Annotated in this window: 217 protein-coding genes, 10 tRNA genes and 6 pseudogenes; 93 read left to right on the plus strand and 140 right to left on the minus strand. The window is 58.5% G+C overall.

All coding sequences use genetic code 11. The features are described 5' to 3' along the window. The 13 genes from PMI21_RS29675 to PMI21_RS22695 form a co-directional block, all read right to left on the minus strand. Positions 1 to 352, minus strand: a 352-nt coding sequence (locus PMI21_RS29675) for a hypothetical protein (protein ID WP_007935021.1), incomplete at its 3' end; no start/stop codon positions are given. 178 nt (positions 353 to 530) lie between these two features. Next, positions 531 to 998: an anti-virulence regulator CigR family protein gene (locus PMI21_RS22740; RefSeq protein WP_007935023.1), complete on the minus strand. Its 468-nt coding sequence runs from the start codon at positions 996 to 998 to the stop codon at positions 531 to 533. A 398-nt stretch (positions 999 to 1,396) separates the two neighbouring features. Then, positions 1,397 to 1,906, minus strand: a complete 510-nt coding sequence (locus PMI21_RS22735) for a DUF2514 family protein (RefSeq protein ID WP_007935024.1) — start codon at positions 1,904 to 1,906, stop codon at positions 1,397 to 1,399. Then, complete coding sequence (locus PMI21_RS29835) at positions 1,897 to 2,214, minus strand: DUF6527 family protein (protein WP_007935026.1); 318 nt, start codon at positions 2,212 to 2,214, stop codon at positions 1,897 to 1,899. The genes PMI21_RS22735 and PMI21_RS29835 overlap by 10 nt, the downstream gene beginning before the upstream one ends. Beyond that, positions 2,211 to 2,762: a glycoside hydrolase family 19 protein gene (locus tag PMI21_RS22725; protein ID WP_007935028.1), complete on the minus strand. Its 552-nt coding sequence runs from the start codon at positions 2,760 to 2,762 to the stop codon at positions 2,211 to 2,213. Before PMI21_RS22725 ends, PMI21_RS29835 begins: the two co-directional genes overlap by 4 nt. Before the next feature lie 58 nt (positions 2,763 to 2,820). Beyond that, positions 2,821 to 4,860 (minus strand): hypothetical protein, encoded by a 2,040-nt coding sequence (locus PMI21_RS29435; RefSeq protein ID WP_007935030.1) that lies wholly within the window; start codon positions 4,858 to 4,860, stop codon positions 2,821 to 2,823. Positions 4,861 to 5,132: 272 nt separating this feature from the next. After that, entirely contained in the window at positions 5,133 to 5,438 is a 306-nt protein-coding gene (locus PMI21_RS22720; protein WP_007935032.1) for a hypothetical protein, read from the minus strand. Beyond that, positions 5,438 to 7,138 carry a hypothetical protein gene (locus PMI21_RS28425; protein ID WP_007935034.1) on the minus strand — a complete coding sequence of 567 codons (1,701 nt, stop codon included), beginning with the start codon at positions 7,136 to 7,138 and terminating at the stop codon, positions 5,438 to 5,440. The genes PMI21_RS22720 and PMI21_RS28425 overlap by 1 nt, the downstream gene beginning before the upstream one ends. Positions 7,139 to 7,146: 8 nt before the next feature. Next, positions 7,147 to 7,743 carry a YmfQ family protein gene (locus PMI21_RS22715; RefSeq protein WP_007935036.1) on the minus strand — a complete coding sequence of 199 codons (597 nt, stop codon included), beginning with the start codon at positions 7,741 to 7,743 and terminating at the stop codon, positions 7,147 to 7,149. A 6-nt stretch (positions 7,744 to 7,749) separates the two neighbouring features. Next, positions 7,750 to 8,877 carry a baseplate J/gp47 family protein gene (locus PMI21_RS22710; protein WP_007935039.1) on the minus strand — a complete coding sequence of 376 codons (1,128 nt, stop codon included), beginning with the start codon at positions 8,875 to 8,877 and terminating at the stop codon, positions 7,750 to 7,752. Positions 8,878 to 8,943: 66 nt separating this feature from the next. Then, positions 8,944 to 9,381 carry a phage GP46 family protein gene (locus tag PMI21_RS22705; protein WP_007935041.1) on the minus strand — a complete coding sequence of 146 codons (438 nt, stop codon included), beginning with the start codon at positions 9,379 to 9,381 and terminating at the stop codon, positions 8,944 to 8,946. Next, positions 9,378 to 9,962 carry a phage baseplate assembly protein V gene (locus PMI21_RS22700; protein ID WP_007935043.1) on the minus strand — a complete coding sequence of 195 codons (585 nt, stop codon included), beginning with the start codon at positions 9,960 to 9,962 and terminating at the stop codon, positions 9,378 to 9,380. Before PMI21_RS22700 ends, PMI21_RS22705 begins: the two co-directional genes overlap by 4 nt. Then, positions 9,959 to 11,056, minus strand: a complete 1,098-nt coding sequence (locus PMI21_RS22695; protein WP_007935045.1) for a phage baseplate assembly protein — start codon at positions 11,054 to 11,056, stop codon at positions 9,959 to 9,961. The genes PMI21_RS22700 and PMI21_RS22695 overlap by 4 nt, the downstream gene beginning before the upstream one ends. A gap of 21 nt (positions 11,057 to 11,077) precedes the next feature. Here PMI21_RS22695 and PMI21_RS29440 point away from each other — a divergent pair, with 21 nt between their 5' ends. Beyond that, complete coding sequence (locus PMI21_RS29440; protein ID WP_157214290.1) at positions 11,078 to 11,491, plus strand: hypothetical protein; 414 nt, start codon at positions 11,078 to 11,080, stop codon at positions 11,489 to 11,491. A 48-nt stretch (positions 11,492 to 11,539) separates the two neighbouring features. Here PMI21_RS29440 and PMI21_RS22690 read toward each other — a convergent pair whose 3' ends face one another. The 32 genes from PMI21_RS22690 to PMI21_RS22550 form a co-directional block, all read right to left on the minus strand. Beyond that, positions 11,540 to 12,970: a DNA circularization protein gene (locus PMI21_RS22690; protein ID WP_007935047.1), complete on the minus strand. Its 1,431-nt coding sequence runs from the start codon at positions 12,968 to 12,970 to the stop codon at positions 11,540 to 11,542. Further along, complete coding sequence (locus PMI21_RS22685; protein ID WP_007935050.1) at positions 12,967 to 14,997, minus strand: phage tail tip lysozyme; 2,031 nt, start codon at positions 14,995 to 14,997, stop codon at positions 12,967 to 12,969. Before PMI21_RS22685 ends, PMI21_RS22690 begins: the two co-directional genes overlap by 4 nt. 112 nt (positions 14,998 to 15,109) lie before the next feature. Then, positions 15,110 to 15,403: a phage tail assembly protein gene (locus tag PMI21_RS22680; RefSeq protein ID WP_007935053.1), complete on the minus strand. Its 294-nt coding sequence runs from the start codon at positions 15,401 to 15,403 to the stop codon at positions 15,110 to 15,112. A 3-nt stretch (positions 15,404 to 15,406) separates the two neighbouring features. After that, entirely contained in the window at positions 15,407 to 15,775 is a 369-nt protein-coding gene (locus PMI21_RS22675; RefSeq protein WP_007935055.1) for a phage tail tube protein, read from the minus strand. A 58-nt stretch (positions 15,776 to 15,833) separates the two neighbouring features. Then, entirely contained in the window at positions 15,834 to 17,312 is a 1,479-nt protein-coding gene (locus PMI21_RS22670; protein ID WP_007935058.1) for a phage tail sheath subtilisin-like domain-containing protein, read from the minus strand. Next, on the minus strand, positions 17,309 to 17,521 hold the full coding sequence (locus PMI21_RS22665) for a DUF2635 domain-containing protein (protein WP_007935060.1): 213 nt from the start codon (positions 17,519 to 17,521) through the stop codon (positions 17,309 to 17,311). The genes PMI21_RS22670 and PMI21_RS22665 overlap by 4 nt, the downstream gene beginning before the upstream one ends. Positions 17,522 to 17,523: 2 nt before the next feature. Beyond that, positions 17,524 to 18,213 (minus strand): hypothetical protein, encoded by a 690-nt coding sequence (locus PMI21_RS22660; RefSeq protein WP_007935062.1) that lies wholly within the window; start codon positions 18,211 to 18,213, stop codon positions 17,524 to 17,526. Next, positions 18,213 to 18,551: a head-tail joining protein gene (locus tag PMI21_RS0127905; protein WP_033063827.1), complete on the minus strand. Its 339-nt coding sequence runs from the start codon at positions 18,549 to 18,551 to the stop codon at positions 18,213 to 18,215. Before PMI21_RS0127905 ends, PMI21_RS22660 begins: the two co-directional genes overlap by 1 nt. A 2-nt stretch (positions 18,552 to 18,553) precedes the next feature. Then, a complete protein-coding gene (locus tag PMI21_RS22655; RefSeq protein ID WP_007935064.1) occupies positions 18,554 to 19,597 on the minus strand; it encodes a major capsid protein in 1,044 nt (347 codons plus the stop codon). Positions 19,598 to 19,663: 66 nt separating this feature from the next. Further along, positions 19,664 to 20,359, minus strand: a complete 696-nt coding sequence (locus tag PMI21_RS22650) for a head decoration protein (protein WP_007935066.1) — start codon at positions 20,357 to 20,359, stop codon at positions 19,664 to 19,666. A gap of 35 nt (positions 20,360 to 20,394) precedes the next feature. Beyond that, positions 20,395 to 21,069 (minus strand): hypothetical protein, encoded by a 675-nt coding sequence (locus tag PMI21_RS0127910; RefSeq protein WP_007935069.1) that lies wholly within the window; start codon positions 21,067 to 21,069, stop codon positions 20,395 to 20,397. Positions 21,070 to 21,102: 33 nt separating this feature from the next. Further along, complete coding sequence (locus PMI21_RS22645; protein WP_007935077.1) at positions 21,103 to 21,966, minus strand: S49 family peptidase; 864 nt, start codon at positions 21,964 to 21,966, stop codon at positions 21,103 to 21,105. After that, positions 21,963 to 23,621: a phage portal protein gene (locus tag PMI21_RS22640; protein WP_007935078.1), complete on the minus strand. Its 1,659-nt coding sequence runs from the start codon at positions 23,619 to 23,621 to the stop codon at positions 21,963 to 21,965. The genes PMI21_RS22645 and PMI21_RS22640 overlap by 4 nt, the downstream gene beginning before the upstream one ends. After that, positions 23,621 to 23,875: a gpW family head-tail joining protein gene (gene gpW / locus PMI21_RS22635; protein WP_007935079.1), complete on the minus strand. Its 255-nt coding sequence runs from the start codon at positions 23,873 to 23,875 to the stop codon at positions 23,621 to 23,623. The genes PMI21_RS22640 and gpW overlap by 1 nt, the downstream gene beginning before the upstream one ends. A gap of 9 nt (positions 23,876 to 23,884) precedes the next feature. Beyond that, entirely contained in the window at positions 23,885 to 25,867 is a 1,983-nt protein-coding gene (locus PMI21_RS22630; protein ID WP_007935080.1) for a phage terminase large subunit family protein, read from the minus strand. Further along, positions 25,845 to 26,423 (minus strand): hypothetical protein, encoded by a 579-nt coding sequence (locus PMI21_RS22625; protein WP_007935081.1) that lies wholly within the window; start codon positions 26,421 to 26,423, stop codon positions 25,845 to 25,847. The genes PMI21_RS22630 and PMI21_RS22625 overlap by 23 nt, the downstream gene beginning before the upstream one ends. 165 nt (positions 26,424 to 26,588) lie before the next feature. After that, the gene (locus PMI21_RS22620; protein WP_007935083.1) at positions 26,589 to 27,218 is read right to left on the minus strand and encodes a hypothetical protein; all 630 of its coding nucleotides are present in this window, start codon (positions 27,216 to 27,218) and stop codon (positions 26,589 to 26,591) included. A 7-nt stretch (positions 27,219 to 27,225) separates the two neighbouring features. Next, positions 27,226 to 27,483: a hypothetical protein gene (locus PMI21_RS22615; protein WP_007935086.1), complete on the minus strand. Its 258-nt coding sequence runs from the start codon at positions 27,481 to 27,483 to the stop codon at positions 27,226 to 27,228. Continuing rightward, positions 27,480 to 27,794 (minus strand): hypothetical protein, encoded by a 315-nt coding sequence (locus tag PMI21_RS22610; protein ID WP_007935088.1) that lies wholly within the window; start codon positions 27,792 to 27,794, stop codon positions 27,480 to 27,482. Before PMI21_RS22610 ends, PMI21_RS22615 begins: the two co-directional genes overlap by 4 nt. A 293-nt stretch (positions 27,795 to 28,087) precedes the next feature. Beyond that, positions 28,088 to 28,163: transfer RNA gene (locus PMI21_RS22605), tRNA-Met, on the minus strand. A 106-nt stretch (positions 28,164 to 28,269) separates the two neighbouring features. Then, positions 28,270 to 28,947, minus strand: coding sequence for a hypothetical protein (locus PMI21_RS22600; RefSeq protein ID WP_007935089.1), 678 nt, complete (start codon positions 28,945 to 28,947; stop codon positions 28,270 to 28,272). Positions 28,948 to 28,981: 34 nt separating this feature from the next. Then, a complete protein-coding gene (locus PMI21_RS22595) occupies positions 28,982 to 29,296 on the minus strand; it encodes a hypothetical protein (RefSeq protein ID WP_007935091.1) in 315 nt (104 codons plus the stop codon). A 5-nt stretch (positions 29,297 to 29,301) separates the two neighbouring features. Further along, the gene (locus PMI21_RS22590; RefSeq protein ID WP_007935092.1) at positions 29,302 to 30,582 is read right to left on the minus strand and encodes a tyrosine-type recombinase/integrase; all 1,281 of its coding nucleotides are present in this window, start codon (positions 30,580 to 30,582) and stop codon (positions 29,302 to 29,304) included. Further along, positions 30,579 to 30,953 (minus strand): hypothetical protein, encoded by a 375-nt coding sequence (locus PMI21_RS22585; protein WP_007935094.1) that lies wholly within the window; start codon positions 30,951 to 30,953, stop codon positions 30,579 to 30,581. Before PMI21_RS22585 ends, PMI21_RS22590 begins: the two co-directional genes overlap by 4 nt. Further along, entirely contained in the window at positions 30,950 to 31,384 is a 435-nt protein-coding gene (locus tag PMI21_RS22580; RefSeq protein WP_007935096.1) for a VRR-NUC domain-containing protein, read from the minus strand. The genes PMI21_RS22585 and PMI21_RS22580 overlap by 4 nt, the downstream gene beginning before the upstream one ends. After that, positions 31,381 to 31,584 carry a hypothetical protein gene (locus PMI21_RS22575; protein ID WP_007935099.1) on the minus strand — a complete coding sequence of 68 codons (204 nt, stop codon included), beginning with the start codon at positions 31,582 to 31,584 and terminating at the stop codon, positions 31,381 to 31,383. Before PMI21_RS22575 ends, PMI21_RS22580 begins: the two co-directional genes overlap by 4 nt. Next, positions 31,577 to 32,266, minus strand: coding sequence for a replication protein P (locus PMI21_RS22570; protein WP_007935100.1), 690 nt, complete (start codon positions 32,264 to 32,266; stop codon positions 31,577 to 31,579). The genes PMI21_RS22575 and PMI21_RS22570 overlap by 8 nt, the downstream gene beginning before the upstream one ends. After that, positions 32,266 to 33,015, minus strand: coding sequence for a DnaT-like ssDNA-binding domain-containing protein (locus PMI21_RS28430; RefSeq protein ID WP_007935102.1), 750 nt, complete (start codon positions 33,013 to 33,015; stop codon positions 32,266 to 32,268). The genes PMI21_RS22570 and PMI21_RS28430 overlap by 1 nt, the downstream gene beginning before the upstream one ends. Continuing rightward, positions 33,015 to 33,719 carry a phage antirepressor KilAC domain-containing protein gene (locus PMI21_RS22565; protein WP_007935104.1) on the minus strand — a complete coding sequence of 235 codons (705 nt, stop codon included), beginning with the start codon at positions 33,717 to 33,719 and terminating at the stop codon, positions 33,015 to 33,017. Before PMI21_RS22565 ends, PMI21_RS28430 begins: the two co-directional genes overlap by 1 nt. A 255-nt stretch (positions 33,720 to 33,974) precedes the next feature. After that, positions 33,975 to 34,226, minus strand: coding sequence for a hypothetical protein (locus PMI21_RS22560; protein WP_007935106.1), 252 nt, complete (start codon positions 34,224 to 34,226; stop codon positions 33,975 to 33,977). Between the two features lie 22 nt (positions 34,227 to 34,248). Next, positions 34,249 to 34,602: a hypothetical protein gene (locus PMI21_RS22555; RefSeq protein WP_007935108.1), complete on the minus strand. Its 354-nt coding sequence runs from the start codon at positions 34,600 to 34,602 to the stop codon at positions 34,249 to 34,251. 35 nt (positions 34,603 to 34,637) lie between these two features. Next, positions 34,638 to 34,844, minus strand: a complete 207-nt coding sequence (locus tag PMI21_RS22550; RefSeq protein WP_007935110.1) for a Cro/CI family transcriptional regulator — start codon at positions 34,842 to 34,844, stop codon at positions 34,638 to 34,640. A gap of 109 nt (positions 34,845 to 34,953) precedes the next feature. Between PMI21_RS22550 and PMI21_RS0127920 the strand changes: the two genes are divergently transcribed. Beyond that, on the plus strand, positions 34,954 to 35,820 hold the full coding sequence (locus PMI21_RS0127920; RefSeq protein WP_033063828.1) for a LexA family transcriptional regulator: 867 nt from the start codon (positions 34,954 to 34,956) through the stop codon (positions 35,818 to 35,820). 207 nt (positions 35,821 to 36,027) lie between these two features. Here PMI21_RS0127920 and PMI21_RS22545 read toward each other — a convergent pair whose 3' ends face one another. Further along, positions 36,028 to 36,345: a DUF1654 domain-containing protein gene (locus PMI21_RS22545; protein ID WP_007935120.1), complete on the minus strand. Its 318-nt coding sequence runs from the start codon at positions 36,343 to 36,345 to the stop codon at positions 36,028 to 36,030. A 420-nt stretch (positions 36,346 to 36,765) separates the two neighbouring features. Here PMI21_RS22545 and PMI21_RS0127925 point away from each other — a divergent pair. The 10 genes and pseudogenes from PMI21_RS0127925 to PMI21_RS22500 all read left to right on the plus strand — a co-directional run. Further along, positions 36,766 to 36,999 (plus strand): annotated as a pseudogene (locus PMI21_RS0127925) (response regulator transcription factor); the annotation flags it as partial. A 144-nt stretch (positions 37,000 to 37,143) separates the two neighbouring features. After that, the gene (locus PMI21_RS22540) at positions 37,144 to 37,623 is read left to right on the plus strand and encodes a hypothetical protein (protein WP_007935123.1); all 480 of its coding nucleotides are present in this window, start codon (positions 37,144 to 37,146) and stop codon (positions 37,621 to 37,623) included. A gap of 343 nt (positions 37,624 to 37,966) precedes the next feature. Further along, positions 37,967 to 38,239: a hypothetical protein gene (locus tag PMI21_RS22535; RefSeq protein WP_007935125.1), complete on the plus strand. Its 273-nt coding sequence runs from the start codon at positions 37,967 to 37,969 to the stop codon at positions 38,237 to 38,239. Then, entirely contained in the window at positions 38,236 to 38,550 is a 315-nt protein-coding gene (locus tag PMI21_RS22530) for a hypothetical protein (protein ID WP_007935127.1), read from the plus strand. Before PMI21_RS22535 ends, PMI21_RS22530 begins: the two co-directional genes overlap by 4 nt. Before the next feature lie 81 nt (positions 38,551 to 38,631). After that, positions 38,632 to 38,940, plus strand: a complete 309-nt coding sequence (locus PMI21_RS22525; protein ID WP_007935130.1) for a hypothetical protein — start codon at positions 38,632 to 38,634, stop codon at positions 38,938 to 38,940. A gap of 14 nt (positions 38,941 to 38,954) precedes the next feature. After that, the gene (locus PMI21_RS22520; protein ID WP_007935132.1) at positions 38,955 to 39,548 is read left to right on the plus strand and encodes a DUF1566 domain-containing protein; all 594 of its coding nucleotides are present in this window, start codon (positions 38,955 to 38,957) and stop codon (positions 39,546 to 39,548) included. Positions 39,549 to 39,625: 77 nt separating this feature from the next. Further along, positions 39,626 to 40,237 (plus strand): DUF1566 domain-containing protein, encoded by a 612-nt coding sequence (locus tag PMI21_RS22515; RefSeq protein ID WP_007935137.1) that lies wholly within the window; start codon positions 39,626 to 39,628, stop codon positions 40,235 to 40,237. A gap of 53 nt (positions 40,238 to 40,290) precedes the next feature. Beyond that, complete coding sequence (locus PMI21_RS22510; protein ID WP_007935138.1) at positions 40,291 to 40,647, plus strand: four helix bundle protein; 357 nt, start codon at positions 40,291 to 40,293, stop codon at positions 40,645 to 40,647. Between the two features lie 370 nt (positions 40,648 to 41,017). Then, positions 41,018 to 42,019 (plus strand): RNA-directed DNA polymerase, encoded by a 1,002-nt coding sequence (locus PMI21_RS22505; RefSeq protein ID WP_007935139.1) that lies wholly within the window; start codon positions 41,018 to 41,020, stop codon positions 42,017 to 42,019. A gap of 56 nt (positions 42,020 to 42,075) precedes the next feature. Continuing rightward, positions 42,076 to 42,504, plus strand: coding sequence for a hypothetical protein (locus tag PMI21_RS22500; RefSeq protein ID WP_007935140.1), 429 nt, complete (start codon positions 42,076 to 42,078; stop codon positions 42,502 to 42,504). On the opposite strand, the gene PMI21_RS22495 is transcribed toward PMI21_RS22500, so the two are convergent. Then, positions 42,492 to 42,674, minus strand: coding sequence for a hypothetical protein (locus PMI21_RS22495; protein WP_007935141.1), 183 nt, complete (start codon positions 42,672 to 42,674; stop codon positions 42,492 to 42,494). The two genes, PMI21_RS22500 and PMI21_RS22495, sit on opposite strands and share 13 nt — an antisense overlap. A 79-nt stretch (positions 42,675 to 42,753) precedes the next feature. Between PMI21_RS22495 and PMI21_RS22490 the strand changes: the two genes are divergently transcribed. Then, the gene (locus PMI21_RS22490; protein ID WP_007935143.1) at positions 42,754 to 43,677 is read left to right on the plus strand and encodes a DNA cytosine methyltransferase; all 924 of its coding nucleotides are present in this window, start codon (positions 42,754 to 42,756) and stop codon (positions 43,675 to 43,677) included. On the opposite strand, the gene PMI21_RS22485 is transcribed toward PMI21_RS22490, so the two are convergent. Next, the gene (locus PMI21_RS22485; RefSeq protein WP_007935145.1) at positions 43,674 to 43,997 is read right to left on the minus strand and encodes a hypothetical protein; all 324 of its coding nucleotides are present in this window, start codon (positions 43,995 to 43,997) and stop codon (positions 43,674 to 43,676) included. The genes PMI21_RS22490 and PMI21_RS22485 overlap by 4 nt on opposite strands. Before the next feature lie 89 nt (positions 43,998 to 44,086). On the opposite strand from PMI21_RS22485, the gene PMI21_RS22480 reads away from it, so the two are divergent. From PMI21_RS22480 to PMI21_RS22435, 10 genes are read left to right on the plus strand one after another with little or no spacing between them, the layout of a single operon-like run. Then, positions 44,087 to 44,692 carry a hypothetical protein gene (locus PMI21_RS22480; protein ID WP_007935146.1) on the plus strand — a complete coding sequence of 202 codons (606 nt, stop codon included), beginning with the start codon at positions 44,087 to 44,089 and terminating at the stop codon, positions 44,690 to 44,692. Further along, entirely contained in the window at positions 44,689 to 45,273 is a 585-nt protein-coding gene (locus PMI21_RS22475; protein ID WP_007935147.1) for a hypothetical protein, read from the plus strand. The genes PMI21_RS22480 and PMI21_RS22475 overlap by 4 nt, the downstream gene beginning before the upstream one ends. A gap of 14 nt (positions 45,274 to 45,287) precedes the next feature. After that, on the plus strand, positions 45,288 to 46,142 hold the full coding sequence (locus tag PMI21_RS29840) for a hypothetical protein (protein WP_007935148.1): 855 nt from the start codon (positions 45,288 to 45,290) through the stop codon (positions 46,140 to 46,142). Positions 46,143 to 46,193: 51 nt separating this feature from the next. Further along, a complete protein-coding gene (locus tag PMI21_RS22465) occupies positions 46,194 to 46,637 on the plus strand; it encodes a hypothetical protein (RefSeq protein ID WP_007935149.1) in 444 nt (147 codons plus the stop codon). Then, positions 46,637 to 47,203, plus strand: coding sequence for a hypothetical protein (locus PMI21_RS22460; RefSeq protein WP_007935150.1), 567 nt, complete (start codon positions 46,637 to 46,639; stop codon positions 47,201 to 47,203). The genes PMI21_RS22465 and PMI21_RS22460 overlap by 1 nt, the downstream gene beginning before the upstream one ends. Positions 47,204 to 47,252: 49 nt before the next feature. Continuing rightward, positions 47,253 to 47,525 carry a hypothetical protein gene (locus PMI21_RS22455; protein WP_007935152.1) on the plus strand — a complete coding sequence of 91 codons (273 nt, stop codon included), beginning with the start codon at positions 47,253 to 47,255 and terminating at the stop codon, positions 47,523 to 47,525. Beyond that, positions 47,522 to 47,839 carry a hypothetical protein gene (locus PMI21_RS22450; protein WP_007935153.1) on the plus strand — a complete coding sequence of 106 codons (318 nt, stop codon included), beginning with the start codon at positions 47,522 to 47,524 and terminating at the stop codon, positions 47,837 to 47,839. Before PMI21_RS22455 ends, PMI21_RS22450 begins: the two co-directional genes overlap by 4 nt. 54 nt (positions 47,840 to 47,893) lie before the next feature. Further along, the gene (locus PMI21_RS22445) at positions 47,894 to 48,187 is read left to right on the plus strand and encodes a hypothetical protein (protein ID WP_007935154.1); all 294 of its coding nucleotides are present in this window, start codon (positions 47,894 to 47,896) and stop codon (positions 48,185 to 48,187) included. Between the two features lie 40 nt (positions 48,188 to 48,227). Further along, positions 48,228 to 48,461 (plus strand): hypothetical protein, encoded by a 234-nt coding sequence (locus PMI21_RS22440; protein WP_007935155.1) that lies wholly within the window; start codon positions 48,228 to 48,230, stop codon positions 48,459 to 48,461. Continuing rightward, entirely contained in the window at positions 48,461 to 49,597 is a 1,137-nt protein-coding gene (locus PMI21_RS22435; RefSeq protein WP_007935156.1) for a tyrosine-type recombinase/integrase, read from the plus strand. Before PMI21_RS22440 ends, PMI21_RS22435 begins: the two co-directional genes overlap by 1 nt. Before the next feature lie 109 nt (positions 49,598 to 49,706). On the opposite strand, the gene PMI21_RS22430 is transcribed toward PMI21_RS22435, so the two are convergent. After that, positions 49,707 to 49,783, minus strand: a tRNA-Val gene (locus tag PMI21_RS22430). A gap of 183 nt (positions 49,784 to 49,966) precedes the next feature. Between PMI21_RS22430 and PMI21_RS22425 the strand changes: the two genes are divergently transcribed. Beyond that, on the plus strand, positions 49,967 to 51,250 hold the full coding sequence (locus tag PMI21_RS22425; RefSeq protein WP_007935157.1) for an NAD(P)/FAD-dependent oxidoreductase: 1,284 nt from the start codon (positions 49,967 to 49,969) through the stop codon (positions 51,248 to 51,250). 72 nt (positions 51,251 to 51,322) lie between these two features. On the opposite strand, the gene PMI21_RS22420 is transcribed toward PMI21_RS22425, so the two are convergent. From PMI21_RS22420 to leuC, 22 genes are all read right to left on the minus strand, one after another. Next, positions 51,323 to 53,746: a TonB-dependent receptor gene (locus tag PMI21_RS22420; RefSeq protein WP_007935158.1), complete on the minus strand. Its 2,424-nt coding sequence runs from the start codon at positions 53,744 to 53,746 to the stop codon at positions 51,323 to 51,325. A gap of 67 nt (positions 53,747 to 53,813) precedes the next feature. Further along, positions 53,814 to 54,764: a FecR domain-containing protein gene (locus tag PMI21_RS22415; RefSeq protein WP_007935159.1), complete on the minus strand. Its 951-nt coding sequence runs from the start codon at positions 54,762 to 54,764 to the stop codon at positions 53,814 to 53,816. Continuing rightward, positions 54,761 to 55,270 carry a sigma-70 family RNA polymerase sigma factor gene (locus PMI21_RS22410; RefSeq protein ID WP_007935160.1) on the minus strand — a complete coding sequence of 170 codons (510 nt, stop codon included), beginning with the start codon at positions 55,268 to 55,270 and terminating at the stop codon, positions 54,761 to 54,763. Before PMI21_RS22410 ends, PMI21_RS22415 begins: the two co-directional genes overlap by 4 nt. A 258-nt stretch (positions 55,271 to 55,528) precedes the next feature. Beyond that, a tRNA-Asp gene (locus PMI21_RS22405) sits at positions 55,529 to 55,605 on the minus strand. A 106-nt stretch (positions 55,606 to 55,711) separates the two neighbouring features. Continuing rightward, positions 55,712 to 55,788 (minus strand) — tRNA-Asp (locus tag PMI21_RS22400). A 54-nt stretch (positions 55,789 to 55,842) separates the two neighbouring features. After that, positions 55,843 to 55,918, minus strand: a tRNA-Val gene (locus PMI21_RS22395). 167 nt (positions 55,919 to 56,085) lie between these two features. Then, a complete protein-coding gene (locus tag PMI21_RS22390; protein ID WP_007935161.1) occupies positions 56,086 to 56,862 on the minus strand; it encodes an SDR family oxidoreductase in 777 nt (258 codons plus the stop codon). Beyond that, entirely contained in the window at positions 56,859 to 58,070 is a 1,212-nt protein-coding gene (locus PMI21_RS22385) for an O-succinylhomoserine sulfhydrylase (RefSeq protein ID WP_007935162.1), read from the minus strand. The genes PMI21_RS22390 and PMI21_RS22385 overlap by 4 nt, the downstream gene beginning before the upstream one ends. Positions 58,071 to 58,137: 67 nt before the next feature. After that, positions 58,138 to 59,643 (minus strand): amidophosphoribosyltransferase, encoded by a 1,506-nt coding sequence (gene purF, locus PMI21_RS22380; protein ID WP_007935163.1) that lies wholly within the window; start codon positions 59,641 to 59,643, stop codon positions 58,138 to 58,140. Positions 59,644 to 59,684: 41 nt separating this feature from the next. Beyond that, on the minus strand, positions 59,685 to 60,245 hold the full coding sequence (locus PMI21_RS22375; RefSeq protein ID WP_007935165.1) for a CvpA family protein: 561 nt from the start codon (positions 60,243 to 60,245) through the stop codon (positions 59,685 to 59,687). Between the two features lie 98 nt (positions 60,246 to 60,343). Next, positions 60,344 to 61,006, minus strand: a complete 663-nt coding sequence (locus PMI21_RS22370) for an SPOR domain-containing protein (protein ID WP_007935167.1) — start codon at positions 61,004 to 61,006, stop codon at positions 60,344 to 60,346. Further along, positions 60,990 to 62,297 (minus strand): bifunctional tetrahydrofolate synthase/dihydrofolate synthase, encoded by a 1,308-nt coding sequence (gene folC / locus PMI21_RS22365; protein ID WP_007935169.1) that lies wholly within the window; start codon positions 62,295 to 62,297, stop codon positions 60,990 to 60,992. Before folC ends, PMI21_RS22370 begins: the two co-directional genes overlap by 17 nt. After that, positions 62,294 to 63,214, minus strand: a complete 921-nt coding sequence (gene accD, locus PMI21_RS22360; protein ID WP_007935172.1) for an acetyl-CoA carboxylase, carboxyltransferase subunit beta — start codon at positions 63,212 to 63,214, stop codon at positions 62,294 to 62,296. The genes folC and accD overlap by 4 nt, the downstream gene beginning before the upstream one ends. Positions 63,215 to 63,425: 211 nt before the next feature. Then, positions 63,426 to 64,058, minus strand: a complete 633-nt coding sequence (locus PMI21_RS22355; protein WP_007935173.1) for a phosphoribosylanthranilate isomerase — start codon at positions 64,056 to 64,058, stop codon at positions 63,426 to 63,428. Positions 64,059 to 64,121: 63 nt separating this feature from the next. Further along, on the minus strand, positions 64,122 to 64,946 hold the full coding sequence (gene truA, locus PMI21_RS22350) for a tRNA pseudouridine(38-40) synthase TruA (protein ID WP_033063831.1): 825 nt from the start codon (positions 64,944 to 64,946) through the stop codon (positions 64,122 to 64,124). A gap of 200 nt (positions 64,947 to 65,146) precedes the next feature. Beyond that, positions 65,147 to 67,801, minus strand: a complete 2,655-nt coding sequence (locus PMI21_RS22345; protein ID WP_007935177.1) for a FimV/HubP family polar landmark protein — start codon at positions 67,799 to 67,801, stop codon at positions 65,147 to 65,149. A 208-nt stretch (positions 67,802 to 68,009) separates the two neighbouring features. Then, complete coding sequence (locus PMI21_RS22340; protein WP_007935180.1) at positions 68,010 to 69,020, minus strand: aspartate-semialdehyde dehydrogenase; 1,011 nt, start codon at positions 69,018 to 69,020, stop codon at positions 68,010 to 68,012. Between the two features lie 252 nt (positions 69,021 to 69,272). After that, a complete protein-coding gene (asd, locus tag PMI21_RS22335; RefSeq protein ID WP_007935182.1) occupies positions 69,273 to 70,385 on the minus strand; it encodes an aspartate-semialdehyde dehydrogenase in 1,113 nt (370 codons plus the stop codon). Positions 70,386 to 70,454: 69 nt separating this feature from the next. Beyond that, on the minus strand, positions 70,455 to 71,537 hold the full coding sequence (leuB, locus tag PMI21_RS22330; protein WP_007935187.1) for a 3-isopropylmalate dehydrogenase: 1,083 nt from the start codon (positions 71,535 to 71,537) through the stop codon (positions 70,455 to 70,457). 79 nt (positions 71,538 to 71,616) lie between these two features. Next, positions 71,617 to 72,384: a class I SAM-dependent methyltransferase gene (locus PMI21_RS22325; protein WP_007935188.1), complete on the minus strand. Its 768-nt coding sequence runs from the start codon at positions 72,382 to 72,384 to the stop codon at positions 71,617 to 71,619. A gap of 41 nt (positions 72,385 to 72,425) precedes the next feature. Then, complete coding sequence (gene leuD / locus PMI21_RS22320; RefSeq protein ID WP_007935189.1) at positions 72,426 to 73,070, minus strand: 3-isopropylmalate dehydratase small subunit; 645 nt, start codon at positions 73,068 to 73,070, stop codon at positions 72,426 to 72,428. Positions 73,071 to 73,081: 11 nt separating this feature from the next. Continuing rightward, complete coding sequence (gene leuC, locus PMI21_RS22315) at positions 73,082 to 74,500, minus strand: 3-isopropylmalate dehydratase large subunit (protein ID WP_007935190.1); 1,419 nt, start codon at positions 74,498 to 74,500, stop codon at positions 73,082 to 73,084. A 158-nt stretch (positions 74,501 to 74,658) separates the two neighbouring features. Here leuC and PMI21_RS22310 point away from each other — a divergent pair, with 158 nt between their 5' ends. Both PMI21_RS22310 and PMI21_RS22305 read left to right on the plus strand, forming a co-directional pair. Then, positions 74,659 to 75,549 (plus strand): LysR family transcriptional regulator, encoded by an 891-nt coding sequence (locus tag PMI21_RS22310; RefSeq protein WP_007935191.1) that lies wholly within the window; start codon positions 74,659 to 74,661, stop codon positions 75,547 to 75,549. An 83-nt stretch (positions 75,550 to 75,632) separates the two neighbouring features. Next, positions 75,633 to 78,911 (plus strand): PAS domain S-box protein, encoded by a 3,279-nt coding sequence (locus PMI21_RS22305; RefSeq protein ID WP_007935192.1) that lies wholly within the window; start codon positions 75,633 to 75,635, stop codon positions 78,909 to 78,911. Between the two features lie 65 nt (positions 78,912 to 78,976). Here PMI21_RS22305 and PMI21_RS22300 read toward each other — a convergent pair whose 3' ends face one another. From PMI21_RS22300 to uvrB, 11 genes are all read right to left on the minus strand, one after another. Beyond that, positions 78,977 to 79,423: an Hsp20 family protein gene (locus PMI21_RS22300; protein WP_007935193.1), complete on the minus strand. Its 447-nt coding sequence runs from the start codon at positions 79,421 to 79,423 to the stop codon at positions 78,977 to 78,979. 131 nt (positions 79,424 to 79,554) lie between these two features. After that, complete coding sequence (locus tag PMI21_RS22295) at positions 79,555 to 80,514, minus strand: tRNA dihydrouridine synthase (RefSeq protein WP_007935194.1); 960 nt, start codon at positions 80,512 to 80,514, stop codon at positions 79,555 to 79,557. Positions 80,515 to 80,634: 120 nt separating this feature from the next. Continuing rightward, entirely contained in the window at positions 80,635 to 81,072 is a 438-nt protein-coding gene (locus tag PMI21_RS22290) for an acyl-CoA thioesterase (RefSeq protein WP_007935202.1), read from the minus strand. 48 nt (positions 81,073 to 81,120) lie between these two features. Further along, on the minus strand, positions 81,121 to 81,954 hold the full coding sequence (locus PMI21_RS22285) for an alpha/beta fold hydrolase (RefSeq protein ID WP_007935204.1): 834 nt from the start codon (positions 81,952 to 81,954) through the stop codon (positions 81,121 to 81,123). A 31-nt stretch (positions 81,955 to 81,985) separates the two neighbouring features. After that, on the minus strand, positions 81,986 to 82,525 hold the full coding sequence (locus PMI21_RS22280) for a TetR/AcrR family transcriptional regulator (protein ID WP_007935206.1): 540 nt from the start codon (positions 82,523 to 82,525) through the stop codon (positions 81,986 to 81,988). Positions 82,526 to 82,707: 182 nt separating this feature from the next. Next, positions 82,708 to 82,783, minus strand: a tRNA-Glu gene (locus PMI21_RS22275). An 80-nt stretch (positions 82,784 to 82,863) separates the two neighbouring features. Beyond that, a tRNA-Ala gene (locus tag PMI21_RS22270) sits at positions 82,864 to 82,939 on the minus strand. Positions 82,940 to 82,992: 53 nt separating this feature from the next. After that, positions 82,993 to 83,068, minus strand: a tRNA-Glu gene (locus PMI21_RS22265). 79 nt (positions 83,069 to 83,147) lie between these two features. Continuing rightward, a tRNA-Ala gene (locus tag PMI21_RS22260) sits at positions 83,148 to 83,223 on the minus strand. Between the two features lie 190 nt (positions 83,224 to 83,413). Then, the gene (gltX, locus tag PMI21_RS22255; RefSeq protein WP_007935208.1) at positions 83,414 to 84,895 is read right to left on the minus strand and encodes a glutamate--tRNA ligase; all 1,482 of its coding nucleotides are present in this window, start codon (positions 84,893 to 84,895) and stop codon (positions 83,414 to 83,416) included. 111 nt (positions 84,896 to 85,006) lie between these two features. After that, positions 85,007 to 87,022 carry an excinuclease ABC subunit UvrB gene (uvrB, locus tag PMI21_RS22250; RefSeq protein ID WP_007935210.1) on the minus strand — a complete coding sequence of 672 codons (2,016 nt, stop codon included), beginning with the start codon at positions 87,020 to 87,022 and terminating at the stop codon, positions 85,007 to 85,009. 336 nt (positions 87,023 to 87,358) lie between these two features. Between uvrB and PMI21_RS22245 the strand changes: the two genes are divergently transcribed. Together PMI21_RS22245 and PMI21_RS22240 are read left to right on the plus strand one after the other, a co-directional pair. Beyond that, a complete protein-coding gene (locus PMI21_RS22245) occupies positions 87,359 to 88,555 on the plus strand; it encodes an amino acid aminotransferase (protein ID WP_007935212.1) in 1,197 nt (398 codons plus the stop codon). Positions 88,556 to 88,690: 135 nt separating this feature from the next. Next, positions 88,691 to 88,891, plus strand: a complete 201-nt coding sequence (locus PMI21_RS22240; protein ID WP_007935214.1) for a hypothetical protein — start codon at positions 88,691 to 88,693, stop codon at positions 88,889 to 88,891. On the opposite strand, the gene PMI21_RS22235 is transcribed toward PMI21_RS22240, so the two are convergent. Further along, complete coding sequence (locus tag PMI21_RS22235; protein ID WP_007935216.1) at positions 88,888 to 89,118, minus strand: hypothetical protein; 231 nt, start codon at positions 89,116 to 89,118, stop codon at positions 88,888 to 88,890. The genes PMI21_RS22240 and PMI21_RS22235 overlap by 4 nt on opposite strands. Positions 89,119 to 89,343: 225 nt before the next feature. Between PMI21_RS22235 and PMI21_RS22230 the strand changes: the two genes are divergently transcribed. Next, a tRNA-Asn gene (locus tag PMI21_RS22230) sits at positions 89,344 to 89,419 on the plus strand. Between the two features lie 183 nt (positions 89,420 to 89,602). Here the strand turns inward: PMI21_RS22230 and PMI21_RS22225 are convergent. Beyond that, positions 89,603 to 91,120 carry a nucleobase:cation symporter-2 family protein gene (locus tag PMI21_RS22225; protein ID WP_007935218.1) on the minus strand — a complete coding sequence of 506 codons (1,518 nt, stop codon included), beginning with the start codon at positions 91,118 to 91,120 and terminating at the stop codon, positions 89,603 to 89,605. A 338-nt stretch (positions 91,121 to 91,458) separates the two neighbouring features. On the opposite strand from PMI21_RS22225, the gene PMI21_RS22220 reads away from it, so the two are divergent. After that, on the plus strand, positions 91,459 to 91,803 hold the full coding sequence (locus PMI21_RS22220; protein ID WP_007935221.1) for a BrnA antitoxin family protein: 345 nt from the start codon (positions 91,459 to 91,461) through the stop codon (positions 91,801 to 91,803). A gap of 69 nt (positions 91,804 to 91,872) precedes the next feature. Here PMI21_RS22220 and PMI21_RS22215 read toward each other — a convergent pair whose 3' ends face one another. From PMI21_RS22215 to PMI21_RS22205, 3 genes are all read right to left on the minus strand, one after another. Beyond that, a complete protein-coding gene (locus PMI21_RS22215) occupies positions 91,873 to 92,712 on the minus strand; it encodes an arylamine N-acetyltransferase family protein (RefSeq protein WP_007935222.1) in 840 nt (279 codons plus the stop codon). 176 nt (positions 92,713 to 92,888) lie between these two features. Continuing rightward, a complete protein-coding gene (locus tag PMI21_RS22210) occupies positions 92,889 to 95,474 on the minus strand; it encodes a bifunctional diguanylate cyclase/phosphodiesterase (RefSeq protein ID WP_007935223.1) in 2,586 nt (861 codons plus the stop codon). A 298-nt stretch (positions 95,475 to 95,772) separates the two neighbouring features. Further along, positions 95,773 to 97,344, minus strand: coding sequence for a sensor domain-containing diguanylate cyclase (locus PMI21_RS22205; RefSeq protein ID WP_007935224.1), 1,572 nt, complete (start codon positions 97,342 to 97,344; stop codon positions 95,773 to 95,775). A 193-nt stretch (positions 97,345 to 97,537) separates the two neighbouring features. Between PMI21_RS22205 and PMI21_RS22200 the strand changes: the two genes are divergently transcribed. After that, complete coding sequence (locus tag PMI21_RS22200; RefSeq protein WP_007935225.1) at positions 97,538 to 98,020, plus strand: hypothetical protein; 483 nt, start codon at positions 97,538 to 97,540, stop codon at positions 98,018 to 98,020. A 3-nt stretch (positions 98,021 to 98,023) separates the two neighbouring features. Here PMI21_RS22200 and PMI21_RS22195 read toward each other — a convergent pair whose 3' ends face one another. Then, complete coding sequence (locus PMI21_RS22195) at positions 98,024 to 99,772, minus strand: L,D-transpeptidase family protein (RefSeq protein ID WP_007935227.1); 1,749 nt, start codon at positions 99,770 to 99,772, stop codon at positions 98,024 to 98,026. An 82-nt stretch (positions 99,773 to 99,854) separates the two neighbouring features. On the opposite strand from PMI21_RS22195, the gene PMI21_RS22190 reads away from it, so the two are divergent. The 7 genes from PMI21_RS22190 (at position 99,855) to PMI21_RS22165 (ending at position 106,236) form a co-directional block, all read left to right on the plus strand. Then, positions 99,855 to 100,559, plus strand: a complete 705-nt coding sequence (locus tag PMI21_RS22190; protein WP_007935229.1) for a murein L,D-transpeptidase catalytic domain family protein — start codon at positions 99,855 to 99,857, stop codon at positions 100,557 to 100,559. A 146-nt stretch (positions 100,560 to 100,705) separates the two neighbouring features. Beyond that, entirely contained in the window at positions 100,706 to 102,532 is a 1,827-nt protein-coding gene (locus PMI21_RS22185; protein ID WP_007935232.1) for a copper resistance system multicopper oxidase, read from the plus strand. Positions 102,533 to 102,542: 10 nt separating this feature from the next. Continuing rightward, on the plus strand, positions 102,543 to 103,430 hold the full coding sequence (locus tag PMI21_RS22180) for a copper resistance protein B (protein ID WP_007935234.1): 888 nt from the start codon (positions 102,543 to 102,545) through the stop codon (positions 103,428 to 103,430). A 54-nt stretch (positions 103,431 to 103,484) separates the two neighbouring features. Beyond that, entirely contained in the window at positions 103,485 to 103,868 is a 384-nt protein-coding gene (gene copC, locus PMI21_RS22175; protein ID WP_007935236.1) for a copper homeostasis periplasmic binding protein CopC, read from the plus strand. A gap of 3 nt (positions 103,869 to 103,871) precedes the next feature. Next, entirely contained in the window at positions 103,872 to 104,795 is a 924-nt protein-coding gene (gene copD, locus PMI21_RS22170; RefSeq protein ID WP_007935237.1) for a copper homeostasis membrane protein CopD, read from the plus strand. Positions 104,796 to 104,948: 153 nt separating this feature from the next. Then, on the plus strand, positions 104,949 to 105,290 hold the full coding sequence (locus PMI21_RS0127930) for a hypothetical protein (RefSeq protein ID WP_033063832.1): 342 nt from the start codon (positions 104,949 to 104,951) through the stop codon (positions 105,288 to 105,290). A gap of 154 nt (positions 105,291 to 105,444) precedes the next feature. Then, complete coding sequence (locus PMI21_RS22165; RefSeq protein ID WP_007935238.1) at positions 105,445 to 106,236, plus strand: transporter substrate-binding domain-containing protein; 792 nt, start codon at positions 105,445 to 105,447, stop codon at positions 106,234 to 106,236. Positions 106,237 to 106,369: 133 nt separating this feature from the next. Here PMI21_RS22165 and PMI21_RS22160 read toward each other — a convergent pair whose 3' ends face one another. After that, positions 106,370 to 106,567 (minus strand): hypothetical protein, encoded by a 198-nt coding sequence (locus PMI21_RS22160; protein WP_007935239.1) that lies wholly within the window; start codon positions 106,565 to 106,567, stop codon positions 106,370 to 106,372. A 206-nt stretch (positions 106,568 to 106,773) separates the two neighbouring features. Between PMI21_RS22160 and PMI21_RS30135 the strand changes: the two are divergent. Next, positions 106,774 to 106,890 (plus strand): annotated as a pseudogene (locus tag PMI21_RS30135) (DUF6124 family protein); the annotation flags it as partial. Between the two features lie 214 nt (positions 106,891 to 107,104). On the opposite strand, the gene PMI21_RS0127935 reads toward PMI21_RS30135, so the two are convergent. Both PMI21_RS0127935 and PMI21_RS0127940 read right to left on the minus strand, forming a co-directional pair. Further along, a complete protein-coding gene (locus PMI21_RS0127935) occupies positions 107,105 to 108,352 on the minus strand; it encodes a hypothetical protein (protein ID WP_007935246.1) in 1,248 nt (415 codons plus the stop codon). A 108-nt stretch (positions 108,353 to 108,460) separates the two neighbouring features. Then, complete coding sequence (locus PMI21_RS0127940; protein WP_007935249.1) at positions 108,461 to 109,717, minus strand: hypothetical protein; 1,257 nt, start codon at positions 109,715 to 109,717, stop codon at positions 108,461 to 108,463. Positions 109,718 to 110,023: 306 nt separating this feature from the next. On the opposite strand from PMI21_RS0127940, the gene PMI21_RS22155 reads away from it, so the two are divergent. Together PMI21_RS22155 and PMI21_RS22150 are read left to right on the plus strand one after the other, a co-directional pair. Beyond that, positions 110,024 to 110,824, plus strand: a complete 801-nt coding sequence (locus PMI21_RS22155) for an ABC transporter permease (RefSeq protein WP_033063833.1) — start codon at positions 110,024 to 110,026, stop codon at positions 110,822 to 110,824. A gap of 14 nt (positions 110,825 to 110,838) precedes the next feature. Further along, the gene (locus tag PMI21_RS22150) at positions 110,839 to 111,597 is read left to right on the plus strand and encodes an ABC transporter ATP-binding protein (RefSeq protein WP_007935253.1); all 759 of its coding nucleotides are present in this window, start codon (positions 110,839 to 110,841) and stop codon (positions 111,595 to 111,597) included. On the opposite strand, the pseudogene PMI21_RS29845 reads toward PMI21_RS22150, so the two are convergent. Together PMI21_RS29845 and PMI21_RS29850 are read right to left on the minus strand one after the other, a co-directional pair. Then, positions 111,567 to 111,708 (minus strand): annotated as a pseudogene (locus PMI21_RS29845) (lysis protein); the annotation flags it as partial. The gene PMI21_RS22150 and the pseudogene PMI21_RS29845 sit on opposite strands and share 31 nt — an antisense overlap. Further along, positions 111,698 to 112,014, minus strand: a pseudogene (locus tag PMI21_RS29850) (site-specific integrase); the annotation flags it as partial. The pseudogenes PMI21_RS29845 and PMI21_RS29850, both read right to left, overlap by 11 nt. 102 nt (positions 112,015 to 112,116) lie before the next feature. Between PMI21_RS29850 and dusA the strand changes: the two are divergent. Together dusA and tal are read left to right on the plus strand one after the other, a co-directional pair. Further along, a complete protein-coding gene (dusA, locus tag PMI21_RS22145) occupies positions 112,117 to 113,136 on the plus strand; it encodes a tRNA dihydrouridine(20/20a) synthase DusA (RefSeq protein ID WP_007935257.1) in 1,020 nt (339 codons plus the stop codon). A 360-nt stretch (positions 113,137 to 113,496) separates the two neighbouring features. Then, positions 113,497 to 114,423 carry a transaldolase gene (tal, locus tag PMI21_RS22140; RefSeq protein ID WP_007935259.1) on the plus strand — a complete coding sequence of 309 codons (927 nt, stop codon included), beginning with the start codon at positions 113,497 to 113,499 and terminating at the stop codon, positions 114,421 to 114,423. Positions 114,424 to 114,540: 117 nt separating this feature from the next. Here the strand turns inward: tal and rssC are convergent, their stop codons facing one another. Together rssC and rssB are read right to left on the minus strand one after the other, a co-directional pair. Further along, positions 114,541 to 115,023, minus strand: coding sequence for an anti-sigma factor antagonist RssC (gene rssC / locus PMI21_RS22135; RefSeq protein WP_007935262.1), 483 nt, complete (start codon positions 115,021 to 115,023; stop codon positions 114,541 to 114,543). Then, positions 115,023 to 116,204, minus strand: a complete 1,182-nt coding sequence (gene rssB, locus PMI21_RS22130; protein ID WP_007935264.1) for a two-component system response regulator RssB — start codon at positions 116,202 to 116,204, stop codon at positions 115,023 to 115,025. Before rssB ends, rssC begins: the two co-directional genes overlap by 1 nt. Before the next feature lie 276 nt (positions 116,205 to 116,480). Here rssB and PMI21_RS22125 point away from each other — a divergent pair, with 276 nt between their 5' ends. Beyond that, positions 116,481 to 116,780 (plus strand): PilZ domain-containing protein, encoded by a 300-nt coding sequence (locus tag PMI21_RS22125; protein ID WP_007935265.1) that lies wholly within the window; start codon positions 116,481 to 116,483, stop codon positions 116,778 to 116,780. A gap of 72 nt (positions 116,781 to 116,852) precedes the next feature. Here the strand turns inward: PMI21_RS22125 and PMI21_RS22120 are convergent, their stop codons facing one another. Continuing rightward, a complete protein-coding gene (locus PMI21_RS22120; RefSeq protein WP_007935268.1) occupies positions 116,853 to 117,542 on the minus strand; it encodes an MlaA family lipoprotein in 690 nt (229 codons plus the stop codon). 200 nt (positions 117,543 to 117,742) lie between these two features. Here PMI21_RS22120 and PMI21_RS22115 point away from each other — a divergent pair, with 200 nt between their 5' ends. Both PMI21_RS22115 and PMI21_RS22110 read left to right on the plus strand, forming a co-directional pair. Beyond that, positions 117,743 to 118,363, plus strand: a complete 621-nt coding sequence (locus PMI21_RS22115) for a hypothetical protein (protein WP_007935270.1) — start codon at positions 117,743 to 117,745, stop codon at positions 118,361 to 118,363. 109 nt (positions 118,364 to 118,472) lie between these two features. Next, a complete protein-coding gene (locus PMI21_RS22110; RefSeq protein WP_007935272.1) occupies positions 118,473 to 118,736 on the plus strand; it encodes a DUF4404 family protein in 264 nt (87 codons plus the stop codon). A gap of 85 nt (positions 118,737 to 118,821) precedes the next feature. Here the strand turns inward: PMI21_RS22110 and queF are convergent, their stop codons facing one another. Next, complete coding sequence (queF, locus tag PMI21_RS22105; RefSeq protein ID WP_007935274.1) at positions 118,822 to 119,652, minus strand: NADPH-dependent 7-cyano-7-deazaguanine reductase QueF; 831 nt, start codon at positions 119,650 to 119,652, stop codon at positions 118,822 to 118,824. A gap of 61 nt (positions 119,653 to 119,713) precedes the next feature. Then, complete coding sequence (gene copI, locus PMI21_RS22100) at positions 119,714 to 120,250, minus strand: copper-resistant cuproprotein CopI (protein ID WP_007935275.1); 537 nt, start codon at positions 120,248 to 120,250, stop codon at positions 119,714 to 119,716. A gap of 154 nt (positions 120,251 to 120,404) precedes the next feature. Here copI and PMI21_RS22095 point away from each other — a divergent pair, with 154 nt between their 5' ends. Continuing rightward, positions 120,405 to 121,085, plus strand: a complete 681-nt coding sequence (locus PMI21_RS22095; RefSeq protein WP_007935276.1) for a heavy metal response regulator transcription factor — start codon at positions 120,405 to 120,407, stop codon at positions 121,083 to 121,085. Then, positions 121,085 to 122,434 (plus strand): heavy metal sensor histidine kinase, encoded by a 1,350-nt coding sequence (locus tag PMI21_RS22090; RefSeq protein WP_007935277.1) that lies wholly within the window; start codon positions 121,085 to 121,087, stop codon positions 122,432 to 122,434. Before PMI21_RS22095 ends, PMI21_RS22090 begins: the two co-directional genes overlap by 1 nt. 35 nt (positions 122,435 to 122,469) lie before the next feature. On the opposite strand, the gene PMI21_RS22085 is transcribed toward PMI21_RS22090, so the two are convergent. The 3 genes from PMI21_RS22085 to PMI21_RS22075 form a co-directional block, all read right to left on the minus strand. Then, positions 122,470 to 123,714: a lipoprotein-releasing ABC transporter permease subunit gene (locus tag PMI21_RS22085; RefSeq protein WP_007935278.1), complete on the minus strand. Its 1,245-nt coding sequence runs from the start codon at positions 123,712 to 123,714 to the stop codon at positions 122,470 to 122,472. 65 nt (positions 123,715 to 123,779) lie between these two features. Then, positions 123,780 to 124,463, minus strand: a complete 684-nt coding sequence (gene lolD, locus PMI21_RS22080; protein WP_177318275.1) for a lipoprotein-releasing ABC transporter ATP-binding protein LolD — start codon at positions 124,461 to 124,463, stop codon at positions 123,780 to 123,782. A 7-nt stretch (positions 124,464 to 124,470) separates the two neighbouring features. Continuing rightward, positions 124,471 to 125,721, minus strand: a complete 1,251-nt coding sequence (locus PMI21_RS22075; RefSeq protein ID WP_007935280.1) for a lipoprotein-releasing ABC transporter permease subunit — start codon at positions 125,719 to 125,721, stop codon at positions 124,471 to 124,473. 94 nt (positions 125,722 to 125,815) lie between these two features. On the opposite strand from PMI21_RS22075, the gene PMI21_RS22070 reads away from it, so the two are divergent. Further along, complete coding sequence (locus PMI21_RS22070) at positions 125,816 to 126,397, plus strand: PilZ domain-containing protein (RefSeq protein ID WP_007935281.1); 582 nt, start codon at positions 125,816 to 125,818, stop codon at positions 126,395 to 126,397. A gap of 13 nt (positions 126,398 to 126,410) precedes the next feature. Beyond that, entirely contained in the window at positions 126,411 to 127,133 is a 723-nt protein-coding gene (locus tag PMI21_RS22065; RefSeq protein ID WP_007935282.1) for a glycerophosphodiester phosphodiesterase, read from the plus strand. A gap of 42 nt (positions 127,134 to 127,175) precedes the next feature. Here the strand turns inward: PMI21_RS22065 and sthA are convergent, their stop codons facing one another. Beyond that, complete coding sequence (gene sthA / locus PMI21_RS22060) at positions 127,176 to 128,570, minus strand: Si-specific NAD(P)(+) transhydrogenase (protein WP_007935284.1); 1,395 nt, start codon at positions 128,568 to 128,570, stop codon at positions 127,176 to 127,178. Positions 128,571 to 128,778: 208 nt separating this feature from the next. Beyond that, a complete protein-coding gene (locus tag PMI21_RS22055; RefSeq protein WP_007935286.1) occupies positions 128,779 to 129,828 on the minus strand; it encodes an FAD:protein FMN transferase in 1,050 nt (349 codons plus the stop codon). A 90-nt stretch (positions 129,829 to 129,918) separates the two neighbouring features. Here PMI21_RS22055 and PMI21_RS22050 point away from each other — a divergent pair, with 90 nt between their 5' ends. Further along, positions 129,919 to 131,220 carry an MFS transporter gene (locus tag PMI21_RS22050; protein ID WP_007935288.1) on the plus strand — a complete coding sequence of 434 codons (1,302 nt, stop codon included), beginning with the start codon at positions 129,919 to 129,921 and terminating at the stop codon, positions 131,218 to 131,220. A 219-nt stretch (positions 131,221 to 131,439) separates the two neighbouring features. On the opposite strand, the gene PMI21_RS22045 is transcribed toward PMI21_RS22050, so the two are convergent. The 3 genes from PMI21_RS22045 to PMI21_RS22035 form a co-directional block, all read right to left on the minus strand. After that, positions 131,440 to 132,366: a LysR family transcriptional regulator gene (locus tag PMI21_RS22045; RefSeq protein WP_033063835.1), complete on the minus strand. Its 927-nt coding sequence runs from the start codon at positions 132,364 to 132,366 to the stop codon at positions 131,440 to 131,442. Between the two features lie 28 nt (positions 132,367 to 132,394). Continuing rightward, positions 132,395 to 133,369: a quinone oxidoreductase family protein gene (locus PMI21_RS22040; protein ID WP_007935293.1), complete on the minus strand. Its 975-nt coding sequence runs from the start codon at positions 133,367 to 133,369 to the stop codon at positions 132,395 to 132,397. Between the two features lie 84 nt (positions 133,370 to 133,453). After that, positions 133,454 to 134,875 (minus strand): MFS transporter, encoded by a 1,422-nt coding sequence (locus PMI21_RS22035; protein ID WP_007935295.1) that lies wholly within the window; start codon positions 134,873 to 134,875, stop codon positions 133,454 to 133,456. A gap of 128 nt (positions 134,876 to 135,003) precedes the next feature. On the opposite strand from PMI21_RS22035, the gene PMI21_RS22030 reads away from it, so the two are divergent. Further along, positions 135,004 to 135,897 (plus strand): LysR family transcriptional regulator, encoded by an 894-nt coding sequence (locus PMI21_RS22030; RefSeq protein WP_007935296.1) that lies wholly within the window; start codon positions 135,004 to 135,006, stop codon positions 135,895 to 135,897. A 25-nt stretch (positions 135,898 to 135,922) separates the two neighbouring features. On the opposite strand, the gene PMI21_RS0127945 is transcribed toward PMI21_RS22030, so the two are convergent. Together PMI21_RS0127945 and PMI21_RS22025 are read right to left on the minus strand one after the other, a co-directional pair. After that, entirely contained in the window at positions 135,923 to 136,105 is a 183-nt protein-coding gene (locus PMI21_RS0127945) for a DUF1289 domain-containing protein (RefSeq protein WP_033063836.1), read from the minus strand. Positions 136,106 to 136,108: 3 nt separating this feature from the next. Continuing rightward, the gene (locus PMI21_RS22025) at positions 136,109 to 136,480 is read right to left on the minus strand and encodes a hypothetical protein (RefSeq protein ID WP_007935298.1); all 372 of its coding nucleotides are present in this window, start codon (positions 136,478 to 136,480) and stop codon (positions 136,109 to 136,111) included. A gap of 360 nt (positions 136,481 to 136,840) precedes the next feature. Between PMI21_RS22025 and katG the strand changes: the two genes are divergently transcribed. Continuing rightward, entirely contained in the window at positions 136,841 to 139,081 is a 2,241-nt protein-coding gene (gene katG, locus PMI21_RS22020; RefSeq protein ID WP_007935300.1) for a catalase/peroxidase HPI, read from the plus strand. 225 nt (positions 139,082 to 139,306) lie between these two features. Next, complete coding sequence (locus PMI21_RS22015; RefSeq protein WP_238541201.1) at positions 139,307 to 139,738, plus strand: hypothetical protein; 432 nt, start codon at positions 139,307 to 139,309, stop codon at positions 139,736 to 139,738. 379 nt (positions 139,739 to 140,117) lie between these two features. Here PMI21_RS22015 and PMI21_RS0127950 read toward each other — a convergent pair whose 3' ends face one another. After that, the gene (locus PMI21_RS0127950; RefSeq protein WP_033063837.1) at positions 140,118 to 141,044 is read right to left on the minus strand and encodes a LysR family transcriptional regulator; all 927 of its coding nucleotides are present in this window, start codon (positions 141,042 to 141,044) and stop codon (positions 140,118 to 140,120) included. A 127-nt stretch (positions 141,045 to 141,171) separates the two neighbouring features. Between PMI21_RS0127950 and lysA the strand changes: the two genes are divergently transcribed. Then, a complete protein-coding gene (gene lysA / locus PMI21_RS22010) occupies positions 141,172 to 142,410 on the plus strand; it encodes a diaminopimelate decarboxylase (RefSeq protein WP_007935307.1) in 1,239 nt (412 codons plus the stop codon). A gap of 43 nt (positions 142,411 to 142,453) precedes the next feature. Here the strand turns inward: lysA and PMI21_RS22005 are convergent, their stop codons facing one another. Together PMI21_RS22005 and PMI21_RS28650 are read right to left on the minus strand one after the other, a co-directional pair. After that, a complete protein-coding gene (locus PMI21_RS22005) occupies positions 142,454 to 142,783 on the minus strand; it encodes a DHCW motif cupin fold protein (protein ID WP_007935309.1) in 330 nt (109 codons plus the stop codon). Positions 142,784 to 142,888: 105 nt separating this feature from the next. Beyond that, positions 142,889 to 142,999 (minus strand): annotated as a pseudogene (locus tag PMI21_RS28650) (tautomerase family protein); the annotation flags it as partial. A 239-nt stretch (positions 143,000 to 143,238) separates the two neighbouring features. On the opposite strand from PMI21_RS28650, the gene PMI21_RS28655 reads away from it, so the two are divergent. Then, entirely contained in the window at positions 143,239 to 144,462 is a 1,224-nt protein-coding gene (locus PMI21_RS28655) for a hypothetical protein (protein WP_007935311.1), read from the plus strand. A gap of 309 nt (positions 144,463 to 144,771) precedes the next feature. Here the strand turns inward: PMI21_RS28655 and PMI21_RS28660 are convergent, their stop codons facing one another. The 5 genes from PMI21_RS28660 to PMI21_RS21985 all read right to left on the minus strand — a co-directional run bounded on the left by PMI21_RS28660 (position 144,772) and on the right by PMI21_RS21985 (position 150,426). Further along, positions 144,772 to 145,317, minus strand: coding sequence for a L,D-transpeptidase family protein (locus PMI21_RS28660; RefSeq protein ID WP_081499457.1), 546 nt, complete (start codon positions 145,315 to 145,317; stop codon positions 144,772 to 144,774). A gap of 279 nt (positions 145,318 to 145,596) precedes the next feature. Beyond that, complete coding sequence (gene mqo, locus PMI21_RS22000; protein ID WP_007935318.1) at positions 145,597 to 147,234, minus strand: malate dehydrogenase (quinone); 1,638 nt, start codon at positions 147,232 to 147,234, stop codon at positions 145,597 to 145,599. Positions 147,235 to 147,552: 318 nt separating this feature from the next. After that, a complete protein-coding gene (locus PMI21_RS21995; protein WP_007935319.1) occupies positions 147,553 to 148,263 on the minus strand; it encodes a GNAT family N-acetyltransferase in 711 nt (236 codons plus the stop codon). Between the two features lie 77 nt (positions 148,264 to 148,340). Next, positions 148,341 to 148,910: a YceI family protein gene (locus tag PMI21_RS21990; protein ID WP_007935322.1), complete on the minus strand. Its 570-nt coding sequence runs from the start codon at positions 148,908 to 148,910 to the stop codon at positions 148,341 to 148,343. Between the two features lie 184 nt (positions 148,911 to 149,094). Then, positions 149,095 to 150,426, minus strand: coding sequence for an aminotransferase-like domain-containing protein (locus PMI21_RS21985; RefSeq protein ID WP_007935324.1), 1,332 nt, complete (start codon positions 150,424 to 150,426; stop codon positions 149,095 to 149,097). Positions 150,427 to 150,516: 90 nt separating this feature from the next. Here PMI21_RS21985 and PMI21_RS21980 point away from each other — a divergent pair, with 90 nt between their 5' ends. Next, a complete protein-coding gene (locus PMI21_RS21980; protein ID WP_007935326.1) occupies positions 150,517 to 151,413 on the plus strand; it encodes a DMT family transporter in 897 nt (298 codons plus the stop codon). A gap of 142 nt (positions 151,414 to 151,555) precedes the next feature. Continuing rightward, positions 151,556 to 152,101 (plus strand): Hsp20/alpha crystallin family protein, encoded by a 546-nt coding sequence (locus PMI21_RS21975; RefSeq protein ID WP_007935328.1) that lies wholly within the window; start codon positions 151,556 to 151,558, stop codon positions 152,099 to 152,101. Between the two features lie 101 nt (positions 152,102 to 152,202). Here the strand turns inward: PMI21_RS21975 and PMI21_RS21970 are convergent, their stop codons facing one another. Further along, positions 152,203 to 153,138, minus strand: a complete 936-nt coding sequence (locus PMI21_RS21970; RefSeq protein ID WP_007935330.1) for a universal stress protein — start codon at positions 153,136 to 153,138, stop codon at positions 152,203 to 152,205. Positions 153,139 to 153,457: 319 nt separating this feature from the next. Here PMI21_RS21970 and PMI21_RS21965 point away from each other — a divergent pair, with 319 nt between their 5' ends. Next, positions 153,458 to 154,024 (plus strand): GNAT family N-acetyltransferase, encoded by a 567-nt coding sequence (locus tag PMI21_RS21965; RefSeq protein WP_007935331.1) that lies wholly within the window; start codon positions 153,458 to 153,460, stop codon positions 154,022 to 154,024. Positions 154,025 to 154,139: 115 nt separating this feature from the next. Here the strand turns inward: PMI21_RS21965 and PMI21_RS21960 are convergent, their stop codons facing one another. Continuing rightward, positions 154,140 to 155,378, minus strand: a complete 1,239-nt coding sequence (locus PMI21_RS21960) for an MgtC/SapB family protein (RefSeq protein WP_007935333.1) — start codon at positions 155,376 to 155,378, stop codon at positions 154,140 to 154,142. A 259-nt stretch (positions 155,379 to 155,637) separates the two neighbouring features. On the opposite strand from PMI21_RS21960, the gene PMI21_RS21955 reads away from it, so the two are divergent. The 10 genes from PMI21_RS21955 to PMI21_RS21910 all read left to right on the plus strand — a co-directional run bounded on the left by PMI21_RS21955 (position 155,638) and on the right by PMI21_RS21910 (position 169,269). Beyond that, complete coding sequence (locus tag PMI21_RS21955; RefSeq protein WP_007935334.1) at positions 155,638 to 156,558, plus strand: universal stress protein; 921 nt, start codon at positions 155,638 to 155,640, stop codon at positions 156,556 to 156,558. Between the two features lie 186 nt (positions 156,559 to 156,744). Continuing rightward, entirely contained in the window at positions 156,745 to 158,112 is a 1,368-nt protein-coding gene (locus tag PMI21_RS21950; protein ID WP_007935336.1) for an erythromycin esterase family protein, read from the plus strand. 418 nt (positions 158,113 to 158,530) lie between these two features. After that, positions 158,531 to 159,379, plus strand: coding sequence for a polysaccharide deacetylase family protein (locus tag PMI21_RS21945; protein ID WP_007935338.1), 849 nt, complete (start codon positions 158,531 to 158,533; stop codon positions 159,377 to 159,379). Next, a complete protein-coding gene (locus tag PMI21_RS21940) occupies positions 159,376 to 160,647 on the plus strand; it encodes a putative glycoside hydrolase (RefSeq protein WP_007935340.1) in 1,272 nt (423 codons plus the stop codon). The genes PMI21_RS21945 and PMI21_RS21940 overlap by 4 nt, the downstream gene beginning before the upstream one ends. Next, positions 160,599 to 162,989, plus strand: coding sequence for an exo-beta-N-acetylmuramidase NamZ domain-containing protein (locus PMI21_RS21935; RefSeq protein WP_007935350.1), 2,391 nt, complete (start codon positions 160,599 to 160,601; stop codon positions 162,987 to 162,989). The genes PMI21_RS21940 and PMI21_RS21935 overlap by 49 nt, the downstream gene beginning before the upstream one ends. 106 nt (positions 162,990 to 163,095) lie before the next feature. Next, entirely contained in the window at positions 163,096 to 164,922 is a 1,827-nt protein-coding gene (gene ftsH / locus PMI21_RS21930) for an ATP-dependent zinc metalloprotease FtsH (RefSeq protein WP_007935352.1), read from the plus strand. Positions 164,923 to 164,977: 55 nt separating this feature from the next. After that, on the plus strand, positions 164,978 to 165,403 hold the full coding sequence (locus tag PMI21_RS21925; protein WP_007935354.1) for a potassium channel family protein: 426 nt from the start codon (positions 164,978 to 164,980) through the stop codon (positions 165,401 to 165,403). Positions 165,404 to 165,516: 113 nt separating this feature from the next. Further along, positions 165,517 to 166,263, plus strand: coding sequence for a cyclic nucleotide-binding domain-containing protein (locus PMI21_RS21920; protein ID WP_007935355.1), 747 nt, complete (start codon positions 165,517 to 165,519; stop codon positions 166,261 to 166,263). 33 nt (positions 166,264 to 166,296) lie between these two features. Continuing rightward, positions 166,297 to 167,280 (plus strand): zinc-dependent alcohol dehydrogenase family protein, encoded by a 984-nt coding sequence (locus PMI21_RS21915; RefSeq protein ID WP_007935356.1) that lies wholly within the window; start codon positions 166,297 to 166,299, stop codon positions 167,278 to 167,280. 174 nt (positions 167,281 to 167,454) lie between these two features. Further along, entirely contained in the window at positions 167,455 to 169,269 is a 1,815-nt protein-coding gene (locus tag PMI21_RS21910) for a DAHL domain-containing protein (protein ID WP_007935357.1), read from the plus strand. 190 nt (positions 169,270 to 169,459) lie between these two features. On the opposite strand, the gene PMI21_RS21905 is transcribed toward PMI21_RS21910, so the two are convergent. Continuing rightward, positions 169,460 to 170,278, minus strand: a complete 819-nt coding sequence (locus PMI21_RS21905) for an aldo/keto reductase (protein WP_007935358.1) — start codon at positions 170,276 to 170,278, stop codon at positions 169,460 to 169,462. A gap of 116 nt (positions 170,279 to 170,394) precedes the next feature. Between PMI21_RS21905 and PMI21_RS21900 the strand changes: the two genes are divergently transcribed. The 6 genes from PMI21_RS21900 to PMI21_RS21875 all read left to right on the plus strand — a co-directional run bounded on the left by PMI21_RS21900 (position 170,395) and on the right by PMI21_RS21875 (position 175,959). After that, positions 170,395 to 171,183, plus strand: a complete 789-nt coding sequence (locus tag PMI21_RS21900; RefSeq protein ID WP_007935359.1) for an alpha/beta hydrolase — start codon at positions 170,395 to 170,397, stop codon at positions 171,181 to 171,183. Between the two features lie 279 nt (positions 171,184 to 171,462). Next, positions 171,463 to 172,440, plus strand: a complete 978-nt coding sequence (locus tag PMI21_RS21895) for an NAD-dependent epimerase (protein ID WP_007935360.1) — start codon at positions 171,463 to 171,465, stop codon at positions 172,438 to 172,440. Between the two features lie 47 nt (positions 172,441 to 172,487). Beyond that, a complete protein-coding gene (locus tag PMI21_RS21890; protein WP_007935365.1) occupies positions 172,488 to 173,228 on the plus strand; it encodes a glycosyltransferase family 2 protein in 741 nt (246 codons plus the stop codon). After that, a complete protein-coding gene (locus PMI21_RS21885; RefSeq protein WP_007935368.1) occupies positions 173,225 to 173,503 on the plus strand; it encodes a lipid-A-disaccharide synthase N-terminal domain-containing protein in 279 nt (92 codons plus the stop codon). The genes PMI21_RS21890 and PMI21_RS21885 overlap by 4 nt, the downstream gene beginning before the upstream one ends. 3 nt (positions 173,504 to 173,506) lie before the next feature. Beyond that, positions 173,507 to 175,027: an ArnT family glycosyltransferase gene (locus tag PMI21_RS21880; RefSeq protein WP_007935371.1), complete on the plus strand. Its 1,521-nt coding sequence runs from the start codon at positions 173,507 to 173,509 to the stop codon at positions 175,025 to 175,027. Beyond that, positions 175,024 to 175,959: an SdiA-regulated domain-containing protein gene (locus tag PMI21_RS21875; protein ID WP_007935373.1), complete on the plus strand. Its 936-nt coding sequence runs from the start codon at positions 175,024 to 175,026 to the stop codon at positions 175,957 to 175,959. The genes PMI21_RS21880 and PMI21_RS21875 overlap by 4 nt, the downstream gene beginning before the upstream one ends. A 42-nt stretch (positions 175,960 to 176,001) precedes the next feature. On the opposite strand, the gene PMI21_RS21870 is transcribed toward PMI21_RS21875, so the two are convergent. Continuing rightward, a complete protein-coding gene (locus PMI21_RS21870) occupies positions 176,002 to 176,916 on the minus strand; it encodes a LysR family transcriptional regulator (protein ID WP_007935375.1) in 915 nt (304 codons plus the stop codon). 131 nt (positions 176,917 to 177,047) lie between these two features. Between PMI21_RS21870 and PMI21_RS21865 the strand changes: the two genes are divergently transcribed. The 3 genes from PMI21_RS21865 (at position 177,048) to PMI21_RS21855 (ending at position 181,383) form a co-directional block, all read left to right on the plus strand. Then, a complete protein-coding gene (locus PMI21_RS21865) occupies positions 177,048 to 178,481 on the plus strand; it encodes an amidase (RefSeq protein WP_007935376.1) in 1,434 nt (477 codons plus the stop codon). A 175-nt stretch (positions 178,482 to 178,656) separates the two neighbouring features. Further along, positions 178,657 to 180,450 (plus strand): alpha/beta hydrolase, encoded by a 1,794-nt coding sequence (locus PMI21_RS21860; RefSeq protein ID WP_007935378.1) that lies wholly within the window; start codon positions 178,657 to 178,659, stop codon positions 180,448 to 180,450. Positions 180,451 to 180,633: 183 nt separating this feature from the next. Continuing rightward, entirely contained in the window at positions 180,634 to 181,383 is a 750-nt protein-coding gene (locus PMI21_RS21855; RefSeq protein ID WP_007935379.1) for an SDR family oxidoreductase, read from the plus strand. 283 nt (positions 181,384 to 181,666) lie between these two features. On the opposite strand, the gene PMI21_RS21850 is transcribed toward PMI21_RS21855, so the two are convergent. Continuing rightward, the gene (locus PMI21_RS21850; RefSeq protein ID WP_007935381.1) at positions 181,667 to 183,025 is read right to left on the minus strand and encodes an MATE family efflux transporter; all 1,359 of its coding nucleotides are present in this window, start codon (positions 183,023 to 183,025) and stop codon (positions 181,667 to 181,669) included. 337 nt (positions 183,026 to 183,362) lie between these two features. On the opposite strand from PMI21_RS21850, the gene PMI21_RS21845 reads away from it, so the two are divergent. Continuing rightward, the gene (locus tag PMI21_RS21845; RefSeq protein WP_007935383.1) at positions 183,363 to 184,805 is read left to right on the plus strand and encodes a DUF2971 domain-containing protein; all 1,443 of its coding nucleotides are present in this window, start codon (positions 183,363 to 183,365) and stop codon (positions 184,803 to 184,805) included. Between the two features lie 415 nt (positions 184,806 to 185,220). Here PMI21_RS21845 and PMI21_RS21840 read toward each other — a convergent pair whose 3' ends face one another. Continuing rightward, positions 185,221 to 186,189, minus strand: coding sequence for an SIR2 family protein (locus PMI21_RS21840; protein WP_007935385.1), 969 nt, complete (start codon positions 186,187 to 186,189; stop codon positions 185,221 to 185,223). Between the two features lie 345 nt (positions 186,190 to 186,534). Between PMI21_RS21840 and PMI21_RS21835 the strand changes: the two genes are divergently transcribed. Continuing rightward, positions 186,535 to 186,807: a hypothetical protein gene (locus PMI21_RS21835; RefSeq protein ID WP_007935387.1), complete on the plus strand. Its 273-nt coding sequence runs from the start codon at positions 186,535 to 186,537 to the stop codon at positions 186,805 to 186,807. A 238-nt stretch (positions 186,808 to 187,045) separates the two neighbouring features. Then, positions 187,046 to 187,606: a YSC84-related protein gene (locus tag PMI21_RS21830; RefSeq protein ID WP_007935390.1), complete on the plus strand. Its 561-nt coding sequence runs from the start codon at positions 187,046 to 187,048 to the stop codon at positions 187,604 to 187,606. 96 nt (positions 187,607 to 187,702) lie between these two features. Here PMI21_RS21830 and PMI21_RS21825 read toward each other — a convergent pair whose 3' ends face one another. Then, complete coding sequence (locus tag PMI21_RS21825) at positions 187,703 to 188,641, minus strand: LysR family transcriptional regulator (RefSeq protein ID WP_007935392.1); 939 nt, start codon at positions 188,639 to 188,641, stop codon at positions 187,703 to 187,705. Between the two features lie 155 nt (positions 188,642 to 188,796). Between PMI21_RS21825 and PMI21_RS21820 the strand changes: the two genes are divergently transcribed. After that, entirely contained in the window at positions 188,797 to 189,555 is a 759-nt protein-coding gene (locus PMI21_RS21820) for a sulfite exporter TauE/SafE family protein (protein WP_007935402.1), read from the plus strand. 192 nt (positions 189,556 to 189,747) lie between these two features. Continuing rightward, the gene (locus tag PMI21_RS21815) at positions 189,748 to 190,149 is read left to right on the plus strand and encodes a hypothetical protein (RefSeq protein WP_007935404.1); all 402 of its coding nucleotides are present in this window, start codon (positions 189,748 to 189,750) and stop codon (positions 190,147 to 190,149) included. 154 nt (positions 190,150 to 190,303) lie between these two features. Here the strand turns inward: PMI21_RS21815 and PMI21_RS21810 are convergent, their stop codons facing one another. Further along, positions 190,304 to 191,236 carry a Ppx/GppA family phosphatase gene (locus PMI21_RS21810; protein ID WP_007935406.1) on the minus strand — a complete coding sequence of 311 codons (933 nt, stop codon included), beginning with the start codon at positions 191,234 to 191,236 and terminating at the stop codon, positions 190,304 to 190,306. Between the two features lie 520 nt (positions 191,237 to 191,756). On the opposite strand from PMI21_RS21810, the gene PMI21_RS21805 reads away from it, so the two are divergent. Next, the gene (locus PMI21_RS21805) at positions 191,757 to 192,062 is read left to right on the plus strand and encodes a hypothetical protein (RefSeq protein ID WP_007935408.1); all 306 of its coding nucleotides are present in this window, start codon (positions 191,757 to 191,759) and stop codon (positions 192,060 to 192,062) included. Between the two features lie 125 nt (positions 192,063 to 192,187). On the opposite strand, the gene PMI21_RS21800 is transcribed toward PMI21_RS21805, so the two are convergent. Continuing rightward, complete coding sequence (locus PMI21_RS21800; protein WP_007935421.1) at positions 192,188 to 192,523, minus strand: hypothetical protein; 336 nt, start codon at positions 192,521 to 192,523, stop codon at positions 192,188 to 192,190. Positions 192,524 to 192,640: 117 nt separating this feature from the next. Next, positions 192,641 to 193,030 carry a c-type cytochrome gene (locus tag PMI21_RS21795; RefSeq protein ID WP_007935422.1) on the minus strand — a complete coding sequence of 130 codons (390 nt, stop codon included), beginning with the start codon at positions 193,028 to 193,030 and terminating at the stop codon, positions 192,641 to 192,643. Positions 193,031 to 193,163: 133 nt separating this feature from the next. On the opposite strand from PMI21_RS21795, the gene PMI21_RS21790 reads away from it, so the two are divergent. Together PMI21_RS21790 and PMI21_RS21785 are read left to right on the plus strand one after the other, a co-directional pair. Further along, positions 193,164 to 193,961, plus strand: coding sequence for an alpha/beta fold hydrolase (locus PMI21_RS21790; protein WP_007935423.1), 798 nt, complete (start codon positions 193,164 to 193,166; stop codon positions 193,959 to 193,961). A gap of 53 nt (positions 193,962 to 194,014) precedes the next feature. Continuing rightward, complete coding sequence (locus tag PMI21_RS21785) at positions 194,015 to 194,485, plus strand: GNAT family N-acetyltransferase (RefSeq protein ID WP_007935424.1); 471 nt, start codon at positions 194,015 to 194,017, stop codon at positions 194,483 to 194,485. A 54-nt stretch (positions 194,486 to 194,539) separates the two neighbouring features. On the opposite strand, the gene PMI21_RS21780 is transcribed toward PMI21_RS21785, so the two are convergent. Together PMI21_RS21780 and PMI21_RS21775 are read right to left on the minus strand one after the other, a co-directional pair. Beyond that, complete coding sequence (locus tag PMI21_RS21780) at positions 194,540 to 195,871, minus strand: dicarboxylate/amino acid:cation symporter (protein WP_007935425.1); 1,332 nt, start codon at positions 195,869 to 195,871, stop codon at positions 194,540 to 194,542. A gap of 107 nt (positions 195,872 to 195,978) precedes the next feature. Then, positions 195,979 to 197,034, minus strand: coding sequence for a tartrate dehydrogenase (locus PMI21_RS21775; protein WP_007935426.1), 1,056 nt, complete (start codon positions 197,032 to 197,034; stop codon positions 195,979 to 195,981). A 137-nt stretch (positions 197,035 to 197,171) separates the two neighbouring features. On the opposite strand from PMI21_RS21775, the gene PMI21_RS21770 reads away from it, so the two are divergent. Further along, positions 197,172 to 198,095 carry a LysR family transcriptional regulator gene (locus PMI21_RS21770; protein WP_007935428.1) on the plus strand — a complete coding sequence of 308 codons (924 nt, stop codon included), beginning with the start codon at positions 197,172 to 197,174 and terminating at the stop codon, positions 198,093 to 198,095. Positions 198,096 to 198,101: 6 nt separating this feature from the next. Here PMI21_RS21770 and PMI21_RS21765 read toward each other — a convergent pair whose 3' ends face one another. After that, positions 198,102 to 198,503 carry a DUF1801 domain-containing protein gene (locus PMI21_RS21765; RefSeq protein ID WP_007935430.1) on the minus strand — a complete coding sequence of 134 codons (402 nt, stop codon included), beginning with the start codon at positions 198,501 to 198,503 and terminating at the stop codon, positions 198,102 to 198,104. A gap of 145 nt (positions 198,504 to 198,648) precedes the next feature. Here PMI21_RS21765 and PMI21_RS21760 point away from each other — a divergent pair, with 145 nt between their 5' ends. The 3 genes from PMI21_RS21760 to PMI21_RS21750 all read left to right on the plus strand — a co-directional run bounded on the left by PMI21_RS21760 (position 198,649) and on the right by PMI21_RS21750 (position 200,344). Beyond that, complete coding sequence (locus PMI21_RS21760) at positions 198,649 to 199,212, plus strand: histidine phosphatase family protein (RefSeq protein WP_033063838.1); 564 nt, start codon at positions 198,649 to 198,651, stop codon at positions 199,210 to 199,212. Between the two features lie 97 nt (positions 199,213 to 199,309). After that, positions 199,310 to 199,813, plus strand: a complete 504-nt coding sequence (locus PMI21_RS21755; RefSeq protein WP_007935434.1) for a DUF4231 domain-containing protein — start codon at positions 199,310 to 199,312, stop codon at positions 199,811 to 199,813. Positions 199,814 to 199,858: 45 nt separating this feature from the next. After that, complete coding sequence (locus tag PMI21_RS21750) at positions 199,859 to 200,344, plus strand: adenosine-specific kinase (protein ID WP_007935436.1); 486 nt, start codon at positions 199,859 to 199,861, stop codon at positions 200,342 to 200,344. A gap of 49 nt (positions 200,345 to 200,393) precedes the next feature. Here the strand turns inward: PMI21_RS21750 and PMI21_RS21745 are convergent, their stop codons facing one another. Next, positions 200,394 to 201,215, minus strand: a complete 822-nt coding sequence (locus tag PMI21_RS21745) for a MinD/ParA family ATP-binding protein (RefSeq protein WP_007935438.1) — start codon at positions 201,213 to 201,215, stop codon at positions 200,394 to 200,396. 172 nt (positions 201,216 to 201,387) lie between these two features. After that, positions 201,388 to 201,648, minus strand: a pseudogene (locus tag PMI21_RS28670) (cupin domain-containing protein); the annotation flags it as partial. A 142-nt stretch (positions 201,649 to 201,790) separates the two neighbouring features. Between PMI21_RS28670 and PMI21_RS21740 the strand changes: the two are divergent. Next, entirely contained in the window at positions 201,791 to 202,651 is an 861-nt protein-coding gene (locus tag PMI21_RS21740) for a CAP domain-containing protein (protein ID WP_007935442.1), read from the plus strand. Positions 202,652 to 202,676: 25 nt separating this feature from the next. Here PMI21_RS21740 and PMI21_RS21735 read toward each other — a convergent pair whose 3' ends face one another. From PMI21_RS21735 to PMI21_RS21700, 8 genes are all read right to left on the minus strand, one after another. Continuing rightward, on the minus strand, positions 202,677 to 203,534 hold the full coding sequence (locus PMI21_RS21735; protein WP_007935444.1) for an amidohydrolase family protein: 858 nt from the start codon (positions 203,532 to 203,534) through the stop codon (positions 202,677 to 202,679). A 28-nt stretch (positions 203,535 to 203,562) separates the two neighbouring features. Next, a complete protein-coding gene (locus PMI21_RS21730) occupies positions 203,563 to 204,852 on the minus strand; it encodes an MFS transporter (RefSeq protein WP_007935446.1) in 1,290 nt (429 codons plus the stop codon). A 127-nt stretch (positions 204,853 to 204,979) separates the two neighbouring features. Beyond that, on the minus strand, positions 204,980 to 205,711 hold the full coding sequence (locus PMI21_RS21725; RefSeq protein WP_007935448.1) for a GntR family transcriptional regulator: 732 nt from the start codon (positions 205,709 to 205,711) through the stop codon (positions 204,980 to 204,982). A 170-nt stretch (positions 205,712 to 205,881) separates the two neighbouring features. Then, entirely contained in the window at positions 205,882 to 206,340 is a 459-nt protein-coding gene (locus PMI21_RS21720) for a GNAT family N-acetyltransferase (protein ID WP_007935450.1), read from the minus strand. 24 nt (positions 206,341 to 206,364) lie between these two features. Further along, complete coding sequence (locus PMI21_RS21715) at positions 206,365 to 207,018, minus strand: peroxiredoxin (RefSeq protein ID WP_007935451.1); 654 nt, start codon at positions 207,016 to 207,018, stop codon at positions 206,365 to 206,367. A gap of 167 nt (positions 207,019 to 207,185) precedes the next feature. Then, positions 207,186 to 208,598, minus strand: a complete 1,413-nt coding sequence (locus tag PMI21_RS21710) for a purine-cytosine permease family protein (RefSeq protein ID WP_007935453.1) — start codon at positions 208,596 to 208,598, stop codon at positions 207,186 to 207,188. A gap of 36 nt (positions 208,599 to 208,634) precedes the next feature. After that, the gene (locus tag PMI21_RS21705; RefSeq protein WP_238541202.1) at positions 208,635 to 210,446 is read right to left on the minus strand and encodes an amidohydrolase; all 1,812 of its coding nucleotides are present in this window, start codon (positions 210,444 to 210,446) and stop codon (positions 208,635 to 208,637) included. A gap of 194 nt (positions 210,447 to 210,640) precedes the next feature. After that, positions 210,641 to 211,663 (minus strand): helix-turn-helix transcriptional regulator, encoded by a 1,023-nt coding sequence (locus PMI21_RS21700; protein WP_007935456.1) that lies wholly within the window; start codon positions 211,661 to 211,663, stop codon positions 210,641 to 210,643. 158 nt (positions 211,664 to 211,821) lie between these two features. Here PMI21_RS21700 and PMI21_RS21695 point away from each other — a divergent pair, with 158 nt between their 5' ends. Both PMI21_RS21695 and PMI21_RS21690 read left to right on the plus strand, forming a co-directional pair. Beyond that, entirely contained in the window at positions 211,822 to 212,229 is a 408-nt protein-coding gene (locus tag PMI21_RS21695; RefSeq protein WP_007935457.1) for a hypothetical protein, read from the plus strand. 30 nt (positions 212,230 to 212,259) lie between these two features. Beyond that, positions 212,260 to 212,550, plus strand: coding sequence for a DUF3630 family protein (locus PMI21_RS21690; protein WP_007935460.1), 291 nt, complete (start codon positions 212,260 to 212,262; stop codon positions 212,548 to 212,550). A 77-nt stretch (positions 212,551 to 212,627) separates the two neighbouring features. Here PMI21_RS21690 and PMI21_RS21685 read toward each other — a convergent pair whose 3' ends face one another. Further along, positions 212,628 to 213,161 carry a cysteine hydrolase family protein gene (locus PMI21_RS21685; protein WP_007935462.1) on the minus strand — a complete coding sequence of 178 codons (534 nt, stop codon included), beginning with the start codon at positions 213,159 to 213,161 and terminating at the stop codon, positions 212,628 to 212,630. Between the last annotated feature and the right edge of the window lie 165 nt (positions 213,162 to 213,326).

Here is a 213,326-nt window from a genome sequence, read left to right on the forward strand (position 1 = left end):
TCAAGCCGGCACCACGGCCGACGTGGGCGCTGCTCAAGCCGGCACCACGGCCGACATGGGTGCTACTCAAGCCTGCACCAAGGCCGACATGGTCGCTGCTCAAGCCTGCGCCACGGCCGTTGCTGCTGACGCCGCCAGAATGGCCGTTGCCGCCGATGCCACCATGACCACCGCCGTTACCGCCGCCATTGCCACCACCGTTACCGTTACCGCCACCGCCGCCACCGCCATTACCACCATCCTTCGCGTAGGCGGAGCTCATGATGGACAGTTCAGCGGGCAATAACGGGGCGGCTGCAAGCATCATCACGCAGGACATGACAGCAACAAAACTCTTGTTTTTTAATAGCATGGTGGGGTTCCGTGGAGGTTGATATTGCACGGAATAATTGACCGTCTCCCCCCCACACAGTTCAAAGGCTGGCGACCAGCGGGCAGGCAATGTGCAGTGATCGAACCTGCACACTGCTTCCCGTGATGTTGCTGGTCGTTATGCTGCAAGGGCGCAATTGAAATTTATCGCCCTCACATCAATCGAACGCACCATTGAGCACCTCGTAGATGATCCCGGTAGCGATGGCCACCAAAATCAAGTCAGTGCCAGCCTGCTGCCACTCATAGCCATCGTAGTGGGGAAGCTGGCCGAGCAATCGGCCATCGAGTTTTTTGGCGATCCCCGGCGGCAGAGGTTTACCGCGTGCGAGGTTTTTCTGAATACCGGGTGGCAAGGCGGGTCCGGGGCTCCAGTAGTCACGATAACCACCCACGATGCCAAGGACGCTACCGTGGTTGATGCTCGGGCCGTGACTCCAATCGTCCCCCCCTGAACCTTTCCCCTTGTTGCCATGACCGGAGTTGCCATGGTCCTGATTGTATTGTGGATTACCCTTGCCTCCTCCCTGGCCTTTCCCGTTTCCCGGGTCGGCCAATGCAGTCACTGAACCGGACACCAGGGCAAGACACGTCATAGCGGCGATCAACGAGCGAGATCTAAACATATCCGTTCTCTCAGAAAGGGGATGTCCCCTGCAAATGTAGACGGCTATGGCGGTATTAGTTCAGAAACTGTGTTTACCGGGGGAGGCGCCGAATGGGGTTTTGCAAAAGCCTGGTAAATCGCGGACAACAAAAAAGGGCCCACCTTTCGGTGAGCCCTTCAAGACCGCCCAGCAGAGCGGATTTTGTTTGGTAGGCGCGATTGGACTCGAACCAACGACCCCCACCATGTCAAGGTGACCACGAAACCAATGCAAGCAATTGATCTATAAAGGAAAATAGGCGAATTGAAGGATGTAAAAAACCGCCACATCACCCTATAAGAATCAATAACTTAGCGTTGTATATTCCTACAGTGGCTCACCCTTCCCCCCGGCGTCCTGCCGACCGAACACAATCCCTATTTCGCAATACCGTCATACGCCTGCTCGCAGGTCACTCCCCGGGCTCGGGCTTGGTCAGCAACTTCAGCCAGGTCGCCCGCTCGCTGATCAGCGCGCTTGAGCACGTCGGCAAGCACCATTGCGGCGCGGGTAGCTGCCTGGCTTGCGGCGGCAGTGCAGGAATTGCCGCTGGCTTGACTGGCTGCGAGTCGAGCGGCAATGGCGTCGACTGCCCCGCGCAGGCTGTCAGCAGAAGCGCGAGCAGCGGCAGCATCAGCAGTTGCTTGGTCAATGATCTGTTGGCCATTTTGAATCGCCTTATTGATGGAGAGTTGACGGGCTTGCTCTTTGGCGCGCTCGGTTGCCTCGTTGGCGGCCTTCGCGGTGGCGTCTCGGGTGTCGCGGTCACTCCACTTCACCTGCCATTCGGCATCCTTCACCGATAGGCCATGGTGATAGACGCCAAACAGCGCCCCAGCTATCAGCGCCAGCGCGCCGATCGCCCTCCATGGAATTGTTATTGGCATTGCTCGTCCTCCCAATCAGGTAGATTCACGGTCTGCCCGGCCAGCGCATGAGTGCAGTCACTGAGGTACTGGATGCGTCCATCGGTAACGAACGAATGACAGACCCTGTCCCCGTCAGACCACGGATAGCGAACCAGAACAGAGGGCGTGAACGTTGGGTTTTCCAAATTACCGTTCCAACCCCAGCGCGGTTCTGGGCCGGGGCCATGCATGATCCGGTGCACCATCTCGCAGCCTGGGCACTCAAACCACAGACTCCCTTCCTCAGTCGTGGCCAGTACCCGAGACAGTCTGCGAAAGGCCGTCATGCCAGCACCTTCAGCGCGGTTTCGTAGAAGGCCAGACGTTCATCCAGCCCGTTCAGCCCGCCATTGATGCGTCGGGTAACCAGTTCGAAATCCCCGGCATCGGCCGGCTCGTTGATGTTTCGCGAGTTCCAGTACCACGCCGCCGACTTGCATGCCCACTCGGCCTGCTCGAGCAGCTCCGGCGTCCGCAGCAGCCGGTCATCCCCAAACAGCGCCTTGCTGCACGCCAGGTAGTTGTCGTGCCCGGTGATCTGGATCAGGCCTCGGCCGCGGTACTTCTGCCCGTCACCGTCAGCCTCAGGTGTATTGCCCAGCCGCTTGGCCAGTGTCCCGGTGTCGTACTTGCTCAGGTACTGGTCACCGCCGAGCTCCCGCACGTAGCGGAACTGCCCGGACTCATGCCCAACCTGGGCGATGAACGCCGCCATGCGCAGCCGGGTGTTGATCTGGTAGCGATCCATCGCCAAATTCAACGCAGACGCAAAAACGCCGGCTTGTTTGCCGGCGCTCGGAAGGATCTGCAGCAGCTGCTGCTGGGTGATGGGCATTGCGATTCTCCAGGCGTAAAAAAGCCCGCACATGGCGGGCTTTCGGCGGTTTGATTATTTAGGGTGAGACGGCTGAGCTCGGCTCAAGAAGCATCATGGTGCCAAGCGGATTCCTTGAGATGACCGGATATTTTGCCATCAGCGCTGAATCATTAACGTCGATGAAGGTTATTGAACCTTCCGTGACGCCAAGGTAGATGCACTCCAGTGGCGAAGTCAGCGCAGACCTAACCAGCTTGTCGAGATCACGCTGTAGCAGAGTTTCCGCGATACCTGGGCCATTCAGCGGTGAGGCAATATTTAGCTCTGCTGAATAGATTGCTTGGCGTTGCGAAAGAATTAAGCAGGCTCTCCCGCGGTATGTTTCGCGCATGAAGCGCAATTCATCCGCGACCACTGGATCCCTTGCAACGTCAAGCGTTGACATGTTGCGTATCGCGTCTTTCGCCATGTCCTTGCTTGAAGCTATAAATGTTATTGCGCCCAAAGACACAAAAAACAGAAAAGGAATGGCGAGAGATGCTGAGGCCATATTGACGGAACGATTCCGCACCGCTCTCAACACCAAGTCCGTCATTACCCCGCCGATTAAGATCGCAGGCCATGAGACCAGGATCAGACAGTTAACATGGGACCTGCCCTGGTAGTAGACGAACAAACCAAGTCCCATAATTGCGCTACAAAGAAGCACATCGTAAACGCTGTTCTTTGGGTCTCGCTGCCATCCTGATAGGGCCGCAATAGCTCCGGCGGCATAAATCACAAGGACGGCTTGCCATGGGTCTAGCGAGACAGGCATCGGGATCATTCCGAACCCCGTCATGTAGAAAATCTTCTGTGCAGCAAAGGCTTCGCTGAGATCGAGCGGAATGCCAGCCTTTATGCGTAGAGCAAAAAAACATGCAGCTATCGTAGAGATGGCAATCGAGCCAAATAGCGCGGCAGAGCCAACCCCGTGAAACGCAGGCCTCTTCGTTATAAGTGGCTTAACAAGAATGGTTGCCCCAATCGATATCAGCGCCGGTATGCCTGTATCAATGTTCCAGAACACCGCGAAGCCAGAAACGACGCCAAGTCCGCAAAACAGCATTTTGCTTTGTTTTGACGAATATAAAGAGAACAACAGCAATGCAATCGCTGGCCAGAAAAATCTAATTGGAAAGTATTGGATATAGATATCCTGAACACTCCCATTAAGATACATAAACAAGCTCATCGGGATTGAAACTACCAAGAAAATCAAAATCGACAGCAGCGGGTTATGCACATGCCTACGCAGCAATATGCCGATAAATACGAGTCCAGCCGCATGAAGACCCGCAAAAAACACAGTCATAGAAAAAACAGACAAACCAATTGCTTTAAATACTGGAGCGATAATTTCAGGAAAAAAACCATATTGCGAAGGTAGGTCGGCGATAATTGTTCGTCCATGCACGACCTGATTCAGCGCATAAAGTGCCGCGTCGACGTGGACCGACCAAGATTGCGAAAGAGTAACTGAGTTGATAGAGCTAACACGATAAGACAGTATTTGGAGTGCTATAGCAATCAGGGCAATTGACCACCAAACCACTAATGATATGCGCTTAACAGAACCTTCATATGTTTGACTATGATACGCTACAGCCAAAGAAACCATAGCCCCACACATAACGATAATTGATTTATTGCTCTTCGCCCAGACTGTAGGGAAAAACAACAGCTCTACAAAATCTGATGATACAAAAGGCAATATAAATAATGATGCTACTAGTATTGACTGCCAGTGGATTGACGGTTTTTTTTGCGCGCTATGAGTTCGCCTCCCGCTTGAAGTAGCAAGCCCTGATAGCCAAAAATAAGCAACCAGCGCAGCCGGAGATAATGCAGCTAAAGTCAAAAAGATGGCTCTTTCTACAGGTTCAGGTGCTACATTGTAAGGAACCCCAGCCCGGGAGTGAACGAGAATCTGGTCTGCGGGCGTAGACACTATTTCATGCGATACAAAAAACCAAATGACTATAGCTGAAACAGCAACGCAAACGAAAAAACAAAAAAGTACAACTATTCCTTTTGATATAGCATCTTCTTTTTCAGCAGTGCCGATCTCTTTCATTAACGCTGTCAATGTTGCGCTTCCATTTCGCGGCAGTTTTTGCCATGACTGATAAATTTCATTTAGTGACTATAAAATGACAGAGCAGTGCCACCACTAGGTGTTAGTGGTTTCATGCTATTGCCATTTACAATCACGCACATAGCTTATGATGGCTGAATATCCTTGTGCCGCAAAGTAATTTCCCGAAATCACAATTTTTTCCATTGCGACTTCTCGACCGCTTATCGCCGAAAGCTTTCGCTTTCGGCGAGGCGTTTAGGGCGTGACAATCATTCAGGCCATGGGTACAGCGCCTGAATCGCTGCCGATCGAGCCGCGCCGGCAGCACGAGCCACTTCCACATTTTCGAGCGTGCCGCCCATCGCCTGTATGCGTGCAGCCTCGGCAAAGTACCGGTCGGAGCCGGTGATCGGGTCGGCATAAGCGCGCAGGCGGGAATCCTCAACCTGTTCACGCGTCAGCGTTGGCGTGACGACTTCAGGAGTCTCAGCACTGTAATGCTCGCCCTCCATCACGTCGTCGGCGCTGTTCACTGAGCGCCAGGATTGACCGTCGTTTCTGATTGCGTATGCCATTAGATGTTGTCCTCCCAACCCAAGCAGATAAGACTTTGTGGTGCGGCGCTGCTGGCCCAATAGATATTGGTTGACTCAAGAGCCATTTCTATGTAGGCCGAGTTCGGCGATGTTCCCGCGTTGGATACCACCATCGGAGGTGGAGGTGATGCATTGACGGCGCCATAAGCGTTATTCGGCGCAGCGATTAATGTCCCCGCCGTGGCCGATGTATTTGCGCCATAAAACTTGATTTTACTAGCCGTGGGCGGAACGTAGTTTGAAACGCCAACGGCGACCCATGTAGGCGTGCCAGTCGATCCAGCCACACCGTTCGCCATCAAGAGAAGTGCGGTCAGGTTAGACCCAGCCGCCACCTTGTACTGCACGCTGCGACCGAGCTGGATAAACGAAAGTGGGTACTTATTCGCCGTGCCATCGGTACGAATCCAGCCAGCGCGAGCCTTGTGCGTATAACCGGATGGCAGTGTTGGCGCAGTAGCACTCAACGACAGCAAGCTCGCGATAGTCGTGCCGTTCCAGATCAACCACACGCTGTACCAGGTGGATGCCGCAATCGCGCCGGAGTCCAGGCCGTTCGCCCCAGTTCCCGCAGCGCTAGCCGTAACACTGACGGCGCGCAGGGTCTGATATTGATTGGAAGCGTTCTCGACGATTATCTCATCGGCTGCAATCGTTACCGAAGCGTTGGCTCCAGTCGCCGAAAGCGTCATATTTTTGAACGCGCCCTGAATGCTGGGGCCTGCCGCAATCAGTGTTTGAACTTGGCCGAGTGGAACGGCGTGCTGGCTCTGTGCGGCGTTGGCGACTTGCTCCGCAGCACCAGTGCAGAACATCAGGATATATGAGCCAGACCCTACCGAGCCATTCCATTCCACCCAGGCATCACCGTTGGCAACCAATTCGCCGCCCTGAAGCGCAGCATGCGCACCGCCCACCAGCGGAACCACCCCGAGGCCGTCATTGATCGTACATGCGCCACTGTTCGCAGTCTTGACCTTAAAGCGCAGAACCAATCCTTCACTGCGACCAGTGAGGGCGGGGGCGAAGCTGCAGACGTAGGTATTGGCCGTGCCCGTGTCGATGGCAAAACTGCCATACCCAGATTGGACTTGGCCGACCGTTGCCGCATGGTTTGAACCTGTTCCGGGGGAGATTTGAGCGGCCCCACCAAGCGACTCAAGAATAATCCACGCGCCATTACCACCGTTCACACCGGCTTGCACCAGGTACATTAATGTAGCCACACCAACTGGGAGCTCGCCGCCCTGCAACGGTTGCAAGCCAAGGCCGTAAACCGGCTTGGCCGCCAAACCATCCGGTGCGTATGTTGACGCTCCAGTATTGAGGTGCGCGATGCTGATGCGCTGAATGTAGCCGGTTGCAGGCAACGCCCCGAGTGCCGGGGTATTTGTGGCTGTATAGGTATTAGTCGCTCCGGTATCTGCGACGATAGTAGCTTGCCGGCCTACAGCACGGATTGCGGTTGTCAGCTGGGTGAAACTCGACTTGGACGGTGTAACGCCAGCCGCGCTAAGCACGCCCAGGATTTCCATCATGACCATATTCATGAATTCAGCGGGCAAGATGGTCGGAGCAACACCTGTAGCCGGGTTTCCGTCAGTGAAATAGCCAGGCGTTCCGGCGGGCGTGCTTGCCGGGATGACCGCTGCCGCACTTGAGTTATCAATTTGATACATCTAGGGCCTCACGAATAATGGAATTGCAAAATGGTGTGTGCCGGTTTGGCTTCGGATAATTCGCACTCGAGTACGGAGTTGCCCCATGAGGACAAAGGGTCGCCCATAGCCGATTGGCCGGTTCGGAAGTAACTTATGGTGTTCAGCGGACTATTAATGGCCCAGGTGAAGAACCACTCTTCGCCGCCGAGCTGCTGACCGCAGGTGCTCTGGCCACATCGAAAAGGGGCGTATTGAGTGACGGTTACCGTGTACCCAAGACCAAGCGCAAAGGCCTCAAAGAACTGGATGGACTGGCCACCCGTATTGGTAAAACGAGCAACGACCTGGTTGCGCCGCCCTTGAAAGGTCGGCGACACCCCGGCACAGGGGTCGGGCAGGCCCAAGGTCAACTCCCATTCACCGAGAAGATTCACCGCTGTGGATGGGAATGCATCGACCAGTAAACCCAGCGCGGAATCACTGAGCCTCTGAAATGTGGGGGCGAAGCAGGACACCGCCTGCGCATGAACACTGCTGAGCTCTTTCGGCCAAACACGGCCACGCGGAAGTAGCCCAAGCAGCGCGGATGTGAAATCAGCGCTGGTGAACGAAGGCTTTGGCATAGGGGATCAGCTATAGGTAATGGAGCCGAGGGTGGGTAGATAGCCAAGAACGTTTGCGATGTTTGTAACAGGCGAGGTGATCACAAACCCCTTGGTCGATGCGAGCGCCGCAATAGCTGAATCGATATCGGAAAGAGCCACAAATGACCCATCAGTAAGAGGGGCGCCCTGCTCCATGAAGACGTCGGATATAGCCGCAGCCACCGCGGCGCGAACGGCAATCGAGGCACCGGTGAGGCCTGTGATAGTAAAATCTTTCGGCGCAGCTATGGGTGAGCAGGCATAGACCATCGCCGTGACTGGCTGCTTGGGGAAAATGCTGTTGGCCACTGTTAGCTGATCGCCTGAGGCGAGGTTTCCCGAGGTAACCCTGTTGTCACTCGAAGAGATACCGTTGATTCCCTGAGGAAAACCTTGGTGACCAGCATTTGCCTCGTCGAACATCACATAAACCACAACGGTTCCGGCACCGAAGCTGTTCGGAGCACACCAGGCCCGTGTCACACCAGGTACCGCTTTGGCCCATATTGGATAATCAGTAATCGATCCGCCCATAGGCGTGTTCTGATAAGCCTCCAACATTCGCTGGAATAGCGCGTCCTCTTTTTCTTGGTCCGCACCGCCGGTAATTGCCGTTGTGACAGCGCCGCTCGACGAGATGCCGTCAACCGAAACCCCAAGCGTCATCAAGCTGCCCATCGGGGTGTTGCTTGCCTCACCCGCCAGATCAGCCAAAACTTGCACCGTCACCATGCCACCTACGCCGACAGTGGCGGATGCTTGGGTGGTGAAAGTGAACGAATCGCTTCGTGAAATCTCGGTACCGCTATCGATCGTAGCTCCAACAGTGCCGGGGAAAGTGACACTGCCTCCGGCGAAAGATGCGGTCTTTTGGTATACGTTTTTGAGAGCCGCCCACGCCTGTAGATACTCACCGGATGACGTGTAAGGAACAGCTTGTTTAGCGATCCAGTCGAGATAGCCGTAGTTCAAATGGTCCAGGCCGGCGACTGCTTTACCGAGGATTTGTAGGTTGGAAAAACGTAGCAAGCCATCGGCGGTCGGGATCCCCGACGTAATGTCGGAAGCGACTCTCGCTCTCAGCTCTGAAAGAGTGGGTCTGGGATATGGCATGAGCGACAAACTCCAGGCAAAAAAAATCCCGCGCCTGGCGGGAGTGCGGTAATACAGAATTCAGGTCTATCGCCAGGCCCAGTTGAATTTGAGCGGGACCACCGTGCCGTCGCTGCGCGTGATGGTGACGATACTGTTTAACTGGTTTTCCCCCGAGATGGCCGTGAGCGCTTTGACGCTGGTGGCCACCCCATCATCGACAAGCCACTTCAACGCCTCCTCGATGTAGATTCGTGCCGTGTTGGCAATCGCGGGAGTCAGGCGTGATCGATCAAGCAGCCAAAGGCGCGACCCGATCGGAACGTCTTCATCCTCGTCCCCCCACCATCCCCGGCGGTCATCGCCGCCGTCCGGCGGTATATCGGTAGCCTCGGCAGCTCGATCGGTGAACAGGCTGATCAGGACGGCTGTTTCCAGATCGTCACCGCTGGTTAGGGCGCCAGCACTGATCGACCAGTCTCCCGTGCCGCTCCGGACAATCCAGGTTGTGGTGATATCGCTCATTGTTGTGGTGTCGGCGTTGTCGTGCCGCTCCCGTTGGTGTGCGTATTGAAGAGGATTCGGTCTTCGGCCATCGTGCGGACGCTGTCTTTGACATTGCCCCCGGCCTCAATATCGCCGCTGACTCTCAATACCGGCGTGACCATCTCAACGGCTGTTGCGGCATTGATTGTGACCGTGGTTGCGTTATTGACCGTAACCGGAGTGCCCCCAGCCTCCACGACAATGCCGCCGTCTTTGGTCAAATAGATGCTTTTGCCCCAGAGGTCATAAACCATACTTTCGCCGGAAACCAGTCCAACTGGGCGGCTTTGCTGATGCCCTGTAGCAACCACGACGCCCTTGGAGCGATCACCGCCCATGAATACCATCAGGACATCAGAGCCGTTTGGAGGGAACGACGTAAATCCGAACTCGGCGATCCTCGGCGTGCCGTCGCGCGTCTCGGAGTCGTTGAGTTTCACTTGCAGCAGCTGTGCGGTTTTGCCGTCATCACAAAACGTGACCCGACCCCAACTAGACATCAGCTGAATTCGGCGCCACATCCTCTGCATAACTCCCAGACTGTCGGGCTCACTGGTCATTGCGGTACCGCCTGGGAGAACTCGCCATAAAGCGGAGTAAGGTTGATCGGCTGCGGAAGGAACGCCTCTGGCGGCATGAGTATCAGTTCCGCCACTGTGCCGGTATGCACGCCACGTAGAAAAGTCACCTCGCTGATCAGCATGCTCTCTGAGATGAACTTCAGCTTCGGTAGGTAGACGGGAACCAGCGTGTTGGGCTCCCACAGGGCGCCCGAGACATCTCGCCAACTATCAGTGGTCAGCCTAATGACTCTGGAGCGGCCGTAGCGTCGAGCCGCCTCCCACTGGGCACGCTTGATCGCGATATCGTTACCCATACCGCCACCCTCTGAAATAATCACCATCGCTCGGTGACGCTTGCAGTTGATGTCTTTCACGGTATGCAGGCGATTGCCTCCAAGCCCCAGATCGGTATAGGTATCGACGGACTGGATATAGACGTTGTAATCGGAGTAAATCAGGTCCGCGGAGAAGTCAGCGTAAGCAGTCTGAACATTGACCCCTTCGGTAAAGCCACTGGCGGCCCGGCGAGTGCCGGCCCTCGACAGGAAAAGGCTGCCATCCGCGAGGTCGTAGGCCATCACTGCCGAGAAGCGTGCCATGCGGTCAATTACCTCAAAAGCCGACTCCCCGAGCATCAGATTTGATTGCGGGAGAATCGGCAAATCGGTGACATCGCTGGAAACCTGGATACCTTCCGGCACCCCGTTGATGCTTGGCCCATATACAGACGCCAGTTTTTGTGCAATGCCCAGCACCGTCTGGTTACTGATCTGTCCACCCGGCCACTCGGCGGCACAGTCGATCAAGTCTGCACATTTAGAGCGTCCGTTCGCCCGAATAAAGTGTGAGCCTGGCCCAATACCTGGTCCTACCCGGCCCACATAGCCGGTGATGACGGGGTCATCGCCGAGCAGGACCTGGCACGCTGCACCTGGCTCAATTGAAAGGCGATCAAACTCACCCGGAAAACGCTCGGTCATCCCCACACTGAAGTCGCCCGGCAGCCGCTCAATACCGCGCGTAACACGGATATCCGTCCAGCCGGTGATATTCAGATCGCCCGATGTTATGGTTAGATCATCAGCTTGCATTGGTAGCCTCAGGGAGAATTTATGAACGCAAAAGCTTCATTATTTTTATTATCAATAGTTGCGCTTTCAGGCTCTGGGCCGGCTTTCGCCAAGTGTTCCTTCGCAGTCAAGGAGCCTATTATTTGTTCGCAAGCAAAGACCGCCGCCATTGCATTTCAGAAGTTCGGAGCAGCAGAAAATATAGAGCCATATAATCAACAATTGCTGAAAGAAGCTCAGTGCGGAAGCCCCGTTCCTCCTAAAAACATGAAATACGAAATCAAGATATTCAATAGCGGAAAAACCGCGTTACCAAATGGATGGGTAGATGTGTCAAATATAATCATTGTCAAAGACAATGGCGTTCTCGGGTATAGCGGATATGTTGCAAGCGGGTATCTATCCGGCGCGTGTGAAAAATTCACCCCTGAAACAGAAGTAATTCCCAAGAGATGATTCTGCACTTGTCCGGCTAATGTGTATCCCAACTGAAAATCAGCAGCGCTATCTTGCCAGGGCCTTGAGAGTGGTCGGCATAAATGCCGGATGTATGGGGTCGGCTTGCTGGATCAACTCTTCAGATCGCGATGGATCCTGATAAAGGCGATTGGCAATCACCAGTGCCGGCAGCGCCGTACGAAATGAAAATGTTTCGAGGTTTGGCAGCGTTGCACCGGTGGTGGTCAGCACGCTGACCATAGACTGTCGCAGCGCAATCAGAGCGCTATAGCTTTCATCGTCACCGGCGTCACCAGCCACCAAGATCTCGGCATCGATAAAACCGGTCACAACTCCCATGGTGCTGATGGCCTCGTCATAAGAGGCGGGGACATAGGTCGCCACCACCTTGCCGATTGCCGACAACGCGGAACGGCGCAACAACGCCGAGGTCGCATCTTGTGCAACGCCTCTGGCTGAACCAATCACCCCGTCACCGGTGAAGTCTGGCGGCGTAAAGGTAGCCAGCGGCCCAAGCAGCGCGATCGCGTTTCCGGGGTCAGCAATACCTACAACCAAGGCATCCATCAGCGATTGAACGGCACCGGTAAAGGTATCGCCACTGCTCGCATCCAGATTGGCCGCAGCATCCACCAGGTTATCCATGGCAGTATCAACCGCCGCACGGTTCTCAGTGTTCTTGGCCAGCAAGTCAGCCATCGTCGCGCTGGAGTTTTTCGCCTTTTTGCTTTTGATCAGCGCGCTGCTGACGTTGCCGTTGGCATAACGTCCGAAGTCGCCGGTCAGCAAACCAGCGAGACTGGTGATATTGCGAACGTCCCGAGTGATGCGCCCAACCAAGACCTTGAAGTCTGCAATCACCCCGACGACCATGCCGACAATGGCCTTGCCAAACTTGATAACGCCCTCGACGGCATTGATCACGGCGGTGACGCCGCCGATCACCTTGCGCGCAAAGTCCAGCGCGGCGGACAAGCCCAAGGCTGCCGCCAGTTTATCTAGCAGTGTTCCGCCAGAGCTGGTAACACTTGGGAAAAGTCGGTCGCCAGATTCAATGAACGTGAAACTGATTTCAAAATAACGCCCCATGTCCCAGCGTTCGACAACGCTCAGCCCTTCGGCTGGGACACTGACAGTCAAAGCCCCCAGCGTTGGGTGGATCAATGCGCCAGGGCCTGGCTTCTCAGCAGCCGCCACCAGCGCATCGCGCTGAGCAATGGCGCTGCCGCCACCGTAAATGAAGCTGTCAGTGACGAGAAAACCACTCATCCGGATCCGGCGAGTCGAGCGACCCATGTCCTCGATGTAGGGTTTGTCCCGGCCTGGATACTCATGCAATGCCAGGCGTCGGCCAAAGCGTGCATCCCCACCGTAAACCGCGAACGGCACCCCTCGAAAGGATGCCTTGTGCAGGATATCGGTCCAGGTCTTGTTGGATTCAACCGCAATATCGACGATATCGGAAAGTAAACTCATGCGATGCCTCCCACGCCGGAATAAGCAATCCGGCTCGATGCTTGCGTATTGCCCTCGGACTTGACGGTGGTTTTCAGCCCCTCGGGGGCATTCTTGTGTTCGATTTCAACCTTAACCGTCCCCCCGCCGCCTGGCTGGGCTGCGCCTTGGGTATAAGGCCCTTGTGGCGCAGTAGGTTGATCTGCTGTTACCTGTGATGAAGCGCTGGAGACTGGGCCTTCCAGGACACGCGCCAGTGCAGCGCGGGCATCAGCCTCCCGGGCTTTAGCCTCTTCCGTGGTTCCTGGACGCAACCAGCTGCGCGAGGCAATGGCGCCCGCCTCCTCTGCTGTTTTGGCGTTGCGAAGCTTTGCCCCAGCACTCGCCTCCGTTCCCTGAGTCAGCTCGTAGTTGGCAAACTCCAGCTGCTTCATGGTGTCTGCGCGAGGATCCGTCAGGCTAAAGCCGGACCACTTCTCAAAGTTATCCTGCCGATCCCGGTGCCATTGGAATATCCCGCGCGCCCGTCCCCAATCGCCGCGGGCACGGGGATCCAGATTGCTCTCCGCGATGCCGTTCCCGACGATGCCGGCGGCGGCATGCTTGCTCCAACCCTGAGCCTCAAAATAGTCCTGGGCAAAGTTGGCCACATCCTTGTCCGTACCCTGCACCTTGTTCCAGGCGCCTGCGAGCGAATCCAGCTTGGGCGTTTTTTGCTCAGTCTCCGGCAAGCCTTGAGAGGCGCGTATCTTTTTAGTGATTTCATCCTCCCCCTCATTGAGGGATGACGAATACAGTAAAGAGCCGATGCCAACAGCGGCTGTCGACAAACCAACTGCCGCCCTAGATGCAAGCAAGCTCGCCCCTTGGCCGGTGGCAATTGAGTTCTGCGCAGCTGCAACTGACTGCGCTGCCGTCTTCCAACGAAAGAGAAGACCAATGAACGACAGGATACCTATACCAGCACGCGCCAGCGTCAAGCCGAGCGAAACAACGCTGCCAATCAGCCCAGCATTCATCACTGCCACAACCGCGATGGCGGCATTATCCCAACCGCCCAACCAGTCGACGACCTTGCCAATACCCTTTCCGAAATTGATGATCCCGTCCCCGACTTTTTTCCAGTCGATCTTGCCAATCCAGGTGGCAAAGCCTTTTGCCCAATCGCCCACATTGGTGGCAATTAACTCCCGATTGACTGCCAGCCAATTGGTGAACTGATCGATCAGGGGTTGCATCACGGGGATCAGTTTGTCACCGATGGAGTTTTTGGCGCCATCAACGGCGATGCCAAGGCCGGCCAGCGACTGCGAGAACTCCTTGCCACGCTTTACGGCGTCCGCGCCCATCACATAACCCAGGCGCTTGACCATGGCTTCGTAACGTTCGATACCGACAGCGCCTTCACGCAGGAAGGGCAACATCCCTTCCATGCCAAAGGCCCGAGCAATCAGCTTTTGCTTTTGCGGATCGGCTTCCTTGGCGATGGCGTTCGCCACTGCCTTGTACTGCCCCACCACATCCCAGGCACCGTCCTTGGATTTTTTCAGGCCGATACCCAGCTTGTTGAACATCATCAGGGCGCCCTGATTCCGTCCCCACTGAGCGTCCTGCATGGTGGTCGCCAAGTTATCGAGACTGGATGTGGTGTCTGCTGCATCAACACCAACCATCTTTGCCGCACCACGGAAAGACTGCAGCTGCCCGGTGGACGTACCAATGCTGTGCGCACTGTTATCAATGGAACGACCAAGATTGGCCCAGTTACTGGCCAATGCAGCGACCCCGGCGACCGAACCAATCCCGGTGATGGCGGCCATAGGCGCGACGATAGCCCCTATGCCGCGGGCTGCCGCGCCGGCTTGCTGGCCGATATTGCCAAGGTTCTTTCCGATCTTTTCAAAACCCAGTTCACGCCCTAGGCCCTTGAAGGACTTACCGACCTCCCCGAATGGCCGAGTCAACCGATTGATAGCATCGTTGACCTTGCGCACCGTGGCGGTGGCTTTGTCCACTGCGTCGATCGTTATCGTGAAGGTGTTACCCACTGTCGTTACCCCGCCATGCGTTTGGCTTGGTCATTCCACCAGTCCAATTCCTTCAGATTCAACGACCACGCCTCGCGCGGGCCCCATCCGTAATACTTGGTCAGTTCAGCAATCAGCTCTGGCCAGCCTCCACCTCCGACGGGCCAGCGTCGGTAAAACCCTCGAGGAAGTTGTTCGCCGCCACCAGGTCGCGTTTGCAAAGTTTTTCGGCCGCGGTGCGCGGGATAGCAGCAATCAAGCTGATCAAGGTGATGGCTGCACCAACCGAGGTGTCAGCCCGGGTGGCTTTTTCAATTTCGCCGGCAGTTGGTTCACGCAGCTTCAGTTCCTCATACGTGATGGCGGCATCGCCTTTGCCGATGACAACGGGCTTGATCAGGGTGATGGTGATTTCTTCTTCGAACATGGATCAATTCTCCGTTACGGATGGGCCTTCCCACTTCACTTCAATAGTGGCGTCGGAAGATTTGGCTTCTTGTTGATCGAGGGCCCACATGTTGCGGCCGATGATGGTTTTGCCGTTGGCCAGTTCGGCGACAACTGTGGCGTTGCTCATGCCGTTGATGTCGGCCAGGCTGAGGCCCGCCGAATCACGCAGCGTTGCGGCGACGTAACCGGGCTGCGGCGTCTCGCTGTAACCATGGACGCCGTCCTGCCCCTTCAGGGTTTCTCGGGAAACCCCGGAAACCTTGTAGGAAAAGTCGCCGGCAAGCATGTAACTCACACCATCGACGGTCAGGTAGCAGGTCCCAGCAAGGCGGTTGGTGGTATCACCCATGTTTTTTCTCCAGGCGAAAAAAAACCGCTCAAAGGCGGTCGTTGACGGAAGGCCTGGGTTACAGGCGGAATTGAGCGAGCAGCGCGAAAATGCGCAGCTGATTGATCAGGGTGCCGGGCCACAACACATCAACACGGTTTGGGTTGAGGCTGTTCTTCTCGACGATCAGGCCCTTGGCAAAGGCAGCGGTATCCTGCACATTGCCGTTGAACTCCATCTCACCATATTGGGCGATCAGGTCGGCCCTGATGGTATTGGGAGTGACAATGGCAGAGCCGGGCGCAAAGCGTGTGCCGTTGGCCGCCAACTTCACCCGCGAGTATTTCGAAGTGATCAGCGATCGCTGCGCCCGCAAGACGAACATCAGCAGGAACAGGGTTTCGACTTGCAGGTAGCTGTCATCGGCAGCACCGAATGCGTTCTGCTGGTAGGTGGTGATCAGGTTCTCGATCGCCACGGTACCGTCACTGCCGACCATGAACGTCGAGATGCCATCCCACAACAGCGTGTTACGTTCTCCCAAAATGAACTGCGAGGCCGAGGGTGGCGCCAGCACAGTGCTCAAGGCCAGTGTTTGCAGCGGACGACCTGGGTCAGCGCGAAGCGCCACAGCCGCAGTACCCGCCACATCGGCGGCCCAGATCCAAGCCGGCGATGGTGAGTTATTGAAACCCATGATGGTTTCATGTTGGTTGTTGCGCGCATTGCCAGCCGTGGACAAGGTCGAAACTGTACCGCGCTGCGCAGCAAACACATGTCCATAAACCTGATTCGCATAGCTCCACCGGCCGGTCTTGTCGTTGAGCAGGTTTTTCAATGCATTCAACGAAGCGGTATCGGTGTAAGGGCAAACAATAAAATCGAAGGCTTCATCGCCCAAGTTTGCCAGCGCTGTATCCAGGGTCGGGTTGGTAGCACCTGAAGCCATCTGCGTCAGCGTCAAGGTCAGGCCGGCGGGAGTAGCCTCGCCACTCGACGAACCTTGGTAGTTCAGCCGCAGATCAATCTCGTTGCCGGCCAGGCCTTTATTTTTGGCAGTAAGGGTCACCGTTGCCGTAGTGGTCGTGGCAGTCACCGGCAGATTGCTAGAACTGTTCACCAGCGCCGCTAACGCCGTAGCGATATCGGCAGCGAGTTCTCCAGTCGTGACAGTCAGGCTCAGGAGTTGCCCGGCTACGTATAGCGAGATCACGCCCGTAGCGGTCGGGGTACCGGCGATCAGAACCGTACCAGTCGCAGCAACACCGCCGGCAGCATCCGCCAACGGCAGAAACCAGACCTCGCCAAAATCATCCGCACGCACATAAGCATCGGTCATCAGTGCGAGCATCGATCCAAGGCCGCCTTTGGCCTTGGCATCGCTGACACCCTGGCCCAGCACCGGGACATTAACCACGCCGTCACCTGATGCAGTGATCTGACCGATGATCAGGGTGCGCTGGGTTTGGGCTCCGCTGTTGGCCTGGGAGTTATCCACTTCGGCGTAGAATAAAGGAACCCGCAGGTTCGCCGGAATGTTGCTGAACGGGACGGTCATTGACGGTCACTCCCTTCAATGGCTTTGGTTTTTTCCACCTTGGCCGGTACCGAAGCTTCCGGGGCTGGAGGATCGAGAGTTACATCGTTGCTATTCAGCTGTCGCGACCAGTAGATATCGCCATCTGGAACTTCGCGCCCCAACTCTGGCAGGAAGTCACGTTTTACCGGGTCACGCACCAACAGCCCCGGCGAGGGATAAATGCGCATAATTACTCCTGCAGTTCTTCAAAAGAGAGGCCGCCTTCTGCTCGGCCATCAGGGCCTTCAGTTCGTGGAGACGGAATGACGGAATCAGGAAATGGAGCATCCGGATAGGTGCCAGATGCATCGAACACGTTGACCAGGTCATCGGTGATCTCGACCATTTCCAGCGGCACGATCGGCGACACATTCGCCGCCTCGACCACCGGATCGAACGGAGGCACAGGTGTTGGTTCTTCAAGTGGGTAGAAGTCCTCAGGGCCTTGGTAAAACTCCATGCCAACGTCCATGACCAGCTCACCAAGGTGCTGCTCACCCTCGCCATCCTCATCCATGCTGGAGCGGATAAAGGGGAACTGTTGCAGGCGACTCATCAGGGGCGGAAAGTTGATCAGCGCCATTTCAATCTCACGCTGCATAGCCTCCAGCGCCAATATCATTGCGCCGGCCGCGGCGTTCCTCGGAAGCGCCTTGAGCTGAATCCTCGCGGTAATCCGGATTGTGGCCGTCACGGTGAATTGAGGTCCGCCATTTCGCCCCAGAGACTCCTTGTGCTCTTCCGGGGAGTGCAGCCAGATAATCGGATAGCTACCATTCCACGTTGGCCAAGTCCTGGCCGCAAAGACGTTGTTGCCGGCGGCGGTATTGGCTTTGAGGGCTTCAGCCGCTATTTGCCGTAACTGGGAGGTGATGGTCATCACATTTCACTCAACATGAGTTTGGCCCAGCCATGGCTGTCAGGCCGAACATCCATCACCAAAAAACGCTTGTCCACGCTGGGGATGTACACCTGATCATCCTGCGCAGGTGGCACCTCAAAAATAGACAGGCGAACTCCTAGGACCGGTTGAGCCGAGGTGGCACCAACAAGTGGATCGGCAAGGTCGACATCGCGATAAGCCGCATCAAAAACCCCATCGATGGGATAGCGAGCACCAACTGCCGGATAGAACATCGGCCGTTTATCAGGCTCCTTACCCTCACCGAAAACAGCCTCAAGAGGTTCAAGAACCGCCTTATCCCAGTCGATAGCCATGCTTATGCCAACTTGGCAGACATAAGGACTTCAGGGCGCGTGCAGATATGCAGCGGGTAACTGTACGCCTCAGCCTTCCACCACATTTTCCGTGCAGTATCGAAAATTGGCAGAATATAGATCGGCTTGCCGGGGGTGTTGACCCATTCGAAGGTTTCACCAGGAGCATATGCAACCTTAAAGATACCTGGTGCTCCCTTGGGGAAAAACTTCACTTCGTCCGGCTGAACGGCGATGGTGGTCGCGTCGTCGGAACCGCGGTAGTTGAACCAGTTGATGCCACCGAAGCGCATCGCCTGGAAGGCGGTACCCTGGCGCAGCTCTTCAGCAGCCGCCCAGTTATAGTAGGTTTTGATCACATCGGGATGGTTGGTCAACTGATCCCAGAACTCGTCGCCCGCCAAGCCATAGACCTGCGTCGAAGGCAGGAACGCACCTTGAGACTTACGGGCCATGGTCCGAACGATGTCGTTGCACAATGGGCGAATCGAATTCGGCTTGGTTGCTGAGCCATCAACATTCAGACTCAAGTCGAAAATGATGTCGTCGGGCTTATCAATGCCGAACTCTTCAAACCAGTCGAACTTGATCGAGCCATCTGCATCCAGGCATTGACCTTGAATGGCAGCCAGTCGCTGGAATTCCCAGGTGAACTCGATGTTGCTGGTGAGACCGGTCGGACCATTAATACGCCGAGCCACCTCAGTCTCGATCTGCATCAGTTCGGATTCACTGCCGAACGCCCGAATATTCTGGATTTCAGAGGCATAAATGGTGTCTGAATGCATCAGTCGCGGTACGTCGAAGTAGCGCGCGTTACGCTTTTCGGTGACGCGTTGGGTGCCTTCTTCCCCCCTCTCGCTGAATGGAATCAAAATCAGCTTGCCCTGGCGCTGCTCAATAGCAAGGGCCGTGGTACGGATCGGATCGGGCTCGAATAGTTGTAGATCACCGATACCGGTTGGCTGGAAGGGGTATTTTTCAACAGCAGTGGTCAGCGCGATCTCAGAAAAGATGTCCTGGTGAAACACGTCTAACGAGGCCATGGGTTCGGCTCCTAGAAATGAAAAAACCCGCCTGAGCGGGTCTATATCTGATGAGTGAGGCGCCGATTAGCGCGAGATGACACCCTGCGCCTTGAGAGCGGCAGTTGCTGTGTTTTGCTGCGTCGCGCTCAGCGAGGCATCCCAAATCAATTCTGCAGCGTTGACCTCAGCCTGGCGAACCACCGCTGCGGCCATGACGCCAGCATTGGCAGTGTCGGTCACGCTGTACAGCAGGCCGTAGGAGGTAACGCCGCTCGAACTGCTCTTCAGCGGAGCCCAGCCACCACCAGTATCGGTGACAGCGATGGTGAAACCATCACCCTCAATGAAGGCAGTAGCACCGGCGGCAAGTAGGAATCCAATACCTTGGGCGTTGAACACAGTACCGACGGTGCCAGGGCCGACCACAACACCGTCATCATCAATTTCTACGGTACCTCCCAGCGCTGGCACGAGCTCACCGTTCGGGTTGGTCACGGTGAACTCGGTGCTCGAAATCAACTTGATGGTGTAGGTACCCGCCAGCGCAGGGTAGGTGGCCACTGCACCAGTCAGCGTGCCGTTCCCGGTGTTGCCGCTGGTTGCGGCCCCCGTCGCGGTGAAGGTTGCCGTGCTGAACGCAATGACGGTACCGGCCATCAAACGGCCGAAGCCCTGAGTCATCTCGACGCGGTCAATTGACTGGTGTCCGTTTCCGATGGAAACGATGAAGCCGCCAGCGTGCCGCTGCTCAACCAGCGGCGTCTGTGGGGTGTAAGACATGGTGTTTCTCCTCGAGGGCTATAAAGCGGCTTCAGTTAGCGGCGGACCTTGGACATCGCACGGTCCCAGCGACTAGCGATGGCCACCTGTCGACTTGGGGATTGATCGCCGCCTCCACCCAGATTGGGGTTTCGCGCAGCTCGGCCTGCTGCTGCCGGACTATCCGCTGGCGTATCGCGCAGAACGTTAAGCGCCTGCTGCCGAGTCATGCTCGTGCCAAAGGCAAGATTTGCGGCCAACACCGGATTCCGAGCCGCATATCGCGAGCCGAAAATGGCGGCACAGCGAGCACGCTCACGCCGGCGTGCATTAGCAGCCGCGCTTCTTCCATGCATCTCGTCCTCATCATCTTCAGCATCGGGGTCATCGTCGTCATCCGATGCCGATTTACCTTTGGCTCGACGGGACTTTTTATCATCATTTCCGTCTTGGTCATCGTCGTCCTCGGCATGCTCATCGTCGTCATCCTCGTGACGATCATCATCGGCATCCTCTCCGGATTTGGCTCGCTTTGCCTTGCGAGACCTTTTCCCATCGCGGTTATCGCGATCTAGATCATCGTCCTCGTCATGCTCGTCATCTTCAGCACGAGCTTCTTTGCGACCATCATCTTCGTCGTCTTCTGCGCGGGCTTTTTTGCCTCGCATCGAGCCGATACCAGCCAAATGGGCGAACGAAAGCGCGCTCGCCATGCGGGAAAGCTTGGACATGTGAACCTCGATTTATAAAGTGAAAGGAAAGCTTCAGCCCAACTCGGCGAGCAGGGAGCGGAAGGCTTCATCTGGCGCCATCACGGCATCAGCAAAGCCAATCTCAACGCCGGCGGCGCCAAGAAAGGTGGTGGCCTGAGTATTTCGTACGGCTTTAACGGACATCCCGCGATTGCGGGCAACAGTCTTGACGAACAACTCACCCATCGCATCAACATCGGATTGATAGCGAGATAGAGCCTCATCAGAAAGCGGCTGTGAATCAGCGCCATCAGCCTTGCGATCACCGTAATGAATCAGTGTCACATTTACGCCAGCGGCACCAAGCGCCTTGGACATATCGACATGCATGCAAATCACACCGACGCTGCCAGTGCCTCCTGTGCGCGGCACCACGATACGATCGCAAGCACTGGCGATTGCATAGGCAGCGGAATAGGCTGACTCAGTGAGAATCGACCAAATCGGCTTACTGCCACGGGCTCGATAGATCGAATCGGCCAAATCGAAACAACCAGCGACTTCACCTCCCGGGCTGTCGATATCCAGCACGACAGCCCGAACATCCTTGTCAGCCAACGCCATGCTCAAGCAAGCCCGAAGGCCGTCATATCCAGTCATGCCGCTATAGGGCTTGAGCGTGCCGAGTTTCTGCACCAGAGTCCCGGTGACCGGAATGACGGCTACGCCCGCAACCACTTCATAGGCCTTAGTCGGGGCCGGCTCGCCGATATCCCCATCCCAATCATCCAGCGCGACCACCCGGCCATTAGCATGAAACAATCGGGCCAGACCAAAGCGATCAGCCAAGGCGGCCATCACAATTTCAGCTTTTTTCGGCGTGATCGCGAGAGGCACATTGAATAGCTTCTGCGCGAGGTGTGGGTAGTTGGTCATTGAGCATTCGGCTCCTGTTCAGGGATTGCGGCATCCGTCGCGTTAGCGCCGAACCAGTTCGGAGGTGGCAAACCTGCTTCTTTGAACGCATCCGCTTCCGCCTTGCGTTGCTGGATGACCTCTTCATAGTCGAGGCCCTGTTCTGCGCATTCACGCTTGAGCGTAGATAGGCCGCCGTCCATACCAAGGATTGCGCCCTGCTTCTCTTTCACCGGATCGACCCAGCCCCTGGCAACGCCCAACCAGTCGCAACGCGAATACGCAGTGCGCGCCTCCATGAAGTCTGGTGCCCCGTTGGGCAGCGGCAAATCGTTGCGGTCCATGGCCTCATGAAGCCAGCAGGAAAACATAGGCGTCGCGGTACCAATCTTGAACTCGGTGTTTCGCCGGGTAAGGGTCTTCCAGCTCTCAAGCAACGCAGCTCGAGCGCTGGAGTAGTTCGTCTTAGACCAATCCTGGGAAATCTGCTCAGCGGATATCCCGGCGGCGGCAGCGAACGTGCGCAACATTTCGTGCGCAAAATCACCAAACCCGTTATGGGGATGTGCAGCCCCAACCGAGGTGATCGCCTCACCTGGTGCAAGCGTTGGAATACGAGCGCCATTCAACATGGCTGGGCGTTGCTCGGCCCAGTCTGCACGCAACCCTTGATAGGCAGAAAGCTGATCAGTTTCCTCAAGCGCCTCCTGCACCTGGTCCGGATCATAAGGGCTGGTGACGTAGGTACCGAAGGTGGCGGCGATTGTCGCGGCCTGGAGCTCCACGCCGTAGTACCGTGCCAGCATCTTGAAACGAGCCAGCACCGGAGTGAACACGCCAATGCCGCGATTCTGGCCAGCCCTGTCGCGCTCGAAGTCATGGATGACTCGAAGCCAACCGTCATTATCTTCGCGCTCGACACGCTCCCACTCCATGCTCTCCACGGAGTTGTACCAGTCATTCTGATGAGCCTTGCGGATGTGGTAGGCAACGGGCACGCCGTCATCGTCGATTTCGACACCGCCCCGCATGTGCTTGCTGTCGACCATCTGATACGGATTCGACAAGCGATCAGGGTCCACCAACATAAAGGCCGTTGCATAAGTCGCCCGACCATAACCAACGCGCTCTGGCTTCCAATGGGCAATCACCAGCGAGTCACCATCGACAAGCTTGTGCCGTAACGCCAGGCGCAGCTGTTGAGATATGGTCAGTTGCCTGGATACGTCGCTGTAACGCCCAATATCCTCTGCATAGCCGCGCCACATTGCCTCAACTGTTCGGCGATACTCCTCGGCCCATGATGCATCGAACCGACGATTTCCGGTCATGGCAGCTAGAGCCCGGTAATCTGGATTTGCCGACAGACGCAGCGAAGCGCCAACAGTGTTATCAAGGATCCGAGTGATACCGCCGGCAGCCCAACCATCGTTGCGCACCAGGTCTCGGCTTCGTGCCACCATCCGATCGCGAAACTGATTGATCTCAGCGTCAGGCGAGCGGATCCAGGGCAACCAGTCACCCATTTCTTGAGTTGACCAGTTTGAAGCCTCGTAAGGGAAGACGGATTGCCCCCCCATACCTTCGGTGAGGCGCGTGGCATTGCCTGTTGCCTTTAGCGGCATCGGAGTCATGGGACGGCCGCGGGAGTCCAAGATTACAGTTTCAGTCGTCATCAGAACACCGGCCGAATAGCACGGCGCCGGCGCATGCCCAAGGCATACAGCAGCGCATTGATGTGAGCCTGCAAGGCACCGATATCCGCACGGGTGTAGGTCACCGACTTGGAACCATCACCTTGCGTGTAACTGAATGCCTCCCCTTTTGCCCCAGTACTCAGATCGTGGAGAGCTTGCTGTGACTCAGTTAGCCACTGCTGCAGGGTGGCCTTTGGCACGCCACTGAAATTGTTGAGGCGTGGTGTAAACACAGCATTCTCCTATGCCATCCTCGAGATCGAAGAGGCGCGTTTCGTTGGTTTGGCTTGGCTCTTGCTCGGTATCATTGCCTGGGAAGGCTCCGGAGCGGACACGCTGGGTAATACCGTCTGAACGCGCGGAACCGACAGGCCAATGTGCGCGTTGACGTCTTCAGCACGCTTGTTCAGCTTTAGCCCCAAATGCATCAGGCCGCAGAGAGCTGCATAGGCGTACACCCGGCAGTCAAGTGCTTCATTGGCACGCCCGGGCGGTAACTCCCAGACCCGAAAGACCTGTCCACCCGAAGTTTTGCGTACCGATCGCTCAGCAGTTAGCTGTGCGAAGTAGTTGATGTCGCGATCGATGGGGTAATGCATGTAACCAGGACCATGCTCTACCAAATGCAACCTGGAGCGAATGGAGTCCTTGGCAGCATTCACACCAAGAATGATTGGCCGGAACGACGACTTGTTTCGCTTGCTCGGCGTCTTGGTAGGCCAAATTGGTGAACGCTTACCGCCTACAGCCGACTCACCCTTAATGGCCCAGACGCGGCGCCCAAGACGAGCTTTTGCAAAGTTGTAAACCTTCTGGGTGTGATGGCCGCCGGAGTCATGACAAACCGCCATGACTTCGAAACCACGGCCGTCGGCCCGGTACCAGATCCGTTGCAAATACGCGTCAAGACGGTCCCAAGGATCAGGGGTCTCCATATCCCCCTCGATGACCTCGAAATCGATTGACCAACTTTCTTCATTCATCCCCCAGCCCACCACTTCACACTCGAAGCGGTCGTTTTGGGTGTCGACGCCCACGGTGATTACGGCAACACCATCAGGAACCTCAGCAGCCCAGACCTCACAGCGCGCCGCAAGGCGCTCTTCCTGCAAAGCCCGGTCCCCGCGATCCTCATAGGTTTCACCCAACACCAGGTTGACGAACGTCTGCCGCATCAGCGGGTCATCTTTAACCTCCAGCCATTCAGCGACCAAGTTCCGCCAGGACGCATTCACGAACAAGCTATAGGCGGCCCAGATGTGGAATCCGGCGTGTCCCGTGAAGGGTTTGGTCGCACGCCATTCTCCGCGCTCGACCATCTCCTCTTTATCCAGCTCATGGATGACGCAGCCGGTGGCCTTGCAGACATAGAACACGCTGTCGGGGATCCCGATACCGTTTTCATCTTTGTCCCACTTCATCCCATATGGGGTGTCGGGGCCGCCCCATTCGAGCACCTGGTATTCACCACAGTGAGGGCACGGAACGTAGTATTTGCGCTGGTCGCTGTTGGCGTAGCTTTTCTCGATGCGGCTTTCGCCCTTTACCGTAGGTGTACTTCCCAAGATGATCTTGCGATTCCAGAACGACTCTGTCCGCTTGATCCCCAGTTTGATCTGGTCGCCTTCCTTGCCGGCCCCCATCACTGGGTAACCATCAACCTCGTCGAACTGGACGATGCGCGCCGTGATCCGGCGGAACCCACCCGGGCTGTTGGCGCCGACAAACGACATCGATGCGCCATTTCGAAAGATCCGCTTTTGGATCTTCTGTTTGGAATCCTTCTTCTTCAGGTCGCCGACGATCTCAGCCAACACCGGCGTGTCGCGGAGCATCGGCTCAATTTCAGTAACGCTGTAATCCTCGGCATCTTCGACTCGAGGTTGAACCACGAGGATCGGCGACGGATCCTGGTGGATGTAGTAGCCGGCAACGTGGTCAAGGATCTTCGTGTAACCAACCCGCGCTGACTTCTGAACCGTGACCATCTCAACCGTAGGATCGGTGATCGCATCCATGATCCCGTTCTGATACGGAAAGGCATGGAAACGGCCGGTCTGGGCGCTTGTTTCACGCGAAAGGACCGCATATTCCTTGGCCCATTTGCTCAATGTCAGCTTGGGTGGCGGCTGGATGTTTCTCCTGCGAGCGGCCAGAAGTTCTACCTTGAGCGCTTCGTACCCCTCTTTGTATCGGCGCCCCTCATGCGTTGATCCCACCTCCATCACGGGTCAACTCCTCAAGCGCTTCAACAATAATGCCATGCAGAGCGTCCTGCACCTCCTGCACAGTTTTCAGACGATGGATCCGCGGAGCGTGTTCCGAAGGGATGGCCAGCAAGCGGCTGCGAACCTTGGCATATTCATCACCAACTGCTTTGACTACATCTTCAACGGCGACCACCTGGCGGGATTCTCGGTCGTATTCCAGTTGTTCGCGCAGGGCCAGGTAGTTCTCTTTTACCCGCTTCGCCTCGTCGATCGTCATGTTTGCGCCAGTGGCGATCAAAATGCGCGCAGTGGCCTGCTCGACGGTCTCCCCTGCGTTGACTGTTACCCGTTTTGAAGTGGAGGTAACGGAAGTTTTTTTCTGCCCACCCTTGTTACCCTGTCCCGCCTGGGTAACAACTTCCAGGCCGTCACGTCGATATTTTGCAATCAGCGCATTCGACGCCCCGACGTCGAGTTCATTTCCTGCAAACACAAGCCAGCCGCGCTCTTTCCACTTGGTCACGGTCTTGCGACTGACACCGTGGAGTGTCGCAAACTCGCTCTGATTCATAGGGGCGCCTTGTTACCTGTTACCCAAATTGGAAATTTTCACAGCTAGAGACGCAGCGCGGCGCGCAATGCCCTCGATGTCAGAAGGGCGCAGAGGGACCCAAGCATGGGGGGGTACCCCTCTGCCCGACTGCTCGACGCACCATCTCGGCGCACGGAGGGTGCCTCAGCGGGCCGTCGCCAGCGCGTGACCGATGGCCTCAGCGAACACGGCATTGAATCGTCGATTCACGATGGCCTGGGCCCGGCTGCGATAGTTCAGGCGCTTGGTCACGGCCAATGCATCACCGAAACGGATCAACAGCTTGAGATGCGCAGGCAATTTCTTCTTCGCGGGTATCCGCTGCCACACACCATTGACCATACCTGCCTTGGTCTTCACCGGACCAATGAACACATCAGGCCGGGCCTTCAGCCGCTCAAGCACCTTTCGAGGCAGCTGCCCATATTTGTCGAGCTTGATGTTCTTCGGGTTGAGCAGCGCGCGACCTGACAGAACGTGCGAGCCACCTTCCTCGTAGGGCGCCAAGTACTTGGCCGCGATAGGTTTGACATAGACGATCGCCTGAAGCGTGTCCTTCCTTGCGCCCTTCACACCTACCGAGTTTCGAGTAAACGGTCGAGGCTGCTTGAATGTCGATGCGATGTTGTCGATCTCATCATCCGCAACCTCGGTGCCAATAGCGGTCAGCGCACGAGCTGTCGCGTAACCGATCTGTTTATACGCAAGAGCAGAAAGCTTCTTGGTCAGTTCCTTCACGTCGTATCGGACGGATATCGCAATCGGGCCGGACATGCGCGTATCACCCCTCTACGAACAAATGCCCTCGACGGGCCCAGGCATACACCACAACGCCTGCGTGAAGCATCACGCCGAAGGGGTTGACCCAGTGTCCCTGCAATGCCGTAACGAAAGCCCCGAACGCACCGATAGCCACCAGGTAGAAAGAGATGCTCAGAAGCGGCTGATCAATCGGGCGAACGCGACGCAGATAATCAGCGGCGGCAATCACCACCAGCACACAAAGGAAAGCATCTGTTGCACTCAGGAGAGTATTCATCCGCTAGCTCCAGGGACGCCAAACCTTCCTGCCAAAGCCTTAAGGCCCGGGATGATGTTCATGGCCAACAGGCCAATCAGGAAGGCAACGCCGTTTTGGGTATCACCATCAACCGGAAGGCTGAAGTAGTGAACTGCCAATGGGGTGGTGAAGATCGCTGATGCAAAACCGGTGAAGACTGCCCATGCGGCTTCCCTTCGGGTCAATCCGCGCAGAAAGGTCAACGATAAGATTGCGCCGGCGAATCCAGCGATGGCGACACCGTACTTGGCCATCAGCAGTCCGGCGGCAGTGCTCGTCGGTTCAGCCATTGGATTCTCCGGGAATAAAAAGGCCTGCGAGGCCACGGGGAAATCCCCAAAACGAAAAAGCCCCGGCGATTGCCGAGGCCTGAATAGGTGTGCGGTCTTTCCCGCTGTCCGCCGAAGGGCTTCACGACGCTAGCACCCAAATGCACCAGTCTCGCCGCTCGCTCACGCGCCACCCAGCAAGCACTGTTAGGGTCTGAATGCGCGGGCTGCCGGTGTTTTGTCGTAGCACTGCACGACCGGCTGATCAGTGTCCAGGCCTTTCCGAAGGCTGCCTTGGCTACAGTGGATCGAAATGGTTGCGAGGGCTGGATTTGAACCAGCGACCTCCGGGGTATGAGCCCGGCGAGCTACCAACTGCTCTACCACGCAAAAACGAAAAACCCGGCTCAAGGGCCGGGCTGTGGAAGGGGTGTGCGCTGGAGGCAAGTTGCGCACTATGGGAAAATTAACTGTAAACCCCCACCATGTCAACAGATTACGCTACAGATTCTTCTTTCTCCGCGTGAATCAACTGCCACACAGGTGATTGCGCTTCAATATCCACTTCTTTAATCACCGCTTTCAGAGATTCCCACAGGTCCAGCCAGTCACGATTCCAATGCTTTGGTTCAATCGATACTCCGAAGAAGGAGTTCATTTCTGCAGCCACCCGGGCCGGACCCCATTCAGAGGCACCGGCGACCTCAGATTTGTATGACTGCAATGCCAACGTCACCAGGTACTGAGCTTTCACGCGCTTGGCCGAAGTCAGATCGGGAAGCTGCGCCCTGGCGGTGATCAGCAGCACGGCATTCATTACGTGCTGCATGGTCAAGCACGGGTGGTAAAGGAAGTGACCGAACTGCTGCACCTGAAAAGGCAACGTGCCGATAGCGCGCTGAATCTTGCCCATCATTGCCAGGTGTGCGGCGCGGGCCGTGGATCGACCGATCGGTGTACGGCGAGTTTCGCTGATGCTGATCTTCTGGCGGGCGACCTTGATACGCTCCTCCTTGTCCTCGCCCATGGCGGCAAAGACCACCTCGTGCTGGCGAGCCCTGGCCCTTCTAGCAATTGTGGCCGACTTGGCCGAGTCGATGGCTACGGCGGATATTGAAGCGTTCGACTCATGCTGCGAGTCGGTCCAGGCTTGACGCGCTCCGATCAGTTTCATAGCGACTCTCCCCAGCAAAAATAAAGAACAGCGATCAGTCGCAGGTGTAGTTCGTGCCGCCGGCACCGCGGCGGTTGTTCCGTTCATATTGTCCGTGGGGACCGCCGTGGGCCCTCCTTGCCCTGGCCAATTCGTCGGTCGCATTGCGCAGCTTCATGCTCAGTTGCGGCACCAGCTCTTCCAACGGCACCGCGTCGCCAGTAGCCCGGCAAACCCAGCCGGATGCATTGCAAGCCAGGCAGTCGAGGCGGTGGAAAACGCCCTCTGTGCTGCCCGCACCGCGACAGATGCTGCACTCCATTAAGGGCTTGAGTTCGCGGCGGAAGGCGGGGCCATGCTGCTTTTTCATCACTTTTAAACCTCGCCTATGGTTGATTCTTGAATGGCCTCGCAGGCCTTGTTTTCCGTGGCTTCCGGGGCATTACCGGAATCTCCTAATCTATTGCCGGTCAACCCGTGAATCAGGGCAAAACCACGCTGGTCTAGATGGGCGTGCCACTTCTCCAGGGCATCGCGTTTGCGCCCCATCACGTCCGACTGGATGTACACCTTCACGTTGTGACCCATGGCGTGGTTGATCAGCAGCTCACCGATCAGGTGGTCGATGCCGATGTCTGCCCAGCCGGTACGAGCCACCTTGCGCAGGTCGTGACTGGTCCACTCGCCCTGCCCCAACCGGGTGAACACGGCACTGGCCTGGCCTTCGCTGAGCGGCTTGCCATTACGCGCCGGGAACACGTACTGGCCGTCATAGCCATTGGCGTACTGCCACTCGCGGTAACGGATCAGGATCGCGCACATCTGCTCGGTCAGTGGCAAGTGATGCTCGACGCCAGTCTTGGTGTGATCACCCGGGATGAACCACTCGCGCTCGGCCAAGCTGATGTGCGGCCACTGAGTCAACCGGCTCTCACCGATGCGCGTGCCGTGGCAGAGCATCAGCAGGGCCAGCATCGCGTCACGCGGGGCAGAGACGAACACATCGGCCAGTTGCTCTAGCAGTTCCGGCAGTTGCACGCCGCGCAGCCGGGACGGCTTGATCCCGACCTTGGCCTTGGAGAAGTCGCTGAACTTGATGCCGGCCATGGGGTTGGAGGCGATCAGTTCCAGCTTGAAGGCTTGGCGGAAGGCCAGGGCCAGCAACTGGAACACCAGGCGCACGTAGTCGATGGACAGCGTCTCCTGCAGCGGCCACATCAACAGGCTGTCGAGGGTGGCCTTGTCGACGCTGGTCAGCGGTAGTTCACCCAGGCGCGGGATCAGGTGGCACTTGATGGCCGAGGCGCCGGTCTTCTTGCGCTTGCTCGACAGGTTGCGATCACGGGCCATACGTTCGGCGAACCAGTCCAGCAGTTCGCCTGTGGTGACCCACTTCGACAGGTTCGAGCCGGCGCCGGCTTCCAGGCGCAGGCGAATCGCCGGCAGCGCCGAGATCACCTGTTTAGTGTTGAGGTCCGGAAAGTGGCCGATGCGGTTCCACTCCCCCTTCACCACCAGGTACCACGATGCGCGATCGCGGGCTTGGGTGAAGCGCAGGTACAGACCACGGTTCTCGATGTCGCGCAGATTCCGGACGCCGACAGCGGCTTGGCGCTTGATCTCGGCATCAGTGATCTTGACCGCGGCGGTAGTCATGACTTGGCCTCGGTGCAAAAATCGAAGCCCCAGCATCCACTGCCCCATGTCCAGAAAGACCAAGGCTTGGCGAATGAGATCCACCGACCGACGACATCACGAAACCCCGTGCGGCTGCCGCAATGACCGCAAACACGTCTATGCGCGAAAGCGTTTTCAAACTCGGCGTCAAATGGGCAGCTGTGGACCGTCCCACAATCCACACAAATGACTACGTTCCTATACGGACCTGCGGAGGCTTTCAGCGCGTCCATTTCCTGTAGCAGACGGTCGAACTTTTCGGTTGTGAGCTGCGAGGCATCCATGCCTGGACGAAAACCGATGCGTTTAAGCGCTTCAGCCTGGATCTTCGAATTGTCTTTCAGGATCATTGGATCACCACGACAGTAGGAGCGAGGCGGAGGTAATCGCGGATGGCCTCCATGGCATCAAAATGCCCACGGCAGATGATCGCCAGATAACCTTGCTCATTGAGTTTACGAATGCGCTCGTGCTGCGCTGGCGATACGACCGCGTCATGCGGTGGCGTGGCCTTGAATTCGATGTACAGGCCGAAGTAACCGCCGCGGGCCATAGTCAGCACCAAGTCGGGAATGCCGGCTACCACACCTTGTTGTTTCAACTTCGCCGCAACAGCCTTGTGGCGATGACCGCCATTCGCGACGTGATACATCAGGTCGGCCACCTTCGGCATCCGGAAGCGCAGTTCGGAGATGAGGGCAGCCTGCTCCAGGCCTTCACGGTCGACAGTCTTGGCCCGAACGCGTGCTGACTTGACCAGCGCAGGGATGGCGGCCGTCATACCTTCTCCCCAGTGGCGATGTCGATCACTTCGAAGGTGTCCGGCCACAGGAGGCGGCCAAACTGATAGGCGACGGCACGATGCTCGAACAGCCCCACCGCGCGATCGGGCTTATCAGTGAGATCCAACTTGTAGCCGCAGCAATGCACGGCGAAGCGGTATTCGGCGGGATTGGTCGGGACAAGTCGGGAATCAGCCACGGGCACCTCCGAGGGTGGCGCGCAGCTGTGCAAGAGCGCCTTTGCCAATCTCAGGGGTCACCTTCGCTTCGGCTCTGGCCGGCAACGCCTTAGGCATCGCCTGGAGCGGCAAACCAGCCAGCAACCGACGAATGGTGATGGTGTAATTGCGTTCGAACAGTTTCAGACTGAGGATAGTGTCGAGCTTGTTCAGACTTTCGAACCCACACTCCTTGGCCGTATGCCAAACCGCGTCATGCGACCACTTGCCCTGCCCAGCCATGCCTGGGTGAGCGTTGCGGCAGGCCTCCCGGTGCGCAGCGGCGAGTGGCGGTAAACCCAGCATTTCCGGGGTTGGTTTGCACCACTCGATGAACTGGCCCGGGCTTGGGATGAAGTCGCCGGGTTGCTTGCGCACCTGAGCCATACCGAAATCAATCTGGCCCTGCGTGCACACCCCTTCTTCGAGGAACGCCTGCAACCATTGGCGCTTCGAAGCCTGATAGGTCTCCTTATCCGGCCACGCCTGGCGCCACGCCGAACGTATCGAACGGAGTTCCTTGAACAGACCGTTGATGGCCGCCACCATCGTGTTGCGGGCTTCGTCGGCCTGGGTTTGGCGAGGGTTATCACCGGCAGCGAGAAACTCACCGACCTGGGCATCAGCCCAGAGCCCCTGAGCAATCACGGAAACGTTTTTCATCAGGATTGCCCCCCGGTCAGCCATTCAACAGAATCATCGTCATAGTCTTGACCGGGCGGTCCCTTCTGACGGAATGGGGTGACGTTCGACGCAGCCGCCCGCACCTTGTCGTTGTTGACCCACTTGACCAGCATGCTCACCCACTCGGCCTGGGTATTGGTTTGGCCCTTGGGTTCGTAGTGACCGGTGAATGCCTTGATCACGGCTTCGGTGAACAGGTCGAGACTGAGCCCCCGGTGGAGCGCATAGGTTTCCAACAGGGTCTGGTCAGGCACCCAATCGAGGGTCATTTCGCTGGGCATGCGAGGATCGACAGGCTCATGCGCAGAGAGAGGTTCTTTATTCTTCTCTAAATCTTCTTTAGGTAACGCACCGCTAACGTTCGCAGCGTTACTTTTACCATTGACGGCCTTGTGGTTTGCCACTCGCTTTGCCGTGAGAAGCCTGTTTTTAGCGGTCTTGCCGTTGTGACGGTCGAAATGCGGCAGACTGATCACACCATCAGACTCAATCATCCAGGCCACCGATTTCATGTGATCACAAAAACCGCTAACACCAACGAGACGATCCAGTAACTTTTTACTAACGCTCGGAGCGTTACCTGTTTCAGTTTGCTGATCGAACCAGCCCCACACACGCATCAACTTTCCAACGACCGCATCAGGGTCGATGTCGGCCAGGTCCGCGATCTGGCAGACCTCGGGCTTGTCCAGGGTGGTGAGTTCGAATTTTATCCAGTCGCCGGCCATTACGCGGCCTCCTGCAGAAGTTCAGCAAGGCGGATAAGGCCTTTTGGGGTGACCATGGGATCGAAGGCAGCGCGCTCGATGCCGGTTTCAGGATCTGGCTTGAGTGCTGTGACCTTGTGCGTCATATGGCCGGAGGTGATGCGCGGCTGATAGGCGACCCAGCGCTTACAGCCGTGTCGGCGGAAGATCCACCGGTGCTGCTCCAGCCAAGCGAACAGCCGTGCCGGTTGCATGCCAAGCTGCTTGGCGGCGTCGGTGATACAGATGGCGCCGCCGGCTGCGGCAAGCCGGTTGATGGCGGCCACCTTCGGCGCCTGCTTCGAGATGACGCGCTGCAACTCCCCGTTCTGGTCTGCCAGGTCGGCAGCCAAACGAAGAGCTTCAGGCAAAGTCTGCGGAATCGTGACAACCTGTCGTGACACGTTTTCTAGCTCACTCAAACGTGTCACGACACGATGGCGAAGCGGGATGCTGTAGCCGGTCAGCAGGGTTTCAGTCAGGATGCGATCAAGGTGAAATTCGGCGGTGTACCCCCGCCCATCCTTGACCTCCTGGAGATGGCGCAAATCTGCGCCATCGTCTGCCAGTGCCTTGCACATCACACGGATGTCACGAATGACGTCCTTGTGCTGCTTGCCGGTAAGTTCGGCAATCTCCCGACTCGACATGGTGACCGTATTGCTTGGAGCGACGATCGTGTTCATAATGGCCCCTCAACTGTTGTACGTTTTAAAGAAGCCGGTCTAGCCACCGGCTTTTTTGTGCCTGTCATTTGAGTACTGGATGAATCAACAGCCATTCCAGTGCACTACCCCAACTCCCCGCTAAATCCGATACTTGTTTCATCAGCTCGACCAGGGACGAACCCATGACCTTCTTTTCTTTTTGGCCCCTTATTAGGTGCCAACCCCGCTTGGCCCAATCGCTGCTGCGCTGGCCCCTAATAAGGGGCCGGACCGTTACCTCACGGGGAAAATCGAAACCACGTTTTCTGCCTGCGCCACTTGTGCGCAGTGAGCCGAGAGACGGTTCCGCAAGGTGGCTTTATCTGCTGCGAGGCGAGCAGCACTGCGCCGCTCGACCGCTCGCTCTGTCATCTGCAGGATTCGATCAGCCAACTGATCCATGCCGATACCGACCTCGTCAGCCCAGCGCTCAAGCTCGTCCTTCTCGTCCTGCGTGTACTGCCCTGCTTCGGGTATTGCAGACATTGGTGCCTCCTCCATGGCCTGCTCAGGCGCTAAGTTTTCTGTCGTTAACCTGGGAAATCGCGTCCTGCTCTCGCCTGGCTTTCAAGGCCGCTCGGATGAGGTCGCGAACTAGCGCACCAGGCTGAATTTTCAGCTCGCGGGCCAGTTCGCCCAGCGCTGGGAAGCCGTCCAGTTCGTCCGACTCACCGTCATCTACCAATGGGAAGTACCCGTAATCCTCCTTGAACCGCAAAGCCGCCAAGGTGAGTTCACGAACCAAGGCGCCCGGCTGAATCTCACGCGCTAACGCTTCCACCTCAAGAGCGGCGTAAGCGGCGTCATTGAGGCGCGACTTCAGCTGATGGGTGTTGCGATGCGTCTTGTTTTTGTAGGCCATTGGTTCACTTCCGGGGTCGGTGTGACAGGGCTGGGTTAGGCGGCTGATTTCTTTGGGGTGGTCTGCGCCGGGAAGGACTTGAGCTCGTGCGCTTCAAAAGTCCCGTCCTGATTGCAGGTGACGGAAATATTTCGCTCGGCTGCGATGGCCTTGCTGATTGCTGCAGGGCTGACCCCAAGAGCCTTGGCCGCAAAGGCCTGCCCTTTCATAGCAACCAGCTCTGTAAGTGGGATCTGCTTCATTCTGGAAATCTCGAATGGCTGTTTTCGAGATCAATATTAACCGCCGGTTAGCCTTCTAGCAATACCGCCGGTTGCCGCAAATAAATTAACCAACGGTTAAATTTCACGGATGAGTAAAAAGAAAGAACTATCCCCAGAGTTAAAAGCTGAGTGCGATGCCGCAAAGGCGCTTTTCGTATCGAAAAAGAACGCCCTCGGTCTCACTCAAGCAAGCCTTGCAGAAGCTGCTGATATCTCTACTGCCGCTGTCGCGATGTACCTGAACGGCACCAATCCGCTGAATGTGAAGTTTGCAGCCGTGTTGTCGCGCCTACTTGACGTACCTATTGAGAGATTCAGCAAGAGGCTGGCGACTGAAATCAGCGGGCTTACAAGCGCTGCGGAGCAAATGAGCGCTTCATCAGAGAGCGCGTCTGCTGCAGACATGGTTCGTCAAATGCTTGCGAGGCAGGGGAAGGGGCTTTCAGCTGAAGCTCGAAGCCGCCTTCTCGCTGCCGCCGAGGAGCCAAGCAACGTCATAACCGCAGACTTCTCCCGCCCCGGTCAGGTTGGAGACGAGGTGTGGATCGCTCACTACGACATCCGAGCTGCAATGGGTGGCGGGCAGATCGCTGCCGATTACCCAGAGATGTTTCAGGACGTCCGGGTAAGCCCAAAGCATCTGCGCGAGCTGGGCGTAGACTTTGAAGAGCACTTCCATTTGAAGATGGTCACCGGCTGGGGCCAGTCGATGGAACCGACGATTAAACACCGCGATCCGCTGATCGTCGACGTGCACATTCGCGAGTTCGTCGGTGACGGAATCTATCTATTTTCGTGGGACGACCATATCTATATCAAGCGTCTGCAGGTTGCCGATGAAGATCACTTTGAGATGATCTCCGACAACACTCGGCACAAAGATCGGATGATTCGCCGAGATATGACCTTTATTCAGGCGCGCGTACTGCTGGTGTGGAATGCTCACCTGGTGTGAAAGGGTCCGCCATTCTCTACATCTCAGGCAAAAACGACAGTGCTATATCTATCCGCTATGACATAGAGACCGCCAAGGGAAAGGTCTATGTGAAGCCAGTGGAGCCAGACGCAGCACAATTATCCGTTATGCGGTTCGGAATGAATGATTTCGGATAAATCGACACTAATGCCCGTAGCCCGCTACTGAGCGGGCTTTTTGGGGTCTTCAGAAAGGAGCCAGCTCTTCCTCTATTAGTGTCTCTTCCGCCCCTAATGGGTGGTCCTCTTCGGCGCTCGCCTCCCACTTAAGCGTCACCGACTCGTCATCGTTGAAGATCATGTCGATGCCGTCTGTTTCGGATAACAAGCCCATCACTTCCTCCCACTCCCGATCACCGTCCGTGTCCAGGCGGTGGATCGTCACCCAGCGCTGAACCTGCGCCACAGGGTGATTAATCATCGACGAGACGCGCAGGCCAAGCCTCTCAATTCCGCTGATTTCCTGCCGCTCTACTGGTTTTGCTTGCTTCTTCGCCTTTGCCATTCTCGCCTCCAAACACTGTATATGCATCCAGTTTTAGCCGAAGCATACGCCATCGTCACAAAAAATAAATTAACCGGCGGTGTTGACTATAGATAAACCGCCGGTTAACTTTAGCTCCATCGCAACCGGCACCCAATCAGGGGCCAGCTGCGAAAGGTCGAGAGGCCTGCCGCTCTTTAACAGTCAGCGCAACAAACAACAGACCGCATTGCCTCTACCGGCGACCGGCGAGTAGACAGGCCCGAAAGCCTGCCAACGACAGGAACAACCTGGACGGCTGCTCGATGGTGAAACGCCAAAACCGTGTGAATGACCCGGCAAGCAATGCGCCCCGCCCCTCCGGCGGCAATAGGACGGAAAGTTTCACTGATGCACCTGGTTGTCCGGGTGCATTGGGAAATCAACCGAGAGGTACACAACATGGAATCAACCATTAAAAGCGGCACATGGATCGGCCATCTCGGCCGAGGCCTAGCACGCCGTGAGCTTCAGTTTCTGCTTTCAGTAGCCCAGGGACTGACAGCTAAACAGATCGCACGGTCCTTCGATGTAGAGCCGGGAACGGTGGTCAAGCGGATTTCCAATGCGATGTTCAAGTTGGGCGTCCACCGCCAAACCGCGCTGGTAGCCGAAGCGATGCGCCGGGAAATAATCGTTGGACTGGCTGAATTCCCGAGTCCTCAAGGCCCAACTGGGGAATCTACTGATGGTGTTTTTATCGCGTAAACGACGGCAAAGCATCACTGCTACACCTTGGCGACAGGGTGTATTGGGATGACAACCCGACAAGGACCCACCATGAACACAGCACAGAACATCCAGCCACCAGTACTTGGCGAAGTTTGGCCAGGCCAAGGGGGAATCTACGCAGGCTTAATGCCGGCTCGTGCCGGCGCTCCGAGCTACCACATGGTTATCCCAGCGGATGACATCGGTCGCTTCGAGTGGGGTCAATACGGCGATGAGGCGCCAGCCACCAGCCTGATTGATGGAAGGGCAAACACTGCCGCGCTGATCGAATCCGGTGGTGATTATCCAGCCGCAAAAGCAGCAGCAGCGTATACCGCGGACGGACATGCCGACTTTTACCTGCCAGCCGCTGCTGAGCTATACGAAATCTGGCTGAACCTCAACGGAAAAATTGAGGGTTGGGCTTGGTCGAGTTCGCAGCGCTCCGCCGACTTCGCATTCGGCATGCTCTTCGGTGTTGGCGGTCAGGGCAGCTTCGGCAAGGGCGGCGAGCTCCGCGTCCGCCCCGTCCGCAGATTCCCTATTTAATCCTTCATTTATTGCTCTTTGTGGGTGAATCGCGGGGCTTCTCAGGTACGAGAGGCCAGGCCTGATACGTGCCGGGCAGTGCCGGCCACCTGCAGCGTAACCAACCATCAGGGTGTGCCTGACAGTTCAACTCAGCACGGAGGATTGGCAGCCATGTAAACGACAGCTACCTACCCGGCCCTCATGGCTCAGTAGGCTTTTCACGTAAGGGGTAAAAGCCCGGTTCCGATCGGGCTTTTTTACGCCAGCCTTTATCCGTCAGCACTCTCCCCTGCGCCCAACGGCAACCAGCAGGCGGCCCGAGTGCTGACGGATACACGCAACCCACCCCGAGGAATCAGCCATGCAATCACTCATGCAGCAGCGCGTTGACGGGCTTCAGGCTCTGCGTCTTCGCGCAATTATCGCAACGTCCGAGTTCTACTCCCTGATCGGTAAGGAAGAGCCTGTGCAGAAGGTGCGCTTCCAGGTGAAGACTGTCGGTTCGAAGGCGTACCACATTGTCGACCTCGTCACCGGCAAGACCCGGGGCTTCCGCTTCGAATACGCATCAGCCGTCGACTACGCCAAGCAGCTCGAGGATAAGGCCAACCGCCTTCCCGGAGGTGCTCAGTGATCGGCACACCAATGCCCAACCCGCGAGATTCGATCATTGCGAACCTGAACCAGCAATTGGATCAGTACTTCGGCTCTGGCCGGTCAGTACAGGAGATCGCCCCTGGCGTCAGCGGTGAGAGGGAGGCCATGTTCGGCAGTTCCCATAGAAACAAGCTGCGGGCAGAGCGCGACAAACTCGCGCCGCGACTAAAGCAACTGGCCGACGCCGGCAAAACAGTCATCGAGGCGGCGAAAGAGATGGGTATGGAATCGAAGCGCGCAAGGGCGATCGCCCGGGAAAACAACATCAAGTTTCCGGGGCCGCCGTGAGACGCATCAGCAACCAGGTGCGCCAGCGCCGACGACAAACATGGCTGGACATTCCGGCCCACGGAATTGAAGAGGCAGGCCATGGCCAAGAGCAACGCGGACATCCAGAAGGACAAACGTGCCAAGGAGCGTGCTCTGCTGGAGCGGATCGGTGCCGAGAAACGCACCCTGATTGTTTCGAAGGCGTTGGCTGATGCCCTTCAGGTATTGGGCGAGCGCCACGACTTCGAGGAATGGCAGGAAATTGCATCGACGTTCCTGATCAACCTCGCCGCAGCCCCGTCCGAAGAATCCGCCCGCTTCGCCATCATGTCGCGACCTGAAATCATCGTGAAGGAAAAGTGGTTGCGACAGCTTGAAGAGTTCGCCAAGACCGGCGTCGAAGCATAATCAACGAGGTTCACATGAAAGCCAACACGATCTCAATCGAGACTGACGACTTCAAAATCAAGGGCACCGCTGAACGCATGACTCAGCTTCTGATGGCGGGACTACTCGCCCAGGCATTGCCACCGGCGGCCAACGTACAGCCGATTGCGCCCTACTCCATCCCAGCCATCGGCGATTACTGGCCGGGCCAAGGCGGTATCAATGGCGGCTTTGTCCCGGCGCGCGGTGATATCCCGGAGCACTACCTGATCTTCGCCGACAGAGACATTGGTGAACACAAGTGGGGCCGCTACGGCGAGGAATCTGTTGCTACCAGCAAGTGGGACGGCAAGGCCAATACCGATGCGCTGATCGCCGCTGGTGGTCATCCAGCCGCCGAAGCTGCCCGAGCATATATCGCAGACGGTCACGCCGACTTCGATCTGCCAGCGGCTGCTCAACTGCATCAGGCCTGGGTATATGACCTGATCGCCAAGGGCGCGTACTGGTCGTCAACGCAGCGCTCCGCCTACGGCGCAGTCCTCATGTACTTCGGTGATGGCCTTCAGTACGGCAGCGGCAAGAACAGCGAGCTCCGCGTCCGCCCCGTCCGCAGATTCTTTATTTAATCCTTCATTCATCCGTTCTTGATCCGGCACCGGGCGCAGCAGCGCCTTTTTTGTTGCCTTCGAAAAGAGGAAATACCATGTCCGCAGCACAGCAAGCAGTAGCCATCCCGGAAATTGGCCAGCCATTCGGCGGTGGTTTCTTCTCCGGTATCACCCGCGACCCTGACACCGGCAAGCGCTACCTGAACATCACCGCCGGCGCGGCTCACGAACTGGTAGGCGCTTGGGGCGAGTACGGGATGAAGATCGAAGGCGCCGACAGCTTCACCAATGGTCGCGCCAACACCGAGGCCATGGCCGCCGCTGGTAGTGAACTGGCTCAGCAGGCCCTGGCACTGCGTATTGGTGGCCACGATGATTGGGCGATCCCGGCGCGCGATCAGCAAGAGCTGCAGTATCGTCACTTAAAGCCGACTACCGAAACGAACTGGCAATACGGACGCAGCGGCGACAACCCGAACAGCGAGCCTGTCGGCTTGCTGCACACCGAAGAGTCACCGGCTCAGACCACGTTGGCCGCCTTCCAGGCTGGCGGCGCAGAAGCCTTCAAGCCAACCTGGTACTGGTCGTCAACGCAGCGCTCCGCCGACCTCGCATTCACCATGAGCTTCGCTGATGGCTATCAGTACGGCGGCGACAAGTACTACGAGCTCCGCGTCCGCCCCGTCCGCAGCCAATTGATTGATTAATTTGCTTATTTAATCCGGTCGCTTGCGGCCGGTTGCTCTTGGAGAGCGAGCCAATGGCGATGCACACGGACTTGCAGATCTACAAGGTGTCACTGGGCCTGCTCCAGATGGCGACGAACCTCACCCGCAACATTCCCCGTGATCTTAAGCAGTCGCTCGGGAAGCGCGTCATCGATGAGTGCATCGACGTGCTGATGTTGATTGCCCGGGCTAACTCGACCCGGGACAAGCACCCACACCTGACCCTGCTGGTAGAGAAGGTCCAGGTGATTGAGTTCCTGATGAGGATTTTCAAAGACAGTCGCTTCATCAGTGTTCCGCAGCATGCCAATGCAATAGAGGTCACCACCTCGATTGGCAAGCAGGCCAACGCCTGGAAACGCTCCACCCCAACCGCGCCCGCCATCTGAGAGTTACGGCTTTCAGGTCTGTGCGAATTGAATCTGGTCGTGCCGCTGACCTCTTGGTCACCGCCATGCGCATCAGAGATACCGACGGTCTAAAGCGTCCGTACAGGTCTCGCGCAGTTTCCTTGCTGATCGGCACCGCCTTCGGCTTGGCGACGTAGATAGCACGATAGGTCGCAGCGCTCCGCCAACAACGCATTCAACATGAACTTCGATGATGGCAATCAGAACAACAACGACAAGAACAACGAGCTCCGCGTCCGCCCCGTCCGCAGATTCGAATGTTGGTCCATACCCGTTCAGCGAGCTTGTCCAAGCCTATTACGACTGCCGCCGCACGAAGCGCAACAGCGCCAGTGCATTGGCTTTCGAAATGGATCTGGAACGCAACCTGATCGGTCTACACGACGACCTGATCGCCGGCACCTACCGGCCAGGCCGCTCGATATGCTTCGTGGTCACCAGGCCGAAAGCCCGCGAGGTTTGGGCTGCAGCCTTCCGGGATCGCGTCGTCCACCACCTGCTGTACAACCGTGTGGCACCGCGCTTCTACGCCAGCTTCATAGCGGACAGCTGCGCATGCATTCCTGGGCGCGGCACGTTGTACGCCGCGAAACGCCTTGAATCGAAGATCCGGAGCGCCAGCCAGAACTGGTCGAAGCCGATCTTTTATCTCAAGTGCGACTTGGCCAACTTCTTCGTCGCGATCGACAAAGAGGTTCTGCGCAAGCAGCTGGCCGCCAAGATCACCGAACCCTGGTGGCTGGCACTCGCCAAACAGATCCTGATGCACGACCCTCGCGAAGACTACGAGGTGCGCAGCCCAGCCCATCTGTTCAACCGGGTACCGCAGCACAAGCGCCTCACCGCGCAACCGGCCCGGCTTGGGCTGCCTATTGGCAACCTGTCGTCGCAGTTCTTCGCGAACGTATACCTCGATGCGCTGGATCAGTTCGCCAAGCACCGACTGGGCGCCAAGCATTACGTCCGCTACGTCGATGACTTCGTGTTCCTGCATGAGTCACCGCAACAGCTCAATGCCTGGCTGGCAGAGGTAGAAGCGTTCCTGCCCAGCCTCGGCGCCAAGTTGAACCCCAGCAAGACCATCCTCCAGCCAGTAGATCGAGGTGTCGACTTCGTTGGCCACGTCATCAAGCCGTGGCGGAGATCGACCCGCAAGCGATCACTGGCACAGGCACTGAAGCGAACAGCTGCGGCGCCCGCCGAGGATCTGCGCGAAATCGCCAACAGTTACTTCGGCCTGCTCAGTCAGGCCAGCCACAGCGGGAAAGATCGGGAGAAGCTGGCCAACGTCGTCCTGAAACGTGGCCATGCTGTCAACAGCGCGCTGACCAAAACCTATCCAAAGAAATAGCCCAACCCGCTGTCGCATCCGGTAACCGGAGGGCGGCGCCTGACTGGAGTAACACCATGAGCCACAACTGCGCATACGTCCGGCAGCACTATCAGGTGCCCGCCGAGGTCGGGCGCCGCGTCATTGCCTACGGGAAGCCCGGCATTATCCTGGCTGATCGAGGCCACTATATCGGCGTGGTGCTGGATGAAGATCCGAAAAAGCGGATCAGCAACTACCACCCTACCCACGAAATGCAGTACGGCGATATGGCAGAAACGCTTCCGCTCAAAGAGTGGTTAGTCCTGCCTTTCAACCATGATTGGGATGACCTCAACTGGAATCGTGAGGCTCGAGAAGACTTAGTCAGGGTATGGGCGGCTACTCGAGGTCAGGCCAAATACAAGGCCTATGAGCGACTTCAAGATTACTGCCACAGCATCAAAGCGATGCTTCGCTTCAAAGTCCGGCGCGCCTGGCCCGCCCTCACCTATTACGCGGAATGATCTGTAAATAGGTCAACCGCCTGCCTGTAGGTGGCAAGCTCAATTATCTGCCGCAAGCAAATAACGACCTCAAGCTTCTGCTTGTCGTCGGGAATTCCTAATCGCTTCAGCATCGCCCAGGCGTCTTCCTCGATCGCCGCAAGTGCATCGATATCGCTTTGCAATCTCATGCCAGTCTCCCGTCAGGCTGCATCGAGCATAAACCAATACCCCACTTCAACGAATCACGCCAGCCGGCGAGGATCCACAATGACTTCAGCAATTGATCTGTTCGCCGGGCTCGGCGGATGGAGTACCGGCGCGCGTGATGCCGGCGTCGACGTTCTTTGGGCCGCGAATCATTGGCCGGTAGCAGTTGAGTGGCACAGCGCCAATCATCCGGAAGCCATTCACATCTGCCAAGACTTGCACCAGGCAAACTGGGCGGCGGTGCCACGCACCGATATCGGCATAGCATCTCCATGTTGCCAAGGCCACGCAAAGGCCCGGGGCAAGAAAAACGGGAACCCTGAACATGATGCATCGAGGTCCACCGCCTGGGCCGTACCGTCCGCTGCAGAGGTACTTCAGCAGGATGCCTGGGTGGTCGAGAACGTTCCGGAGTTTGTAGACTGGGTGCTCTACCCAAGCTGGATGGATGCCATGCAACGTCTCGGATACCAAGTCGCGCCGCATATCGTGGACTGCGCAGACCTTGGCGTACCGCAGCACCGAGTGCGCTTGTTCCTGATTTGCACGAAGAGCAAGGCACCGATTCAGCTGCAACTCCAGCAGTGCGAACACGTTCCCGCCAGCAGCTTCCTCGACTTCGAGTCTGGAAAATGGTCGCCAATCGATAAGCCAGGCCGGGCCCAGGCAACGCTCGACCGAGTACGCAACGGCCGCCAGCGGTTCGGCGAGCGATTCATCATGCCTTACTACGGAAAAGGCTCTGGCTTGACCGGGCGTGACATCAACCGCCCGATTGGGACCATCACCACGCTCGACCGGTGGGCACTCGTCCGCGACAACGAGATGCGGATGCTCTCGGCGAATGAAGCGCTAGCAGCCATGTCCTTCCCAGCCGACACAAAACGCCCGGAGAATCATCGACTGACTATGCATATGGCAGGCAACGCTGTCCCACCGCTCGCCGGACAGCGGATCATCGAAGCATTGATGAAAGCTGCCTAGCCGGCAAAAAACTGGTTTTTCGGTTTTTCATGGTCGGATCCATCCAAACTCCAGAGCTCTTCCTCTGTTCCAAGAACGTGCTTTATACGCGGATGGTGGTGGCAAAGCGTCGCCACTCTTTCCGGTGTCAGATTTACAGCCTTGGCAATTGCCCGCGTCGACCGTTTTTCGTATTTGTCGGTTCTCTCAAACTCAATGCTTAACCAGCTATAAATCCTCTTTGAGTCCCTGACGTTATCCCATTTGTGTTTACCCATCTGAACTGCAATCACCAGACCTCCACCTATTGCTCCGGCGACCACTTCGCTCCAGTCAGACATTCTCGTCACCTCTATTGGCTGATCGCTGAACTGTAGCTGATCCCTCACCACCCTCCACCGCCCGGGCATGTCCCGGCATAGGACGCCCCATGCCCACAGAAAACAAACCGGCCGAGCCGCTGCAGGTTGAGCGCTCCACAATCACGAAGCTGGGGATCACCGGCGCGCCGAGCCTCGATCCGATCAACGTGTTCCTCGAAGACCTGGCACCGCGCAAAGGCAAGATCACGGTCAGCTGCTACGACAAGAGCTGGCACGCCTACTGGGGCGGGATGTGGGACGGTCTCACCATCGGACAGTTTTTCTGCCGCCTCGATGAGCACTACATCATCAGCTATTTCTCACCAAGCCTCAGTTCCATGAGGTTCTCCAATGATGCGCTGATGACCCTGGCGAAGAAGTCAGTCATTGACCGGCGCCGGATGCGAAAAGGGTATTGGGAGTTTGGTGACAGCCTGGATCAGGAAGATGCCCGCGACCTCTTTGACCAGATCGACGACCTTCGCGGTGTCGAGTCGATTTCGGTTGGACACCAACAGGGCGCGCTTTTGACTGACTTGTTCGGGCCTGAGTGGTGGCACTTGGTGGATGAGAAAGCCGTCGAGCCGAATCCCGATTGGCATTACCTGTGCCGCATCATTGCAGCGGTTCAGCAGGCGCTGGGCCAAGAACAACCGCAGCAGGAGGCAGCATGATCAATTTCTTCTGGCGCCTGGTCGCCAAACTCCTGGCTCGCCCGGCCATCGCCGACTGGCTCATCGCCCGCGCCAAAGTCACCCCGTACCAGCACATCATGTCCGCCGACGGCACCGAGATGTACATGGGCCGTTGGTGGCTGTTCAACCCTTACAGCCGGGAGACGCACAAGCCGGCGTTCTTGTGGTGCCCATGGTCGTTCCGGATCCACCACATCCTGCGGCCCGACGAAGACCGAGATCTGCATGATCACCCGTGGAACGCCCGGACCATCATCCTGCGCGGCTGGTACACGGAACAACGCCTGCTTGAGGCCGACGATCCGGCACTTCACCAGCTCCTGATGAAGGCAGCCGAGTTGCGGCAGTCGTTCGACGCGGCATTTCAGGCCACCGAGCACATCGACCGGCGCCCGGGCGACACCGCCCGCCTCAACCACGGCGAATACCACCGCATCGACCAGGTATCCCCCGGCGGCGTCTTCACTCTCTTCATCACCAGCAAGTGGCGCTGTGACTGGGGATTCCTCGTAAACGGCGTGAAGGTGCCTTGGCGCACCTACACCGGTACCGACAACTGATTGGAGATTGCTGCATGAGTGGTCAATGGAAACTGGTACCGGTCGAGCCGACCGAAACCATGGTGATCAACGGGTTTGAATCGGAACCAGACGAGTGCTTCACCGACGATGAAGTCTGGGAGCAGTACCAAGAGATGAGCGGCTGCCAGCAAGCGGCGTTCCGCGCGAAACTGTGCTGGGCTGCAATGCTCGGTTCTGCCCCATCTGCGCCCACCGATGGACAGATTGAAGTAGTCGCCGTGATCAATGAGGAAGGCGAGATATTCAAGGAAACGGTTGTCGAGCATCGGCCTGGCATTGACCTGCTGCCTGTTGGTACCGAGCTGGTAGACATTGCTCATGTCATCCGACTCACCGCCGAGCGTGACGCCCTGCAGCAGCGCCTGAACGCAGCGGATCAGCTGATCTCCGAGCAGAGAGTCGCGCTGACGCGAATTCACGACCGTGCCCACGCCTTCGCTGAAGATGAATGCAGTATGCAGGTCGCCTCAGTCGAGGTGATCAGGGATGTCGCAGCCAGAGCACTCGGCATGGACAGCAAGCCGCCAACCTACAGGCCCGGTCTCTACGCCGTGCGCCACATCGACAACTGGGATGGCGAGCGCGATGTCGCGCTGACGTTCGCCATGCTGGACGCCGATGGCAAATGGACTGAAAAAGAAACCGGTGAGCCCCTGCTGACGTACAACGGTGACAAGGTTCTCAGAGCGTGGCCGCTAGACTGCTCCGACGCGCCTGACACCCAGATTATCGGCGTGCCGCGCAACTGGCTGGAAGACTGGGCGCTCGAACTTGTCGAGGCCGCTCAGGACGGCGGCCAGATGTCGAACCAAGTCGAACACCTCCTCGAAATTCACGCCAAGCCTTAACTCCCTCCCCCTTCAAAGTCAGCCGCTATAGCGGCAAGGACGAGTGTGCCCATGGAAAACAAAAAGGCAGGCCCGGATCACTTCCGCTATGTCGATGAAATCGGTCCTGACGGTCTCGAAGTACATTGCATCACCTACACGGTGATCGGTGAAACGGCGCAGTGCTGGTACATAGCCGATGAATACACCGTCAACATGATTAACGGCTATCAGCACAGCTGGACGGCAGACGCCGTGAAGAAGCGCCGAAAGCGCGTGCTCAAGGAAACCGATGCGCACAGCAGGCGCTTTGCCTACCCGGACAAGGCTCACGCCCTGCGCTCCTACAAGTTGCGCAAGTCGCGTCAGCTGGGGCATGCAGAGCTGACACTGGAGCGCGCCCGCGCGGCGCTGGGTTACTTCGGTGATTTGTCGGTGATGAATGAGGCGCCCGTCGCCGAAAAGCTGATCATCGCCAACGAGTACATCCAAGGCATGGGTTGGGGGGATTACTGATGATCATCGATGACGTAATGACCGACAAAATCACGCTGCACGGCCTAGGCTTTGCGCAGGTGCAGCTCCAGGGCAATCAGCGGCTGCACGTCTGGCACCCTGAGTTGCCGCGCCGGGCCTGCTTCGAGCACTCGGCAATCCACGACCACCGCTTCAACTTCGTATCCCGAGTGATTGTCGGCACGCAGATCAACGAAGAGTTCGGCCTTGTCCGGGATGACGCCGGCGACTTCGTGCTGTACCTACATGAAGGCGCGCGAACGGCCGGCGGTGGCCGACCGTGGACACCTGATGGCCGCGCGTTTCTGATCCCGACCGGGGCTGACTCTATATCGGCGGGCAACGACTACAACACCCAGGCATACGCCTATCACCGAACCCGGCCCGGTGGTGATGGTCGAGTGGCCACGATCATGGCCAAGCGTGGCGAATACCCGGCTGGCGCCCACTCCACCTGCAGGTTCGGCATTCAACCCGACACCGACTTTGACCGATTCCAATGGTCGCCGGCCCAGCTCTGGGAAGTCGTCGCCGACGTCCTGATCGGTCAGCAGGTGGCAGCATGATCGCCCTCGCCTGGTTCGCCTACGTGTACTGCTACAAGGGGCCGCGGTGATGACGCAGATGAGCGACATTTTTCCAGAGATGACCGTCGAGCAGGAAAAGCAGTGGTTCGCGGAGCAGCAAGAAGCTCATCGCCTGGATCTTGAGCGTGAGAATCTCGAAATCGCCAAACGAAAAGCAGTCGACCACCACATCCGCTGCCGTGACTGTGGCTCATTCGTGGCGAAATGGCGCTGGGTGCCTAAAGCCCATCCTCAAGCAATTCGTGATGGATGGCGCCCATTGTGCGGTTCCTGCTTCGATAACTACGACAACTATCCATGAACGGCATGGTCAGCGTCCGCACTGAGGAACTGACCGGCCCGGCGCTGGGCTGGGCAATCGAATCAATCGAAAGCGCGGGACCCACCACTGGCCAGCTGCAACTGCCACTCGCCCGGATCGACGCCGAGCAGCTGATCAAGAAGCATGGCGTCTGGATCGAGCGCGGTTACAGCTACCCCTGGCTGGCCGACCTAACCCGCGATCCCTGCAACCGCCAGCCCGGCGAAACCCGAGAGATCGCCGTGTTCCGCGCGGTCGTATTCGCAAACCTCGGCACCACCGTCAGCGTCCCCGCTGAGCTCATCCAGCTGTAAACCCAAACCTTACAACTCAGTAGCCTGCCGGTGAACGGCGGGCGAGGATTGCCCGTGTCGGAACTAAAAGTAATGGCGGCCGAGGCCGCACTAAAGAAGATGGTGCAGGGCTCGCACTTCAGCATCTGCACCCTCGACACCATCATCAAAATGATGGATGTGAAGCCTGACAGAGACGCTTACAGCATCCTGCACACCCTGCATTGCGTCGACTACAACCAGATGCGGCCCGAGTTGCTCCAGGCTCTTCCTGATCTGATCGCCACTGTTTTGCGCTCCCCATCGTTTGAGGCCAGCCGGATCAACATCGTTGCTGATGGCACTGGCTTGCGCCTCATCAAACACTGACCCCAACCTTCTGCCGCCACGCGCGGCATGGAGCATCAACATGGCAAAAGTTCTTGCCCAGATTACGGTCAAGTTGCCGCGCCTCATGGAGGCCGGCGAATACAGGAAGCTGCGGTACGCAGGCGGCAAGCCGAGCCTGCAGCAGCTGAAAAAATGGATTGAGGACGGCGAAGTGGTCGGAGAGGTAAAAGGTGGGATGTATTTCGTCGATGTGCAGGCGGCAGTTATGGGCACGACTGACCCGCTGCTGGCTCAGATGATGGAGATAGGCTGATGGCCGCCCGGCCGCGCACGCTTCAAAACAGGAAGTTGCCGCCAAACCTTTACCCGAACGGTAAGTATTGGCGGTACCGCAACCCGATCACCGGACTGATGACCAGCATCAACCGGCCACTGGAGGAGGCAATCAAGCTGGCTCGTGCGGCCAATCTCAAGCTGGCGGCGCTGGTCGTCGATGACGGCGCCCTGCTCACCCTGCTGACTGGCGACCGCCTGCCGACAGTGAGCAACCTGCTGCAGCGATTCCATGACGAATGGCTGGTGGACAAGGGATACGCGGCACGCACCCTGGAAGAGATCAAGTTCAAGCTTGAACGGTACCGGCAGGATCTCGGTGAGCGCCTGATCGGGCAGATGGACGTGCTGGCCATGGCCGAATACCTGGACCAGTTCAGCAACAACGCCTACACGAAGCACCGCGGGCTGTGGGTGCAGATATTTGCCTTCGCCGTGGCCAAGGGCCTGGCCGAGCGGAACAACGCCGAGCTGACCCTGGTGAAGAAGGAAGCAGAGAAGAAGCGCCAGCGGCACACGCTCGAAGGGCTGAAGGCGATCATCGATGCCGCGACCACGCCGCCCTGGCTGAAGCGCGCCATCCGCCTGGCGCTGGCCAGCCTTCAGCGTCGCGAGGACATTGTGACCTGGTTGAAGTCGGCCGTGGACATGGAGAAGAACACGCTCACGGTATCGCCCGGCAAGACTCAGGGGTACGACAACCCGGTTCACCTGAAGATCACCATGGGCGCCGCGCTGCGCGACGTGGTCGGCGAATGCCTGCGCTCGCCGCTGGTGTCGCCGTACTTGATCCACTACAAACCAAAGGCCCGGCGCCGGGAACAGATCGACGCGAAGGATCACTGGACGTCGGTGACGCCGGACTACCTGACCAAGGAGTTCAGCAAGGCCCGGGATGCGGCGCACGCGTACGACCACGTGCCAGCCGGTGAGCGCCCCACTTTTCACGAGATCCGCGCTTTAGGTGCATGGCTGTACGAGCAGCAGAACTTCCCGCAGGAATACATCCAGGCGCTGCTGGGCCACGCGGACGAGAAGATGACGAAGCACTACCAGGAGGGGCACGGCGATAAGACGATTGAGTACGTCGAGGTGGGCGCCGAATTGGCGTTCTGAGGTGGGGGTTTTGCAAAAGTTTTGCAAAAGTTTTGAAAATCGCAGAAAGCAAAAAGGGGTCACCGTTTCCGGTGACCCCTCTAGACCGCCCAGCAGAGCGGATTTTGTTTGGTAGGCGCGATTGGACTCGAACCAACGACCCCCACCATGTCAAGGTGGTGCTCTAACCAACTGAGCTACGTGCCTGCTGTGAGGCGGCATTCTACGGAATTCCGGAGGGGTGTCAACACCTTTTTTTCACCTAACCCTATGAATATGCAAAATATTTAATTTCGCTGTGGCAAAGAAGATTTTCCGGTGGCTGGCGGTCGATTTTTAACTCGGGTAGGATCAATGCACTCGTAAAATATATTAAACAGAGGCTGCAGGATGGCGAACACTCCCTACCCAGAGTCCTATTACGCCGCGTCGGCCAATGCGGCACCAGCGCGCCCGGCCTTGCAGGATGATGTAGAGACTGATGTCTGTGTAATCGGCGCCGGTTACACCGGCCTGTCCTCTGCCCTGTTCCTGCTGGAAAACGGTTTTAAGGTTACGGTGCTGGAAGCCGCCAGGGTCGGTTTCGGTGCGTCGGGACGCAACGGTGGCCAGATCGTTAACAGCTATAGCCGTGATATCGATGTGATCGAGCGCAGCGTCGGCCCCAAGCAAGCTCAGTTGCTGGGGCAGATGGCGTTCGAAGGTGGACGGATCATTCGTGAGCGAGTGGCCAAATATAATATCCAGTGCGACTTGAAGGATGGCGGTGTGTTCGCCGCCATTACCGACAAGCAGATGGGCCATCTGGAGTCCCAGAAGCGCCTGTGGGAGCGCTTCGGTCACATGCAGCTTGAGTTGCTGGATCAGCGTCGCATCCGTGAGGTAGTGGCTTGCGATCAATATGTCGGCGGCATGCTCGACATGAGCGGCGGGCATATTCATCCACTCAATCTTGCTTTGGGCGAAGCAGCAGCTGTGGAGTCGTTGGGCGGCACTATTTATGAGCAATCGCCGGCAGTGCGCATCGAGCGCGGTGCCAACCCGGTGGTGCATACGCCTCAGGGCAAGGTCAGGGCCAAGTTCATCATCGTCGCCGGCAACGCGTACATCGGCAATCTGGTGCCGGAGCTGGCGGCCAAGTCGATGCCCTGCGGGACTCAAGTGATCACCACCGAACCCTTGGGCGATGAATTGGCCAAGCACCTGCTGCCTCAGGACTACTGCGTCGAAGACTGTAACTACCTGCTCGACTACTACCGCCTGAGCGCCGACAAACGCCTGATATTTGGTGGCGGCGTGGTGTATGGCGCGCGGGATCCAGCGAACATCGAGGCGATCATTCGACCGAAGATGCTCAAGGCCTTCCCGCAACTCAAGGACGTGAAAATCGATTACGCCTGGACCGGCAATTTCCTGCTGACCCTGTCGCGTCTTCCTCAGGTCGGACGACTGGGCGACAACATCTACTACTCTCAGGGTTGCAGCGGCCACGGCGTGACGTATACGCACCTGGCGGGCAAGGTACTGGCCGAAGCATTGCGTGGTCAGGCTGAACGCTTCGACGCCTTCGCCGACCTGCCCCACTACCCGTTCCCCGGCGGACAGTTGCTGCGTACGCCGTTCGCTGCGTTGGGCGCCTGGTATTACGGATTGCGTGACAAACTCGGATACTGACCGATAGAAAGAAGGGCCGCTGAACGCGACCCCTTCTTTGTATCCGCCGGGGAAGTCAGACCCGCCGCTGATTCAGAAGTCGACTGTCGCCGAAACCAGGTAGGTTCGCGGGGTCGAGAGCGTCAAACCGGGCTCGCTGTCATCCGAGGCCCCCGCCGAACTCCAGTAGCGCTTGTCCGCCACGTTCTCGACATTGGCACGCAGGGTGATGTTCTTTTCGTCGATCTTGAACGCGTAGCGTGCGCCCACGTCGAAACGCTCCCAGGCGTCGATTTCCTTGTTGTTGGACTGGTCCAGATACTGCGAACTGGAATAAATACCGCGGCCGGTCAGGGTCAGGCCCTGTACGGTCGGCACGTCCCACTCTGCGCCCAGGTTGACGTTATATTTCGGCGTGGCAGGCGCCCGGTTGCCGTCAAAGGTGCCATTGGTGGTGTTGGTCAACTCGCTGTCGATGTACATGACACCGCCGAGCAGGCGGAAGCCTTTGAGCGGCTCACCGAACACACTCAGTTCCACACCGTCGTTTTGACGCTTGCCGTTCGAGCCGAAAACTCGCGTCGTGGCGTTGGTCTCATAGGCCGGCTGCTTGATCCGGAACACCGCGGCGGTCACGGCGAACGCACCCACGTCATACTTGGCGCCGACCTCAACCTGCCGGCTGATGAACGGCGGGAAGATCTCGTCCTCGTTCACCGAGGTCGACGGCGCGATCTTGCCCTGGCTCAGGCCTTCCATATAGTTGGCATACAGCGACAATTTGTCGGTCGCCTTGAACAGGATGCCACCCGACGGCGAAACCTTTTCCTCGTCGTAGGCCGTGTCGCCTTTGACGTTGTCTGTCCAGTCGTCAACCTTCACACGCTGCCAGCGAGCGCCGAGGGTCAGCAGTAGCCGATCATCGAAGAAACCCAGCGTGTCGGACAACGCCACGCCGCTGAAGCGGTTCTCGGTGTAGACCTTCGAATCCAAACGTATGGGTCTGACAGGTGTTGGTGTTTCCACAGGATCGTAGAGGTTGCTGCGGGCCGCAGCATAACGGGCGCCGCCATTTTCGAAGTCCATGTAGAAATAGCTGGCGGCCAGGTTGACTTCATGGTTCACCGGGCCGGTGTGAAACCAGTTGCGCACCCCTGCCGTGGCCGTCCGGACATTTTCGTCACGGGTGAAGTCACGCGGCTGAACACTGAAATCACCAGCGTCGTTGGTGACCGCAACGGCATGCCGGAGAAAGTCATGGTTGCTTTTACGCGCGCCCACACCGCCGTACAGCATGACGGAGTCGCTGACATCGAATTCACCGTTCACCGCGCCGAAAGTGTCGTTGGTACTCGCTTTGCTCCAGGGCTGCGCATAGTTGTGACGGACATCGCTGGCATGCGGAACCTGCGCGTTGGCGCCAACCTGCACACGTTCCTGTGGCGCGTCGGTATCGCGCTCGGTGCGTCCGAGGTCCGTCGAGAGTCGCAGGCGTTCACCACGAAAATCCAGGCCCAGCACGGCCATCTCGCGGTCGACACTCTGATGATCCCATTCGGTGTCGCCGGACTGCTTCACGCCGTTGAAACGAATACCGAACTTGTTGTCTTCACCAAAGCGCCGGCCGACATCCACGGCACCGCCCACCTGGTTGTCGGAAGCGTAGCTACCGGTGAACGAAGTGATGGGCTTGTCAGTCGCGCGCTTGGGCACCACGTTGATCCCGCCACCCACGGCGCCCCGCGGCGAGATGCCATTGATAAGCTGGCTCGGGCCTTTGAGGATGTCGACGCGGTCGGCCATCTCCATATCGATCGTATAGGTCGGCAGGACACCATATAGACCGTTGTAGGCGACATCACTGTTGAACAGGCTGAGCCCGCGAATGGTGAATTGCTCATAACGCCCACCCGCCGGGTTGGTGGCACGAACCGAAGGATCGTTGGCGATCAGGTCACCCAAGGTACGAGCCTGCTGGTTTTTGACCACCTCACTGGTGTACGTGGTCATGCTGAATGGCGTTTCCATAAAGTCTTTCGAGCCCAGCAAGCCTTGAGAACCGCGGCGCGCGACCTGGCCGCCGGCATACGGATCGCCGCCCGCCGGTTCAGTGGCACCGAGAATCGAGGTGGGGGCCAATTGCAGGCTGCTGCCTTCTGGCGTCGGGGTCAGGATGTACGCTTGTTCGCTCAACGGCTGCAGTTGCAGGCCGGAACCCTGCAACAGTCGGGTAAAGCCCTCCTCGACCGCGTATACGCCGGAAAGACCCGCGCTGCTGCGACCGCTCACCAGCGCCGGGTCGACCGACAGATTGACCCCAGCCAGGCCGGCAAACCGGGTCAGCGCATCGCTCAGGCTCCCGGCAGGCACCTGATAACTGCGCCGAGTGGCATCTTCGGCCCAACTGGAAGTGATGAACAACAGACTGGCACTCAGGCTCAGCAACAGGCTCAGGTGCAACAACGGACGCAGGCCGGAAGAAGCCGGACGCGGACAGCAAGGCATTACTGCGGGCATTGAAGAAGCTCTCTTGATTCGCTCAGTTGCCTTGAATGACAAGCGAGTCGGAAAAAAGGGACAGGCTTCACACACTATTTTTGCGCGGCAGCAACATTACCCAGTAACGCGTACGTGAATGCACTTCCAACGGCAGACTGGCCGCGAGCAGCGCCAGCACGCGATCGGTGTCGTCCAGACGGAAACTGCCGGTGACGCGCAGCGCCTCGAGCTCCGGCTCCCAGCGCAGGACACCCGGTCGATAGGTGCTGAGCTCACCCAGGAAATCCCCCAGCGGCCGGTTTTTTGCCATCAGCACGCCTTCGCGCCAGCCCGGCGCGAGCACATCAAATGCGGCTATCGACCCGGCACCGGCTGCTCGAAGGTCAACCTGCAAACCACCGCGCAATACCAATACCGCCCCCTGCAACGGCTGCAATTGCACAGAACCGTTGTACACCGACACTCGGCATCCGAGTGCATCCTGCCGCACACAGACCTCACTTTGACTGACAATGACTTGCCCGAATCGGGTCTGGATCGTCAACGGCGAGACGCCAGGCACCTTCAGTGATATTTCGCCCCCTACCAACGTCAAGCGTCGCCCCTGCACATCCACATCGACGGCGCTGGCCGTGTTGAGTTGCAAGAAACTGCCATCGGCGAGCTGCACCTGTTTGCGCTCCCCGGTGGACGTATGCAAGTCGGCCCGCCAGACCTCCAACGGTAATTGCCGGCTGGTCAGCCACGCCGCCGGCACCAACACCACTGCACCCAATGCGCGCTTGAGTACCACCCGTCGAGCTGGCTCAGGGCGATCCAGACTTTGCAACGCCAACGCTGAAGGCAGATCGGCAAAACGCTGACGCAGGGCTTGAGCTTTCTGCCAGGCCTGTTCGTGACTGGCACAACTGTCGCGCCACCGTTGGAGGCCAGCGTGATCCTGCTCATTCGCGCTGCCGGACTCCAGCAAGGCGAGCCACTGCGCGGCGGCGCGCGCTATCTGGCGGGCCTCCACCGAAGGCGACGGACTGCTCACAGCTCCACCAACAGGCAGTGCTCGTAGGCTTGCGCCATGTAGCGTTTGATCGTGCGTTCCGACACCCGCAGGCGTTCGGCAATTTGCTGGTAGCTCAAGCCTTCCAGCTGACTCCAGAGAAACGCCCGCCGCACCGCCGTCGGCAGTCCGTCGAGTAATTCGTCCAGGGCTTGCAGGGCTTCCAGCAGCAGCCAGCGCTGCTCGGGTGACGGCACACTGCCTTCAGGCAGAGAGGCCAGGGCATTCAAATAGGCCTGCTCAAGGCTACGACGCTGATAGAAGTTGCTCAGCAGTCGCTTGCCCACAGTCAGCAGATAGGCGCGGGGCTCCTGCAAATCGGAAATCCGTTGAGAGCTGGCGAGCAAGCGCAGGAACGTATCTTGACTGAGGTCCGCCGCATCACAAGCGTTGCCCATGCGCCGCCTCAACCAGCCTTCAAGCCAGCCACGGTGATCGCGGTACAGGTCATGGAGGGTTTGCTCCTTCGGCATCGCTGCATCACTCATCTCAAGAGCCCTGTACCAAGGAGTTATCGTAAATGAGAGTGATTCTAATTAATGTCAATGCCGTGAACCAAGTCCTTTGTGCATCGGGCGTGCAAAAAGGTAGAGGCGGGAAGACGCGAGAGGAGAAAAAACCAAATTTCAGACACAAAAAACCCCGGTCTTTCGACCAGGGTCTTTGCTATCGACTCGAAGTAGACACTGGCTATACCAGCGCTTTCTTCGTAGCTCCAAGGCGTTCAGTGGGCCTTGAGGCAGATATGGCGCAGCGGACGGGACTCGAACCCGCGACCCCCGGCGTGACAGGCCGGTATTCTAACCGACTGAACTACCGCTGCGTATCGCTTTGAGCTGACGCTCAAGTAACTCGTCTGATTGAAAGCTTCGAGACTTTTCAATCTCGCTTTTCAATCTCAAGTCAGGGTAAACCTGACTCGGAAAATATGGCGCAGCGGACGGGACTCGAACCCGCGACCCCCGGCGTGACAGGCCGGTATTCTAACCGACTGAACTACCGCTGCGCGTCGGTGGAGGCTTTTCAGCTTCCCTCTTGCTTACACAAGAGTCTCAAGAGTTGGTGGGTGATGACGGGATCGAACCGCCGACATTCTGCTTGTAAGGCAGACGCTCTCCCAGCTGAGCTAATCACCCTTTGCATCTCTGAGGCCGCGAAATTTACGCAGGTACCGAAGCTAAGTCAATACCCCGCTTGAAGTTTTTCTAAAAAAGACAAAATCGTGTCATTCCGGACGAAGTCGACAACCGTCAGACCGCTTCAGTCGGATCGCCGCCCGGAGCAAGCCCGCCCCCACACTGGGTTACTCGCTGTAAATCATCTTCTTGGTCATACCACCATCGACCACAAACTCCTGGCCCGTGACGAAACCAGCGTTCTTCGACAGCAACCAGGCCACCATCGCCGCCACGTCTTCGACGGTCCCTACCCTGCCCGCCGGATGCTGCGCATGATCGGCGTCAGTCAGCGGTTCGGCGCGCCGTGCCGCTGGATCCCGCGCATCGATCCAGCCGGGGCTGACCGCATTGACGCGAATCTCCGGTCCAAGACTGATGGCCAAGGCGTGAGTCAGGGCCAACAGACCGCCCTTGCTCGCCGCATAAGCCTCTGTGTCGGGTTCCGACTGCGCGGCGCGGGTCGAGGCCAGGTTGACGATGGCGCCGCTGTGAGCGCGCAGATACGGCGCACAGTGCTTGGCCAACAGCATCGGCCCACTGAGGTTCACCGCCAGCACCCGATTCCAGTAGGCCAGGTCGAGGCTTTCCAGGGTGATGTTGTGCGGATCGGCCACTGCCGCATTGCACACCAACGCATCCAGACGCCCGAACTGCCCCAGCACCTCGGCCACACCCAGCGCCACCTGCGCTTCATTCGCGACGTCCATGGCGATGAACCAGGCGTTTTCGCCGAGCACCTTCGCCACTTTCGATCCGCGCTCCCGATCCAGATCCGTCAGCACCACCTGCCAGCCTTCGCTGATCAGCCAGGCCGCAATACCCAGGCCAATGCCGCGCGCGGCACCGGTGACCAGCGCGACGCGGCCATGAGTGCCCGTGGCCGGCGACGACAACTCGATCACAAGGCAGCCAACCCGCGCGCCAGATCGGTTTGCAGGTCTGCCACGTCTTCCAGACCGACCGCAATGCGGATCAGGCTGTCACGGATCCCCGCCGCCTCACGCTCTTGCGGCGCCAGACGGCCGTGAGAAGTAGTGCTCGGGTGCGTGATGGTGGTTTTGCTGTCGCCCAGGTTGGCGGTGATGGAGATCAGGCGAGTCGCATCGATAAAGCGCCAGGCGCCCTCTTTGCCGCCCTTGACCTCGAAACTCACGACCGCACCGAAGCCCTTCTGCTGACGCTGGGCCAGTTCGTGCTGCGGATGGCTCTTGAGGCCGGCGTAATGGACTTTCTCGATGCCGTCCTGCTGCTCCAGCCACTCGGCCAGTTGCTGGGCATTGGCGCAATGCGCCTTCATGCGCAGGCTCAGCGTTTCCAGGCCCTTGAGGAAAATCCAGGCATTGAACGGACTCAGGGTCGGCCCGGCGGTACGCAGGAAACCGACGACTTCTTTCATCTGCTCGCTGCGACCCGCCACGACACCACCCATGCAACGACCCTGGCCGTCGATGAACTTGGTCGCCGAGTGCACGACGATGTCCGCGCCCAGCTTCAGTGGCTGCTGCAGCGCAGGCGTGCAGAAGCAGTTGTCGACCACCAGCATCGCGCCCTTGGCGTGAGCAATTTCCGACAGCGCGGTGATGTCCACCAGCTCGGCCAGCGGGTTGGACGGCGATTCAACGAAGAGCAGTTTGGTGTTGGCCTTGATCGCTGCATCCCAGCCGGACAAGTCCGCCAGCGCTACGTAATCGACTTCAATGCCAAAGCGCTTGAAATACTTCTCAAACAGGCTGATGGTCGAGCCGAACACGCTGCGCGACACCAGCACGTGATCGCCGGCACTGCACAGGCTCATTACCACCGCCATGATCGCGGCCATGCCAGTTGCCGTGGCCACGGCTTGCTCGGCACTTTCCAGCGCGGCAATGCGCTCTTCAAACGCGCGCACGGTCGGGTTGGTGTAGCGCGAGTAAACGTTGCCCGGCACTTCACCGGCAAAACGTGCAGCCGCGTCGGCGGCGGTACGAAATACGTAGCTGGAAGTGAAGAACATCGGATCACCGTGTTCGCCTTCCGGCGTGCGGTGCTGACCGGCGCGTACGGCCAGGGTATCGAACGCTACGCCTTCGAGGTCGCTGTCCAGCCGACCGGCATCCCAATCCTGACTCATGCTGTCACTCCTTGCCTTGCTCTTTATTTAGTAGATACAAAACCGGCCCCTCAGGGCCGGTAGTTACTCAGTTGTTGTACAGATCAATGATCGCACTGACTGCCTGGGTCTTGACCTTGGAGGCATCGTTACGTGCCTGCTCGATCTTGTTCAGGTAAGCCTCGTCGACGTCGCCGGTGACGTACTGGCCGTCGAACACCGCGCAATCGAACTTGTCGATCTTGATCTTGCCGCCACCGACCGCTTCGATCAAGTCAGGCAGGTCCTGATAGATCAACCAGTCAGCGCCGATCAGGTCAGCCACGTCCTGAGTCGAACGGTTGTGGGCGATCAGCTCGTGAGCGCTCGGCATGTCGATGCCATAGACGTTCGGGTAACGCACGGCCGGTGCCGCGGAGCAGAAGTAGACGTTCTTGGCGCCGGCTTCGCGAGCCATCTGGATGATCTGCTTGCAGGTGGTGCCGCGAACGATGGAGTCGTCCACCAGCATCACGTTCTTGCCGCGGAATTCCAGTTCGATGGCGTTGAGTTTCTGGCGTACGGATTTTTTCCGCGCAGCCTGACCCGGCATGATGAAGGTCCGACCGATGTAGCGGTTCTTCACGAAGCCTTCGCGGAACTTGACGCCCAAGTGGTTCGCCAGTTCCAGGGCCGCGGTGCGGCTGGTGTCCGGAATCGGGATGACCACGTCAATGTCGTGGTCCGGACGCTCGCGCAGGATCTTCTCGGCCAGCTTCTCGCCCATGCGCAGACGGGCCTTGTAAACCGAAACGCCGTCGATGATCGAGTCCGGACGCGCCAGGTAGACGTGTTCGAAGATGCACGGGGTCAGCGACGGGTTGGTCGCGCACTGACGGGTGTGCAGCTTGCCGTCTTCAGTAATGTAGACCGCTTCGCCCGGTGCCAGGTCGCGAATCAGGGTGAAACCGAGCACGTCCAGCGAAACGCTTTCGGAGGCGATCATGTACTCGACGCCTTCGTCAGTGTGACGCTGACCGAAGACGATCGGGCGGATGCCGTGCGGATCGCGGAAACCGACGATGCCGTAACCGGTCACCATCGCCACGACCGCGTAACCACCGACGCAACGGTTGTGCACGTCGGTGACGGCCGCGAACACGTCTTCTTCAGTCGGCTGCAACTTGCCACGCTGGGCCAGCTCGTGTGCGAACACGTTGAGCAGCACTTCCGAATCGGAGTTGGTGTTGACGTGGCGCAGGTCAGATTCGTAAATCTCCTTGGCCAATTGTTCAACGTTGGTCAGGTTACCGTTGTGCGCCAGGGTGATGCCGTACGGCGAGTTGACGTAAAACGGTTGAGCTTCGGCCGAGGTCGAGCTGCCCGCGGTCGGATAACGCACATGGCCAATGCCCATGTGGCCGACCAGGCGCTGCATGTGACGCTGGTGGAACACGTCACGCACCAGGCCATTGTCCTTGCGCAGGAATAACCGGCCATCGTGGCTGGTCACGATACCGGCAGCGTCCTGGCCGCGGTGCTGGAGGACGGTTAGCGCGTCATACAGCGCCTGATTGACGTTCGACTTACCGACGATACCGACGATGCCACACATGCGACGCAACCCCTACTTAATGGATCTGAACTGAACACAACTCACTGAGGCGTTTTGGCCGTCGGCAAGAGGTGCTCCTTGAACGGAATATCAGCGGGTACGCTGATTCCGCTGGCAAGCCACTGACTGCTCCACCCGAGGATCAGGTTTTTGGACCAATCTGCGACCAATAGAAATTTTGGCACGAGCTGTGACTCTTGCCACCACCCGTCCTGCTGTACCGGCCCCAGGCTCAACAGCCCGACCGCCACGACCACCAGCAACGCGCCACGCGCCGCGCCGAAGGCCATGCCGAGGAATCGATCGGTCCCGGATAGCCCGGTGACGCGAACCAACTCGCCGATAAGATAATTGATCATTGCGCCTACGATTAAAGTGGCGACAAACATGATGGCACAGCCCGTGATCACACGAGCCGACGGTGTTGCAATGTATCCGCCGAGGTACTCGGACAATGAGCCACCGAACATCCAGGCAACGACTCCTGCGATGATCCAGGTCAGCAGCGAGAGTGCTTCCTTGACGAAGCCGCGGCTCAGACTGATCAAAGCGGAGATGGCGATGATTGCAACGATCGCCCAGTCAACCCAGGTAAATGGCACAGTGCAGCCTACAGACAGATGAGGCGGCGCATTTTAGCAGAGCCCATGGCTGTCGGTAAGCTGAGATTGTCAGTGCTTTTCAAATCAGGGCGATAGATTTAGCCGCGCTCAGGCTGGAAACGCACCACAAAACCCTTGAGGTTCTGCTGGCGACTCAACAAGTCACGTAGACGATCAGCTTCTGCACGCTCGATCAGCGGCCCGACGAACACCCGATTTTTGCCATCGGAGGAACGGATATAGGCGTTATAGCCTTGGCTGCGCAGGGTTTTCTGCAAACTTTCAGCGCTCTCGCGGCTCGACAGGCTGGCCAGTTGCACCGACCAGCTGACCGACAGGCCATTGGCATCGACGCGACTTGGGGTAGCGACCGGCTTGGCCGGTGCGACCGCAATTGGCTGGGCAGGTGCCGGTACAGGCTTGGCTACTGGCGCAGGAGGCGGAGTGACCGGTTTGGCAGCCGACGGCGCTGGCGCCACGGGAGCTGTTGGCGCAATCGGTGTCGACGGCACTTGCTGCTCGGCAATTTCGTCGTCGCTTGGCACAGGCTCTTGCGGCAATGCCTGCGGCTCAGGCACCGCCACCGGCTCGATCTGCACTTGCGGCACCGAGGGGGCGTGCGGCGCAGCAGGCGCGTCGACCGTTACCTGGCGCTGTTCATCCTGACGGGAAAACAGCATCGGCAGGAAAATCACCGCCAGCGCCACCAGCACCAGGGCGCCGACCATGCGCTGCTTGTACGCCTTATCCAGCAAAGCCATTTGCCGCTTCCTCCGTGGAGTGCCGGGCCAGCCATTCAAGGGCCTCGGCGACACAATAAAATGATCCGAACAACAGAATCTCGTCGTCGCTCGTCGCCTGCGCGCACTGCCCTTCCAGGGCGGCGGCCACGCTGCCATAAGACGTTACCGAAGCGCCAAGGTTCTGCAACGCCGCGTGCAACTGAGCAACCGGTCGCGCTCGCGGCGAATCCAGCGGCGCGACGGCCCAATGCTGGACACTAGCATTCAATTCACCGACAACACCATCCAGGTCCTTGTCCGCCAACAACCCGAACACCGCCAGACGCTTGCCGGCCGGCGGTCGGCTGGCCAGACGCCGAGCCAGATATTCTGCCGCGTGAGGGTTGTGCCCTACGTCCAGCAGCAGATTCAGACGCTTGCCCTGCCAGTCGATCTGACGACGATCAAGACGACCGACGACCCGCGTCGCTTTCAACGCTTCAATAATCTGCGCATCCACCCAAGGCAAACCGAGCAGCAGGTAAGCCTGCAACGCCAGTGCGGCGTTTTCCATTGGCAGATCGAGCAATGGCAGATCGTGCAATTCGACCGCACGCCCTTGGGCATCAACGCCGCGCCATTGCCAGTTGTGATCGGTGATACCGAGGTCAAAATCGCGCCCACGCAGGAAAAACGGGCAACTGAGCTCGCGCGCCTTATCCAGCAGAGGTTGAGGAGGATTCAGATCGCCGCACAGCGCAGGCGCGCCCTGGCGGAAGATCCCGGCCTTTTCGAAGGCCACGGATTCGCGGGTATCACCCAGGTAATCCGCGTGATCGACGCCAATACTGGTGACCAGCGCGATATCGGCATCCACCACGTTGACCGTGTCCAGACGCCCGCCCAGGCCGACTTCCAGCACCACCGCATCGAGACCGGCCTGTTGAAACAGCCAGAACGCCGCCAGGGTGCCCATTTCGAAGTAAGTCAGGGATGTTTCGCCGCGGCCCGCCTCGACCGCGGCAAAAGCTTCGCACAGCTGCGCGTCAGTGGCTTCGACGCCATTGACCTGCACCCGCTCGTTGTAACGCAGCAGGTGCGGAGAATTGTAGACACCCACGTTCAGGCCCTGCGTCCGCAGCAATGAAGCCACGAATGCGCAGGTAGACCCTTTGCCGTTGGTGCCGGTGACCGTGATCACCCGAGGCGCCGGCTTGCCCAGTCCCATGCGGGACGCTACCTGTTGCGAACGCTCCAGCCCCATGTCGATGGCCGAAGGATGCAACTGTTCAAGGTAGGCGAGCCACTCGCCAAGGGTGCGCTCGATCATAGGTTCGCAGGTACCGGTGGGACCACGATTGGCTCGACAGGCGCGGCGACGAATTTAGGCGTCGGCTTGCCGGTCAGTTGTGCCAGCAGGTTGCCCAGACGTGGACGCAGTTCCTGACGAGGGATGATCATGTCGATCGCGCCGTGCTCCAGCAGGAACTCGCTGCGCTGGAAGCCTTCCGGCAGTTTTTCGCGAACGGTTTGCTCGATCACGCGCGGACCGGCGAAACCGATCAGGGCTTTCGGCTCACCGACGATCACGTCGCCGAGCATCGCCAGGCTGGCGGAAACACCGCCGTAGACCGGATCGGTCAGTACCGAGATGAACGGAATGCCTTCTTCGCGCAGACGTGCCAGCACCGCGGAGGTCTTGGCCATTTGCATCAGGGAGATCAGCGCTTCCTGCATCCGTGCACCACCGGAAGCGGAGAAGCAGATCATCGGGCAACGGTTTTCCAGGGCGTAGTTGGCGGCGCGCACAAAGCGCTCACCGACGATGGCGCCCATCGAGCCACCCATGAAGGAGAATTCGAAAGCCGACACCACGACCGGCATGCCCAGCAAGGTACCGCTCATGGAGATCAGTGCGTCTTTTTCGCCGGTCTGCTTTTGCGCAGCGGTCAGGCGATCCTTGTACTTCTTGCCGTCGCGGAACTTCAGACGGTCAACCGGCTCCAGGTCCGCGCCCAGTTCGGCACGACCTTCAGCGTCGAGGAAGATGTCGATACGGGCGCGTGCGCCGATACGCATGTGGTGGTTGCACTTGGGGCAAACGTCCAGGGTCTTTTCCAGTTCCGGACGATACAGCACCGCCTCGCAAGACGGGCATTTGTGCCACAGACCTTCAGGCACCGAGCTCTTCTTGACCTCGGAACGCATGATCGAAGGGATCAGTTTGTCTACTAACCAGTTGCTCATGCTTTCTTTCTCCAGTACCGGCGGCCCGAACGCTCTGGTTCGCAGCCCCGCGTATGCCCTTGAGCTAAATTCATGTGTGTAGCGATGATCGATGGATTGCCGGGTCAGCGAGACGCGACCTGCGTACAACCCAAAAATTCTCAGCCATGCCTGCTTTGTGCAGGTGCACCTCTTTTGTACAGAGCAGTGGACGGCGGCAGTCTGCCAGCCGTCACATCAACGACGTGCTACCGCGTACCGCTTTGATGAATGCCTGAATCTTTGCGTGATCCTTGATGCCCCTGCTCGCCTCTACCCCGCCGCTGACGTCCACCGCGTAAGGCCGAACCCGGGCAATCGCCTCGGCGACGTTGTCTGGTGTCAAGCCACCCGCCAGGATGATCGGCTTGCTCAAGCCTTGCGGTATCAGTGACCAGTCGAAGGCCTCACCGGTTCCACCGGGAACACCTTCGACATAGGTGTCGAGCAAAATACCGCTGGCGCTTGGGTATGCATCACAAGCTGCCGCGATGTCATCACCGGCCTTGACCCGCAATGCCTTGATGTACGGCCGGTGCCAGCCTTCACAATCAGCGGCGGTTTCATCGCCATGGAACTGCAACAGGTCCAGCGGCACGGCGTCGAGGATTTCCCCCAACTCGCAACGGCTGGCATTGACGAACAAACCCACGGTGGTCACGAACGGCGGCAAGGCCTCGATGATCGCCCTCGCCTGCTGGAACGTCACGGCCCGCGGGCTTTTGGCGTAGAACACAAATCCGATGGCATCGGCCCCGGCCTCAACCGCCGCCAACGCATCCTCTATGCGGGTAATCCCACAAATTTTGCTGCGAACGGCCGACATGTCGATAGAACCTCAGGGCAATTCCGGGAAAGTCCCGGATGGTATCAAAAGCGTTCGAAGGCGTCAGCCGTCAAGTTCCGAGAAGCCGGTGAGGAAGTGTGGGCCGATGTAACGCTCGGGCAATTCGAATTCATCGCGATACTCGACCTGCACCAGATACAGGCCAAACGGATGGGCCGTCACCCCACCGGAACGACGAACGCGACTCTCCAGCACCTCTTTCATCCACTCCACGGGACGCTCGCCAGCACCGATGGTCATCAAGACGCCTGCGATGTTGCGCACCATGTGGTGCAGGAACGCGCTGGCACGGATATCCAGCACGATCATTTTGCCATGGCGGGTAACGCGCAGGTGATGCAGCTCCTTGATCGGCGACTTGGCCTGGCACTGGCCGGCGCGGAAAGCGCTGAAGTCGTGGGTACCGACCAGATACTGAGCGGCCTCGGACATGCGCTCGACGTCCAGCGGGCGGTGGTTCCAGGTGACTTCTTCGTTCAGGTGCGCCGGGCGGATCTGATCGTTGTAGATCACGTAGCGATAGCGCCGGGCGATGGCCTTGAACCGCGCATGGAAATGCGCCGGCATGACCTTGGCCCAGCTGACGCTGATGTCGTGCGGCAAGTTGATGTTGGCACCCATGACCCAGGCCTTCATCGAGCGCTCTACCTGAGTGTCGAAATGCACCACTTGGCCGCAAGCATGCACTCCGGCATCGGTGCGCCCGGCGCAATGCAGCGACACGGGTGAGTCGGCGACTTTGGACAAGGCCTTTTCAAGAAGCTCCTGCACCGTGTCCACACCGGAGGCCTGACGTTGCCAGCCGCGATAACGCGAACCTTTGTATTCAACGCCCAACGCGATCCGGAAAAAGCCCTCGGCCGCCATTTCGGCAGCCGGATTATCTATATTTGCCAAGGGGTGACAGCCTGCTGATCTACGCAAAGGCAAGCATTATAGGGCCGCTGGACCGGGATGCCAGTGTAACTGTGACACTGCGTTGAATGTACCGACCCCATCGCATCCTCCCAAAAAACAAAAACGGCAGCCTTGATGGGCTGCCGTCTTGTTTATGCCTTACCGACGATTCACGCCAGACGCGAGAGCATTTCCTTGGCTTCGCTCTTCTGACCGGCATCGCCCTCGGTCACCACTTCATTGAGGATGTCCCGAGCGCCGTCGTTGTCGCCCATGTCGATGTAGGCCTGGGCCAGGTCGAGCTTGGTGGCGACCTCATCGGTGCCAGAGAGGAAATCGAGCTCATCATCTGCAGAGGCCAAAGCGTCTTCCTCGGTGAAGCTCGGCTCGCCGAGGCTCTGAGACAGACGATCCAGTTCGGCATTGACGTCGTTGAGTTCGTTTTCAAAGGCGTCAGGCTGGTCCGGGGCGGCGTCCATTTCATCGGCCAGCGACAGATCGAAGTCAGCCGGCAACTCCAGGTCGTCGAGCGGCGCCTCAGTCACGGCCGGCGCTTCAGCGACGGTTGGCACTTCAGCGGCCGGCAAGTCCTTGAGGTCGTCATCCAGACTCAACAGGAACTCATCTTCGGCCAGGGTCTGCGGCGAAGCATCGCCACCCAGGTCCATGTCCAGGTCGAAGTCCGACAGATCGTCGAGGCTTTCCTTGATTTCAGTCTGTTGTTGCAACACCGACTCGAAGCTCAGGTCGTCGTCCAGCGGAAACTCGTCCAGCTCAGCCAGAGACTCTGGTTCAGGCTCAGGCTGTGGTTGCGGTGCTGGCTCGGCTGCAACCGCAGGGGCGATTGGAGTAACCGCTTCCAGATCGTCGAGACTCAGATCGAAAGCGCTGTCAAAGTCAGCCAATGCCGGTTCCGGGGCTTGCGGCTCATCCAGCAGCAGGTCCTTGACGTACTGTGCGTCCAGCTCGGCGGCGACAGCCGCGGCGGCCAGACCACCCACCGCCGCGACCACCATGGCCGGGAAGCGGCTTTTCAGCTGTTCGACCCGGGCGAAGTTGTCGCCGTTGGCCACCAGTTGACGCTCCTGAGCGACGAACGCATCGCGGTCGCCCTGCTGACCGTAGACCTCCATCAGCTTCAGGCGCAGGTCACTGCGTTGCGGCTCTTGCTTGATCGCGTCTTCCAGCAACGCGGCGGCCTGATTCAGGCGACCAGCCGCGATGTGCGACTGTGCCTGGGCCAATACGTCGTCAGAGCGCTCGGCGGCAGGCGCAACCAACGGTGCAGCGATCGGTGGCGTCACCACAACAGGTGCAATCACCGGGGCCGGTGCAGGAGCAGGCGTTGGTGCGGTCGCGAGCTTCACGCTTGGCGGCGGAACTTCCAGACCTTCGAAGCTGCTTTCCGGCAGGTCGAGGTCGGCGGAGAACTCTTGTTCCTCAGCCAAGGCACGGGCCATGCGCAGATGTTTTTCTGCTTCTTGCTGAGCTTTGCGGCGACGGGCCAGCAACAGCAGCAAGAGCAGCAGAACCACCGCACCGCCACCCACCAGGCCCAGCAGGATCGGATTGGTCAGCAGCTCGTTGAATTTCTGCTCGTCGGACGCCACAGGCGTCGGTTCGACGGCTGGCGCCGGAACGGCTTCCGGTGCAGCAGCTTCTGGCGCAGGAGCCGCCGGAGTCACTTCAACAGGCGTTGCCGCCGGGCTGGCTGCCAGCTCGGCCGACATCGCCGGAGCGGTCGTAGCCGTCGGTGCGCCCGCGCCGCCTTCGGCTTGCAGTTTGGCCAACTGATTATTCTTCAGCTCGATCAGGCGCTGCAGCTTGTCCAGTTGGCTTTGCAGGTCGTTCATGCGGCTTTTCAGTTCAGCGTTGTCACGGCGCGCCGTGTCGAGGCTTTCCTGGGTCACGGCCAGCTTGTTACTCAAGGCTTTCGCATCACCGGCTGCACCTTTGCCATGCCCCTTGCCGGTGTCGGCAGACACCAGGCTCAGCTTGTCCGTGGCGGCTTGCGACGTAGCGCCTTCACCGCGAGCACGCTTGGTGGCATCGAGTTGCTGCTGCCCGCTTCCGGGTTTCGCTACATAGCGACGGCCATGGCGCCATGCGCTGTTCTGCGCCGCGACTTCGGCAATGGCCTTGGGTTGCGGCAGGCTGGCGCTCTGCACCTGATCGGGCAGACGCAGCACCTGACCGGCTTTCAGTCGGTTGATGTTGCCGTCGATGAACGCATCCGGGTTCAACGCCTGGATGGCCAACATGGTTTGCTGGATCGATGCGCCGTTACGCGCCTTCGCGGCGATTTCCCACAGGGTATCGCGGGGCGTGGTGGTGTATTGCGTCGATTTGGTCGCGCCGGTAACTGGCGCGGTCACCGCTTGGGCCGGCGCCGATCGCGAGGCGGCATCAGCGGTTTGTGGCGAAAATTTGGACGGATCGAGCAGCACGCTGTAATCGCGCAGCAAACGACCGCTTGGCCACATCACCTGAACCAGGAATTTCACCATCGGTTCGGACAGCGGTTTGCTGGAGGTGATGCGCAGGATGCTTTTGCCGCTGGCGTTGAGCACCGGCGTGAAAGTCAGGTCGTTAAGGAACGCCTGACGATCGACACCGGCCTTGGCGAAATCTTCGGGCGAGGCCAGGCTCGGCACCACTTCGGCAGCCGTGAGGTCCTTGACGTCGAGCAACTCGATTTCGGCTACCAGAGGCTGGTTCAGCGTCGACTTCAGGGTCAATTCCCCAAGCCCGAGGGCATGCGCCATACCGGAGGACAGCGCCGAGGCGGCCGCTATTGCTAACACCAGTTTGCGAACTTGAACCATAGCCTCATCCTTTGTTTGAACATTCCTCGGCCAGCGAGAAGGTGTTGATTGCCGCTGCCGTAAGGCGTTGCGCGCGACGGCGAAGGGTCGTCGCGCGCGATCGTTTCATTCATGCGACGAAAGCCCTGCGGGATGGCTCGCCTCAAGCATTCCAGCCAAACATAGCGCTCGACTGGAACCATTCGAAAAAATTGTTGCCAAGTATCTTTTACAGCAGGTCTTTTATCAACAATTCAGCCACCTGCACAGCATTGAGCGCGGCGCCTTTGCGTACGTTATCTGACGCCAGCCACACGTTAAGTTCCGCCGGGTCGTCGATCCCGCTGCGAACCCGACCAACGTAAACCACGTCCTGCCCTACCGCATCACCTACCGGGGTCGGGTAATCGCCCGCCTCGACCAGCTCGATACCGGACGCCGCTTCCAGTGCCGCGTTGACTTTCGCCAGGTCGACAGCGCTCGATGACTGCAAGGTCACGCTATAGCTATCGCCAAAAAACACCGGGGCTTGAATGCAAGTGACGGAAATCTTTAATAAAGGCAGCGACAAGACCTGACGCAGCTCGCGCACCAGACGCTTTTCCAGCAGCGTATGGCCCTGAGCATCGGGCGCACCGACTTGCGCCAACAGGTTGAAAGCCATCTGCCGATCGAAGAAAGCCGGCTCCAGCGGACGCACATTGAGCAGTTCGGCGGTTTGCCGGGCCAGCTCGCTGACGGCTTCGCGGCCCTGGGCAGATACCGCCAGACACGCCGTCAGGCTGACGCGTTGCAGATCGAGCAAGCCGAGCAGCGGTGCCAGCACCACCGCCAGCGCTGTCGCCGAAGGGCTTGGGCTGCTGACCTGGAAGGGCTTTTTCAGGCCAGCAAGAATTGCAGCATTGGCCTCGGGCACCACTTGCGGCGCCTGATCGGCCGGCAATGCGCCGGACAGGTCGATCAGCGAGCAACCGGCGGCCGTGGCGCGCGGGGCAAAACTGAGGGTCACCGCCGGACCGGCGGCGAAGAACACCAGCTGGACTTTGCTGAAATCGAACTCATCGACTTCCCGCACCCGCACGTTCTTGCCATGAAACGGCACCGAATGCCCGGCTGACTCGCTGCTCGCCAGCAGGTGCAGATTGCCAACCGGAAAGTCGCGCTCTTCAAGAATCTGGACGAGTGTTTCGCCGACAGTACCGGTGGCGCCGATCACGGCAATATCGAAGGACTGGCTCATGGTTCTACCTCTGGCGAAACGGGGGGAGCGGCACTTTACCGGGTGGTTGGCGTGCAAGCAATTCGGCTGGGGATTTGCCTGATCGTTCCCACGCTCCGCGTGGGAATGCATCCCGTGACGCTCCGCGTCACCGCTTCAAGAGCGGACGCAGAGCGTCCATGGCGGCATTCCCACGCGGAGCGTGGGAACGATCAGTGAGAATAAAAAACCCGCGCCTCTTTCAAGGCGCGGGTTTTTCATTACATTAATCGATCAACGCTCAAGCAGGATCCGCAACATGCGGCGCAGCGGTTCGGCCGCGCCCCACAGCAGTTGGTCGCCGACGGTGAAGGCACCGACGAATTGCGAACCCATGTTCAGCTTGCGCAGACGGCCGACCGGTACGTTCAGGGTGCCGGTGACTTTCGTCGGGCTCAGCTCCTGCATGCTGATCTCACGGTTGTTCGGCACCAGCTTGACCCAAGGGTTGTGCTGGCTGATCAGCCCTTCGATGTCGGCGATCGGCACGTCTTTGTTCAGCTTGATGGTCAGCGCCTGGCTGTGGCAACGCATGGCGCCGATGCGCACGCAGATACCGTCCACCGGGATCGGGCTCTTGAAGCGACCGAGGATCTTGTTGGTCTCGGCCTGGGCCTTCCACTCTTCACGGCTCTGGCCGTTCGGCAGTTCCTTGTCGATCCACGGGATCAGGCTGCCGGCCAGCGGTACGCCGAAGTTTTCGGTCGGGTACGCGTCGCTGCGCATGGCTTCGGCGACACGGCGGTCGATGTCGAGGATGGCGCTGGCCGGATCGGCCAGTTGATCGGCGACAGCGCCGTGGGTCACACCCATTTGCTTGATCAGTTCACGCATGTGCTGCGCGCCGCCGCCGGAGGCCGCCTGATAAGTCATGGCGCTCATCCACTCCACCAGACCGGCTTCGAACAGACCGCCCAAGCCCATCAGCATCAGGCTGACGGTGCAGTTGCCGCCGATGTAGTTCTTGGTGCCCGCGTCGAGCTGCTGGTCGATGACCTTGCGGTTCACCGGGTCCAGCACGATCACCGCGTCATCCTGCATGCGCAGGCTGGAAGCGGCGTCGATCCAGTAACCCTGCCAGCCGGCTTCGCGCAGCTTCGGGAACACTTCGCTGGTGTAGTCGCCACCCTGGCAGGTCAGAATCACGTCGAGGGTTTTCAGCTCTTCAATGCTGTAAGCGTCCTTGAGCGGAGCAATGTCCTTGCCCACGGACGGGCCTTGGCCACCGACATTGGAAGTGGTGAAAAACACCGGCTCGATAAGATCGAAATCCTGCTCTTCCAGCATCCGCTGCATGAGCACGGAACCGACCATGCCGCGCCAACCGATCAGACCTACACGTTTCATCGCAACTACACCTTCTTGAAAAAGTGGGCCGCTGCTTTCAAGGTTGAAAATTGCAGCGGGCCAGAGAGATTACAGATTCCGCAGCGCGGCGACTACTGCGTCGCCCATTTCCTGCGTACCGACCTTGGTGCAACCGGCCGACCAGATGTCGCCCGTGCGCAGGCCTTGATCCAAAACCAGGCTCACGGCCTTCTCGATGGCATCGGCCGCATCCTGCAGATTAAAGCTGTAACGCAGCATCATCGACACCGACAAAATGGTCGCCAACGGGTTGGCAATGCCCTTGCCAGCGATGTCCGGCGCCGAACCGTGGCACGGCTCGTACATGCCTTTGTTGTTGGCATCCAGCGATGCAGACGGCAGCATGCCGATGGAACCGGTGAGCATCGACGCTTCGTCGGAAAGAATGTCGCCGAACAGGTTGTCGGTAACGATCACGTCGAATTGCTTCGGTGCACGCACCAGTTGCATGGCGGCGTTGTCGACATACATGTGGCTCAGTTCGACGTCCGGATAGTCCTTGGCCACTTGCTCAACGATTTCACGCCACAGTTGGCTGGAGGCCAGCACGTTGGCCTTGTCCACCGAGCACAGCTTCTTGCCGCGAACGCGGGCCATGTCGAAACCGACACGGGCGATACGGCGGATTTCAGTTTCGCTGTATGGCAGCGTGTCGTAGGCCTGGCGCTCGCCGTTTTCCAGCTCGCGCACGCCACGTGGCGCGCCGAAGTAGATGCCGCCGGTCAATTCACGGACGATCAGGATGTCCAAGCCGGCGACGATTTCTGCCTTCAGGCTGGAAGCCTCGGCCAGTTGCGGGTACAGGATCGCCGGACGCAGGTTGCCGAACAGGCCCAGTTGCGCACGGATTTTCAGCAGACCACGCTCAGGGCGGATGTCACGCTCGATGGTGTCCCATTTCGGGCCTCCCACGGCGCCCAGCAATACCGCGTCGGCTGCACGGGCACGGGCCAGGGTTTCATCGGCCAGCGGCACGCCGTGCTTGTCGATGGCGGCGCCACCGATCACGTCATGGCTCAGTTCGAAGCCCAGGCTGTACTTGTCGTTCGCCAGCTCCAGCACCTTGACCGCTTCGGCCATGATTTCCGGGCCAATACCGTCGCCTGGGAGAATCAGAATCTGCTTGCTCATGCTTTCCTCATGTCATCAGTCGGCGCACCCGCGGGTGCGCCCGGAAAAATTCTATCGTTCAGCGGCTCTCATTTAGAGCTTATCGTTCAGCCATCAGCACCAGCACATCGGTACTGAACGAACCATCGGCCTCAATCTCAAAATATTCGCGCACTTCGTTGCCCATCGATTGCTGCAACTCGAGGATCGCCGCGCGCATCACCTGCGGCGTGCGCATGCGCTCGACCCAGGAGGTGTACTCCAGGCGCAACCGTTGACGCGTGGTGCTGCGGGTATGCAACCCCGCTTCGCTGACCTGACGCAACCACTCGCCCGCAGAATAATCGCGCACGTGGCTGGTGTCGCGCAGCACTTCGACGCTTTGCAGGTAAGTGTCGAACAACGGGCTGCCCGGCGACAACACATCGATGAACGCCGCCACCCCACCCGGTTTCAGCACCCGGCGAACTTCGCGCAGGGCCACACCGAGGTCGCTCCAATGGTGCGCCGAATAGCGACTGAAGACGAAATCAAACTCGCCATCGGCGAACGGCAGACGCTCGGCGGCGCCGTTGACCGTGGTCACATTGCTCAAACCCCGGTCAACAGCCGCCGCGGCGACCACATCGAGCATCTGCTGGGACAGGTCGTAGGCCACCACTTCCTTGACCAGCGAAGCCACGTGAAAACTTACATGACCAGCGCCACAACCGAGATCCAGCACACGGGCATCGCCCTGCCCCGCCAGTTCAGCCTGTAGCAGTGCGAATTCGGTGCCTTGAGCGTGTACGGCGCTGCTCAGATAGGCCGAGGCCTGCTCACCGAATTGTTTTTGTACTACCTGACTGTGCTGGGCGGTGCTGGTCATCGGGACTTCCTTTTGGGTTGCTGGTTTTCAAGATCAAAAGATCACGCGTCGCGAAACAACCACGGCTGGCTTGCGCGGTGTTTGGCTTCGAATGCGGCAATTGCCTCGCCGTCCTGCAAGGTCAGGCCGATATCGTCCAGACCATTGAGCAGGCAGTGTTTGCGGAAGGCATCGATCTCGAAGCTCAGCACTTTGCCGTCCGGGCGGGTCACGGTCTGGGCCTGCAGATTGATCTGCAACTGGTAGCCCGGGTTCGCTTCAACCTGCTTGAACAGCTCATCGACTTCAGCGTCGCTCAGGATGATCGGCAGCAAACCGTTCTTGAAGCTGTTGTTGAAGAAGATGTCGGCGTAGCTCGGCGCGATGATGCTGCGGAAACCGTACTCTTCCAGCGCCCACGGCGCGTGCTCGCGACTGGAGCCGCAACCGAAGTTCTCGCGGGCCAGCAACACGCTGGCGCCTTGATAACGCTCGGCGTTGAGGACGAAGTCCTTGTTCAACGGGCGCTTGGAGTTGTCCTGATACGGCTGGCCAACGTCCAGATAACGCCATTCATCGAACAGATTCGGACCGAAACCGGTGCGTTTGATCGACTTCAAGAACTGCTTCGGGATGATCTGGTCGGTGTCGACGTTGGCACGATCCAAAGGCGCGACAAGACCAGTGTGCTGGGTAAAAGCTTTCATGCTGCGCTCCTTTAGATCAATTCACGGACGTCGACGAAACGACCGTTCACAGCGGCGGCGGCGGCCATGGCCGGGCTGACGAGGTGCGTACGACCACCGGCGCCCTGACGGCCTTCGAAGTTACGGTTGGAGGTCGACGCACAATGCTCGCCCGACTCCAAACGGTCCGGGTTCATCGCCAGGCACATCGAGCAGCCAGGCTCACGCCATTCAAAACCGGCCTCGATAAAAATCTTGTCCAGGCCTTCGGATTCGGCCTGAGCCTTCACCAGCCCCGAACCCGGCACCACGATGGCCTGCTTAATGGTCGAAGCCACTTTGCGGCCTTTGGCGATCACCGCGGCGGCGCGCAGGTCTTCGATCCGCGAGTTGGTGCAGGAACCAATGAATACGCGGTCCAGCTGAATGTCGGTGATCGCCTGATTGGCGGTCAAACCCATGTATTTCAAGGCGCGCTCGATGGAGTCGCGCTTGACCAGGTCCATTTCCTTGGCCGGATCCGGCACGTTCTGGTCCACGGCCAACACCATCTCAGGCGAAGTGCCCCAGCTGACTTGCGGCTTGATCTGAGCGGCATCGAGCTCGACGATGGTGTCGAACTTGGCATCGGCGTCGGAGACCAGGTCTTTCCAGGCTTCGACGGCCAAATCCCATTCCGCGCCTTTCGGAGCAAACGGACGGCCCTTGACGTAAGCCACGGTTTTTTCATCGGCGGCCACCAGGCCAACGCGAGCGCCGGCTTCGATGGACATGTTGCAGATGGTCATGCGGCCTTCAACGGACAAGTCGCGAATCGCACTACCGGCGAATTCGATGGCGTGGCCATTACCGCCGGCGGTGCCGATCTTGCCGATCACGGCGAGGACGATGTCCTTGGCGGTCACGCCGAACGGCAATTTGCCCTCGACCGACACCAGCATGTTCTTCATTTTCTTGGCGACCAGGCACTGAGTGGCGAGCACGTGCTCGACCTCGGAAGTGCCGATACCGTGAGCCAGGGCACCGAAGGCGCCGTGGGTCGAGGTGTGGGAGTCGCCGCAGACCACGGTCATGCCCGGCAAGGTGGCGCCCTGCTCCGGGCCGATGACGTGGACGATGCCTTGGCGGACATCATTCATCTTGAATTCGACGATGCCGTATTCGTCACAGTTATCGTCAAGGGTCTGAACCTGCAAACGCGAGACCTGGTCGACGATCGCTTCGATGCCGCCCTTGCGCTCAGGGGTGGTCGGTACGTTGTGGTCCGGGGTCGCGATGTTGGCATCGATGCGCCAAGGCTTGCGCCCGGCCAGACGCAGGCCTTCGAAGGCTTGCGGCGAGGTCACTTCGTGGATGATGTGACGATCGATGTAAATCAGCGCAGAGCCATCGTCGCGCTGCTTGACCAAATGCGAATCCCAGAGCTTGTCGTAGAGCGTTTTGCCGGCCATCAGACGGTTCCTCATCAGCTTGTTTCTATGCCCCGGATCTTGAAAATTTCAATAACCCTTTGGCTTGTGAGGTCGATCCTAGGGGGTTACATTAAATAACTCAAATTCATATTTTTTATGCTTTGCATAACCAACTGGAATGCCACTGAGACCTCACCATGGACCTCGCCAACCTCAATGCTTTTATCGCGATTGCCGAGACCGGAAGCTTCTCCGGCGCCGGTGAACGGCTGCACCTGACGCAACCCGCCATCAGCAAGCGCATCGCCGGGCTGGAGCAGCAATTGAAGGTGCGGCTGTTCGATCGACTGGGCCGGGAAGTTGGCCTGACCGAAGCCGGCCGCGCCCTGCTACCACGGGCTTATCAGATCCTCAATGTACTGGATGACACCCGCCGCGCCCTGACCAACCTGACCGGTGAAGTCACCGGCCGTCTGACATTGGCCACCAGCCATCACATCGGCCTGCACCGTTTGCCGCCCTTATTAAGGGAGTTCACCCGACGTTACCCGCAGGTGGCACTGGACATTCAGTTCCTCGATTCGGAAGTGGCTTACGAAGAAATCCTCCATGGCCGCGCTGAGCTGGCGGTCATCACCCTTGCACCAGAGCCCCACGCCTTGGTCAAGGCCACGCCCGTGTGGGACGACCCGCTGGATTTCGTGGCCGCCCCGGAGCATCCGCTGATCAGCAACGGCGCGGTCAGCCTGGCGGATATTGCCCTGCACCCCGCGGTTTTCCCCGGTGGCAACACCTTTACCCACCACATCGTGCAGCGCCTGTTCGAGGCCCAGGGCCTGACACCGAATATCGCCATGAGCACGAATTATCTGGAAACCATCAAGATGATGGTCTCGATCGGCCTGGCCTGGAGCGTTTTGCCGCGCACCATGCTGGATGATCAAGTGGCGCGCATACCTTTGCCGGGCATACAGCTCACTCGCCAGCTAGGCTATATCCTGCACACCGAACGGACGCTGTCGAACGCGGCAAAGGCCTTCATGGCTTTGCTGGATGCACAAATCGATCAGCCAGGGACTCGCGGCTAAGCTGTGCTTCTTCTTTTGTGCTACGCCTATAGAGCCCCAAAACCCTGTGCCTAACGCCCAATTCAGCCCAAGGCCTGTCATCCATGCCCAAATCTGTTGAACGTATGCCGCCAATGCCGCGAATTCAGGCAATTGACCCAAAACGGTCCGAGCAGAGCTGGGAAAGCGCCCCACAGTTGCTCGCGGCCCTCAATGGTGCCCGGCTGGGCGCCTGGTATTGGGACATCGAGCGCGGGCAGATCAGCTGGTCACGGGGCACCCAGGCGTTGTTCGGCTTCGATCCCCGGCAACCGTTGCCCGAGGATCTGGAATACCTCGACCTGCTGCCCCAGGAGGATCGGGCGAAAGCCATCCGCGCCTTCAACGCAGTGATCGCCGGCGCTCCGCTGGAGCAGGCCATGCACCACCGCATCCGCTGGCCCGACGGCAGCCTGCACTGGCTGGAAATCAACGGCAGCCTGCTACCGGACAAAAACGGCCGGCCACGAATGATCGGGGTCATCCGTGAAATCACCCACCAGCGCCAGCGTGAACAAGCGCTGAGCAGCTCGGAAAAACGCTTCGCCACGCTGTTTCACCTGAGCCCGAACATGGTGCTGCTGACCCGTCAGGAAGACGGCCTGATCAGCGAAGCCAACCAGTATTTCGAAAGCCTGTTCGGCTGGCCAGTGCAGGACGCTATCGGCCGAACCACGCTGGAACTGGGCCTTTGGGTCAACCCGGAGCAACGGGCGGAACTGGTCAAGGCTACCAAGGCCAAAGGTGAGCTGATCAACATGGAAGTGCAATTTCGCGCCAGCAACGGGCAGGTCCACGACGGCATTCTCAGCGCACAAAAAGTCGAGCTCGAAGGCCAGCCATATCTGCTGAGCACGTTCCTTGACACCACCGAACGTAAAATCGCCGAGCACGCCCTCAAAGACAGCCAGGAACGCCTCGACCTGGCCCTCGATTCGGCGCAACTCGGCACCTGGGACTGGCACATCCCCAGCGGCATGCTTTATGGCTCGGCGCGAGCCGCCCAGCTGCACGGGCTGGAGCCCAAACCCTTCCATGAATCCTTCGATGCGTTTTTCGAGGGCGTACCCGGCGAAGAACGCGACACCATGCGCGACGCCTACCGCAGCTTGCGTGAAGGCCCGGCCGGCAATTATCAGCTGACGTACCGCGTGCAACTGCCGGACGGCAGTTCGCGCTACCTGGAAAGCCGCGCCAGACTCTACCGCGATGATAGCGGCAACCCGCTGCGCATGGCCGGCACATTGCTGGACATCACCGAGCAAGTGGAGCGCGAACAGCAACTGATAGCGTCGGAAGAGAAATTCGCCACGTTGTTCCAGGTCAGCCCGGACCCGATCTGCGTCACGCGCCAGGACACCGGCCATTTCATCGAAATCAACTCCAGTTTCACCCAGACGTTCGGCTGGAGCACCGCCGACGTCATCGGCCGCAGCGCCGACGAAATCGGCCTGTGGGACGCTTCGGCGAAAAGCCTGCAACGGATCGAACGGGTTATCCGCGAACAGGGCCTGAACAATGTGGCGATCATCGTTCAGCACAAGGACGGGCAGTCCCTGACCTGCGTGATCTCCAGCCGCCAGATCAGCGTCGGCGACCAGCCGTGCGTCGTCACCACCCTGCGCGACATCACCCAACAGCAACGCTCGGAAGCGGCGCTCAAGGCCAGCGAGGAGAAGTTCGCCAAGGCCTTCCACTCAAGCCCCGACGCCATCACCATTACCGAGCGCGACACTGGACGCTATCTGGAGGTTAATGATGGCTTCTGCCGCCTGACCGGCTACCGTGCCGATGAAGTGGTCGGCCGCACGGTGTATCAGGTCGGCATCTGGGCCGAAGAGAAACAACGCTCGGCGTTGCTGGCGGAACTACAGATCAAGGGCCGGGTTCACCACCTGGAAATGCTCGGGCGCAACAAACGCGGCGAGTTGCTGACTGTTGAAGTCTCGGTGGAGCCGATCACCCTCAACGAAACCGCCTGCCTGCTGCTGACCGCACGGGACGTCAGCCTGCTGAAAAATGCCGAAGCACAGATCCGCCACCTGGCCTATCACGACCCGTTGACCAATCTGCCGAACCGCGCGCTGCTGATGGATCGCCTGAGCCAGCAAATCGCCCTGCTCAAGCGCCACAACTTGCGTGGCGCCCTGATGTTCCTCGACCTCGACCACTTCAAGCACATCAACGACTCCCTCGGCCACCCGGTGGGCGATACGGTGCTGAAAATCATCACCGCGCGCCTTGAAGCCAGCGTGCGCATGGAAGACACCGTCGCACGCCTGGGCGGCGATGAATTCGTTGTACTGCTCAGCGGCCTGGAAGGCTCGCGCAGCGACGTCAGCGCTCAGGTCCGAGAGCTGGCGGACACCTTGCGCGAATTGCTGTCCGAACCGATGTTCCTCGACGGACAGCGCCTGCAAGTGACGCCGAGCATTGGCATCGCGCTGATCCCCGACCATGGCTCGACCCCGACCGACCTGCTAAAACGCGCCGATATCGCCCTCTACCGCGCCAAGGACTCGGGCCGCAACACCACGCAGATGTATCACAACACCATGCAGAAGGCCGCCAGCGAACGCCTGCGCATGGAAACCGACCTGCGCCTGGCCCTTTCCCGGGGTGAATTCAGCGTGCAATACCAACCTCAGGTGGACGCCCGCAACAACCGCATTACCGGCGCCGAAGCCCTGGTGCGCTGGCACCATCCGCAACTGGGCGCGCAATCGCCGACCGAGTTCATCAAGGTTCTGGAAGACAGCGGACTGATACTGGAAGTCGGCACGTGGATCCTCGACGAAGCCTGCGCGGCCTTCAAACGCCTGATCGCCAAAGGCCTGATCGACCCGCTCGATTTCAGCCTGTGCGTGAACATCAGCCCGCGGCAATTCCGTCAGAACGATTTCGTCGAACGCATCGAGCACAGCCTCGGCAGCCACGACCTGCCCTTCTCGTTGCTGAAACTGGAAATCACCGAAGGCATCGTCATCCAGAACCTGGACGACACCATCAGCAAAATGCGTCGTCTGAAAAAACTCGGCGTGAGCTTTGCCATGGACGATTTCGGTACCGGTTACTCCTCGCTGACCTACCTCAAGCGCCTGCCGGTCGACACCCTGAAAATCGACCAGTCGTTCATCCGCGACGCCACCACCGACCCCAACGATGCCGAAATCATTCGCGCCATCGTCGCCATGGCCCGCAGTCTGGAGCTGGAAGTGATTGCCGAAGGGGTGGAGACCGCGGAGCAACTGGAGTTCTTGCAGGGGCTGGGCTGCCATTTGTATCAGGGGTATTTGCACAGCCGGCCGTTGCTGGTGGAGGACTTCCAGAAGCTCCTCAAATGAGCCCTGCTACAACGGACAAAAAAAGGGCGCCAGTGGATGGCGCCCTTCTCATTTGCTCTGACCGATTAGTGTTGCAGAGCCGGGTTTTCCGTCCCGTTGATCGGGATGCGTTTGGCTTTCGCTTCTTCCGGGATCACACGCAGCAGGTCGATACTCAACAAACCGTTGCGCAGTTCGGCGGTCTTGATTTCGATGTGGTCCGCCAGACGGAACGACAGTTTGAAGGCACGCTGTGCGATGCCCTGATACAGATAGGTGACATCTTCGTCCGTGTCACGTTTGCCGCCACTAATGGTCAACACACCTTTTTCCACTTGCAGGTCCAGGTCTTCCTCCTGAAAACCGGCGGCCGCTACGACGATACGGTATTGATCATCCCCGTACTTTTCAACGTTGTAGGGTGGATAGGTGCTGCCTGGCTCATTGCGCAGGGCGGTTTCGAACAGGTCGTTGAAACGGTCGAAACCTACCGAGGAACGGAACAGTGGAGCCAGGGAAAATGAAGTACTCATGATTCAAATCTCCTGAACATGTTCAGCAAGTTTTTTTGTCTCCGCGACCCGAATTCGGCATCGCGTAATCCTTAGATAAGGACCGCTGATTACTTTTCAAGAGATTATTTTCAGATTTTTTTCAAGCAGATTCAGGCGGCTTCAGACACCTGCAAACCCAGTAAACGCGAGACCTGATCCAGCTCGGTCTCACGACGCAGGACGCTGAACAACTCTACCGCTTCGGGATAATTGCGGGTCAGCATCGCCAGCCACTGCTTCAAGCGACCCGGCGATTGGCGTGGTGTCATCTGGGCCTTGGCTTGCAGCCAGAAATCCTGAATCAGCGGCAGCAGCTCGGCCCAGGTCATCTCGACGACCTCCTCACCGGCGCGGGCGGCGGCGATTTGTCGGGCCAGGTCCGGGCGCGACACCAGGCCGCGACCGAGCATGATGTCTTCGACGCCGCTGATCTCGCGGCAACGGCGCCAGTCCTCGACGCTCCAGATGTCACCGTTGGCGAACACTGGCACCTTGACCACGTCCTGCACCCGCGGGATCCATTCCCAGTGGGCCGGAGGCTTGTAGCCGTCAGTTTTGGTCCGCGCGTGAACCACGATGTGCGCTGCGCCGCCTTCGGCCAGGGCCGTGGCGCAAACCAGCGAACCATCGGGACTGTCGAAGCCCAGGCGCATTTTGGCGGTCACTGGAATGTGTGCTGGCACCGCGCGACGGACATGTTCGACGATTTCGTTGAGCAGCTCAGGTTCTTTGAGCAGGACAGCGCCACCGCGCGACTTGTTGACGGTCTTGGCCGGGCAGCCGAAGTTCAGGTCGATGACTTCGGAACCCAACTCGCAGGCCAGTGCAGCGTTTTCCGCCAGGCACACCGGATCGGAACCGAGCAGCTGCACCCGCAGCGGCACGCCGGAGGCGGTACGGGCGCCGGTCAGCAGTTCCGGGCCAAATTTGTGGTAATAGGCAGGCGTGAGCAGCTGATCGTTGATCCGAATGAACTCGGTCACACACCAATCGATACCGCCCACACGGGTCAGCACGTCCCGCAGGATGTTGTCGACCAACCCCTCCATGGGCGCCAAAGCAATTTGCATGAAAAACACACTCAACGAAAAACGTGCGGCAGTTTACTGGGTTTCGCCCGCTAAACCCACGCCCCTGTAGGAGCTGCCGAACGCGGCCCGAGCCTCCGGCAGCTCCTACGAGGGATTTTGTCAGGTCGTTGGCTGCAACGCCGGGCCGTAGCCTTCGATGAATTCCGCCGGCATGCGCTTGGGCTTGCCGGTCGACAACTCAATGCACACGAACGTGGTCTGCGCCCGCAGCAACGTCGAATTGTCGCTGGGGCGGATCAGCTGGAAGTGTCGGGTCATTTTCAGGCGCTGGTCCCAATCGACGATCCAGGTCGCCAGTTGCAGCTCGTCGCCTTCGTAGGCCGCCGCCAGATAATCGATCTCGTGCCGCACTACCGCCATTGCCCGGTCCAGCCGCCGATACTCGACCAGGTCCAGGCCCAGCCGCTGCGAGTGACGCCAGGCACAGCGCTCGAGCCAGGTCACGTACACCGCGTTGTTCGCGTGGCCCAGCCCGTCGATGTCTTCGGCGCCCACTTCCAGATCAATGATAAACGGCGTTGCCCGATCCCAGCCCATGCCCCACTCCCGGTCAGATTATTTCGACCGGGGCAGTGTAACGGAAGCTCAGGCCGATTGGCGCGATTGCAGGCTGCGACCAGCCAGCAGCGAGAGCACGCCGTCGATCACCCGAGGATCGGCCAGGACCCGCTGATGACCGCCCTCTTCCAGGCGCAACAAGCGACTGTCGAACCAGGCTTCGTGGATCAATTGGGATTCCTTGACCGAGACATAGTTGTCGTCTTCGGCATGGACAATCAGGCCGGGCATGTCGAGCTGGTAGTGCGCGACATCCAGCGCAGCGGCACGCATGCCGACGTCTTTTTCGACCTGACGAATGAACGCCGAACGGGCTTTGGGCGGCAGGCGCACATAACGCGCGAAACCGCGTAGCACCCCAAGGATTCGCGCCGGGGCAGCGATCGAGACCAGGGTTTCAGTGCGCAGGCCCAACTGAACCGCGAGCATGGCGCTGGCGCCGCCCATGGAGTGACCGATTACCGCTTGCAGCGGCGGCAATTCAGCGGCCGCTTCGAGCATGGCCCGGGCGAACAGCACCACATTGGCCTCGCGGCCAGGCGAACGACCGTGGGCCGGGCCGTCCAGGGCGACCACGGTGTAACCGGCATCGACCAGCGCCGTGATCAGCGCGGCAAACTGCGTTGGCCGACCTTCCCAGCCGTGCATCAACAACACCGCCGGGCCCTGCCCCCAACGCAGCGCCGAGAGACCGAATCGCAAGGTGATCCGCTCGGATTTCGCCAGCAGCGGCAATTCCCAATCACGCGGCGGCAATTCCCGCGGGGTCATGAATGCCAGACGCATCTTGCTCGCCACCAGCTTCGGTGCGAACCAGCCCAAGGTGCCATTAACGCCACGAACCCAGCTCAACGTGTTCATCGCTCATCTCCTCAGGCTGGATGCCTTTAGGTCACAGCACCGCCGATTTGGCGGCGCGCAGCAATCGATCGGACAACTCTCCTGGCCCCAGCGCCCGCGCCAGCGCCAAACCACCCACCATCAAGGCGATGTCGGCCAAAACTTTGTCGGTGTCTTCCGGGCTGGCCGCCAACTGCGCGACCATCAATTCAATATGTTCATTCAACGCCACGCGGAATTCGTCCGGCAGACGGCCCAGCTCACCGACCGACGCCGGAATCGGGCATGCCTGCTCGGTGGAATCACGGTGTTTGCGCGACAGGTAGAACGCTGCGACCAACGCGCGACGCTCTTCGCCGGTCAACTCGGCATCCATGTTGGCGATCAAGTCACGACGATGGCTGAGCAACTGCTTGAACGCCTCCAGCATCAACGCGTCCTTGCTTTCGAAGTGTGCGTAGAAACCGCCGACCGTCAGGCCTGCCGCGCCCATCACTTCGCCCACGCTCGGCTCGGCCGGGCCACGCTGGATCAGCGCTGCACTGGCAGCCTTGAGGATGCGTCCGCGGGTTTGAGCTTTTTTATCGTTCATCGTTGCCTCCGAATATTACGACTAGAATATTATTCTCATAATAATTTTTCGCAAGTCGTGGATGTGACCGCTGGTCTGAAGAACAGTTTTGAGGGAAAAGGAGATTTGGCCAAACGCCAGACAAACAAAAGGGCCATTCAATAATTGAATGACCCTTAAAAATCCCGCAAAGCGGGTAATCGTGGCGTCCCCTAGGGGACTCGAACCCCTGTTACCGCCGTGAAAGGGCGGTGTCCTAGGCCACTAGACGAAGGGGACACAAACCCTTCTATACAACTGATCAGTGCTGAGAGCTGATCGATTCAAGGCCGGTGTGGCCAGACCTTGAACTGTAAAATTGGTGGAGCTAGACGGGATCGAACCGTCGACCTCTTGCATGCCATGCAAGCGCTCTCCCAGCTGAGCTATAGCCCCGGATTTTTCGCCTCGCGGCGGAGCGACATCTTGCAACATCGCTTCTGTAAAACTGGCGTCCCCTAGGGGACTCGAACCCCTGTTACCGCCGTGAAAGGGCGGTGTCCTAGGCCACTAGACGAAGGGGACGCAAACCCTTCTATACAACTGATCAACGCTGAGTGCTGATCGCTTCAAGGCCGATGTGGCCAGACCTTGAAGTGTAAATTGGTGGAGCTAGACGGGATCGAACCGTCGACCTCTTGCATGCCATGCAAGCGCTCTCCCAGCTGAGCTATAGCCCCTCATCGCTGAGGACGGGGCGAATCTTAATGGCGCATCGGAAAGCTGTCAAACTTATTTTTCAAAAAATTTAAAATTTTTTGCCGACATAACAATCACTTACCGCCCTCCCCCCGAAAAATGGGGGTGACGCCGAAGGGCAAGATCAAAAGATCGCAGCCTTCGGCAGCTCCTACACAAGGTTAAACACCCTTACGCGATAGCGCCCAAGAGTTTTTCCCACCCCTTGTTTTCTTTCTTCGACACGCCGCCCAGCAGGTCGATGGCCTGACGCAGACGGAAACGGGTCAGGTCCGGGCCGAGGATTTCCATCGCGTCGAGCACCGACACCGAACTGGCTTGCCCGGTAATTGCGGCAAACATCAGCGGCATGGCGTCACGCAGCTTCAACTCAAGGGACTCGACCACCGCCTGAATCGTCGCAGTGATGCTGTCCTTCTCCCACTGGCGCAGGCTTTCCAGCTTCCACAGGATCAATTGCATCAACTGACGAACCTGATCGCCCGAGAGCTTCTTGGATTCGAACAGTTTGGCATCCGGATTCACACCACCGGCGAAGAAGAAGCCGGCCAGCGGTGCGACCTGGCTGAAGGTTTCAACCCGGCCCTGCACGTGCGGCGCGATCTTCATCATGTATTCAGGGTTCAGCGCCCACTTCTGCACGCGAGCGGCGAACTCTTCCACCGGCAGGTCACGCAGCCACTGGCCGTTGAGCCACGACAGTTTCTCGATGTCGAAGATCGGCCCGCCAAGCGAGACGCGGCTCAGGTCGAAGTTGTCGACCATTTCCTGCAGCGAAAACTTCTCGCGCTCGTCCGGCATCGACCAGCCCATGCGGCCCAGGTAGTTGAGCATCGCTTCCGGCATGAAGCCCATGCGCTCGTAGAACGTCACCGAGGTCGGGTTCTTGCGCTTGGACAGCTTGCTCTTGTCCGGGTTACGCAGCAGCGGCATGTAGCACAGCTGCGGCTGTTCCCAGCCGAAGTATTCGTACAGCAGGATCAGTTTCGGTGCCGAGGGCAGCCATTCTTCGCCGCGCAGCACGTGGGTGATGCCCATCAGGTGGTCATCGACCACGTTGGCCAGGAAGTACGTCGGCAGGCCGTCGGTCTTCATCAGCACTTGCATGTCCATGCGATCCCACGGGATCTCGACGTCGCCACGCAGCATGTCCGGCACCACGCACACGCCTTCGGTCGGCACTTTCATGCGGATGACGTGTGGCTCGCCGGCGGCCAGGCGGCGCGCGACTTCTTCCTTGGACAGCAACAGCGCACGGCCGTCGTAACGCGGGGTCTCACCGCGGGCCATTTGCTCGGCGCGCATCTGATCCAGCTCTTCGGCGGTGCAGAAGCACGGGAAGGCATGGCCCATGTCAACCAGTTGCTGGCAGTACTTCTGGTAGATATCGCCGCGCTCGCTCTGACGGTAAGGACCGTGCGGGCCGCCGACATCCGGGCCTTCGCTCCAGTCGATCCCCAACCAGCGCAGGGCGTCGAAAATCTGCTGTTCGGACTCGCGGGTCGAACGCAATTGGTCGGTGTCTTCGATCCGCAGGATGAACTCACCGCCATGCTGCTTGGCAAAGCAGTAGTTGAACAAAGCGATGTAAGCGGTACCTACGTGGGGGTCCCCGGTAGGCGATGGCGCGATGCGAGTGCGGACGGTGGTCATGGCATGTCTCAAAAAGAATGAAAAGCGAAGATCAAACAAGAGGCGAATGGTAACAGGCGATAGCGGCCCGGCTCCAGTGAGTGCAGGATTTAAGCGCCTACAGGGGCAGCGTCAAACAGCGATCAACCGCTCCCGCAACTTGCTGATTTCGTCGCGCAGCTGCGCCGCAGCTTCGAATTCCAGGTCGCGGGCGAGCTGGTACATCTTCTCTTCCAGCTGACGAATGCGCTTGGTGATCTCGCTCGGCGAGCGCAATTCGGCTTCGTATTTGGCGCTTTCCTCGGCGGCCTTGGCCATGCCTTTGCGCTTCTTGCTGCGCGAACCCGGCACAGTCGCGCCTTCCATGATGTCGGCAACGTCCTTGAACACCCCTCTGGGCGTAATGCCGTTGGCCAGGTTGAAGGCGATCTGCTTGTCGCGACGACGTTCGGTTTCGCCGATTGCCCGCTCCATTGAGCCAGTGATGCGATCCGCGTACAAAATCGCCCGGCCATTGAGGTTCCGTGCCGCCCGGCCAATGGTCTGGATCAGCGAGCGCTCGGAGCGCAGGAAACCCTCCTTGTCCGCATCAAGAATCGCCACCAGCGAAACTTCCGGCATGTCCAGGCCTTCACGCAGCAGATTGATCCCCACCAGCACATCGAAAGTGCCGAGGCGCAAGTCACGGATGATCTCGACCCGCTCCACGGTATCGATGTCCGAGTGCAGATAACGCACGCGTACGCCGTGATCGGCCAGGTAATCGGTCAAATCTTCGGACATGCGCTTGGTCAGCGTGGTCACCAGCACCCGCTCTTCCAGGGCCACGCGCTTGGTAATTTCCGAGAGCAAGTCGTCGACCTGAGTCAGCGCCGGACGGATTTCGATCTGCGGGTCCACAAGACCGGTCGGGCGCACCACTTGCTCGACCACGCGACCCGCATGTTCCGCCTCGTAATTGCCTGGCGTAGCCGAGACAAAAATTGTCTGCGGGCTGATGCCTTCGAACTCGTCGAAGCGCATCGGCCGGTTATCCAGCGCCGATGGCAGGCGGAAGCCGTATTCCACCAGCGTTTCCTTACGGGACCGGTCGCCCTTATACATGGCACCGACCTGCGGCACGCTGACGTGGGATTCGTCGATCACCAGCAAGGCGTCGGCCGGCAGGTAGTCAAACAAGGTGGGCGGCGCCTCGCCGGATGCACGGCCCGACAGGTAGCGCGAGTAGTTTTCGATGCCGTTGCAGTAACCCAGCTCCAGAATCATCTCCAGGTCGAAACGAGTGCGCTGCTCCAGCCGCTGGGCTTCCACCAGTTTGTTGTTGGAGCGCAGGTATTCCAGGCGCTCCTGCAACTCGACCTTGATTCCCTCGACAGCGTCGAGCAGGGTTTCCCGCGGCGTCACGTAGTGGCTCTTCGGATAGAAGGTGAAGCGAGGCAGCTTGCGGATGACTTCGCCCGTCAGCGGATCGAAGGCGGACAGGCTCTCCACTTCGTCATCGAACAGCTCGATGCGGATCGCCTCAAAATCGGATTCCGCCGGGTGGATATCAATCACATCGCCGCGCACCCGGAAAGTCGCCCGGGCGAAGTCTACGTCGTTGCGGGTGTATTGCAGGTCAGCCAGGCGACGCAGCAGCGCACGCTGGTCGAGCTTGTCACCGCGATCCACGTGCAACACCATCTTCAAATAGGTTTCCGGACTGCCCAGACCGTAGATGCACGACACCGTGGTGACGATGATCGCGTCTTTGCGCTCCAGCAGCGCCTTGGTCGCGGACAGGCGCATCTGTTCGATGTGGTCGTTGATCGAGGCGTCTTTCTCAATGAAGGTGTCGGACGACGGCACATAGGCTTCGGGCTGGTAGTAGTCGTAATAGGACACGAAGTATTCAACGGCGTTGTTCGGGAAGAACGCCTTGAACTCGCCGTACAACTGCGCAGCCAGGGTCTTGTTTGGCGCCAGCACCAGCGTCGGGCGCTGCACTTGGGCGATCACGTTGGCGATGCTGAAGGTCTTGCCCGAGCCGGTCACACCGAGCAGCGTCTGGTGCGCCAGCCCGGCCTCGATGCCCTCGACCATCAGACGGATGGCTTCCGGCTGATCGCCGGCGGGCTCGAAGCGGGTGACTAGCTGGAATTCAGACATACATACCTCTGGTTCACTCTTGCCCGGTTACACCGGACAGGAACGAGAAAGACCGCAAACGACCGATGTCGCCCGAGGAAAAAACTGGATTGTGCTCAATGTGGAGCCGATTGCTATCCCTTTCAAGGCAAACGTCCTACATCGGGTAAAACCTTTGACGATGTCACTCGACCAACGATCGAAAAATAATTCGAAAAACTTACCGTAAAAGCCGAATCGCCTGTCGCCATCAATCGCTGATGGCCTCTATACTAGCTCCCCGTTTGTGCACCGCTCTAGTGCATTCGGCTGGAGCGCGACACGTCCCTCCACACTCCATTCAGAGCCGCCGCAATAATGAGCCTGTTCTCCGCTGTCGAAATGGCACCACGCGATCCAATCCTGGGCCTCAACGAAGCATTCAATGCCGATACCCGTACCAACAAGGTCAACCTGGGGGTCGGTGTTTACTGCGACGAGCAGGGGCGAATTCCACTCCTGCGCGCCGTTGTCGAAGCCGAGACGATTCGCGCTGCTCAACACGTTTCCCGTGGTTACTTGCCGATCGACGGCATCGCCGCCTACGACCAGGCCGTGCAGAAACTGCTGTTCGGCAATGATTCTCCGCTGATCGCCGCTGGCCGCGTCATCACCACCCAAGCCGTCGGCGGTACCGGCGCGCTGAAAATCGGTGCCGACTTCCTCAAGCAACTGCTGCCGAATGCCGTCGTAGCGATCAGCGACCCGAGCTGGGAAAACCACCGCGCACTGTTCGAAACCGCCGGTTTCCCGGTGCAGAACTATCGCTACTATGACGCCGCCACCCACGACGTTAACCGCGCGGGCCTGCTGGAAGACCTGAACGCTCTGCCGTCCGGCTCCATCGTTGTGCTGCACGCTTGCTGCCACAACCCGACCGGCGTCGACCTGAGCCCGGCGGACTGGAAAAACGTGCTGGACGTGGTGAAAGCCAAAGGTCACGTACCGTTCCTCGACATGGCCTACCAGGGCTTTGGCGACGGTATCGATGAAGACGCCGCTGCCGTGCGCCTGTTCGCCGAGTCGGACCTGACCTTCTTCGTTTCCAGCTCGTTCTCCAAATCCTTCTCGTTGTACGGCGAGCGCGTTGGCGCCCTGTCGATCGTCAGCGAATCGAAAGAAGAAAGCGCGCGCGTGCTGTCGCAAGTCAAACGCGTGATCCGCACCAACTACTCCAACCCGCCGACCCACGGTGCAAGCATCGTCGCCGCTGTGCTGAACAGCCCGGTATTGCGCGCCCAGTGGGAAGAAGAACTGGCAGAAATGCGCCTGCGGATTCGTGGCATGCGCACTCAGATGGTCGACCTGCTGGCGAAAAACGCTCCACAGCGTGATTTCAGCTTCGTCGGTCGCCAGCGCGGCATGTTCTCCTACTCCGGCCTGACGGTTGAGCAAGTGACCCGTCTGCGCAACGAGTTCGGCATCTACGCCCTGGACACCGGCCGCATCTGCGTTGCCGCGCTGAACCAGAGCAACATCGACGCCGTGACCAAGGCCATCGTTCAGGTGATCTGAGTCGTCGCGTGACATGAAAACGGGAAGCCGAAATGGCTTCCCGTTTTTTATTGGTCTCAGATAAATCTCAAAGCAGCCGCTGTGCCCTTTAAACTCAGGTTATGAGTACACCCGAGAATTCTTGCGAGAACCCACATGAAAAACGATGACCTACGCGCCGACCGCGACGAGCTGGACCACTTCGTGCCCCGCTCCTCGGCCAAACGCGGTAATAACCTGGTGCTGCAAGTAGCCGCGGGCGTGTTCCTTGGCGGCCTGGCGTTGTGGCTGGTGCAACTGGCTGCCACGATGCTATATGCCAAGCTGATGCTCGGCACCATCACTTTTGGCGGTTAAGCCAATTCGCTCGCACGCTGGCTGGCCGCATCGTCATAGGCTACATAAAGCGACTCGGCCACCTGGCTTTTGATCGCCTTGGTGCTTTCCAGCCCCAGGACAAAACCTTCGGCCTTGCCGCCTGCGCGGTTCAGCTCGTCAGCGGTGCCGGCCTGAGTGATTGCGTCGAACAGTTTCTCGGCGTGCGGGCCGACCCCTTTGGGCAGGCTGATCTGAGCGATGCTCATGCGAACACCTCGCTATTTTGAGGTGTGAAGGCTGGGTGATTCATGGCGCTTACCTTTTCGGCTGAGGGCCGGCAGCGCGTGTCACCACTTCCGGGCAGCCATGGTAGACCTCTACCGCGCTTCTGGTAACCGCCGATGGCCGATAACCCCCTCTGATCCGATGAAAACATCAATTTGCCAACAGAGGCTTGACTTCTCTTTTTGAATCAGTAACATACACGCCATTCCGCGATAGCTCAGTTGGTAGAGCAAGTGACTGTTAATCACTGGGTCCCTGGTTCGAGTCCAGGTCGTGGAGCCAGACAGAAAAATCGAAAAGCCCCTGAATCGAAAGGTTCAGGGGCTTTTTTGTGCTTGCCAGAAAGTCAAAAGATCGCAGCCTGCGACAGCTCCTACATGGGAATCGTGTACATCCGCGAATCATCGGGCGAACACAAATTTTGTAGGAGCTGCCGCAGGCTGCGATCTTTTGCTCTACCAGTCTTTAGACATGCTCACTGCTTTTCGCATGCACCGCTCGCAGCTCGGCATGCCCATGGTCCGTCTCCACCACCGGAATCTCATTCCCGTCGCAGTCGCGCAGTTTACCTTCGCTGAAGTAATCCCCTTCACGCAGCGCCGCGAGGTCTTGATAACGCAGGACTCGTTCAGTACCGGCGGCAAACACCGATTGCTGGTCCGAGTTGCCGGCCGTGAGGTGGTTGAAGGTCAGGTTAAGCACGATGGCCATGATCGCCGAGGAGCTGATGCCCGAGTGGAAGATCGTCGAGAACCAGCTGGGGAAGTGGTCGTAGAAGTTCGGGGCGGCGATGGGGATCATGCCGAAACCGATGGAAGTGGCGACGATGATCAGGTTGACGTTGTTGCGGTAGTCGACCTTGGACAGTGTCCGAATGCCGCTGGCGGCGACAGTGCCAAACAGTACGATCCCGGCGCCGCCGAGTACGGAGGTCGGCACAGCAGCGATGACCCGGCCCATGAATGGCAACAATCCAAGCACCACCAGGAATACACCACCGGTGGCCACCACGAAACGGCTCTTGATCCCGGTGACCGCCACCAGCCCGACGTTCTGGGCGAAGGCGCTTTGAGTGAAGGAGCCGAAGATCGGCGCGATCATGCTCGACAGCATGTCGGCGCGCAGGCCATTGCCCAGGCGTTTGGAGTCGACCTTGGTGCCGATGATTTCACCGACGGCGAGGATGTCGGCCGAGGTTTCCACCAGGGTCACCATGACCACGATGCACATCGACAGGATCGCGGCAAAGTGGAAGGTCGGCATGCCGAAATGGAACGGTGCCGGGAAACCGAACATCGGGCCCTGGGTGACGGATGAGAAATCCGCCATGCCGAGGAACACGGCGATGACCGTGCCGATGACCATCGCCAGCAGGATCGACAAACGGGAGATGGTCGCGCTGCCGATCTTGCTCAGAAGCAGCACCAGCACCAGCGTCACCGCCGCCAGACCGATGTTCGCCATGCTGCCGAAATCCGGCGCATGGCTGTTGCCACCCATGGCCCAACGCGCGGCCACCGGCATCAGCGTCAGGCCGATGGTGGTGATCACAATGCCCGTCACCAGCGGCGGAAAGAACTTGGTAATCCGCGAGAACACCGGCGTGATCAGCAAGCCAATCAGCGACGCGGCAATCACCGCCCCGAGAATCGACTGAAAGCCCCCCTCCCCGCCACTGCTGACAATCGCGACCATGGTCGCAACGCCGGAGAACGACACGCCCTGCACCAGCGGCAACTGACAACCGAAAAACGGCAAACCCAGGGTTTGCAGCAATGTCGCCAGCCCCCCTGCAAACAATGAAGCAGCAATCAACAAACCGATGTCCGCCGGCGAGAGCCCGGCCGCCTGGCCGATGATCAAAGGCACCGCGACGATACCGCCGTACATGGTCAGAACGTGTTGCAGGCCATAAGCCATATTCGCGCCGATCCCGAGGTTTTCGTCCTCGGGCCGTTGGTTTGAAACATGGGGCGTTTTCATGGTTGGGAGGTTCCCTGGTTTTTGTTGTGCGCACACTGTATTCAATACTCAAGACAAATGTCTATAGAGTTGTATACAACTAATTAGTCAGATTATGGACACTTGTCCACGCCACCCTTTAGCCGTAGCGCCTCCAGCCCAAAAACTCTTGAAATACATCCTTCCGCCCCAGCCCCTCTCCACCGCTAATCTTTAGCTTTCCAAGCGACCGCCGGCACGGCCGCCCTCTCACCTATACATATAAAGTATGCATAATGAAGTCATTCGAAATTCAGTATCACAAGGCAAAGAACGCGGCCAACAAGCTGTCGCCACTCCACTATATGGAAGCTTGATCGATGAAAGACGAATACGACTTCAGCAACGCCAAGCACGGAGCGGTTGCCTCCGGCAAAGGCAAGACCCGAATCACCATCATGCTCGACGATGTCGTCATAGAGGCCGCGCGTGCTCTGGCAGAGAGCGAGGGATATGGCTACCAGACCGTGATCAACAACACCTTGCGCCAGGCGTTGCTCAGCGATAAAGGCAAAGCGGCGAAGCCCGATCAGAACGCTGCTGTTGCAAATGTCGGGCATTTCAAAAAAGGCATAACCGCCTCGGAGCTGAAAAGCCTGGAGAAAAAACTGTCAGAGGTCCTCGGCGAAATCCATCACGTGATGGAGCTGGAAGTTCGTTCCTAGACACAAACCGCTTGAACCGGCCCAATGAAAAAGGGGCGGATTGATCAAATCCGCCCCTTCGCGTGGTGCTCAGTTTGCCTTTGACACAGGCTCAATCAACCGCTCCAGCACCGGTTTCAACGCCTCCTTCGCCGGCACCCGAATTTCGAATTCACGTTCCAGCAACCCGATCAACTCATCCACATCCGTCACCTGCCGCCGCTCGCTCTCGCTGCCCATGCGGTGAATGGCAAAACTGCCGTTGTTCAGCGTGCGTCGCCATCCCTCCCCCGTCCGCGCCACCATCAGTTGTTTGACGAAGGATGATTCGGGATGAGTCGAGACGTACCAGTTGCCGAGGGTGTAATCGATGTCTTCCTGACGCTGCAGATCGAAGATGTACATCGCCCGCCATTCACCGCCAACGTTGGCACGCAGGGTGTAGCCGTCTGCATGCTGTTCGATGCGATAGGGTTCGTGGGGGGTCAGCTGTTCGGCCTCGGTGTCGAGCATCAACGGTGCGGTGGGCACCATGCCGCCAAAGCCGACGTCGGTGATGTAGCGCACGCCGTCGAGGGTGACCAGGCTCAGGCGGTGAGTGCGTGCGGTCCATGCGCCTTCGGGCTGGTTCATGACCACACGGCCGGTGATGCCGCGCGCCTCGAAACCCAGCGTCTGCAACAAGGCCAGGAACAGATTGTTGAGCTCGTAGCAGTAACCGCCGCGGCCGTCGTGCAGGACTTTCTGCTCAATGGACGGCAGATCGATGAGTACCGGTTGCCCCAACAGCGTGGTGAGGTTTTCGAACGCAAAGGCACCGGTGTGGCGCAACTGCAGTTGACGCAGGGTTTCCAGGGTCGGCGCCGGGGGCGCGTCGAAACGCAGGCGTTGCAGGTACAGCGCAAGATTTGTCAGTTGTGGTTCGCTCATCGCTCAATCCTTATGCATGGAGCCTGCGGATCGCTCCGCCGATGGCCGCCATGTATAAGGGAAAAAGCGCTCGGGCCGATAATTGATTTCGCCAATCGCCGCACACGCTAAAACTATCGCCGTTTGCGCGAACCCAGGCGTCAACGCTGGCCCCTTGTAAATAAAGAAACAGGCGACTAAAGGTGCGCTCCCTGCAGCGGAAAATCTTCCTGCGAGGCCTTGAGCAGCGGCAGCAGCGCATATTGGTCCACCGGACGACTGAGGTAATACCCCTGCACTTCATGGCACTGATCCGAGATCAGGAAGTCCAGTTGCTCAAGCGTCTCGACACCTTCTGCAGTTACGGTCAGGCCCATCGCCTTGCCCAGGTTGATGATCGCCTGCACCACGGCGCGATCGTTGCTGCCGCTGCCCATGGACGATATGAAGCGCTTGTCGATCTTGATCCCGTCGAACGGATACGTGCGCAGGTAACCCAACGAAGAATAACCGGTGCCGAAGTCGTCCATGTTCAACCGCACGCCCAACTCCTTGAGTGCGTTCATGGTCGCCAGTGCACCATCGACGTCGTTGAGCATCACATTTTCAGTGATCTCCAGCTCCAGCCGACTGGCGGGCAAGCGGGTCTGGATCAACACTTCGCGCACGTCCTCGATCACATCGCTACGGGCAAATTGCACCGGGGACAGGTTGACCGACACCATCATCGCGCCAGGCCAGGTCAGGGCCGTCTCGCACGCCTCGCGCAACACCCAGCGACCCAGCGGCACGATCAGATCGGTCTGCTCGGCCAGCGGGATAAACGCATCGGGGCTCAACAAGCCTTGCACCGGATGCTGCCAACGCAGCAGCGCTTCGACCGAGACGATCTGCTTGCCATCGACGTGATAACGCGGCTGGTAATGCATGACGAATTCGTTGTTCTTGATCGCCCGACGCAGGTCGTTTTCCAGTTGCCGGCGATGCTGGATCTGATCGTTCATGTGCGCGGCAAAATAGCACCAGGTCTTCTTGCCATCGGATTTGGCCTGATACAACGCGATATCGGCACACCGAATCAGCTCCTGCGGAATATGCCCCTGGCGCCGACTCAAGGCGATACCGATGCTCGCGCCGATGTGCAGCGAGTGATGGTCGTAGTGAATCGGCTGATGCAGGCTGTCGAGCAAGCGCTCGCAAAACCGGTCGATTTCCGCGTGGCTGTCCATGCCATGGAGCACCAGCACGAACTCGTCGCCCCCCAGTCGGGCGACCAGGTCAATGTCTCGCGTGCACTCGCGAAAACGGGTGGCGACTTCCAGCAATACCGCATCGCCGGCCGGGTGGCCGAGGGAATCGTTGATCGGCTTGAAGTTGTCCAGGTCGATCATCAACAACGTCAGCGCCGTCGACTGCTCTTTCAGTGCCAGCGCCTCATCGAGAAAACGCGCCAGTTTGTTGCGGTTCGGCAGACCAGTCAGGGCATCGTGCAATGACAGATGCTGGATCTGCGCATGGGCGGCGACTTCATCGGTAATGTCGCTGGCCGTTCCGCGATAACCCAGCACCGCGCCCTTGCGCTGGATCGGCCGTGCCGACACCCGGCAGACCCGCTGTTGCCCTGATTGATCGCGGTAGGAACAGCGCAAATGGCTGACGGCTTGCTCTTCATCGAGTTTGTTCAGCCACAGCGACAACGGCGTCGTATCGCAATTGAGCAATTGCCCGATGTTCTGCCCCAGCCACTGCTGATCGGAGAACCCGGTGACGGTGCTGAAGCGCCCCGACAGATACGTGATGCGATGCTGGTCGTCGATTTCCCAGATCCAGTCGGACGCGGCCTCGGCCACCGCACGAAAACGCTCTTCACTGGCCTCCAGCGCCTGATTCGACAAATCGAGGCTGGTGTAACTGGCATCCACATGCCCGGACGTGCGCAGGACATAGCGAAAGAAGTACGCGGTCAACAACGCCAGAACCAGCAGCGCCCCGCCCAGTGGCGGCAGCAGCGACCAGAGCAATTGATGACCCGGTCGATCGAGCCGCGAGACCAGACTGTAGCCGGTGCCAGCAAGGGCAATGGCGGGCTGACCGGGAGCGATGGCGTTGTCGGGCGTCAGGCTCAGGTCGTGCAAACCGTAATCGGCGCTCAAGGCGCTGAGCTTTTCAGGGTTCAGTTGGTCGACGTATATAAGCACCGAAGTGCTTTTGGGATCGACCGCCGGGCGTTCGTCATTGGGCACAATCGCGGCGGCTGACAACAGCGCGGGTTTGCCCTCGAACAAGGTGTAGCGGCTGACGGGTTTGATGAGGCTCTCCTGACTCTGAACCTCGTCAATGAGCGTTGCCATCGTTGTCGACAGGTAAGCCGCCGCCTCCTCCTGTACCTGAAGCCCGCGCACCACAGCGTATTTTGTTCGCTGAACATCGACCACGAAAACACCCTCGTAGTGGTCCATGGTGAACAGGGTTTTACCCAGGTTCTGCTCGACGTAGGCCCACTGCACATCGACCTCGCCGTTCAGGTGATCGTAGGCCGTTGTCCAGTTGGCATAACTGGCGATGTAGTTTTTCGTGGCGGTGATGCGGTTTTCCAGCGCGCGCTGGGTATAAAACGTGGTCTTGGCCAGGTCCTCGGTATCGAGCCGCCCGGCAATACTGAACAGGGCGATCAGCGCGATCAGTACCCCAACCACAAACAACAGACCGACCACCAACATCAGGTTGCGGGTAATCGGGGTATGGCGCGCAGGTGCAGCGGTGGTAACGGCAGACAAATCCATGCACTTGTTCCTGTCAATCGATTGCCCGATCGGGATGAGACCGGCGGGCCCGGTCGGTCAGGTGTGACAGCCAGGCTCTCTGCACTGACCATAGCAGGCATGCCCGATCATCGCTCCTGGACTGTAGCAGCTGCCGAAGGCTGCGTTCGGCTGCGCAGCAGTCGTAAAATCAGAGAGATTGCGGTACATCTGGCAGATCGCATTAGCCGGATTCACGACTGCTCCGCAGCCGAACGCAGCCTTCGGCAGCTGCTACACAGTGTGCATCGTCTTACCCCCCCAGCCATGGTGGAAAGCATCATCGATCCGAGCGCATCAGCGCCTCGACGCCCCCTTCCATCGACAACACCGCCGAGCGATTTCGCCCTGAGTGCTTGGCCTGGTACAGCGCCGCATCCGCGCGCTTGATCAACATTTCGGTGCTGTCGTGCGCCGTCGGCACAAACGAATAACAGCCAAGACTGACCGTCACGTAGCCCGTGGGCGAACCGCTGTGGGTGATGTTTTTGTCCATGACGCTGCGGCGGATTTGCTCGGCGATCGTCAGCGCGCCATGGATGTCGGTATCCGGCAGCAACACCGCGAACTCTTCACCGCCGTAGCGCACCGCCAGGTCGGCTTTGCGGTGACAGCAACTCTTCAGGGCCCGCGCCACTTCGGCCAGGCAATGGTCCCCGGCCACATGACCGTAAGTGTCGTTGTAGCGTTTGAAGTAATCGATATCGAGCATGATCAGGCCCAGCGAGCTCGACCGCCGGGCACCGCGCCCGAACTCGATCTCCAGCGCCCGCTCGAACAATCGGCGGTTGGCCAGCCCGGTCAGACTGTCGTGGGTGGCGATCAACTCCAGCGCTTTCTGCGCCTTGCGCAAATCTGCCTCGATGCGCTCGCCCGCGCGCACCTGATGAATGAACACCCAACCGAACAACCCCACGCCGAGGACAACCAGAGCGACGATCACACCGGATTGAATCGCCGTGTCGTACCAGTCCTTGAGGACCGCGTCTTTGGAGGATGCCGCCGTGACCACCACCGGATAGGCGTCGAGCTGACGGTAGCCATACAACCGGACGATGCCATCCACCACTGAGTCGATCATGGCGTTGCCGGACGTGGCGGTGGGCAAGAGTTTCTGAAAGATCTCGCCCTGAGCCAATGACGTGCCGATCTGCGACTCCACAAACGGCCGTCGCGCCAGCAGCGTTCCATCGGTCAATGCCAAAAACATCGCGCCGTTGTCGTCGAGGCTGAAGCTTTTGAAGAACTGATCGAAGTACGACATCTTGATCCCGGCCAGCAACACACCCTGGAAATGACCGCTCCGATCGTTTATCCGTTTGGAAACCGGAATGATCCACTCGCCATTCTCCCGACTGCGAACCGCCGGGCCGATGTGCGCCAGAGTTGACGTGTTTTGCTGGTGAAACCTGAAATACTCGCGGTCCGCCACACCTGCCCCACGGGGTAGATCCTTGAACGACGTCACGACCCATTGCCCCTGCCTGTCGAACAGAAAGATCCCGTGCAACTGATGCAGCGCCTGCACCCGCCGGGCGAAGGTTTTCTGCAAGCGTGGCGTCTGGGCTGCGTCGAAACCATCAGCCTGAATCCAGTCCACCAGACTGGTCAGCACCAGATCGGCCTTCATGATCGTGTCTTCGGCCTGCTGCGCCATGGCCCGGGTCAGGTTCGACGACGACACCTCGGCCAACGCCAGGTCGTGTCGACGCGACTGCTCCAGTTGCAGGTAAAGCAGCCCGCAAAGACAAAGGCACACCGCAGCAATAAACAACACCGCAGCCTTGAGCAAAGGCAGCCGTTTCAAGGCACCGCCGGGCGCGGGGTGCGGATCGTGAAGGAGGATAGGCAAAAGCGTGTCCTGGAAGGGTAAGGCATGGGCAGCGGCCCAAAACCCTTATTTTTTGTGAGCTTAGTCTACGGGGTTGTGCGGGGTAAACAGAGGATTGGGGGATAAATGGTTGTGTTTCAATCGCATGACGCAAGGCAAAACCACATTACCTTGAAGGAGCTACGATTAACTGACATCACGACAGGAAATCGAAATGAGTAAGGTAGACGAGCTCGCCGCGAAGCTTAAACAATCCCGGCAAACCAGTGCCGACGCGACCATCGCCGATCAAGCCATCGACAGCTGGCCCGCCCAGGTCTACGAGCTGTTTCACCAGATCGAAGCCTGGCTGCAACCACTGATCGAGGTGGGCCTGAAACTGCGACGCAATTCCACTCATGTGTTCGAGAGTGCACCGGACGGTGCGACTTACGATTACGCCATCGACCAACTGCTGATCGAAGGCAACCACCACAGCATCATCTTTGATCCCGTCGCGCGCTTCACCGCCGACGGCGCTGGACGGATCGAGATTCACTCGACAGGCAAGGAACTCGCCCTGTTGCGCACCGTGAACGAACACGGCGAGACGCAGTGGTGGCTTCAGGCGATTGAGCAAGCCGGACAACAACCGGATGCGATCGCGCTGACGGAACACAATTTGCTGCTGGCCGTGCAAGAAGGCTTGGGGCTTTAAGGCCTACAGCTTGCTCTGCTCCGCCACCGAGGGAGGCGCCGTCCGCCTCCCGTCCAGCGCCGGTTGCTCCGAAGGCCGATTCAACGCTCGCAATACCGGGGAATCATAGCCATACACATCGGGCTTGAATGTCACGCGCCCATCAAGACTCAGGTCCACCGTCCAGTAGGCCAACAGCACCGGCACTTTCACCGGGAGCCTGATGTTCTCTGTCTTGCCGTTGGCTAACTGCCTTTGAATCCCTTCGCTGTTCCAGTGAACCGGATCGTTGAACAACAGCTCCACCAATTGCAGCGGGTTTTCTACCCGAATACAGCCGGAGCTGGTCGCGCGATTGGATTTCGCGAACAACTCGCGATGCGGCGTGTCGTGCAGATAAATCGAATACTCATTGGGAAAACGAATCGCCACCTGCCCCAGCGAGTTATCCGGCCCCGCATCCTGACGCAAGGTAAGGCCGCGCGGGTTGTCCCAATCGACAGTCGACGGATCGAGCACACTGCCATCTCGATCGATCACACGAATGCGGCTTGCCTCAAGGTAGCCAGGATTGTCGCGAATCTTCGGCAGCATGTCCTGGAGCAGAATCGTCGGAGGCACGGTCCAGGTGGGGTTGAACGTAACGTAGGTGATCGCGGATTGAAAAATCGGCGTGCTGCGAAACGGCTTGCCGACCTGCACCCGTGAGCGCCAGATCGGTTTGCCATCACGATAGAACGCGACTTTATACCCGGCGATATCGACAACGACGAAGGTGCCCTGAAGTTTGTACAGCAGCCACCGCGCCCGCTCCATGTTCACCCGCACCTGATCGATTCGCGCCTCGACCGACACATTCAGTTCCGCGAGTGTCGCCGGCCCCGCTACACCGTCCGCCCCAAGGTATTGTTCGGTCTGAAACTTCTTCACCGCCACGGTGACGGCGTCGTCGTAGTGGGTGCGAGCAGTCACTTGCGCGGCGAGATAACCGCCCGCTGCCAGACGGGCTCGCAATAGAGCGACCGAGGCCTCGTCCATGCCGGGCCTGAGCGTCTGCCCTTCCGGGATCTTTGGCCAGCCGCCCCGATCACGAACCTTGCGCAGTTGCGCCAGGCCCTGGCGCAACGTGCCGTAAACCGCTTCTTGGGGCGTTGCCTGGGAGAAGGCGCGCGCAATGTCATGGCTGTCGAGGGCGGTGAAGAATTTGTTGACGTCCTCCCGGGGATCGACGCCAACGGGGTCGAAGTTCCAGTGGATGTCCAGCCGCGAAGGGTCGACCTTGCCGCGCCGCAACTGCAGCAGCGCCGTGATAAACGTCTGGGTGGCAGAGATATCAAAAGCTGCCCGTTGCCCGGGGGTTGGAGTGGTTGTCTGCATCAACGCGCGGGCCTCGGCCAACTCGGCGATCCGGAAATCCGCGGGGTTCAGGCCATCGCTCTGGGTATCGCCCAAGCTTTTCAATAACAGGGCGACATCGTCATCGTCTGTCCAGGCAGCGCGATAGCCACGATGACTATAGAAATCCAGCACCACTCGGTTCACATCAACGCGCTGATGACGCGGCGAGGTGAGCAGCGGCGGAAACGCCGAACTCAATGGCGCCAACTCCGCCTGAATCGCTTGGCCGACATAATCGCCAGGTGCCGCTTCAGCCACAGTGCTGACGGGAGATACCGGCTCAATCGGCGAAGTTTGCGCGATCGCCGTGCCGCTTATCAGAAAGCCCATAAAAAACATGCGGCTTATGACGAATAACCTTGTTAACTGCGCCATGGATAATCCTTAATCTCCCGTTTTCAACCGGCTCGCGTCGTGCGCGCTGCTAGACTCGAAATATTACTGATGAGACCTGCATATGGCCTTGGACCGCTTCGGCTTCTTAATGACGGCCCTGTTGCTGACCGCTTTTACATTACCGGCAGCCTACGCCGATTCGCTTGAAGCCGCCTTGGTCAAAGCGGCCCCTGATGCCAACGCCAAAGTCATTGCCCTGGCCGTTCGCGCCTCCCAATGCAGCCGGGCCCAAGGCACGGCCCCGGTGCAGAGACTAGCAGTCATCGATTATTCCCTGCCCTCGACTGCGCAACGTCTTTGGGTGTTCGACCTTAAACAACGCAAGTTGTTGTTCCATGAACTGGTCGCCCACGGTCGCAACAGTGGCGAGAACATGGCCAGCCAGTTCTCCAATCAGAACGCCAGTTACGCCACCAGCCTGGGTTTGTACCGCACCCAGTCCAGCTATGTCGGGCAGAACGGTTATTCCCTGCGCATGGAAGGTCTGGAACCGGGTTTTAACGACAACGCCTTCGAGCGAGCGATCGTCATTCACGGCGCGCCTTACGTCAGCCCTGTCCTGGCGCGGGCCAATGGCCGGATCGGCAGAAGTCTCGGCTGCCCGGCGGTGAGACCCGCGATTGCACATCGGCTGATCGACTCGATGAAAGATGGGCAGTTGTTGTTTTCTTACTATCCGGATCAGCGTTGGTTGAAGTCTTCGTCGTATATCAATTGCGGTAATGCCACCGTGGCGGATTCGTCCAGGTCCAATAGCAGCCCTTGAACACCGCGTGAAACTGTCAAAACTGTAATCTTGGCCTCAGCCTGCTGAAAGGCACCGCCCGTTAGCCTCCCCCACATTGAGCTCTCTTCCCTCCGCTCAGGATGGACCTGAGGGCTTCATCAGGCTGACGGACGGGATAAAACGGCATGCATTCGAACACCTCAAGACGCACCTTCGTGAAGGGCCTGGCCGCTGGCGGGGTCCTCGCTGGCCTCGGGCTGTGGCGCACGCCAGTCTGGGCGATCACCAGTCCCGGCGAACCGAATGTGCTGGCCGGTACCGACTTCGACCTGTTCATCGGCGAATCCCCGGTCAACATCACCGGCAACCCTCGAACCGCGATGACCATCAACGGCGGCATTCCCGGCCCGCTGTTGCGCTGGCGTGAAGGCGACACCGTCACGCTGCGGGTGAAGAACAAACTCAAGGACAGCACTTCCATTCACTGGCACGGCATTTTGCTGCCGGCCAACATGGACGGCGTGCCGGGCCTGAGCTTTCACGGGATCGAACCGGATGGCATGTACGTCTACCAGTTCAAGGTCCGGCAGAACGGCACCTACTGGTACCACAGCCATTCGGGCCTGCAGGAACAATCCGGGGTTTACGGGCCGTTGGTGATCGACGCCAAGGAGCCGGAGCCGTTCCAGTACGACCGCGATTACGTGGTGATGCTCACCGACTGGACCGACGAAGACGCCGTCGGCCTGATGAAAAAACTCAAGAAACAATCGGACTACTACAACTACCACAAGCGCACCGTGGGCGACTTCATCCACGACGTCGGCGAGAAAGGCTGGGGCTCGACTGTGGCCGATCGCAAGATGTGGGCCGAGATGAAGATGAACCCCACCGACCTGGCCGACGTCAGCGGTGCCACTTACACCTACTTGATGAACGGCCAGGCGCCGAACATGAACTGGACTGGCGTATTCCGCCCCGGCGAAAAACTGCGACTGCGGTTTATCAACGGCTCCGCCATGACCTACTTCGACGTGCGTATTCCGGGTTTGAAAATGACCGTGGTCGCGGCGGATGGCCTGCACGTCAAACCGGTGAGCGTCGACGAGTTCCGCATCGCGGTGGCGGAGACGTTCGACGTGATCGTCGAACCGACCCAGGATGCCTACACCCTGTTCGCCCAGTCGATGGATCGAACGGGTTATGCGCGAGGCACCCTGGCGGTGAGAACCGGGTTGTCGGCGCCGATTCCAGCGCTGGATCCGCGACCGCTGGTGACCATGGACGACATGGGCATGGGCGGCATGGATCATGGCAGCATGGGTGGTGACATGGCGGGGATGGATCACGGTGCCATGCAAGGCATGAACGGTGGTGACATGCAGGGCATGGACGGCGGCGACATGCAGGGCATGGACAGCATGGCCGGGATGGATCACAGCAGCATGGCCATGGGCGGCATGGCCGGAATGGCCGGAATGGCCGGTATGCAATCCCATCCCGATACGGAAAAAGACAACCCGCTGGTGGACATGCAAGCCATGAGCACCACGCCAAAACTCGACGACCCGGGCATCGGCCTGCGCAACAACGGCCGCCGTGTGCTGACCTACTCCGACCTGCGCAGCACCTTCGAAGACCCGGACGGCCGCGAGCCCGGCCGCACCCTCGAACTGCACCTGACCGGTCACATGGAGAAGTTCTCCTGGTCGTTCAACGGCGTGAAGTTCTCCGACGCCGAACCGCTGCGACTCAAGTACGGCGAGCGGGTTCGGGTGGTGCTGGTCAACGACACGATGATGACTCACCCCATTCATTTGCACGGCATGTGGAGCGACCTCGAAGACGAGAACGGCCAGTTCATGGTGCGCAAACACACCATTGATGTGCCGCCCGGATCGAAGCGCAGCTATCGGGTCACTGCCGATGCGCTCGGCCGCTGGGCCTACCACTGCCATCTCCTGTACCACATGGAAATGGGCATGTTCCGTGAAGTTCGCGTGGAAGAATAAGGCGCTACCCATGACCAGACTCACTCCGATCTCTTTGGCCCTCGTCACCTTGGGCCTGACGCTCTCTTCGGCCATGGCCGCCACCGACAACATGCAGGGCATGGACCATAGCCAGATGCCGGGCATGGATCACAGCCAGATGCAGAGCGAGGATTACGGGCAAATGCAGCCCGCCGCGCCAACCCAAAGCCGCACGCCGATCCCGGCATTGACCGACGCCGACCGCGCCGCCGTTTTCGTCAGCCCCGGCGGCCATGACATGCACGACAGTGCGCTCAACTATTACTTCCTCGCCGACAAACTCGAATGGCAGGACGCCGACAACGGCAGCGCATTGGCGTGGGATCTGTCCGGCTGGATCGGTGGCGACGTTGATCGCCTGTGGCTGCGCTCCGAAGGCGAACGCGTCAATGGCAAAACCGAAGACGCCGAAATCCAGGCACTGTGGGGTCATGCCATCTCCCCGTGGTGGGACGTGGTGACCGGTGTGCGCCAGGATTTCAAACCCGGCGCCCCGCAAACCTGGGCCGCGTTCGGCGTGCAAGGCATGGCCCTGTACAACTTCGAAACCGAGGCTACCGCGTTCATCGGCGAAGGCGGCCAGACCGCCGCACGACTGGAAGGCGACTACGACATCCTGCTCACCAACCGGCTGATTTTGCAGCCGACCGCCGAGCTCAACGTCTACGGCAAAAACGACCCGCAACGGGGCATCGGCTCCGGGCTGTCCAACACCGAAGCCGGCTTGCGCCTGCGCTATGAAATCCGCCGGGAATTCGCGCCCTACATCGGCGTGACCTGGAACCGCACCTACGGCAATACCGCCGATTACGCCAGGGACGAAGGCGAGGACCGCAGCGAAGCCCGCCTGGTCCTCGGCGTTCGGCTGTGGTTCTAAACGCTTCAACTCAAAACCTAAAAAACAACCGCTTAAAGCGGTAAGAGGCCTTGCATGCGCACCATCAAAATCACCGCTGTCGCCATCGCACTTTCCACCGGGCTACTGATGAGCGCACTGGCTCAAGCCCACCCGAAACTGCTCTCCTCCACCCCGACCGAAGGCGCGGACGGCGCAGCACCGAGCAACATCGAGCTGCACTTCTCCGAAAACCTCATGACCCAATTCTCCGGCGCCAAACTGGTCATGACCGAAATGCCCGGCATGGCCCATTCCCCCATGCCGATGAAAGCCAAAGTCTCCGGCGGCAGCGACCCGAAAACCATGGTCATCACCCCGCTCTCGCCCCTGCCCACCGGCAGCTACAAAGTCGAATGGCGCGCCGTGTCTTCGGACACTCACCCGATCACCGGCAACGTTACGTTCAAAGTGAAGTGATTGATGAGCGACTCGGTCGGCATTGCCCTGCGGTTTGCGTTGTATGTGGATTTGATGCTGTTGTTCGGGGTAGCACTTTTTGGGCTGTATAGCCTTAAAGGGCAGGAACGGGTGTCTGGGGCGGTGCTGCCGTTTCGGCCGATGTTGGCGGGGACGGCGGTGCTGGGCGCGGCATTGTCCGTCGCCAGCATGGTGATGATGGCAAGTGCCATGAGCGGTGAAACGGACTTCGCCAAGCTGCGTCCGCACATCGAGATGATGCTATTCGAGACGGATGTCGGGCTGGCCTGGGTGGTTCGCATTGTTGCGCTGGTCGTCGCGGGTCTGGCGGTGATGCTCCGTACGCCCGGTTTCAGTTTATGGATCGCGGCTGTTGCCGGTGGTGTTGCCCTCGCCAGCCTGGCCTGGAGCGGACATGGGGCGATGGATGAAGGCAATCGTCGTTATTGGCATTTCACCGTGGACATTCTGCACCTGCTGGCAGCGGGGGCTTGGCTTGGAGCATTGCTGGCGTTTACGTTGATGGCGAAGATCAACGCTCTGCAAACCGAAGCGCGCCTCAGGTTGCTGGCCCGCGCGGTTAATCGGTTTGAAGCGATTGGCGCGGCCATCGTCGTGGTGATTACGGTGACGGGGGTGGTGAATTATCTGTTCATCGTTGGGCCGAAGCTGGATGAGGTGTTTCTCAGCACTTACGGGATTCTGCTGTTCATCAAAGTGGTGCTGTTTGCCGGCATGCTCGTGCTCGCCGCGTTGAACCGGTTTCACCTTGGGCCGTTTCTGGAGCGGTCGTTGCGGGATGGGCAATACACGGTCGCCGCCAATGCGTTGCGGCGTAGCGTGGTGGTGGAATTGGCGGCGGCGGTGTTGATTGTGGGATTGGTGGCTTGGCTCGGAACGCTGAGTCCGGAAATGGGCGCCCAGTAGGGAAATGAAAGCATCCGATGACCGGCCAGAGCAGTCAGTGGACAGGGTGAGGGTCCTTTACTAGCGTCTAACCACACTAGATTTCAAGCCAAAGGGTTCAACACCCAAGCGCCAAGGTGAAAAAGCGGCGCAATTATCGAAAGGAGTTCGAAAATGGCTGACGTAATGAAAGTAGTGGATGTCGACTTAAAAATACTTAAATCAAACCCACCGCAGCTACACATATCGGCAATTGGCCTGGTGAATTCTGGTGGATGGACAAACCCGAGACTGGAGCCGCGGATTTACATTCAGTTCCCACCAGACGGCATTCAAGACTTCGATTTTGTTGCTGATCCGCCCCAAGGGGCTGCCATACAGGTCATCCTTCCCATCGACGCATCAAAACTTTGGAAAGAGCCGCCACTCGATAAACTCAAGGGAGTAAGAGTCCACTCTGCCAGCAACTCGATTGAAGCGCATCTTAAGAGTTCGAAGTCCGTGGCTTGTGGATAAACAACTAATGTGAAGGGATACGTGTCGGGCCTTGCCTGACACGTATCACGCATTGGAATGATCGGGACATTGGGACACTGGATGACAGTCGAGAAGTGCTTTCACTACACTGACTTCCGCTTGAACCCCACTCCGTCACAAAAGCCCGATAACAATGAAAACCATCAAAAGCACAATGCTGCTCTGTGGCCTGCTGGCTCTATCCTGCGGCGCTCAGGCAGAGCAAAGCCCTTCGCACCTGGACACCGTCCTGCAACAAGGCCAGCTGCGCGTTTGCACCACAGGCGACTACAAACCCTATACCTTCAAAGGTGAAGACGGCGAATACTCGGGAATCGACATCGCCATGGCCCGCTCACTGGCCGACAGCCTGGGCGCGAAGGTCGAGTGGGTCCAGACCACCTGGAAAACCCTGATGCCCGACATGCTCGCAGGCAAATGCGACATCGGCGTCGGCGGCATCTCCGTCACCCTGGAACGCCAGAAAAAAGCCTTCTTCAGCACCACCCTGGATGTCGACGGCAAAATCCCGCTGGTTCGCTGCGAAGATCAAGCGAAATACCAGACCCTCGAACAAATCAACCAACCTTCCGTTCGCCTGGTCGAACCCGCCGGCGGCACCAACGAAGCCTTCGTTCACGCTTTCCTGCCCAAGGCGCAATTGCAACTGCACGACAACGTGACCATCTTCCAGCAACTGCTGGACAAGAAGGCTGACGTGATGATTACCGATGCGTCGGAAGCGCTGTATCAGCAGAAACTCAAACCGGGTTTGTGCGCGGTCAACCCGACGCAATACATGCAGTATGGGGAGAAGGCATATCTGCTGCCGCGGGATGACATCAGCTGGAAGATGTATGTCGATCAGTGGCTGCATCTGGCCAAGGTGACGGGGAATTACCAGAAAATCCTGGGCCAATGGATAGCGGTGCCAGAGGCCAAATAGCCCGTTGTTTGCTGACCCCATGTAGCAGCTGACGAAGCCTGCGTCCGGCTGCAAAGCAGTCGTAAAATCAGACCACGCGGTTCATCAGGCAAATCACGCAACGGCGAAAACACCCCTGCCGTTGCGTCATCCCTTAGTCGTGCAGCAGGCCCGAGCTGTACTCATTAAAGCTGTTGCCGATCGCGCTCCCACCAAAGTTCACCTTGTTGGGGCTATGGCCATCGAATTGTTGGCAGCCTTCTGAAAAGCAGGAACTGGTGCTCACACCCGAACAGGCGCTCAAGAGCAAAGCACCGGTGATCAGCATGGCTTTGAAGAGGTTCGAGATCATCTTTTTGTTTCCTGTGGGCTGGAGGCGTGGCAGCACAATCTTGAGTAAGCATCCTATGCCACAAGCTTGCCAAACTTGATGAAACATTGCTGAGCGACAGCGTTGGTTCAGCATCCTTGTGTTCTCTGAAACGACCCACCTGTTTAGATGAGCGTTTAAAGACACTCACAGCTGGTAGCTCCTAATGAATAATCAGGAGTTTCACCATGTTCAAGGCCACACCCAATCCGCCGGTCAACGATCCAGCATCCCCCTACGAATCCCTCGATTCAAAAAAACTCCACGCCGCCGAACGCGTACTCTTTTCTTTCGTATCACCTTCATGGGCCGGCCCTTGCCTGGGTCTTTAGGGTTGGCTTGGCTTCTGTTGACGGCGGAAAAGACAGGCAATTAGAAGCTTTTTTGCTCCATTCCGCCCGTCGATGCCGCTGACCGTCCTTGAGTTCATGGTCGAGCCTGGCAACTCATATGGTGGTTAATATAAATCTCTCGGCTAACTGCATTCGACCAAAACGGTACCAATCCCTTTGCGGAAACTCAGGTGCGACGCTTGAGCGGTGCAAGCGCCCAGCGTAGCGGCGCGGTAACCCGCCACGAGTTGCTGGCGAGCAGGGCCTGCACCCGGGATTCGGCATGGGCTGCCCACAGCTCTGCCTGTGCCGCTCGTTGCTCAGCCTGGGCTGCCTGCTGTTCTCGGAGGATCGCGTTGGTGACGGTCTGCGCATGACGTTGCTGTTTTTCCAGCTCATGGCGGATTTCCAGCGTCCCCTCAGGGGAGCTTTTGGAGCCATCAAGCACGTCAAGCGAGCCCGAACGGTTAACACTGGCCAAGATCGGGTTTAGATCGAAGAAGGCCAGCGGCTGGGTCAGACAGGTCGTCACCAGAACACCAGCGACGCAATCGATATCAAGCCCCTTGGGCCCTCCTTTGCGCGAAGGAATAGCGTTTATGCTTTGGAACAGACAGTCATCCATCACCCGCAGGCTCAAACCAGGGTCGTAAATGCCCTGCCACTGACCGTCGGGTTGGAAGTAGATATGCACATGAGGTGCGCCGGCATCGGCCAGCAGGATATAGCGGTCATCGTCGCTGACACGGATACCGTGGGGAGTACTGGCACCGCGCAGCACAGCCATTGGTTCGGCCTCCGCATGCAGCTCCGAGGTCTGCGGGTAGAGCAGAGCGCTCTGGATATTGAGGCCGCTCACCGCCAGCCAACGCCGGCTACGGCTGATACTGATGCCACCGGGCATCGCCATCCACTTACCCAGCAACACTCGCTCCTCGGTGACCGTATAGTCCGTTGCGGTCGCGATCACATGGCGCGATACCCGATTCCCGAAGTTTCGACACACCAGAAATTCGTGGTGCTGCGCATCGATCCGCGAGACGGCCACGGAGCCTGGTCCCAGAAACTCCCTGTCATTGGCCGAAAGACTCTTCAGCAGGGTGAGTTCCCCCTTCGTCGATCCATCCCTCGACGGTAGTCGGAACAGTCTCAGATCGCCGTCGCGATTGGCCACCACCAGCGTTTCATCATCGATGAAGTCCAGGCCGTGGGGGGATTGCAACTGGCTCGATGACAACTCGACAGCAGTGCTGAGATGAACCTGCTTACCCGTCGGAGTCATCCGTACTTCGATATCGAAGACAACGATCAGTTGGCGGGTCATGGCGGCCACGGCCAAGCGGCCGCGATCCGGGGAAAAACGGATGTCCTCGGTTCGACCGATGCCCGCGATAATATCCAGCACCTCCTGGGGTGCAAAAAAACCCAGCTGCATTCAGTCATTCCAGTGTGTTGGTTGGCCGAAGGCCAACCCGTTGTGACAGGCACAGAAGCTGCACTCAACATGCGTATATAGGGGCATGAGTCGTTGCATGCTCCTGGCTCAGCTTTGTCGTTTGCGCGACGCAAGTGCCCAGCGCAGCGGCGCGGTAATCCGCCAGGAGTTGCTGGCGAGCAGGGCCTGCACCCGGGATTCGGCATGGGCTGCCCGCAGCTCTGCCTGTGCTGCCCGCAGCTCTGTCTGCACTGCTCGTTGCTCAGCCTGCTGTTCCCGGAGGATGGCATTGGTGACGGTCTGCGCATGACGCAACTGTTTTTCCAGCTCATGGCAAACATCCAACCCCCCTTCAGGGGCGCTTTCCGAGCCGTCAAGCACGTCAAGCGGGCCCGATCGGAGAACACTGGCCAAGATTGGGTCCAGATCGAAGAAGGCCAGCGGCTGGGTCATGCAAGTCGTCACCAGAATACCGGCCGTGCAATCGATATCGAGCCCCTTGGGCCCGCCCTCCTGGGGATTGTGCCTGCCCAGCTGAAACAGCCCGTCGTCCATCACCCGCAGACTCAGGCAAGGGTCGTAGACACCCTGCCAGTGGCCATCGGGCTGGAAGTAGACATGTACATAAGGTGCGCCAGCATCGGCCAGCAGGATATAGCAACTGTCATCACTGAAGCGGATGCCGTGGGGATAGCTGGCACCACGTAGTACGGCTGTTGGATCAGCCTCCGCATGCAGTGCCGGGGTATGCGGATAGAGCAACGCGCTCTGGATGTCATGGCTGCTCACCGCCAGCCATCGCCGGCTGCGATCGATGCTGATGCCGTCGGGAATTACCATCCATTTACCCAGCAGCACTCCTTCCTCGGTGACCGCGTAGTCTGTTTCGGTCGCGATCACATGACGCGATACCCGATTCCCGAAGTTTCGGCACACCAGAAATTCGTGGTGCTGCGCATCGATCCGCGAGACGGCCACGGAGCCTGGTCCCAGCAACTCCCGGTCATTGGCCGAAAGACTCTTCAGCAGGGTGAGTTCTCCCTTTGTCGATCCATCCCGTGACGGTAGTCGGAACAGTGTCAGATCGCCGTCGCGATTGGCCACCACCAGCGTTTCATTGTCAATGAAGTCCAGTCCGTGGGGGTATTTCAACTGGCTCGATGACAACTCGATAGCAGTACTGAGATGAACCTGCTTGCCCGCCGGAGTCATCCGCACTTCGATATCGAAGACAACGATCAGTTTGCGAGTAATGACGGCCACGGCCAAGCGGCTGCGATCCGGGGAAAAACGGATGTCCTCGGTTCGACCGATGCCCGCGATAATATCCAGCACCTCTTGGGGTGCAATAAAACCAAGCTGCATTCAGTAACTCCGGTTTGTTGGCTGGCCGAAGGCCAGTCTTTTGTGACTGGCCGCAGAAGATACATGCCGTAGACGTGTCTGAATATAGAATGAAAATAATCGACCAACATGCCTACCGCTAAGGTCCCTCCTTTAATTCGGTCGCGCTCCTGCAGGGCGCTCTCAGCAAAGCACACGCACCTTCCTTGACAGCAACCCCATCTTCAGCGAATACGGAAAGTCGGGGATTGGCCGAGATGGAAAAAGTGACACCTCGTCCCCTGCCAAGACTACAATCGCTCTCTGTTTTAAAACCCGGTATTTCGAATGTCCATCTCCTCAATAAACGCTGTCCTGGTAGACATAGCGACAGCCGTAAAGCGCTATCCTCTGGTAGGCATGCTCGGATGGCAGGATATACGTCAGCGGTATCGACGCTCAGCAGTTGGACCGTTTTGGCTAACCATCAGCATGGGCGCAATGATCGGTACGATTGGCATCGTGTTCGGTCAACTATTTAACGCTCCGATCAAAGATTTTTTTCCGTTCCTTGCCGCGGGCATGATTCTCTGGAGCTTCATCTCTACATCGGTGCTGGAAGGTTGCACCAGCCTCATCGCCGCAGAAAACATCATCAAACAACTGCCTATTCCGCTCTTTGTACATATTTTGCGCACACTATGGCGTAATACTTTAATTCTCGGGCATAACATTATTATTTTCCCACTGGTGCTGCTGGCAGTGCAAAAACCCGTGGGACTTGAAGCATTATTGAGCATTCCAGGCTTTGCGCTACTTGTCCTGAACCTGGCATGGCTCAGCTTGATACTGAGTATTTTATGTGCGCGTTACCGAGACCTCACCCAGATTATTGGCAGCGTCTTGCAAATTGTTTTTTATTTGACGCCCATCATATGGCTTCCCAACCAACTCCCAGGACGGTCCAACGTCTATTTGTTGGATTTCAACCCCATCTACCACCTCATGCAGATAGTCAGGGCCCCTCTGCTTGGACAGGAGGTGAGCAGTATTAGCTGGTGGCTGTCCGGGGGCATGGCCTTGCTTGGATGGTGCATGGCGATCATGTTCTATGGTCGTTACAAACATCGCATCGCTTATTGGCTCTAAGAAGAAAACACAGTATGGCTTCTATTGAATTTTATAACGCATGCGTTGACTTCCCGATCTATAACGCAAGCGGCCGGTCCCTAAAAAAACGGCTGATTCAAGTCGCGACCGGGGGACAAATCGGTGCCAACGACCAAGGTCGCGTTATCGTAAGAGCACTGGAAAACCTGACTTTTTCTCTCAAGGACGGAGACCGGGTTGGATTGCTCGGTCATAATGGTGCTGGCAAAAGCACGCTACTCAGGCTGTTGAGCGGCGTATACACGCCCTCCTCCGGCACGGCTAAAATAACCGGTGAAATCGCCTCGCTTATTGATATTTCATTGGGAATAGACCCGGAGGCAACCGGCAGAGAAAATATTTTTATGCGCGGTACTCTTCTCGGCATGAGAAAAAATGAAATTACAAAAAAACTCGACGAAATTATTGAGTTTTCAGAGCTTGGCGAATTCATAAACATGCCAGTACGTACCTACTCCAGCGGTATGCACCTGCGTTTGGCTTTTGCAGTATCGACTACTATCAGGCCTGAAATCTTGATCATGGATGAATGGCTTTCAATAGGAGACGAAAGTTTCAAGCATAAAGCAGAAGTTCGAATGAATGAACTGGTCAAAGCTACCAATATTTTGGTGATTGCCAGCCACTCCCGCGAACTGCTGATGCATACGTGCAATCGGGTCATCTGGCTGGAGCACGGCAAAGTAAAAATGGACTCAGATCCCGAAACAGTTACCCGAGCCTATTTCGGTGTCGAGACTTCTTTGGCGTAGGCCTGACAAGCCGCGAGAGTAATCAATCCTTGGTCGCCGGCACCGGCGTTGAACATACGCCGGGTCAAGTTGGGCTCTTGTGGCGCCATGAACCACCCCGCCGGACGCCGCCGCCCTCCTGGCTCATCCGCCATTGCGCGAACTCCACCAGCTTCTGGCTGTTCAGCGCCGAGTCGTCGAGCTCGCCCGTTTCTGGTCTTGCCCAGTGGACGGATTTTGTACTCCTCCAGGCACTATCGTCACGCCTTTTCGGTTAGCCAGCTCCATTTCGCGGCGCTTGATCCAGGCCTGGGTAACCTACTTGCGGTCGAAGGTTTGGCTTTCCTGATAAACTGTCTTCCCGTCCCGATTGATCCGTATCTGCGCCGTGTAGGTCGTCGAGTTGTCCTTGCGCTTGCGTGATGTGATCGTGCCCATTTCCAGTTGCTACATTGCCGAATTCGCTTGCTGCATTGTAGCAACCGACTTCGGAAAACAAGGAAAATCGGGTAAAAACCGCTGTATAAAAGATCAGTACAAATGAATTTCGAAAAACCTGAAGCGCCCGCAAACACTACTCCTCCCCGTCCCGAGCCGTCTCGCCGCTTCAGTGTGGCACCGATGATGGATTGGACCGATCGCCACTGCCGCTTCTTCCTGCGCCTGCTCTCCAAGCACGCCCTGCTCTACACCGAAATGGTCACCACCGGCGCGCTGCTCAACGGCGATCACGACCGTTTCCTGCGTCACAACGAAGCCGAGCACCCACTCGCCCTGCAGCTCGGCGGCAGTGTGCCTTTGGACCTGGCCGCCTGCGCACGCATGGCGCAGGACCACGGCTACGACGAGGTAAACCTGAACGTCGGCTGCCCGAGTGATCGGGTGCAGAACAATATGATCGGTGCGTGCCTGATGGGGCATCCGCAGTTGGTGGCCGATTGTGTGAAGGCGATGCGTGATGCGGTGTCGATTCCGGTGACGGTGAAGCATCGGATCGGGATCAATGGGCGGGACAGTTACGAGCAGTTGTGTGATTTCGTCGGCACGGTTCGGGATGCCGGGTGCACGAGTTTTACGGTGCATGCGCGGATTGCGATTCTGGAGGGGTTGTCGCCGAAGGAGAACCGCGACATTCCGCCTCTGCGCTATGACGTGGCGGCGCGGTTGAAGGCGGATTTTCCGGAGTTGGAGATTATTCTCAACGGCGGGATCAAAACACTGGAGGCCTGCCACGAGCATTTGCAGACGTTCGACGGTGTGATGCTGGGCCGTGAGGCGTATCACAATCCTTATGTGATGGCTGAGGTGGATCAGCAGCTGTTCGGCAGCACGGCGCCGGTGATCAGCCGGGCCGAGGCGCTGGCGCAGTTGCGGCCTTATATTGCCGAGCATTTGCTGGCGGGCGGTGCGATGCATCACATCACTCGGCATGTGCTGGGGCTGGGCACCGGGTTTCCGGGGGCGCGGAAGTTTCGGCAGTTGTTGTCGGTGGATATTCACAAGGCTAAAGAGCCTTTGGCGTTGCTGGATCAGGCGGCGGAGTTGTTGGAGGGGCGTTGATCCCCTATTGCTCGTTCGTAGGTTTCGCGCCCATGAATGCGTTTTGTCTCGTTAGAAAATGGCAGCTTCGAAATCGTGGCCGTCGCTTGTTCGGCCTGAGCGCTCAAAGGTCTAATACGCAAACCGGCCAGGCTAAATCGGTAAGCATTGAGAACATGGCTCAGGCTCGCTCAGCACGCTAACCGTCACTTCCATTGAACCTGCCCCCCATTTCAGCATCGTATTTACCGAGACCACGCCCCGCCTTTCAAACATCCGTTTTCAGGATGTTGCCGCTGGGGCCTTCGATACGCACATGCACCCTTGAGTGGCTGTCAGCGCTCGGGTAATGTCATTAGACCCATAGGACAGAGCACGCCCATGACTTCCAAGCTGGAACAACTCAAACAAATGACCACCGTGGTTGCCGATACCGGCGACTTCGAAGCAATCGCTCGCGTTAAACCCGTGGACGCCACCACCAACCCTTCCCTGCTGCTCAAAGCAGCGGCCATTCCCGGTTATGCCGAGTTGCTGAACGCTTGCGTCAGCGACTGCAAGGGCGATGTGGGTCTGGCCAGCGACCGTTTTGGTGTGGCAGTGGGGCAAGAGATTCTGAAGGTGATTCCTGGCCGTATTTCCACTGAAGTGGATGCGCGCCTGTCGTTCGACACTGACGCCGTCTTGAAGCGTGCGCACCGTCTGATCGACCTGTACGAAAAGGCCGGTATTGGCCGTGACCGTGTGCTGATCAAGATCGCTTCGACCTGGGAAGGCATCCGCGCTGCCGAGACGCTGGAAAAGGAAGGCATCCAGACCAACCTGACCTTGCTGTTCTCTTTCGCTCAGGCGGCGGCGTGTGCTGATGCTGGGGTTTTCCTGATTTCGCCGTTCGTGGGCCGTATCTACGACTGGTACAAGAAGGCCACCGGTAACGACTATACCGGCGCGGATGATCCGGGCGTGCAGTCGGTGACGCGTATCTACAACTACTACAAGGCCAATGACTACAAAACTGTAGTGATGGGCGCGAGCTTCCGTAATCTGAATCAGATCGAGCAGTTGGCCGGTTGTGATCGCTTGACCATCAGCCCGGATCTGCTGGAGAAACTGGCGGCGGATACCGGCAAGCTGGAGCGCAAATTGGCGCCGGGGCATGCTGGTGAAGCGCGTCTGAGCTTGAATGAAGCGCAGTTCCGTTGGTTGTCCAACGAAGATGCGATGGCGACCGAGAAGCTGGCTGAGGGCATTCGTCAGTTTGCTCGGGATCAGGAGAAGCTTGAGGCGTTGTTGCAGGCCAAGCTGTGATTTGAGTTAGCTGGATGCAAAAAGGGCGAACCTTGATGGGTTCGCCCTTTTTTATGCGTTGAAGTTGGGTAGTGGGCTTTGTGCTGGAAGATGTGGCGGGGCCTCAGCTTCAGGGAATCAGTGACGCTCCAGCGCATTCACCAGGTCATGAAACGCCTCACGGTTGGAGTCGTTCAGGCCCATGAGAATTTTGTGTGCTTCAAGGACTTTGATCCGCACCACTTCTTCGGACTGGTCCTGGTCTGGCAGGTCGGTCAGGCATTCAGGGCATGGGATCGGGCGGTCAACGATGTTGAACACTTGCTCGAAGCCCATGGACTGCAGCAGACGGGTGATGTCTTCGTGGGTGGTGACGACGGTCGGCAGCAAGCCGACTTTTTGCCGCGACAGGATCGACAGCTTGGCCAGCAGGCCAAGGGTGGTGCTGTCGATGCTACGGGTTTCGGTCAGGTCGATCACGATGGCGTTGAAATTCAACGCAGTGAAGATCCGCTCAATAGTCGCATCCAACGCCGAACACAGGGTCAGGCGAACTTCACCGACGAACTTCAGGACGAAGGTGCCGTCCTGCTCGGCGAACTGGATTCTACCGGTACTCATTAAAGATTCCTGCTCAACACCAACAGGGCGATATCATCCGGCATCTCCCCTAGCGTGGCCAATCCAAAAACCTGGCGCAGACCATCCAGGCTGCCGCCCGCCGCTTTCACCCGTTGAGGCAAAGCAGCTTCTTTATCTTTGAGTGTGGGTTCTGGCAAAAGGTCCAGAATGCCATCAGACATCAGCGTCAGGCTGAATACCGGCGGCAGCTCCAGTACGTGATCTTCGTAGGTGGCTTCATTGAAGAGGCCCACCGGCAGACCGCGCCCTTCCAGGTAACGAACACTGTCTGGCGTGTACAACACAGGCAACGGCAGATGACCGCCGATGCTATAGGTCAACAAACCTGTCTCCTCGTCGATGACTCCACCGACCATTGTGACGTGTTTACCCAGCTTACAACTGATCAGGCCCCGGTTGATATGACCAAGGACTTCTGAAGGTTTGAATTCCGGCAATGTGCCGTTGCGCTTGGATTCGAACAGCAAGCGCGTGGTCATGAACTTCAGCAGCACGGTAACGAAGGCTGAAGAGGCGCCATGACCGGAAACGTCCGCCAGGTAGAAGGCTACCCGACGCTCGTCGACCCGAAAGTAGTCGACGAAATCGCCCGACAGGTACAGCGACGGGATGATCTGGTGCGCAAACTGGAACTCATCGATAGTCCAGGGGCTGACCGGCAGCATGTTCATCTGCACCTGGCGACCGGCGTTCTGGTCTTCCTGGAGCAGGTTCAGGCTGGCTTCGAGCTCGCGGTTGGCCTTTTCCAGCTTCTCGCGGTAGCGCTGGTTTTCCAGCAGCAGACGCGCACGATCCAGGGCCCGGCGCACGGAGTGCTCGAGCACGGCGAGATCTTCGAGAGGCTTGATCAGGTAGTCCGCTGCGCCCAGGCGCAGGGCCTCGACGGCGTCGTTCATCACACCGGCGCCCGAAACCACGATGACCGGGGTTTGTGGCGACAGCTCGGTGACCTGGCGTATGAGTTCGAGTCCGCCCATCTGCGGCATGCGCAGATCGCAGATGACCAAGTCGGGCTTGTCTTGCTCGAATACCTGTAGACCCTGCTGGCCATTGCTGGCCTGCAGGACACTGAAACCACTGTCTTCCAAGTAGGCCGCGAGGCTCGCGCGCACTACTTCGTCATCATCGATTATCAGCAGCGTGGCACTGGTTTTTGGCATGTGGGCAAACGGCGCCAGAATTAGGTTGGCGTAGCAGGCTGGGCATTTGGCCCTGCACACACTACTGGATTCGCTTTCTAGCCTCTCTGCTGCACCGTTTTCGAGCGTTTGCCCTACTCACTGTTCTACCAGAGGTGCCCTTCTAAGGCGCAGACGGTACTCCCATCCGCGAGGCGTTTCAAGCTCACGCCGATGGTCGCTTGACGTCTTTACTTGTCAAATCACCGAGAGTTATAAGAACAGGCAAAACCGTAACCCAAAGGAAGGATCGAGCCCATGAGCCAAACCGATCGGGACTACAGCGAAAAGCGCGATTTCATCCGTATGCGGGTTGATGCCGATGTGTCGCTGATTCATGAAGGCGATGAGGTCCAAGCCGTCTGCATCGACCTTTCCAGCAGCGGCATGCAGCTGGAGGCGCCCCGCTCATTCAAGGTCGGTGACCGGCTTAGCGTGCGGATCGACTCCGATCACGCAGCGCTCAAAGGCCTTGAGGCCGACACCGAGGTGGTGTGGGTGAAAGCACAGGACGGTGGCGGCCAGAAACTCGGGCTTACCATCCTGAAGATGAAATAGCCCTGATTTAACCCGCAAGCCAAACGAAAGAAGGCGGCCAATTGGCCGCCCTCTTCGTTTTACCGGTCGAGATTAAAAATCGTCTTCGACTTTACCGTCCTTGACTTTGAATTCGCGGTTTTGCAGGTACGCATTGCGAATAAAGGTGTATTTGTCGCCAGTGACCAGTTTCTCGGCCGACAACAGGCTGGCGCGAGTGTCGACGATGTTCAGGCCGAAAATCGAGTTACGTACCGGTATATCGTTGATGTAAGGGTACGGACCGGTATAACCGTCGACATACTTGGCAGGCGCATCACGCAAGGTGCTTGGGCCCAACAGCGGCAGCATCACGTACGGGCCGCTGCCCACGCCCCAGTAACCGAGGGTCTGGCCGAAGTCTTCGTCGTTGCGGTGCAGGCCCATTTGGGTGCCCACGTCGAAGAAGCCCAGCAGGCCGAAGGTGGTGTTGAAGATCAAACGCGCGGTGTCAACGCCAGCCGCTGCGGGCTTGGCCTGCAACACGTCGTTGGCGAGGTTGGTCACATCGCCGACGTTGCGGAACATGTTGTGGATGCCGTCTTCCAGAAACTGCGGCGTGACGAACTGGTAGCCCTGAGCCAACGGCTTCAGTGCGTAGGTGTCGACAAAGTCGTTGAATTTGTAGATCGGGCGGTTGATGCTTTCCCAAGGGTCTTCTTCCGTGGCAGCCTGGGCCGCGAACGGAACCAGCAACACGCTGGCACACATACAAAGCTGAGCGAGTCGATTGCTCCAGCGCATAGAGAAACTCCTTGGATTGTACTGACGCGGGCGCTTGGCCCAGCCGCAAAGACCGCTAGTATATGACGGAAAACCCGGTTTAGGCAGCATCGTGCACGATGGTCTACGAACGACGCCGCCTGACGGCGAGCGATTCACATCCGTGTCACTCGATTGTCATCGTCCATGAATAGCCTTGTCGCTATTTCAGGGACGTTTCCATGCCGCATGCCGAAGTCTTGCCCCTTGCCGCACCGAATCTGACCGCCGTGCTGTTCGGCCTCAGTGGCTGCCTGGTGGATTTCGGCGCGCGCACGCGCCAGCACGGCACCGTTTCTACCGAGCACGCCGAGGTCACGCCCGGCGCGCTGGAGAGCCTGTCCAGCTTGCAGCGCCAACGGATTCCCTGCGCCTGGCTCGATGAACTGCCCCCCGCCCTCAGCCACTCTCTGGCCGCGGCACTTCCAGCCTGGATCAAATCTTCGCAACACTCGGAAACAATCAATTCATGGCCGGCCCCGAATGCCTGCTGGCAAGCCTTGATGGCGCTGAATGTCGAGCGCCTGGACGGTTGCGTGCTGGTCAGCGGCGAACCGCGACTGCTGCAATCGGGCCTGAACGCCGGGCTGTGGACCATCGGCCTGGCGTCGTGCGGCTCGTTATGCGGGCTCGCGCCGAACGAATGGCAAGCCTTGAGCCAGAAGGAACGGGAACATTTGCGCGGCAAGGCGACGGTGCAGTTGTTCGGCCTGGGCGTGCATTCGGTGATCGATCATCTGGGCGAGCTCGACACCTGCCTGGCCGACATCAGCCTGCGCCGGCTCAAAGGCGAAAAGCCCTGACTGAGATCATGCAGGTTGCGCGCGAGTGGATTAATCTAAAGGTCAGCCATAGACCTTTGGCGTGCTGCTGCGGTCTATGCCAGTGCCTATCGAGAAAAGGAAGAACGCCATGCCTGCCCGCGAACTGCAAGAACAGCTCAACAAACTGCGCGAGCAATTGGAACAGAATCCACCACTGACCGAAGCCGAGCGCGAAGACCTGCACGCGCTGATGCAACAGATCCAACTGGAGCTTGAGCTGGAAACCAAAACCCAGGACACCAACCTCGCCGACAGTGTGAACCTGGCAGTCGATCGCTTCGAAGTCGAACATCCCGCCCTTGCCGGCACCTTGCGTAACATCATGCAAGCCTTGGTCAGCATGGGGATCTGAACCCATCAGATGCAAAAAAGCCCCGCTATCGATAGCGGGGCTTTTTCATTTCCGGGATTTGCAAATGCAATCCCGCACTGGCTCTTTATTGTCGGACCAAGCGATGGTTCGGCAGTTGCACCTCTTCGGTGCTGCGATACGGGTTGATGTCCAGCCCACCTCGACGCACATACCGCGCGTACACCGTCAATTTCTCCGGCTTCAGCAACCGCTGCAGGTCGAGGAAAATCCGCTCTACGCACTGTTCATGGAAGTCCGAGTGCTGGCGGAAGCTCACGATGTATTCCAGCAAACTGGCGTGATCCAGCGCCGCGCCGCGATACTCCACCACCACGCTGCCCCAATCCGGCTGGCTGGTGACCGGGCAGTTGGATTTGAGCAAATGGCTGTGCACGCACTCTTCAACAATACGCGACTCATCGCAACGCAGCAGTTCCGGACGCGGATGCTCGTAGTTGCTGACGCTGATATCCAGGTCATCGATGCACACACCCGGCAACGCCACGACGCCTTCTGCCTCGACTTCTTTCAGACTGCGAACCCGCACGCCCACCGGCTTGCCGGCAGCGGCCGAGAGGTCTTTCACCAGCGTCGCTTCGAGGCTGGCGGTATCGGCAAATGGCGTCTGGTTCAGCGAGTTGAGGTACAGCTTGAACGACTTCGACTCGATGATGTTCGGCGAGTCCGCCGGGATGCTGAATTCGCCGATTGCCACCACGGGCTTGCCGGACGGCAACAGCCACGACAGCTCGAAGCAGTTCCAGAAGTCCACACCCTTGTACGGCAGGGTTTGCGCGGTCAGGCCCAGCTCGGCCCATTTCGCGGTGCGCGGGATCGGGAACAGCAAGGACGGCGTGTAGGTGGCGATGTATTCGCTGGATTTGCCCAGCGGCGAATGTTCGGCTGCGGGATGCATGGCGGAAACCTGACTGAAGAATCAGCGGATTCTACCAGCCTTTGCTCCCGCCTTTGAGTGCTTACTGACTGACTGTCAGTTTGCCGACCATGCCGGCCTGATAATGGCCCGGAATGTTGCAGGCAAATTCCAGGTTAGTGGCCTTGGTGAAGGTCCAGGTCAACTCGGCGGTTTTGCCCGGTTCCACCAACACACTATTGGGGTCGTCATGCTTCATGCCGTGATCCATGGCGCCATGATCCATTCCGGCCATGGAACCGTGATCCATGGCCTTCATGCCTGTAGGCATCAGCATGCCGCTTTGCTGCATCTGGAGCATTTCCTGCTGATGCCTGGCATGCATCTGTGCATCGCCGAGGTTGAATTCATGCAGCAACTGGCCTTTATTCACCAATACGAGACGCACGGTTTCCCCGGCCTTGATATCGATGGTCTTGGGGCTGAAGGTCATATCGCCCATTACCACTTCAACGCTGCGGGTAGCCTGGGCGGCCGAGGCCGGTTGACCGAAATCGTAGGTCTGCGCCGGTGAGGCTTCCAGCCCTAAACTCAGAGTCAGCAAACAAGCGGCCAGTACCAGACGCTTTTGCAAAAACATAGTCGCACTCCAATAAGATGAGGTTCAGCTTGTGGGAAACTCTACCCCGCCGGCTCTGCCAGCTACCTGACAGGCAGATTACAACTTTGTCAGGTTGGCCTGCTTCCTCGCCGCCCACGGTATAACGCACCTGTTCAAACTGCCTGAGTCGCCCATGAAACTGCTGATCGTCGAAGACCAACCGAAAACCGGCCATTACTTGCGCCAGGGCCTGACCGAGGCCGGCTTCAACACCGAACTGGTGGCCGACGGCAGCACTGGCCAGCAACTGGCCTTGAGTGGCGATTACGCCTTGTTGATTCTCGATGTGATGCTGCCCGGCCGCGATGGCTGGCAGATTCTGCAAGCGGTGCGCAGTGCAGGCCTGGACACGCCAGTACTGTTTCTGACCGCACGAGACGCAGTGGAAGACAGGGTCCACGGCCTGGAACTGGGCGCCGACGACTACCTGGTCAAACCTTTCGCCTTCTCCGAACTGCTGGCCCGGGTTCGCAGCCTGCTGCGTCGCGGCAGCGCCACGCCTCAGGAAACCTGCCTGCAACTGGCCGACTTGCGCCTGGACCTGATCCGTCGCCGGGTCGAGCGCAACGGTCAGCGCATCGACCTGACCGCCAAGGAATTCGCCCTGCTGGAAATGCTCCTGCGGCGCCAGGGCGAAGTTCTGCCCAAATCGCTGATCGCGTCCCAAGTGTGGGACATGAATTTCGACAGCGACACCAACGTCATTGAAGTGGCGATTCGCCGTTTGCGCCTGAAGATCGACGACGATTTCCCGAACAAGTTGATTCACACCGTGCGCGGCATGGGTTACGTCCTTGAAGAGCGCCCCGCCTGATGCGCCGACTTTCATTAAGCAGCCGTCTGGCCCTGCTGTTTGCCGCCTGCACTGCGGTGGTGTCGTTGTTCGCCGGGGTGTTGTTCAGCCGCGCCAGTGAGGCGCACTTTGTTGAGCTGGACCAGCAGTTGCTGGACGGCAAGCTGATTGGTTTACGCCGGGCGCTGGATGACATTCAGTCCAGCGAAACCGAAGCCAGGCTGGCTGATGAATTGAGCCGACAAGCCGATCTTTCGCTGCGCATCATTGGCAGTGACGGCCAACCTTTGTATGACAGCTCAGCCCGCTTACCCAAAGATTTGCCGCGCAAACCTGGCCTCTCGACAGTGAGCGATGACGGCACCGACTACCGCGTCCTGAATGCGCCGTTATTCCTCGACAAACCCGACTCACCGCAACTGACCTTACTGCTGGACATCACCCATCACCAGCACTTTCTGCAGCGCATGCAACACCTGATCTGGCTGACGGTCGGCCTCTCGGCCCTGGCCACTGCCCTGCTCGGTGCCTGGGCGGCGCGCAGTGGTTTGCGTCCGTTGCTGCGCATGAGTGCGGTCGCCAGCGGCGTGTCGGCGCAATCGCTCAACGCCCGCCTGCCGGAAGCAGACATGCCGCCGGAACTCGCGGAAATGGCCCACAGCTTCAACGCCATGCTCGGACGCCTCGACGACTCTTTTCAGCGGCTCTCGGCTTTCTCCGCCGACATCGCCCATGAACTGCGCACTCCGCTGTCGAACCTGCTGACCCACACCCAAGTCACCCTCACCCGCCCTCGCCCCATTGAGGATTACCGCGAGGCGCTGCACAGCAACCTCGAAGAACTGCAATGGATGGCGCAACTGGTCAACGACATGTTGTACCTGGCCAAGGCTGACCACGGTTTGCTAATGCCCAAGCGTGAACCGCTGGACCTGGCGGAAGAAGCGGATGTGCTGCTGGAGTTTTTCGCACCACTGGCCGAAGACGCCCGGGTGAAGTTGAGTCGCGACGGCAACGCGAGCATGCAGGGCGATCGCAGCATGTTGCGCCGGGCGCTTTCCAATTTGCTGGACAATGCGTTGCGGTTCACCCCGGCAGACGGTGAGGTGCGGGTGAGGATTGCCGAGCAACCGACAGGTTTGAGCCTGACCGTTGAAAACAGTGGCGAAGGCATTTCCGAAGACTTGTTGCCGCGTTTGTTTGACCGCTTCTACCGGGCCGACCCTGCGCGCCGTGAGGGCAGCAGCGAGCATGCGGGGTTGGGATTGGCAATCACCCAGTCGATCGTCCGCGCCCATGGCGGGCAGATTCGTTGCGAATCGGATAAGGGGTGGACACGGTTTGTGATGGAGTTGCCAAGAAAGGACTGAGGCCAGCAGGACTGGCCCCTTTGCGATCTACCAGGCTACGAATACCGCAACGCAGTAGCCGGCTCGACTTTCGCCGCCCGCCATGCTGGATACACCGTCGCCAGAAAGCTCATGATGAAACCGGCGGAACAGATCAACAACACATCCGCGCCCTGCAATTCGGACGGCAAGTTGCTGACGAAATACACATCGGAACTGAAGATGTGCTGCCCGCTGACCCGTTCCATCCAGCCCACCAGTTCACTGACGTTCAACGCCGCGATCACGCCCAGCACACCGCCGATCAAGGTGCCGACAATCCCGATCACCGTGCCCTGCACCATGAAGATCGCCATGATCTGCCGAGGTGTGGCGCCGATGGTACGCAGGATCGCGATGTCCGCGCCCTTGTCGTTCACCACCATGATCAGGGTGGCGATGATGTTGAACGCCGCCACCGCGACGATCATCAGCAACAGCAGGCCGATCATGGTTTTTTCCATCTTCATTGCGCTGAACAGACTGCCCTGGGTGTGGGTCCAGTCGTCAGCCTTGTAGGCGTTGCCCAGACCGGTCGCAATGTCGCTCGACACTTGCGGTGCGGCGTACAGATCCTTCACCGCCAGGCGCACGCTCTGCACCTGATTCGGTTGCCAGTGCTGCATCTGCGCGGCATCGGCCATGTGGATCAGCGCCATCGAACCATCCAGCTCGGCACCGACCTTGAACACGCCCACCACGTTCAACCGCTGCATGCGCGGGGTGATGCCGCCCGGTGCAGTGCTGACTTCCGGCACGATCAGGGTGATCTTGTCGCCGACGTTCAAGCGAAAGCGCCGCGCGGTGATCTCGCCGATCACCACGCCGAACTCGCCCGGTTTCAAGGCGTCGAGACGGCCTTGAACAATGTGCTTGGCAACGATCGACACCTTGCCTTCCAGCGCCGGGTCGACCCCGCTGACCTGGATCGGCTGCATAGTGCCCTTGTAGGACAGCATGCCTTCCATCTCGGTAAATGGCACGGCGGCGGTGACTTCAGGATTCTTCATCGCCGCAGCGGCCACCGGCTGCCAATCGTCGATAGGGTTCACGCCGACGATGGTCGCGTGGGGCACCATGCCGAGGATGCGCGAGCTCATTTCGCGCTGGAAGCCGTTCATCACCGACAGCACCACGATCATCGCCAGCACGCCCAGGGCGAGGCCGATCATCGAGGTCATCGAGATGAAGGAAACAAAGCGATTGCGGCGCTTGGCGCGGGTATAGCGCGTGCCGATAAAGATCGATAACGGTCTGAACATTCGCTGGGGCACCGTATAAAAATAAAAGACCCGACGCACTGTTCAGTGCGCCGGGTTTCAGCCAATCAGATGGTGGTCAGGTAACCTTCCTGCAAATGCAGGACGCGATCCATCTGGCGAGCCAGGTTCATGTCATGGGTCACCACCAGGAACGCCGTGCGCATCGAGGTGCTGAGTTCCAGCATCAAATCCTGAATGCCCTGGGCGGTGTGAGAGTCGAGGTTGCCGGTCGGCTCGTCGAGCATCACCAGGCCTGGCTTGTTCACCAGGGCGCGGGCGATGGCCACACGCTGGCGTTCGCCACCGGACAATTCCGCCGGTTTGTGCTCCAGACGATGGCCCAGCCCTACCCGCTCCAGCAACGCCGTCGCACGCTGACGCGCTTCCGGGATCGCGGTTTTGCCAATCAGCAGCGGCATGCAGACGTTTTCCAGCGCGGTGAACTCAGGCAGCAAGTGGTGGAACTGGTAAACGAAACCCAGCGACCGGTTGCGCAACAGGCCACGGGCCTTTTCGTTCAATGCCGAGAGCTCTTCACCGGCCAGCCAGACGCTGCCCTTGGTCGGCGTATCGAGGCCGCCCAGCAGGTTGAGCAAGGTACTTTTGCCCGAACCCGATGTGCCGACGATCGCCACCCGCTCACCCGGATGCAGTTCCAGTTGCAGACCGGCCAGAACCTCTACCGACTCCGGGCCTTCCACATAGGATTTGCCCAGGTTGCGGCAGCTCAAGATTGCTTTATCACTCATGCCCGACTCACTCATAACGTAGCGCCTCCGCAGGCTGGGTGCGCGCGGCACGCCAGGCTGGATACAGGGTGGCGAGGAAACTCAGGACCAACGCGGCGGCGCAGACCATCAACACGTCCTGGCTCTGCACTTGCGACGGCAGGTAATCGATGAAATACACGTCGGCGTTCAAGAACTTGTGGCCGATCAGCCCTTCGAGGGCCGAGATCGCGGCGCTGACGTTCAGCGCGGCGAAAATCCCCACCACGGCGCCGATCAGCGTACCGACCACACCAATGACCGTGCCCTGGACCATGAACGTCGCCATGATCGAACCCGGCGTGGCGCCCAAGGTACGCAGGATCGCGATGTCGCCCTTCTTGTCGTTCACCACCATCACCAGCGTGGAAATGATGTTGAACGCAGCAACGGCGACGATCAGCAGCAACAGCAGGCCGATCATGGCTTTTTCCATGCGGATCGCTTGATACAGATTGCCGTGGGTGCGGGTCCAGTCGCGGGCGTAGTAACGGTCTTCGCCGAGCTGCTGGGCGATGGTCCACGCGGTGCGCGGCGCCTGGAACAGGTCGTCGAACTTCAGTCGCAAGCCCTGGACCTGATCCGGTTGCCAACGGTGCAACCTGGCCAGATCCTGCAGATTGGTCAGGCCCAGATAGCCGTCCAGCTCGCCGGCGCCGACATGGAAGATGCCGACCACGGTAAAGCGTTTCATGCGCGGGAACATCCCGGCCGGGGTCACGGTGACTTCCGGCGCGACAAACGTCAGCTTGTCGCCGACCGCCGCGCCGAGCTTGGCTGCCGCCTTGTCGCCGATGACGATGCCGAAACTGCCCGGCGCCAGGTCGTCGAGTTTGCCCTGCTGCATGAAGTTATCAATGATCGACACCTGCCGTTCCTGCACAGGGTCGATGGCATTGAGCAGCACCTTGGACACCTTGCCGTTGTTGGTCAGCAAGCCCTGCATCTGGACGAAGGGCGCAACCGCCGCCACCTGCGGGTTCTGCTTGACCTTGGCGGCCAGGCTTTGCCAGTCGCTGATCGGCTCGCCGGACTCGATGGTTGCGTGGGGCACCATGCCCAGCACACGGGTGCGCATCTCATGATCGAAGCCGTTCATCACCGACAGCACGACGATCATCACGACCACGCCGAGGGCGAGTCCGATCATCGAGGTCAGGGAAATGAATGACACAAAATGATTGCGACGTTTTGCACGGGTATAACGCGTGCCGATAAATACGAAGAGAGGTCTGAACATGTCGGGGCTTGTTCGGAGGGAAAAGGAACGTCCTTGTGGCGGGGGTCGATAACCAGCTTTACACTCAGACCACCGCCGCTACCATGGGTTCGCCATGTCGACATTAGATGAAGAAGATCGCCGCGAATACTACCGTATCGAGGACACGATCGCACTGGAAATTCGGCCCCTGTCTGCTCCCGAAGCAGCAGGCCAGGAAGTGTTGCAGGATGCTTCCCCGCTATTCAACCTGCTCAGCGAACTGCACCTGAGCGAATTCGAGTCGCAACACCTGTTGCGCCAGATCAGCGAACGCGACCGGACCATCGCCGCGTTCCTGAAATCACAGAACAAACGCATCGATCTGCTGAGCCAGGTGGTCGCCCTGACCGTGCTCGGACAGATCGGCGAACCGCAGCCGGTGATCATCTCCGAAGGCGGCATCGACTTTCAGCATCCGACGCCCATTGCCGTCGGCGCGCACCTGTCGGTGAAGCTAGTGCTGATGCCACAAGCCCTCGGCCTGTTGCTGCGGGCCCGCGTCACCCATTGCGACCGCAAGGGCGACGGCTACGACGTCGGCACCGAGTTCGAATACCTGTCCGATGCCCAGCGACAACTGCTGGCCCGCTACATCTTGCAGCGACAGGCACAAGAACGACGCCTGGCGCGCGAACAAAACGAAACCGGCCATTAATTAAGGAAGAACCGTGACTCTCATCTACGGCCATCGCGGCGCCAAAGGCGAAGCACCGGAAAACACCCTGACCAGCTTTCAGCAATGCCTCAAGCACGGCGTGCGCCGCTGCGAACTGGACCTGCACCTGTCCATGGACGGCGAGTTGATGGTGATCCACGACCCGACCCTCAAACGCACCACCGACCGCCGCGGCAAAGTGGTCGAACACACGGCTGCGGAGCTGGTGACCTACGACGCGCGCAAGGGCGGCCCGGGCTGGATCAAACCTTGCCCGATCCCGACGCTGGAAGAATTGTTCGAGCAATGCGATTTCGAGCACTGGCAGCTGGAAGTCAAAAGCGCTTCACGCACCCGTGCCGCAACCACCGTGCTGGCGATTCGCGAAATGGCCCAGCGTTTCGGCATGCGGGACAAGGTCACGATTACGTCGAGTTCGCGCGAAGTGTTGAAAGCCGCGCTGGACCTGGTGCCGGACGTGTCTCGCGGACTGGTGGCCGAGTACGCCTGGCTCGACCCGTTGAAGGTCGCGCAAAACTATGGCTGTGAGATGCTGGCGCTGAACTGGACCCTGTGTACGCCGGAACGCCTGCAGAAGGCGCAGCGTCAGGGGCTGCATGTGTCGGTGTGGACAGTCAACGAGCCCGCGCTGATGCGCAGGCTCGCCGACTTCGGCGTTGACAGCCTGATTACAGACTTTCCCGGTTTGGCCACTGCCACGCTCGAGAATTGCTGAAATCGGTCTCCCCGGCCGGCTCAGGCCACCGGCCGGAGCCGCTCAAAAAAGCCGGTTGAGGCCATCGTACGCCGCTACCCGATAGGCTTCGGCCATGGTCGGGTAGTTGAACGTCGTGTTGACGAAGTACTTCAGGGTGTTCTGCTCGCCCGGCTGGTTCATGATCGCCTGACCGATGTGCACGATCTCCGACGCCTGATAACCGAAGCAGTGAACGCCCAGCACTTCCAGCGTTTCGCGGTGGAACAGGATCTTCAGCATGCCTTGCGGCTCGCCGGCGATCTGCGCACGCGCCATGCTCTTGAAGAATGCCTTGCCCACTTCATACGGCACCTTGGCCTGAGTCAGCTCTTGCTCGTTCTTGCCGATCGAGCTGATCTCCGGAATGGTGTAGATGCCGGTCGGCACGTCGTTGACGAAGCGCCAGCTGCCGTTGTCGACGATGCTGCCAGCGGCCGAACGGCCCTGGTCGTGGGCGGCACTGGCCAGGCTCGGCCAGCCGATCACGTCACCGGCGCCATAAATGTTCGGCACGCAGGTACGGTAGTTCTCGTCGACTTCGATCTGGCCACGGCTGTTGACCTTCACGCCGATGTTTTCCAGACCCAGCTGATCGGTGTTGCCGGTACGGCCGTTGCACCAGAGCAAGGCGTCGGCCTTGATCTTCTTGCCGGACTTGAGGTGCAGGATCACGCCGTTGTCCACGCCTTCGACGCGGTCGTAGTCTTCGTTGTGGCGAACCGTGATGTTGTTGTTGCTGAAGTGGTAGCTCAGGGCCTGGGAAATTTCCGAGTCGAGGAAGCTCAGCAACTGACCACGGTTGTCCACCAGTTCAACCAATACACCCAGACCACTGAAGATCGAGGCGTATTCGCAACCGATCACGCCGGCGCCGTAAACGATGAGTTTACGCGGGGTGTGGCCGAGGCTGAGGATGGTGTCGCTATCGTAGATACGCGGGTGATGGAAATCGATGTCCGCCGGGCGATAAGGACGCGAGCCGGTGGCGATGATGATGTGCTTGGCCACCAGTTTTTCAACCACGCCGTTGGCGCAGACGACTTCGATGGTTTGCTCGTCGGCGAAGCTGCCGGTGCCGAAGAACACGTCGACGCGGTTACGGGCGTAGTAGCCGGTGCGCGAGGCGACTTGTTTGGAGATGACTTTTTCAGCGCTTTTCAACACGTCCGGGAACGAGAACCAGCGCGGCTCACCAATGGCCCGGAACATCGGGTTGGTGTTGAACTGCATGATCTGCCGGACCGAGTGACGCAAGGCCTTGGACGGGATGGTGCCCAGGTGGGTGCAGTTGCCGCCGACCTGGCGACGGCTATCGACCATCGCCACCTTGCGCCCTGCCTTGGCGGCGTTCATTGCCGCGCCTTCTCCCGCCGGGCCGGAACCCAACACCACCACATCGTAGTTGTAGACAGCCATGCGTACTCCTCAGAACAGGCCGCGGCGCCCTCGGCACCTGCGGCTAAATCACGCCGATTCGGCGGCGTGAAGGAACAATTTGGGGCCAGTGCAGAACCCGGACACAGTCTATAGAAGCGTCAACGCCGCGCACATTAACCCTTGGTCGCGTCGTAGGCTAGTTTTGCCTGCACTACAAAGCCACCGAAAAATGCTTTTGCTGGCGCAATCACTCGGTTTTCTCACCGGCCAGGCGCTCAAAAGCCTGATTGGTGCGTGTGACAAAACCTGTATCGGCACGAATCACAAAGAATGCAGCAATGTCATGCGTCTGGGCATAGTCCCAGCCCCGTTCAGGACCAAGAATCAGCAACAGCGTCGATAAGCCATCGGCCATCAACGCTGAAGGATGAATCACCGTGACTGACGCCAGGGCGTGTAGGACCGGCGCACCGGTGCGGGCATCGAAGGTGTGGGAATAGCGCCGACCATCCTGCTCGAAATAGTTACGGTAGTCACCGGAGGTGGACACGCCGTAGCCGTCGACGGCGATGATGCGCTTGGCCACTTGTTGGTCATCGCGGGGTTCTTCCAGGGCGATGCGCCACGGTGTGCCGTCGAGTTTTTTGCCGACCGCCTTGAGTTCGCCGGTGGCTTCAGCGAGGTAGTCGTGGATGCCCAGCGCTTCGAGTTTTGCGGCAATCGTGTCGACCGCGTAACCGGCAGCGATGCTGTTGAAGTCGACCTCGACCGCGGCATCCTTGCACAACTGGTCGCCATCGATGCGCAAGTGGCTGTGGCCGACGCGCTGCTGCACCTCGGCCAGCGCTTCGGCACTCGGGACTTTTTCCTCACGCGCCTGCGGGCCAAATCCCCAGAGGTTGAGCAGCGGCTCCACCGTCAGGTCGTAGGAGCCTTCGCTTTGCGAAGACAATTGCTCGCCGACGCGGACCAATTCGAGCACCGGGCCAGGCATTACCTGACAGCGACCGGCCGGCAGTGCGTTGAAGCGTTCGGTGTCCGAGTCGCTGCGATAGGTCGAAAATTGTCGATCCACTTCGGCGAGGATATTTTCCACTTCGGCCTGCACCGCTTTCGGCCCGGGCGTGGAGGCATGCCTTACGTATTGAATGGAATAACGACTGCCCATGGTCGGGCCGTCGAAGCGCTCCAGGCTGTCGCCGTTGCCGCAACCGGACAAAACGCCGGCCAGCACCACAAGTCCACCCCACCGTCCAGTTAACAAATCTTCATCTCCCCTCAAAACCGCGCCCGCCATTATGGGCTCCAGAGCGCATGGGAGCGAGGCCTGCTCCCTCCCACAGGTGCAGCGCTTTCAAACAAGATTGACCAGAGTGAGTATCTACAAATGTCTTCCAGCACGAGCAAAGGCAAAGCGATCTTTCGCGTTGTCAGCGGTAACTTTCTCGAAATGTTCGACTTCATGGTCTACGGCTTTTACGCCACGGCCATTGCCAAAACCTTCTTTCCCGCCGATAGCGCGTTTGCTTCCCTGATGCTGTCTCTGGCCACTTTCGGGGCCGGTTTCCTGATGCGTCCGCTGGGGGCAATTTTCCTCGGTGCCTACATCGACCGCCACGGCCGCCGCAAAGGCCTGATCATCACGCTGGCGTTGATGGCCGCCGGCACAGTGCTGATTGCCTGCGTGCCGGGTTACGCGACGCTGGGCGTCGCGGCGCCGCTGATCGTATTGTTCGGTCGCCTGCTGCAAGGCTTCTCGGCGGGCGTGGAACTGGGCGGTGTGTCGGTGTACCTCGCCGAAATCTCCACACCGGGCCGCAAAGGCTTCTTCGTCAGTTGGCAGTCCGCCAGCCAGCAAGCCGCGGTGGTATTCGCCGGCCTGCTCGGCGTGGGTTTGAACCACTGGCTCAGCCCCGAAGAAATGGGTGATTGGGGCTGGCGTGTGCCGTTCCTGATCGGTTGCATGATCGTGCCGGTAATCTTCGTGATCCGCCGCTCGCTGGAAGAAACCCCGGAATTCCAGGCGCGTAAGCACCGCCCTACCCTGCGGGACATCGTCCGCTCGATCGGTCAGAACTTCGGCATCGTCCTCGCCGGCATGGCGCTGGTGGTGATGACCACGGTGTCGTTCTACCTGATCACCGCCTACACCCCGACCTTCGGCAAAGCCGAGCTGCATCTGTCGGATCTGGAGGCGTTGCTGGTGACGGTGTGCATCGGCCTGTCGAACTTCTTCTGGCTGCCGGTGATGGGCGCGCTTTCCGACAAGATCGGACGCAAACCCCTGCTGCTGGGCGCGACAATTCTGGCAATCCTCACGGCTTACCCGGCGCTGTCGTGGCTGGTGGCGAACCCCAGCTTCAGCCATTTGCTGATTGTCGAGTTGTGGTTGTCGTTCCTGTATGGCTCGTACAACGGCGCCATGGTGGTGGCCCTGACCGAGATCATGCCGGTAGAAGTGCGTACGACCGGTTTCTCCCTGGCCTACAGCCTGGCGACCGCAACGTTCGGTGGTTTCACCCCGGCGGCCTGTACGTACCTGATCCATGTGCTGGACAACAAGGCAGCGCCGGGGATCTGGCTCAGTGGCGCGGCGGTGCTGGGGTTGATCGCGACACTGGTGTTGTTCCGTGGCAATCGGCATGCGTTGCGCACGGCGCAAGCGGCTGTTATCGGCGGCGCTCAGTAACAGATACACAAGAAGCCGTAATGCAATCTGTAGCAGCTGCCGAAGGCTGCGTTCGCCTCGGGCCGCGTTCGGACGAAGCAGTCGTAAAATCAGAAATTGCAGTACGTCAGGCAGATCGCATTGGCCGGACTCACGACTGCTTCGCAGCCGAACGCAGCCTTCGGCAGCTGCTACGAGGAATGCGTCGCGGCTGAAATGGCTTAACTATGTCGAGGGCCGTCACACGGCATGCAGCCAAGGCGGCCCCTCTGCGAATCTGGTCTCCAGCCATTCCTTGAAAGCCGTGAGCGTTGCCGGCGTGAAGGCAGCGGACGCTCGCACCAGATAAATCCCGCCCTGGGCATCCAGATCCCACTCCGGCAGAACGCGCACCAACTGACCGTTGGCAATCTCCCGGCTCATCAGCCACTCGCCGGCGCCCAGGATACCGACGCCGGCCTTGGCTGCAGCGAGCAACGCTTCGCCGTCGTTCGAGGTCAAGGTTCCCCGTGTGATGACCTTCTCGTGTCGATCGCCCTTCGACAAGCGCCATTCAGGGAACGCCGCCAGGCCGGTAAAGCCCAGGCAGTTATGATCGGTCAGTTGTTTCGGATTGGTCGGTAAACCGTGCTGTTCTATATAAGCAGGTGAAGCGCAGAGGATGCGGCGATGATCGCTGAGCTTCTTCGCCACCAGGCGGTTGTCGTTCAATTCGCCAATACGAATCGCCGCGTCGAATCCTTCAGCAATGATGTCGACGACACGATCGCTGTAATCCACCTCGACGGAGACCAGCGGATGAGCCGCCAGAAATTCCGGCAACATCGGCGCCAGCCACAGGCGCCCCATCGCGGCGGGAAAAGCCAGGCGCAAAACGCCGCGCACCTGCGCAGCACCCAGTGATGCCTCCTGTTCCGCCTCGATGATCAACCCCGTGGCAGAACGCAGACGCTCGACGAGGCGGTTGCCAGCATCGGTCAACCGCACCTGTCGTGTCGTGCGCTCCATCAGCCGCACACCCAAGCGTTTTTCCATGGCCGCCAGCCGCTTTGAAATCACCGTCGGATGACGTTGCAGCAGGCGCCCGGCAGCCACGAATGAATGCGCCGAAGCAACCGCAAGCAGCGCGGCAATTTCATCGATGTGGCGGCTGTCCAATGGGTTCACGAAACACTCTTCTTTCAGATAGCGGCGATCAGGGTTTGAGGACAATCGCTCCGCGAGATTGGCCACCTTGCAGATCGGCATGGGCCTTGGCCACATCAGCCAATGCATAGCGGCCCCAGATGCCGGGCTTGATTATGCCCGCCTCGACCGCGGCCAGTACATCATCGGCCCGTTGCCGGTATTCAGCGATGTCCGCGGTGTGCGCGCCCAGTGAAGGACGGGTCAGGAACAACGAGCCCTTGGCATTGAGCGTGGCCAGTTCAACCGCCGTCGGCGCCCCGGAGGATGCGCCGAAAGACACCATCAGCCCACGCGGTCGCAGGCAGTCGAGCGACGCTTCGAACGACACGCGCCCGATGGGATCGTAGACCACATCGGCTTTCTTGCCGTCGGTGATCTTCGTGACATCCGCAGCCAGTGTCTGGGCGTTGAACACCAGCACCGCATCGCAGCCCAGCGCCTTGGCTGTCTCGATACTCTCGGCCCGGGACACAACGCCGATGACAAAAGCCCCCAGGTGTTTGGCCCACGTCGCCATGATCTGCCCGAGGCCGCCCGCTACGCCATACAGAACCACAACGGTGCCGGGGCCGACCGGATAAGTCGTCTTGAGCAGGTACTGCGCGGTAATGCCTTTGAACAACACAGCGGCGGCCTCTTCAGCCGTCAACGCGTCGGGAATCGGCACCAGCCGCTCGGCCGGATACAGCCGCGCACTGGCGTAGGCGCCAACAGGCCCCGTGGCGTACGCCACCCGATCACCCACTTTGACGTTGCTCACTCCGGCGCCGATGGCGGCAACCCGGCCCGCCCCTTCAAGCCCCAGCCCCGACGGCAATGGCAGCGGTACGGCGCCGTTGCGCTGAGTCACATCAAGGAAGTTGACGCCAATCGCCTCTTGCTCCAGCCAGACTTCACCCGGCCCCGGCTCACGCGCCGCCACCTGCTCGATGTTCATCACCTCAGGTGCGCCGGTGTGTGCGATACGAACGACTGAAACCATTGCCTGACTCCTTCATTTCAGCGCAGCCCGTCTGCGCGATGTGCAGGGAGTATCGGCATTCGATTTATAGCGAACAATATAGCCTTATTGCAGTTCATTACTGCACACAATGCAGCAGTCCGAAACCCTCGGCAACAGGGTCACAGCAAGGGCCAGGATGATCAGCGCCACCGCGACGGCAAACGTTATCCGCATGCCGCTGGCGATGGCTGCGGGAGACGCGCTGGTGATGTCTGTCGTCGCCGAGGCAAGCGCAAACACAGCGCCCATCACCGAGGCTCCGGTGATCAGGCCGAGATTGCGTGACAGGCTGAGCATGCCGGCAATCACGCCGCGCTGGTCCGGGTGGATGTCGGTCATGATCGCGGTATTGTTGGCTGCCTGAAACAACGCGTAGCTGGCCGTGATCACCGCGATGGGCGCGAGGTAACCGGGGAGACCGAACCCCGCAGGCATCATCGATAAAGCAGCCGCGCCGAGCGCCATTGCCGCGAGCCCGAGACGGGTCATGCGCCGAGTGCCAAAACGGTCCACCAGGCGACCGGCCGGCACGCCGGTCAATGCAGCCACCAACGGACCGACCGACAAGGCGAAACCGACAAGTGCCGTGCCGAGGCCAAGCGCACCCGAGAGATAAAACGGCCCGACCACCAGCGTCGCCATCATCACCGTCGATACGAGCACGCTCATGGCCAGGCTGGCGCTCAATCCCGGTTGGCGGAACAGCGCCAATTTGATCAATGGCGATGTAACCGTGACCTCAACGAAGATGAAAAGCCCAACGCCGAAAACAGCCGTCAGCAGCAGCGCGATATTGAGTGGACCAAAATCACCGTGCCCGATCGTCATGGCCAGCGCATACGCTGCAAGCGTTAGTGCCAGCAGCAACGTGCCGGCCTTGTCGAACCCCACCCGCCCCGCTTTCGCCCGCTGAGCATCCGCCGGCAAATAGCGATACGCAAGCCAGAGATTCAGCACACCCAGCGGTATGTTGATCAGAAAAATCGCCTGCCAGCCAACGCCAGCAATCAACATCCCACCGAGCGACGGCCCCAGCGTAGTGCCAATCGCCGACATCGTTCCGAGCAATCCCATGGCGCTGCCGGTCTGCGCTTTCGGTACCGTTTCACCGACAAACGCCACGGTCAGCGCCAGCATGATCGCCGCCCCAAGCCCCTGCACCGCCCGGGCGCCGACCAGCCACCCAAGCGACGGCGCGACACCGCAGGCCAGCGATGACAGGGTAAAAATGGCGATGCCCGCCAGCAGCAAGCGCCGACGACCGATCATGTCGCCGAGCCGTCCGACGCTGACGATCAGTGTGGTGATCGCCAGCAGATACGCCAGAACAATCCACTGCACGTGTTGGAAGGAAGCATCGAACATCTCGGCCAACGTCGGCAGTCCCGCATTGGCGATGCTGGTGTCGAGTGAAGGCATCAACATCGACAGCGAAAGGCTGGCAAGTGCCCAGCGCACCGAACCTGATTGAGTGATGGATTTCATTGCCTGGCCACGTCTGAAAGTTAGATCAGCAGCGTATGCCCGTGCGTGACAAGGCGGAAGGCGCAGCATTTGCACTTGATAGATGCATTTGACGCCACGTCAGACCCGCACCGTGCTAACGTTGCGGCATGACCACTCCCGACCTCAATCTGCTGATTACCCTGGACGTGCTGCTCGCCGAAGGCAGCGTCGCCCGCGCCGCCCAACGACTGCGGCTGAGCCCGTCGGCCATGAGCCGGGCGCTGGCGCGGTTGCGCGAAACGACGGGCGACCCGCTGCTGGTCCGGGCCGGACGCGGCCTGGTGCCGACGCCCCGAGCACTGGAACTGCGCGAGCACGTCAGTCGATTGGTGCAAGACGCCGAAGCAGTTTTGCGCCCCGCCGAACAACTCGATCTCAAGCACCTGGTGCGCACGTTCACGCTGCGCACCAGTGACGGTTTCGTCGAAAACTTCGGCCCGGCGCTGATTGCCCGCGCCAGCGAGCTAGCACCTGGTGTGCGCTTGCACTTTGTGCAGAAACTGAGCAAGGACAGCGCCGCGCTTCGCGACGGTTCCGTCGATCTGGAAACCGGTGTGGTCGGCGGCACGACCAGTCCGGAAGTGCGCACCCGAGCATTGTTCGAGGATCGTTTCGTGGGCGTCGTTCGGACGGGGCATTCGCTGAGCCTAGGCGAGGTCAGCGCCTCCCGTTACGCCGCTGGTCGGCACATCCTGGTTTCACGGCGCGGGCTCGATAAGGGGCCGATGGATGAAGCGTTGGAAGCGCTGGGACTGCAGCGGGAAATCGTCACCGTCGTCGGCGGTTTCTCAGCCGCCCTGGCACTGGCTCGCGCCTCGGACCTGATCGCCACCGTGCCCGCCCGACACACCCGAAACTTGCGCACCGGCCTGCACAGTTTCGAGCTGCCATTCGAGCTGCCGCCGATCACCATTTCGATGCTCTGGCATCCACGGATGGATGCCGACTCGGCGCACCGGTGGCTGCGTGATTGTGTTCGAGAGGTTTGTGCGCAGCCCTAGGGGACGCAAACTTATTTAATCCACCTCAAACCTTCTTTTTCTGAAACCCCTTCAACCGCACACTCGCGCGTTGCGCCGCCGCCATTTTTTCCGGACGCTTCATGCGTTTCCATTTTCTGATGTCGTCCTTGGTGCGGCCACAACTGACACACAGCTCACCGCTCAGCTGGCAAACGGCAATGCACGGATTTTCGATATCCTTGGCCACGTTTCAACCCCGCGTCGAGCGCTTGGGCGCCAGGCGTTGTTGCCAGTTACCGGCATTGGCGCGCTGACATTGTTCTTCAGAATCAAACTGCACATGGGCCGCGACCGGGCTGACGAGAACGTCCGCTTCATTTAATGCTACGGCCGTCAGTTCGACCATGCGCTCGCCCTGCCCGCTCGCCAGCGCCTGATCCTTATGGGCCTGCGTATCGAAGACCCAGATCACCCGCAGGCTGGATGGAAAGGCGTCGTAATCGATTTCGTGGGTCAACCAGCAAAACCCGACTATTTCCGCCTTGGCCATTTCACACGCCTCGGTCAGGGTGGCGACCAGGCGACGTTCGATGTGTGCCTGATCGCGTTTGCTTAAAGACATCGGGTGGGTCCTTGGGTGGCTGGCAACGGAAAGGACACATCATACAGTGGTCAGTAGCACGTCTTCGCGGGCAAAAGACTCTGCCTATCACCCACCAATACTCCCCCTATTAGCTGACTGCTTTATAGACGTCTACCCTTACTGGAGCGCTGGCGTAAGCCGGCCGGTTGAGACCTGAGAAGAGATACGAATGAGTCAGAAAGCGTACTAGGCTTGCCGTGGGCCACCGTGCTGGCAACTCGATTGCCGCTATCCGGATTTCCCGTGTGACCACGACGATCAATTGATCGCACGGCTACAGCCTATGTCATTGATTCCGCTCGTCGCTATTGCGTGCCCAACCCCGGGCCGGATAGCCGGATGAACACGACCAAAGGTAGCGCATACATGGCAAATGAATCGAAATGCCCGTTCAAACACGCCGCCGCTGGCGGTGGCACGACGAACCGCGATTGGTGGCCGAACCAACTGAATCTGAAGATCCTGCACCAGCACTCGCCCCTGTCCGACCCCATGGACGGGGGCTTCAACTACGCCAAAGCGTTCAAAAAACTGGACTTTGCGGCGGTCAAGCAAGACCTGCATGCACTGATGACTGATTCGCAAGACTGGTGGCCTGGGGACTTCGGTCACTATGGCCCACTGTTTATTCGCATGGCCTGGCACGCCGCCGGCACATACCGCGTCGGTGACGGTCGTGGCGGTGCCGGCTCCGGTCAGCAGCGCTTCGCACCGCTCAACAGTTGGCCGGACAACGTCAGCCTCGACAAGGCGCGCCGGCTGCTTTGGCCGATCAAGCAAAAGTATGGGGACAACATCTCCTGGGCCGACCTGATCGTCCTCACCGGCAACGTCGCGCTGGAGTCCATGGGCTTCAAGACCTTTGGTTTTTCCGGCGGCCGGCCAGACGTCTGGGAACCGGATGAAGACGTCTACTGGGGCACCGAAAGCACGTGGCTGGGCGGTGACGTCCGTTACGGCAAAGACAAAGAAGCCACGCAAGCACCCGGCGAACGCAATCTGGAGAACCCGCTCGCCGCAGTGCAAATGGGCCTGATCTACGTCAACCCCGAAGGCCCGGAAGGCAACCCGGACCCAGTCGCTGCGGCAATAGACATCCGCGAAACCTTCGGGCGCATGGCGATGAATGACGAAGAAACCGTGGCGCTGATCGCCGGCGGCCACGCCTTCGGTAAAACCCACGGTGCCGGCCCTGCCGACAACGTCGGCGCCGAACCCGAAGCCGCTGGCCTCGAACAACAGGGCCTGGGCTGGAAGAGCACCTTCGGCAGCGGTAAAGGTGGTGACACCATCACCAGCGGCCTGGAAGTCACTTGGACCACCACGCCCACGAAGTGGAGCAACAACTACCTGGAAAACCTGTTCGGCTTCGAGTGGGAACTGACCAAGAGCCCGGCGGGCGCCAACCAGTGGACGGCGAAAGGCGGTGCCGGCGCGGGCATCATTCCGGATGCTCACGACCCGTCCAAGCGGCGTAATCCGACCATGCTGACCACGGACCTGTCGCTGCGATTCGACCCGATCTATGAACCGATTTCGCGGCGCTTCCTCGCCAATCCGGACCAGTTGGCCGACGCCTTCGCCCGCGCCTGGTTCAAGCTGATCCACCGTGACATGGGTCCCCTCTCCCGCTACCTCGGCCCGGAAATACCCAACGAAGTACTCCTGTGGCAAGACCCGATCCCGGCGGTCGACCATGCCCTGGTCAACGACAGCGACATCGCCGCGCTCAAAGGCAAACTCCAGTCCAGCGGCCTGACCGTCTCGCAACTGGTGTCAACCGCCTGGGCAGCGGCCTCCACCTTCCGCGGCTCCGACAAACGTGGCGGCGCCAACGGCGGACGCCTGCGTCTGGCTCCGCAAAAATCCTGGCAGGCCAACCAGCCTGAGCAACTGGCGAGCGTGTTGGCGAAACTCGAAAGCATCCAGAATGAGTTCAACAGCGCGCAAACCGGCGGCAAGAAAATCTCCCTGGCCGACCTGATCGTGCTGGCCGGTTGTGCCGGCGTCGAACAAGCGGCAAAAAATGCCGGCCAGACCATCACGGTGCCTTTCACACCGGGACGCATGGACGCCTCGCAAGAGCAAACGGACGTTGAATCCTTCGGCTACCTCGAACCCGCCGCCGATGGCTTCCGCAACTACCTCAAAACCCGCTATCGCGTACCGGCCGAGGCACTGCTGATCGACAAGGCGCAACTGCTGACCCTTACCGCGCCGGAAATGACCGTGCTCATTGGTGGCCTGCGCGTGCTGAACACCAACGTCGGCCAAACCCAACACGGCGTGTTCACGAAGCAGCCGGGAGCGTTGACCAACGACTTCTTCAAAAACCTGCTCGACATGGGCGTGGAATGGAAACCCGTGTCGGAGGCCAATGAAGAGTTCGAAGGACGCGACCGCAAAACCGGCGACCTCAAATGGACGGGGACGCGTGTTGATCTGGTGTTTGGCTCGAATGCACAGCTGAGGGCGCTGGCTGAGGTCTATGCCTGCAACAACGCGAAGGACAAGTTTGTGAAAGACTTCGTGGCAGCCTGGGTCAAGGTGATGAATCTGGATCGGTTTGATCTGAAGTGATGCAAGCGCTCAATCCAGCGTGAAAAAAGCCCACTGGCCGTTACTGGTTCAGTGGGCTTTTTATTGCTTGGGCCCCCAGGTTCAAACCCAGTGGAACCGAATCACTAGCGATATAGGTATTTCCCAACTAGGGTTCTCAGTAGCGCATCACCGACGCGGCGAACCGAAGGAGCCAGATCATTGATGAGGTCTTTGTGTATCGCGGTCGCGTTCGTAGCGCCCATCGTGTTGTCCACCACTGTCACTGCTGAAGTACTTGCGCATAAGACAGCGCTCACTTTTGTTGCTCAAACCCATGTGGGTGACAACCTGCCAACACTTGCACTGTTGGCGGCAAAGAAAACACAAACCTTTGCGATGCTCATTGAAAAGTTAGGGAGTGAAAAAGCACACAGTGCCGTATCGAGCGAAATTAACGCGCTACTTCCGCAGTACCAGCCGAAATGGAATCAAAATCTTGCTGCGGCTTATGAGAAGTCTTTTACTGAAGAAGAGCTGTCATCACTCGCTTCTGAAGGCCAGGCCTCCAAATACGCAGGCAAAGTGCTGGAGCGGCGAACTGAAATCGGCAGAGACATGCAGTCCAGCTCGACCCCGATACTGATTGCCCTTGTATCCGAGGCACTTAAGGCGGCCTATTCCAAGCATATTCGTTGAAGCAGTCCCATCAGCTTATCCGAAGAAAATCAACGCCTCCCTGTGCGGAGGCGTTGTGCTTTTTGCTGATCGCAGGACGAGACTAAACGGGAGAGATCGTGGCAAGCGCACCAATCAAAATGGTCAACACCAGAAATCCACCCAGGAAAATTGCCATCTTGCCCATGGGGCCTCCTACGCTATGAGTTTGCGGTGCAGCGGTTGGCGTTAATGCTGACCGTGCTGCCATTGTGAGCCGCAGGCTGATCCCATTACAGATGCAGATAGCCCGGAAAAATACGGATCAGATCCGAGATTCCCGGCCCTGTAGGAGTTGCCGAAGGCTCGGGCCGCGTTCGAACGATCTTTTGATCTTTTGATCTTTTGTAGCTACGACTCCTTAATTGGCGCTCTCTAATCTCTTGTCGAGTGTATCGGTGAGACACAACGCCTCATCCTTCAACGAGCTGCAGAAGGCGTCGACGAAGATAGAGGACGGTCGATAATCAGGCCTGATCAACATGACGCGATAGGGAATAGACACGTTGATCGGCCGAATGGCCAATCCTCGGCCTGACTCCTCCACGGCAGTCAAAGGGTTGATAATCGCTACCCCCAACTGTTGCCTGACCATGGCACAGACCGATGTGGCGTTGGTTGTTTCGACGACGGTATGCCGATCGACTCCGGCCCGGCGAAAGTGCTCATCGACCGTCTGACGATAGATATCCAGACCCGAAAAGTTGATGAAATCGACACCGCGAAAGTCCTCCATTACGAGGAGTGACCTGGACAGCAAAGGGTGACTCTCTGGAAGTATGCAGACCATGTCGGCACAAAAGAGCAATTCCCCTTGGGTGCCTCGAGGTACATGCTCACCCTCGGTCAATCCGAGGTCGTAACGCTGGGCGCTGAGTGACTCTTCCAGTAAGGGGGATTCCTGTGCAGCAATGCTCAAGCCTATGCCGACATGCCGTTGCTGAAAGTGCTTACAGGCCTTGGGCAATAGGGTCTGGGACAACATCGGAAGGCAGGCAACGCTCAGTTGGCCATGTTCGAAGCGACGGATCGATTGTGCAACGCTGTTGATTCGTTCCAACCCAATGTAGGAATGTTCTACCTCTTCGAGCAGCATAATGGCCTGAGCCGTCGGTACCAGTCTCCCTCCCTCTCGATCAAACAGCCGAAGGCCAGAGATACTTTCAAGCCGCGCCAGTTCTCGGCTGATCGTGGGTTGGGAAGTAAATAGTAAACGCGCTGCGCCGGTGACGCTCCCTGCCTGCATGATGGCGCGGAAGACTTCGATATGCCGTATGGAAATGCCCACATCTGGCCTCCGCCAGTTGATCAAGACCCATATCAAAACTGAATCGACCTGCAAAGAATAGATATTTTATTGAATGCCGAATGGTCGACATGATGGCTTCTCTCTTTACTTCAGATTGAATACCTCCATGCGCAATCATTCCGTTTTCCTGCAATTAGCCGAGACTGCAAGACAGCACGGCACCCCGTTCTGGTGTTATGACGCCCAGACCATCAGGTCACGCATCGACCAACTGCAGGGCTTCGATGTCATTCGATATGCGCAAAAAGCCTGCTCGAACCTGCATATTCTCCGGTTGATCCGCGAACAAGGCGTACGGATCGATGCCGTATCACTGGGCGAAATCGAGCGGGCGCTGCTCGCTGGATACAGCCCTGCCGGTGACCCGGCGGGTATTGTTCTGACCTGTGATCTGTTCGATGAAGCGACATTGCGACGTGTCGTCGAACTGAACATTGAGGTCAATACCGGCTCGATTGATATGCTCCGTCAATTGGGCCAACAGTCTGCGGGCCATCGCGTCTGGCTGCGGATCAATCCTGGGTTCGGCCACGGCCACAGCCGCAAGACCAATACCGGTGGTGAAAACAGCAAGCACGGAATCTGGCATGAGCAGGTTCAAGAAGCGCTCAGCGTGATTCGGCAATTCGGGCTGAAGCTGGTGGGATTGCACATGCATATCGGTTCCGGTGTGGATTACGCACACCTTGAGCAAGTGGGCTGCGCAATGCTCTCGGCCGTGAGGGCACTCGACCACGATATCGAAGCATTCTCCATCGGCGGGGGGCTTTCCACACCTTATCGTGTGGGGGATGAGCCGGTGGATATCCAGCGTTATGCGAACGCATGGTGCCAGGTCAAACAGGACATCGAGGCTTTGCTCGCTCACCCGGTACGGATGGAGATCGAGCCAGGCCGATTCCTGGTAGCCGAGTCAGGCTATTTGGTCACCGAAGTCCGTGCGGTAAAAAAAGTAGGCAGTCGAAACTTCGTCCTGGTGAATGCCGGCTTCAATGACTTGATGCGGCCAGCCCTCTATGGCGCCTATCACCACATGACCTTGCTGGACTCCCAGGGTGTCCCGGTCAGTCGTCCGGAGCACCTCTGTGTAGTGGGCGGTCCCTTGTGCGAATCCGGTGATATTTTCACGCAGGATGAACAGGGCGTCACTCCGCGCTTGCTACCTGAAGCGCAGGTTGGCGACTTGCTGGTCATGCACGATGCCGGCGCGTACGGTGCTTCTATGTCATCCAACTACAACAGCCGGCCACTGTTGCCGGAAGTGTTGATCGAGCAAGGGCAAGCTAAATTGATTCGACGCCCGCAGCCATTGTCGGATTTGCTGGCCTTGGAGTTGGGGCTTTAAAAGCCATACATTGCATGACCGTTAGCGGACGTAAGCCGACACATCAATCCACAATGAACAACTTCGCACCGCTGGTGGTAAACGAGCGGTGCCCCTCGGCATCGTTGCCCACCTGATAGCTCATTCCGGCAGTCAGCGTGAACTGGCGGCCATCTTCCAGTTCTGTGTGCAACTCGCCTTCCAGGCACAACAGGATATGACCTCTCCAGCACCAGTGATCGGCCAGATATCCGGGGCTGTATTCAACCATCCGCACACGCGTCGAACCGAACTGGCAGGTCCGCCAATAGGCCGTGCCCGTCTGGCCGGCGTGCTCGACCGGTTCGATCTTCGACCAATCGGTAGTCCCAAAGGGGATGGCGGTAAGGTCCATTATTGCCTCATCAACTTGAAGTGAATACGGACCCTATCAATCGGGGCATGCTGCCGATAGACACAGATAGCGCGCATTTACGGAATACAGGCTTGAGAGCAAAAACTAATTGCCCCGCCCACCACCAAACGACCACTCATCTGCCGCGGTCGTGGTAATCACCACCATGACGTCCTCAGAGTCGATGCCCGGTGCTCGGCCCAGTTTCTCGACCAAGCGGATCAACCTGATCCAACAAGATATTGGCGTCAAAAAACAGAAGTCGCGCGATTACAGCTGAGGGGGTGGGCGTGAAACATAGTCCTATGATTTATATAGACTTTTAAAAAAATCGGAATTGGTCGCGCAGAGTTATCCAGAGACTTCTATTATTTCGTTACCGCCGAATTCGGTCTAATCACTGTTATGCGTAAACGACAAAACAAACCCTTAATCAACAATTATGGGAGGGTAACATGTCGATAAAAAAAACAACTGCCTTACTCGTGCTAGCTTTTAGCTTTTTCGGGGTTACGAGTTGTGCCGACATAAGAAATTACTCAGAAATCTCAAGCGAAAGAAACAAGAGCATTGTTCCTGATATTGACTATTATGACCTTGCATACAATGTAGATGTTATTGTGCTTCCCGCAGAAATAAAAACCAAAGAAAATATAGATATAGACAATAACTTTTCAGGTGAGTTACAAATTTCAAATTGGGGAAATGCTATCAAGGATGCGACCCAGAAAGAAATCCATAACAGCCATCGCTTTATCGAATTTGGACATTACAGCGGCCGCATTGAAATAAGCGCAGAAATATCTTCAGTATCTATAAGCAACGCTTGGGATGGCATTCGATCAAAGTGCAATGTTGTTTACACATACAAAGATTTAGTGGCAGGAAAAATACTCTCCAAGCATGACAGCACCATTGAAGTAATGGCGCTTCCCCCTGCCTCCCCAGAATCCAGTAATAGTTTTTTCTACAGTTTTGATCAACTTACATATGCTATTGCTCGCGAGGCGATTGTTGATCTCATTCGGTTATCGCCTATTGCTGATATCCAGCTAACACAGAAGCAAGTGAAATTTTATAATTCAAACATCAAAAGAAAACCCAACCAAATTACTAGCTATGTTCCGATTGACAACCTCATCAACAAGAATAAAAAAGAACTAAACTCTGCTTCTTCAATAGCTAAGAAAATGCAAAAAAATAAATTGGCGAAGAAAAATAAATCAAAAGTTAGAGTAGACACCGCCTCCGCTCCCGCCACTCCCCCTCTGGAATCTAACACCGCCAGTGATACACCCACCGCAAACACCGTTACATCGAGTGAAAACCCTGCCAGTCAGAATTCAATCCAGACTGCGGCTGAAACTAAAATAGACGATAGCAGTTCAAGCGGCATTGCTAGCTCATCGGAGCCCTTGAAGGATGGCACCGTTAAAAACGACGTGCCAAGTTATGGCACCAGCGGACCTCAAATCGATGTAGCGGCAGAGCAAGAAAGAGCAATGGATGAATGTTTGAAGGCGGAAAAAGTAAAGCTACAGGGAGCAACTGGCAATGGTTCTTCACGTACCGGATATACAACTGCGCCGGGACTCTATCAACCTCAAAACAAGGTATCGGCAGTGCAAGAAAGAGCAATGGATGAATGTTTGAGGAGGGAAAAGGCAAAGTTACGGTGAGCGACTGGCAATGCCGACTTACGTACCGGACATACAGCCGCCCCAGGGCTCTATCAACCTAAAAACAAGGTAGAGGCAGAGTAAGAAATAACAATAGACGAATGGACGGAAGAGCAACAAAAAACTCCACAGCCAACTCAAAAGTCCGCAACCAATTCCCAGGCTGCGTCGGTGACTTCATACCGCTTGGCCACCGACTGCAGCCCTGTTCAGTAGCCAGAAACGGATATTTTTCCCCAGGACGCACCCCACTCCCAGTTCCGGGGATAGGCTTGGGCAACACCAGAAAAAATTACGCTGACCTTCGTCCTATCTGATTTCAATTGGCGTTCCGTCAGACACCAATGTCCAGATTTTTCGCATATCGCTGTTAGTTACAGCAATGCAACCATCCGTCCAGTCCCATAGATGATGAAACGGTTGAAGCCATGCCCATCCGTTGGGTAGACCATGAATCATAATATTACCGCCTGGCGCATATCCATTATGACGAGCTGATGCTTCGTCCGCTGGGTTCGGATATGAGATGTGCAAGCTAAGGTACGCCATTGATTTTGGATTGCGCCAGTCGATGAAATAACGTCCCTCTGGCGTTTTCTCATCCCCCTCCCGTTGCTTTGCGCCGTCATCCGCGGCAGCTCCGAGAGCTATTCGATATTCAGCCAATACCACTCCCTCTCGCCACAATAACATGCGCCTTTCTTGCTTATTGACGGTTATAAGATCAGCATGTTTTTTTGGCTGATCAAACTCCGTGGTTGGAGCAGGACCTCCACCAAAACGAGCCATAATTTGCGTATATCCTAATACCGCTATGAGTAAAAAACTGCCAACAATAGTTAAGCGCTTGATCATGTAAAATCCTTTCAAGGAAAAAGCCACAGTCAGTCCAGATTGCGGCGCTCTCAACTCCCACCCCGATTTTCTGCCCGTGAGAACCATCAACTGATGGTGCACGCTGGCGGGATCCTACAAAGCCAAAATCGGCGGTGCAAGGCACATTAAACTGAATGACCGTATATGGCCCGAAAGCAGTCATGTCGGCCGAGATGAAGCTGCCCCTTGCAAAACCACTCCCCACAAAAAAGCCCACTGACCGTCACCGGTTCAGTGGGCTTTCGATTAGGCCTTTAGTTACAGAGCCATATCCGCCGCAGCATTCTCTTTCTGCGCCTTAGGCTTCTCAGCCGGAGCAGCAGGAGCTGCCTGACCAATCACCGGCGGCGGAGTCAGCTCCAGCACCTTGGCGGTGTAAGCCCACTCCTGCGCAACCTTCTCAGGGCTGTTGTTCAGCTGAGTGCCATAGCTAGGCACAATCTGGTGCAGCTTTTCCTGCCAGGCAGGGGTGGCAACCTTGTCCTTGAACACTTTCTGCAGCACGGTCAGCATGATCGGTGCGGCAGTCGATGCGCCTGGCGATGCGCCCAGCAGACCAGCGATGGTGCCGTCAGCGGAAGCAACGATTTCGGTACCCAACTTCAGCACGCCACCGGCGGCTTCATCACGCTTGATGATTTGCACGCGCTGGCCGGCTTGCCACAGGCGCCAGTCTTCGGCTTTGGCGTTCGGGAAGTATTCTTTCAGGGCATTGAGGCGGTCTTCGTCAGACAGCATCAGTTGGCCTGCGAGGTACTCGACCAGCGGGTATTCCTTGATGCCGACCTTGGTCATTGGCCACACGTTGTGTGTGGTAGTGGTGGTCAGCAGGTCCAGGTACGATCCTTCTTTGAGGAACTTGGTGCTGAAGGTCGCGAATGGGCCAAACAGGATGACGCGCTTGCCGTCCAGAATACGGGTGTCCAGGTGCGGAACCGACATTGGCGGTGCGCCAACGGAGGCTTTGCCGTAGGCCTTGGCCAGGTGTTGTTCGGCGATGGCCGGGTTATCGGTGACCAGGAACGAACCACCAACCGGGAAGCCTGCGTATTCCTGGGCTTCAGGAATGCCGGACTTCTGCAGCAGGTGCAGTGCACCGCCACCCGCGCCGATGAACACGAACTTGGCGTCGGTTTCGGTTTTGGTGCCGTCTTTCAGGTTTTTGTAGCTGACGCGCCAGCTGCCGTCTGCGTTCTTGGTGATGTCTTGCACTTCGCTAGACAACTTCAAGTCGAATTTCGGTGTGGTTTGCAGGTGCGCAACGAACTGGCGGGTGATCTCGCCAAAGTTCATGTCGTTACCGAGCGGGCTCCAGGTGGCCGCGACTTTCTGGTTCGGGTCACGCCCTTCCATCATCAGCGGAACCCACTTCTTGATCACAGCCGGGTCTTCGGAGTACTGCATGCCGGCGAACAGCGGGCTTGCTTGCAGGGCTTCGTAGCGCTTCTTCAGGAACTTGATGTTGTCATCGCCCCACACAAAGCTCATGTGCGGAGTGGAGTTGATGAACGAACGCGGGTTCTTCAGCACGCCTTGCTGAACCTGCCAGGCCCAGAACTGACGGGAGATCTGGAAGGCTTCGTTGATTTCAACGGCTTTCGCGATCTGGACGTTGCCCTTGTCGTCTTCCGGGGTGTAATTCAGCTCGGCCAGGGCGGAGTGGCCGGTACCGGCGTTGTTCCAGCCGTTGGAGCTTTCCAGGGCGACGCCGTCGAGGCGCTCGACCATTTCCATCGACAAGTCGGGTTCCAGCTCATTGAGCCATACACCCAGCGTTGCACTCATGATGCCGCCGCCAATGAGCAGCACATCAACTTTCTTTGCCTCCGCGTAAGCGGACGTGATCCCCATCGACAAAGCCAGCCCCAGCAGGGCCGTGTTCAGTTTCTTAAACATCTGTAGCACCTATGATAAACGCCATCCGCCTCCAATCCTCGATCAGCAGCAACCCAGGTGTACGGATACGCAGGCAGCGTGCCGAGGGTTTCTGCATTCAGAAAGATTTGAAGGTGGGCACACAAGGCCGACGTGACTCCATCGACCTCAGTTATATGTCCCTCGTGCACTGACTTCTTATCATTATTGGCTCAGCTACTTGAGCGACATTGATTCTGTCGCACGTCTGTGGACGTACGAACCGAATAAGTCAAACCAAGTTAATGCGACAGAATATCACGCCTCGGCCAGCCTGCGCGCCCGAAAGGACTCAACAGTCTAGACGGGACGAAGCCCGCGCTCGGCGTTTTTGCTCAAACGATCCAGCACAAACGCCTTGGCGTTGCGCGTCATTTGGTCCAGATGCCGGTCACGCTGCTTCTCTGCATCGATCATTGCCCGCTTGCCGTGTTTGTGCAGCAGATACGTATGTATCTGCCGCACCTCCAAAGAACTGTAGATCGAGGTGACATCCAACAGGCCCATCAGGCCTTCAGTGCCGTGATCCCGGGTGTTCATCAGCACCTGAGTACCACGCACGCCCAGCACTTGAAAGCCCATCGACTCGAACCAGGGCACCTTGGCGACGGTGCATGTCAACTCGGCATGCGGGTAGCGGCTGAGCATGTCTTGCAGCATCGCCCGCGCGACGCCCTGTCGCCGGTGACTGGCCTGCACTGCCATGTACGCCACGCCGCAGGCCTCGGGATCGTCCTTGACCGGCAGGTACAGCAAAAAGCCGATGACCTTCTCAGGGTCTTCGTCGTCGGTGGCGACGATCAATTCGACCGCAATGCCTTTGGTGCCGCCGAGCGCTTCCAGGTACAAATGAACTTCATAGCCCACCGTGTATTGATAAACGTTGTACAACGGGTTGCTCGGCGCGATGCCTACCATGCTGATGTCGGTCAGGTTGTCGACGACCATCTGCAGAATCTGGCTGTTGATGAGCTCCGGGCATGGAGTGGCAAAGTGGGTGAGCTGGGGCATTGCGTTTCTGACTCCGGATCAAGGCTTACTGAACATCAGCCCCACTATTGTCACAGATCGAGCACCCTGCGGGAAAATCAACGCTGCGGCGCGACGATGCGGAAGCGGATGTTGATGTCGTTGGAGACCACCGTATCGGCCCACTCCCCTTCCCCGATCTTGAAGTCGCTGCGTTTGAGAATGATGTCGCCATCGAAAATCCCGATAGCCTGCTCCGGCTTCAACAGCACCTTCACCTGCAACTCGCGCGTCATGCCCCTGAGGTTAAGTTTGCCGGTGATCAGGTAGCGCTGATTGCCCAGTGCTTTTACCCGGGTCGACTCAAAGGTCGCCACCGGATAATCCTCTGTGTTGAACCAGGCAGGCTTTTGTAGCTCGGTATTGGCATCGCTGCTGCCGGCGTCGATGCTCGCAAGGTCGATGGTCATCCTGGCGTGGGCCGCGGTGGGGTTCTCCGTGTCGAAATCGAGCGTGGCGTCGAACTTGCCAAAGGTGCCGTAGACCCTGGAGCCGAACTGGTTATAGGTGAAGGAGATCTTGCTGGCGGTGGTGTTCACCCGGGTGTATTCGACGGCTTGGGCGCAGGGCAAGGCGCCGATCGTGAGGATGGCAAGCAATGCGGCTAAACGCGGGAATCGAAAGTGCATGGAACTCTCCGGGTGGAACGCCCTTCAGGAGTTGAAGTGCCGCACCCGTGTGGCTGCGATAGCTGGACTTAAGCAAATATTCGAGGGTTATTCCAGCCAAACTACGCTCCGTAGCAGCTGCCGAGCTCGCGAGGCAGCTGCTTCAGGTCGCATTACACCTTAAGAATTCGTCTGTAGGGGCTGACTATGTATAAGCCCCCACCATCCACTTCACTTTCTCCAGCGCCTCTCGCAGCGCGCCCATCTCCACGGAGCCCAGCGCAAGACGAAACGCGTGCGGGACATTGGCCGACGTGGCAAACGGTTCGGCGGTAGAGACCGACACGTTTTCCCGCATCAACGCCATGGCGATCTGGTCGGCCCGTGCGTCTTCCGACAATGGCAACCAAAGAAAATACGACGATGGGTGGCGAATACAGCGCAGCCCCGCCAGTACCTCGCCGGCCACGATTTGCCTGGCCTGCGCATCCCGGCGCTTTTCGGCTTCCAGTTGCATGACGGTGCCGTCATCAAGCCAGGTGGTGGCAATCGCCGTCATCACACCCGGGGTATTCCAGGTGGTCGCCTTGATCGTGCGCTCCAGCGCGGGCACGTTCTGCAGGGGGGCGGCGACGAAGCCTACGCGCAATCCGGTGGCCACGCTTTTGGACAGCCCTGACACGTAAATCGTCCTCTCGGGGGCGAGTACCGCCAGCGGTGCGGGGGGATTCTCCGCGAGGAAGGCGTAAGCGGCGTCCTCAATGATCAGCAGCCCATGCTCGCGCGCAATCGTCACCAGGTGTTCGCGTTGCTCGGCACTCATCACCCAGCCCAGCGGATTGTGCAGGGTCGGCATCGTGTACACCGCCCGCACGCGTCGATGGCGGCACAGGCTTTCCAGCGCCTGCAGATCAGGCCCGTGATCGAGCACCGGAATGGGCACGATTTCAAGGTGCAGCGTGTCGGCCAGGACTTTGAATCCCGGGTAGGTCAATGCGTCGGCTGCAATCACGTCACCGGGTTGCAACAGCGCCATCATCGTCACCGCCAGCCCTTGCTGGGCGCCAGTGACGATCAGCACTTGCTCAGCCTCAACCGTCAGCCCTCGAACGCGTAAATGGCGCGCCACAGCGGCGCGCTCATGCGGGCGCCCGGCGTGTGGCTGGTAGCGCAGAAGCGCTTCCAGATCGCCGGCCGAGGCGAGCTGGCGCAGGGCATTGCGCAACAGTTCGGCCTGCCCGGGAAGCGCCGGGTAGTTGAAGTTCAGGTCGGTCATGCCGGCGGCAACGCTGTGTTGATCGATAGCCTGGTTGGGCGACCACGAGGTTTCCCTGACGAACGTCCCCCGCCCCGTCTCCCCGCTGACCAGGCCCATGGCTTCCAACTCCGCATAGACTCGGCTTGCCGTCACCAGGGCCAGGCCTTCCGTGGTCGCCAACTGGCGGTGGGTCGGTAGGCGCGTGCCCGGCAACAGGCGTCCTGAACGGATATCCGCGGCAAACGTATCCACCAGTGATTTGTAGCGGGAACGAGGCATGAGCAGATGTATCCATGACAATATTTTGATTGTATTGAGTTTCGTCCATACGATGCCTCCCATGCAACCTGAGCATGAAGGGGATCCAGAATGGAACGTACATCCAACCTGCAACACCACACCACGGAAAAGACCACGAGCGGATGGCTCAACGGATTCATCGGCGTGCTCATCTTCAGCGGCTCGCTGCCGGCGACACGGGTGGCCGTTCTGGAGTTCGATCCGGTCTTCCTGACGGTTGCCCGGGCCAGTATCGCTGCCATTCTGGCGCTGTGCATGCTGATGCTCTTCAAGGAAAAACGGCCAGCCAGGCATCAGCTGCTCTCCCTGGCAATCGTGGCCCTGGGCGTTGTATTAGGGTTTCCGCTGTTGACCGCACTGGCGCTGCAATATGTAACGTCTGCGCACTCCATCGTCTTCGTTGGCCTGTTGCCGCTCGCCACCGCAGCCTTCGGGGTCTGGCGCGGTGGCGAGCGACCCCGGCCGGTGTTCTGGTTCTTCTCGGTGCTGGGCAGCCTGCTGGTGGTGGGGTTTGCCGTCTCCCAGGGCCTGACGGCTTCGCCGGCGGGAGACATTCTGATGTTGCTGGCCATCCTGGCGTGCGGGCTGGGCTATGCCGAAGGTGCGAAGCTTTCCAAGACACTGGGAGGCTGGCAGGTGATTTCCTGGGCCCTGGCGCTGTCGCTGCCCGTCATGGTTCCGCTGACCTGGTTGCTGGCCCCGCCTTCGCTCTCGGCAATCACCCCGCCCGCGTGGTTGAGCCTGGCTTACGTGTCGCTGTTCAGCATGTTGATTGGCTTTGTGTTCTGGTATCGCGGCCTGGCTCAGGGCGGAATTGCCGCCGTTGGCCAGCTTCAGCTGCTGCAGCCATTTTTTGGTCTGGCGCTGGCGGCCACGCTGCTGCATGAGCAGGTCAGCCTTGGCATGCTGGGGGTGACCGCGGCGGTGATTCTTTGCGTGGCCGGGGCACGCAAATTCTCGAAATAGACAGCTCGGTCGGAAACCGACTGTTGGTCAGCCTTCGGGGCCACAGGAAGACTAATCTTTTAATGTAAGGGCTGAATTGTCGTGGTGGACCGGCCTCCGGGATGTTACCGGTCCATCGCAGTACTGGAGAGGAGGAATGAAAATGGCCAACTTCGCGAAAAAATTGCCGGTGCACACCGACGAAGACAAAACCAGTCGGCAGCCGGTGGTGCAAGACCCTTGGCGGCCCCTGGAAAAACTGCGTCAACAGGTTGATCACCTGTTCGAAGACTTCAATCGTGGCTCTATGCTGACACCCTTCAGACGTGGTCTGTTTGATGTCGAACCGTTCTGGAGCCGGGACTTTATCGGTCGCAGCCTGCCTGCCGTGGACATCACCGAGAAAGATGAAAGCTTCGAAATAACCGCAGAACTGCCAGGCATGGACCAGGATAATATCGAGCTCACACTGTCCAACGGCAACCTGATCATCAAGGGTGAAAAGAAAGAGGACAAGGAAGAAAAAAGAACAGGCTATCACCTGTCGGAGCGTCACTATGGCTCCTTTCAGCGGGCATTCAGCCTGCCTAAAGGCGTCGACACCGACAAGATCGAAGCCAGTTTCAACAAAGGTGTGTTGAGCATTTCGCTGCCAAAAAGGCCCGAAGCCATCAGCGCGGATAAACGGGTACCCATCAAATCCCGCTAACTCGCCGAGACCGCCCTTGACGCAACCAGAAGCCCCTTGTCGGGAAACCGGCGAGGGGCTTTTTTGTACGTTCATGGGCAGTTGATTTTTATCAATCGAGGTCACACGGGTTCATCTTCTCTGTCGATCCGGGGCAATGGCTTGACGATCGTCAGGCTGCAGGGTGACCGGTTCAATACGCTTTCTGCCGTACTGCCGATGAATATATCGATCCCCCGATGGTAGGTCGTTCCGAGCACCACCATGTCGAAGGCATGTTGTTGCGCGAAATGGGCAATGACCTTGGGAGGGATGCCGGGCAGCAGATGGCGCCGTTGTTTCTCGACTCCATAGCGTTCGGCAAGCGCTTCAAAGGCCTCCAACTGGGCATCGTTGACGGCGTCTCTCAAACTGCCATCGAGTGTCGCTGTCGGCACATTCACTTGCGCCTCCCCCAACTCCGACCAGCCGCTGACATTGAGCAGGTGCAAGGTGGCGCCACAGGATTCGGCCAGGCTTGAGGCAAGGTCGAGAATCCGGTCATTGAGCCCCAGGGTCAGCGCCTCCAGATGGGACAGGTCGATGGTGGCGAGTATGCTCAACGGCTTCGGATTCGTAGCATCGATAACCAGGTGTAACGGTGCCGGACAGTCACGCAGCAACTGCCAGTCCAGGGGCCGGTGGAAGGCGCGGTCGAGCGCCGACACGCGCTGGGTGTCCTTGATCACCAGGTCCGCATGGAAGTCATTCACGTACTCCAGCAGATGCGCCAGGGTCGGTCTGGCCCACACTACTTCAGAGCTCACCTGCACGCCTTCGCATCGCTGAAACCGGGCTTGCTGCTCCAGCCAGTGACGATGTACCTGCAAGTAACCTTCCCGCGCCTGAGCCATGGCGTCGTGGTCAAACAGACCGGCCGCCGCCAGCGCCTGGACATAATCGAAAGCGACAATGTGCAGCATCGCACCGGTTGCACAGGCCAGGGCCCGCGCCCGATCGAACGCCGGGGTACGGACCATTTCGGTTGGGGCAATCAATAGCAAACGTTGAATTCTCACCCTCACCCACCTCATCTGGATAGCTTCAGGTTGTGACTCAAGTATCGGGGGCTCTCGCCATGCGGCTCTGATTTTTATCAAATAATGGCCGGCCAGCGATCGGCTTACCGCCCGACGCTTGAACCCTGCCTCGTGGGGCCAAGACTGCGCTCGTTACCCCCTCCCCGAGGTTGATTTACATCAAATACCCGCCAATGAACGCCCTCGTGGCGGGTGTCTGATCCAGATCAGATTCAAGGGCTGCCAGTGGCGTAGAAATGAATCAACCGCGTGGTGGGTGAATACGCACCGACCTTTCAAACAAGATGGAGGATCATCCATGCTCACTGTCAAAGACCACAATGATCGGGCCGCGGCCGCCTATGCCGCAGTCACCGGAAAGTACTGGATCGAAGCGCTCAAGGACGGCCGCCATGTGCTGATCCGGCCACTGCTGGAAAAGGACCGCGAACTTGAATACGCCTTCATCAAGCGCCTGTCGCCCGAGTCCCGGCACATGCGTTTTCTCGCGCAGATCAACGAGCCCGGCGCCGCCATGCTCGATCAGTTGATGGACACCGATAACAAACAGCGCATGGCTTACATCGCGCTGGTTCACGAAAACGGCAAATTGATTGAAATCGGCATCAGCCGCTACGCCGCCACGTCGGAACATGAGTGTGAGTGCGCAGTGACGGTCGCCGATGAATGGCAGCATCTGGGCCTCGGCACCGCCTTGATGGAACATCTGATCAAGGCCGCCCGCAGAAACGGTTTTCATCAGATGTATTCGATCGACGCCTCAAACAATATCCCCATGCGCGACCTGGCCAAAGCCTTGGATTTCGAGAGGCACAATGACCCCAACGACAGCCATCAGGTTATCCATAGTCTGTATATGTCGTAAAAGCCGATTGCCCCACGACGTACCGGCCAACGGTCTGTCGTGGGGTAGAACCCCAGAGTGATCGCAGCAGACTCAGGCGACTTGATCTTTGTCAGCTACAGCACTCGGATGCACGTTAATGCAGCAACATGCCCGCCCACATTGCCAACGTCAGCAAGACCTGGCCGGGGATGATATACGCGGCGAACCGACGCCCGCCGCTGACCCAGGCCACCAGGCATTTGCTCAGGGAGTTACTGCTGACGGCAACCAGCGTGGGCCCGGCAATAGCGTCGAACGGCAACAGCCCGGCCTTGGCCAGGGCGGCAATGGACGCCGTCGAAGAATGGGCATCGGCGAAACCGGTGAGCGTCGTCGTGACCATCACACCCACTTCGCCAAAGTGGTTGAGCACCATCGAAGACACAAAGGTGATGCCGGTCATGGTCAGTGTGATGACCAGGGCCAGCTTGAGGTTGAACGCACCGCCGACCTTGACCGGCTGATTGGCGTCACTCGCAGGTTGCGCGAACATCAGGCTCAAGCCATACAGCGCCGTGGCGGCGGTACCACACAACAGCGGTCCCCACATGTGCCGCAACAGACCGGTGTCGACCGCCCCCAGGATCAGGCCGACCTCAATGACGGTAGCCAGGTTGGACAGCATCGCTGCCGCGCTCAGGATTTTGATGTTGCCTGGCTCCTTGGCGGCAAGGTGCCCCATCGCGGCGATGGTCGCGATGCTGGAAGCGAATCCGGAGGCGATGGCGCTGACCGCATAGCCGTAACGAGTGCCCAGGATACGAACGGCGATATGCCCTATCGCCCCGACGGCCATCAGCAACACGGTCAAGGTGCAAATGGTGCGCAGATTGATAGAGGCATACGGACCGATAAAACGGTCAGGCGCCAGTGGCAACACCACCAGCGCGGTGACCAACAGCACCAGAGCGTCGCGCATTTCCGCTTCAGTCAATTGGCTACGCGCAAAGTGGTGCAGCTTTTGACGATACGTCAGCAGCCCCGCCACCACCACACCAATGGCAATAGCCAACTCGGGCGCGGTGCCACACAACGCCCCCAATACCAATACTGTGAATAATGCCACTTCACTGGTGACACCAGGATCATTGCCCAGGCTTCGCCAGTAAGCCACGGTGACCAGCAAGGCCAGACAGATCGCCATGGTTCCCAACAGCAGACCACCACCGACCTGCATCGCCACATACCCCAGCAATGCGGTGATCGCAAACGTGCGCAATCCGGCACAGGCACGACTGTCCCCCCGCCCCTTGTGCCGTTCACGTTCAAGGCCGATGAGCATGCCGATCCCCAGCGCTGCTGCCGCCCCTGCCAGGCCCAAGGTGTCGTTCATGTGATTCCCGTCCGGGTAAGCCACAACCCCTAGACTACGCCGGCATGACGCAGGAGAGGTTGATAATGGTCAATATGTTGTAGATGGACACAGCGCGCCCCGCCACACGTCGGGCCGCAGGCTGGATCACTCGCCAGATTGATAAAGATCAATCCCGCCCCCCCGGTCAGCGGCAGGATAAAAGTCAGAGGACCACTGCCCAAACGCAGGGGTGCCAGTGAGCACAGGAATATCTACGATTATTGACGGGAGTTTGGTCATGTCTGAGCAATCACGCTTCATGCTGGTCGCCTCGCCCCTCATGGAAAACAGCCCCGCGTTCGACCGCGCCGCTGCGTTGGCCAAGGCCTGGGGCGCGGCCCTGCACATCGTCGCCTTCGATTACCTGCAAGGCCTGGCAACGGCGAGCATGGTCAACGAACAAGCGTTGGAGCAGATGCGGCTGGGGTATGTCGAGCGCCATCGGCAATGGCTCGAAGAACAGGCCCGCCCCTTGCGTAAAATCGGGGTGCCCGTCACCACGGAGGTGGTTTGGGTTGAACGACCTTTGCAGGAAATCCTCATTCATCTCAAAGAACAGCCCATGGCGGTACTGATCAAGGCACTGGAATACGAGTCGCTGCTGTCACGGATAATGTTCACGCCCCTGGATATCCATTTGCTGCGCGAATGCCCGGTGCCGCTGCATTTTGTCAGCCATGCGCAACACGCGCTGCCGCGCAGGATCGTCGCCGCGGTCGATCCCTTCCATAGCAACACTCAGTACAAGGATTTCAACGACAGGATATTGCGCGAGGCCTCAAAACTGGCCAGCACCTGTAATGCCCAGCTCGACGTGATCTATGCCCACGACCTTTCATCCATCAGCGCGGACGAGTTCGGTTTCGACAGTAGCCCGGCGTTATTTTCTTCAGGCAAAGCCAAGACGCTGTTCGACGCACAGGCCGATGCCTTCCGCGAACTGGCCGAGCGCAATGGTATTGCGCCGGAGCAACAGCACATGATCATGGGCAACCCGAGCAAGGTCCTCACCCAATACGCCGATGCCTACGACATCGACGTGATTGTCATGGGTCGGGTCGGCCAACGGGGCGTGGGCCGATTGGTGGGCAGCACGGTGGAGCATCTGCTGTACAAAATGCCGTGCAGTGTATGGGTGGTTTCACCTGAGGAACTGTAGAGAGCTATTTCGTGCCGATCAAAGCCGACTGACCGCTGGCCCGGCCCCTTGTCGGGAAACCGGCAGGGGGCTTTTTTCTGAGAGGGACCGGATCAAAAATGTACAAGTCAGCGCGGCCCCTGGCCGTCGACATGACACTACGTAGCACTGCACGTCGACTAACCCGACATTATGGGGATGACGTTCATGAACACACCTTCCCAAAACATGCTGAACCAGCTGTATGGCACGCATACCCACATAGACGAGGCCTCCATCGTCCCGCTCCTGCGTCAATACGCCGAACCCCTGCCGGAACTGAACTCACAAGCCTTTGGTGAAATGTTCGACCGCTACGCGGATGCCCGCGTGGTGATGATCGGTGAAGCCAGCCATGGCACCAGTGACTTCTATCGGACCCGGGCAGCGATTACCCAACGGCTGATCGAGCAGCACGGGTTCAATATCGTGGCCGTTGAAGCAGACTGGCCAGACGCGGGTCATGTGGACCGATATGCCCGGGGGCTGGCGCGCTCGGCCTGGGCACGACACATTTTCAGCCGGTTCCCGACCTGGATGTGGCGCAACACCGATGTGAGAGCGTTCACCCATTGGCTGCATCGTTACAATCACAAACACGCGCCTGAAGATCGCGTCGAGTTTCGCGGTCTGGACGTTTACAGTTTGCGCAACTCCATCCACGAGGTGCTGAGCTATCTGGACCGTGCCGACCCGCCGCTGGCACACGAAGCACGGCGTCGCTATGGCTGCTTGACCCCGTGGCAGGATGATCCTGCACTGTACGGCCGCTTTGTCGAACACGACGGCATAATGCCCTGCGAACATGCGGTGGTCGAACAGCTCAATGCCATGCTGGCCGAGCAACTGGCCGGGGCCATCAAGGATGATGAGGCGTTCTTCGATGCGACCCAGAACGCCCGGGTGATCCAGGCGGCGGAACAATATTACCGAGCGATTTATCGAGGTTCGACGACCTCCTGGAACCTGCGCGACAGGCACATGTTCGACACGTTACGTGCGTTGCTCGAACACCGCGGCCCTCAAGCCAAAGCTGTGGTGTGGGCGCACAACTCCCATATCGGCAATGCAGCCGCCACGGAAATGGGCTGGAAGGGTCAGTTCAATATCGGTCAACTGTGCCGCAGTGCCTACGGGCGCGATGTGGTTCTGATCGGCATGAGCACCGACCGTGGCCAGGTGGCCGCGGCCAATGACTGGGATGGCGAGATGCTCATCAAGGACATCCGGCCGTCTCGGCCAGACAGTTGGGAGCGCCAGTTCCTCAACGCCGGTGTCCCGGCTTCATTGACCGACTGGCGGGACCCACAGCGAAAAGAGCTGCGCCGAGCCCTGTCCAAACCTCTGCTGGAGCGGGCCATCGGTGTGATCTATCGACCCGCAAGCGAGCGCAGCAGCCACTACTTCGAGTCAGTGCTGACCGAACAATTCGACGCCATGGTCTGGATTGAACAGACGCAGCCGGTAACAGCGTTGCCCCTGCCGAAAAGCCAGGCGCTGGAACCGGAAGACGAAACCTTTCCATTTGGCGTATGACAGGCATCAGACGGTGGTTGTCTGCGTGGGATGACTACCGTCGCAAATACTTCTCGAACCAGTCGCCAGCCAGTCTGGCGACTTCTTCGAGGGTTCCTGCTTCTTCCCATCCAGTCGATCACCTTCACCAGTCGGCTGGAAAGCAGCGCCATATTGAAACGCAATTCCCGGGTTTGGTTGTCCAGGTATGAGTACCGGTCTGTCGTGTACTCCCGCGTCGAGCGACGGTCCGAGATCGCCTTATCGATGTTCATGGGGGGCATACCTCAAAAGAGTGTCATATCCTTCATAAAGTGATCCGCCCACGAGGGCTTGCTGCATCAGATAGACGATGAACGCTCAATGCACACTGCAAGCGTCTGGCTTGCTCTCGCGACAGGCAACGCGCGTGAAAAACAGCTCGCGCAGGAGCGCTGCCATGTGCGGGAAGATCATGGCGTGTATCGGTGGCAGCATCGCGTTCCGGCTTCTGATCCGCGTCATGCTGGCATGCGTCTGCGCACTGGCCTGGAGCGCGGACGGCGCCGCACAGAGCGCCGAGCCACGCGTCACGATCCTTGTTTACCACCGTTTCTCGGACACGGCGGACGACTCGATGACCGTACGCATGAGCACCTTCGAAACCCAGTTGCGCTTCCTGCACGAGCACGGCTACCACATCGTGTCGCTGCGTGAGGTGGTCGACTGGCTGCGGGATCCCGATGCGACGTTGGCGTCGAAGCCGGTGGCTATCACCGTCGACGACGGGCATCGTTCAGTATTCGACAAACTGCTACCCGTCGTCCTGCGCGAGCGCTTTCCGGTCACCCTGTTTATCTATCCATCGGCAATCTCGAACGCTTCCTATGCGCTGACGTGGGAGCAATTGCGCACCCTGAAACAGACCGGACTCATCGACATCCAGTCGCATACGTTCTGGCATCCCAATTTCAACGTCGAGCGCAGGCACCGTACGCCGGCGGACTTCCAGCAATTCGTCCGTACCCAACTGCAAAAATCACGTCAACGCATCGAGTCGCAAACCGGTGCGCAGGTCGACATGCTCGCGTGGCCGTTCGGTATCTATGACGACGAGTTGATCGCACTCGCCCGCGACGAGGGTTACGCAGTGGCCTTCACACTAGACGCGCGCAAGACCGACCGGCACGCGCGACTACTCGCCCTGCCGCGCTTTCTGATGAGTGATGCCTACGGCGCACGCGCGTTCGCGCAGCTGCTCGGCGAACCGAACACCCCGCCGACACCCGCAGTGGGGAACCTGCAATGACCTTCATCCGCGCATTGAGGCGCTATGCGATCCCGGCACTACTGGTCGTCACTGCCCTGCTGACCGGGCGAGGCGCGCTGGCCGTCACTGGTGTCGTACTCGACTCGAGCACGCAGAACCCGCTCGCCGACGCAATCATCACGACGTCGGCCGGCGTGATGCGTACCGACGAAAACGGGCGGTTCGAGACGGCTCAGGCGGTCGAGAGTGTCGCAGCCCGCGCCCCAGGGTATTTGCGCACCGAGGCCAAAGTGAGCGACGAAACGCCCGTGACGCTCGCGCTGACCCCGTTTCGCCCCAAAGCGGTCTATCTGTCGGTGTTCGGCGTGACCAGTTCGACCCTGCGCAACAACGTTGTCAGCCTTAGTGAAAACACCGAAATCAATGCATTGGTGATCGACGTCAAGGGTGACCGTGGCCTGACACCCTATCGCAGCGTGGCGCGCGAGACGATCGGCGCCGCGGCCCATCTGACCACACGGGCACCTCAGATGCGCGACTTTCCGGCGCTGCTTGCCAAGCTGCGCGCGCAACACCCGTACCTGATCGCGCGCATCGTGGTGTTCAAGGACGATCCTTTTGCCAGCGCGCATCCAGAGTGGAGCGTGCACACCGCTGACGGCCAGCCGTGGCGGGATCTCGAAGAACTGCAATGGATGGATCCGTTTTCGCACGAGGTCTGGCAGCACAATCTCGATATCGCCGAGGAGGCCGCGCAGATGGGTTTCGACGAGATCCAGTTCGACTATGTGCGTTTTCCCGACAAGAGCGGGCTACGCTTTGCCCTCCCCAACAACCGCGCCAACCGGACCGCGGCGATCATCGGCTTTCTGCAGGCCGCACGCGCACGGCTCGCCCCCTACAATGTATTCGTCTCCGCGGACATCTTCGGCTACGTCTGCTGGAATCAGGACGATACGGCAATCGGGCAACAAATCGAACTGCTGGGCGCGGAGCTCGACTACATTTCTCCGATGTTGTACCCGTCCGGTTTCACATGGGGGCTGCCGGGTTTTACCAACCCGACAGCCGACCCCGGCCAGATTGTCAGGCGTACCCTGGCAGAGGCGATGCAGCGCACCCATCTGCCGGGCGTGCGCTTTCGTCCCTGGTTGCAGGCCTTTCGCGACTATGCCTTCGATCGTCGCCCGTTTGACGAGGCCGCGATCAGTGCGCAGGTTAACGCCGCAGACGCCGCCGACACCGATGGATGGATGTTATGGAACCCACGCAATCACTACGAAGCCGCCGATCTGCCACACCGTTGATCGCTGTGCTGAAGCGCTGGGCGATGCTGCTTGGCCTGGCGATGGCGGCGCAAACTGCATGCGCCACCAATCTCGATGCGACGGCGCGCCTGCAAGCTGCACAGATCGTCGAAGGCCAGATTGCCGCCGGACGCGTTCCGGGGGCCGTTGTCCTGATCGGTGACTCCACGCAGGTGTTCTATCGCCAGGCCTTTGGACAACGCACAACGACGCCCCCCCGCGAGCCAATGACGCTGGACACCGAGTTCGATCTGGCATCGCTGACCAAGGTCATCGCGACGACCACGGCAATCCTGCAACTGGCCGAAACGGGCCGCATCTACCTGGACGCACCCGTTGCGCGGTATTGGCCTGCCTTTGGGTCGTACGGCAAAGAGGCGGTGACGGTGCGTGACCTGCTTGCGCACACCTCCGGGCTGCGCCCAGGCTTGCCTTTGCGGCCAGCCCGTGCGGGCCGCAAAGGTGTGTTGAGCGCCATCGCGGCGCAGCGGCTGCGCAACGCACCGAGTGCCCAAGTCATTTACAGTGACCTGAATTTCGTGGTGCTCGGCGAGCTGGTCGAGCGCATCACCCACAGCCCGCTCGACGCCTATTGCCAGGCTCACATCTTCGGACCGCTGGGTATGCGCGACACGTTTTTTCTGCCGGATGCCCAGCAAGCAATGCGCAGTGCGCCGACGATCGCCAACAAGGCTGGCACGCTGCGGGGGCACGTGCATGATCCGACGGCCCAATGGATGGACGGCGTCTCCGGCAACGCCGGGCTGTTTTCCACGGCGGACGATCTCGCGCGTTTCGCACAGATGGTGTTGAACCAGGGGCGCGCCGGCACTCGACAGATCCTGCGGCCTGCGAGCATCGCCGCCCTCGCGAGCGCCGCTTCGCCGCTCGACACCGTACCGTGGCGCGGCCTCGGCTGGGAACTGGCCGCACCGTTCGTGCCGAACCATGATCGTCTGCCGCCGATTGGCGTCATCGGCCATACCGGATACACCGGAACGGGGCTGTGGATTGATCTGGTGACACGCCAATTCATCGTCATCCTGAGCAACCGGGTGTATCCCGATGACAGCGGTGACGCTCGCCCGCTTCGTGCGCAATTGCTTGCACTGATGGCAAGTCGCGCAGCACCTGCGAACGGCGCGCAAATCGGCCGGTTGCTGCCCTCGGCGTTGCCGGCGCTGCGTGCCGCCGATCACCTGCCCTCCTCGACGGGCCCGGTGCAGACAGGCATTGACGTGCTTGAGGAACAGCAATTTGCCCCGCTCGCCGGCATGCGCGTGGGCTTGATCACTAATCGCAGCGGATTCGACGCCAAAGGCCGACGCACAGTCGACGTCCTCGCACACGCGCCAGGTGTCAGGCTGGCGGCATTGTTCTCACCGGAGCATGGGCTGAACATCGACGTGGACGAACGGGTCGGCGACACCCTCGATCCGGCGACGGGCCTCACCGTGCACAGTCTCTATGGCGCAACGCAGCGCTTCCCGGCCGGTTCGCTCAAAGGGCTGGATGCGCTGATCTTCGACATTCAGGATGCCGGCGTGCGCTTCTTCACCTATGAGACGACACTCGGCTACGCACTCGAAGCCGCAGCGGCGCAAGGCATTGCGCTGTTCGTACTGGACCGGCCCGACCCGCTCGGTGCGCAGCGCTTCGGCGGGCCGGTAATGGACAGTCGCCGCGAATCGTTTACGGGCTATTTCCCTGCACCGCTACAGCCCGGCATGACAGTCGGCGAGCTGGCGAGTCTATTCAACCGCAACAAGCACATTGGTGCGGATCTGCGCGTTGTGCCGATGCAGGGATACCGGCGCGCGATGACCTTTGCCGACACCGGGTTGGGCTGGGTGCCACTCTCGCCGAACCTGCGCACGCTACCCCAGCTGGATCTGTACCCGGATATCGGCTTGCTCGAAGGGGCGAATCTGAGTGTGGGGCGCGGCACACCGCACCCGTTCGAGTGGGTCGGCGCGCCGTGGATCGACGCGACCCGGCTCGCAAACGCGCTGAACGCGTTTGACGTCGGCGCGCATTTCGAGCCGGTCGACTTCGTCCCCACCGAATCAAACTGGCATGGTCGGCTCTGTCATGGGGTGAGCATCACCCGCGTCTCAACGCCTGCGCAACGTCCGGTAGCCAGCCTGGGGCTGGCCCTGCTCGCCACCTTGCACACGCTTTATCCCCACGTACTCGACCTGGCGGCGACCCGTGATTCGATCGGTTCGCAAAGCGTGTGGCAGGCGATTCACGACGGCGCGACACCTGACGCGGCGCAGGCGCTCGACGCGGTGCCACTTGCACACTTTGCGCGGCTACGGCAGGAGAACTTGCTGTATTGACCTGCCCGGTAGCGCCCTGTGCGAGGGAGAAGCTGAAGCAGGCTATCTTTATTAAACGGGTTGGCCGTTGTCTTACCGATACGCGTTCCCACTCTGAGCCAAGGCCATGAAAAAGAATGACCAGTGGAACCTGTCCTACTTGGCGATCGCTTTTATCGTCATGGGCCTCATGCAGGTTTTCTTTGTCGAGCACCAGGCTGTGCAGCCCCTCCCCTACAGCCAGTTCATGCAACTGTTGAACGAGCAAAAAGTCAGTGACTTGCAGATCGACAAGGACCGGATCAGCGGCAAATTGGTGGAGCCCATCGATGGACGCGAGCGGTTCTCCACGGTGCGGGTCGATCCGGCGTTGGCGACCGAACTCTCCCAATCGGGCGTCGGTTTTACCGGGGTCAATGAAAACACCTTTATAAACAGCCTGTTGGGCTGGTTTTTGCCATTCATTCTGATCATGGTGTTCTGGAATTTCCTGTTTCGCGGGATAGCGGACAAACAAGGCCTTGGCGGGTTGATGAATGTCGGCAAGTCGCGGGCCAGGATCTTTGTCGAACGCGACACCGGGGTGACCTTCGCCGATGTCGCGGGCATTGACGAAGCCAAGGCCGAACTGGTGGAAATCGTCTCGTTCCTCAGGGACAAGGCCCGATACGCACGCCTGGGCGCGCACATTCCCAAGGGCACCTTGCTGGTCGGCCCGCCAGGCACAGGCAAGACCCTGGTGGCCAAAGCCATCGCCGGTGAAGCCGGTGTGCCGTTTTTCTCGATTTCGGGGTCGGAGTTTGTCGAAATGTTCGTCGGGGTCGGTGCGGCCCGGGTCCGCGACCTGTTCGAACAGGCACGCCAGGCGGCGCCCTGCATCATCTTCATCGATGAACTCGACGCGCTGGGCAAGATGCGTGGCGTCGGCGTGTTAGGCGGCAATGACGAGAAAGAACAGACCCTCAACCAGTTACTGGCCGAACTGGACGGCTTCGATCCGCGTGAGGGCGTGGTATTGCTGGCTGCGACCAACCGGCCGGAGGTTCTCGACCCGGCGCTGTTGCGCGCCGGGCGCTTCGACCGGCAGATTGTGATCGACCGCCCCGATCGCAAAGGGCGGCAGTCGATTCTTAAGGTTCATCTGAAGAAAATCACCGTGGAACCAGGCCTCGATAGCGCACGTATCGCCGAAATCACCACCGGTTTCACCGGCGCCGACCTGGCCAACCTGGTGAACGAAGCGGCCATCGTCGCCACCCGTCGCGGCGCCGAGGCGGTCAGCCTGAACGACTTCACCGCCGCAGTGGAACGCCTTATCGCGGGGCTTGAACGCAAAAGCAGCCTGCTCGACCCCGACGAGCGCCGGGTGGTGGCCTATCACGAGATGGGGCATGCCCTGGCCGCCAGCAGCCTGCCGGCCATGGACCCGGTTCATAAAGTCTCGATCGTGCCCCGCGCCATCGGCTCGCTGGGCTATACCTTGCAGCGACCGACCGAGGATCATTTCCTGATCAGTTGCCAGACGCTCAAGGACCGGATTGTCGTGCTGATGGCCGGGCGCGCCGCCGAGGACCTTGTCTATGGCCAGATCTCCACCGGGGCCGCCGACGATCTGGGTCGCGCGACCGATATCGCCCGGCAACTGATCACCCGCTTCGGCATGAGCCCCGAGCTCGGCCAGTCGGTGCTGGAAAAGCAAACCCCAACGTACCTGGGAGATCGCATGGCCACGATGGGCGAAAAGGATTATTCGGAACAGACCGCTCGGGAAATCGACCTGGGTATTCGTGCCCTGCTCGATGAAGCCTACCAACGGGCCAAGGCGCTGCTCCAGAGTCGTCGGGCCGACCTGGACGAAGGTGCCCGCCTGTTGCTGGAAAAGGAAACCCTCACGCCCGAGGAGTTTCCACCGCTGATGCCATTCAAGCCCACCCCGGCATCACCAGCACCGTGACGCTGCGATCAATCGCCCGCAGACGGCGCCCTGCCCTAATCGCTGAAGGCTCATCATGTTCGCAGTCACGCTAATCAACACATTGGTGGTGGTCGTCACGGTGGTGATCCATTACGAATGCCTGCTGCGCCTGAACGATTGGTTGCCCAGGCTCAAACTCTGGAGCCGCTTTCGGATCGTCGCCGGGGTGTTCGGCGCGATGCTGGCCCATGCGATAGAAGTCTGGTGTTTCGCACTGGTCTATTACCTGCTGATCCGCTCCGGTGAATGGGGCAGCCTGAGCGGCAATTTCGATGGCTCGTACCTGGACTGCGTGTACTTTTCCTTCACCACGTTCACGACCATCGGTTTCGGCGACATTTCACCCATGGGTAACCTCAAGTACCTGACCGGGTTGGAGGCACTGACGGGGCTGGTGCTGATTTCCTGGACCGCCTCGTTTCTGTTTCTGGAGATGCAGAAATACTGGAGGAGCAAATAGCGCCCGGCTCAACAGGGGCAAGCCTTTTCCCGCTCATCGATTGAGCCTGTAAACGCCCGATTGAAACGGTGATCCGAACTATGCTTTAAGCTCTTGTCAGGGGGACGTTTGCAATGCCTGAAACCCGGCCGTATCAACGTCATTATCTGAAAGCCGCGTGTTCCAATTGCAGCGTTCTGGAGTTGTGTCTGCCGATTGGCCTGACCAGCCACGAAGTCGAACGGCTGGATACCCTGATCATTCAACGTATAAAGATTAAAAAAGGTGCGGCCCTGTACCGGGCCGGCGATCCGTTGCGCTCGCTCTACGCGGTACGGATCGGTTCATTCAAGACCAGCATGCTGTCGTTCGACGGTCGCGAGCAGGTCACCGGTTTTCAGATACCCGGAGAGATGCTCGGTCTGGATGCCATCAGCGACGATCGGCACACCTGCAGTGCCTTTGCCCTGGAGGACAGTGAAGTCTGCCCTTTCAACTTCGCTCAACTGGAGAAGCTCGCTCAGGAGCTGCCCTCGTTGCAACACAACATGAACAAGATCTTGAGCCGGGAAATAGTGCGTGAGCACAACCTGCTCATGATGATGGGCAACATGAACTCCGATGAACGCCTGGCCGCCTTCCTGCTGAACCTGTCGCAACGGCTGCGCATTCGGGGGTACTCGTCCCGAGACTTTGTACTGAAGATGCGTCGCGAAGAGATCGGCTCCTATCTGGGCCTGCGCCTGGAAACCATCTGTCGGGGCATCGCTCATCTGCGGGATCTGGAGCTGGTCGAGATTTCCGGGCGTAATGTCAAAGTCCTGGATCTGGACGGGCTCAAGCAACTGGTCGCCGGCTGCCACCGGGAGACGCCCCTCTGACGCCTTGCGGTGCATCGGTTTTGGAGAATCGTTATGCGCGCCATGGTTCTGCAGGCCCCCGGCCAGCCGCTGCAACGCGAAGAACGTCCCGTGCCGCAGCCCGGCGCGCAGCAATTGTTGATCAAGGTGTTGGCCTGCGGCGTGTGCCGCACCGATCTGCATCTGCTGGACGGTGAATTGCCGCAAGCCGTGCTGCCGCGGGTGCCGGGCCATGAAATCGTCGGTGAAGTGACGGCGGTGGGTGGCGACGTCGCGCCCGACTGGGTCGGCAAGCGCGTCGGGGTTCCCTGGCTTGGCTGGACGTGCGGTGAGTGCACGTTCTGCTGCTCGGGCCGGGAGAATCTCTGCGACCGGGCACAGTTTACCGGCTGTCATCTGGATGGCGGTTATGCCGACTACACGGTTGCCGACGCGCGCTTCTGTTTCCCCATCCCGGACGCGCTCCTGGCGACCGAAGCCGCACCGCTGCTGTGTGCCGGGCTGATCGGTTTTCGCGCCTTGCAAATGGCCAAAGGCGCACGCCACCTGGGCCTCTATGGCTTCGGCGCGGCGGCGCATCTGGCGATTCAGGTGGCGCGGGGCCGGGGACAGCAGGTGTACGCCTTCACTCGACCGGACGACAGCGAGGGCCAGGCCTATGCCCGAACCCTGGGAGCGGCGTGGGCAGGCCCCTCGGATCAGCCACCGCCACACCCGCTCGACGCCAGCCTGATCTTCGCCCCCGTCGGTGCACTGGTGCCACTGGCGCTGGAAGCCACCGTCAAGGGCGGCTGTGTAGTTTGCGCGGGCATCCACATGAGCGACATCCCCGGTTTCCCCTATCGACTGCTGTGGGGCGAACGCAGCGTCCGCTCGGTGGCGAACCTGACCCGCGAAGATGGCACAGCGTTTTTTGAAGAGCTGCGTCATACGCCCGTGCACAGCGACGTCACCTGTTTTGCCCTGGACGATGCCAATCAGGCGCTGGCACACCTGAGGGCCGGTCAGGTCAAAGGGGCGATCGTGCTCATTCCCTGACGCTCGCCCCTGCCGTTCGGTGGTTTTTCCGGCACCGTCCACCAACAACGCTAGGCTTACGGATGACGTGGCGATCACTCGTCATATTGCAGGGAGCGCAAAAAAAAATGGAATTAATTGACCGTTGGCGGCCTCTCTCTCTCAGGACAGCCTGTATCAAGGAGGAATGCCGCCATGCAGATTTCTAATCATTACAAATGGTCTGCCTTGGCCGCCATTGCTCTGACCCTCTTCAGCGTACTGATATTTTTGCTGATCAAATCCTACTCGTACGACACATCGACCTACTTCGAGTCGCGCGACTTCGTGCGTCAACTCAAGCAATACGATGCCAACTGGAACGTGAAGGTCCTGCGGGCCAAAATCGGCATGAACAACAACCTGCTGTTGGTGGCGCCGCCTGAAGCGGAAGAACGCTGGGAACAGCTCGATAGCCTTAACGCGGTCGGCCCGCTCTCGACCCTTTGGCAATCTCGACGCCAGGGTTATCTGGATGCGGTAGAAAACAAAACCCGGTTGATTGAGCAATTCAAACAGCACAACACGGCCTTGAGAACAGCATTCGAGGCCTTGCCTACGCTGGAAGATGCCATTCGGGTGTTGCTGGAAGATTCCAACGACAAACTCTCGTCGGTGGATGCTCGGGCGGCCTCAGTGGTGTTCGACCTTACTTTGGACACCCTTGAATACGCCCTCTATGTCGCCAGCGAAAGGGCTGAGGAAATATCCGGACATCTGAAATATCTGGATGAATACATCCATCAACTGCCGCCTGAACAGCGCCCGCCTTTCACTGCCTTGGTAGATGCAGTGAATGCGATTGTGCTTGAGCAACCCATCGTCAATGACCTGGTTGATCGCATCAGTGTCATTCCGGTTGCACAGCAACTGGACAGCATCAACGAGTTATTAAACGAGACACAACGGCGCACAGCCGCGACAGATCGCCAATACCATCTTTACCTGGGGATCTGCGCCACCATCATGGCGCTGCTGTTGCTGTACCTGGCCGCTCGTCTGATTCGCAGTTATGCGCTGATCAACAAGATGAACAACCAATTGCAGACGGCAAACGAGCGACTGGAGCAACGCGTCGAGGAACGTACTCGCGAACTGTTGGAAGCCGAGCGCGAACTGATCGACGCCGCGCGGATGGCCGGTATGGCAGAGATCGCGACCAACGTGCTGCACAATGTCGGTAATGTACTGAACAGCGTGAACGTCTCCGCGGAATTGATCACCCGCAAATTGTCGACCAGCAAAACCCTCGGCCTGGGTAAAGCGGTAAAAATGATCAATGAACATGCCGAAGACCTGGGGCAGTTCATGACGCACGATGAAAAAGGCAAACTGCTGCCCCTTTACTTCAATCAACTGGTCGATTCCATCGCGGCCGAGCAATCGAGCATCGTTGACGAGCTGGCGCAACTCACCAAAAGCATCGATCACATCAAAGACATCGTCGCCACCCAACAGGCCTATGCCGGCGCCGCCAGGCTGGTCGAACCGTTGAATGTCGTCGATCTGTTCGAAGATGCATTACGCATGAATTCCGGCGCCTTGAGTCGGCACCACGTCACAGTCATCAAAGACTACCAGGCCACACCGACCATCATCGGCGACAAACACCGACTGCTGTTGATCCTGATCAACCTGATCAGCAATGCCAAATATGCGATGTCCAGGGTCAGCGATCATGAACGCCGCATGACGCTGGGCGTCAGGATTATCGATAACGCAACGCTGCGCTTCAGCGTAGAGGATCAGGGCGAAGGGATCGCCGCCGAGAACATGGCCCGCATCTTCAATCACGGCTTTACCACGCGCAAGGAAGGTCATGGTTTTGGCCTGCACAGTTGCGCGCTCGCGGCGGTGGAGATGAACGGGCACCTTCGCGTCCATAGCGATGGACCCGGCCAGGGAGCGGTTTTTACCCTGGAGATTCCGCTGGAGATGGCGCATGCAGTGCCTACCGCCGTAAGCCTGTAGCAGCTGCCGAGCAGCGCGAGGCTGCGTTCGGCGGCGAAGCCGTCGTGAGTCCGGCTGACACGGTTCGTCTGATACACCGCGAGCTCTGATTTTACGACTGCTGCGCAGCCGAACGCAGCCTCGCGCTGCTCGACAGCTGCTACAAGCGAACGCAGCCTCGCGCTGCTCGGCAGCTGCTACAAGGTAGCCGTCAACCCACCAGCGCAATCAATTGCTGGCGTTGCGCATCCGTGAGCATCGGGCCTCCACCTGCACCGGCGTTTTCCGCCATATAACGCGGGTTGCCGGTGCCGGGGATGACGCAGGTCACCGCCGGATGAGCCAGCAGGAACTTGAGCGCCAGTTGCGCCCAGCTATTGATCCCTACTTGCGCAGCCCATCCCGGTAATGGTTTGCCTTTCAATCGAGCGAGCAAGCCACCGCCGCCGAAGGGCCGATTGCAGATCACCGCCACACCGCGCTCACGACACAGCGGCAGGATTCGCTTCTCGACAGCGCGGTCGTCCAGGGCATAGTTGATCTGCAAAAAATCCATCGGTTCGGCTTTCAACACCGCCTCCACTTCGTCGTAGGCCGACGCCGTGTAATGGCTGATGCCGATGTAGCGGATGCGCCCTTCTACCTTCCATTGACGCAGGGTCGGCAGATGGATTTTCCAGTCCAGCAGGTTGTGAATCTGCATCAGGTCGATCCGGTCGGTTTGCAACAGTTTGAACGACTGCTCCATCTGCGCGATGCCTTCTTCGCGGCCACGGGTCCAGACCTTGGTGGCCAGGAAGGCCGGCGAGCGCGGCCGATGGATCGACAGCAACTCACCGGTCGTCTGCTCGGCACGACCGTACATGGGCGAACTGTCGATCACCTTTCCACCCTTCTCGAACAACGCGCTGAGCACCGCGTGCAGTTGTTTGTAAGCGGCATCGCAAGGCGCGACATCAAAACCGCGATAAGTGCCCAAGCCGACGATGGGCAACGGCTCGTTGCTGGAAGGAATGGCTCGGGTCAGCATGTTCTTGCCTCCTGGTGTGGCGAGGGGGTTTGGGCGGCTCTCCTGCACAGCTGAAATTGCTGGACTACACTCTGGCGACGCTCTAGCAATAGCTGTCTCCAGGCCCGAAGCAGTCCATGTCGTCCACTAAACTTAGCCGAATGTCGCGAACCCTGGTGTCTCTCTTCGCTTTCATTGCCGTTGCATACCTGCTGCTCTGCGCCGCGCTGTTCGTGTTTCAACGGGCCCTCATCTACTACCCGCAACCTCGCGCCATCGTCACACCCGAATCGCTTCTTACCTTGTCAGTTGCCGACGCGCAGGTGCTGGTGACCGTCAGGCCGCATGACGGGCCGAAGGCGTTGATCTATTTTGGTGGCAATGCCGAGGACGTTTCCCGCAGCCTACCCGAGTTTTCGCAGGCGTTTGCGGATCATGCGATCTACTTGCTGCATTACCGAGGCTACGGTGGCAGTACCGGCTCGCCCTCCGAGGAGGCGATTCAGCGTGATGCCATGACCTTGTTCGACTTTGTCTACAACACCCACCCCGATATCGCCGTGATCGGGCGCAGCCTGGGTTCGGGCGTTGCCGTGCGTCTGGCCAGCCAACGCCCGGCCTCGCGACTGATCCTGATCACGCCCTACAACAGCCTTGAAGATCTCGCCGCCCGCCAGTTCCCCTGGTTCCCGGTGAAATGGCTGCTTCAGGACAAGTTCGAATCCTGGAAATACGCCGCTCACATCACCGTCCCGACGCTGTTGGTTGCGGCCGAGCATGACGAAGTCATACCGCGCGCAAGCACAGACCAGCTCTACACCCATTTCGCCAAGGGTGTGGCCTCGCTGCAGGTCATACCGGAAACCGGCCACAATACGATCTCCGAGAGCCCCAAATACCTTAAGATGCTGGGTGCCGCGTTGTGAGGGCCATCACAACCGCAGGCCTATAAGGAGGCGGGCATCAGATCGAAATGAACACTTAACATTTTTTTTACAATTCAACTGGCATGGTATACGGCTGCGAGTTCTGCGGCTCATGATGGGCGTTGCGCAGACCTTCAACAGAACAACGGAGCGTGGCATGGAGCCATCGGTGGTATCGATTCAAAAAAATACGTTGATCAGCAAACACTTACAGGGGGTTGTCATGCAAAGGCGTCCTTTGCGCAGGATGGGAATCAGTCGCACACAGGCGCAGGCCTCATGACGGTTCTGGTCACTGGCGCCGCCGGTTTCATCGGGTATCACACCGTCAAGCGTTTGTGTCGCGAAGGCCTTGAAGTGGTCGGTATCGACAATCTCAACGACTACTACAGCGTAGAACTCAAACACGCGCGGCTCAAAGAGCTGGAATCCTTGCCGGGCTTTCGTTTCCAGGCCCTGGACATCGTCGACAAACCGGCCTTGATGGCGTTGTTCCAGGCTCATGCTTTCACCGAGGTTGTGCACCTGGCCGCCCAGGCGGGTGTTCGCTATTCACTGGACAACCCGGACGTCTACGCGCAGTCCAATCTGGTGGGTTTTCTGAATGTGCTGGAAGCTTGCCGGCACCATCGCCCCGCGCATCTGATCTATGCCTCGAGCAGCTCGGTGTACGGCACCAACAGCAAAATGCCGTTCAGTGTCGAAGACGCCGTCGATCATCCTATTTCGCTGTACGCCGCCAGCAAACGCGCCAATGAACTGCTGGCGCATAGCTATTGCCATCTCTATGGCCTGAAAGCCAGCGGCCTGCGCTTTTTTACCGTTTACGGGCCCTGGGGGCGCCCCGACATGGCGCTGTTCAAGTTTACCGAGGCGATCATCAAAGGCTTGCCGATCGACATCTATAACCATGGCCAGATGTCGCGCGACTTCACCTACGTCGACGACATCGTCGAAAGCATCGCCCGCCTGCGCTCCAAGCCACCGGTGCCGAACGAGCCTGGCGATGGCGTAAACCGAATCTTCAACATAGGCCGCGGCCAGCCAGTGCCGCTGCTGGAGTTCGTCGACTGCCTGGAATCGGCGCTGGGCATCAAGGCCCAACGCAACTTCATGCCACTACAGGCAGGCGATGTGATCAAGACCTGGGCCGATATTTCGGCACTGGCCGAGTGGGTCGACTTCCGTCCTCAAGTGACGGTTGAGACCGGTGTGGCAGAATTTGTGAAGTGGTATCGCCACTTCTATCAGATATGAATCGAGCCCTTGATAAATAAAAGACCAAGGAGCAAGGGGGGGACTCTATGAGCCAAGACATTTTTGTATCTGTACTGATTCCAGCAAAGAACGAAGCGAACAACCTCAAACCGTTACTTGAGGAAATCCGCGTCGCATTGGCCGATGAGGCCTACGAAATCATCGTGGTGGACGATGGCAGCACCGACTCCACCTTGCATGAACTGCGGCAGTTGAAAAACAACGGCCTGGACGCGTTGCGTATCCTGCGCCATGAGCGCTCGCTGGGGCAAAGCACCTCGCTCTACCACGCGGCAATCGCCGCCCGTGGGCAATGGCTGGCCACGCTTGATGGCGACGGTCAAAACGACCCTGCGGACATCCCCGGGATGTTGGCGCTGGTGCGCGGTGAAAAGGGGCTGGTCGACGTTCAGCTAGTGGCCGGGCACCGGGTCAACCGCCGCGATACCGCGAGCAAACGCTGGGCTTCGCGCTTCGCCAACGGGCTGCGCAGCCGCCTGCTCAATGACTCGACCCCGGACACCGGCTGCGGGCTGAAGCTGATCGAGCGCGCGGCGTTCCTGCGCCTGCCGTACTTTGACCACATGCATCGGTACATTCCCGCGCTGATCCAGCGTCACAACGGCCGAATGATCGTCCACCCGGTCAACCACCGGCCTCGCACCGCCGGGGTGTCCAAATACGGCAACATTGACCGCGCCCTGGTAGGCATTCTCGACCTGTTCGGCGTGTGGTGGCTGATCAAACGCACGCGGTTGAACACCAACGCACAGGAGATCGAAGGATGAACGTCTCCCGCGAAACACTGTGGCTGGTGGTCGGCTTCGCTGGCCAGATCGCCTTTACCGGTCGCTTCATCTTGCAGTGGCTGTACAGCGAATACAAAAAACGCAGCGTGATCCCGGTGAGCTTCTGGTACCTGAGCATTGTCGGCAGCGCCCTGCTGCTCGCTTATGCCATTTACCGGGCAGACCCGGTGTTCATCGCTGGCCAGGCCTTTGGTTCCATCGTCTATCTGCGCAATTTGCAATTGATTGCCCGCACCAAACACCTGAAGGACTGAGCCATGCGTAAAACCCTGTCGCCTGGCATTGAATGCCTGGGCCTGGTGCTGCTTGCCTTGCTGTTGATCGGCGCTGGCCTTGGGCTGCGTCAACCGCAAAACGTCGACGAGGAACGTTTCCTCGGCGTAGCGCTGGAAATGCTGCACAACGGCTCGTGGTTCATCCCACACCGCGCTGCGGAGATCTACGGCGATAAACCGCCGATCTTCATGTGGATGGTAGCGTTCTTCGCGTGGCTCACCGGCCTGCCCGCCCTCGCCCTGTATATTCCGGGGATGTTGTCGGCGGCGACGGTCACGGCCGTGGTCTACGACCTGGGCCGCCGGCTGTGGAATCAGCGCATTGGTCGAATAGCGGCGCTGTTGTACCTGGCCACGTACCAGACTTACAGCATCCTGCGTACCGGCCAGATTGACAGCCTGTTGATTCTGTTCACCTCCCTGGGCCTGTACGGACTGGCGCGGCACCTGCTGCTCGGGCCAGCCTGGCGCTGGTTTTACGTGGGCTGCGCCGCCATGGGCATTGGCATAATCACCAAAGGGGTCGGCTTCGTCCCGGCCTTGATGCTGATTCCGTATGCCTACGCGGTGCGCAAAAACTGGTCCGGTGTGGTGGCCATGCCAGGCCAGAAGCGCAAATGGTTCCTGGGCTTTTTGGTGGCGCTCGGCGCCATCGCCATCTGGCTGCTGCCCTTGGCACTGTCCATCGTGCTCAATGGCACCGCGGATGAAATCGCCTATGCGCGAGAAATCCTGTTGCGCCAGACAGCGGCACGCTATGCCGCCGCGTGGGACCATCGCGAACCGTTCTGGTACTTCTTCGTCAACGTGATCCCGCAATACTGGCTGCCGCTGGTGCTGGCCCTGCCGTGGCTGGTGCCGGCCTGGCGCAAGCAACTGCGCAAGCACGACGGTCGAGTGCTGGTGTTGTTGAGCTGGGTCGTGCTGGTGGTGCTGTTTTTCTGCCTGAGCACCGGTAAACGCAAGTTGTACATCTATCCGGCGTTGCCCGGGCTGGTACTGGTGGCGGCGCCGCTGATTCCCTGGCTGCTCAAGCGCTGGTTCGGCAAGCGTCCACGCGGTATGCGGGTATTCCAGGCGCTGGTGGTGAGCTGGTTTGTGCTGTGGTTCGCCCGCGGCTTCATCGAGCCGATCAAGGAAGGTCCGAACCCCCATGAAGCGATCATGGCGCAGGCAGCGACCATGACCCACGGCGCCGAGTTGGTGTTGGTCGACTGGCGCGAGGGCCACTGGTTATTCGCCCGGCAGCCGATCGTACATTTCGGGATGACCAAATCCACGGTCGAACTAGCGGCGCAGTGGCTGCGCGAGCACCGTGATGCCTACGCCCTGGTCCCGGACGAAGTGCTGAGCCAGTGTTTCAATCCCGAGGCCGCTCATGAGCTCGGCGAAACGTCTCGCGCGCAGTGGTCGATCGTCGGCGCCGATGCCGATAACGGCAAATGCCAGCCCGGACAACCCGCAAAGGTCTATCGCTTCAGCTGGGACAAGGACAAGTCATGAGCAAGAGATGGACGCTGGGGATATTTTTCATTGTTGTACTGCTTGGCGCCTACACGGTTTCCGCACATTTCATGGTCCACCAGCAGCTGTATGCATACTGGCAAAATCTCTGGCATGGCAATCAGGCGCCCGATAAAAATATCTGGCTGCCAGACTATAAAGCCGTGATCCAGGCCAAGCCCGTCGCGGACATCACCAACTTGTCCGGCATCGCTTATGACCCGGACCACGATCGGCTGCTGGGCATCACCAATGGTGGGCCCATGCAGATTGTGGCCATGAGCCGCAACGGCGATCTGCTTGAACGTTACCCGTTGATCGGCTTCCAGGACACCGAAGGCATTGCTTATATAGGCAGCGGACGCGTAGTGATCGCCGATGAACAGTTGCAGCGACTGTACGTCGTCACCTTGCCGGACAGCCCTGGCCCGATCCATGTCGAGAACGCCCCGTTCGTTGCCATCGAGATCAACCTGAGCAAACACAACAAGGGATTTGAAGGCGTGACCTATGATGCCGCCAATGATCGTATTTTCGCGATCAAGGAACGCGATCCGCGGCAGCTGTTTACGGTCACGGGCATGCTGGCGTCCATCGGCGGTCCGTTGCAGGTCCGCATCAAGGACTTGACCCACTGGATCGACCGTAGCGTCTTCGGCCTGGATCTTTCCGAGGGTTACTACGAACCGCGGACCGGTCACTTGCTGTTATTGAGCGAGCAGTCCAGCAACCTGACCGAACTGGACCAGGACGGCAACTTCGTCAGCTTCCGCTCCCTGCTCGGCCTGAATGACCTGAAAAAAACCATACCGCAAGCCGAAGGCATGACCATGGACACTTCCGGCGAGCTCTACATTGTGAGCGAGCCCAACCTGTTCTATCGGTTCAGCAAATCGAAGGCTGTTGTGGCGGAGAATCAGCAGAAGCCTTAATGGGTTTTGTGCTGGATGGGCCGGCTCGCGATGAGGCCCACGCTAATCACGTCGAGCTTCAGCCGCTGGCATCTGCGCCTTCAGAAACCCGATAAACGCCGTCACCTTGGGCGACGGCAAATGCTCCCGGGCTGTCACCGCATTCAGATCCTGTGGCGGCCCGATCCATTCCGGCAGTACCCGGCACAGCCTCCCCGCGTCCACCTCGGCCTGCATGCTTTGATCCATGCCCAGGCTCAACCCTTCCCCTGCACACAATGCATCTTTCAAGAGGGCGGGATCGTTGGCGATGAGAGTCGGCTCGACTCGATAACTGCGCAGCTTCGCGCCAGCCTTGCGCAACGGCCAGACGTAACCCACATCGCGATGGGCCTGATGCAGCACCAACGTACGGTGCTCAATCAGTTCGTCCGGCGTGGCCGGCTGGCCGTGACGCTCGATGTATTCGGGCGCGGCGAAGATGCCCGTGGAGTAACTCGCCAAGCGGCGGGCCACCAGGCTGGAGTCCGGCAAGGCGCCGAGGCGCAGCGCCACATCAATCTCCTCGCCCACCAGATCCAGCGGCACGTGGGACGCCAGAATCTCCAGCCTGATTTGCGGATACGCCTGACGAAAACCGGCCACCAACGGTGAAAACCAACTGACCCCGAATGAATACGGCACCGTCACCCGCAACCAGCCGCGCGGGTCATCACGCAGTTGATGCACCGCTCGTTCGGCGTGTTCCAGGGTGGTGGCGATGTCCTTGCACTGATCAAAGTAAACCGCCCCCGCTTCGGTCAAACTCAACTGACGCGTGGTGCGGCGCAGCAACTGCACACCGATGGCCTGCTCCAATTCGCGCACGCGGCGGCTGACGGTAGTCTTGGGAATCTGCAAGGCATGGGCCGCGGCGGTGAAACTTCCCAGACGCACCACGCGCACGAACACCAGCGTGTCATTCAAGTCCCGGATCATACGAGCCACCTGCGAGGTAAAAACAAGATGCCTGGATTGTGCCACTGACGGCACATTTCATACCGCTTTTATGGGCTAATCAGCGCGGAGGGGGCCACCTATCATCGGATCTCCCAACAGGAGATTCCCCAATGAATCTGAATGAATACGCAAGCTGTGACGGCATCGGCCTGGCGCAATGTGTGGCGGCTGGCGAAGTCACCTCAGCAGAACTCGCAGAGCTGGCCATCACCGCCGTGCAACGGGTCAACCCACACATCAATGCGGTCATCGAACACTGGTCGCCCACAGTCACCGAGGGCACGGGACCGCTGGCGGGTGTGCCCTTCCTCATAAAGGATCTGGCTATTACCTCGGCCGGCCGTCGCGTCGAGCTCGGCAGCCGCTTGGCCCAAGGCCTGGTGGCCGAGTCGGACTCGTATTTGATGCAGCGCTTCAACGCCGCCGGCCTCGCCACCCTCGGGCGCACCACCACCCCGGAAATGGCCTTCAGCACCGAGACCGAATCCGCGCTTCAGGGTCAGACTCGCAACCCATGGGACACTCGGCTGTCGGCCGGTGGCTCCAGCGGCGGTTCGGGTGCCGCGGTCGCCGCCGGCATCGTGCCGATTGCCCATGCCACCGACGCGGCAGGCTCGATCCGCGTTCCCGCCGCCTGCAACGGTTTGGTGGGACTGAAACCGACTCGCGGCAGAGCCTCGAACGGCCCGGCGCTCGATGAAGTGTTTGCCGGTTTCGGCGTGCAGCTCGGTCTGTCGAGAACCGTGCGCGACAGTGCCGCATTGATGGACATCGTTCAGGGCTACGCACCGGGCGATCCTTACTACACCGCCGCACCCGCCGAAGGTTTTCTGGCCCAGGTGGGACGCGACCCGGGACGGTTGCGCATCGGCCTGCTCGACATACCGTGGAACGGCGCCGCACTCGACCCCGAGATCGCCGATGCCACAGTGGCCGTGGCCCGCGAACTGGAAGCACTCGGTCATCATGTGGAACGCGTGAACGCCCCCCTCGGCACGTCGTGGGATTCGTTCGTCGCAGCCAACGCCCACATCTGGTGTGCCACCCTGGTGCGCTGGATCGACGGGCTCGCCGCTGCCACTTCACGGCCCATCGACCTGAGCACCCTGGAACCCGCCACCCTCGCCTGCTACGCCTACGGCCAACAGGCCCGCGCCGTGGAATTCGCCGGGGCGCTGGAAGTGCGCAACCTGATCGCCCGCAGCGTGGCCGCCTGGTTCGACGACTTCGACGTGCTGCTCACACCGACCCTGCCGCGCCTGCCCCACGCCCTCGACACCTACAGCCGTGGCGCTGAAACCATGAACGGTTTGCAATGGACCGCGCGGGTGTTCGAACACTCACCGTTCACGCCGGTGTTCAATGTGGCGGGGACACCGGCGATTTCGTTGCCGCTGGCCATGTCCCGGCAAGGTTTGCCCATCGGTCTGCAATTTGCGGCGCGATTCGGGGCTGAGGACGTTTTGTTGCAGTTGGCGGGGCAATTGGAGCAGGCGTTGCCTTGGCAGGGGCGCAGTCCGGGGATTTGGGTGGGGGATTATTGAGTCACTGCGCTCTGAAATGATCGAGTCGAACCCGGAAAACCGGGATCGACTCGGCACGACTGTAACGGCTGTCTCCCTCTCTAATCCGGGCGTTCAGAAACACTTCAAATTCTTGACTATATTTCAAGTTCGGCACAAACCACCGTTTCAGCACATTCAGAACTTGGGAGAGGACATGGAAAAGTCTACCTACGATGACCAAATCACCGGCCCAGAGGAACAGAAGGATCTGATTGTGCTGTTTCATGCCATGGGCGGCTCCGAAAAACAGCTGCAACATCTTAGGGCTGCGGTTCTGCAAGCCTGGGAGCAGCGTAAAGCTCCAGCGCCGATTATCTTCATCCCTAACTTACTGATTGGAACCTTGTCTTTCGTAGATCCTTGCGACATCACGCTATCGGTAATGGAACAAATCGATGGATTCTGGCAAAACTCGAAACACGGTTTTACAGGTATTTACCTGATTGGGCACAGCATGGGCGCTCTGCTGGCACGCAAGGTTTATGTATGCGCCTGCGGAGAAACGCTGGAAGCGCCTTTTGAGCCTCAGCTAAAAGGCTCTGTAAAACGCCCGTGGGCTTCGCACGTCAAGCGGGTGATCCTGCTTGCAGCGATCAATCGAGGCTGGCGTCTCTCCCCTCACCTTTCCATTATTAATTTTCTACGGTGGGGGGCCGGTGTTGTACTCGGTAACATGGTAATGGCGATCACCATGGGCCGATTAACGCCACTGGCCTTCACCACTCATCACGGCGCGCCCTTTCTGACACAGCTGCGTCTTCAGTGGATGGCGATGCGCAGGCAAGCCAAAAGTGAATCATCAACGTCTGCCATCACCGTTCAATTACTGGGTTCTACCGATGACCTGGTTTCTCCTGAGGACAACATCGACCTTGTCGCCGGCGATGACTTCTATTATCTCGACGTGCCCAAGTCAGGCCATGTCAACGTGGTCGACGCCGATGACACCGCTGCGGGTCATCTACGGCGACAAGTGATCATCAAAGCCATCAACTCATCCCGGCAGGAACTCAGTGATTTATCTATCCTTCCGACAGACCAGAACCTGCCAAAACCTGACAAATCCATCACCGATGTGGTGTTTGTCATTCATGGAATCCGTGACCAAGGCTACTGGACGCAGAAAATCGCCCGACGGATTGTTGCCCTGGCTCGCCAACGGAACAAGATCATTGACCGTCATATCAACACCAATACTGTTGGGCCGACACCTCAAAAACAAATCATCAAGACCGAGACGTCCAGTTACGGATACTTCGCCATGCTGCCCTTTCTGCTACCCAATATTCGGCGAAAACGAGTGGAGTGGTTGATGGATCGCTACGCGGAGAACAAAGCGGTCTACCCTGATGCCTCATTCTCCTACGTTGGGCACAGCCACGGCACCTATATGCTGGCCAAAGCCCTCAATACTTATTCATGTTTGCGCTTCAAACACATTGCTTTCGCCGGAAGTGTGGTGAACGTCAATTATGACTGGAAGACCTTGACCGGTATGGGTCGGGTCAAACGTGTGGTGAACTTCGTTGCCAGCGCCGACTGGGTCGTTGCCATATTCCCCCGCACCTTCCAAATGCTCAGGTTGCAAGATCTTGGCAGCGCTGGCCATGACGGTTTCGAGCAGAAAAACAAAGAACTCTTCGAATCGGAATATGTGAAAGGGGGTCACAGCGCAGCGTTGAAAGAGGAAAACTGGGACGTCATCGCCTCTTTCATTCTCGATGGAAACAAACCCGCGGAACCCGATCTTGCCCATGAAAGAAGCCCGTGGACTGTAGGGCTCGGACACTATGCACCTCAACTCATGCTGTTGGTGCTGTTCCTGGTTGTCTTGGGAGGATACTTCTTACTGACACCGTTACTGGCCATGGATCGTGGGCAATGGCACAGCGTGATTGCCTTCATGCTGTACGTGCTGGGAGTGTGGAAAGTGCTGACATGGTTTTGAAAAGACGCATCCGACCACCTATCGGACAACAAGAAGATGTTCCCGCCCCCGCTGCCATTGAGGACATTCCGGGTCTTTAATGGTTGCAGGATTCCAGGCCAGCCCCTCAACCCGACCAAAAACACGACGCTCTAGCGGGGCTGACACACCGCAACCCACTGCGCACGCATCGGGAGACTCGTCATGAAAATCGTCGTGATTGGCGGTACCGGGCTGATCGGCAGGCAGCTCTGCAAAAACCTGCAAGACCTGGGGCATGAAACCCTGGCCGCATCACCCAGCACCGGCGTCAACGCCCTCACCGGCGAGGGCTTGCAAAGCGCCTTGCAAGGCGCCGATGTGGTGGTCGATGTGGCCAACTCGCCCTCTTTCGAGGACGCTGTCGTGCTCGAGTTCTTCGAAACCTCGGGGCGCAACCTGCTCGCCGCCGAGAAGGCCGCCGGCGTCAAACACCATGTCGCGCTGTCGGTGGTAGGCACCGAGCGCATGCTCGACAGCGGCTATTTCCGGGCAAAAATGGCCCAGGAAACACTCATCAAGGACTCAGGCATTCCTTACACGATCCTGCGGGCTACGCAGTTCTTCGAGTTCATCGGGGCCATTTCGTACTCAGGCGTGCAGGATGGCGACGCAGTGCGCTTGACCTCCGCCGCGCTGCAACCGATTGCCGCATTCGATGTCGCGACGGCGCTGGCGAAAGTCGCGGTGCAAGCGCCGAGCAATAACACCCTGGAAGTGGCCGGGCCCGAGCGCTGGCCGCTGGTGGAGTTCGTGCGCTTGTTTTTGCAACACACCAACGACCCGCGCCAGGCCCAACCGGACGACACAGTCCCCTACTTCGGCGCGCCGATCGATGACCACTCGCTGACGCCTGGCGAGCACCCCATCGTCGGGCCGACACGCTACGAAACCTGGCTCAAGAGCAATACTTGATAGGTCGTCGAGGGCCTAGGGGGCGTTCTCCATTAGTTTCCCCGCCGCGTTGTCGCCTTAAAGCGGGCCAGGCAAGGCGCAGGCCGCTGGGAATGGTTGTTCCCTTTCCAAGGCCTACAACGCAGCCTGGCCCGCTTTAAAGCACAACCCGAAGGGCTGGGCCTGCTGTTGTGCAGGGCTGCGTTGCTCGAAGCTTATTTGGAATGACCAAACCACACTTCTCGCGCCTTGCCCTGCACAACAGCAGACCCGGCGCGGCGGGGAAACTAATGGAGAACGCCCCCTAGACCAACCGCTCGATCTTCTGATGCTGCCAGACCATTTTGTAATACAGCGTCTGCAGCATCAGCATGCCCAGATACGCCACCGGAAACGCCATCCATACCCCTTGCAGCCCAAAGCGCGCATCCAGCAGATACGCCATCGGCAACTGCACCCCGACCACGCAAACGATCGACACCACCACCGGCACCAACACCGCGCCACTGGCGCGCATGATGCCGCCGACAATCGCCTGAAAACCAAACACCAACAGGCTCCAGAGCATGATGTGCAACAAGTGCTCCGCCATTGCCCGCGTTGAATCATCCGTAAGGAACAACCCCAGCAACCAGTGCGACAGCAGATAACCCAACACCACCAGGCCACCGGTCAGGCACACGTTGATCAACAACCCGGTGCGCAAAATCGCCCCCATGCGCTCGATGCGCCCTGCCCCGATCGCCTGCGCGCCAAGGATCGACGCCGTGATCGCAATCGACAGCGCCGGGAACTGCACGTAATTGACGATCTGCGTCACCGCCCCGTACGCCGCCGTCGCCTGGGAACCGTGCTGGTTCACCAGCGCCAGAATCACCAGTTCCGACAACGACAGCACCACCATCTGCAACCCGGTCGGCAGCCCGATGCGCAGCACCTTGCCGAGGATGACCATGTCGAGCCGCATCGCCGCAAACATCTCCCGATCCGGCGCCAACGGATGCCCCTTGCGAATCAACCGCCACGCCAGCCACCCCATCGCCGACATGTTACCCACCAACCCCGCCCACGCCGCACTCTGAATCCCCATCGGCGGCAACCCCAACCACCCGAGAATCAGCGCCGGCGTCAGCGCCAACCCGACACACGTCGACACCATCAGCGCCAACAACGGCGACACCGTATCGCTCACCCCGCGCAGCAACTGCGTGAACAACACAAACACCAACAGCGACGGCAAAATCCACATCATCACATGGGCATACGCCACCGCATCGTCCAGCACATCCCCCGGCGTGCCCAACCCCTGCAACGCCGGCCGGGCAAACACACTGCCCAACACCGCCGCCACCAACCCGATCATCGCCCCCAACAGCAACGTCGAACCGGCGATCGTCTTCACCAGATGCGGCTCACGGGCGCCCCAGGCCTGGCCGATCAACACCCCAGCGCCCGCGCCGAGGCCGATAACCAGGGCGATGAAGAAGAACACCATGGGGAACATGCCGGATACCGCCGCCAACGCCTGGGTGCCGAGCAATTGGCCGATGTAGATGCTGTTGACGGTGCCGGACATGGACTGGAGGAAGTTGGAGAGGACCATGGGGGCGAGGAATAGGAGGTAGGTTTGCCAGAGGGGATGTTGGGCGGTGGGGGTTTGCATGCAAAAATTCCATCTCGATGGTGGGTACTGCCTTTAGCGATTCTATGCTAGGACAAATAGGAAAAGATAAGGATTACCTCAGAGCTTCAGTATCGGACTTCTAACCTAGTGCTCCCAAAAGCAGACTCGGACTATCGAGTCTAAGATTTGGCTAAAAAAGAGCTACTGGACAGAAACAGGACCAAATAGTAACTTTAAAAAGCCACTTAAAGGCTTATACGAAACGACCGCATCTCGGCGCTAGGTATTATCAAGGAAGATATTTTAACCAAGATCACCACCCTGAAAATCACCACAACACTTAAAATCTTCAAAGTTATTGACAAAGGAATTATTTATGAGCAAGAAATTCTATAGATTTAGATCAATAGACCGCTTAATCAATGACTTCAAAGAATTAGAAAATCAGAACATATACTTTGCACACCCAAGCCAATTAAACGACCCCATGGAAGGGTATCGAGATTTTTTTTGGGAAGGAGACCATATTGCCTGGAAGAACCTATTCAAACATTATTTGCTTTGCCTTGAAAGGCTCTGCTCATTACTAATCTTAAGTGGTGAAGATCATGCTATATCAAAAGAAGATATGCCCATTTTTTCTGGAGAGAATGATTTCCCATCGCCCATATATAAAGAGTTATTCACACGCATAAGCAATAGTTTCTTTGAAAACCAAGACCTTCTAACATTAATAGAAAAAATATCAGAACGTACGACCTCAGTCAGAAGAGATGAATTATCTTTCTATCTAACCGCCGTCCACCCTCTCGCACTAGAAACAATTTACAGCGAGTATGAAAACTCAAAATTAGTGCCAACACGAAATCAAAACAACAGCCTCAACAAGAAAGTCAGCATATTCCTAAAAGAAGACTTTATCGACAACATAGAAAAAGCATTAAATGAAAATAGCCGAGAAGAAAAAATAATTGATGCTTTATTTGCAGCCCAAAGGCACTCCCAAACTCAAATCGACATAATACAACGTCACAACGGAATCATCGACACCAACCAATCCAATAAAAACCTTATTGTAGTTGAATTCCCAGAAGAATACATATCTCAACTTGAGAAGATAGTATACCCAGAATGGTACACTGCCTGCTTTATGTCGGAATGCAAAAATTCATCTGTCTGGGGGCATTATGGAAATAACCATACGGGCGCATGCTTAATATTTGAAGCAGATCAAAAAGATGAAGATCATTACTTGAGCTTCAGAGGTGTAAACGGATGGACTTCATCAGGTCCTTCGCATGGAGATATAAGTTTAAAACTCCACCCCATAAATTACACTCAAGGCTTTGGAAAAATTGACTTCTTTCGATCATTAGGTCGCCTTACAGCCTCTACTCTAAACTCCATGTGGTATGGACTTGATGGTAAACGAAGCAAATGTGCAGACCAAATAGCCAAATCTGAAGAAGAATGGCGAAAAAATTACTGGAACAACTTTTACAGAGACATTACCATTAAGTCAGACGACTGGAATTATGAAAAAGAGTATCGACTAATCCTCAGCAGTTCACTAGACAGCTACTCTGACCCCGCACTTAGGCTTCTAACATACAAATTCAACACTTTATCCGGAATCATCTTCGGAATAAAGACAAGCAAGAACGACAAACTTAAAATCATAAAAATAATAAAAGAAAAGTGCGAAAAAGAACAAAGAAAAGACTTTAAGTTCTACCAAGCTTACTACTCATCAGAAAAAGGATGCATCGAACACTCGGAAATGACACTACTGAAATTTAATTCTACAACTATATCGTAACCACACAGACTACAAGGCAGACGATAACTTACAAAATCAACTGCCTTTTTTACACTAAAACCACTCAACCAACCCAAGCCCAGTTCAAACATAAAAAATTAAACCGAAGCGAAAACGACCTTGCCTTGCTCGGACCAAGCTCATTAACTATTTTTCCACGAAGCATAACCATTATTTAAACTCTCATATCTCATCGTTCCCTGCACAGCTAGCGACATCTTACAGCCCCCTTTCTTCGTTGTATTTAGAGAAAGCAAGTCTGCTTTCAGTACAAGTTTTCGTCAAAATCAGAAATTACCCTCTATCTCAAGCCTATGGTCAACACGTCACCCATCCACGAGCAGGTTTTGCGTTCTGTTAATCTTATCAGCACACAAAGGGGACAAAAAAACGCACCTCCATAGCACTATCAAACTTAAGCCCAATCATTAAACCCCAACACACTTGCCACCAACAACAAACTAATATTTTGACTCCGAAACACCTCCACCCACTGACCCCTACGAATTGCATGATCGTACTGCGCCTGCCACTCAATGACTTTTATATGTTTATGCTGCCCATAAATAGAAATAATCTCGTTCAAATGCACATCACATCCGGAGTAACCTACAACCATTATCTCACTTGCTTCCTGCAAGCAACGATGGAGATAATTCCAATACACCGACAAAATTGGAGAAGCGATGATTACTGAACGCTTATGCTGAACATGCGTCAACACAACGTGCTCCGAGTCGTTATTTGTAAACATACTAAGTTCATTTCTCTGCAGTTTCTTTATCGCCCCATCATCGTCATAGAAAAGCGGTGATCCGTGCAGATGCAAGTAGTATCCAAAATTACGACCTGCTCTCCTTTCTAAATTCCGCGCTGCGAACCCTGCAGTATAAATCCCATCTACAAGATTCCCATCATACCCAGCCAACAAACCTTGGTCTACAAAAGCACCATATAGAAGCCTGTCATAATTCAGTGTAGCAATGTGAGAGTTAGTTTGCCGAACAAACTGCACTAGCGGATCAATAAATGCAGGCGGCAACTCCGCATCCGTAAGATGTAGCCGGGTAGCAACTTTTTGAATATACCTTGCTACAGCCGATGGAAATCGCTGCCCATGAGGAGTCAGCCAATGCAATTGATTCATCAACACACGATTTAGTGTTTTACAGGCCGTCACTACCTGATGTAGCGTATCTAATTGATCCTCAGTTTGAGGAATCGCATTTACATCACCGAGCGTCTGACTAATCAGCCCTCTATCTTCCGCAGTTAAAAAATGATTCAAATGCCACACATCATGCATAGCCGTAGCTAATGAAAAATGATGTGCATTAAGAGCCATTCCAAGGCCATTTCCAAAAATAATTGCTTTTCTTGGCATACTACTTCGTCCTTATATTTATTATTAGCGAACTGATCAGACTGCATGACAGTCTAGTTTTATCATCCGCGCTGTAGTTCCCTCATACATCCAAAGCTGGACACAACCAAATTCATTAACCGAATATCCAAACGTTAGTGCATTCCGAGCTTAATGCAAGAACATCAGGACATAGTTTTTTTCTTTTTCCGAGCTTTTCTCTAACTCCTACAAAAAACTCAGAACATCCCGTCTTCTGCGCCTGTCACTGCAAAGCTATAGTCCTCTTATGTCGCCTTAGCGCGACCAGGTTTGGCGACCTGCAGATCGGATCAGTCCTTTTAAATCTGATTCGGAGTTTCACCCATGGATAGATACATGCCCCTCACCGGAATCGACCTGATCCCGGCCTCCCTGCTCATCGACACCCAAGCCCCACTCGACGTCCTGCAAGCCATGGCCGACTACCGCATCCGCACGGTCACGCAGGTGCTGGAAAACATCGCCTTCCGCGCCGAGATCGGTTGCGACACGGTGGTGCTGTCGGATTTTGCCAAACTGCTGGCCATTCCCCTGCGCGATGGCTGTGACTTGATGGATGTGATCGGTAGACGCTTGCGGGCGCAGGCCGCGGAGTAAATGAAAACGGGCGTCTCGTCAGGCGCCCGTTTTGTTTTTTCGAACCCGGCCAACACGCAGAGGTCGAAAAAAGTGATGGCATCGCCAATTATCGCGGGCCTCTGGCCTGCTTCATTCAAGGGCGAAGCCAGTAGTTCACACCACTGTAGGGTGCGCCGGATAATTTCAGCAGGCCCGGATTTCGCCGGGGCAAGTGCTGGCTGCTGACATCCAATGCTCCCGTATTGGAGTACCTGACATGACTCAGTCAATGCGGTTCTTCCTATCGATCGTCCTTGCGACAGCCTCGCTTGTATCGGCAAGTTTCCTGAACACCGCAGGTGCGGCAACCGCTGAGGATCTGAATGTCGACTCTCAACAAGCGTTGCAAACTCTTTACAAGTCCACACCATTGGCCGAATCCATTTCGCACAATGCCAAAGCGATTCTTGTCTTCCCGAATATCGTCAAGGCGGGCCTTGTATTCGGCGGCAGCTACGGCGAAGGCGAATTGTTGAAGAACAAGAAAGTAGAGAATTACTACAACACCGTAACCGGGTCCTGGGGGCTACAGGCAGGCGCACAGTCGTATGCCTATGCGGTTTTCCTGATGACCGACAAAGCCGTGGACTATGTACGTAAAACCAAGGGTTGGGAAATCGGCGTAGGCCCTACTGTTGTATTGGTTGATGCGGGGGTGGCAAAAAATCTGTCCAGTACGACGCTGAAGGGCGATGCCTACGCGTTCATTTTCGATCAGCAAGGGTTAATGGCTGGGGTCAGCATCGAAGGAACCAAGATTTCCCTGATCAAGCGTTAGAACCGGTCGTTTAGCGCTTGCGCGCGCAAGCGATGGAACGAATGAAAACGGGCGCCTGAGGGGCGCCCGTTTTTTGTGCCCGCGATTCGTGATGCATCAGCCACCCTGGAGCGTTACTGCATGCTTTCGATCAAGGTTTTCACCAAAGCCACGGATCATCTCCAGCAACGACTTCACCCGCAGCGGCAGATTCCCGGCCGGGTACACCGCGTGCATCTGCGGGCTCTCACCGCTGCTGGAGGTAAGCCTGTACTCGGGACAAACCCGCAGCAGGCGCCCCGCTTCCACTTCGGGCTCCGCCAGCCAGTCCGCCAGGCGGGCGATGCCGAGGCCCGCCAGGGCCGCCTGGAAAGCCGCCGAACCGGAGTTGAAGCGAAACTTGGGATCAGCCCGAAAGCTGATGGCCTGCGTCTCACTGCGAAAATTCCATTCCTTGAGAATCCGCGGCGCCGTGTGCAGGATCAGCGAGTGCGCCTCCAGCGCCTCGATGGAGTCGGGCACTCCGCGCCGCTCCAGGTACCCGGGGCTGGCGTACAGGTAACGTGAATAACTCCAAAGTGGAAAGCCGATCAGGTCACTGGATTGCGGATACCCGCCACGAATCGAGAAGTCCAGTTTGCTCTTGGCCGGGTCGATGGTTTCATCGGTGAAAATCCCATCGACGTTCACGTCTGGATAACGCTCGGCGTACTGCGCGATCAGCCGGGGCAATACCCCGTGGCCGAGAAACTCGGGGGCTGAAAAGCGGACCCAGCCGTAGGCCTGGCCGCTGATTCCGGCCAGGTCTTCATCCGCCTCACGTTGCAGATCCAGCATTTTGTAGGCGTGGGGCAACAAGCGCTCACCCGCCTCGGTCAAGCTCACGGCATTGGAGGAGCGATTGAACAACTTGACCCCGACACTTTCCTCCAAGGCTTGAACGGCGCGGGTCAGCGCGCTGGGGGAGCGCCCCAGTGTTCGTGCCGCGGCGACGAAACTGCGCTTGCGAGCCACCGTCGCGAAGGCTTCAAGTTCCCCCAACATATCCAATGCCATACGCCACCTCGTTGCACTTTTCACAACGTGGTATTGCAACACATTAAAAGCCCTTCCGTTAACCTTCCTGCTCAAGGACGCAGGCAAGCCGATGCGATGAAACACGTAGAAGCCGCCGGACGCTCACCCACCCTTCAACGTCAGAGCCTGATTTCATGGTCGATATTATTATCCTTTGCGTGTTCGCCTTCTCCGCCGGCCTGATCGATGCGGCGGTGGGTGGCGGCGGACTGATCCAGATTCCCGCGCTGTTCAACGTGCTGCCCACGGCACAACCGGCGGCGCTGCTGGGGACCAACAAAGTTGCTGCAGCCTGCGGCACCGCATTCGCGGCCCGGTCCTTCGTGCGTAAGGTGGTGATCAACTGGAGTCTGGTGATCCCCGCCGCCAGTTCGGCGTTTGTCATGTCCTTCTTCGGTGCGGCCACGGTGTCGTTCGTTCCCCAGTCGGTGATCCGGCCGGCGGTGCTGGTGTTGATCGTGCTGATGGCGATCTACACCTTCTGGAAAAAGGACTTCGGCGCCCTGCACAAGCCCATGCACATCGGGACCAAGGAAAAACTGCTGGCGATCATCATCGGCGGTGCCATCGGCTTCTACGACGGACTGTTCGGGCCCGGCACTGGCAGTTTCCTGATCGTCCTGTTTATCCGCTGCTTCGCCTTCGACTTCCTTCACGCCTCGGCGTCGGCCAAGCTGGTGAACATCGCGACCAACGTAGCGGCGCTGATGTTCTTCATTCCGACGGGTAACGTGCTCTACCTGATCGCCATCCCCATGGCGGCATTCAACATCCTGGGCGCGCTGACCGGCACTTGGCTGGCGGTTCATAAAGGCGTGCCCTTTGTCCGGGCTCTGTTCCTGGTGTTGCTGCTGATCCTGATCGGCAAACTGTCTTATGACCTGTTCGTGTAAACCTGAGGAAAACAGCCCGCATCCAATGTTCGATAGGTGTGGGCTCATAACGCGTGGACGCGGCATTTGCCCACCACGTTTCAACCATTGTTGACGTCGATAGTCACCATCACGTCAATGAAGTTCTCATAAAAAATCCTCGGCGTAACATCCGCTCCATACCCAACCAATAACACCCCGGAGCACACCATCATGAAACGCCAAACCCTTCTCAGCATCGCTTTCTCGGTTTTTGCAGTAAACGCTTTCGCCGCTTCCCCTGCTCACCCGGTCGTCGCTGAAGGCGGCTCGGATCGATTGATTGAAAGTCGTGTGGCTGAAGGCGGTTCCGATCGTCTGATCGAGAACCGCGTCGCTGAAGGCGGCTCGGATCGTCTGATCGAGAACCGCGTTGCTGAAGGTGGTTCGGATCGTCTGATCGAGAATCGCGTCGCTGAAGGTGGTTCGGATCGTCTGATCGAAAACCGCGTTGCTGAAGGTGGTTCGGATCGTCTGATCGAAAACCGCGTTGCTGAAGGTGGTTCGGATCGTCTGATCGAGAATCGCGTTGCTGAAGGTGGTTCGGATCGTCTGATCGAAAACCGCGCGGCATGAATGAGTGGCTTTACCGCAATACTCGACCAAAGAACCCGGCCTCATCAGCCGGGTTTTTTCATGCGTTTTTTTGCCTGACTGAATTAGCCCAGCCATCACGTCCTCACACCCTATTTGATCCGAATAGCACAGCTTTTTATTGCAGCAGCGTCATTCAGTGCCTGGACATCAGGCCATGAAGAACGCCCAACCTTAAGCCCGGCTCGGAAGGACTCATGTGCGAGATACCGAATACCTTGAATGCCGCCAGCATGAGCACCAGGCCACCGGGCAAGATACTCAGGCGATGGGGTGGCAAGCCCGCCAATTTGAGTTGTTTGACATGCCCCACCTCCAGCAGACGCAACGACAAGCGCAACAGACCGCCGTAGGTGATACCGCTTTGACCGTCGTCATTCAAGCCATTGGCCTTGAGCACTTTGGCCAGCATCCGTGCGGTGCCTGAAGAGCCGATAGTCTGCTGCCAACCCATTGCACGATAACGACGGGTAACTTTTTCAAACTGTAGCGTGGCCACTCGCTCAGCCTCCAGGAGCGCTTGAGCCGTGATACAGCCCCCCTGAAAATAACGCGTGCCAAGGGTGCCGCTGCCAATGGCAATGCTCTCGGTCAACAGGGGCTGCGTGCCCTGCCCCAGAATCAATTCAGTGGAGCCGCCGCCGATATCCACGACCAGTCGCATACTCTCTGTATTGGGTATCGTATGGGCAACACCGGCGTACACCAGTCGGGCCTCTTCATGCCCGGAGATGACATCTATACGAAAACCCAGGTGCTGCTCCGCGCTGGCCAAAAATAGTTGCGCATTGTCGGCTTCGCGCACGGCACTGGTCGCCACTGCCCGCACGCGACCCGCCTCAAAGCCACGCAGTTTTTTGCCAAACCGCGCGAGTGCTTGCCATCCCCGATCCAGCGCCAACTCGTCCAGCGCCCCGCCCTGAAATCCCTCCGCCAAACGGACAGGCTCACGCAGGGTTTTCACTTCCTGGATCACGAACCCCTGATTACGCCTGACCGACTGGCCAATCATCATGCGAAACGCATTGGACCCCAGGTCAATGGCCGCAAACAGGGAGGCGTCTTTCATAGGGGGATTCCTGGCAAATTCATCGGCCCGCAGAAGGAGTTCCGCTGAGCGCTCAAGACGGTTTGCGAGGATCTTGCCATCAGGTCGATGACACGAAGATGACACCCTCTGAATAGACGGGTGGTCGAGCTGTCTTAAGGAGCTTTCTTCGATGCGCAAAAAGCCGTCATCGTTCTGTAACCTTCCGACAGTAATATTCAGGCTATTCACTACGTGCTGTTTTTTTTGCTGCCACTTCAGGCAGCTTTTTTTTGCCTGATGATTTTGGCAGCAGCTTAGCCAGGTCAACCCATTGGGTTTCTGCATTTTCGAGCGCGGCGGCTGCAGAGCTTTGCCAAGCGCTGCCTGCCCTTTCGCCTCGCCGCTGAATCATCAACAACGACCGTCCGTAACCCCGCCCCGACGGCCTCTCACCCTTCGCTATTCTTAACCACACACACCGCAGGCACGGCTTGCGGCATCAAAATCAGGAGTAAGGATCCGGGTAAGGAGTGCGCCACTTCTAACAGAGTATCGAATGATGAAAATGCTACTGATGGTCGAGTTTCCCCATGAGCCTTTCAACGCGTTTGTCCGGTCGGGGAAGATCGGCGAAATCATGAACCGTATCCTGGACACCATTAAGCCCGAGGCGACTTATTTCACTGAGCAGGATGGCATGCGAAATGGGATTTTTTTGATCGATATCGTGGATCCCTCCGAAATACCCGGATATGCGGAACCCTTCTTCCTCAACTTCCAGGCCAACTGCAAATTCCGTGTGGTCATGAACCCGCAGGACCTGCAAAACGCCGGTCTGGAGGAACTCGGAAAAGCGTGGGCGTGAGGCTCGATCAATGAGCAGGGGATGTCCTGAGCCGTAATGCGATCTGTAGCAGCTGCCGAGCTCGCGAGGCTGCTGCTACGAGGAATGCGCCGCAGCTGAAATGGCTTAAGGCGGCGCACTGACGCTTACTGAACGGTTTTCAGCTTGACCACATCACCGGAGATTTTGGTGGTGTAACCGGTCAGGACCCAGGCCCAGAACCAGTTTTCCTGCACTTGGGTGTTGATCATGGCGTCGCCGCCCTTGGCCTGGATTGCCGCGTTCTGAGCGCGGATGAAGCGGTTGTTCTGTTGAATCGGGATGACGCCGAACAGCAACAGGCCAGTGGCGGTCGCTTCACTGTGGCCGACAACGGTGTACTGGCTGCTGTCGTATTGCTGGGTCTTCATCGGGGTGCCGGTGCAACCCGCCAGAACCAGGCCAAACAGGGCTACGGCAACCACTTTGCTGAGGTAATTCACTGTGTCACTCCATTAGAAAAGCCCGGGATCCATCTCTCGGGCGGCGCATACTCTAACGGATGAAGTGGCTCATTGATATCACTCAACAATGAAAAAAACGGATCGATGAGACACCGATCATTGAGGCTGAAACGTCTGCAGATAGGCCAACAGGTTTTCGATCTTTTCCGGATCGCTGAGGCCCCAGAAAATCATGCGGGTGCCGGGGACCACTGCTTTTGGCGCTTCGATGTAGGCAGTGAGTGTTTCGCGGGTCCAGACAACGCCTGATGATTTCATCGCGTCTGAGTACTGGTAGTCCGCCGTGCTGCCCGCAGGGCGTCCGAAAATCGCATTGAGTTGCGGACCAAAAAAACCTCGCGCCGAACTCCCAACTTGATGGCAGCCACCGCAGATTCGCTTGAACAGTTTCTCACCTGCCTCAGCATCGCCGGCCGCTGCTGCTTGCGTGCTGAATAACCCCGTATTGAGCATCAAGGCGAAGGTGAGTACGGCGGCGTTTTTCATGTTCGGCTCCAAATCAGGTGCTGCTGACTGCAAAAGCGGGCGGCTATTTCATCACGACTGGCGTCCGCACCGAAGCCTTGAAGCTAATCTATAACTGTCTTTGTCCCATTAACGCCGCTGCAGGAGGGCCAGAATGAAACCCGTCGAACCCTTTTTCCGGGACGCAGGCGCGGGCCCAAGTATTGTTTGCTTTCATGCCAATGCCAGTCACTCGGTGCAGTGGCGTGGGCTGCAAGATCTCCTGGCCGCACAGTTTCGGGTTCTGGCACTGGATTCGTTTGGTGCCGGCAAGAGCCCGGCGTGGCCCACCGATCGAACCGTCACCCTCAGCGACGAAGCGCTCTTCGCCGAGCCAGTGCTCGCCCGTGCGGGTGAGCCGCTGATTCTGGTCGGTCATTCTTATGGCGCGGCGGTGGCATTGATCGCGGCATTGCAGAACCCCGATCGGGTGCGCGCCATGGTGTTGTATGAGCCCACGCTGTTTTCCCTGCTCAACGCCCAAACGCCTCCACCCAACGAAGCGGACGCCATCCAGGAAGTCGTCGCAAACGCCGGGCGAGCGCTTGAGGCGGGTAACCTGGACGCGGCGGCCCGGCACTTCATTGACTACTGGATGGGCGCCGGGGCCTGGGCGCAAACCCCGGAACAACGCAAGCCGTCCATCGCCGCCGCGGTGGCCAATGTGCGGGGTTGGGCTCACGCGCTGTTGAACGAGCCCACACCGTTGCAGGCGTTCCGCTCACTCGACCTGCCGGTGCTGTTCATGGTCGGCAAGGACTCGCCGGCCTCGTCACGGGCCGTGGCGCGGCTACTGACCGCCACACTGCCGAACGTTGAAGTGGTAGAGCTTGAGGGGCTCGGTCATATGGGGCCGATTACCCATCCTGAGATCGTCAATCAGGTCATCGTGCAGTTTATTGAGCGCAGTTGATTTGAGCTCACGCTCTATACTGGCTTCCTGTTATGAGAACCAGAGCGCAGACGATGCCTGTCATACCTGATCAAAGTCCTCCAGTCATTTTGGTCGCGGCTCAACCCGCCGACCTGGACAATCTTGTGGCCATTCGAATCGAGGCTATGCGCGAAAGTCTTGAACGGATTGGGCGATTTGATCCGGTACGTGCGCGAGAGCGTTTTCTCAACGGTTTTGATTGCCGCAACACACGTCACATTGAGCTGGCCGGTGAGCGGATCGGTTTTATTGTGGTCAGGCATGATCAGGAAGAACTGCTGCTTGAGCACTTGTATGTGCGGCCGAATGCCCAGGGCTCAGGCGTAGGCTCTGTTGTGCTCAAGCAGATTTTCAAAGAAGCGGACGCCGCCGCACTCCCGATCAGGGTGGGCGCGCTCAAAGAGAGCGCCTCGAATCGGTTTTACATCCGTCATGGCTTCCAATTCGTCGAAAGCGGCGAGTTCGATAATTACTATGTTCGTCCGAGATGTCGACGTGGCTGACGGCCTGGTCGCAAAGTTGCGACGACATGAGCCGTCAGCTGCGAGGGGAAGAAGCTAGTTGCCCAACCGCCCTGCTGTCATCGATGAAGGAACAGCAATAACGTCCACCTGAACCATCTCGGGTTTTTCCTCTACGCCCTCCCCGTTCAGCGCCATGTTCATCTTCACCGTGTCCAACGCGCCGACCCATTTGGCAATGGCCATGGTGCCGACACCGTTGCCAATGGTGTTGGTAATCGCGCGTGCTTCCGACATGAAACGGTCGACGCCCAGCAACAGCACCATGCCCGCCACCGGAATGGTGCCGAGGGAAGACAACGTCGCCGCCAGAATGATGAACCCCGAACCGGTCACCCCCGCCGAGCCTTTGGAGGTGAACATCAGCACCGCCAGCACGATCAACTGGTCCGTGAGGGTCAACGGCGTGTTGGTCGCCTGGGCGATAAAGATCGCGGCGATGGTGTAGTAGATCGCCTGGCCATCCGGGTTGAAGGTCAAGCCCGAGGGAATGATCATCCCGGCGACGGGTTTGGAAACGCCGGCCTTTTCCATCTTGGAAATCATCTGCGGCAGCACCGATTCCGAAGAGCTGGTGCCCAGTACCGTGAACAGTTCTTCCTTGATGAACTTCAGAAATTTCCACAGGCTGAAACCGCTGTAGCGGCAGATCGGCCCGAGCACGAAGATCACGAACACCGCGCAGGTCAGGTACACGCATGCCATCAGTTTGCCGAGGGAGAACAGCGAACCGAAGCCGTACTTGCCGATGGTAAAGGCAATCGCCCCGAAGGCACCGATGGGGGCCAGACGCATGACCATGTTGACGATGCGAAACATCCCTTGCATCAGGCTATCCAGCGTGTCGACGAACACTTTTGCGCGCGGCCCGACATGCGCCAGGGCAACGCCCAGCAGAATGGAGAACAGCAAGATTTGCAGGACATTGCCTTTGGCGAATGCATCCACGATGGTGTCGGGGATGATGTTCATCACAAAGTCCATGAACGACGCATGCTTCACCGCCGTGGTGTAGGTCGCCAGGCTGGACGTATCCAGCGAGGCGACATCAATGTTCATGCCCGCGCCGGGTTTGAACACATCGACCACGACCAGGCCCACCACCAGCGCCAGTGTGGACACCACTTCGAAATAGAGCAGAGCCCGGAAACCGACACGCCCCAACTCTTTCATGTTCTCCATGCGAGCAATGCCCGTCACCACCGTGAGGAAAATCACCGGGGCCAGGAGCATTTTGATCAGTTTGATGAACGCGTCGCCCAAGGGTTTGAGCGCGGCTCCGGTCTCGGGAATGAACACCCCGACGATGGCGCCGAGGATGACCGCGATGAGCACTTGTACGTAGAGTTTGCCAAATATTCTTTTCATGACAGGGCCCTGATTTTTTATTGTTGTCAGGAAATGCCAAGGGGTCGGATTCAGCGATCTGCCCCTTGGCGTTGTGCCGCAGTACTACTTTGAATCGGGGGAAAATATCAGCGGTTGATCAACGCGATGACCGCATCGGTGATCTGCCGGGTGGTGGCCGTGCCGCCCAGGTCCGGGGTATGCAGACCGCTTTCGGTGACGGCTTCGATGGCCGACATCAGCTGTTTCGCCGCAGCCGCTTCGCCCAGGTGTTCGAGCATCATTGCCGCGGTCCAGAATGTGGCAATCGGGTTGGCCACGCCTTTGCCGGTGATGTCGAAAGCCGAGCCGTGGATCGGTTCGAACATCGAGGGGAATTTGCGTGACGGGTTGAGGTTGGCGGTCGGCGCAATGCCCAGGCTGCCGGACAACGCGGCGGCCAGATCGGACAGGATGTCGGCGTGCAGGTTGGTGGCGACGATCACGTCCAGCGTCGACGGTTTGAGCACCATGCGCGTGGTCACGGCGTCGACCAGTTCCTTGTCGATTTTCACATCTGGAAAGTCCTTGGCGACTTCGTAGAAGATCTCGTCCCACAACACCATGCCGTGACGCTGAGCGTTGGATTTGGTGACCATGGTCAGGTGCTTGCGCGGACGGCTGCGCGCCAGTTCGAAAGCGAAACGGTGAATGCGCTCAACCCCGGCACGGGTGAACACCGACACTTCGGTGGCGACTTCTTCCGGCAGCCCCCGGTGCACGCGACCGCCGTTGCCGGAGTATTCGCCCTCGGAGTTTTCCCGCACCACCACCCAGTCGATCTGATCACCGTTGTGCAGCGGGCTTTTCACCCCTGGCAGTACGCGGGCCGGACGCACGTTGGCGTACTGGTCGAAACCCTGGCAGATCGGCAGGCGCAGGCCCCACAGGGAAATGTGATCCGGCACGTTGAGCGCACCGACCGCGCCGAAGAAAATCGCATCGAAGGTTTTCAGTTCTTCCAGGCCACCTTCCGGGATGTAGTAGCCGTTTTTCAGGTAGTTATCCGAATTCCAGTCGAAGTGTTTGAAGGCCAGTTCAAAGCCAGACTTTTTCGACAAGGCTTGCAGCACCTCGACGCCCGCAGCGATCACTTCCACGCCGATGCCATCACCTGGAACCGCAGCAATTTTGTATGCGCTCATCATCAACTCCACTCTCGTTACGTTCTTGTTGTGCCTGTCGAACGGGGGTGTTCAATCAGGGTGTGAGCGGAGTATATGTAGTGAGTAAATGAGCGTGAGTTACTCCAAATCACTACATAGATGAATTTTAGTTACCAATGAGCCAGACCCTGGATTTGTCGTTTTTCTACCTGCTGGCCAACAAAGGCAGCCTCGCGGCGACGGCGCGAGAGCTGGGCGTGACCCCGCCGGCGGTGAGCAAACGCCTGACCGCGCTGGAGGCACGGCTGGGCATCCGCCTGGTCAACCGCACCACGCGCTCGATGAGCCTCACTTCGGAAGGTGAGCTGTATTTTTCCCATGCGGCCCGCATCCTGACGCAGATCGATGAGGTCGAGCAGCTCATCAGCAGCAGCCGGGCAACCCCGAAAGGCCTGATTCGTGTCAACGCGTCTTTGGGCTTCGGTCGTCGCTACATCGGCCCTGCATTGGGCGCGTTCTTCGCGCAATACCCGGAGGTGGAAATACAGCTGGAAATCAGCGATCACCCGCTCGACCTGGCGACTCACGGGTTTGACCTGGGCATTCGTTTCGGCACGCTGCCGGATGCGGCCTTTCATGCGCGCAAGATTGCGTCCAATCGCCGTCTGCTCTGCGCCTCGCCGTTGTACCTGGAAAAGCATGGCGTGCCGCAACGCCTGACGGATTTACAACAACACAACTGCATTTTCCTGCGGCAAAACGAAACGCCCTATGGCGTGTGGAGCTTTACCAACGGTGGGCGCACGCAAAACATCAAAGTGCGTGGTGCGTTAGGCTGCAACGACGGTGAAGTGGCCCTCAATTGGGCGTTGGAAGGTCATGGGATTTTGCTGCGGGCCGAATGGGACATCGCCCGCTACGTGCGCAGTGGCCGCTTGCGCCTGGTGCTGGAGGACCAGACACCGACCCGCGCCGATGTCTATGCCATCTACCCGCAACAGTTGCACCTGTCGGCGCGAGTGCGCAGCCTGATCGATTTTCTGGTCGAGCGTTTCAAGCACATCGATCACCTGGATGAACCGGAATCTGTGCTCGACTGAACAGCGCTACGACAGATTGAGCGCTACGGCAGCGCGAATCAGCGCCTTCAAGGCCGTTTCATCAATCCGGTCGCCCTCATGAATATCGATGGCACGCCGGGTGTTGCCATCGAGGCTGGCGTTGAACAGTCCTGAAGGGTCTTCCAGCGAGGCACCCTTGGCGAACGTCATCTTCACGGCATTCTTGTACGTCTCGCCGGTGCAGAGGATGCCGGCGTGCGACCACACCGGAACGCCCCGCCACTTCAACTCCTCGACCACGTCGGGGTCGGCCTGTTTGATGAGCGTTCGAACCCGAGCGAGCGTCTCGCCCCGCCAATCATCCAGCGCCTTGATTTTCGCGTCTATCAACTGGGAGGCAGAGCCTTGCCCCTCAGCGTCCTTTGAACCGGCCGTCTCCTTGCTCATGGTGGTTATCCCTCTTCATAATGAATGTCGCCCGCCCGCCGCTTGAGTATCGCAGACTGGACTACAGCGCAGGGCGTTGCTGTTTGACCCACAACGGGTCGTTTATCCTGTATTCACGGAATAGCAAAACAAGGACGTAACAACAGTGGAAAAGGAAATCATCTTGATGCGTCATGGCCAGCCAGATCTGGCCGTGCAAGACAAAGTTTCAGCGCGCGAAATGAAACGCTGGATCGAGCAATACGACCTATCGGAAATCATCGACCAGCCTGCCCCGCAATCGAGTGTGGCGCTGGCGCGTACCGCCAGAATGATCGTGTCGAGCAGTGCGCCCCGGGCACTGACGTCTGTTCGAGCGCTAGGCCTTCAAGCCAGCCTTGTCGATGATATGTTCTGCGAAGCGCAACTCCCCCATGGACGATGGACACTGCCGCGCCTATCACCGTTTACGTGGGCATTTATTCTTCGTGTTTTATGGTTGTGCGGTTTCTCGGGGAAGGTCGAGTCTGCCCGTACGGCCAGAATGCGGGCCAATATGGCAGCTCAACGGCTTCAATCCCTTGCCGACGAAGGGCCCGTCCTGCTGCTCGGTCATGGACTGATGAATCGAATGATTGCCAGGCACCTGGAGGCTACCGGATGGATTCGCCATACCAGCAATGGTAATCGGTACTGGAGCGCGACGGCCTATCGAATGAATCAGCCTTAAGGCACGACGACAGCCCACAGACTGAATCCCGGCGCCCTGGCTGGTGGTCAAATAAGAGCTAATATTCATCTGTATTCCCCTGCAAAGGACTGCAAACATGAGCCGGCTCGAGTTACTGACCAAATGGAATCGCATGATCGTGCGGTTGCAGATCGAGCACGAAATCAGTGCCCGGGATTTCGAGAAATTCAGCTGGAAACTGGGCATCCCTTGCGTGGTGCTGTCGGCGATTGTCAGCGCCAGCGTTTTTGGCTCAATCAGTGACTCATCGCCACCATGGCTCCAATATGCAGCCGGTATCCTTTCGCTGCTGACCCTGGTGTTGAGTTCGGTTCAGACCTTCCTGAACTTTGACACCCGGGCTGCCGGGCACAAAGACACCTCCGAGAAACTCGGTGCGATGTCTCGCGAGATTCAGGACGAAATCGCCAGCGGCAAGGACGAGGCTATCCTGGGCCCAATCGTTCTGGACATCCGCAAGCGCATTGATTCGATTCTTCTGGATGCCCCGACCCTGCCCAAGTCAACGATAAGGAAACTGGGAGATGTTCGCGTCCACCCGGAGACACCATCAGAGGAGCAAGAAATCGTCCCGGCTTGAACAGAGGCCCGATGCTCCGCGACATCGTGACAGGAGGCGTTTGAGATGCAACTCATCACGTTGAAAATCGACAAACCGGAAGCGACGAATTTCATTTTTGGTCAGACGCACTTCATCAAATCCGTTGAAGACCTCCACGAAGCGTTGATAAACGCCGTGCCAGGTATCCAGTTTGGCGTGGCTTTTTGTGAAGCCTCCGGCAAATGCCTGGTGCGATGGTCTGGCACCAATGCCGCCATGATCGAGCTTGCGCAGAAAAACGCGCAAGCCATTGCCGCGGGCCATAGCTTCATCATTTTCCTCGGCGACGGTTTCTATCCTCTAAACGTGTTGAACGCCGTCAAAATGGTGCCAGAGGTGTGCCGTATTTTTTGTGCAACAGCCAATCCAACCGAAGTAATTCTTGCCGAGACGGAACAGGGACGGGCGATCCTGGGTGTCGTGGATGGCTTCTGTGCCAATGGCATTGAAGGCGACGAAGACATCCTGTGGCGCAAGAATCTGTTGCGGCAGATTGGCTACAAGCTATGAAACACGTTTCGCTGCTGAGCTAACGATGGGCTGCCCGCCGTCGACAGCCTCACCTGCCGGAATTCTGCACGAGTTGCTCAACGAAGAACTCCACGTGCCCTCTCGGATGAGTCGGCAATGGCCAGCTGTCGACGTTGTGAGCAAGTGCCTGGAAAGCTTGAGCGCACCTGGAGCGAGGGAAGGCTTCCAACACTGCACGCCCCTTCTGCACGGCTTTGTGCGCACTGTCGTCGTTCGGCACCGCGCCGACGTATTGCAGCGAGACATCCAGGAACATATCGGTAATTTTTTCCAGCTTGGCAAACAGATTGCGGCCTTCCGCCGGACTGCCCGTCATGTTGGCCAGCACGCGAAAACGCTGCAAGCCGTAGTTCAGGTTGAGCAATTTGATCAGCCCGTAGGCGCCGCTGATCGAGGTGGGTTCATCGCACACCACCACCATCACTTCCTGAGACGCGCGGATGAAATTGATCACTGAGCCACCGATACCGGCGGCCGTATCGATGATGAGCACATCCAGTTTGTCGCCGATATCGCTAAAGGCCTGGATCAGCGCACGGTATTGCGCAGGCTCCAGATGAGTCATGTTCTGCAAACCAGAAGAGGCCGGGGCGACACGAATGCCTCCTGGCCCTGGCATGAGTGCTTCGGACAGCTCGCAACGCCCTTCGAGAACATCGGCCAGTGTGTAGCGCGGGGTCAGCCCCAGCAGAATATCGATATTCGCCAGGCCAAGATCGGCATCCAGCAATACGACGCGCCGCCCCATTTTCGCCAACGCCAACGAGAGGTTAACCGCTACCGTGGTCTTGCCCACGCCACCCTTGCCGCCGGTTACAGCGATAACTTGCACGCAATGCACATCATCCATTTTGTTTTTCCTTTCCCTGCGCATCGTGTGCCAGTACGTAATGGCACCCCCCAGATGCCGCAAGAATAGCTGAAAAGCGCGCAATAGCTGCTTTATCTCCCGACGAGAGGCATTTCGCCACAGGCCATTTAAGCGTTTCAAACGAAAACGTCGGCAGAAACCACCGAAACGTCTAAATCCACACATCATTCATTGCGGTTCTTTTCCCGGCTTGATCACCGGTATTCAGCACACCTCGCGGCTCGATCAGCAATAGCTTCACCTCGCGTTCAGCGTAAGGCTTGTGTTCGACGCCCTTGGGGACGACGTACATTTCGCCCTGCCCAACCACGACGGCCCCCTCTCGAAGATCGATGCGAAGCTCGCCTTCAAGGACGATGAAGGCTTCATCGGTATCGGCATGGGAATGCCAGACAAAGTCGCCGCCAAATTTGTCTGTTCCCCTCGTGAACCAGTTTTGAGACCCGCAGTCTTAGCCGTGCCGTAAAAGAAGCTCGCCCAACGAAGCGCTCGTGCGGTTATTGCTCATCTTTATCCCACCCTTATCGTCGTCAACTCATCAGAGCTGTCCGTTCATGCGCCCAACCGTCCGCTGCTGCCGCTTTATTTCGCTGTGCCTGATGCCTTTGTTTCCGCTGTTCGCCAGCCCCGCCCATGCCAGCGGGGAACGGCAACTGGTGGAAGACATCAACGATTACCGCGCCGATCCCGACCGCTGCGCGGGGCGGACGGTCAAGCCGTTGCGGCCGTTGTCGCTGAAATCGGACTTGTCCTTGCCGATCAGCTATGGCGGTGGTTTGCGGGATGGTTTGAAGGCTAACGGCTATCAGGCCGTGACGGTGCGGACCATCCGCCTGGTCGGCGCGCAAGATGCCGATGAGGCGTTTGACATGCTTCAGAGCGACTACTGTGGGGCGCTGCTCGATACCCAATACGCCGACATCGGCATTACTCGCGCCCGCAGCGAATGGCGGGTGGTGCTGGCGCAACCGGTGCTCGATGGGCGTATCGGCGATTCACGCGCCGCAGGCAAGACGTTGCTGGCGCAGGTCAACGAGGCACGGGCCAGGCCACGTATGTGTGGGCGCCAACGCTTTGCCGCCGCGCGGCCATTAACCTGGAATGCCGCCCTGGGCGCCGCCGCCCAAGGCCACAGCAAGGCAATGGCCTATGGCAACTACTTCGCCCACCAGGACCCCGACGGAGACATGCCGGCGGATCGCGCCAGAGCCGCCGGTTACCGCGGCCGGCAGATCGGCGAGAACATCGCCGCCGGGCAAGGCTCACCCAGCCAGGCGATGTCCGGCTGGCTGGCCAGCCCCGGGCATTGCGCCAACCTGATGAACCCGATGTTTACCCAGGTCGGCGCGGCGTATGCCAGCGATTCGCGCAGCAACAAAGGGGTTTATTGGACGATGCTGTTTGGGGCGCCTTGAGTGAGGCGTCTTGTGTCGAACAACGTCAGATGGCCCTGATGCAGGTCCTGTTCTCAAACCCGAATAATGCCTGGGGCGCTTCCACCAGTAACGAATGCATCAGCGGCGCTGAACACTCCAGTGCTTGCAGTTGTTCGATCACCGTGCCGAAACCGACGCTGTCTTCATGTTGCGTATGGGGCCAATCGCTGCCCCACACCAATCGGCGTCGGCCGAAGCTCTGCTCCAGCAGCGGCAATGCCGCCCTGGCGAATCCGAGATTCTGTTGGGGTGTACCGGCCAAACGATAGATGCCGGACACCTTCATCCAGATCTGCCCGCTCAGCCCCAGCTCCAGCAACTCGACAAATCCTGGCTGATCGATGCCGGAACGGGCGTCCGGTCGACCGAAGTGATCGATGACAAGCTTGATGCCGAACGGCATCAGCTGGCGAATCAGCTGCGGTAAATCCTCCACATGACGATGCAACTCGACATGCCAGCCCAGTTCGGCGAGATGACTGAAAAAGTCAGGCCAGCCTGAGTCGCGAAAGTCGGGCAATGCTTTACCCATCAGGTTCAAACGAACACCAACCACGCCTGAGCGAGCCATGTCGTTCAACAGGTCGCGACTGGCCTCTCGCTCCAGCACCACCACCCCTCGCAACTGCGCTGGCGCCTGTTGCAGCGCCGCCAGCAGGTAACGGTTGTCAGTGCCGAGAAAGCTCGGCTGCACCAACACGCCATGACTCAAGCCGTGGGCTTGCAAGTGCTTTAAATACTCGCCAAGCGTGGCGTCATATCCTGGGGTATAGCGCCGGACAGAGGCCAGATTCAGCGCACGGCTGAACACATGAGCGTGGGAATCAATGCCGGTGATCGGCGCAGAACAGGTTTCAGACATGGATTTCATCTATCGAAAGTAAAGATCATCAAGCCCGGGCACGTTCGTTGCCATTGACGCTGACAGGCACTGCCGTGCCCGTGGCTTCAAGGCTGCGACCACGGGTTTCCGGCAGGCAAAGGGCCGCGATCACCGCCACACCGTAGGCGATCCCGGCGTCGATGCCGATCGCCGACCCCAAGGACATGGAGTCGCTCATGTGGCCAACCAGGAACGGGAACACCGCCGAGAGCACCCGGCCAAAGTTGTAGCAGAACCCCACACCGGCGCCGCGAACGTCCGCCGGGTACAACTCGTTGAACAGCGCACCGAGGCTCGCCGGAATGCCGGCCGCGAAGAAGCCCAAAGGGAAACCGAGAAACAGCATCTGCGTATTGGTCAGCGGCAGGAACACATAGCACTGCACGGTGACGACGCAGCACAGCGCGAACAGCACGATGTTTTTGCGACGGCCAATACGGTCGATCAAGAACCCGCTGACCACACAGCCGCACCAGAAAGCAAAGATGATCACCGCCAGGTAGCCGCCGGAGTTCAGCACCGACAGGTTGCGTTCGGTTTTGAGGAACGTCGGCAGCCAGGTCATCACGGCGTGATAACCGCCGTGCGCGCCCAGGCCCAACAGACCGCCGAACAGCGTTACGCGCAGCAGTTCGGGACGAAAGATGCCGGCCAGGGATTTGAAGAAGCTTTGCGGGATGGCTTTTTCTTTTTGCAGGCGCTGGAAGCTGTCGGGCTCCTGAACATTGCGCCGCACCCAGATGATCAGGAACGACGGCAGCAAGCCAACGATAAACATCACCCGCCAGGCCATGTCTTGCGGTACGAAAGAATAGATCAGCGCGAACACGCCGACCGCCAGGCCCCAACCCACGGCCCAGGCGCTTTGCACAGTGCCCATTACCTTGCCACGGTATTTCGGGTTGATGGTTTCGGCCATCAGCACCGCGCCGGCCGCCCACTCACCACCAATGCCAAAACCTTGCATCGCCTTGACGATCAGCAACTGATGGAAACCGGTGACAAACGCAGACAAAAAGGTGAAGAACGAGAACCACAAGATCATCCACTGCAGCGTGCGCACCCGGCCATAGCGGTCGGACAACGTCCCCCCTACCCAGCCACCGATGGCCGAGGTAACCAGCGTGACGCCACTGATCAGTCCCGCATCGCCCTTGGTCAAGGCGAACGCGGCGATCAACGCCGGAATCGCCAGGCCGAACATTTGTACTTCCAGTGCGTCGAGCGACCATCCGCCGAAGCAGGCCCAAAACGTTTTGCGCTCTCGAGGAGTGACTTGGCGATACCAGCTGAACATGATTCTTATCCTTATAAGTGGAACATGAGGCAGCCGAGAGCGAACCGCACCGCTACAGGGCCAGTTTGAAAACACATCGAGTTGAAATCAGAGGCGAGCATCTCGCCCCTTTTTCAGCTGTGGGGCGTCAGCGAATGTCCACGCTGTAACGGAAGTGCTCGGCGTGCCCTCGCGAGCGCCGCCACTCCAATGGCTGACCGGCGTAGTCGCGTGCCAGACGCTCGATCACCACCACCGGGCTATTGACCGGCACTTGCAGCAAGCGCGCCTGCACGTCATTCACCGATTCGGCGGTCAGGGTTTCTTCGGCATTAGCGACGACCTGACCGCACACCTCTTCGTAGATCGGATACAGCAATGGCCCCTTGCTGCTCAGGTCGATGTCCAGCAACGCCTGGAAACGACTGCGCGGCAGCCAGATTTCTTCGGCCAGCACCGGCTTAACGTCGAGCAGACGCAGACGGACAATGCGAATCACCGGGGCATCGAGCGGCAGCCCCAATGCCTCGGCCACCGCCGACGGCGCGGTTACCGGCTCAATGGACAGAATGCGACTCTCCGGCACCTGACGTTCGCCGGCAGCGGTTTGAAAACGGAAGAACCGGAACAGTGACGACTGAAACTGAGGCCGACGAATGAAAGTGCCGCGCCCTTGTTGACGCTCAAGAATGCCCTCGCTGACCAACGCGTCGACCGCTTTGCGCACGGTGCCGGTGGACAGTTGGTATTCCGCCGAAAGCGCGGCTTCGGTAGGAATCGCCTCCCCCGGACGCCAGCGATTATTGGCGATCTGCTCAGCCAAGTGGTCACGCAGGCGTTGGTAAAGCGGTAGGCGAACATCACTGGAAAGAGAATTCATCGACTTTATTCACCTTGTTATCTAGTCATCTATATGAATCTTGTGGCGAGTATTTCCCCAGACAAGTTGGCTGTCAAGGTGCGGTATGACACTTGGCTGACGAATGGTGGGAGGCGCTGGGCATTTGCGCCAATCTGATGAACCCGAGGGAGAACGTGACAGACCTTGGGTCAGCCCTGTTTCAAGTCGAGACAGTAGGTGTAGTAACCCGTATCGCGCACATAGCCCAATGACTCATACAACCGTTGCGCGAGGTGATTGTCCGTGGCCGTTTCCAGCACCATGCCCTTGGCGCCGGTCAACAGCGCAAAGGCTCGGGCGGTGTTCATCAGCAACGTCCCTACCCCTCTGCTTCGGGCGGCAGGCGTGGTGAAGAGGTCGCTGAGCAGCCAGGTACGGTGGGCGTCGATGGAGGAGAACGTCGGGTACAACTGGACAAAGCCGAGCGCTTCGCCCGTGGAGTCCTCGGCGAAGAAAATCGCCGATTCGTCCCTGGCGATGCGCTCGGCGATGAAATCGCGGGACTGCATCAGGTTCGAGGGCTGGCCGTAAAAGCCTCGATAGGCGTCGAAGAGGCTGGCGACTTTGTCGATGTGGGTTGCATCAACGCGCAGGACCTGGACGGCCATGTGGGTGGTCTCCGAACAGATGGGTTACTTCGGTTGCGCCACGGTGCGCAAATAAGGTTTCAGCGTCTTGAAGCCATCCGGGTATTTCTTCCTGGCGTCCTCATCGGAGACCGAAGTGGGAATGATGACGTCCTCGCCCGGGCGCCAGTTCACCGGCGTGGCGACGGTGTGCTTGGCGTTCAGTTGCAGAGAATCGAGCAGACGCAGCACCTCATCGAAGTTGCGCCCGGCACTCATCGGGTAGATCAGCATCGCCTTGACCTTTTTGTCCGGGCCGATGAGGAACACTGAACGCACCGTGGCATTGTCCACAGCAGTCCGTGCGCCGCCACTGGCATTCGGATGAATCATGTCGTAGAGCTTCGCCACCACCAGGTTCTCGTCGCCAATCATGGGGTAGTTGACCGCATGCCCCTGGGTTTCTTCGATGTCTTTGGCCCAGGTCTGATGATTGCTCACAGGGTCGACGCTGAGCCCGACGATTTTAGTGTTGCGTTTATCAAACTCCGGCTTGAGCCCCGCCATATAGCCAAGCTCAGTGGTGCACACCGGGGTGAAGTCCTTGGGATGCGAGAACAGAATCGCCCACTTGTCACCGATCCACTCATGGAAATGCAGCGGGCCTTCGGTGCTTTCGGCGGTAAAGTCCGGTGCTTCGTCGCCAATACGGATTGCCATGTTCGTTCTCCTTACTGTTGAGTCGTAGGGAAGTCGCCGGAACGCTGGCTGCTGTTCCGGCGGCATTCAGTGTCTGTGTTGAACCGTTAACGCGGATCAGTATAGGAGACGCTTGAGGACCCGGTAGTTAGCCGAGCCTGCTCTGCCCTCCTTTGATGACCCGGCATTCACGCCTGCGAACTGCGCTCGACCGACACCGCAAGTGCAGATGTCCGGGCCAGCCAGTAATAGAGCATGCCCGGCACTACCAGCCCGACGATCCAGGAAATATCGACACCGCCGAGCTGCGCGACCATTGGTCCGGAGTAGAAGTGAGTGTCGACAAAAGGCAGCTGGACCAACACACCGAGCACATACACGCTGATCCCCAACACATTCCAGCGGCCATACCGCCCCGCCGGGTCGGACAACGCGGGAATGTCATAACGCTCCTTGTTGATGAAGTAATAATCCACCAGATTGATCGCGCTCCACGGCGTGAAGAACGTCAGCAGAAAGAGGATGAAGTACTTGAACGTGCTCAGGAACGAGTACTGCCCCAGCAGCGCGAGCGTGGTGGACGCCCCGACAATCGTCAGCACAAACAGCATGCGTTTGCCGGCGGATATTTCGAAGCCACGACGAAAGCCACTGATAATGGTGGCCACGCACATGAAGCTGCCATAAGCGTTGAGGGTCGACACCGTGACCTTGCCGAACACCATGCTCAAGTACAGCAGGGAGGCCATCACGCCGGTACTGCCCAACCCGACGATGGTGGCGACTTCATGCCCGCGAAAATTCGCGCCCGCCAACGCAGCGGCAAACACTCCCAACACCATGGAAGCCTGAGCGCCCAACACCGTCCCCAGGCCTACGGCGGTGAACGTCTTCCAGGACGAGGTCTTGCTCGGCAGGTAGCGCGAATAGTCGGCCACATAAGGGCCGAACGCGATCTGCCAGGATGCGGAAAGAGACACCGCCAGCAGGAAAGTACTCCAGCCGAAATGGCGGTTTTCCAGCAACAGGCCGATGTCGTTGAGCGTCATCAGCCGGGTAAACAGATAGACGAAGGCGATGATGCCCAGCACGCTGGCCACCCTGCCCACCAGGTGGATGACCCGATAACCGAAGATCGTCAGAAACGCGATGCAGGAGGCGAAAATCAGAATGCCGGCGCTGTCGCTGACATGGACCAACTGGGCAATGGCCTGCCCCGACAATACCGCACCGGTGGCGCTGAAGCCGAGGTACATCAGGCACACCAGCACAATCGGAATCGCCGCCCCATAGACACCGAACTGCACGCGACTGGAGATCATCTGCGGCAGCCCAAGCTTCGGTCCTTGTGCAGCGTGCAGCGCCACCACCGCCCCGCCGAGCACCTGGCCGACCAGCAAACCGATGAGTGACCAGAACACGTCACCGCCCAGCACCACGGCCAGCGCGCCGGTCACAATCGCTGTGATCTGCAGATTGGCGCCGAGCCACAGGGTGAACTGGCTATAGAGGCTGCCATGGCGCTCGGCCTCGGGAATGTAGTCGATCGAACGTGTCTCGATCAGGGGACTTCGCTGCTGGGTATCGCTGATCTTGGTCATTTTTGTGTTCTCTTCTAATGGAGTAGACGCGTGCTTTTATTTTTGTTGTTCAGTAACGGCTACTTGAGCCGCCCGTTGTTCAAAACCAACGAACGGCGCCTTGGCCCATACGACCTTGCCGCCGACCACCGTCAGCAGCACGTCATTGCGGGCCAGTTCATCCTCGGGCACCTGCATGAAGTTCTTGTCCAGAACGATCACGTCAGCAAACTTACCCACTTCTATCGAGCCAACGACCGAGTCTAGACGTAACTGCTCGGCAGCGTTCATCGTGATGGCTTTCAACACATCAGTGCGCGACAACGCCGGGTCGGCATTCAACCTGCCTGCATACTTTGGACCATAGCTGTGCGGGTTCAGCGGATCGCCTGAGCGGGTGACCCCGATCTTCAGTGCGAGGAATTCGTCGAGCGGGTCGACGGGCCAGTCGCTGCCATACGCCACCCGGCCACCGGCACGCCTGATGCTGCCCGATGGCTCCATGCGCGCAAAGCGATCGCCCCCCAGATGATCGCTGGTGCCGTCGTCCGTGGACGGCGCCTGCTGGGCCCACTGGAAGGACATGTTGGCAGTCACGTCGAGCGCCTTGAAGCGCCCATAGTCGGCGGGGTCCACCGACTCGGCGTGAGTTATGGTCGGACGAAAGCCATTGCCCGGCAATTGCCGGCGCACGTATTCGATACCGTTCAACGAGTCACGCACCGCCCGGTCTCCGGTGGCGTGAAGGTGCGGATCGAGGCCGGCCTGGACGGCCTTCAGCAGCAGCGGATTGAGTACTTGCGCAGGGAAATACAGCTCACCGACGTTGTTGCCGGGCGTCCATTTGGGCGCGGCATCGGTGCCGGCATTGCGCAAGTACGGGGTCAACATTGCCCCGGTATCCGCTGGCGCGTTGATGATGCCATCCATGAACAATTTGACGTGGCGCATGCTCACCCCCGGCGCGGCTTTGGCTTCGCCCTGATCGTAGGTGTTGGCCAATGCCTTGGCCTCGGCAATGGTTTTCGCCGGGTCTGCCGCGGCGGCGGCAGGGTCGAGTTTGATTGCCAACAAAGCCCGTGCAGTCAACTCGCCCGACTGCTGCAAGGTGGTGAACGCTTTGCCATTCTCCGGTCCCGACAAGACATCGAAGAAACTGGTGATGCCTTGCCGGCGCATGGCATCGAGCGCTGCGCGGGTCTGGTTGAGCTTCTCGGCGTCGGTGGCTGGCGGCACCACGGCGGCCATGGCATCGGCGGCACCGTCTTCACAGATCCCGGTCGGGTTGCCGGCGCTGTCGCGCACATACTTGCCATCCCCCGGATTGGCCGTGTGTTTGTTGACGCCAGCGACCGCCAGGCCGCGGGAGTTTGTCAGCACGGTGTGGAAGTCGGTGGAGCGGACCTGGATCGGGCGAGTGGTCTTGAGCGCGTCCAGCGTTGATTTGTCGGGATCGCCGTCTAGCCCGGTCATGCCCATGCGGTCCCAGCTGCCCACTTCAAGCCAGACATCCGGGCCTTTGTCCTTGTCGGCATCCAGACATGCCTGAATGGTCTCCTGGAAAACCTTACGGGTCATCGTCTGGTATTTCAGGTCGCACAAGGTCATGGCGCGACCGCCATCCCCCGGGTGCATGTGCGCATCGACGAAGCCGGGCATCAACATGCGTCCCGCCAGATCGATCAGTCGTGTCTGCGTGCCGATGTACGAGGCAACCCCTTCATCACTGCCCACGTAAACGATCTTCCCGCCAGTGACGGCGATCGCCTGCTGCACGGAGCTCTTGCCGTCGACGGTGTAGACATAGCCGTTGCGCATCACCATGTCAGCCGGCGTCGAACCGTGTGTCTGACAACCCACCAGCGCCATGCAAGAAAATGCCGTTGTCGTCGCAACGGCCATAAACAACCGGGAAAATTTCAACTGCCTCACCTCTGTTTTTATAGTTTTGGAAGTGGCCCAAACGGACTGCCGCAAGCCTCTGATATGCAGGGCACACGATATAGAGCGCAGCGGTTGGATGGACCTCTGCAAATGAGGAGGGTGAGGCAACTTAACCGCAGCTAATCGCGGCGCGTTGCATCCGCAAACGAGGTCGGTAAACGCAGCACAGAACCCAGCTCCACCTTGCTCTTCACGCCGAGCTGCAGGTAGCAGTTGCGCAGGTAGGTGCGCACTGTCGCGGGACTCAGGGCAAGGATTTTGGCAATCTCCTTGTAGGAATGACCGGCGGCGAACAGCATCGCTGCCGTCCGCTCGCGAGGTGCAAGCACCGCCCCCCGCGACTGCGCTTCGAGCGACAGGATGACGTGCTCGGCGTTAGGGCTCAGTGTCAGTGCACAGCGGCCCAGTCGCATGACACAGGGTGCCTTTGGCAGTTGCGCGATCACCTGCGCGGGAAGCATTGAACCGCCCCACCCGGGCAACTCGCGCTCAATCGCTGCGCACAGCGTGGCCCCCACGTACAGCAGGCTGCCGTCCATGCGCGCGACGCCAAAGTCAGAAGCTCCGTTGCCCGTGTTGAAGCGGATCATGTCCTGCACCTGAAATCGCCACAGCTGCAACAAATGATCGCAGAAGGCCGAAAACAGATCCGCCTCACTGTCGTTGAACGCCGGTGCTTCAATACCTCTGTAGAGACAGACGAAGAACATCAAGCCGCTTTCGGGTAACTCGAAAGTGATGCACATCAGGTGGTAGAGGGCGTGGCGCCGAGCGAACGCGTCCACTTGTACATCGGGGTCGGTGAACCCGCTGTCGCGCACGACCTCACCGGGTCGGCTCAGGGTGTCATGGGAAAATCTGTCGCTACCCGCACTCTTGTGCCATTCGGCGGCAAACGACTCGGGCAGATTGATTCGCCCGTGCATCCAGCTTCTGGGCGGAGCATCGATGCCCAATGCGGACATCTCCCCCCACCAGGCCGAAGCGAAGGGCAGCAGTTCACGGAATGCCTGCAGGCCTTCGGCGATGAACCGGGAGGCACCGCGATCCCGAGCAAGGCGACCAAGGTGCAACACGCAATGATTGAATGCTTTCAGCGTTGCCATCGACGTCTTGGCGCCGACCTCATCACCCTCCTCCATCGTGCTGATCTCACTCGCTTCATGGCCTGTCATTTCGACCATGCCATAGGCGCGGTAATGGCGTCCAGCACGAGACGACTATCCAAATATGACCTTCCCCGAATTGATAACTGGGTATGCTTGGCCCCCTCTGAATCGCCCATAGAAAAGGAGTTCGAATGAAAACGGATTGGCAACAAATTCGAGAAATGATGAACACTGTCATCGACAGTTGTGAGCAGATCGAAGCGGCGGGTTACCGCGAAGAACATCGCACCGCGACCGTGGCCATCAAAGACGTCGATTACTCCGTTCAGGAGTTCTTGATCAGTGCCTGGACACTGCCTGAGAATATTCGCTATCAGATTATTCGTGAGCGTCATGAGGCCGGGAGTGACCTTCCTTATGTACCAGAAGCGGCTCGTATTCTGGTCGCCATGGCGCAGGCTTGCGCGGAGCTTGTCGGGGCTCATGATATTGCTCCCGCCAAGAAAGCCATTGAAGGCATGAATCATTGGTACAAGGGCTATGCCGTGCCGCATGTGATAACGGCCATTGAGCGCGCAATAAACCGGCCTGAAGCGTAGTTTCAAAATCAATGCCAACGAGGTCTGAATATGACTCATCCATCGTCCCCACCACTACGGGAAATTTATCTCTCGCAGACATCCGACCGGGAACTGTTCAATCGCCTTGCCGGTGAATTGGCGCAAGGGCTGGGCGGGACCTGGACGGCACAGATCAATGGCTTGGACCAGCGTTATTGGGACCTGGCCGTCGAGGGGCAGACGATTACGCTGCATCTGGAACACTATCTGGGGATCATGCTGCTGGTGGAGGATGCGGATCCGGACTGGATTGCGTCGGAGCGTTTTCAGGCGGTGGTGCGGCGGTTGCAGACAGATTGAACAAAAACGGGCGCCCTGATCGGCGCCCGTTTTATTTGAAGCGAGAGGGACATCTCATCCGGGAATCACGGGTGTTTTCAGATTTTGATTTCACTGGCCGGCACGACATCAATCCGCGCCACGGAGCCGGTCAGGTGCGCCAGATCCTTATTGTGTTCGGCGATGATGTCTTCGGCGCTCATCGTGCCGTTGTCGATAGTGGAATGGGCGTCGGCCGCCAGCACGACGTCGTAGCCCAAGTCATGCGCCTGGCGGACCGTCGCGTTGACACAGTAGTCGGTTTGCAGGCCGCAGATGATCAGGCGGTCGACATCCAGCTCTTGCAGATGTTCATGCAGGTGCGTCTGGTAGAACGAATCCGGGGTGGTTTTACGCACGCGCAGGTCTTGGGGTGACGTCTTCAGGCCGGCGGCCAGTTGCCAGCCTTCGGTGCCGTATTGCAGCAGGTCGCCCTCTTCTTCGTGCTGGATCAGGATGACCGGAGTATTGGCGGCTCGGGCTTTGGTGCTGAGGCCGTTGATGGTTTCGATGACGCGCTGGATGTCGAAGCATTCATACTCGCCGGTGCACAGCGCGCGTTGGACATCGATGATCAGGAGTGCGGTGCTCATGGCTTCCTTCCTTAGAGAGGTCGCTGGAACGATGGATTTCAACTCCCTTTTAGCACGTAGCAGCTGTCGAGCTTGCGAGGTTGCGTTCGAGCGCGCAGCGGTCGCGATTTTACGATTGCTACGCCGCCGAACGCAGTCTCGCTGGCTCGGCAGCTGCTACCCCGG

The sequence above is a fragment of the Pseudomonas sp. GM18 genome (assembly GCF_000282195.1).
Lineage (GTDB): Bacteria > Pseudomonadota > Gammaproteobacteria > Pseudomonadales > Pseudomonadaceae > Aquipseudomonas.

What these genes read in the sequence shown, in the direction of transcription:
- PMI21_RS22740 (WP_007935023.1), bottom strand. Translation starts at nt 998, where the DNA reads ATGTTTAGATCTCGCTCGTTGATCGCCGCTATGACGTGTCTTGCCCTG.
- PMI21_RS22735 (WP_007935024.1), bottom strand. Translation starts at nt 1,906, where the DNA reads ATGCCAATAACAATTCCATGGAGGGCGATCGGCGCGCTGGCGCTGATA.
- PMI21_RS29835 (WP_007935026.1), bottom strand. Translation starts at nt 2,214, where the DNA reads ATGACGGCCTTTCGCAGACTGTCTCGGGTACTGGCCACGACTGAGGAA.
- PMI21_RS22725 (WP_007935028.1), bottom strand. Translation starts at nt 2,762, where the DNA reads ATGCCCATCACCCAGCAGCAGCTGCTGCAGATCCTTCCGAGCGCCGGC.
- PMI21_RS29435 (WP_007935030.1), bottom strand. Translation starts at nt 4,860, where the DNA reads ATGAAAGAGATCGGCACTGCTGAAAAAGAAGATGCTATATCAAAAGGA.
- PMI21_RS22720 (WP_007935032.1), bottom strand. Translation starts at nt 5,438, where the DNA reads ATGGCATACGCAATCAGAAACGACGGTCAATCCTGGCGCTCAGTGAAC.
- PMI21_RS28425 (WP_007935034.1), bottom strand. Translation starts at nt 7,138, where the DNA reads ATGTATCAAATTGATAACTCAAGTGCGGCAGCGGTCATCCCGGCAAGC.
- PMI21_RS22715 (WP_007935036.1), bottom strand. Translation starts at nt 7,743, where the DNA reads ATGCCAAAGCCTTCGTTCACCAGCGCTGATTTCACATCCGCGCTGCTT.
- PMI21_RS22710 (WP_007935039.1), bottom strand. Translation starts at nt 8,877, where the DNA reads ATGCCATATCCCAGACCCACTCTTTCAGAGCTGAGAGCGAGAGTCGCT.
- PMI21_RS22705 (WP_007935041.1), bottom strand. Translation starts at nt 9,381, where the DNA reads ATGAGCGATATCACCACAACCTGGATTGTCCGGAGCGGCACGGGAGAC.
- PMI21_RS22700 (WP_007935043.1), bottom strand. Translation starts at nt 9,962, where the DNA reads ATGACCAGTGAGCCCGACAGTCTGGGAGTTATGCAGAGGATGTGGCGC.
- PMI21_RS22695 (WP_007935045.1), bottom strand. Translation starts at nt 11,056, where the DNA reads ATGCAAGCTGATGATCTAACCATAACATCGGGCGATCTGAATATCACC.
- PMI21_RS29440 (WP_157214290.1), top strand. Translation starts at nt 11,078, where the DNA reads ATGAACGCAAAAGCTTCATTATTTTTATTATCAATAGTTGCGCTTTCA.
- PMI21_RS22690 (WP_007935047.1), bottom strand. Translation starts at nt 12,970, where the DNA reads ATGAGTTTACTTTCCGATATCGTCGATATTGCGGTTGAATCCAACAAG.
- PMI21_RS22680 (WP_007935053.1), bottom strand. Translation starts at nt 15,403, where the DNA reads ATGTTCGAAGAAGAAATCACCATCACCCTGATCAAGCCCGTTGTCATC.
- PMI21_RS22675 (WP_007935055.1), bottom strand. Translation starts at nt 15,775, where the DNA reads ATGGGTGATACCACCAACCGCCTTGCTGGGACCTGCTACCTGACCGTC.
- PMI21_RS22670 (WP_007935058.1), bottom strand. Translation starts at nt 17,312, where the DNA reads ATGACCGTCCCGTTCAGCAACATTCCGGCGAACCTGCGGGTTCCTTTA.
- PMI21_RS22665 (WP_007935060.1), bottom strand. Translation starts at nt 17,521, where the DNA reads ATGCGCATTTATCCCTCGCCGGGGCTGTTGGTGCGTGACCCGGTAAAA.
- PMI21_RS22660 (WP_007935062.1), bottom strand. Translation starts at nt 18,213, where the DNA reads ATGACCATCACCTCCCAGTTACGGCAAATAGCGGCTGAAGCCCTCAAA.
- PMI21_RS0127905 (WP_033063827.1), bottom strand. Translation starts at nt 18,551, where the DNA reads ATGGCTATCGACTGGGATAAGGCGGTTCTTGAACCTCTTGAGGCTGTT.
- PMI21_RS22655 (WP_007935064.1), bottom strand. Translation starts at nt 19,597, where the DNA reads ATGGCCTCGTTAGACGTGTTTCACCAGGACATCTTTTCTGAGATCGCG.
- PMI21_RS22650 (WP_007935066.1), bottom strand. Translation starts at nt 20,359, where the DNA reads ATGTCTTACACCCCACAGACGCCGCTGGTTGAGCAGCGGCACGCTGGC.
- PMI21_RS0127910 (WP_007935069.1), bottom strand. Translation starts at nt 21,069, where the DNA reads ATGTCCAAGCTTTCCCGCATGGCGAGCGCGCTTTCGTTCGCCCATTTG.
- PMI21_RS22645 (WP_007935077.1), bottom strand. Translation starts at nt 21,966, where the DNA reads ATGACCAACTACCCACACCTCGCGCAGAAGCTATTCAATGTGCCTCTC.
- PMI21_RS22640 (WP_007935078.1), bottom strand. Translation starts at nt 23,621, where the DNA reads ATGACGACTGAAACTGTAATCTTGGACTCCCGCGGCCGTCCCATGACT.
- PMI21_RS22630 (WP_007935080.1), bottom strand. Translation starts at nt 25,867, where the DNA reads ATGGAGGTGGGATCAACGCATGAGGGGCGCCGATACAAAGAGGGGTAC.
- PMI21_RS22625 (WP_007935081.1), bottom strand. Translation starts at nt 26,423, where the DNA reads ATGAATCAGAGCGAGTTTGCGACACTCCACGGTGTCAGTCGCAAGACC.
- PMI21_RS22620 (WP_007935083.1), bottom strand. Translation starts at nt 27,218, where the DNA reads ATGTCCGGCCCGATTGCGATATCCGTCCGATACGACGTGAAGGAACTG.
- PMI21_RS22615 (WP_007935086.1), bottom strand. Translation starts at nt 27,483, where the DNA reads ATGAATACTCTCCTGAGTGCAACAGATGCTTTCCTTTGTGTGCTGGTG.
- PMI21_RS22610 (WP_007935088.1), bottom strand. Translation starts at nt 27,794, where the DNA reads ATGGCTGAACCGACGAGCACTGCCGCCGGACTGCTGATGGCCAAGTAC.
- PMI21_RS22600 (WP_007935089.1), bottom strand. Translation starts at nt 28,947, where the DNA reads ATGAAACTGATCGGAGCGCGTCAAGCCTGGACCGACTCGCAGCATGAG.
- PMI21_RS22595 (WP_007935091.1), bottom strand. Translation starts at nt 29,296, where the DNA reads ATGAAAAAGCAGCATGGCCCCGCCTTCCGCCGCGAACTCAAGCCCTTA.
- PMI21_RS22590 (WP_007935092.1), bottom strand. Translation starts at nt 30,582, where the DNA reads ATGACTACCGCCGCGGTCAAGATCACTGATGCCGAGATCAAGCGCCAA.
- PMI21_RS22585 (WP_007935094.1), bottom strand. Translation starts at nt 30,953, where the DNA reads ATGATCCTGAAAGACAATTCGAAGATCCAGGCTGAAGCGCTTAAACGC.
- PMI21_RS22580 (WP_007935096.1), bottom strand. Translation starts at nt 31,384, where the DNA reads ATGACGGCCGCCATCCCTGCGCTGGTCAAGTCAGCACGCGTTCGGGCC.
- PMI21_RS22570 (WP_007935100.1), bottom strand. Translation starts at nt 32,266, where the DNA reads ATGAAAAACGTTTCCGTGATTGCTCAGGGGCTCTGGGCTGATGCCCAG.
- PMI21_RS28430 (WP_007935102.1), bottom strand. Translation starts at nt 33,015, where the DNA reads ATGGCCGGCGACTGGATAAAATTCGAACTCACCACCCTGGACAAGCCC.
- PMI21_RS22565 (WP_007935104.1), bottom strand. Translation starts at nt 33,719, where the DNA reads ATGAACACGATCGTCGCTCCAAGCAATACGGTCACCATGTCGAGTCGG.
- PMI21_RS22560 (WP_007935106.1), bottom strand. Translation starts at nt 34,226, where the DNA reads ATGTCTGCAATACCCGAAGCAGGGCAGTACACGCAGGACGAGAAGGAC.
- PMI21_RS22555 (WP_007935108.1), bottom strand. Translation starts at nt 34,602, where the DNA reads ATGGCCTACAAAAACAAGACGCATCGCAACACCCATCAGCTGAAGTCG.
- PMI21_RS22550 (WP_007935110.1), bottom strand. Translation starts at nt 34,844, where the DNA reads ATGAAGCAGATCCCACTTACAGAGCTGGTTGCTATGAAAGGGCAGGCC.
- PMI21_RS0127920 (WP_033063828.1), top strand. Translation starts at nt 34,954, where the DNA reads ATGAGTAAAAAGAAAGAACTATCCCCAGAGTTAAAAGCTGAGTGCGAT.
- PMI21_RS22545 (WP_007935120.1), bottom strand. Translation starts at nt 36,345, where the DNA reads ATGGCAAAGGCGAAGAAGCAAGCAAAACCAGTAGAGCGGCAGGAAATC.
- PMI21_RS22540 (WP_007935123.1), top strand. Translation starts at nt 37,144, where the DNA reads ATGAACACAGCACAGAACATCCAGCCACCAGTACTTGGCGAAGTTTGG.
- PMI21_RS22535 (WP_007935125.1), top strand. Translation starts at nt 37,967, where the DNA reads ATGCAATCACTCATGCAGCAGCGCGTTGACGGGCTTCAGGCTCTGCGT.
- PMI21_RS22525 (WP_007935130.1), top strand. Translation starts at nt 38,632, where the DNA reads ATGGCCAAGAGCAACGCGGACATCCAGAAGGACAAACGTGCCAAGGAG.
- PMI21_RS22520 (WP_007935132.1), top strand. Translation starts at nt 38,955, where the DNA reads ATGAAAGCCAACACGATCTCAATCGAGACTGACGACTTCAAAATCAAG.
- PMI21_RS22515 (WP_007935137.1), top strand. Translation starts at nt 39,626, where the DNA reads ATGTCCGCAGCACAGCAAGCAGTAGCCATCCCGGAAATTGGCCAGCCA.
- PMI21_RS22510 (WP_007935138.1), top strand. Translation starts at nt 40,291, where the DNA reads ATGGCGATGCACACGGACTTGCAGATCTACAAGGTGTCACTGGGCCTG.
- PMI21_RS22505 (WP_007935139.1), top strand. Translation starts at nt 41,018, where the DNA reads ATGGATCTGGAACGCAACCTGATCGGTCTACACGACGACCTGATCGCC.
- PMI21_RS22500 (WP_007935140.1), top strand. Translation starts at nt 42,076, where the DNA reads ATGAGCCACAACTGCGCATACGTCCGGCAGCACTATCAGGTGCCCGCC.
- PMI21_RS22495 (WP_007935141.1), bottom strand. Translation starts at nt 42,674, where the DNA reads ATGAGATTGCAAAGCGATATCGATGCACTTGCGGCGATCGAGGAAGAC.
- PMI21_RS22490 (WP_007935143.1), top strand. Translation starts at nt 42,754, where the DNA reads ATGACTTCAGCAATTGATCTGTTCGCCGGGCTCGGCGGATGGAGTACC.
- PMI21_RS22485 (WP_007935145.1), bottom strand. Translation starts at nt 43,997, where the DNA reads ATGTCTGACTGGAGCGAAGTGGTCGCCGGAGCAATAGGTGGAGGTCTG.
- PMI21_RS22480 (WP_007935146.1), top strand. Translation starts at nt 44,087, where the DNA reads ATGCCCACAGAAAACAAACCGGCCGAGCCGCTGCAGGTTGAGCGCTCC.
- PMI21_RS22475 (WP_007935147.1), top strand. Translation starts at nt 44,689, where the DNA reads ATGATCAATTTCTTCTGGCGCCTGGTCGCCAAACTCCTGGCTCGCCCG.
- PMI21_RS29840 (WP_007935148.1), top strand. Translation starts at nt 45,288, where the DNA reads ATGAGTGGTCAATGGAAACTGGTACCGGTCGAGCCGACCGAAACCATG.
- PMI21_RS22465 (WP_007935149.1), top strand. Translation starts at nt 46,194, where the DNA reads ATGGAAAACAAAAAGGCAGGCCCGGATCACTTCCGCTATGTCGATGAA.
- PMI21_RS22460 (WP_007935150.1), top strand. Translation starts at nt 46,637, where the DNA reads ATGATCATCGATGACGTAATGACCGACAAAATCACGCTGCACGGCCTA.
- PMI21_RS22455 (WP_007935152.1), top strand. Translation starts at nt 47,253, where the DNA reads ATGACGCAGATGAGCGACATTTTTCCAGAGATGACCGTCGAGCAGGAA.
- PMI21_RS22450 (WP_007935153.1), top strand. Translation starts at nt 47,522, where the DNA reads ATGAACGGCATGGTCAGCGTCCGCACTGAGGAACTGACCGGCCCGGCG.
- PMI21_RS22440 (WP_007935155.1), top strand. Translation starts at nt 48,228, where the DNA reads ATGGCAAAAGTTCTTGCCCAGATTACGGTCAAGTTGCCGCGCCTCATG.
- PMI21_RS22435 (WP_007935156.1), top strand. Translation starts at nt 48,461, where the DNA reads ATGGCCGCCCGGCCGCGCACGCTTCAAAACAGGAAGTTGCCGCCAAAC.
- PMI21_RS22425 (WP_007935157.1), top strand. Translation starts at nt 49,967, where the DNA reads ATGGCGAACACTCCCTACCCAGAGTCCTATTACGCCGCGTCGGCCAAT.
- PMI21_RS22420 (WP_007935158.1), bottom strand. Translation starts at nt 53,746, where the DNA reads ATGCCCGCAGTAATGCCTTGCTGTCCGCGTCCGGCTTCTTCCGGCCTG.
- PMI21_RS22410 (WP_007935160.1), bottom strand. Translation starts at nt 55,270, where the DNA reads ATGAGTGATGCAGCGATGCCGAAGGAGCAAACCCTCCATGACCTGTAC.
- PMI21_RS22385 (WP_007935162.1), bottom strand. Translation starts at nt 58,070, where the DNA reads ATGAGTCAGGATTGGGATGCCGGTCGGCTGGACAGCGACCTCGAAGGC.
- purF (WP_007935163.1), bottom strand. Translation starts at nt 59,643, where the DNA reads ATGTGTGGCATCGTCGGTATCGTCGGTAAGTCGAACGTCAATCAGGCG.
- PMI21_RS22370 (WP_007935167.1), bottom strand. Translation starts at nt 61,006, where the DNA reads ATGGCTTTGCTGGATAAGGCGTACAAGCAGCGCATGGTCGGCGCCCTG.
- folC (WP_007935169.1), bottom strand. Translation starts at nt 62,297, where the DNA reads ATGATCGAGCGCACCCTTGGCGAGTGGCTCGCCTACCTTGAACAGTTG.
- accD (WP_007935172.1), bottom strand. Translation starts at nt 63,214, where the DNA reads ATGAGCAACTGGTTAGTAGACAAACTGATCCCTTCGATCATGCGTTCC.
- PMI21_RS22355 (WP_007935173.1), bottom strand. Translation starts at nt 64,058, where the DNA reads ATGTCGGCCGTTCGCAGCAAAATTTGTGGGATTACCCGCATAGAGGAT.
- truA (WP_033063831.1), bottom strand. Translation starts at nt 64,946, where the DNA reads ATGGCGGCCGAGGGCTTTTTCCGGATCGCGTTGGGCGTTGAATACAAA.
- PMI21_RS22345 (WP_007935177.1), bottom strand. Translation starts at nt 67,801, where the DNA reads ATGGTTCAAGTTCGCAAACTGGTGTTAGCAATAGCGGCCGCCTCGGCG.
- PMI21_RS22340 (WP_007935180.1), bottom strand. Translation starts at nt 69,020, where the DNA reads ATGAGCCAGTCCTTCGATATTGCCGTGATCGGCGCCACCGGTACTGTC.
- asd (WP_007935182.1), bottom strand. Translation starts at nt 70,385, where the DNA reads ATGAAACGTGTAGGTCTGATCGGTTGGCGCGGCATGGTCGGTTCCGTG.
- leuB (WP_007935187.1), bottom strand. Translation starts at nt 71,537, where the DNA reads ATGAGCAAGCAGATTCTGATTCTCCCAGGCGACGGTATTGGCCCGGAA.
- PMI21_RS22325 (WP_007935188.1), bottom strand. Translation starts at nt 72,384, where the DNA reads ATGACCAGCACCGCCCAGCACAGTCAGGTAGTACAAAAACAATTCGGT.
- leuD (WP_007935189.1), bottom strand. Translation starts at nt 73,070, where the DNA reads ATGAAAGCTTTTACCCAGCACACTGGTCTTGTCGCGCCTTTGGATCGT.
- leuC (WP_007935190.1), bottom strand. Translation starts at nt 74,500, where the DNA reads ATGGCCGGCAAAACGCTCTACGACAAGCTCTGGGATTCGCATTTGGTC.
- PMI21_RS22310 (WP_007935191.1), top strand. Translation starts at nt 74,659, where the DNA reads ATGGACCTCGCCAACCTCAATGCTTTTATCGCGATTGCCGAGACCGGA.
- PMI21_RS22305 (WP_007935192.1), top strand. Translation starts at nt 75,633, where the DNA reads ATGCCCAAATCTGTTGAACGTATGCCGCCAATGCCGCGAATTCAGGCA.
- PMI21_RS22300 (WP_007935193.1), bottom strand. Translation starts at nt 79,423, where the DNA reads ATGAGTACTTCATTTTCCCTGGCTCCACTGTTCCGTTCCTCGGTAGGT.
- PMI21_RS22295 (WP_007935194.1), bottom strand. Translation starts at nt 80,514, where the DNA reads ATGCAAATTGCTTTGGCGCCCATGGAGGGGTTGGTCGACAACATCCTG.
- PMI21_RS22290 (WP_007935202.1), bottom strand. Translation starts at nt 81,072, where the DNA reads ATGGGCTGGGATCGGGCAACGCCGTTTATCATTGATCTGGAAGTGGGC.
- PMI21_RS22285 (WP_007935204.1), bottom strand. Translation starts at nt 81,954, where the DNA reads ATGAACACGTTGAGCTGGGTTCGTGGCGTTAATGGCACCTTGGGCTGG.
- PMI21_RS22280 (WP_007935206.1), bottom strand. Translation starts at nt 82,525, where the DNA reads ATGAACGATAAAAAAGCTCAAACCCGCGGACGCATCCTCAAGGCTGCC.
- gltX (WP_007935208.1), bottom strand. Translation starts at nt 84,895, where the DNA reads ATGACCACCGTCCGCACTCGCATCGCGCCATCGCCTACCGGGGACCCC.
- uvrB (WP_007935210.1), bottom strand. Translation starts at nt 87,022, where the DNA reads ATGTCTGAATTCCAGCTAGTCACCCGCTTCGAGCCCGCCGGCGATCAG.
- PMI21_RS22245 (WP_007935212.1), top strand. Translation starts at nt 87,359, where the DNA reads ATGAGCCTGTTCTCCGCTGTCGAAATGGCACCACGCGATCCAATCCTG.
- PMI21_RS22240 (WP_007935214.1), top strand. Translation starts at nt 88,691, where the DNA reads ATGAAAAACGATGACCTACGCGCCGACCGCGACGAGCTGGACCACTTC.
- PMI21_RS22235 (WP_007935216.1), bottom strand. Translation starts at nt 89,118, where the DNA reads ATGAGCATCGCTCAGATCAGCCTGCCCAAAGGGGTCGGCCCGCACGCC.
- PMI21_RS22225 (WP_007935218.1), bottom strand. Translation starts at nt 91,120, where the DNA reads ATGAAAACGCCCCATGTTTCAAACCAACGGCCCGAGGACGAAAACCTC.
- PMI21_RS22220 (WP_007935221.1), top strand. Translation starts at nt 91,459, where the DNA reads ATGAAAGACGAATACGACTTCAGCAACGCCAAGCACGGAGCGGTTGCC.
- PMI21_RS22215 (WP_007935222.1), bottom strand. Translation starts at nt 92,712, where the DNA reads ATGAGCGAACCACAACTGACAAATCTTGCGCTGTACCTGCAACGCCTG.
- PMI21_RS22210 (WP_007935223.1), bottom strand. Translation starts at nt 95,474, where the DNA reads ATGGATTTGTCTGCCGTTACCACCGCTGCACCTGCGCGCCATACCCCG.
- PMI21_RS22200 (WP_007935225.1), top strand. Translation starts at nt 97,538, where the DNA reads ATGAGTAAGGTAGACGAGCTCGCCGCGAAGCTTAAACAATCCCGGCAA.
- PMI21_RS22195 (WP_007935227.1), bottom strand. Translation starts at nt 99,772, where the DNA reads ATGGCGCAGTTAACAAGGTTATTCGTCATAAGCCGCATGTTTTTTATG.
- PMI21_RS22190 (WP_007935229.1), top strand. Translation starts at nt 99,855, where the DNA reads ATGGCCTTGGACCGCTTCGGCTTCTTAATGACGGCCCTGTTGCTGACC.
- PMI21_RS22185 (WP_007935232.1), top strand. Translation starts at nt 100,706, where the DNA reads ATGCATTCGAACACCTCAAGACGCACCTTCGTGAAGGGCCTGGCCGCT.
- PMI21_RS22180 (WP_007935234.1), top strand. Translation starts at nt 102,543, where the DNA reads ATGACCAGACTCACTCCGATCTCTTTGGCCCTCGTCACCTTGGGCCTG.
- copC (WP_007935236.1), top strand. Translation starts at nt 103,485, where the DNA reads ATGCGCACCATCAAAATCACCGCTGTCGCCATCGCACTTTCCACCGGG.
- copD (WP_007935237.1), top strand. Translation starts at nt 103,872, where the DNA reads ATGAGCGACTCGGTCGGCATTGCCCTGCGGTTTGCGTTGTATGTGGAT.
- PMI21_RS0127930 (WP_033063832.1), top strand. Translation starts at nt 104,949, where the DNA reads ATGGCTGACGTAATGAAAGTAGTGGATGTCGACTTAAAAATACTTAAA.
- PMI21_RS22165 (WP_007935238.1), top strand. Translation starts at nt 105,445, where the DNA reads ATGAAAACCATCAAAAGCACAATGCTGCTCTGTGGCCTGCTGGCTCTA.
- PMI21_RS22160 (WP_007935239.1), bottom strand. Translation starts at nt 106,567, where the DNA reads ATGATCTCGAACCTCTTCAAAGCCATGCTGATCACCGGTGCTTTGCTC.
- PMI21_RS0127935 (WP_007935246.1), bottom strand. Translation starts at nt 108,352, where the DNA reads ATGCAGCTGGGTTTTTTTGCACCCCAGGAGGTGCTGGATATTATCGCG.
- PMI21_RS0127940 (WP_007935249.1), bottom strand. Translation starts at nt 109,717, where the DNA reads ATGCAGCTTGGTTTTATTGCACCCCAAGAGGTGCTGGATATTATCGCG.
- PMI21_RS22155 (WP_033063833.1), top strand. Translation starts at nt 110,024, where the DNA reads ATGTCCATCTCCTCAATAAACGCTGTCCTGGTAGACATAGCGACAGCC.
- PMI21_RS22150 (WP_007935253.1), top strand. Translation starts at nt 110,839, where the DNA reads ATGGCTTCTATTGAATTTTATAACGCATGCGTTGACTTCCCGATCTAT.
- dusA (WP_007935257.1), top strand. Translation starts at nt 112,117, where the DNA reads ATGAATTTCGAAAAACCTGAAGCGCCCGCAAACACTACTCCTCCCCGT.
- tal (WP_007935259.1), top strand. Translation starts at nt 113,497, where the DNA reads ATGACTTCCAAGCTGGAACAACTCAAACAAATGACCACCGTGGTTGCC.
- rssC (WP_007935262.1), bottom strand. Translation starts at nt 115,023, where the DNA reads ATGAGTACCGGTAGAATCCAGTTCGCCGAGCAGGACGGCACCTTCGTC.
- rssB (WP_007935264.1), bottom strand. Translation starts at nt 116,204, where the DNA reads ATGCCAAAAACCAGTGCCACGCTGCTGATAATCGATGATGACGAAGTA.
- PMI21_RS22125 (WP_007935265.1), top strand. Translation starts at nt 116,481, where the DNA reads ATGAGCCAAACCGATCGGGACTACAGCGAAAAGCGCGATTTCATCCGT.
- PMI21_RS22120 (WP_007935268.1), bottom strand. Translation starts at nt 117,542, where the DNA reads ATGCGCTGGAGCAATCGACTCGCTCAGCTTTGTATGTGTGCCAGCGTG.
- PMI21_RS22115 (WP_007935270.1), top strand. Translation starts at nt 117,743, where the DNA reads ATGCCGCATGCCGAAGTCTTGCCCCTTGCCGCACCGAATCTGACCGCC.
- PMI21_RS22110 (WP_007935272.1), top strand. Translation starts at nt 118,473, where the DNA reads ATGCCTGCCCGCGAACTGCAAGAACAGCTCAACAAACTGCGCGAGCAA.
- queF (WP_007935274.1), bottom strand. Translation starts at nt 119,652, where the DNA reads ATGCATCCCGCAGCCGAACATTCGCCGCTGGGCAAATCCAGCGAATAC.
- copI (WP_007935275.1), bottom strand. Translation starts at nt 120,250, where the DNA reads ATGTTTTTGCAAAAGCGTCTGGTACTGGCCGCTTGTTTGCTGACTCTG.
- PMI21_RS22095 (WP_007935276.1), top strand. Translation starts at nt 120,405, where the DNA reads ATGAAACTGCTGATCGTCGAAGACCAACCGAAAACCGGCCATTACTTG.
- PMI21_RS22090 (WP_007935277.1), top strand. Translation starts at nt 121,085, where the DNA reads ATGCGCCGACTTTCATTAAGCAGCCGTCTGGCCCTGCTGTTTGCCGCC.
- PMI21_RS22085 (WP_007935278.1), bottom strand. Translation starts at nt 123,714, where the DNA reads ATGTTCAGACCGTTATCGATCTTTATCGGCACGCGCTATACCCGCGCC.
- lolD (WP_177318275.1), bottom strand. Translation starts at nt 124,463, where the DNA reads ATGAGTGATAAAGCAATCTTGAGCTGCCGCAACCTGGGCAAATCCTAT.
- PMI21_RS22075 (WP_007935280.1), bottom strand. Translation starts at nt 125,721, where the DNA reads ATGTTCAGACCTCTCTTCGTATTTATCGGCACGCGTTATACCCGTGCA.
- PMI21_RS22070 (WP_007935281.1), top strand. Translation starts at nt 125,816, where the DNA reads ATGTCGACATTAGATGAAGAAGATCGCCGCGAATACTACCGTATCGAG.
- sthA (WP_007935284.1), bottom strand. Translation starts at nt 128,570, where the DNA reads ATGGCTGTCTACAACTACGATGTGGTGGTGTTGGGTTCCGGCCCGGCG.
- PMI21_RS22055 (WP_007935286.1), bottom strand. Translation starts at nt 129,828, where the DNA reads ATGGCGGGCGCGGTTTTGAGGGGAGATGAAGATTTGTTAACTGGACGG.
- PMI21_RS22050 (WP_007935288.1), top strand. Translation starts at nt 129,919, where the DNA reads ATGTCTTCCAGCACGAGCAAAGGCAAAGCGATCTTTCGCGTTGTCAGC.
- PMI21_RS22040 (WP_007935293.1), bottom strand. Translation starts at nt 133,369, where the DNA reads ATGGTTTCAGTCGTTCGTATCGCACACACCGGCGCACCTGAGGTGATG.
- PMI21_RS22035 (WP_007935295.1), bottom strand. Translation starts at nt 134,875, where the DNA reads ATGAAATCCATCACTCAATCAGGTTCGGTGCGCTGGGCACTTGCCAGC.
- PMI21_RS22030 (WP_007935296.1), top strand. Translation starts at nt 135,004, where the DNA reads ATGACCACTCCCGACCTCAATCTGCTGATTACCCTGGACGTGCTGCTC.
- PMI21_RS22025 (WP_007935298.1), bottom strand. Translation starts at nt 136,480, where the DNA reads ATGTCTTTAAGCAAACGCGATCAGGCACACATCGAACGTCGCCTGGTC.
- katG (WP_007935300.1), top strand. Translation starts at nt 136,841, where the DNA reads ATGAACACGACCAAAGGTAGCGCATACATGGCAAATGAATCGAAATGC.
- lysA (WP_007935307.1), top strand. Translation starts at nt 141,172, where the DNA reads ATGCGCAATCATTCCGTTTTCCTGCAATTAGCCGAGACTGCAAGACAG.
- PMI21_RS22005 (WP_007935309.1), bottom strand. Translation starts at nt 142,783, where the DNA reads ATGGACCTTACCGCCATCCCCTTTGGGACTACCGATTGGTCGAAGATC.
- PMI21_RS28655 (WP_007935311.1), top strand. Translation starts at nt 143,239, where the DNA reads ATGTCGATAAAAAAAACAACTGCCTTACTCGTGCTAGCTTTTAGCTTT.
- PMI21_RS28660 (WP_081499457.1), bottom strand. Translation starts at nt 145,317, where the DNA reads ATGATCAAGCGCTTAACTATTGTTGGCAGTTTTTTACTCATAGCGGTA.
- mqo (WP_007935318.1), bottom strand. Translation starts at nt 147,234, where the DNA reads ATGTTTAAGAAACTGAACACGGCCCTGCTGGGGCTGGCTTTGTCGATG.
- PMI21_RS21995 (WP_007935319.1), bottom strand. Translation starts at nt 148,263, where the DNA reads ATGCCCCAGCTCACCCACTTTGCCACTCCATGCCCGGAGCTCATCAAC.
- PMI21_RS21990 (WP_007935322.1), bottom strand. Translation starts at nt 148,910, where the DNA reads ATGCACTTTCGATTCCCGCGTTTAGCCGCATTGCTTGCCATCCTCACG.
- PMI21_RS21985 (WP_007935324.1), bottom strand. Translation starts at nt 150,426, where the DNA reads ATGCCTCGTTCCCGCTACAAATCACTGGTGGATACGTTTGCCGCGGAT.
- PMI21_RS21980 (WP_007935326.1), top strand. Translation starts at nt 150,517, where the DNA reads ATGGAACGTACATCCAACCTGCAACACCACACCACGGAAAAGACCACG.
- PMI21_RS21975 (WP_007935328.1), top strand. Translation starts at nt 151,556, where the DNA reads ATGGCCAACTTCGCGAAAAAATTGCCGGTGCACACCGACGAAGACAAA.
- PMI21_RS21965 (WP_007935331.1), top strand. Translation starts at nt 153,458, where the DNA reads ATGCTCACTGTCAAAGACCACAATGATCGGGCCGCGGCCGCCTATGCC.
- PMI21_RS21960 (WP_007935333.1), bottom strand. Translation starts at nt 155,378, where the DNA reads ATGAACGACACCTTGGGCCTGGCAGGGGCGGCAGCAGCGCTGGGGATC.
- PMI21_RS21955 (WP_007935334.1), top strand. Translation starts at nt 155,638, where the DNA reads ATGTCTGAGCAATCACGCTTCATGCTGGTCGCCTCGCCCCTCATGGAA.
- PMI21_RS21950 (WP_007935336.1), top strand. Translation starts at nt 156,745, where the DNA reads ATGAACACACCTTCCCAAAACATGCTGAACCAGCTGTATGGCACGCAT.
- PMI21_RS21945 (WP_007935338.1), top strand. Translation starts at nt 158,531, where the DNA reads ATGTGCGGGAAGATCATGGCGTGTATCGGTGGCAGCATCGCGTTCCGG.
- PMI21_RS21940 (WP_007935340.1), top strand. Translation starts at nt 159,376, where the DNA reads ATGACCTTCATCCGCGCATTGAGGCGCTATGCGATCCCGGCACTACTG.
- PMI21_RS21935 (WP_007935350.1), top strand. Translation starts at nt 160,599, where the DNA reads ATGGAACCCACGCAATCACTACGAAGCCGCCGATCTGCCACACCGTTG.
- ftsH (WP_007935352.1), top strand. Translation starts at nt 163,096, where the DNA reads ATGAAAAAGAATGACCAGTGGAACCTGTCCTACTTGGCGATCGCTTTT.
- PMI21_RS21925 (WP_007935354.1), top strand. Translation starts at nt 164,978, where the DNA reads ATGTTCGCAGTCACGCTAATCAACACATTGGTGGTGGTCGTCACGGTG.
- PMI21_RS21920 (WP_007935355.1), top strand. Translation starts at nt 165,517, where the DNA reads ATGCCTGAAACCCGGCCGTATCAACGTCATTATCTGAAAGCCGCGTGT.
- PMI21_RS21915 (WP_007935356.1), top strand. Translation starts at nt 166,297, where the DNA reads ATGCGCGCCATGGTTCTGCAGGCCCCCGGCCAGCCGCTGCAACGCGAA.
- PMI21_RS21910 (WP_007935357.1), top strand. Translation starts at nt 167,455, where the DNA reads ATGCAGATTTCTAATCATTACAAATGGTCTGCCTTGGCCGCCATTGCT.
- PMI21_RS21905 (WP_007935358.1), bottom strand. Translation starts at nt 170,278, where the DNA reads ATGCTGACCCGAGCCATTCCTTCCAGCAACGAGCCGTTGCCCATCGTC.
- PMI21_RS21900 (WP_007935359.1), top strand. Translation starts at nt 170,395, where the DNA reads ATGTCGTCCACTAAACTTAGCCGAATGTCGCGAACCCTGGTGTCTCTC.
- PMI21_RS21895 (WP_007935360.1), top strand. Translation starts at nt 171,463, where the DNA reads ATGACGGTTCTGGTCACTGGCGCCGCCGGTTTCATCGGGTATCACACC.
- PMI21_RS21890 (WP_007935365.1), top strand. Translation starts at nt 172,488, where the DNA reads ATGAGCCAAGACATTTTTGTATCTGTACTGATTCCAGCAAAGAACGAA.
- PMI21_RS21885 (WP_007935368.1), top strand. Translation starts at nt 173,225, where the DNA reads ATGAACGTCTCCCGCGAAACACTGTGGCTGGTGGTCGGCTTCGCTGGC.
- PMI21_RS21880 (WP_007935371.1), top strand. Translation starts at nt 173,507, where the DNA reads ATGCGTAAAACCCTGTCGCCTGGCATTGAATGCCTGGGCCTGGTGCTG.
- PMI21_RS21875 (WP_007935373.1), top strand. Translation starts at nt 175,024, where the DNA reads ATGAGCAAGAGATGGACGCTGGGGATATTTTTCATTGTTGTACTGCTT.
- PMI21_RS21870 (WP_007935375.1), bottom strand. Translation starts at nt 176,916, where the DNA reads ATGATCCGGGACTTGAATGACACGCTGGTGTTCGTGCGCGTGGTGCGT.
- PMI21_RS21865 (WP_007935376.1), top strand. Translation starts at nt 177,048, where the DNA reads ATGAATCTGAATGAATACGCAAGCTGTGACGGCATCGGCCTGGCGCAA.
- PMI21_RS21860 (WP_007935378.1), top strand. Translation starts at nt 178,657, where the DNA reads ATGGAAAAGTCTACCTACGATGACCAAATCACCGGCCCAGAGGAACAG.
- PMI21_RS21855 (WP_007935379.1), top strand. Translation starts at nt 180,634, where the DNA reads ATGAAAATCGTCGTGATTGGCGGTACCGGGCTGATCGGCAGGCAGCTC.
- PMI21_RS21850 (WP_007935381.1), bottom strand. Translation starts at nt 183,025, where the DNA reads ATGCAAACCCCCACCGCCCAACATCCCCTCTGGCAAACCTACCTCCTA.
- PMI21_RS21845 (WP_007935383.1), top strand. Translation starts at nt 183,363, where the DNA reads ATGAGCAAGAAATTCTATAGATTTAGATCAATAGACCGCTTAATCAAT.
- PMI21_RS21840 (WP_007935385.1), bottom strand. Translation starts at nt 186,189, where the DNA reads ATGCCAAGAAAAGCAATTATTTTTGGAAATGGCCTTGGAATGGCTCTT.
- PMI21_RS21835 (WP_007935387.1), top strand. Translation starts at nt 186,535, where the DNA reads ATGGATAGATACATGCCCCTCACCGGAATCGACCTGATCCCGGCCTCC.
- PMI21_RS21830 (WP_007935390.1), top strand. Translation starts at nt 187,046, where the DNA reads ATGACTCAGTCAATGCGGTTCTTCCTATCGATCGTCCTTGCGACAGCC.
- PMI21_RS21825 (WP_007935392.1), bottom strand. Translation starts at nt 188,641, where the DNA reads ATGGCATTGGATATGTTGGGGGAACTTGAAGCCTTCGCGACGGTGGCT.
- PMI21_RS21820 (WP_007935402.1), top strand. Translation starts at nt 188,797, where the DNA reads ATGGTCGATATTATTATCCTTTGCGTGTTCGCCTTCTCCGCCGGCCTG.
- PMI21_RS21815 (WP_007935404.1), top strand. Translation starts at nt 189,748, where the DNA reads ATGAAACGCCAAACCCTTCTCAGCATCGCTTTCTCGGTTTTTGCAGTA.
- PMI21_RS21810 (WP_007935406.1), bottom strand. Translation starts at nt 191,236, where the DNA reads ATGAAAGACGCCTCCCTGTTTGCGGCCATTGACCTGGGGTCCAATGCG.
- PMI21_RS21805 (WP_007935408.1), top strand. Translation starts at nt 191,757, where the DNA reads ATGAAAATGCTACTGATGGTCGAGTTTCCCCATGAGCCTTTCAACGCG.
- PMI21_RS21795 (WP_007935422.1), bottom strand. Translation starts at nt 193,030, where the DNA reads ATGAAAAACGCCGCCGTACTCACCTTCGCCTTGATGCTCAATACGGGG.
- PMI21_RS21790 (WP_007935423.1), top strand. Translation starts at nt 193,164, where the DNA reads ATGAAACCCGTCGAACCCTTTTTCCGGGACGCAGGCGCGGGCCCAAGT.
- PMI21_RS21785 (WP_007935424.1), top strand. Translation starts at nt 194,015, where the DNA reads ATGCCTGTCATACCTGATCAAAGTCCTCCAGTCATTTTGGTCGCGGCT.
- PMI21_RS21780 (WP_007935425.1), bottom strand. Translation starts at nt 195,871, where the DNA reads ATGAAAAGAATATTTGGCAAACTCTACGTACAAGTGCTCATCGCGGTC.
- PMI21_RS21775 (WP_007935426.1), bottom strand. Translation starts at nt 197,034, where the DNA reads ATGAGCGCATACAAAATTGCTGCGGTTCCAGGTGATGGCATCGGCGTG.
- PMI21_RS21770 (WP_007935428.1), top strand. Translation starts at nt 197,172, where the DNA reads ATGAGCCAGACCCTGGATTTGTCGTTTTTCTACCTGCTGGCCAACAAA.
- PMI21_RS21765 (WP_007935430.1), bottom strand. Translation starts at nt 198,503, where the DNA reads ATGAGCAAGGAGACGGCCGGTTCAAAGGACGCTGAGGGGCAAGGCTCT.
- PMI21_RS21755 (WP_007935434.1), top strand. Translation starts at nt 199,310, where the DNA reads ATGAGCCGGCTCGAGTTACTGACCAAATGGAATCGCATGATCGTGCGG.
- PMI21_RS21750 (WP_007935436.1), top strand. Translation starts at nt 199,859, where the DNA reads ATGCAACTCATCACGTTGAAAATCGACAAACCGGAAGCGACGAATTTC.
- PMI21_RS21745 (WP_007935438.1), bottom strand. Translation starts at nt 201,215, where the DNA reads ATGGATGATGTGCATTGCGTGCAAGTTATCGCTGTAACCGGCGGCAAG.
- PMI21_RS21740 (WP_007935442.1), top strand. Translation starts at nt 201,791, where the DNA reads ATGCGCCCAACCGTCCGCTGCTGCCGCTTTATTTCGCTGTGCCTGATG.
- PMI21_RS21735 (WP_007935444.1), bottom strand. Translation starts at nt 203,534, where the DNA reads ATGTCTGAAACCTGTTCTGCGCCGATCACCGGCATTGATTCCCACGCT.
- PMI21_RS21730 (WP_007935446.1), bottom strand. Translation starts at nt 204,852, where the DNA reads ATGTTCAGCTGGTATCGCCAAGTCACTCCTCGAGAGCGCAAAACGTTT.
- PMI21_RS21725 (WP_007935448.1), bottom strand. Translation starts at nt 205,711, where the DNA reads ATGAATTCTCTTTCCAGTGATGTTCGCCTACCGCTTTACCAACGCCTG.
- PMI21_RS21720 (WP_007935450.1), bottom strand. Translation starts at nt 206,340, where the DNA reads ATGGCCGTCCAGGTCCTGCGCGTTGATGCAACCCACATCGACAAAGTC.
- PMI21_RS21715 (WP_007935451.1), bottom strand. Translation starts at nt 207,018, where the DNA reads ATGGCAATCCGTATTGGCGACGAAGCACCGGACTTTACCGCCGAAAGC.
- PMI21_RS21710 (WP_007935453.1), bottom strand. Translation starts at nt 208,598, where the DNA reads ATGACCAAGATCAGCGATACCCAGCAGCGAAGTCCCCTGATCGAGACA.
- PMI21_RS21705 (WP_238541202.1), bottom strand. Translation starts at nt 210,446, where the DNA reads ATGGCGCTGGTGGGTTGTCAGACACACGGTTCGACGCCGGCTGACATG.
- PMI21_RS21700 (WP_007935456.1), bottom strand. Translation starts at nt 211,663, where the DNA reads ATGGAGGAGGGTGATGAGGTCGGCGCCAAGACGTCGATGGCAACGCTG.
- PMI21_RS21695 (WP_007935457.1), top strand. Translation starts at nt 211,822, where the DNA reads ATGAAAACGGATTGGCAACAAATTCGAGAAATGATGAACACTGTCATC.
- PMI21_RS21690 (WP_007935460.1), top strand. Translation starts at nt 212,260, where the DNA reads ATGACTCATCCATCGTCCCCACCACTACGGGAAATTTATCTCTCGCAG.
- PMI21_RS21685 (WP_007935462.1), bottom strand. Translation starts at nt 213,161, where the DNA reads ATGAGCACCGCACTCCTGATCATCGATGTCCAACGCGCGCTGTGCACC.